198 protein-coding genes, 12 pseudogenes, 1 riboswitch and 2 other annotated features are annotated in these 224,941 nt (G+C 33.1%); of the genes and pseudogenes, 53 read left to right on the top strand and 157 right to left on the bottom strand.

Annotation, left to right across the window (positions count from 1 at the left end; genetic code table 11):
- The 3 genes from ACLBWW_RS23690 to ACLBWW_RS23680 all read right to left on the bottom strand — a co-directional run.
- Positions 1-614: HXXEE domain-containing protein (locus ACLBWW_RS23690; RefSeq protein WP_447614277.1), on the bottom strand; the 614-nt coding region annotated here is incomplete at its 3' end.
- Between the two features lie 17 nt (positions 615-631).
- Complete coding sequence (locus tag ACLBWW_RS23685) at positions 632-1,219, bottom strand: TetR/AcrR family transcriptional regulator (RefSeq protein WP_098222261.1); 588 nt, start codon at positions 1,217-1,219, stop codon at positions 632-634.
- Positions 1,220-1,840: 621 nt separating this feature from the next.
- The gene (locus ACLBWW_RS23680; protein ID WP_098222267.1) at positions 1,841-3,823 is read right to left on the bottom strand and encodes a serine hydrolase; all 1,983 of its coding nucleotides are present in this window, start codon (positions 3,821-3,823) and stop codon (positions 1,841-1,843) included.
- A 481-nt stretch (positions 3,824-4,304) separates the two neighbouring features.
- On the opposite strand from ACLBWW_RS23680, the gene ACLBWW_RS23675 reads away from it, so the two are divergent.
- A complete protein-coding gene (locus ACLBWW_RS23675; RefSeq protein ID WP_048546921.1) occupies positions 4,305-4,730 on the top strand; it encodes a hypothetical protein in 426 nt (141 codons plus the stop codon).
- Positions 4,731-4,910: 180 nt separating this feature from the next.
- Positions 4,911-5,168: pseudogene (locus ACLBWW_RS23670) on the top strand (Ger(x)C family spore germination protein); the annotation flags it as partial.
- A gap of 1,029 nt (positions 5,169-6,197) precedes the next feature.
- Here ACLBWW_RS23670 and ACLBWW_RS23665 read toward each other — a convergent pair.
- From ACLBWW_RS23665 to hblC (ACLBWW_RS23645), 5 genes are all read right to left on the bottom strand, one after another.
- On the bottom strand, positions 6,198-6,746 hold the full coding sequence (locus ACLBWW_RS23665) for a fascin domain-containing protein (RefSeq protein ID WP_098123807.1): 549 nt from the start codon (positions 6,744-6,746) through the stop codon (positions 6,198-6,200).
- A 254-nt stretch (positions 6,747-7,000) separates the two neighbouring features.
- On the bottom strand, positions 7,001-9,208 hold the full coding sequence (locus tag ACLBWW_RS23660; protein ID WP_098222264.1) for a M60 family metallopeptidase: 2,208 nt from the start codon (positions 9,206-9,208) through the stop codon (positions 7,001-7,003).
- Positions 9,209-9,719: 511 nt separating this feature from the next.
- The gene (gene hblA / locus ACLBWW_RS23655; protein WP_048546914.1) at positions 9,720-10,853 is read right to left on the bottom strand and encodes a hemolysin BL binding component B; all 1,134 of its coding nucleotides are present in this window, start codon (positions 10,851-10,853) and stop codon (positions 9,720-9,722) included.
- Positions 10,854-10,884: 31 nt separating this feature from the next.
- Positions 10,885-12,111, bottom strand: coding sequence for a hemolysin BL lytic component L1 (gene hblD / locus ACLBWW_RS23650; protein ID WP_048546912.1), 1,227 nt, complete (start codon positions 12,109-12,111; stop codon positions 10,885-10,887).
- Positions 12,112-12,176: 65 nt separating this feature from the next.
- A complete protein-coding gene (gene hblC / locus ACLBWW_RS23645; RefSeq protein WP_170957595.1) occupies positions 12,177-13,496 on the bottom strand; it encodes a hemolysin BL lytic component L2 in 1,320 nt (439 codons plus the stop codon).
- Between the two features lie 611 nt (positions 13,497-14,107).
- On the opposite strand from hblC (ACLBWW_RS23645), the pseudogene ACLBWW_RS23640 reads away from it, so the two are divergent.
- Positions 14,108-14,179 (top strand): annotated as a pseudogene (locus ACLBWW_RS23640) (undecaprenyl-diphosphatase); the annotation flags it as partial.
- Positions 14,180-14,198: 19 nt separating this feature from the next.
- On the opposite strand, the gene bla reads toward ACLBWW_RS23640, so the two are convergent.
- Together bla and ACLBWW_RS23630 are read right to left on the bottom strand one after the other, a co-directional pair.
- Positions 14,199-15,125 carry a class A beta-lactamase Bla1 gene (bla, locus tag ACLBWW_RS23635; RefSeq protein WP_371399501.1) on the bottom strand — a complete coding sequence of 309 codons (927 nt, stop codon included), beginning with the start codon at positions 15,123-15,125 and terminating at the stop codon, positions 14,199-14,201.
- A 154-nt stretch (positions 15,126-15,279) separates the two neighbouring features.
- The gene (locus tag ACLBWW_RS23630; protein WP_447614276.1) at positions 15,280-17,418 is read right to left on the bottom strand and encodes a peptidoglycan D,D-transpeptidase FtsI family protein; all 2,139 of its coding nucleotides are present in this window, start codon (positions 17,416-17,418) and stop codon (positions 15,280-15,282) included.
- 393 nt (positions 17,419-17,811) lie between these two features.
- On the opposite strand from ACLBWW_RS23630, the gene ACLBWW_RS23625 reads away from it, so the two are divergent.
- Entirely contained in the window at positions 17,812-19,572 is a 1,761-nt protein-coding gene (locus ACLBWW_RS23625; protein WP_098977422.1) for a peptidoglycan D,D-transpeptidase FtsI family protein, read from the top strand.
- Between the two features lie 10 nt (positions 19,573-19,582).
- On the opposite strand, the gene ACLBWW_RS23620 is transcribed toward ACLBWW_RS23625, so the two are convergent.
- From ACLBWW_RS23620 to ACLBWW_RS23565, 12 genes are all read right to left on the bottom strand, one after another.
- Positions 19,583-20,410: an SH3 domain-containing protein gene (locus ACLBWW_RS23620; protein ID WP_048546906.1), complete on the bottom strand. Its 828-nt coding sequence runs from the start codon at positions 20,408-20,410 to the stop codon at positions 19,583-19,585.
- Complete coding sequence (locus ACLBWW_RS23615) at positions 20,400-20,933, bottom strand: RNA polymerase sigma factor (protein ID WP_048546904.1); 534 nt, start codon at positions 20,931-20,933, stop codon at positions 20,400-20,402. Before ACLBWW_RS23615 ends, ACLBWW_RS23620 begins: the two co-directional genes overlap by 11 nt.
- A gap of 601 nt (positions 20,934-21,534) precedes the next feature.
- Positions 21,535-23,502 carry a penicillin-binding transpeptidase domain-containing protein gene (locus ACLBWW_RS23610; protein ID WP_098977421.1) on the bottom strand — a complete coding sequence of 656 codons (1,968 nt, stop codon included), beginning with the start codon at positions 23,500-23,502 and terminating at the stop codon, positions 21,535-21,537.
- Positions 23,503-23,941: 439 nt separating this feature from the next.
- Complete coding sequence (locus ACLBWW_RS23605) at positions 23,942-24,535, bottom strand: SGNH/GDSL hydrolase family protein (protein WP_141525332.1); 594 nt, start codon at positions 24,533-24,535, stop codon at positions 23,942-23,944.
- 202 nt (positions 24,536-24,737) lie between these two features.
- Complete coding sequence (locus tag ACLBWW_RS23600; RefSeq protein ID WP_447614275.1) at positions 24,738-25,847, bottom strand: acyltransferase family protein; 1,110 nt, start codon at positions 25,845-25,847, stop codon at positions 24,738-24,740.
- A gap of 471 nt (positions 25,848-26,318) precedes the next feature.
- Positions 26,319-27,632 carry a D-alanyl-D-alanine carboxypeptidase family protein gene (locus ACLBWW_RS23595; RefSeq protein WP_098222820.1) on the bottom strand — a complete coding sequence of 438 codons (1,314 nt, stop codon included), beginning with the start codon at positions 27,630-27,632 and terminating at the stop codon, positions 26,319-26,321.
- A gap of 521 nt (positions 27,633-28,153) precedes the next feature.
- On the bottom strand, positions 28,154-29,236 hold the full coding sequence (locus ACLBWW_RS23590; protein WP_048546895.1) for a sensor histidine kinase: 1,083 nt from the start codon (positions 29,234-29,236) through the stop codon (positions 28,154-28,156).
- On the bottom strand, positions 29,233-29,919 hold the full coding sequence (locus ACLBWW_RS23585; RefSeq protein WP_048546893.1) for a response regulator transcription factor: 687 nt from the start codon (positions 29,917-29,919) through the stop codon (positions 29,233-29,235). Before ACLBWW_RS23585 ends, ACLBWW_RS23590 begins: the two co-directional genes overlap by 4 nt.
- Before the next feature lie 249 nt (positions 29,920-30,168).
- Positions 30,169-31,335: a hypothetical protein gene (locus ACLBWW_RS23580; RefSeq protein ID WP_048546891.1), complete on the bottom strand. Its 1,167-nt coding sequence runs from the start codon at positions 31,333-31,335 to the stop codon at positions 30,169-30,171.
- A gap of 523 nt (positions 31,336-31,858) precedes the next feature.
- Positions 31,859-33,706: an FtsX-like permease family protein gene (locus ACLBWW_RS23575; RefSeq protein ID WP_447614274.1), complete on the bottom strand. Its 1,848-nt coding sequence runs from the start codon at positions 33,704-33,706 to the stop codon at positions 31,859-31,861.
- Positions 33,707-33,722: 16 nt separating this feature from the next.
- The gene (locus ACLBWW_RS23570) at positions 33,723-34,484 is read right to left on the bottom strand and encodes an ABC transporter ATP-binding protein (protein ID WP_048546887.1); all 762 of its coding nucleotides are present in this window, start codon (positions 34,482-34,484) and stop codon (positions 33,723-33,725) included.
- A 499-nt stretch (positions 34,485-34,983) separates the two neighbouring features.
- Positions 34,984-35,643, bottom strand: a complete 660-nt coding sequence (locus ACLBWW_RS23565; protein ID WP_048546886.1) for a CatB-related O-acetyltransferase — start codon at positions 35,641-35,643, stop codon at positions 34,984-34,986.
- A gap of 452 nt (positions 35,644-36,095) precedes the next feature.
- Between ACLBWW_RS23565 and ACLBWW_RS23560 the strand changes: the two genes are divergently transcribed.
- Entirely contained in the window at positions 36,096-36,566 is a 471-nt protein-coding gene (locus tag ACLBWW_RS23560; RefSeq protein ID WP_048546884.1) for a DUF5065 family protein, read from the top strand.
- A 589-nt stretch (positions 36,567-37,155) separates the two neighbouring features.
- Here the strand turns inward: ACLBWW_RS23560 and pepD are convergent.
- The 6 genes from pepD to ACLBWW_RS23530 all read right to left on the bottom strand — a co-directional run bounded on the left by pepD (position 37,156) and on the right by ACLBWW_RS23530 (position 41,717).
- Positions 37,156-38,625: a beta-Ala-His dipeptidase gene (gene pepD / locus ACLBWW_RS23555; protein WP_447614273.1), complete on the bottom strand. Its 1,470-nt coding sequence runs from the start codon at positions 38,623-38,625 to the stop codon at positions 37,156-37,158.
- 141 nt (positions 38,626-38,766) lie between these two features.
- The gene (gene spoIISB / locus ACLBWW_RS23550) at positions 38,767-38,943 is read right to left on the bottom strand and encodes a stage II sporulation protein SB (RefSeq protein ID WP_046959435.1); all 177 of its coding nucleotides are present in this window, start codon (positions 38,941-38,943) and stop codon (positions 38,767-38,769) included.
- 75 nt (positions 38,944-39,018) lie between these two features.
- A complete protein-coding gene (locus ACLBWW_RS23545; protein ID WP_000588712.1) occupies positions 39,019-39,144 on the bottom strand; it encodes a hypothetical protein in 126 nt (41 codons plus the stop codon).
- Positions 39,145-39,256: 112 nt separating this feature from the next.
- Positions 39,257-39,994 (bottom strand): type II toxin-antitoxin system SpoIISA family toxin, encoded by a 738-nt coding sequence (locus tag ACLBWW_RS23540; RefSeq protein WP_116443030.1) that lies wholly within the window; start codon positions 39,992-39,994, stop codon positions 39,257-39,259.
- A gap of 335 nt (positions 39,995-40,329) precedes the next feature.
- Complete coding sequence (gene gpmA / locus ACLBWW_RS23535; protein WP_048546878.1) at positions 40,330-41,067, bottom strand: 2,3-diphosphoglycerate-dependent phosphoglycerate mutase; 738 nt, start codon at positions 41,065-41,067, stop codon at positions 40,330-40,332.
- 167 nt (positions 41,068-41,234) lie between these two features.
- On the bottom strand, positions 41,235-41,717 hold the full coding sequence (locus ACLBWW_RS23530; RefSeq protein WP_048546876.1) for a MarR family winged helix-turn-helix transcriptional regulator: 483 nt from the start codon (positions 41,715-41,717) through the stop codon (positions 41,235-41,237).
- A gap of 116 nt (positions 41,718-41,833) precedes the next feature.
- On the opposite strand from ACLBWW_RS23530, the gene ACLBWW_RS23525 reads away from it, so the two are divergent.
- Positions 41,834-43,510 carry an alpha-keto acid decarboxylase family protein gene (locus tag ACLBWW_RS23525; RefSeq protein WP_048546874.1) on the top strand — a complete coding sequence of 559 codons (1,677 nt, stop codon included), beginning with the start codon at positions 41,834-41,836 and terminating at the stop codon, positions 43,508-43,510.
- A gap of 175 nt (positions 43,511-43,685) precedes the next feature.
- Here the strand turns inward: ACLBWW_RS23525 and ACLBWW_RS23520 are convergent, their stop codons facing one another.
- From ACLBWW_RS23520 to ACLBWW_RS23510, 3 genes are all read right to left on the bottom strand, one after another.
- Positions 43,686-44,468 carry a class I SAM-dependent methyltransferase gene (locus ACLBWW_RS23520; protein WP_048546872.1) on the bottom strand — a complete coding sequence of 261 codons (783 nt, stop codon included), beginning with the start codon at positions 44,466-44,468 and terminating at the stop codon, positions 43,686-43,688.
- A gap of 300 nt (positions 44,469-44,768) precedes the next feature.
- The gene (locus tag ACLBWW_RS23515) at positions 44,769-45,176 is read right to left on the bottom strand and encodes a VOC family protein (RefSeq protein ID WP_048546870.1); all 408 of its coding nucleotides are present in this window, start codon (positions 45,174-45,176) and stop codon (positions 44,769-44,771) included.
- 120 nt (positions 45,177-45,296) lie between these two features.
- A complete protein-coding gene (locus ACLBWW_RS23510) occupies positions 45,297-46,007 on the bottom strand; it encodes a class I SAM-dependent methyltransferase (protein WP_447614272.1) in 711 nt (236 codons plus the stop codon).
- 205 nt (positions 46,008-46,212) lie between these two features.
- On the opposite strand from ACLBWW_RS23510, the gene ACLBWW_RS23505 reads away from it, so the two are divergent.
- Complete coding sequence (locus ACLBWW_RS23505; RefSeq protein ID WP_098077040.1) at positions 46,213-46,509, top strand: hypothetical protein; 297 nt, start codon at positions 46,213-46,215, stop codon at positions 46,507-46,509.
- Between the two features lie 720 nt (positions 46,510-47,229).
- Here the strand turns inward: ACLBWW_RS23505 and ACLBWW_RS23500 are convergent.
- Positions 47,230-47,439: pseudogene (locus tag ACLBWW_RS23500) on the bottom strand (hypothetical protein); the annotation flags it as partial.
- Between the two features lie 926 nt (positions 47,440-48,365).
- Here ACLBWW_RS23500 and ACLBWW_RS23495 point away from each other — a divergent pair.
- Positions 48,366-48,839 (top strand): CDI toxin immunity protein, encoded by a 474-nt coding sequence (locus ACLBWW_RS23495; protein ID WP_262721192.1) that lies wholly within the window; start codon positions 48,366-48,368, stop codon positions 48,837-48,839.
- A gap of 18 nt (positions 48,840-48,857) precedes the next feature.
- Here ACLBWW_RS23495 and ACLBWW_RS23490 read toward each other — a convergent pair whose 3' ends face one another.
- Positions 48,858-50,102 carry an MFS transporter gene (locus ACLBWW_RS23490; protein WP_048546861.1) on the bottom strand — a complete coding sequence of 415 codons (1,245 nt, stop codon included), beginning with the start codon at positions 50,100-50,102 and terminating at the stop codon, positions 48,858-48,860.
- A gap of 64 nt (positions 50,103-50,166) precedes the next feature.
- A complete protein-coding gene (locus ACLBWW_RS23485) occupies positions 50,167-50,802 on the bottom strand; it encodes a TetR/AcrR family transcriptional regulator (RefSeq protein WP_098077034.1) in 636 nt (211 codons plus the stop codon).
- 343 nt (positions 50,803-51,145) lie between these two features.
- Between ACLBWW_RS23485 and ACLBWW_RS23480 the strand changes: the two are divergent.
- Positions 51,146-51,358: pseudogene (locus ACLBWW_RS23480) on the top strand (hypothetical protein).
- 1,314 nt (positions 51,359-52,672) lie between these two features.
- On the opposite strand, the gene ACLBWW_RS23475 reads toward ACLBWW_RS23480, so the two are convergent.
- Both ACLBWW_RS23475 and ACLBWW_RS23470 read right to left on the bottom strand, forming a co-directional pair.
- The gene (locus ACLBWW_RS23475; protein ID WP_098123790.1) at positions 52,673-54,049 is read right to left on the bottom strand and encodes a DEAD/DEAH box helicase; all 1,377 of its coding nucleotides are present in this window, start codon (positions 54,047-54,049) and stop codon (positions 52,673-52,675) included.
- A 78-nt stretch (positions 54,050-54,127) separates the two neighbouring features.
- A complete protein-coding gene (locus ACLBWW_RS23470; RefSeq protein ID WP_098633826.1) occupies positions 54,128-54,391 on the bottom strand; it encodes a hypothetical protein in 264 nt (87 codons plus the stop codon).
- A gap of 29 nt (positions 54,392-54,420) precedes the next feature.
- Here ACLBWW_RS23470 and ACLBWW_RS23465 point away from each other — a divergent pair, with 29 nt between their 5' ends.
- Positions 54,421-55,212 (top strand): hypothetical protein, encoded by a 792-nt coding sequence (locus tag ACLBWW_RS23465; protein WP_098633827.1) that lies wholly within the window; start codon positions 54,421-54,423, stop codon positions 55,210-55,212.
- Positions 55,213-55,255: 43 nt separating this feature from the next.
- Here ACLBWW_RS23465 and ACLBWW_RS23460 read toward each other — a convergent pair whose 3' ends face one another.
- Positions 55,256-55,942 carry an MBL fold metallo-hydrolase gene (locus ACLBWW_RS23460; protein ID WP_048546853.1) on the bottom strand — a complete coding sequence of 229 codons (687 nt, stop codon included), beginning with the start codon at positions 55,940-55,942 and terminating at the stop codon, positions 55,256-55,258.
- Positions 55,943-56,182: 240 nt separating this feature from the next.
- Between ACLBWW_RS23460 and ACLBWW_RS23455 the strand changes: the two genes are divergently transcribed.
- A complete protein-coding gene (locus ACLBWW_RS23455; RefSeq protein WP_048546852.1) occupies positions 56,183-56,512 on the top strand; it encodes a YkvA family protein in 330 nt (109 codons plus the stop codon).
- A gap of 273 nt (positions 56,513-56,785) precedes the next feature.
- On the opposite strand, the gene ACLBWW_RS23450 is transcribed toward ACLBWW_RS23455, so the two are convergent.
- The 10 genes from ACLBWW_RS23450 to ACLBWW_RS23405 all read right to left on the bottom strand — a co-directional run bounded on the left by ACLBWW_RS23450 (position 56,786) and on the right by ACLBWW_RS23405 (position 66,400).
- Positions 56,786-58,021 (bottom strand): MFS transporter, encoded by a 1,236-nt coding sequence (locus ACLBWW_RS23450; RefSeq protein ID WP_048546851.1) that lies wholly within the window; start codon positions 58,019-58,021, stop codon positions 56,786-56,788.
- A gap of 208 nt (positions 58,022-58,229) precedes the next feature.
- The gene (locus ACLBWW_RS23445; protein WP_048546849.1) at positions 58,230-58,700 is read right to left on the bottom strand and encodes a MarR family transcriptional regulator; all 471 of its coding nucleotides are present in this window, start codon (positions 58,698-58,700) and stop codon (positions 58,230-58,232) included.
- Positions 58,701-58,941: 241 nt separating this feature from the next.
- Positions 58,942-59,943 (bottom strand): bifunctional threonine ammonia-lyase/L-serine ammonia-lyase TdcB, encoded by a 1,002-nt coding sequence (gene tdcB / locus ACLBWW_RS23440; RefSeq protein WP_447614271.1) that lies wholly within the window; start codon positions 59,941-59,943, stop codon positions 58,942-58,944.
- Between the two features lie 86 nt (positions 59,944-60,029).
- Complete coding sequence (locus ACLBWW_RS23435; protein ID WP_048546845.1) at positions 60,030-61,613, bottom strand: aminotransferase class V-fold PLP-dependent enzyme; 1,584 nt, start codon at positions 61,611-61,613, stop codon at positions 60,030-60,032.
- Between the two features lie 69 nt (positions 61,614-61,682).
- Positions 61,683-62,231 carry a glycerol-3-phosphate 1-O-acyltransferase PlsY gene (gene plsY, locus ACLBWW_RS23430; RefSeq protein ID WP_048546841.1) on the bottom strand — a complete coding sequence of 183 codons (549 nt, stop codon included), beginning with the start codon at positions 62,229-62,231 and terminating at the stop codon, positions 61,683-61,685.
- Positions 62,232-62,365: 134 nt separating this feature from the next.
- Positions 62,366-63,265 (bottom strand): BadF/BadG/BcrA/BcrD ATPase family protein, encoded by a 900-nt coding sequence (locus tag ACLBWW_RS23425; protein WP_098079281.1) that lies wholly within the window; start codon positions 63,263-63,265, stop codon positions 62,366-62,368.
- Positions 63,266-63,283: 18 nt separating this feature from the next.
- The gene (gene anmK / locus ACLBWW_RS23420; protein WP_098681664.1) at positions 63,284-64,432 is read right to left on the bottom strand and encodes an anhydro-N-acetylmuramic acid kinase AnmK; all 1,149 of its coding nucleotides are present in this window, start codon (positions 64,430-64,432) and stop codon (positions 63,284-63,286) included.
- Positions 64,433-64,454: 22 nt separating this feature from the next.
- Positions 64,455-64,721, bottom strand: coding sequence for a hypothetical protein (locus ACLBWW_RS23415; RefSeq protein WP_447614270.1), 267 nt, complete (start codon positions 64,719-64,721; stop codon positions 64,455-64,457).
- 78 nt (positions 64,722-64,799) lie between these two features.
- Complete coding sequence (locus ACLBWW_RS23410) at positions 64,800-66,083, bottom strand: PTS sugar transporter subunit IIC (RefSeq protein ID WP_098123780.1); 1,284 nt, start codon at positions 66,081-66,083, stop codon at positions 64,800-64,802.
- A gap of 11 nt (positions 66,084-66,094) precedes the next feature.
- Positions 66,095-66,400: a PTS sugar transporter subunit IIB gene (locus ACLBWW_RS23405; protein ID WP_000865895.1), complete on the bottom strand. Its 306-nt coding sequence runs from the start codon at positions 66,398-66,400 to the stop codon at positions 66,095-66,097.
- A gap of 226 nt (positions 66,401-66,626) precedes the next feature.
- Here ACLBWW_RS23405 and ACLBWW_RS23400 point away from each other — a divergent pair, with 226 nt between their 5' ends.
- Positions 66,627-68,186 carry a glycoside hydrolase family 10 protein gene (locus ACLBWW_RS23400; protein ID WP_098633830.1) on the top strand — a complete coding sequence of 520 codons (1,560 nt, stop codon included), beginning with the start codon at positions 66,627-66,629 and terminating at the stop codon, positions 68,184-68,186.
- 55 nt (positions 68,187-68,241) lie between these two features.
- On the opposite strand, the gene ACLBWW_RS23395 is transcribed toward ACLBWW_RS23400, so the two are convergent.
- From ACLBWW_RS23395 to ACLBWW_RS23385, 3 genes are all read right to left on the bottom strand, one after another.
- Positions 68,242-69,075 (bottom strand): DUF3974 domain-containing protein, encoded by an 834-nt coding sequence (locus ACLBWW_RS23395; RefSeq protein ID WP_000008384.1) that lies wholly within the window; start codon positions 69,073-69,075, stop codon positions 68,242-68,244.
- 24 nt (positions 69,076-69,099) lie between these two features.
- Positions 69,100-70,212, bottom strand: a complete 1,113-nt coding sequence (locus ACLBWW_RS23390; protein ID WP_000137411.1) for a toxic anion resistance protein — start codon at positions 70,210-70,212, stop codon at positions 69,100-69,102.
- Between the two features lie 314 nt (positions 70,213-70,526).
- Positions 70,527-71,120 carry an O-methyltransferase gene (locus ACLBWW_RS23385; protein WP_098047835.1) on the bottom strand — a complete coding sequence of 198 codons (594 nt, stop codon included), beginning with the start codon at positions 71,118-71,120 and terminating at the stop codon, positions 70,527-70,529.
- Between the two features lie 302 nt (positions 71,121-71,422).
- Between ACLBWW_RS23385 and ACLBWW_RS23380 the strand changes: the two genes are divergently transcribed.
- Positions 71,423-71,581 (top strand): hypothetical protein, encoded by a 159-nt coding sequence (locus ACLBWW_RS23380; protein WP_001100983.1) that lies wholly within the window; start codon positions 71,423-71,425, stop codon positions 71,579-71,581.
- 35 nt (positions 71,582-71,616) lie between these two features.
- Here the strand turns inward: ACLBWW_RS23380 and ACLBWW_RS23375 are convergent, their stop codons facing one another.
- The 3 genes from ACLBWW_RS23375 to ACLBWW_RS23365 all read right to left on the bottom strand — a co-directional run bounded on the left by ACLBWW_RS23375 (position 71,617) and on the right by ACLBWW_RS23365 (position 75,472).
- Entirely contained in the window at positions 71,617-72,486 is an 870-nt protein-coding gene (locus tag ACLBWW_RS23375; RefSeq protein ID WP_098222817.1) for a sigma-70 family RNA polymerase sigma factor, read from the bottom strand.
- A complete protein-coding gene (locus ACLBWW_RS23370; RefSeq protein ID WP_048546829.1) occupies positions 72,464-73,774 on the bottom strand; it encodes a phytoene desaturase family protein in 1,311 nt (436 codons plus the stop codon). The genes ACLBWW_RS23375 and ACLBWW_RS23370 overlap by 23 nt, the downstream gene beginning before the upstream one ends.
- Positions 73,775-73,939: 165 nt before the next feature.
- Positions 73,940-75,472 (bottom strand): SMI1/KNR4 family protein, encoded by a 1,533-nt coding sequence (locus tag ACLBWW_RS23365; protein WP_431121931.1) that lies wholly within the window; start codon positions 75,470-75,472, stop codon positions 73,940-73,942.
- A 224-nt stretch (positions 75,473-75,696) separates the two neighbouring features.
- Here ACLBWW_RS23365 and ACLBWW_RS23360 point away from each other — a divergent pair, with 224 nt between their 5' ends.
- On the top strand, positions 75,697-76,329 hold the full coding sequence (locus ACLBWW_RS23360; RefSeq protein ID WP_048546825.1) for a cupin domain-containing protein: 633 nt from the start codon (positions 75,697-75,699) through the stop codon (positions 76,327-76,329).
- Positions 76,330-76,907: 578 nt separating this feature from the next.
- On the opposite strand, the gene ACLBWW_RS23355 is transcribed toward ACLBWW_RS23360, so the two are convergent.
- The gene (locus ACLBWW_RS23355; RefSeq protein WP_098630426.1) at positions 76,908-78,206 is read right to left on the bottom strand and encodes an exosporium glycoprotein BclB-related protein; all 1,299 of its coding nucleotides are present in this window, start codon (positions 78,204-78,206) and stop codon (positions 76,908-76,910) included.
- Between the two features lie 452 nt (positions 78,207-78,658).
- Here ACLBWW_RS23355 and ACLBWW_RS23350 point away from each other — a divergent pair, with 452 nt between their 5' ends.
- Positions 78,659-78,949, top strand: coding sequence for a DUF4183 domain-containing protein (locus tag ACLBWW_RS23350; RefSeq protein WP_001121646.1), 291 nt, complete (start codon positions 78,659-78,661; stop codon positions 78,947-78,949).
- Positions 78,950-79,009: 60 nt separating this feature from the next.
- Here ACLBWW_RS23350 and ACLBWW_RS23345 read toward each other — a convergent pair whose 3' ends face one another.
- Positions 79,010-80,137, bottom strand: a complete 1,128-nt coding sequence (locus ACLBWW_RS23345; protein WP_447614269.1) for a DUF4183 domain-containing protein — start codon at positions 80,135-80,137, stop codon at positions 79,010-79,012.
- A 208-nt stretch (positions 80,138-80,345) separates the two neighbouring features.
- Between ACLBWW_RS23345 and ACLBWW_RS23340 the strand changes: the two genes are divergently transcribed.
- Entirely contained in the window at positions 80,346-80,879 is a 534-nt protein-coding gene (locus ACLBWW_RS23340) for a BclA C-terminal domain-containing protein (protein WP_098222796.1), read from the top strand.
- A gap of 406 nt (positions 80,880-81,285) precedes the next feature.
- Here the strand turns inward: ACLBWW_RS23340 and ACLBWW_RS23335 are convergent, their stop codons facing one another.
- Positions 81,286-81,900 (bottom strand): helix-turn-helix domain-containing protein, encoded by a 615-nt coding sequence (locus ACLBWW_RS23335; RefSeq protein ID WP_095205742.1) that lies wholly within the window; start codon positions 81,898-81,900, stop codon positions 81,286-81,288.
- Positions 81,901-81,959: 59 nt separating this feature from the next.
- Here ACLBWW_RS23335 and ACLBWW_RS23330 point away from each other — a divergent pair, with 59 nt between their 5' ends.
- On the top strand, positions 81,960-82,544 hold the full coding sequence (locus ACLBWW_RS23330) for a LysE family transporter (protein ID WP_048546797.1): 585 nt from the start codon (positions 81,960-81,962) through the stop codon (positions 82,542-82,544).
- A 219-nt stretch (positions 82,545-82,763) separates the two neighbouring features.
- On the opposite strand, the gene ACLBWW_RS23325 is transcribed toward ACLBWW_RS23330, so the two are convergent.
- Both ACLBWW_RS23325 and ACLBWW_RS23320 read right to left on the bottom strand, forming a co-directional pair.
- Positions 82,764-82,892 carry an N-acetylmuramoyl-L-alanine amidase C-terminal domain-containing protein gene (locus ACLBWW_RS23325; protein ID WP_371400338.1) on the bottom strand — a complete coding sequence of 43 codons (129 nt, stop codon included), beginning with the start codon at positions 82,890-82,892 and terminating at the stop codon, positions 82,764-82,766.
- A 92-nt stretch (positions 82,893-82,984) separates the two neighbouring features.
- Positions 82,985-83,501: pseudogene (locus tag ACLBWW_RS23320) on the bottom strand (N-acetylmuramoyl-L-alanine amidase); the annotation flags it as partial.
- Between the two features lie 283 nt (positions 83,502-83,784).
- Between ACLBWW_RS23320 and ACLBWW_RS23315 the strand changes: the two are divergent.
- Positions 83,785-84,045 (top strand): hypothetical protein, encoded by a 261-nt coding sequence (locus ACLBWW_RS23315; protein ID WP_447614268.1) that lies wholly within the window; start codon positions 83,785-83,787, stop codon positions 84,043-84,045.
- A 298-nt stretch (positions 84,046-84,343) separates the two neighbouring features.
- Here the strand turns inward: ACLBWW_RS23315 and ACLBWW_RS23310 are convergent, their stop codons facing one another.
- Positions 84,344-84,493, bottom strand: a complete 150-nt coding sequence (locus ACLBWW_RS23310; protein WP_176518836.1) for a hypothetical protein — start codon at positions 84,491-84,493, stop codon at positions 84,344-84,346.
- Between the two features lie 411 nt (positions 84,494-84,904).
- On the opposite strand from ACLBWW_RS23310, the gene ACLBWW_RS23305 reads away from it, so the two are divergent.
- Together ACLBWW_RS23305 and ACLBWW_RS23300 are read left to right on the top strand one after the other, a co-directional pair.
- Positions 84,905-85,591 carry a CPBP family glutamic-type intramembrane protease gene (locus ACLBWW_RS23305; RefSeq protein WP_098132870.1) on the top strand — a complete coding sequence of 229 codons (687 nt, stop codon included), beginning with the start codon at positions 84,905-84,907 and terminating at the stop codon, positions 85,589-85,591.
- Positions 85,592-85,768: 177 nt separating this feature from the next.
- On the top strand, positions 85,769-86,554 hold the full coding sequence (locus ACLBWW_RS23300) for a sulfotransferase family 2 domain-containing protein (RefSeq protein ID WP_098068859.1): 786 nt from the start codon (positions 85,769-85,771) through the stop codon (positions 86,552-86,554).
- A 750-nt stretch (positions 86,555-87,304) separates the two neighbouring features.
- Here the strand turns inward: ACLBWW_RS23300 and ACLBWW_RS23295 are convergent.
- The 5 genes from ACLBWW_RS23295 to ACLBWW_RS23275 form a co-directional block, all read right to left on the bottom strand.
- A complete protein-coding gene (locus ACLBWW_RS23295) occupies positions 87,305-89,101 on the bottom strand; it encodes an ABC transporter ATP-binding protein (protein ID WP_447614267.1) in 1,797 nt (598 codons plus the stop codon).
- Positions 89,094-90,848: an ABC transporter ATP-binding protein gene (locus tag ACLBWW_RS23290; protein WP_447614266.1), complete on the bottom strand. Its 1,755-nt coding sequence runs from the start codon at positions 90,846-90,848 to the stop codon at positions 89,094-89,096. The genes ACLBWW_RS23295 and ACLBWW_RS23290 overlap by 8 nt, the downstream gene beginning before the upstream one ends.
- A gap of 223 nt (positions 90,849-91,071) precedes the next feature.
- Positions 91,072-91,668: a DUF1349 domain-containing protein gene (locus ACLBWW_RS23285; RefSeq protein ID WP_098076231.1), complete on the bottom strand. Its 597-nt coding sequence runs from the start codon at positions 91,666-91,668 to the stop codon at positions 91,072-91,074.
- Positions 91,669-91,701: 33 nt separating this feature from the next.
- Positions 91,702-92,586 carry a GNAT family N-acetyltransferase gene (locus ACLBWW_RS23280; protein ID WP_048546786.1) on the bottom strand — a complete coding sequence of 295 codons (885 nt, stop codon included), beginning with the start codon at positions 92,584-92,586 and terminating at the stop codon, positions 91,702-91,704.
- Between the two features lie 261 nt (positions 92,587-92,847).
- Complete coding sequence (locus ACLBWW_RS23275; RefSeq protein ID WP_098076233.1) at positions 92,848-93,534, bottom strand: MOSC domain-containing protein; 687 nt, start codon at positions 93,532-93,534, stop codon at positions 92,848-92,850.
- Positions 93,535-93,796: 262 nt separating this feature from the next.
- Here ACLBWW_RS23275 and ACLBWW_RS23270 point away from each other — a divergent pair, with 262 nt between their 5' ends.
- Positions 93,797-94,699: a LysR family transcriptional regulator gene (locus tag ACLBWW_RS23270; RefSeq protein ID WP_098123710.1), complete on the top strand. Its 903-nt coding sequence runs from the start codon at positions 93,797-93,799 to the stop codon at positions 94,697-94,699.
- A gap of 103 nt (positions 94,700-94,802) precedes the next feature.
- On the opposite strand, the gene ACLBWW_RS23265 is transcribed toward ACLBWW_RS23270, so the two are convergent.
- The 3 genes from ACLBWW_RS23265 to ACLBWW_RS23255 form a co-directional block, all read right to left on the bottom strand.
- Positions 94,803-95,066, bottom strand: a complete 264-nt coding sequence (locus tag ACLBWW_RS23265; RefSeq protein ID WP_048546781.1) for a hypothetical protein — start codon at positions 95,064-95,066, stop codon at positions 94,803-94,805.
- A 66-nt stretch (positions 95,067-95,132) separates the two neighbouring features.
- Positions 95,133-96,239 (bottom strand): C45 family autoproteolytic acyltransferase/hydolase, encoded by a 1,107-nt coding sequence (locus tag ACLBWW_RS23260; protein WP_048546780.1) that lies wholly within the window; start codon positions 96,237-96,239, stop codon positions 95,133-95,135.
- A gap of 167 nt (positions 96,240-96,406) precedes the next feature.
- Entirely contained in the window at positions 96,407-97,450 is a 1,044-nt protein-coding gene (locus tag ACLBWW_RS23255; RefSeq protein WP_048546777.1) for an aspartate-semialdehyde dehydrogenase, read from the bottom strand.
- 129 nt (positions 97,451-97,579) lie between these two features.
- On the opposite strand from ACLBWW_RS23255, the gene ACLBWW_RS23250 reads away from it, so the two are divergent.
- Positions 97,580-98,446 carry a LysR family transcriptional regulator gene (locus ACLBWW_RS23250; protein ID WP_262721003.1) on the top strand — a complete coding sequence of 289 codons (867 nt, stop codon included), beginning with the start codon at positions 97,580-97,582 and terminating at the stop codon, positions 98,444-98,446.
- 58 nt (positions 98,447-98,504) lie between these two features.
- On the opposite strand, the gene ACLBWW_RS23245 is transcribed toward ACLBWW_RS23250, so the two are convergent.
- Entirely contained in the window at positions 98,505-99,131 is a 627-nt protein-coding gene (locus ACLBWW_RS23245; RefSeq protein WP_116300182.1) for a PRK06770 family protein, read from the bottom strand.
- A 188-nt stretch (positions 99,132-99,319) separates the two neighbouring features.
- On the opposite strand from ACLBWW_RS23245, the gene ACLBWW_RS23240 reads away from it, so the two are divergent.
- Positions 99,320-100,081, top strand: coding sequence for an arginase family protein (locus ACLBWW_RS23240; RefSeq protein WP_098222467.1), 762 nt, complete (start codon positions 99,320-99,322; stop codon positions 100,079-100,081).
- Positions 100,082-100,117: 36 nt separating this feature from the next.
- Here the strand turns inward: ACLBWW_RS23240 and ACLBWW_RS23235 are convergent, their stop codons facing one another.
- Both ACLBWW_RS23235 and ACLBWW_RS23230 read right to left on the bottom strand, forming a co-directional pair.
- Positions 100,118-100,759 carry an AAA family ATPase gene (locus ACLBWW_RS23235; RefSeq protein WP_098222477.1) on the bottom strand — a complete coding sequence of 214 codons (642 nt, stop codon included), beginning with the start codon at positions 100,757-100,759 and terminating at the stop codon, positions 100,118-100,120.
- 17 nt (positions 100,760-100,776) lie between these two features.
- The gene (locus ACLBWW_RS23230) at positions 100,777-101,673 is read right to left on the bottom strand and encodes a CPBP family intramembrane glutamic endopeptidase (RefSeq protein ID WP_098977828.1); all 897 of its coding nucleotides are present in this window, start codon (positions 101,671-101,673) and stop codon (positions 100,777-100,779) included.
- Between the two features lie 371 nt (positions 101,674-102,044).
- Here ACLBWW_RS23230 and cspD point away from each other — a divergent pair, with 371 nt between their 5' ends.
- Positions 102,045-102,248: a cold-shock protein CspD gene (gene cspD / locus ACLBWW_RS23225; RefSeq protein ID WP_000176365.1), complete on the top strand. Its 204-nt coding sequence runs from the start codon at positions 102,045-102,047 to the stop codon at positions 102,246-102,248.
- 86 nt (positions 102,249-102,334) lie between these two features.
- Positions 102,335-102,520, top strand: coding sequence for a cold-shock protein (locus ACLBWW_RS23220; protein ID WP_000286202.1), 186 nt, complete (start codon positions 102,335-102,337; stop codon positions 102,518-102,520).
- A 38-nt stretch (positions 102,521-102,558) separates the two neighbouring features.
- Here the strand turns inward: ACLBWW_RS23220 and ACLBWW_RS23215 are convergent, their stop codons facing one another.
- Positions 102,559-103,110 (bottom strand): GNAT family N-acetyltransferase, encoded by a 552-nt coding sequence (locus ACLBWW_RS23215; protein WP_046954301.1) that lies wholly within the window; start codon positions 103,108-103,110, stop codon positions 102,559-102,561.
- Between the two features lie 381 nt (positions 103,111-103,491).
- Here ACLBWW_RS23215 and ACLBWW_RS23210 point away from each other — a divergent pair, with 381 nt between their 5' ends.
- Complete coding sequence (locus ACLBWW_RS23210) at positions 103,492-104,040, top strand: hypothetical protein (RefSeq protein WP_048546767.1); 549 nt, start codon at positions 103,492-103,494, stop codon at positions 104,038-104,040.
- Between the two features lie 51 nt (positions 104,041-104,091).
- Here ACLBWW_RS23210 and ACLBWW_RS23205 read toward each other — a convergent pair whose 3' ends face one another.
- The 5 genes and pseudogenes from ACLBWW_RS23205 to ACLBWW_RS23185 form a co-directional block, all read right to left on the bottom strand.
- Positions 104,092-105,492 (bottom strand): protoporphyrinogen oxidase, encoded by a 1,401-nt coding sequence (locus ACLBWW_RS23205; RefSeq protein ID WP_048546765.1) that lies wholly within the window; start codon positions 105,490-105,492, stop codon positions 104,092-104,094.
- Between the two features lie 60 nt (positions 105,493-105,552).
- A complete protein-coding gene (locus tag ACLBWW_RS23200; RefSeq protein ID WP_048546764.1) occupies positions 105,553-106,281 on the bottom strand; it encodes an alpha/beta fold hydrolase in 729 nt (242 codons plus the stop codon).
- A gap of 114 nt (positions 106,282-106,395) precedes the next feature.
- Positions 106,396-106,545, bottom strand: a complete 150-nt coding sequence (locus ACLBWW_RS23195) for an aspartyl-phosphate phosphatase Spo0E family protein (RefSeq protein WP_000424360.1) — start codon at positions 106,543-106,545, stop codon at positions 106,396-106,398.
- Between the two features lie 166 nt (positions 106,546-106,711).
- A pseudogene (locus ACLBWW_RS23190) lies at positions 106,712-107,611 on the bottom strand (hypothetical protein).
- A 33-nt stretch (positions 107,612-107,644) separates the two neighbouring features.
- Positions 107,645-108,205 carry a helix-turn-helix domain-containing protein gene (locus ACLBWW_RS23185; RefSeq protein WP_000581036.1) on the bottom strand — a complete coding sequence of 187 codons (561 nt, stop codon included), beginning with the start codon at positions 108,203-108,205 and terminating at the stop codon, positions 107,645-107,647.
- A 171-nt stretch (positions 108,206-108,376) separates the two neighbouring features.
- On the opposite strand from ACLBWW_RS23185, the gene ACLBWW_RS23180 reads away from it, so the two are divergent.
- Positions 108,377-109,264, top strand: a complete 888-nt coding sequence (locus ACLBWW_RS23180; protein WP_048546762.1) for a DMT family transporter — start codon at positions 108,377-108,379, stop codon at positions 109,262-109,264.
- Between the two features lie 39 nt (positions 109,265-109,303).
- Here ACLBWW_RS23180 and ACLBWW_RS23175 read toward each other — a convergent pair whose 3' ends face one another.
- The 4 genes from ACLBWW_RS23175 to catA all read right to left on the bottom strand — a co-directional run bounded on the left by ACLBWW_RS23175 (position 109,304) and on the right by catA (position 112,372).
- Entirely contained in the window at positions 109,304-109,816 is a 513-nt protein-coding gene (locus ACLBWW_RS23175; RefSeq protein WP_048546760.1) for a GNAT family N-acetyltransferase, read from the bottom strand.
- A 157-nt stretch (positions 109,817-109,973) separates the two neighbouring features.
- Positions 109,974-110,900 carry a GNAT family N-acetyltransferase gene (locus ACLBWW_RS23170; protein ID WP_048546758.1) on the bottom strand — a complete coding sequence of 309 codons (927 nt, stop codon included), beginning with the start codon at positions 110,898-110,900 and terminating at the stop codon, positions 109,974-109,976.
- A gap of 52 nt (positions 110,901-110,952) precedes the next feature.
- Positions 110,953-111,480 (bottom strand): GNAT family N-acetyltransferase, encoded by a 528-nt coding sequence (locus ACLBWW_RS23165; protein ID WP_098068853.1) that lies wholly within the window; start codon positions 111,478-111,480, stop codon positions 110,953-110,955.
- Between the two features lie 241 nt (positions 111,481-111,721).
- On the bottom strand, positions 111,722-112,372 hold the full coding sequence (gene catA, locus ACLBWW_RS23160; protein ID WP_048546756.1) for a type A chloramphenicol O-acetyltransferase: 651 nt from the start codon (positions 112,370-112,372) through the stop codon (positions 111,722-111,724).
- 186 nt (positions 112,373-112,558) lie between these two features.
- Between catA and ACLBWW_RS23155 the strand changes: the two genes are divergently transcribed.
- Positions 112,559-112,741 (top strand): DUF4021 domain-containing protein, encoded by a 183-nt coding sequence (locus tag ACLBWW_RS23155; RefSeq protein ID WP_048546755.1) that lies wholly within the window; start codon positions 112,559-112,561, stop codon positions 112,739-112,741.
- Between the two features lie 47 nt (positions 112,742-112,788).
- On the opposite strand, the gene ACLBWW_RS23150 is transcribed toward ACLBWW_RS23155, so the two are convergent.
- Entirely contained in the window at positions 112,789-115,020 is a 2,232-nt protein-coding gene (locus tag ACLBWW_RS23150; protein ID WP_048546754.1) for an MMPL family transporter, read from the bottom strand.
- 122 nt (positions 115,021-115,142) lie between these two features.
- Here ACLBWW_RS23150 and ACLBWW_RS23145 point away from each other — a divergent pair, with 122 nt between their 5' ends.
- The gene (locus tag ACLBWW_RS23145; RefSeq protein ID WP_048546752.1) at positions 115,143-115,766 is read left to right on the top strand and encodes a TetR/AcrR family transcriptional regulator; all 624 of its coding nucleotides are present in this window, start codon (positions 115,143-115,145) and stop codon (positions 115,764-115,766) included.
- A 121-nt stretch (positions 115,767-115,887) separates the two neighbouring features.
- Here the strand turns inward: ACLBWW_RS23145 and ACLBWW_RS23140 are convergent.
- Positions 115,888-116,490: pseudogene (locus tag ACLBWW_RS23140) on the bottom strand (MBL fold metallo-hydrolase).
- A 266-nt stretch (positions 116,491-116,756) separates the two neighbouring features.
- Positions 116,757-117,164, bottom strand: a complete 408-nt coding sequence (locus ACLBWW_RS23135; protein WP_048546751.1) for a GNAT family N-acetyltransferase — start codon at positions 117,162-117,164, stop codon at positions 116,757-116,759.
- A 543-nt stretch (positions 117,165-117,707) separates the two neighbouring features.
- On the opposite strand from ACLBWW_RS23135, the gene ACLBWW_RS23130 reads away from it, so the two are divergent.
- On the top strand, positions 117,708-118,148 hold the full coding sequence (locus ACLBWW_RS23130; protein WP_048546749.1) for a MarR family winged helix-turn-helix transcriptional regulator: 441 nt from the start codon (positions 117,708-117,710) through the stop codon (positions 118,146-118,148).
- Between the two features lie 34 nt (positions 118,149-118,182).
- Entirely contained in the window at positions 118,183-119,004 is an 822-nt protein-coding gene (locus ACLBWW_RS23125; RefSeq protein ID WP_048546747.1) for a class I SAM-dependent methyltransferase, read from the top strand.
- 428 nt (positions 119,005-119,432) lie between these two features.
- On the opposite strand, the gene ACLBWW_RS23120 is transcribed toward ACLBWW_RS23125, so the two are convergent.
- The 7 genes and pseudogenes from ACLBWW_RS23120 to ACLBWW_RS23090 form a co-directional block, all read right to left on the bottom strand.
- Positions 119,433-119,930, bottom strand: a complete 498-nt coding sequence (locus ACLBWW_RS23120; protein ID WP_048546746.1) for a DM13 domain-containing protein — start codon at positions 119,928-119,930, stop codon at positions 119,433-119,435.
- Positions 119,931-120,028: 98 nt separating this feature from the next.
- Positions 120,029-121,087 (bottom strand): sensor histidine kinase, encoded by a 1,059-nt coding sequence (locus ACLBWW_RS23115; RefSeq protein WP_048546744.1) that lies wholly within the window; start codon positions 121,085-121,087, stop codon positions 120,029-120,031.
- Complete coding sequence (locus ACLBWW_RS23110) at positions 121,084-121,797, bottom strand: response regulator transcription factor (protein WP_002017159.1); 714 nt, start codon at positions 121,795-121,797, stop codon at positions 121,084-121,086. The genes ACLBWW_RS23115 and ACLBWW_RS23110 overlap by 4 nt, the downstream gene beginning before the upstream one ends.
- Positions 121,798-122,168: 371 nt before the next feature.
- The gene (locus tag ACLBWW_RS23105) at positions 122,169-124,385 is read right to left on the bottom strand and encodes a binary toxin-like calcium binding domain-containing protein (RefSeq protein ID WP_098631305.1); all 2,217 of its coding nucleotides are present in this window, start codon (positions 124,383-124,385) and stop codon (positions 122,169-122,171) included.
- A gap of 266 nt (positions 124,386-124,651) precedes the next feature.
- Complete coding sequence (locus ACLBWW_RS23100) at positions 124,652-127,057, bottom strand: PAS domain S-box protein (protein ID WP_447614265.1); 2,406 nt, start codon at positions 127,055-127,057, stop codon at positions 124,652-124,654.
- Positions 127,058-127,325: 268 nt separating this feature from the next.
- Positions 127,326-127,577: pseudogene (locus tag ACLBWW_RS23095) on the bottom strand (hypothetical protein); the annotation flags it as partial.
- Positions 127,578-127,902: 325 nt separating this feature from the next.
- On the bottom strand, positions 127,903-129,717 hold the full coding sequence (locus ACLBWW_RS23090) for an acyltransferase family protein (RefSeq protein ID WP_048546738.1): 1,815 nt from the start codon (positions 129,715-129,717) through the stop codon (positions 127,903-127,905).
- 479 nt (positions 129,718-130,196) lie between these two features.
- On the opposite strand from ACLBWW_RS23090, the pseudogene ACLBWW_RS23085 reads away from it, so the two are divergent.
- Positions 130,197-130,373: pseudogene (locus ACLBWW_RS23085) on the top strand (IS6 family transposase); the annotation flags it as partial.
- Between the two features lie 187 nt (positions 130,374-130,560).
- Here ACLBWW_RS23085 and hblB read toward each other — a convergent pair.
- The 5 genes from hblB to ACLBWW_RS23060 form a co-directional block, all read right to left on the bottom strand.
- A complete protein-coding gene (hblB, locus tag ACLBWW_RS23080; protein ID WP_262721031.1) occupies positions 130,561-131,958 on the bottom strand; it encodes a hemolysin BL regulatory component HblB in 1,398 nt (465 codons plus the stop codon).
- Positions 131,959-132,283: 325 nt separating this feature from the next.
- The gene (gene hblA / locus ACLBWW_RS23075) at positions 132,284-133,411 is read right to left on the bottom strand and encodes a hemolysin BL binding component B (protein ID WP_098132187.1); all 1,128 of its coding nucleotides are present in this window, start codon (positions 133,409-133,411) and stop codon (positions 132,284-132,286) included.
- A 36-nt stretch (positions 133,412-133,447) separates the two neighbouring features.
- Positions 133,448-134,668: a hemolytic enterotoxin HBL lytic component L1 gene (gene hblD / locus ACLBWW_RS23070; RefSeq protein ID WP_098049371.1), complete on the bottom strand. Its 1,221-nt coding sequence runs from the start codon at positions 134,666-134,668 to the stop codon at positions 133,448-133,450.
- Positions 134,669-134,729: 61 nt separating this feature from the next.
- Positions 134,730-136,049 (bottom strand): hemolytic enterotoxin HBL lytic component L2, encoded by a 1,320-nt coding sequence (gene hblC / locus ACLBWW_RS23065; protein WP_447614264.1) that lies wholly within the window; start codon positions 136,047-136,049, stop codon positions 134,730-134,732.
- Positions 136,050-137,228: 1,179 nt separating this feature from the next.
- Entirely contained in the window at positions 137,229-138,458 is a 1,230-nt protein-coding gene (locus ACLBWW_RS23060) for a helix-turn-helix domain-containing protein (protein ID WP_048546728.1), read from the bottom strand.
- A 180-nt stretch (positions 138,459-138,638) separates the two neighbouring features.
- Between ACLBWW_RS23060 and ACLBWW_RS23055 the strand changes: the two genes are divergently transcribed.
- On the top strand, positions 138,639-138,854 hold the full coding sequence (locus ACLBWW_RS23055; RefSeq protein ID WP_165775585.1) for a hypothetical protein: 216 nt from the start codon (positions 138,639-138,641) through the stop codon (positions 138,852-138,854).
- Between the two features lie 860 nt (positions 138,855-139,714).
- Here the strand turns inward: ACLBWW_RS23055 and ACLBWW_RS23050 are convergent.
- From ACLBWW_RS23050 to ACLBWW_RS23035, 4 genes and pseudogenes are all read right to left on the bottom strand, one after another.
- Positions 139,715-140,185: pseudogene (locus ACLBWW_RS23050) on the bottom strand (DMT family transporter).
- A gap of 19 nt (positions 140,186-140,204) precedes the next feature.
- Positions 140,205-140,897 carry a Crp/Fnr family transcriptional regulator gene (locus ACLBWW_RS23045; RefSeq protein ID WP_447614263.1) on the bottom strand — a complete coding sequence of 231 codons (693 nt, stop codon included), beginning with the start codon at positions 140,895-140,897 and terminating at the stop codon, positions 140,205-140,207.
- Between the two features lie 19 nt (positions 140,898-140,916).
- A pseudogene (locus tag ACLBWW_RS23040) lies at positions 140,917-141,342 on the bottom strand (DMT family transporter).
- A gap of 172 nt (positions 141,343-141,514) precedes the next feature.
- Positions 141,515-142,000, bottom strand: a complete 486-nt coding sequence (locus tag ACLBWW_RS23035) for a DUF2798 domain-containing protein (RefSeq protein ID WP_098049369.1) — start codon at positions 141,998-142,000, stop codon at positions 141,515-141,517.
- A 210-nt stretch (positions 142,001-142,210) separates the two neighbouring features.
- Here ACLBWW_RS23035 and ACLBWW_RS23030 point away from each other — a divergent pair, with 210 nt between their 5' ends.
- The 3 genes from ACLBWW_RS23030 to ACLBWW_RS23020 all read left to right on the top strand — a co-directional run bounded on the left by ACLBWW_RS23030 (position 142,211) and on the right by ACLBWW_RS23020 (position 144,575).
- Positions 142,211-142,813: a DUF2441 domain-containing protein gene (locus ACLBWW_RS23030; RefSeq protein ID WP_447614262.1), complete on the top strand. Its 603-nt coding sequence runs from the start codon at positions 142,211-142,213 to the stop codon at positions 142,811-142,813.
- 33 nt (positions 142,814-142,846) lie between these two features.
- Positions 142,847-143,788 carry a nucleoside hydrolase gene (locus ACLBWW_RS23025; protein WP_098132191.1) on the top strand — a complete coding sequence of 314 codons (942 nt, stop codon included), beginning with the start codon at positions 142,847-142,849 and terminating at the stop codon, positions 143,786-143,788.
- Positions 143,789-143,924: 136 nt separating this feature from the next.
- Complete coding sequence (locus ACLBWW_RS23020) at positions 143,925-144,575, top strand: SMI1/KNR4 family protein (protein WP_098681577.1); 651 nt, start codon at positions 143,925-143,927, stop codon at positions 144,573-144,575.
- A gap of 76 nt (positions 144,576-144,651) precedes the next feature.
- On the opposite strand, the gene ACLBWW_RS23015 is transcribed toward ACLBWW_RS23020, so the two are convergent.
- The 3 genes from ACLBWW_RS23015 to ACLBWW_RS23005 form a co-directional block, all read right to left on the bottom strand.
- The gene (locus ACLBWW_RS23015) at positions 144,652-145,518 is read right to left on the bottom strand and encodes an MBL fold metallo-hydrolase (RefSeq protein WP_098122509.1); all 867 of its coding nucleotides are present in this window, start codon (positions 145,516-145,518) and stop codon (positions 144,652-144,654) included.
- A gap of 112 nt (positions 145,519-145,630) precedes the next feature.
- Positions 145,631-146,260 carry an immunity protein Imm33 domain-containing protein gene (locus tag ACLBWW_RS23010; protein WP_048546715.1) on the bottom strand — a complete coding sequence of 210 codons (630 nt, stop codon included), beginning with the start codon at positions 146,258-146,260 and terminating at the stop codon, positions 145,631-145,633.
- Positions 146,261-146,308: 48 nt separating this feature from the next.
- A complete protein-coding gene (locus ACLBWW_RS23005) occupies positions 146,309-147,097 on the bottom strand; it encodes a class I SAM-dependent methyltransferase (RefSeq protein ID WP_098076251.1) in 789 nt (262 codons plus the stop codon).
- Between the two features lie 135 nt (positions 147,098-147,232).
- Between ACLBWW_RS23005 and ACLBWW_RS23000 the strand changes: the two genes are divergently transcribed.
- Both ACLBWW_RS23000 and ACLBWW_RS22995 read left to right on the top strand, forming a co-directional pair.
- On the top strand, positions 147,233-147,970 hold the full coding sequence (locus ACLBWW_RS23000; RefSeq protein ID WP_060488710.1) for a ZIP family metal transporter: 738 nt from the start codon (positions 147,233-147,235) through the stop codon (positions 147,968-147,970).
- Positions 147,971-148,052: 82 nt separating this feature from the next.
- A complete protein-coding gene (locus tag ACLBWW_RS22995) occupies positions 148,053-149,753 on the top strand; it encodes a pyruvate oxidase (RefSeq protein ID WP_098076253.1) in 1,701 nt (566 codons plus the stop codon).
- Between the two features lie 42 nt (positions 149,754-149,795).
- Here ACLBWW_RS22995 and ACLBWW_RS22990 read toward each other — a convergent pair whose 3' ends face one another.
- The 6 genes from ACLBWW_RS22990 to ACLBWW_RS22965 form a co-directional block, all read right to left on the bottom strand.
- Complete coding sequence (locus ACLBWW_RS22990; RefSeq protein WP_447614261.1) at positions 149,796-150,800, bottom strand: ABC transporter permease subunit; 1,005 nt, start codon at positions 150,798-150,800, stop codon at positions 149,796-149,798.
- 1 nt (position 150,801) lies between these two features.
- Positions 150,802-151,668, bottom strand: a complete 867-nt coding sequence (locus ACLBWW_RS22985; protein WP_048546706.1) for an ABC transporter permease subunit — start codon at positions 151,666-151,668, stop codon at positions 150,802-150,804.
- A 55-nt stretch (positions 151,669-151,723) separates the two neighbouring features.
- The gene (locus tag ACLBWW_RS22980) at positions 151,724-153,010 is read right to left on the bottom strand and encodes an MFS transporter (protein WP_447614260.1); all 1,287 of its coding nucleotides are present in this window, start codon (positions 153,008-153,010) and stop codon (positions 151,724-151,726) included.
- 214 nt (positions 153,011-153,224) lie between these two features.
- Positions 153,225-154,256 carry an alpha/beta fold hydrolase gene (locus ACLBWW_RS22975; RefSeq protein ID WP_447614259.1) on the bottom strand — a complete coding sequence of 344 codons (1,032 nt, stop codon included), beginning with the start codon at positions 154,254-154,256 and terminating at the stop codon, positions 153,225-153,227.
- A gap of 274 nt (positions 154,257-154,530) precedes the next feature.
- Positions 154,531-156,414, bottom strand: coding sequence for an FtsX-like permease family protein (locus ACLBWW_RS22970; RefSeq protein WP_048546701.1), 1,884 nt, complete (start codon positions 156,412-156,414; stop codon positions 154,531-154,533).
- A gap of 11 nt (positions 156,415-156,425) precedes the next feature.
- The gene (locus ACLBWW_RS22965; RefSeq protein ID WP_048546699.1) at positions 156,426-157,193 is read right to left on the bottom strand and encodes an ABC transporter ATP-binding protein; all 768 of its coding nucleotides are present in this window, start codon (positions 157,191-157,193) and stop codon (positions 156,426-156,428) included.
- A gap of 389 nt (positions 157,194-157,582) precedes the next feature.
- On the opposite strand from ACLBWW_RS22965, the gene ACLBWW_RS22960 reads away from it, so the two are divergent.
- Complete coding sequence (locus ACLBWW_RS22960) at positions 157,583-158,065, top strand: DUF2975 domain-containing protein (protein WP_098132196.1); 483 nt, start codon at positions 157,583-157,585, stop codon at positions 158,063-158,065.
- 125 nt (positions 158,066-158,190) lie between these two features.
- Here ACLBWW_RS22960 and thrS read toward each other — a convergent pair whose 3' ends face one another.
- The 5 genes from thrS to ACLBWW_RS22935 form a co-directional block, all read right to left on the bottom strand.
- A complete protein-coding gene (gene thrS / locus ACLBWW_RS22955) occupies positions 158,191-160,110 on the bottom strand; it encodes a threonine--tRNA ligase (protein ID WP_048546697.1) in 1,920 nt (639 codons plus the stop codon).
- A 44-nt stretch (positions 160,111-160,154) separates the two neighbouring features.
- Positions 160,155-160,377 (bottom strand) — a binding site (T-box leader).
- 37 nt (positions 160,378-160,414) lie between these two features.
- Positions 160,415-160,638 (bottom strand) — a binding site (T-box leader).
- A gap of 125 nt (positions 160,639-160,763) precedes the next feature.
- Complete coding sequence (rluF, locus tag ACLBWW_RS22950; RefSeq protein WP_048546694.1) at positions 160,764-161,471, bottom strand: 23S rRNA pseudouridine(2604) synthase RluF; 708 nt, start codon at positions 161,469-161,471, stop codon at positions 160,764-160,766.
- Positions 161,472-161,654: 183 nt separating this feature from the next.
- Positions 161,655-162,275, bottom strand: coding sequence for a YdbC family protein (locus ACLBWW_RS22945; protein WP_098152209.1), 621 nt, complete (start codon positions 162,273-162,275; stop codon positions 161,655-161,657).
- 63 nt (positions 162,276-162,338) lie between these two features.
- Positions 162,339-163,157 (bottom strand): nucleotidyltransferase, encoded by an 819-nt coding sequence (locus ACLBWW_RS22940; protein ID WP_048546693.1) that lies wholly within the window; start codon positions 163,155-163,157, stop codon positions 162,339-162,341.
- Positions 163,158-163,302: 145 nt separating this feature from the next.
- Entirely contained in the window at positions 163,303-163,647 is a 345-nt protein-coding gene (locus ACLBWW_RS22935; RefSeq protein WP_098049357.1) for a hypothetical protein, read from the bottom strand.
- 132 nt (positions 163,648-163,779) lie between these two features.
- Here ACLBWW_RS22935 and ACLBWW_RS22930 point away from each other — a divergent pair, with 132 nt between their 5' ends.
- The 3 genes from ACLBWW_RS22930 to ACLBWW_RS22920 all read left to right on the top strand — a co-directional run bounded on the left by ACLBWW_RS22930 (position 163,780) and on the right by ACLBWW_RS22920 (position 167,579).
- Positions 163,780-164,355, top strand: coding sequence for a hypothetical protein (locus tag ACLBWW_RS22930; RefSeq protein ID WP_447614258.1), 576 nt, complete (start codon positions 163,780-163,782; stop codon positions 164,353-164,355).
- Between the two features lie 208 nt (positions 164,356-164,563).
- A riboswitch (glycine riboswitch) is annotated at positions 164,564-164,684 on the top strand.
- Between the two features lie 107 nt (positions 164,685-164,791).
- Complete coding sequence (locus ACLBWW_RS22925; RefSeq protein WP_048546688.1) at positions 164,792-166,159, top strand: alanine/glycine:cation symporter family protein; 1,368 nt, start codon at positions 164,792-164,794, stop codon at positions 166,157-166,159.
- A 226-nt stretch (positions 166,160-166,385) separates the two neighbouring features.
- The gene (locus ACLBWW_RS22920; RefSeq protein WP_048546687.1) at positions 166,386-167,579 is read left to right on the top strand and encodes a S8 family peptidase; all 1,194 of its coding nucleotides are present in this window, start codon (positions 166,386-166,388) and stop codon (positions 167,577-167,579) included.
- A 100-nt stretch (positions 167,580-167,679) separates the two neighbouring features.
- Here the strand turns inward: ACLBWW_RS22920 and ACLBWW_RS22915 are convergent, their stop codons facing one another.
- Both ACLBWW_RS22915 and ACLBWW_RS22910 read right to left on the bottom strand, forming a co-directional pair.
- Positions 167,680-168,204, bottom strand: a complete 525-nt coding sequence (locus ACLBWW_RS22915) for a DinB family protein (protein ID WP_048546686.1) — start codon at positions 168,202-168,204, stop codon at positions 167,680-167,682.
- A gap of 14 nt (positions 168,205-168,218) precedes the next feature.
- Positions 168,219-168,986: a DUF3891 family protein gene (locus ACLBWW_RS22910; protein WP_098049352.1), complete on the bottom strand. Its 768-nt coding sequence runs from the start codon at positions 168,984-168,986 to the stop codon at positions 168,219-168,221.
- Between the two features lie 204 nt (positions 168,987-169,190).
- Between ACLBWW_RS22910 and ACLBWW_RS22905 the strand changes: the two genes are divergently transcribed.
- Positions 169,191-169,463, top strand: coding sequence for an HU family DNA-binding protein (locus tag ACLBWW_RS22905; protein ID WP_001043960.1), 273 nt, complete (start codon positions 169,191-169,193; stop codon positions 169,461-169,463).
- A gap of 39 nt (positions 169,464-169,502) precedes the next feature.
- Here ACLBWW_RS22905 and ACLBWW_RS22900 read toward each other — a convergent pair whose 3' ends face one another.
- The 10 genes from ACLBWW_RS22900 to ACLBWW_RS22855 form a co-directional block, all read right to left on the bottom strand.
- Complete coding sequence (locus ACLBWW_RS22900; RefSeq protein ID WP_048546684.1) at positions 169,503-170,045, bottom strand: hypothetical protein; 543 nt, start codon at positions 170,043-170,045, stop codon at positions 169,503-169,505.
- A gap of 35 nt (positions 170,046-170,080) precedes the next feature.
- Positions 170,081-170,830 (bottom strand): 4'-phosphopantetheinyl transferase Sfp, encoded by a 750-nt coding sequence (gene sfp / locus ACLBWW_RS22895; protein ID WP_048546683.1) that lies wholly within the window; start codon positions 170,828-170,830, stop codon positions 170,081-170,083.
- 58 nt (positions 170,831-170,888) lie between these two features.
- Complete coding sequence (locus tag ACLBWW_RS22890; RefSeq protein WP_107134671.1) at positions 170,889-172,331, bottom strand: MDR family MFS transporter; 1,443 nt, start codon at positions 172,329-172,331, stop codon at positions 170,889-170,891.
- Entirely contained in the window at positions 172,331-172,555 is a 225-nt protein-coding gene (locus tag ACLBWW_RS22885) for an MbtH family protein (RefSeq protein WP_048546681.1), read from the bottom strand. Before ACLBWW_RS22885 ends, ACLBWW_RS22890 begins: the two co-directional genes overlap by 1 nt.
- Positions 172,552-179,709: an amino acid adenylation domain-containing protein gene (locus ACLBWW_RS22880; RefSeq protein ID WP_447614257.1), complete on the bottom strand. Its 7,158-nt coding sequence runs from the start codon at positions 179,707-179,709 to the stop codon at positions 172,552-172,554. The genes ACLBWW_RS22885 and ACLBWW_RS22880 overlap by 4 nt, the downstream gene beginning before the upstream one ends.
- A gap of 33 nt (positions 179,710-179,742) precedes the next feature.
- Positions 179,743-180,636, bottom strand: a complete 894-nt coding sequence (locus tag ACLBWW_RS22875) for an isochorismatase family protein (protein ID WP_048546679.1) — start codon at positions 180,634-180,636, stop codon at positions 179,743-179,745.
- Between the two features lie 21 nt (positions 180,637-180,657).
- The gene (locus ACLBWW_RS22870; protein WP_098123719.1) at positions 180,658-182,283 is read right to left on the bottom strand and encodes a (2,3-dihydroxybenzoyl)adenylate synthase; all 1,626 of its coding nucleotides are present in this window, start codon (positions 182,281-182,283) and stop codon (positions 180,658-180,660) included.
- A 12-nt stretch (positions 182,284-182,295) separates the two neighbouring features.
- Positions 182,296-183,495: an isochorismate synthase DhbC gene (dhbC, locus tag ACLBWW_RS22865; protein ID WP_048546677.1), complete on the bottom strand. Its 1,200-nt coding sequence runs from the start codon at positions 183,493-183,495 to the stop codon at positions 182,296-182,298.
- A 26-nt stretch (positions 183,496-183,521) separates the two neighbouring features.
- On the bottom strand, positions 183,522-184,307 hold the full coding sequence (gene dhbA, locus ACLBWW_RS22860) for a 2,3-dihydro-2,3-dihydroxybenzoate dehydrogenase (protein ID WP_048546674.1): 786 nt from the start codon (positions 184,305-184,307) through the stop codon (positions 183,522-183,524).
- A gap of 644 nt (positions 184,308-184,951) precedes the next feature.
- Entirely contained in the window at positions 184,952-186,154 is a 1,203-nt protein-coding gene (locus ACLBWW_RS22855; protein WP_048546673.1) for an L-lactate MFS transporter, read from the bottom strand.
- A 480-nt stretch (positions 186,155-186,634) separates the two neighbouring features.
- On the opposite strand from ACLBWW_RS22855, the gene ACLBWW_RS22850 reads away from it, so the two are divergent.
- Complete coding sequence (locus ACLBWW_RS22850) at positions 186,635-186,820, top strand: YkvS family protein (RefSeq protein WP_000646791.1); 186 nt, start codon at positions 186,635-186,637, stop codon at positions 186,818-186,820.
- A 58-nt stretch (positions 186,821-186,878) separates the two neighbouring features.
- On the opposite strand, the gene ACLBWW_RS22845 is transcribed toward ACLBWW_RS22850, so the two are convergent.
- A complete protein-coding gene (locus tag ACLBWW_RS22845) occupies positions 186,879-187,178 on the bottom strand; it encodes an ArsR/SmtB family transcription factor (protein ID WP_000214798.1) in 300 nt (99 codons plus the stop codon).
- 330 nt (positions 187,179-187,508) lie between these two features.
- On the opposite strand from ACLBWW_RS22845, the gene ACLBWW_RS22840 reads away from it, so the two are divergent.
- On the top strand, positions 187,509-187,682 hold the full coding sequence (locus ACLBWW_RS22840; protein WP_001142748.1) for a hypothetical protein: 174 nt from the start codon (positions 187,509-187,511) through the stop codon (positions 187,680-187,682).
- Positions 187,683-187,799: 117 nt separating this feature from the next.
- Here the strand turns inward: ACLBWW_RS22840 and ACLBWW_RS22835 are convergent, their stop codons facing one another.
- The 4 genes from ACLBWW_RS22835 to ACLBWW_RS22820 form a co-directional block, all read right to left on the bottom strand.
- Positions 187,800-190,889: an AAA family ATPase gene (locus ACLBWW_RS22835; RefSeq protein ID WP_447614256.1), complete on the bottom strand. Its 3,090-nt coding sequence runs from the start codon at positions 190,887-190,889 to the stop codon at positions 187,800-187,802.
- Positions 190,886-192,043, bottom strand: coding sequence for an exonuclease SbcCD subunit D (locus ACLBWW_RS22830; RefSeq protein WP_048546668.1), 1,158 nt, complete (start codon positions 192,041-192,043; stop codon positions 190,886-190,888). Before ACLBWW_RS22830 ends, ACLBWW_RS22835 begins: the two co-directional genes overlap by 4 nt.
- Before the next feature lie 15 nt (positions 192,044-192,058).
- Positions 192,059-192,298, bottom strand: coding sequence for a DUF2584 family protein (locus ACLBWW_RS22825; protein ID WP_000667347.1), 240 nt, complete (start codon positions 192,296-192,298; stop codon positions 192,059-192,061).
- A gap of 183 nt (positions 192,299-192,481) precedes the next feature.
- Positions 192,482-192,739 carry a hypothetical protein gene (locus tag ACLBWW_RS22820; RefSeq protein ID WP_046955733.1) on the bottom strand — a complete coding sequence of 86 codons (258 nt, stop codon included), beginning with the start codon at positions 192,737-192,739 and terminating at the stop codon, positions 192,482-192,484.
- A 316-nt stretch (positions 192,740-193,055) separates the two neighbouring features.
- On the opposite strand from ACLBWW_RS22820, the gene ACLBWW_RS22815 reads away from it, so the two are divergent.
- Entirely contained in the window at positions 193,056-194,111 is a 1,056-nt protein-coding gene (locus ACLBWW_RS22815) for an enoyl-CoA hydratase/isomerase family protein (protein WP_048546667.1), read from the top strand.
- A gap of 227 nt (positions 194,112-194,338) precedes the next feature.
- The gene (locus ACLBWW_RS22810) at positions 194,339-194,971 is read left to right on the top strand and encodes a LysE family translocator (protein ID WP_000572331.1); all 633 of its coding nucleotides are present in this window, start codon (positions 194,339-194,341) and stop codon (positions 194,969-194,971) included.
- Between the two features lie 71 nt (positions 194,972-195,042).
- On the opposite strand, the gene ACLBWW_RS22805 is transcribed toward ACLBWW_RS22810, so the two are convergent.
- The 8 genes and pseudogenes from ACLBWW_RS22805 to ACLBWW_RS22770 all read right to left on the bottom strand — a co-directional run bounded on the left by ACLBWW_RS22805 (position 195,043) and on the right by ACLBWW_RS22770 (position 204,693).
- Positions 195,043-196,503 carry a CoA-acylating methylmalonate-semialdehyde dehydrogenase gene (locus ACLBWW_RS22805; protein ID WP_447614255.1) on the bottom strand — a complete coding sequence of 487 codons (1,461 nt, stop codon included), beginning with the start codon at positions 196,501-196,503 and terminating at the stop codon, positions 195,043-195,045.
- 36 nt (positions 196,504-196,539) lie between these two features.
- Positions 196,540-197,430 (bottom strand): NAD(P)-dependent oxidoreductase, encoded by an 891-nt coding sequence (locus tag ACLBWW_RS22800; RefSeq protein ID WP_447614254.1) that lies wholly within the window; start codon positions 197,428-197,430, stop codon positions 196,540-196,542.
- Positions 197,431-197,446: 16 nt separating this feature from the next.
- Positions 197,447-199,156: an acyl-CoA dehydrogenase family protein gene (locus tag ACLBWW_RS22795; protein ID WP_447614253.1), complete on the bottom strand. Its 1,710-nt coding sequence runs from the start codon at positions 199,154-199,156 to the stop codon at positions 197,447-197,449.
- A gap of 154 nt (positions 199,157-199,310) precedes the next feature.
- Complete coding sequence (gene prpB / locus ACLBWW_RS22790) at positions 199,311-200,219, bottom strand: methylisocitrate lyase (protein ID WP_048546660.1); 909 nt, start codon at positions 200,217-200,219, stop codon at positions 199,311-199,313.
- An 18-nt stretch (positions 200,220-200,237) separates the two neighbouring features.
- Entirely contained in the window at positions 200,238-201,674 is a 1,437-nt protein-coding gene (gene prpD, locus ACLBWW_RS22785; protein ID WP_000598118.1) for a 2-methylcitrate dehydratase, read from the bottom strand.
- 98 nt (positions 201,675-201,772) lie between these two features.
- Positions 201,773-202,894 (bottom strand): citrate synthase, encoded by a 1,122-nt coding sequence (gene mmgD, locus ACLBWW_RS22780; protein WP_141500188.1) that lies wholly within the window; start codon positions 202,892-202,894, stop codon positions 201,773-201,775.
- Positions 202,895-203,288: 394 nt separating this feature from the next.
- Positions 203,289-203,479, bottom strand: a pseudogene (locus ACLBWW_RS22775) (hypothetical protein); the annotation flags it as partial.
- A 68-nt stretch (positions 203,480-203,547) separates the two neighbouring features.
- Positions 203,548-204,693: an MFS transporter gene (locus ACLBWW_RS22770; protein WP_098847614.1), complete on the bottom strand. Its 1,146-nt coding sequence runs from the start codon at positions 204,691-204,693 to the stop codon at positions 203,548-203,550.
- 237 nt (positions 204,694-204,930) lie between these two features.
- On the opposite strand from ACLBWW_RS22770, the gene ACLBWW_RS22765 reads away from it, so the two are divergent.
- Positions 204,931-205,212 carry a hypothetical protein gene (locus tag ACLBWW_RS22765; RefSeq protein WP_098079546.1) on the top strand — a complete coding sequence of 94 codons (282 nt, stop codon included), beginning with the start codon at positions 204,931-204,933 and terminating at the stop codon, positions 205,210-205,212.
- Between the two features lie 229 nt (positions 205,213-205,441).
- Here the strand turns inward: ACLBWW_RS22765 and ACLBWW_RS22760 are convergent, their stop codons facing one another.
- A complete protein-coding gene (locus ACLBWW_RS22760) occupies positions 205,442-207,949 on the bottom strand; it encodes a PBP1A family penicillin-binding protein (protein ID WP_098068837.1) in 2,508 nt (835 codons plus the stop codon).
- A 466-nt stretch (positions 207,950-208,415) separates the two neighbouring features.
- Here ACLBWW_RS22760 and ACLBWW_RS22755 point away from each other — a divergent pair, with 466 nt between their 5' ends.
- Positions 208,416-208,625, top strand: a complete 210-nt coding sequence (locus tag ACLBWW_RS22755) for a KTSC domain-containing protein (RefSeq protein WP_048546650.1) — start codon at positions 208,416-208,418, stop codon at positions 208,623-208,625.
- Positions 208,626-208,693: 68 nt separating this feature from the next.
- On the opposite strand, the gene ACLBWW_RS22750 is transcribed toward ACLBWW_RS22755, so the two are convergent.
- The 5 genes from ACLBWW_RS22750 to ACLBWW_RS22730 form a co-directional block, all read right to left on the bottom strand.
- On the bottom strand, positions 208,694-208,906 hold the full coding sequence (locus ACLBWW_RS22750; protein WP_000990228.1) for a YqaE/Pmp3 family membrane protein: 213 nt from the start codon (positions 208,904-208,906) through the stop codon (positions 208,694-208,696).
- A gap of 208 nt (positions 208,907-209,114) precedes the next feature.
- A complete protein-coding gene (locus tag ACLBWW_RS22745; RefSeq protein ID WP_048546648.1) occupies positions 209,115-209,774 on the bottom strand; it encodes a DUF6944 family repetitive protein in 660 nt (219 codons plus the stop codon).
- A 210-nt stretch (positions 209,775-209,984) separates the two neighbouring features.
- Positions 209,985-210,692 carry an SDR family oxidoreductase gene (locus ACLBWW_RS22740; RefSeq protein ID WP_098076295.1) on the bottom strand — a complete coding sequence of 236 codons (708 nt, stop codon included), beginning with the start codon at positions 210,690-210,692 and terminating at the stop codon, positions 209,985-209,987.
- Between the two features lie 132 nt (positions 210,693-210,824).
- Positions 210,825-211,025: a hypothetical protein gene (locus tag ACLBWW_RS22735; RefSeq protein WP_048546644.1), complete on the bottom strand. Its 201-nt coding sequence runs from the start codon at positions 211,023-211,025 to the stop codon at positions 210,825-210,827.
- A 41-nt stretch (positions 211,026-211,066) separates the two neighbouring features.
- Positions 211,067-211,402 carry a hypothetical protein gene (locus ACLBWW_RS22730; protein WP_001066873.1) on the bottom strand — a complete coding sequence of 112 codons (336 nt, stop codon included), beginning with the start codon at positions 211,400-211,402 and terminating at the stop codon, positions 211,067-211,069.
- Positions 211,403-211,611: 209 nt separating this feature from the next.
- Between ACLBWW_RS22730 and gerPF the strand changes: the two genes are divergently transcribed.
- Positions 211,612-211,827 carry a spore germination protein GerPF gene (gerPF, locus tag ACLBWW_RS22725; protein WP_001141565.1) on the top strand — a complete coding sequence of 72 codons (216 nt, stop codon included), beginning with the start codon at positions 211,612-211,614 and terminating at the stop codon, positions 211,825-211,827.
- Between the two features lie 215 nt (positions 211,828-212,042).
- Here gerPF and ACLBWW_RS22720 read toward each other — a convergent pair whose 3' ends face one another.
- From ACLBWW_RS22720 to ACLBWW_RS22700, 5 genes are all read right to left on the bottom strand, one after another.
- Complete coding sequence (locus ACLBWW_RS22720; RefSeq protein WP_048546641.1) at positions 212,043-212,378, bottom strand: YolD-like family protein; 336 nt, start codon at positions 212,376-212,378, stop codon at positions 212,043-212,045.
- A gap of 631 nt (positions 212,379-213,009) precedes the next feature.
- Positions 213,010-213,204, bottom strand: coding sequence for a hypothetical protein (locus ACLBWW_RS22715; RefSeq protein WP_239660882.1), 195 nt, complete (start codon positions 213,202-213,204; stop codon positions 213,010-213,012).
- Between the two features lie 313 nt (positions 213,205-213,517).
- Entirely contained in the window at positions 213,518-213,736 is a 219-nt protein-coding gene (locus ACLBWW_RS22710) for a hypothetical protein (protein WP_048546639.1), read from the bottom strand.
- Positions 213,737-214,197: 461 nt separating this feature from the next.
- The gene (locus ACLBWW_RS22705) at positions 214,198-215,049 is read right to left on the bottom strand and encodes a peptidylprolyl isomerase PrsA (protein WP_048546636.1); all 852 of its coding nucleotides are present in this window, start codon (positions 215,047-215,049) and stop codon (positions 214,198-214,200) included.
- A 177-nt stretch (positions 215,050-215,226) separates the two neighbouring features.
- Positions 215,227-216,240: a glycoside hydrolase family 25 protein gene (locus ACLBWW_RS22700; protein ID WP_098049336.1), complete on the bottom strand. Its 1,014-nt coding sequence runs from the start codon at positions 216,238-216,240 to the stop codon at positions 215,227-215,229.
- Between the two features lie 281 nt (positions 216,241-216,521).
- Between ACLBWW_RS22700 and ACLBWW_RS22695 the strand changes: the two genes are divergently transcribed.
- The gene (locus ACLBWW_RS22695) at positions 216,522-216,716 is read left to right on the top strand and encodes a hypothetical protein (RefSeq protein WP_048546634.1); all 195 of its coding nucleotides are present in this window, start codon (positions 216,522-216,524) and stop codon (positions 216,714-216,716) included.
- Positions 216,717-217,621: 905 nt separating this feature from the next.
- Here ACLBWW_RS22695 and ACLBWW_RS22690 read toward each other — a convergent pair.
- From ACLBWW_RS22690 to ACLBWW_RS22660, 7 genes are all read right to left on the bottom strand, one after another.
- Positions 217,622-218,233 (bottom strand): hypothetical protein, encoded by a 612-nt coding sequence (locus ACLBWW_RS22690; protein WP_048546818.1) that lies wholly within the window; start codon positions 218,231-218,233, stop codon positions 217,622-217,624.
- 106 nt (positions 218,234-218,339) lie between these two features.
- A complete protein-coding gene (locus ACLBWW_RS22685) occupies positions 218,340-218,876 on the bottom strand; it encodes a C1q-like domain-containing protein (RefSeq protein ID WP_001278094.1) in 537 nt (178 codons plus the stop codon).
- A gap of 243 nt (positions 218,877-219,119) precedes the next feature.
- On the bottom strand, positions 219,120-219,431 hold the full coding sequence (locus ACLBWW_RS22680) for a hypothetical protein (protein WP_048546632.1): 312 nt from the start codon (positions 219,429-219,431) through the stop codon (positions 219,120-219,122).
- Complete coding sequence (locus ACLBWW_RS22675; RefSeq protein WP_048546630.1) at positions 219,413-220,435, bottom strand: anti-sigma factor; 1,023 nt, start codon at positions 220,433-220,435, stop codon at positions 219,413-219,415. Before ACLBWW_RS22675 ends, ACLBWW_RS22680 begins: the two co-directional genes overlap by 19 nt.
- Positions 220,425-220,925: a sigma-70 family RNA polymerase sigma factor gene (locus ACLBWW_RS22670; RefSeq protein WP_048546627.1), complete on the bottom strand. Its 501-nt coding sequence runs from the start codon at positions 220,923-220,925 to the stop codon at positions 220,425-220,427. The genes ACLBWW_RS22675 and ACLBWW_RS22670 overlap by 11 nt, the downstream gene beginning before the upstream one ends.
- Before the next feature lie 614 nt (positions 220,926-221,539).
- The gene (locus tag ACLBWW_RS22665; protein ID WP_048546625.1) at positions 221,540-221,797 is read right to left on the bottom strand and encodes a DUF3947 family protein; all 258 of its coding nucleotides are present in this window, start codon (positions 221,795-221,797) and stop codon (positions 221,540-221,542) included.
- Between the two features lie 57 nt (positions 221,798-221,854).
- Positions 221,855-222,208 (bottom strand): hypothetical protein, encoded by a 354-nt coding sequence (locus ACLBWW_RS22660; protein ID WP_048546623.1) that lies wholly within the window; start codon positions 222,206-222,208, stop codon positions 221,855-221,857.
- An 864-nt stretch (positions 222,209-223,072) separates the two neighbouring features.
- Here ACLBWW_RS22660 and ACLBWW_RS22655 point away from each other — a divergent pair.
- Complete coding sequence (locus tag ACLBWW_RS22655; protein WP_048546621.1) at positions 223,073-223,681, top strand: hypothetical protein; 609 nt, start codon at positions 223,073-223,075, stop codon at positions 223,679-223,681.
- Here the strand turns inward: ACLBWW_RS22655 and ACLBWW_RS22650 are convergent.
- Entirely contained in the window at positions 223,664-223,822 is a 159-nt protein-coding gene (locus ACLBWW_RS22650; RefSeq protein WP_165775594.1) for a hypothetical protein, read from the bottom strand. The two genes, ACLBWW_RS22655 and ACLBWW_RS22650, sit on opposite strands and share 18 nt — an antisense overlap.
- Before the next feature lie 62 nt (positions 223,823-223,884).
- Here ACLBWW_RS22650 and ACLBWW_RS22645 point away from each other — a divergent pair.
- A protein-coding gene (locus ACLBWW_RS22645) for an IS3 family transposase (protein ID WP_447614252.1) occupies positions 223,885-224,941 on the top strand; the annotation gives its coding sequence in 2 pieces (ribosomal slippage) (positions 223,885-224,137 and positions 224,137-224,941; 1,058 coding nt annotated over the 2 pieces). This gene is flagged as partial in the annotation.

Raw genomic sequence — 224,941 nt, 5'->3', positions numbered from 1 at the left:
GGACCTAATTGCTTTTTAGAAAAGTAATGAATTGTCTCCTTACTTTTCAGTAACATATTTCCTTTTATAATTAAAAAATAGGTAGCTACTAGAAAATATATTATCCCTAATATCCAATCCAAATTTGTTGCTAAATTGTGTAAAAGAACATATCTCATATATGCATAACCAATCGGAACATGTAGCAATACAACCGCACCTAATCCTGGGTTATATATTGTTTTAGCTTTTATATTCGCAAAAATACCATGCCATATGAATTGAAAAAATCCCATTAAAATAGGTGCCAACCCAAGCCATATGATATTTGGAAAGAAAAACGGAAGTAAATAAAAAACATACGCAATCAAAATATTTATTACCATAGCAGATTGCGTATTTAATGGGTAGCGATCTGGTATATCACTTTTAAATATAACTACATTAAACAGACCAGCGAAATAACCTGGCCAACGATACTCTTCAAATTGATGCACTAAAATGGCTACAAAGCTTAACGCTAACCGTACCTTTATTTCACTCATTTTTCCAAAATTCGGGACTAAATAACCTAAGGCAACAATAGCCATAACTAACCCTACATCACACCAGTGCTTTCTAAAGAAACTAATCATCACTATCACCCACTATCTCAATTTTTATAAAAATAGCGTTCAAATAGGAAATCAATTTGCTTTTCTACAGGCTGTATTCTTATATCTGCCCCTGATTCAAGAATTGGCATCATTAATGTTGGAAGAAAAATGGATCCGAATATTTGCACCGTCATCATCATTAAAATTTCCTGATCCGTTTCATTTGTTATTTCACTCAAAATATTCTTCACTTTACTAAAACCGAGCCTCTTCAAAAAATCTCCATATTCGTATTGAGATGTAAATACCGTAGTTCCCATTGTAATAATTTTCCTAACTAACTCGGGGTATTGCCGAATTACTATTACATAATCAAGTAAAAATATTTTTAATCTTTCTTTTGCTGGCACTTTAATATCATCTAAAATAGAAAAAGTGTCTTGAAAGCTAATTAATAAGATTTTAATTGTTTCACTAATCAATTTTTCTTTTGAGCCAAAATGGTAATTTATAAGCGCAATATTAGTATCTGACAATGCCGCAATTTTTCTTATTGTTACACTTTCAAAGCCTTTGTCTTTAATTAACTCTAATGTTGTATTTAAAATCTTTTCTTTCGTAGATATGTTTTCATTTCCACTCAACTTATCTCCTCCTCTAAAATTTATCAATTAAACAACGTTTTAAACATCGTTTAAACTTATAGTATCACCTTCAATTTTTAATATCAATTTAAACCTTTCGACATTTCTGATTACCTATTCTTTTTTTATCTTTGTTATTAAAATTTATATATACATTTGAGAACGCCTTTGTTGTTTTCCAGTCTCGTCATAATGTGAGCAGTCGGTAATTTTAATAATTGAACTGTTGTATAAACAATCAAATTGATTAACATTATTTTCCTTCACTAAAAAAGATGAACACAATTTTTTATACATCATATTTGTTGGTATGTAGTGTATTACTGTGACCTAGCTTGGACTGAATCCCCTTGTTGTAGATTTTTATTTTATTAGTAATAATTACGGTATATGAAATTATTACTAATAAAATAAAAAAAGCTCCCCTGAAAGGAGCTCCTTACCTTACAAAACATTTAAGAAATCCTTCTATTACCAGCTCTACTTAAGATTTGGAGCATGGTTATAACTCATTCACCCCTGTTTGTTACGATAAATTATTGGTCTATGACTATTCTTTTTCTGTGTATTATTTCAAGCTCTTTAGATGTTTTCTTTTTGTGAAATTTACCTCAAAACAAATTAACTAGATAACAAAACATAAAGTAACAATGCAGCTGCTTCTTGTCGTTTCATACTTTGTTTTGATAGATAATCTGCTGATCCATCTTCATTATATATAACCTCAGGCCCTACTAAACGATGACCTACAATGTTTTTCACGGATTCTATTGCCCATTCATCAGTGTCTCCCTTTAATGTTGCATCTGCAGATGGCGCTCCTAACATTTTTAAATACTGCCAGGTAATCCATGCTGCTTCTTGTCTAGTAATTGCACGGTTTGGATGAAATTGTTCCCCTTCTTTTTCATATAAAATACCAATCTCATATAACTTTTGAATATGAGGTGCATACGGATGATTTTTCACATCCGAAAATACTGGTTCTTTTTTTGAAGGTGGCGTAAAGTAAGCAATTTGAGATAACCAATATACAAATTCTGCCCGTGTAAGAGAAGATTCTGGATTGAAATTCCCCTCCTTATTTGCTTGTAATACCTCGTATTGATGTAAAGGATTTATAAACTTAGCATACGGATGATTTTCATCTACGTCTTTAAATCTCTCGGGCTCACTTAACTTCACCGCTGAGCTGCCAGAGTTCCAATGTATCATTTCTTTCACATTACCATCTTTGTGAAGTTTAAATGCCATATAATTCCCTTTTTCATCCTCAAATAGTAAAGGGTCTATTTGTTTTAGCTCCTGTTTACCATATACTTTATCACTTACATATAACTTTCCTTCACTTATGTTTACATGTGACATTAGGTTTTTTAATCTCAAATCACGGTAAACACCTTCAAATTTCTTTAATTCTTCTTCATTAGGGGTTAAATATTCAGGCTTTGTTTTATCTGGGAAATAGTGATTCATAAAATCATCAAATACTTCAACAGGAAGTGCCGAACTATCTTTATTTGTAACTACAAAAACTCCAATTTTATGCTCTGGAATTAACCACATTAAAGATGAAAAACCTGGTATATTTCCCCCTTTACCGAACACATATTGCCCATTATGGCTTTGCGGTGAAAAGAACTCAAACCCATATGTCATATTAGGGTATTTGGGATGTAAAGCAAATTTTGTTTTTTGCATATCTTCTACGGTTTCTTTTTGTAGTATTTGGTTATTTTTAAATTTACCATCATTCAATTGAGCGATCATAAAATTGCCTACATCACTTCCTGTAGAAAACATACTCCCTTGTGGCATATCTGTTGGTCTTGTTTGATAAAATGGAATGGCATTACCTTTAGCGTCATATCCTGTTGCAAGCTTTTCTTTAATAAAATTAGTCATAACAAAACTGCTATTATGCATTTCTAAAGGATAAAAAATATTCTTGGCCATATATTTGTAAAAAGGTGTGTTTGTCAGACTTTGAACAATATACCCTTGAAGCATAGAAGCAAAATTATCATATGTATATGTATCTCCTGGCTTTCTCACTACTGTGGGCATATTATCTCCTACATAATCTTTAAGCATAGTATAATCATTCTCTTGATAATGGATATCCTCTGGTCTAGGATCTACGTAATCAAAACCTGTTGTATGGGTAAGTAAATGTTCCATTGTAACTGGTTCACCCATTTTATTTTGATACTTTAATCCCCCCATATAATTTACTATATCTTTATTTATATCAATTTTACCTTGTTCAACTAACTGCATGACAGCACTAGCAGTAAAAACTTTTGATATTGACGCTAATCGAAAAACTGTTTTTTTAGGATCGATGGGAGTATTCTTTTCTTTATCGGAAAATCCGAATCCCTTTTGAAATAAAATTTGATTATCCTTTACAACGACAAGAGCTACACCAGCTGCGTTTTCTTTTTTCATTTTCTCTGGAATTACTTTATTGGTAAATGCTTCTACATCTTTAGGATTTAATGTTATAGGTTCAACAGTTTCCGCTTTTGAATAATTGCTCCCCAGAAAAAATAACAAAAAACATACACCTACAGCTACTAACCTTTGAAAATAAATTTTCATTCTTCTATTCCTATTACCCAAATTAACTCCCCCTTTAATACTAGATTATTGATTATACATCTATGGTTTAACCAACCACATTCTACCATTTCATTGATATTTTTTCTAATTTTATTTAAATTCTGTCATTTATTAACTTTTCTCTTTTAGAAGTAGTCTATATATTGTCTTAATTATAGAAAATGCTAGACACTCTTTAATATAGGGCTTCCCAGCAGTTTTTTCATAACATCCTACTTAAAGAAAACACCCATCGTTTATAATCAATAAAAATTGGCTATTTGGTGAAGCGAGTACTATTAATGATCGATCTAATTTTTTTGAGAAGTTAGATAAAATCAAAAGATAGACCTACTGCATTATTTACTGGAAAAGATTACGGATATGGAGTGAAGATGCCCTAATTGGCATCTTCACTCCATATCCAGCAAGGAATCTCATAGTATGCTAATATTTAGATATTAATATTAAGAGGATTTAGATGATGAAGAGATCAGTATTAGCAGTTGGTTTATCTGTTGTAATGTTAGCAGCGTGCGGCGAAAAAGAAATAGTTCAAAAGGAGCAACCAAAAACACAACTAACAACGGCGAAAACAGAACAACCAAAAGATGAGCAGACACGAATGGTGAAAAGTGTTGAACGTAGAACCAAGGAGATTATAGAATATTTCGGTGGTATTGTAACAGCGGTTGAATTAAATAAAGAAAATAACTTGTATGTCTTATATGTTTTCGTTGATAAAACAGCATTGTCAAATGCTGACGAAGGCCTACGGAAAAATTTTGGCTATAGAACAAGAACAAAGTTAAAAGACGCCGTTGCGCAGAGTGGCTTGCAAGAATACGGCAAAACAACCATAAGATACTTCACATCAGATGGTAAAACAGAAATTGAATTTGAATAAGCACTCACGGGAGTGCTTATTATTTTCACTTGTTATTTCAAGGGACGGAAGATTGTTCCGAACTTTTGACAATTAACCAAGGTACGTAAAATTATTACGCTCTTTTCTTTCAATACATCTTAACTTTGATTCTTTCTCATTATTGTAAAAGCTACCATCCTAGCAAGAATGGAACTAGTTAATTGGTTGCAGGAGCTTGATTCTTCTTACCGTGATCCTTACGCTACCATTAATGCTAAAATAGTACTTGTAGATGGACCTGCAGAAGAAATTTTTAAAATTCACAAGCCTAGTAAACCATCACTTTCATCTTATATAAATGGTGTAATCGAATCCTCCATTCAAAATAACCAATCCGTCTCTTCTACAATTCAACAATTAATGAGAGAACAAAATGAAGAAGGAATGACGCAAACTGTTCCCTTTATCAAAAAAACACACACTCTATATCCAATACAACAATTGAAAACTAAAGATGCACTATTACATATTTTTTTCAGTCCAGATTATGTTAAAATTTCTTATGTTGTTTATTTCATAGTCGAATTATGGTTTCGTATCTAATTCAACAATATGTGAGCTGTATACAAAAAGAAAAGACACCCAAAAGGTGTCTTTTCTTCTTTTCATCTAAAAAACATTTTTCTTTTTCAGGAAGATTAATTATCTCACTAACCTAAGCCTCTAATTCAATGCCCTTTTGATCACGGTGCTCAAAAGGTTTCATCTATATTAACATGTAAATAGTTCACTCCCTAATCATATTTCCACCACTATATTTGATTTCTCAAATATTTTCTGTCTTGTTCTTAATTTTGTCAAAATCTTCATATAGCTACACAAAATATATATGCTATTATGTTTTTAAGAAACTATGCGTTCCCTTAACCCTGTATCCGACCCTGTATTTTTTTACAGGGTCTTTATTTACTTTCATTAGCTTATAAGAGTTATTACACACCCCATTTCAATTATAATCGTTTAAATGTTAGTTAGAATTTGAAATGATAAACCTATTAGCTTTTTAACACTTTTAATCTAATACTAGATTTCTAAATGTATACTACACTAAACATCAATTAACACTATACACATAGTGTTAATTATCTTAATTGAATATTAGTAATAGTAAGTATAAAGATTATCAATTTACTATATCTTACATTTATGTAAAAATAGATGTATGTTAAGCTTTTTCAAAATCTTTCCCCTAATAAAGATTTGAAGTAGCATTTCATGATTCTCCTTACGGTTAATATGCCTTGAAAAAGAACCCTTTAGGGTTCTTTTTCTTCTTATTACATCCACAGCAGATACTTAATTAACATACAAAAAGGACTGACAATTACTTGCAGTCCTTTTTGTACCTAAATATACACTTATATTAAGTACTTAACTCTTTGTTTTATTTGACATGCATATGAATTACACATGTCATTATCATCTAGATACATAACACTTCCAAATTTAGAAGTAAACAATAACAAATCTTTCCCAGCTTCCAGCTACATAACTATTAGCTGTTAAATTTCTACCGCCATTTGCTGATATAAATCTACCATTACTTAGCGCTTGTAATACATATATCCTATTGTCTCCACCATTATATAAGATAAATTTTTCCCATGCCCCAATTGATGTACGATCTGCTACTACTCTACCATTTGGCTCAAACGAAACGTACTTTCCATTACTTTTCGCTTTTAAAGCAAACGTATATAATTCCCCAGTCGGAATTAATTCAAATTTCTCCCATTCATTAACTGCACTACGATTTGCTACTACATTTCCCGATGGCTCAGCAGACACATATTGTAAATTTGCAGCTTGTATAGCAACAGTCCAGCTTCCATTAAATAGACTCACACCTTTTAGTGAACTTGCATTTGATTGGTTGGCTGCCAATGCATCATTTGATGGGGTTATCATCATTATCATTAGAACCATTGGTAACACCATTAAAACTAACTTTTTAAAGATCTTATTACCATTTACATGAGTTATGAACCTCTTCATTCCCATTCCTCCCTTAATATATAGCACTCATATACATCATACCAAATATGTAAAATATTGTAACAAGAGAGGGTCTTTATCAACAAATACCTTATTATTCTGTTTTTTTTTCTCAAATCTATAGCACCTAAACATCATTCAGTCCTCAAACATATTTTTAAAATTAATTTCACTTTATATTAAATAAATGCCAAATAGCCGTTCATAATGAACGACTATTAAGCATCTAACTAAAAATTTGAATGTTTTTCATGTTAATCTATTTTGTTTAATCCCGTTGAAGTAACTTGATAGATTCTTTTTTTGCCTATATATTCTTGTTTATTATTCTCAAGGTTAGTAAGTTTAGCCCGTGTCTTTTCATTTACTGCTTCCCCTTCTATATGGGTAAACTCGATATAATCTCCCACTTTGACCGGCACAGTTTGGCTTTCAGCAGTTTGCTGTCTATTTCCCACTATTTCTTTATTGTACACAACACTACCGGATGAATTCTGTACTTTGATACTCGCATACGTATTATTAAAATAAGAATGTGGTACGCCTGCTTCTAAATTCACCTGTATTTTCTCTGTTACCCTATTATAATTTACTTTTGCAATTTCTCTATCACTATATCCTTTTAACGACCAACTAAATTGATTTCCGTCTAAAACCGTTGTTTCTGGCATTTTTTCTACTTTCTTCAGACCTTCTTTTGTAACTTCGTACATTGCTTTTTTTCCAAAGCTTTCTTGTTTACTACTATCTACATTTGTTAAAGTAGCTCTATGCACACCTTCTTGATGTGTTAACTCAATATAATCTCCTACTTTAACTGGAACTTTTTGCGATTCGGCATTTTGTTGTTTGTTTCCATAAATGTCTTTATTATATACTACTTTGCCTGATGCATTTTGTACTTTAATACTCGCATATGTTTCATTAAAATAATGATGCGGTACGCCTGCTTTTAAGTCAATATGCATTTCTTCTGTCGACTTATTGAAATTGATTTTAGCAAACTCAAAATCACTAATCCCTTTCATTGACCATGCAAACTGGCTTCCTTCTAAAATATTATTTGCATTAGGCACATCTGGTTTAATCGGATTAGAATCCGTCCCCTTCCAAATCTCTGCTGTTAAAACCGGATATCCTAATGCAGCCACTTTTTGAATGGTATCATTATTTGGACGTAATCCCCACTTCTCAAAGAAAGGCATCAAATTTTGTTTGGCTACTTTTGATGCTGAGATCATAAATAATTGTTTTTTATTTTCATCAGTTTGTGGAAGTTCATTAGAAGGCATATCTCTATACAATTGATGCAGTTTAGGATAGAAGTCTTCTCCATATGCTAACTGTAGTTGCCAAAGCATAACAAGCTTAACAAAAACATCACTAACTTCGTCATAATTTTTATTAGGTTGTTCTAAGTATTGAAATGCCTTAGTATAAGCGCCCTCCTGTTGCAATCTAAAAGATTGATTAGATGTAAATGCTTTTTCTACAGAAAGGCTGTAAATATTATTTTGTACTTCTGTCATATTATAAAACTTCCAAGGTGCTTGCTGTCTCAAATGCCCTGCCTCATGCCAAGGACCCCAACCATCTTTTATAAATTTATTTATATCTAACACGTATTGAATTGCATCTCCTACATATGCAGTTCGATAAGAAGTCGCATACATATAATAATCTGGTGAATGATTTTCTTCTACGTAATGAATATAATGCTTGTCAGCTTGTTCTTCGGATAATCCAGCTACTTTGTCTTGAATTCGGGTAGCTTCATCCATCTTTTTTAAGAGTTGTACAGGATCTGTATTAGAACCAAGCAAATATTTCTTAACACGTGCAGGGCTGGCCGTAATTAATACACGTTCTCCTTTTAGCTCCACTGCATGTGCATTTGGATTTTGGTTCAGCATGTCTATTAAATCTTGTTTTGTATGCTTGCCTAGTTCAAAGAAAGGAGTAGTCGTTCCACCAGTTGTGACTGTTGTTCGAATGGTACCACCTTGTTGTTTATTGTAAAAATAAATCATTCCTCCATTTGGAGATTGGATTGTGTTTATACCTGGTTTTAATGTAAATGATTTTATTTTAGAATCTTCTCTCCAAGAAGCATCATACGAATACGTTCCAATGTATGCTTGAATATTTTCATTTCCTTCTACATTAATCGTTATTTGTTCATTTGGCTTTGCATATAAACCAGTCGGTTCATATGGACTAAATGCCATACTTTTTCTTTCCTGTTGTTTCAATACCTCAACATCCCCTTTTCCTGGGACTGTATATGATCTGTTTTCTAATTTAACTGACTTTTCCTCTTGAAGTGATGTCGATATTTTATTTTGCTGCTTTGTTTCCTCTGCAATGATATCTGTTGTAGAAATCATTGCAGTCGCAAGCATAGTTACTGTAGCGGTGGCTGCAAGTATTTTTCTAGTTTTATATTTTGAGTTATTCCCCATATTATCTCCCTCATTTTCCCTTAGTACATGTAAGGACTATTATTTTATTTATCATGTTTTTACATTAAAAACTATTTACGCTATTTATGTTGTATCTAATACTCTATTTTTTCTCATAATAGTCTCCTTTTCTTTATTTCTAATTGTTTATAAATGTTATTTGATGACACATAAAATAACAACTTTACGATAAACTCATCAATAACAACCTATTATGTTTTGATTTAGTATTCTTAACTTCCATCTAATTGTATAAAAGTATTCAATTAGGAAAATAAGAATATAAAGCTCACTAATCATAGATTAGGTTTTACGGAAAAATTCATAAAAATCATTCACCTTAAAAATTCAAACTTGTATAACTACTTTCTACATATAGGATGGAATTATAAAAATATTTCAATAAAACAAAAGACAGAGGCCTGATTATACCTCCGTCTTTTCAATTTATAAAGAACAAAAAATCATTTTATAACTGTATAAGTGCCCTTGCAACAAATACCGTATTCCGCTATTTTTTTGAAGAAACAGGATCCATTTTTAATGTTTTTATCCCTTCTTTTAATGTAAACGCATCCGCTCTCAATGTTTTCCAACTATCTTTCGCTGCATTCAAATTAGGTTTTAGGAATTTGAATTTATTTTGATCCGCTTTTTGGGATGCTTTATCAATATGACTAAGCACTCCCGAATATTGAGAATCTAAATCATGCCATTGTGCAGACATATAGGTAAGTGCATTAATAGCCGATCCAATCGCATTGTGCATTTCATTAATATTATTATACGCAACACCAACTACACGATTTAATGTTACTTTATAATCTATAGTCTGACGTAATTGTGCTAACAATGGCTCTAACGTACCTAAATTATTTCTTGCTACCCCTATCATTACACCACCAGCAATCCACGTAGGAATTGAGGGAATTGATACAGTTATAATTCCATCTGATTCTACTTGTTTAAAATGTCTTACTTGCTCTAAAACTTCATTTAGGCGCTTTTCATCTTCATCAATTCCAGATGCTTGGTTTTTCAGAATCGAATGCAAAATATCTTTATGACCTCCAAATGCCCGGACATCTTCTCCAATACTATCTCTTAACTTAGCTAGTTCTTGTATTAAATTCTGTGTATATGCTTGATTTTGTTTAATCTCACCTTGTAAATCTGTAATGCCTTCTTTTAATGTGTCTGCATCCCCTTCATTAATCGCTTCTACTAATGTGTCATAATAATTGTCGAATTTAGTATCATACTCTACAATCCCCGTCAGTGTATCTAAAAGTTGTTTTTTTATGTATGAATCCCATTTCGTAGCATGCTCTCTTGCATTCTTTTGATCTTGTAGAATTTGACTAGGTAGATTTGTATATCCTTTAATGTCAATTCCTTCAAAGTTAACATCTGGGTTTTTAATTAACAAATAAGAGTAATCATTCATAGATTTTGCAAATACCCCAGCATCTTGCAAAGCTTTTTTCATCTTTTCGCTGTTTACAGAAAGAGATATATCTTCGGTACTAGTTTGTTCCATTTTACTTTCATTTGCGAAGGCTGCCACTGGAGAAACTACAGTAGTTGTTGTCAGAGTCAAAAACGTCGATACAGCAAGTAGTTTATAAGGAAAGTTTTTATTCATTTTAATTCCTCCTATACATATATATTGATTTTTAGTTTGTTTTTTCTTGTTTAAAAGCAATGTCTTTTGAAATAAACTCTGCATCCTTATGAATATCATTCCAACTTTGTTTTGCAGCCTTTAAATCATCAGGTATTAAAGAAAGTTTATGTTCTTGCATTTGGTCGATATTATCATATAGATCTTTATAATTCGCTCCCATCGTATTCCATTGTTGCTGAATATTCGTTAGAGACATGATTGCTTGATCCACTGTTTGATACAAATATGTCAACGTGTCTTTTGTATTAGTAAGTGAAATAACTGCTTGGTTAGCAAGATCGGCTTTCATACTTAATTCTCCGATTTTATTAGAAATTTCATTATAAGAGTTCATATGATTAGATGCCGCAACACCAGCTGCTGTTCCTAAACCGATACCAGCTGCCCCTAGAGCTGTTAGACCACCAACAACAGCTGGTGTCGCTGTGCCACCGGTCACAACAATTACTACCGCTCCTGCAATCGTTCCAATAACTAAAATAGCTGCTCCTAATCCACCACCAATTGACCAGGCTAATACATTATCAAAATGTGCTTTCTGCGTAGAACGTAAATTCTCAATTTCGGCCTGAAGTTGTGGGACTAGTGCTTGTTTTCCCGCTAATATAGCCGTTAATCCCCCTTGTCCATCTGGACCTCCAACATTATTTTTAAAATCTACAGTATTTGTATACAACTTTGTTTTAAAAGCTTCTAACATCTTAATAACTTCCGTAACTTCATTTGAATTTGTATGAATTGTACCGATTAAATCCCCTATTCCTTCTTTGAGGCCCGCCTTATCTTTCTTTTTTACAGTATCTACTAGTGTGTCGTAATAATTTTGAAATTGTTCATCATAATTTACAATATTACGTGCTGTCTTTTGAATGTTTGGCTTCGCTGTATCTAGCCAGTAATTTGCATTGATTCGTGACAGTTCCTGATTCAGGTGAATGTTTTTGATTAATTCTCCACCTCCTGAACCTAAATCAATGTTGGATAAATTTACATTCGGTTGCTTAATCATTGTTTTTGCGTACAAATCCATTACAAGAATATGAGAGCCTGTTTCAGCCAACACTTTCTTTAACCCTTCAGGTCCTAACGCATAATTTTCTATTTTCTGTTCTTGTGCTGTCTGTTCTTGTGCAAGTGCGTGAATAGTACTACCATTCGTAGCAGTTATAACCGTTGCTAAAGCGGCCAAAGTTATGACCTTAAATGGAAATTTCATTTTTTGATTCTCCTCCTTATTTTCAGTTGCGTTATAATTTTTTCATTAAATATTATTTCTTAATATTAAAATTTATTAACTTGTTCTTCGAGTTGATTTGTTACATTTTTTAGTCGTCTTAATGTATCTTTTTGAGACTGAGTGTTATTAGTATCAACTTCAGTCGATAATTTTGTAATACTATTATTTATTAGATTCAAATCCTCTTTATAACGTTTCATTAGCTCAATTTCTCCATCTACTTGATTAGCAAATGTATGCAGATCATTTTGCATGAAAAGAATCATTGATTTTTGTAAATCTGCTACTGTTAATTTAGTTGTTAAGTCATATAATTTTTGATTTTGTTTCTCTAGATCATCTAAATGCGCTCGTTGCTCTGCTGTTAGTTTATTAATTTCTGCAAAAGTACTATATGTTTTTTTAATTTTTTCAGGATCAATTACTTTCATAAGATCATACTCTTTCGTTTTCGTAACTGCAGCTGCAGCAATTTCACCTTTTTTACTTTTCTCTATCGTTTCACGTGCCTCTTTTTTGGCAACTTCAATTTCTATAGCTGATTTTCCCTTTTCTGTTGCCTCTTGCTCTGCTTTCTTCTCTGCTTCTACAATAGCATTATTTATTTCTTTTCCTTTGTTATACGCTACTACTGCTGTTTGAGCAGCCGGTTCAATGATATCTTTTGATAGACTATAAATTTCTTGGAATACCTTTAGACCTTGTTCATTTAAAGCTCCTGGTAATAATGCTATTTGCTGTAAATCATTTTGAATTGATTTTTTTGTATTTAGCATTTCATTTTTTAACTTGTCTATTTTTCCTGTTCCCTCTGAACTAAGTACACTCTGTGCTTTTATCACATCTGTATCAAGATTTTTCAGTTTCTTATCTACCTGTAGTTTAAGATCTGTTAACTCATTAATCTGACGTTGCACGTTTTCTTGGTTTGTTATAGTCATATCTTGAAGAACTTCCAGTCTATCTAAAAACCCTTCTTTATCTTCCTTATTATCTACAAATCCTTTTAATGTTGGATAATAGCTATTAAATTTGGTTGCAAATCCTTTGCTTTTTGAATTTAATAGAATTAATTTTGGATATAGTTCTGATGACCACTCTTTCATATCTTGTTTAATTAGAAATTGAGTTGTATTTAAAGATGGAACTTCTTCAAGTTGCACATTCGGACTTGCTAAGGCTCCATCTATAAAGGTTTGTGTTAATTTGGAGTGTGCACCTATTTTTCGTAATGCTGAGGAAATATCTATATTATCTTGTTTCGTTTCTGCCTGAACGATTGGCATTGCGAGAGTATTGATAGGAATAGTCGCTCCAGTAACGATTGATGTTATTAAAAATCCTGTCATAATTTTATTCTTCATTCCGTACACCTCTTCACTATTGTTTTTTACAGTTTTAATCGTAAATGTTGTACAACCTAACGTTAGGATTTCTTCACACATACTTAAGGATAGAGATTTTTTCAAAAAAGTAATTCCATCTCGTTTTTTATTTATTTTTGAAAGAATATAAGGACCTTACTTCCCCCTCATTTTAAACACTATGTTTTTCATAAGTAAACCTGAAAATCACATTGATTAAATTTGATTTTTCAGATATTTATTATTCGAATTTAAAAATATTATATTTAAAAAAGTTATATACAAATTTCATTTCATAAAGTGAAATAATTATACTATGATAATTAAACATAAAAATTCTTTGATTCCTTTAAATCTATATGAATCCCCTTACCTAAAAATGATTTTAATATAATTTAATAGTGATTAGCACATATGTGTCTTTTATATGGATATGTAAAATTACATATCCATATAAGAGTATCTAGCTTAACTACTCCAAAATATTATTATCGTATACATAATAATATTATTGCTACGAACACCACAGGAGAAAATTTCCCTCATGCACTTTAGGGGATAAATTGTCCATGAAATAATAATTTTTGCTTATATACTTACTATTCATTATAGAAATACAAAAAAGCGATTCTTTTCACATTAAAAAGAATCGCTTTCCAAGTTTATATTTTCAATTACATTAAATAAAGAATTGAGAGATTATCACTTAAGAGCCTTAACTATAACTTCAGTTGCCTCTGCAATGAGTTGATTATCATAAGTAGCTTCTTTCTCATCTTTACTAGATAAAATTGCGATAATAATTGGTGCTCTATTTGGCGGGCAAACGATAGCAATATCATTTCGTGTCCCATAACTTCCAGCACCGGATTTATCTGCAACTATCCAGTCAGTTGGTACGCCTGCACGAATTAGTTTGTCTCCTGTAGCATTTCCTTTCATCCACCCTGTAAGAATGTTACGTTTATGAACCGGAAGCACATTTCCGACCGTAAAGGCTTTCAGATTCGTAGCAATTGCTTTCGCTGTACTAGTATCACGAATGTCTCCTGGAATAGCCTCGTTTAATTCTGTTTCAAAGCGATCAGACATAGTAACCCGATCACCCATCTGTCTAAGCGCTTTTTCATATCCTTTCGGTCCGCCTATTTTGTTAAATAAAATGTTCCCTGCAGTATTATCACTGTTACGAACAGCAGCCTCAGCAATTTCTCCTAGTGTCATTCCAGTATCTACATGTTTCTCGGTAACAGGTGAATAATCCACTAAGTCTTCTTTCGTATAAGTAATAACTTCATTTAATTTCTCAGTAGAGTTTTGCTGTAGTAATACCCCTGCCGCTAACGCCTTATAGGTTGATGCAAAGGCAAACCTTTCGTTAGGGCGATAAGAGATTGTTTGATTTGTACCAGTATCAATAGCATATACACCTACTCGTGCATCGAATTTTTTCTCAAGTTGAGAGAAGTCTTTATACATCGCATGATTATTATGTTTAACTGATCCTGTCTTTTCTTTCGCCTCAACTTGCGATGCCCCTCCTGTAAAAGCATGTAGACTTGTAATACTTAAACCTAATATACCAACGCATATTCCTATCTTTAGCATACTCTTGTTTTTCAAAATCATCATTCCTTTCAAGTTCTTAACACTTTTTTTACGTACATATAATAGACAATCAGCGAAACGAGTTTGTTCCATAAATTTAAAAACTTTATAACGAATTAACAAAATAAGAGATAGCAACAATGATCGCCACTATCTCTTATTTCAAATCTCATTTTTACTGATTTTGATTCGGATTATCTGTACTAGTGGCTTCACCATGTATACGTTGCTTTTTCAAATCAAAATATACATCTAAAACTTCTTTTCCAATTATAGAATTAATTCCACTTTTATCGTTATGAAGCCATGGAACTACTACAGAAAATGCTACTTCTGGATTATCATATGGAGCATATCCAACTAACGTTAAGTTGTAGCATTCCATACGTTCTCCTTTTGCATTTCTACCAATTGGATCATCTCCACCATAAACAGTTTGAGCTGTCCCTGTCTTTCCTGCTGGTTTATATGGCGCGTTTTTGAAATACTTCACGCCAGTTCCATCACCTTCTTGGAATACCCATCTAAACCCTTCTTTTATCCGATCAATATGTTCTGTCTTCATATCAATTCGATTTAATACGACAGGCTCTATAGAGCGTATAACTTTGCCAACCTCTTCTTCTTTTATTGATTGCTCTCGTATTTCTTGTACAATTTGAGGTTGCATTCTATACCCCCCATTAGCAATCGTTGAAATATATTGCGCCAATTGCAACGGTGTATACGTATCATACTGCCCGATAGAAAAATCTAGTAAAAAACCAGGCTGACTATCTACTTTTCTAGTTTGTCCAATTATTTCATTCGGTAAATCAATACCTGTTGGAACTCCTAATCCAAATTGTTTAAAATAATAGCGCATCGTATCAAATGCTCCTTGTTTTATATCCAACGAACCATTTGGTACATAATTAACTCCCGCAATTTTTAAAGCTGTCTGGAACATGTATACATTCGAAGATACTTGTAGCGCTCGTAAATCATTAATATTACCAAATCCGGATACATTCCACGATTTCTTAGCTTGTGTACCTTTAAATTTCATAGGTGCATCATAAAATTGATCTTCTGGCTGTATTGCCCCTGTCTCATATCCAGTTAATAAAGTTGCACCTTTTACAGCTGACCCTAGCTCATACGAAGTTGTCATGTTACCTAATGCCAAATCCTCAATCTCTAATTTCCCTTCTTTTTCTACAATCTTTTTGCCTGCCATAGATAAAATCTGTCCGTTATTTGGATTCGTCATGACGACAAAAGCTCGGTCCAACAGTGGCTCTGAACTCTTAAACGCTCTCAAATTTTTCTCTATACTTTCTTCCACTTTCTTTTGTAATTCCATATCAATCGTTAATGTTAAACTATTACCACTTTTTCCTTTAGAGATTATTTCTGTGTTTATAATGTTTCCTGATTTATCAGTAATGTTTTTCACTTCTTCTTTTGCACCGTGCAAGACATCTTCATATCGTTGTTCAATATAACTTTTCCCTACACGATCATTTCGGTTATATCCACGTACCAAATAAGAATCTAAGTTTTCTTTCGGTAATCCTTCTTCACTACTCGTAATATTACCTAACACGGAACGAAATAAATTACCATTTACATAATTACGTTCCCAATCAACTGTTGCATCTACTCCTGGAAACTCAGCAAGGTTTTCACTTATTCGCGCATACTCTTGATCTGTTACATCTTTTTTTATAATTTGTGGTGTTAGTTGATAACCTGAACTCATTTTACTTTTAATAGCTAACACCTTTAAATCTTGTGCTGTTAATTCTGCCAATTCTAATTCTGTAACACGACTTCGTCTTAAGTCTTCTATTTTTTTATCTAACTCTTTTCCTTCTATTCCCTTATCTTTTAACTTTTCTATATCTTTTTTAGTAATCATTGTCTCCGCACGTTGCCTATTCAACTGCATCCAAAAATCTTTTTTATCGATGTCTGTTAATTTATTTATATCTTGTTCAGGCATTTCAAGCACTTTCGCTAAGTCTTTTGCTGTTTTTAAAATATCTTCACTAGTAATTCCCTTTACCCTTGTATACGTAATCGTACGAAGAGATTTATTATTAACAACTGTTTTCCCTTCTCGATCTAGTATTTGTCCACGTGGAACTGGTATACTAGTTGTTTCATTTTGACTGCTATCCACTTGGTTCTTATATGCCTCTCCCTCAACGATTTGTACTTTTCCTAGCTGCATAATAATGGCTGAGAATAGTAGAAATATGCAAAGGAACATTATATTTAATCGAATAGATATATTTGTCTGCTGCTTTTTTTCTTTTTGTTTTTTCATAAATCCTCCATATAATTCTTCCGGAACTCCTCACTAATACTTAGTAAATAAATACGTTCCCTATATATTAGAAATCACCATTCAGTTATAAATAGTGTCTTATCTTTTTTTCTACATCCTTGTAAGCATCAAGCCTTCTTCATTTAGCCGCGTAATTGATAAATCCCCTTTCCTGTTTTTCTCTCTATTTTTTTATTGCTTGCATTAGAAATGCTAAACTGTATAATGACTCATATTAAGCTTACACATAGACTTGCTAGTAACTTTTCATACTAATTATTCCTTTCTTCATGCTGTTATACTTAATAGACAACCTAAATAATAAAATTGTTCCACATTTACAAAAAAAATAATTAACTATAAGATGAAATAGGCTACATAAGGGAGGGTTATATGTTACATATAAAAAGATGGAGATTTTTTGCGGTTCTTTCTATTGTAGGTTTGATTTTACTAATTTTATTAAAAATCAACTTCATCTCAATTACTATCGCAACTTCTCCAGCTGAAAGAGGAAAAATTTCCGATCAAAATGGTGTAATACTAGCTACAAATAAGAAAGTTAAGTCTCTATATTGCACTTCTAATGATGAAAAGCTATCGAATCAAGATACATCAAACACATTAGCTTTTTTTAATCAATTTTCAAACGAGTTTCAACATGACATTTCGGCAGAGGACATAAAATCACAATTACAACAATCTTGTAAAAAGCAGACTATGAATGATTTACCGTTATACTCTGACATAAATGAGAGTGAACTTACATTCATAAACAAGAACAAACCCAATAATGTAATAATTAAAGATGAATGGATTCGATATTATCCTAAACACGAAGTTGGTTCACAGCTAATTGGGTATGTAGAAAATGACCTTAATTCTAAGTATGGACCCGTTGGAAAAAGTGGGATTGAGCTTCAATATGAAAATGATTTAAAAGGAAAACCCGGAAAAACACTGATTTTTAAAATGAATAATAAAAAGTTCTTATGGAACATTCAAAAAGTACAAAAAGGAAAAGATATCCGGCTAGCTTTAGACTCTAAGTTGCAGCAAAAAACAGAGGACGCATTAAGATCTCAAATCAAGAAAATAACTGATGTTAATGCTGGTTACGTTGTGGTAACCGATGTGAAAACTGGCGCAATTTTAACTATGGCCAACTCAGCAGTGTTTGATCCAAATACATTATATGAACAAGTATCATCTAAAAAAGAAAACATCAAATCACTTTCGCAAAATAAAGCAATTCAAAAATTAAAGTATGGTGAATCTTATGTAAATATGGCCTCAACTATAAAGCCACTTACTATTTTAATTGGATTAAACGAAAAGCTTTTTCAACCTGAAGATACTTATTTAGATAAAGGTACTTTTCAATATGATAATCAAAATAACATTACGAATGCACCTGGAACTCCAACAGGTGAGATTACACCGAGGCAGGCTATCATTAATTCATCTAACACATTTATGACAGCAAAAGTAGCTCTACCCTTATTCAACCAAAATAATGGGAATATAGAAAAAGTTGCACATATATGGACAGAGTATTTAAAACAATTCGGCCTTCGTTCTAAAACCGGGGTTGATTTACCTTTTGAAGAAGACGGACAATATGAATTTCATCCAACAAACAAGTTTGAAAATGGTATCTCCGCCTTATTAAATGCCTCTTGGGGAGGAAATGAAGTACACACGCCTCTTCAACTTGCTCAATATGCAGCAACTTTAGCAAGTAAAGGTGATAAATATAAACCTCAAATCGTAAGTGCTATTATTGATCAAAATGGTAAGGAAACAAAAAAATTCAAACCAATTCTAGAAAGTTCAAATCATTATCCAATGAACTTTTGGAATGTCGTGCAAGGTGGAATGAGTCAAAATATAGAGGAAATTAAAAACTTACCCTTCCATGTCGCAGGTAAAACAGGCATAACAGGTGCTCCGAATGAGCAAGAAAGAATGATAAACCATTCTCTTTTCATTGCATATGCTCCTACTGAAGATCCACAAATTGCCGTTTCTGTCGTTATTCCTGGTAGTAATTCAGAAAAAAACATTGCTGCTCTCGTTACATCAGAAATTTTAGAGTACTGGAATACTCTTCAAAAAGAGAATAAAAACATAGAGGAAGGTTCATTAAAATGAACCTTCCTCTTTACCATATAGAATCTATATTTATTATTTTCCATATACCTTCATTACTCTTTTCGAACATAAATGAATATTTAATATCAGTTAAAACATACTCTTTTTGTACATATCCAGTATTACCGTTAATAGTCGATACTTTTATATATCCATTATTCTGCACTTTTTCTGGAATCCAAGCTTTTACCATTTCATTAGATACTTCATATAAAACTTGTGATTCTCGCTTTGGTTCAGCTAAAATTTTCGTTTTATTTCCAGTAACCGTTGCATATATATAATGCGCTTGCTTTGGTTGGTTACTTTCTGTCAATCCACTTGGTACTTTGTATGCTCGCTTTGTATCATTTGTAAATTCTCCCCCCATGGTAAGAGCAACTTGCAACTCATGAAAAATATCTTCATCAAATTTCAATTCATCCTTCTTATAACTCTTCCCTTTAAATAGGACTTCATCATTTAACGCTCTATACAAGTCATTTTCATTTTTTGAATTTGTACTTTGATATAATTCATTCATAAATTGTTTTAATGTTGGATCTTGAGCAGACTCATCTTTAGTTTTAGGCTTAATTTGTGTACTACTTTGGACCGGTGATTTATTATCATCAAGCCATGGTTGTTGAACGATAACAAATAACATTGTACAAACCAAAACAACTACTATAGGCAATGCTCTTTTACGAAACGGTCTTTTATGTTTTACAAGATCTGCTTCATTATTATCATATATAGACTGCTTTATTTTAAAAATAAACTCTTCTTCATCTTTACGATTCTCCATTGGGCCTTTTTTTAATTGTTTATACCAGTCAGGATTTTGTTTATTGTTCATCACTACTACCCTCCCCTATTAATTTTGAAACCTTACTTCTCGCTCGGCTTAATCTAGATTTTACAGTTCCAATGGATACTCCTAGTGTTTCGGCCATTTCTTCATAAGATAATTCATATTTCGCGTCTAAAATTATTATTTCACGGTGTTTTTTAGGTAGTTTTAATACAACATCCCACACTTCATTCATTTCCTCTTGCTTAAAAAATTCTTTTTCTGCCGATGGAGATTGCTTATCATCACTAAAAAAACCTACTAATGATATCCTTTTAAAATAGGAGGATTTCAAATAGTTTATTGCTGTATTTCTTGTAATTTTTAATATCCACGTTTTAATAGATGACTCCTTTCGAAATGAATTCCAATTTTTAAATACCTTTATAAATACATCTTGCGTGATATCATCTGATAAGTGTGGATCTTTCGTAATAATAAATGAATAATTCCATACATCTTGCCAATAGTCTTTAATAACATAGTCAAGCTCATCATGAATACACTTTTCAATAAACGTCTCTTCCATTTCCACACCTCGAACTTATTTGAATAAAGATAAAACTGCCCTCACTTTTATTATGGTTTCAATATATAGACAAGATACAAGTTTCATTTGTTCCATTGTTTATCTTTTTTTGATAGAAAAATCCTCCTAAAAATGTGAAGGTGTGCAATTACTTTCATAAAATAATCATCTATATATTCTTTTACATGACAGGCTCCTAACAACAAGTAAAGCATACAATGTTAAAAATACACTCATAAAAAATCTGATTATTATTTGTGCATTTTACGCAACACTCCACTTGTATCACCTTTTTTCTTAGAGCATACTTATTTGTGTGCTCTATTTATGTTTTACTAAATAACTGTTTTGTTACAGTTTAAAATTCCCCTCACTTTTCCCTTTCAATTTGTTTTACTCTTCTATTTACTATTAGCAATACCAACCTTTCAAAAATGAAAACAAAAATGAGTTATCATCTTTATTCAGCCACAACAAAAAAGCATTCTCGATTAAGGAGAATGCTTTTTCAAAAATTAATTGTTCTTTGTTTTGCTCACTTTATACCTTCGTGTTAAACAAACAATGAATGTAGTAAAAGATTTCACCTTATAGTTACTTATTATTTCTGAAAAACATGTTTTACTTTTTCGCCTGGAACGTTACTCCCCCCTCTTCCTTTTACATCTTCGATCATCATAGTAACGATCATGTCGGGCGCATTTGCATCAAAAGCTGCAAACCATCCAAGTTCTTTTCCGTCTGCTTCTTTCGACTCCTTCAGTTCTGCTGTACCGGTTTTACCAGCAAGAGTTATACCATCAACCTTAGCAATTCTCCCCGCGCCATCAGGGTCATTAATGACTTTTATTAATGCACTTTTTAATATCTCTTGATTCTTTGTAGAAACCACATTTTCTTTCCAATTCCCCGCTACTTTTGTTTCTTTTAAAAGATGAGGCGACGGAATATTCCCTTCATTCACAATCGGTGCATATGTTAATGCTAAATGAAGTGGTGTCATTAATACTTGTCCTTGTCCGTATCCCGTGTCTGCTAGTTGAATATCATTTTTTATCCCATCTCTTGCAATGATTGAAATAGGAAATTCGTATTCGATTGGTAATTTTTCATGAAATCCGTATTTCTTAAATTCATTTACATACTGATCTTTTCCCATTTTCAAAGCTTGTTGAGCAAAATAAATATTATCAGAGTATTTCATTGCCTTATTAAAATCAATTGGACTAGCTTCCTTCACACGTGTTACATAATAATTTCCCCAAGATGAATCTTTTGTCCACTTTAATCCTTGAATTTTAAATTCTTCCTTAGGGTTTATAGTGTTTGTTTCCAAACCAATTGCACCAGTAATCGTTTTAAATACGGAACCTGGTACAAATGCTTGTGTGAAACGATTCATCATTGGTAGTTTCGAGTCGTTATTCCATGCTTCTCGTTGGGCTTTTGATGCTCCTCTAACTATTGTATTTGGATTATAAGCAGGGCTACTTACAAGTGCAATAGTTTCACCCGTTTTAGGATTGACCGCTGCACTAGATCCTGCTTCATTTTTCATCTCATTAAAGATTTTTTCTTGAATTGCAGCATCAATTGTTAACGTAACATTTTCCCCTGCTTTCGCTTCTTTTTTTGCTACGTTTTTAATCTCTTTCCCACTCTCATCTTCTATAAATACGCGTCCACCTTTTTCGCCACGCAATTTATTCTCTAATACTTTCTCTAAACCTGTCTTACCTAGTAAATCATCAGCTTGATAACCTTTTTTTTGAAGCGATTTTAACTCCTCTGCATTCACCTTTCCTATATAACCAGTTAAGTGTGCCGCCGCTTCTCCTAATGAATACGTCCGAATATTTACTGGGCGAGATGAAACTCCTTCTAATTCAATATAATCATTCTGTCTAGTTCCTGCTTTTAAAATACCAATTGGTACAAAGGAGTCTGGTTTTATCCATTTCGCTGTAAGCTTCTGATTGACCTCTTCTATAGACATATCAAGTAATTGTGCTACTATTTCTTTTGTTTGAGCCGCCATTTCGCCTAGTTTCTCTGGAATAATTCCAACCTCAGTCGCTTTACCATTCGTTGCAAGACCTTTCCCATTTCGATCATATATTTCTCCCCGTTTTCCTTGTTCTATTTGCATACGTACTTTGTAATCTTTTTTCATACCTGGAAAAATGAAATCTGGTGTCCAATCTATTTTCCAAGATTCTTTTTCTTTTACAAGTTTTGCTTCATGGATAAATGAAGCTGTTCCTCCATCCGTATCCATCTTAACCTCAAAAAGAAAAAGCTCTTTATCTTTAGCATTCTCTCCTTTCGTTTTAACTTTTAAATTCTTAACGCCAATACCTTCATAAATTCTTTGATATTTCTCTATGAATTCCTTTTTAGAAATCGTTTTTTTTGCATGTTCTGATAAATGATCATACATATTGGAAAATTTTTTATCATTCCATAAATTGATATATTCTTCAAATACTTGTTTTGGCGATTCGTTTTTATTACATCCTACCAATATAACTGCAAAACAAAAGAAAAGCAGCATCCATAATTTTTTCAATTCAATCTTCTCCCTTTGTTAAAAATATTTATTCCTTTCTTGGTATATTAAATAAAAAATGTTGTAACGCTTAATAGACAGTGTAAGTAATGAGATTGTTCCACATTTACAAAAGAAATTAATTTATGGTTCAGTTGCATTCAAAGGAGAAGATTTTAAAATTCTTACAAACAAAAAAAGCGGATCTATTTAGCAATCGGCGTTATTATTAGTGCTGTTTTAACAATTTCATTTAAAATACCTTTTAGTTTGAGTTCTCCGCTCCTACCTTTTTTGTAAATATTTGAAACAAAAAAGCCCCCTTATACTAAGGGGCCTACAACAGAAAATAACTAAGTATAAACAGAAAGAATAATTTATAAGAGCTTATATCCTTCTATTTCGAATCAAAACCCCTGCGCTGTATGCGACAGGGGATTCGATTCGTTCATTCTAAAGCTTATTTAGACGAGTCATGTACAGGCAAACTACTAAAAATCAATTCAGCAACTTTTACATATCCTTTTGAGTTTGGATGAATCAAATCCGTAGACCAAAGCGTATTATCATTTACTAAATGATGATTCCAAAAATCAACATGATGAAGCTTATACTCTCTACTCAACGAAAGTATAATTTCATTTGCCTCTAATAATTGTTCTTTTAACACTTGTTTTTTTTCAGAAGAAAAAGGAAGCCGAACTGTAAAATCTGGAAGGCTTGCTATAATAATATCAGCATCTGTTTTACTTAATGTATCTATCATAAATTCCATATTGTTCTTATATTCTTGATGATCCCAACGTCCTTTTAAAACATCGTTTGCACCTGCAATTATACTAACCAAATCTGGATTAAACGTTAATGCCTTTTCCAATTGCTGTGTGCGAATTTCTTTCGTTACTAACCCACGCTTTGCAAAATTAGCATATTCTATATCGTTTACACAAAGTTGAACAAAATGATCTACCCAGCTTTTTAATGCTATTTCCTCAACTTCATCCCCTATGCCCTCTGTAAAACTATCACCAATCGATACAAATCGCTTCCACATATGTAGTCCCCCTTTATTATTAACCATATCTATACTATACAATAGCTCACACCGTAATTGTTATTTCTAAGTGGTTTTCGATTTCAATTATATTCCACTTTATTATATTTACATTTAGAATCCAAAATTGACCGATTCCTAAGTATACTTAAGAATCGGTCATATTCGTATATTTACTAAAGAAATATAGTCTTTCTAGGAATCATACTTTTTTTAAAAAATTTGTTGTTTTTTGTTTTGCCCAGTTTATACATTTCTTTTCGATTAAATGATACGAAATTATAGAAAAAAGTAGTGTCATTGCAATGCACAAAGTAAGAAGGAAAAAGATAGGTATCTTTGTATACAAAAGTTTAAATAGTACCATCATGATTGGAAAATGACACAAATAGATACTGTATGAAATTTCTCCTAAATATACAAATACACTCTTATTTAAAAATGCTTTTACTTTTAGGTTACTCATAGCCATTATAATAAATATACTAACCCCCATTACGACACCCCAATCTTTTAATAAGAAAGTAGTATCATTACGGGAAATACCATAAATTAAAATGGAATATAAATATAAAATAATCCCTAATACAGTAAGAAATCCTTTTTTAAATTTTTTCATATTCCTATATGAGTAGATAAGTTTTTCCTGATACTTAAAAAGTAACATTCCAACCATAAACATAGATGTAAAATGCAGTGTATCAGCATAACCATTATAAAATCCTTCAGCTTTCCCAATATACAACATATTAAGAAAAACACTAATGAAAGAAAAGCTCAAAGCAAATAGTATCGTTTTCTTCCAATTCAGTTTATAAAAAAGAAGGAATAATAAAGGAAACACAATAGATATACGCATTTCTTGAGCTAATGACCAAATAACTGGATTATAATTTTCCGTAAAAAAATTATTAAGAAGCACAAAGTGGTTTAGAATATCTAATTTTGTTATAGACCCTTGCCACCTATCATAGAACCAATCCCGTAGTCCTACCACTTCATACGACGAAAATAAAATAAATAAAACAAAGGTAACGATTATCCAAAAATAATAAGGAATATAGATTCTTACAAATCTCTTAATTACATATCCCCAATAATTTGTTTTTGAATGATAAAGTGCCATAGATAACACAAAACCACTTAGTACATAAAAAACGATAACAGCTTCCCCACCCGCCCATAAAAACCTAAGCGGGGAAAATTTAATAGAATTAGGCAACGATGGTAGCATTAAACAAAAATGTCCAAATACAACAGTAAGTGCCGCTAACCCTCGTATAGAATCTAATTCTTTTATTCTCTTACTCATAAAATGTTCTCCTTGTAAATTGTAGATTTTGCTGTTCGTAAAGGCCACTATACGAATGTAGTGGGAGAATTGTACATATTGTTTCTTTAAATTCCTAATATAAGCAGTACAAAGTTAATTTGACCTCCATTTCTTTATATACATAATTTAAAACAAAATATTTAATACAAAGAAAAGATTTTATTAAATTTTTATAAAATCTAATTACAGAAATACGTACCGGGTATTATTTTTTTATTGTCATTTAATGAAAAAATGGATTTTTTTCTTCATGTAACTTTATTAAACTAACTTTGTACTAGAATGCTTTGAATCAAAAAATACATAATAAACGCCATCCTTTCTGTATATTTCTACAAAAAGAATAGCGTTTTTTGTTTTTATAGATATAAATTTATCTTAACTTAATTACAATAAGAAAAATTCCGAAACTCTTTTTTTTAGATTAATATTTAGTTTCATCCTATAAACTTAGCTTTTTACTATATCAACCGCACTATCCCACATACCGCTAAAAAAAGATCCGATGTTACGCATAAAACGTGTAAACCAATTTGCTTGTTCTATATCAGATTTTGTTACAAGGTCTACTTGTAATGATTTACCTGATAAGAACCCAGGATCTGTACTATCTTTAGGCGAGATAATCATTTTACTAATTGTTACACCTTTTTTAATAGGTGCTTCTTGTTCTTCATTCAATACTTTAAATTCTTTTTTATATACGTCTTTGTTGTTCTTTGGTATCGGAAGTGAAACAGCTTGCTTCGTTTGAACAACTACATCTTTGTCTTTCGCATTTGCTACTCGCACTGTTTCATGCCCTTTTACTACTGAGTCTTTTCCATAGGCCTTCTTCACTTCGAAATTTGCAAATCCGTAATCATATAATTTCTTCGTTTCATCAAAACGTGCTGCATGAGAGTTTGCTTTTATCACTACAGATATTAGACGCATACCGTTTCTTTCTACTGTACCAGTGAAACAATCACCAGCTTCTGGGGTAGTTCCTGTTTTTAACCCATCTACACCTTCGTATTGCTTAATTAAACCTTTTAACATCCAGTTAAAGTTCGGCATATCAATTGGATACTTACCACCCTGTTGGAATGTTTTTTTAGGGATTTTTGCAGTATCTAACATTTTCGGAAAATCTTGAATAAGACGTTGTGCTAAAATCGCACAATCTCTTGCGGACATTTTATTTTTCTCGTCTGGAGTTGTCCCTTCTGGGTGATGTCCTTTTAAATCATAGTTTGTTAAGCCTGTAGAGTTTACAAATTTATAATTTTTCATTCCAAACTCTTTTGACTTATCATTCATCATTTTCACGAAATCGGCTTCTTTTCCAGCAATTTCTTCAACTAAAGCAATTGTCGCACCGTTCGCAGAGTAAATTGCCATTGCCTCATATAACTCTTTTACTGTATAAAAGCCACCATTTTCTAATGGAACGTTTGATAATGAGCGATCTTGCGAAATCTTATATGCATATTCAGATATTTTAACTTTTTGATCCCATTTAAGTTTTCCTTTATCCACCGCTTCATGGACTAAATATTCACTCATCATTTTTGTCATACTAGCAATTGCTAATGATTCATCTGCATTTTTTTCATATAAAATTTTCCCGGAATTTGCTTCTACTAAAATTGCTGATCCTGCTTCTACATCTATAGCAGAAACTGTTTCCGCTGTTGCTATTCCAGATGTAACAACTATGCTACAAAATAGTGTAAGCACTGTTACTATTGCAATAAATCTCTTACACAACATACCTTTCACTTCTGTTACCTCCAATATCTTTGTACTCAAAAAAAGCGTTATTCTAACATAATCCTTCAAAAAATAGACAGCGATATCAAATTCTATATACATATAAGACATTAGGACGACTTTCATATAAAACATCTCATCCGACCCTTTTAGGCACACTGACACTTAGTATTCCCACACATATCCCTCTTTTTAATACCTTTGTATTTTTCAAAATGATTCGTACTTTCATATTTTTTAGGATTACACTTAATAGACAATATAAGTAATACATTTGTTCCACATTTATATAAAATAAAACCAGTGTGTCCCGATTAAATTTCGAGGCACACTGGTTGCTAAATTTACTATCGTCTCTTCCATTATTCATATCACTGAACTTCCCCCCTCATTCTATTAATTACTTTATAAAAATAATAAATTAACTTGTCAGTATCATGTCTACTATGAATGACCTATTTGAATTATTAACTTAAAAAGTTTCTTAAGTTTAAAAAAAGCTTATGGAACCTTTCATTCCATAAGCCATTCTATATGATCGGATGTTCAACAATAAAAGATATCCAACCTTCTTTATATTCTGCATGTATATTACCATTATGAAGTTCAACAGTTCTTTTTGAGATAGCGAGTCCCAGTCCATTTCCTTGATTATCTTTTCTTGCCTTATCACCCCTGAAAAATCTCTCAAATAATTTATTTGGATCGCTAACAGGTGGTTTCTCAGCTTTATTTGATATTTTCAAAATTGCCTTATTATCAATTACTTCAAGACATATTGATAATTCAGATGGCTTCACGCTGTAATTTATCGCATTCATAAACAAATTTTCATAAACACGTACCATTTTTTCTACATCCATGAAAATAGGTATAGATTCTTCCGTTATTGATTTTTGAACAATTAAACTTTCCTTTTCAAATATAGGAGTGTATTCCCCAACTATTTGCTCCAATAAACCCGATAAATCAACTTCATTAAGATTTAACTTGGCATCGTTGTCTGATAAACGGGTGTACTCAAATAGTTCATCAATTAGATATCTCAATCTCTGTGATTTTAAATAAGTGGTTTCGAGATACTCCTGTAATTGTTCTTTACTGTCGTATTTTCCTCTTTTTAATAAATCTACATAGCCGATAATAGATGTCAATGGTGTGCGTAAGTCATGAGATACGTTTGTTATGAGTTCATTTTTTGTACGTTCCAATCGTCTTTCCTGTTCAAATGTATTCTCCAATTCCTTGGACATGTAATTAATATTTTGAGCAAGTTGAGTCAATTCGTCTTTTCCCTCGATCTCAATTGTCAAACCCAGTTTTCCATTGGCAATATCATTCACATTATCAGAAATGAGCTTCAAATATACTATTTTCTTTCGAACCAATATTAAAAAAATGATTATAAAAGTAAAGATCGCTAACGCGAATATAAGAAATGTAAGTATATTATTTTCAAATGCACTAAGATCATCAAGATAGTGATTTAGTGTTAATGGTATTATGATATATATAAAAGTGAGAATTGTTAAACCAAACGAAACAAAAAAACTAACTGCAACAGCAACAAGAAGTTTTGTAATTATTTTATTTCTAAAACTAACACTCTTCATATTTTATATCCAATTCCCCAAACAGTTTTAATATAAATGGGATGTTTAGAATCCTCTTCAATTTTGTCTCTTATTTTTGTAATATGCACCATGACAGTATTATCCGATTTGTAAAAAATATCTTTCCAAACTGCTTCATATATTTTTGCAACACTCAGAACAATCCCTTTGTTACGAGCAAGTAGTTCGAGTATATCAAACTCTTTTGGAGTTAGCCTTACTTCCGTGCCTCTTATCCATACTTGACGTGTATCTGTATTTACAGTCAAATCACCAATTTCTAGTATACTTTTATCATTATCTGCATTTGTATTATATTTTTTAAACCTTCGTAATTGAGATTTTACTCTAGCAATTAACTCCAACGGATTAAACGGTTTTGATAAATAATCATCGGCACCAGAGGCTAAACCCTGAATTTTGTCTATATCCTCTGATTTTGCAGAAAGCATGATAATAGGCATATTTCTTTCTTCCCTAATCTTCATACACGCTTCAATGCCATCCATATTTGGCATCATGACATCCAAAATAATAAGATCGAATCGCTTTTCTTCTAACAGTTCTAACGCTTCAATAGCATCTTCTGCCTTTTGAGTTTTCAGACCTTCATTTTCCAAATATACAGAGATAAGATTTCTAATCTCTTTATCATCGTCAACAATAAGAATTTTTGACTCCATATGATTCCTCCACAATTTTCTCGTATTGAACAACTAAAGGCATAAGCAAGAGGTACATTTTTATACGCCTTTTTGTAAACCTATAATTGAAAGAACAAAAATAACATAATCAGTATTAAAAACAATTGCTTTGTGACTCCTTATTTTAACTAATTTTTTTATTACACCATTATTGTATATAACTTATAAAAAGAAAAAGAATCCTCTTCAATACGATCTTACAGGAAATTCTTTTTCAAACCTTATTTTTTACTTGCTACTTATTTTCACTAGTTTTTCTCCTTGTTCTAAAAGTGTTTCATAGTCATTGTTCTCTTTAATTTCTTTAATTTTATTTTCAATTGTGGGCGTATTATTTATATTAAAGTACGTATTTAAAACTTCATATGGTGTCTTTCCTTGTTTAGTTGCACTATCTTCAATAGCTTCTTTCCATGGTATATTTGCTTTATCCATGCTTAATTCAAGCGCTGAACCAGTCTCATATTTCATAGTCCGCTCTAAAAACCTTGGAGATTCTGCCTGTCCATTAGCAATAAAATTGAATGCCTCCATAAAAGTAACATGATATGGCCTTTGTTTCTTTGCAAGTACCATAAGATTTCCACCAGTTAACTTACTATATCGATACTCTAAGTATCGTGCTGAACCTTCTATCGCTTCCGTTTTTGTTTCTCCAATTAATTGAGGCCATTTTTTCAAGCGATAGTTACGTACAATTGTCCAATCATATAATACCTTATTAATACTTTCTGGGTTCGTATCAATCATCGCTTTATCTAATAGCTTAAATTCTAATCCCATTAGCGCGTAATTTTCTTTATTAATCGGATATTCGTGAATAAACTCTCCACCATTTGCATCATATGTCCAATCTTTTTGTTTATAAGCATGAAAACCTTCATGTAATAAGAAAGATGAAAAATCAAAATATAAGTCTGGATTACTAAACATTTTAGGATGATATTTCAAATAATATACATCCATATCGTTCATATTTATTGTCCCAAAGTTCCAAGGAATCCAGGTAGAAATAGTTCTAAAATCAAAAGGAGTTAAGCGATAGACTTTAGGTAGATGCAGAGAATTTGAGACTTTTATTTCTTTTGCAAAAATACTATTTTCTAATCCCTTTACATTAACTGCATAAGCTTCTTGTCTAAAGAATCCCCCTTCTTTATTACTACGTATTAGAACCAATGGCATTTTTTCGAAGCGATAATCTTCATTCCAAAGTTTATCACTCGATTCTTCGAAGCTCTTATAAATAGTAGATAATTCTTTTAACATGTTTTGATCTGTGTTGTCTAAAGACTTAAATTCAGTATGATATGTTTTATTTAAAATTATGCTTCCCAACATAATTCCTATAAATATTACTAATAAGATTAAAATTACCTTTAAAATTTTTTTCAACATACACTCCTTTTCTAAAACGATAATCCTTATGATGAATAAGGTTTACAAGTTTTATGTTTATTAACACTCTTTTTGTGCAAACCCAATTTTATATAATAGCTATTATAAATATAATGAATACAAGATATTTTTTTGATAATTGTTCCACCTTATTAAAATTCCGATTATAGTTAATAATTATTGGATGATTATTCAATTTTACTGTACGGCGATAGTACAAGCATTCCTACAAATGAGGTTAAAGTAGTACTCAATGTAGGAACGATGCTATTTGGCCTCTTTATAATTACGATATAGGAAGAATAGTATTTTTCTCTTTTAATTGCTTATACATATCTTCTTGTAAGTTATGGATGAAATGCCCCCCTACTTGTATTTACTTCTTCCTTACGCTTTCTGCCGCTCATTGCTGCATATTTGTATCTCAAATTCACTTTCTATTTTGCTTACATCGTATTTTTTCATTAGATCATAACGAGGGCGAATTATGTTGATAGTTAGTATACATAACATTATTACATTAACCTTCTTTCGGAAGCACAATTCTTTTATATAATTGAACTGTAATCCAGTAGTAAATCGAGTAAATGACTATGAAAATAACAATTGGTAACCAAATTCGAAAATACGGATCAATTAATAGAGGCCCAAAAATGTTCATACCAACTAATATGTGAGCAATACCGATAATTGCTGGGACTAGAAATATGAAGAATAACTCCTTATAAATCGATTGTGTTAATAATTCCCGGCGGACACCAATTTTACGAAGCATTTGATAACGTATACTATCTTTAGATGCACCAGATAGAATTTTAAACATTAAGCAACTGGCCATCATTGCTAAAAACGCAATTCCAACGAAGAACCCCATAAACATTAGTCCGCTGGAAAAACTTTGATTCGCCTTATATGTTTGATACTTACTATCCAGTTCTTCCACTTTCACATTTTTATATTTAACTACCTGCAATTCATCAATTTTTTTCCATTCTTTTAAGTATGCTCCAAAAACATCTGTTTTCCCAATAAAAACAATATTTTCTTTAACTTTCATACTATCGTATATGTTTTGATCTACAATTTTCATTTTATGATCAGTATATATATACTTGGGCTGAATTGTTTCGAAAGCGTCGCTCCATTGTTTTGGTTTCCCATCATTTTTAACCCATTGTCTTGACAACGCAAATGCATCCATGGGAATATCCTCTGAAACTTTTATTATCTTCTCATTTTTTCTATCTTTTACTAAAGGACGATTATTCTCTAGCTCTTCTTTTATATAATAAACATACTTATCATCTACTTTGTAGCGATATTCAAGCTTATCTTGAAATGAGATACCACTCAAAATGTTCTTTTCTTCTACTGTTGGATTATGAACTACCGAATCGTAAATTGTTCCTTTATCAGTCTGCTTTAAAACGTCGTTTTTAAATGCCATACCACACGCAATTCCACCTGCTCCAAGAGCTACTAAGATTGCTACCGTCGCAAGCACATTTGTTAGGCCATTAATGCGGAAGTTTAATTGAGCAAAGGTAAAAGCATTAAGCCCTTTTTCACTACGCTTTTTATTATTTTTTATTTTTTTTATCATAACTGGGAGAATTGATCCAAACAACATGTAAGTACTAACAGTTGCTGAGATTAATCCAAGGGCCATTAATGTAGGAACGGTTCCTAGATTTTTTGCCTGTGGTATATAGAGCAGTGAAGCATAACCAATACTTAACAAAATCAGACCAAGTAAGGCAACTACAATTGTCATTTTTCCTTTTACCGCGACACGCTCTGTTTGTGCATCTGCATGTACAAGCTGTAATACAGAAATACGTGACAATTTAATACTGTTCATACTTGCTGATAATACAAATAATGCAAAGAAGAAGATACAAGTAACGACCATAGACGGAATGTAGAAAGCTTGGTAACCTTCTCCAGTTAACTCCAATTGTTTCATTAATAACTGCCCGATACCTTCTGCAAGTGCTACACCAATTGTAACCCCAATCACAAGTGACGCCGCACCTAATATGATTGTTTCAAGGAACATTAGTAATGTAACTTTATACTTTTTTGCTCCTAACATCATATACATACCAAACTCTTTTTGGCGAAGAGATAATAAGAAAGAGTTTGCATACATAATGTAAAAAAATGTTACAATCGCTAATAAAGAGGAACCTATTTGAAATATTAATACAATAGGACCAACGTTTGCATTGGATTCAAGGAACGTTTTATTTAGTGATAGCGTTTGAAACATATAAAAAGTTGAAATAGATACAATAAGACCAATAAGTAATACAATATAATCTTGCAACTTACTTTTTAACCCTGACATGGAAAGTTTAAATAACATGCCCAAACCTCCTTTCTTACGCTTTTTGTGTGCCTAAATCTGCAAGCACGTCTAAAATTTCTTTATAAAACTCTTCACGTTTACCACCACGGTAAATTTCTTTATATAACTCACCATCTTGAATGAATAAAATACGCTGACAGTAACTTGCACTGTATGGATCATGCGTAACCATCATTATCGATACGCCTTGTTCTTTATTTAAGTTTGTCATCGCATTAAGTAAACTTGTTGCATTTTTAGAATCAAGAGCTCCTGTTGGCTCGTCCCCTAAAATAATTGCAGGCTCATGCACTAAAGCACGTGCTGCTGCCGAACGTTGCTTTTGTCCACCAGATACTTCAGACGGATACTTTTGAAGTATTGCTGAGATTCCTAACATATCAGCTACCTTCTCTACTTTCGGCCCAATTTTGCGTGATGGGACACCTTGAAGAGATAATGGAAGTGCAATGTTTTCGTAAATAGATAAATTCTCTAATAAGTTAAAGTCTTGGAAAATGAATCCTAATTTTTGCGAACGGAAATCAGAAAGCTCACCTTGCTTCATTTTCGTAATATCCGTTTCTGCAATTTCAATAACGCCATCTGTCGCTTTATCAAGAGTCGAAATTACATTTAATAATGTTGTTTTGCCAGAACCAGATGGCCCCATAATTCCTACAAACTCCCCCTCTTGAATCGAAAATGAAACACCTTTTAATGCGTGTGATTCATTCTCACCTTTTTTACCGTACACTTTTCGAATGTTTTTTACGTCTACGACTGGTTTTATCATATATATCCTCCTACGTTTCTATGATTGATAATCTACTGTTTGAGTTGTTTCTTTTTCGTTTCCACTTGCAATGCTTCTGCTGTAAAAGTATTAAACTTGTACCCCACCAATATATATCTTTTTATTTTTAAAAATAATAAGTCCTTTCATATTTTTGCAATACATAAAAATAGATATCAAATCGAATAAATTGTATTCAATTTGGACATCTATTTTTAGGAATACACGTAATAGACAATCTAAGTAATAAATTTGTTCCTATTTAGATAAGAAAGCACTAGGTATTTTGTTAAGAAAACAAAATGAATTGCATAAAAAAATCCCTTTTCGCTTTTGTTCAATCATTTGAATTATAAATCAAACATATTAAGAACCACTGGTTATATTTCTTAATTTTTCTTAAGATAATTTATAAAAACTAGACCATAACGGGGAGATTATTTCTAGTACAAATAATAAAAAACTACACCCTATTTAGGATGTAGTTTTTCTAACTGAATTATTTATTTTTCACTTCATTTTTATAAAAAGCAAATAATGGTTCAATGGATGGACTAGATAACAGAGGAATTGCCTTCTCAATCAATTCTCTATCCCAATCAAACCAACGCATTTCCATTAGCATATTCATTTCTGTATCAGTGAACCGCTTCTTTATTTCCTTAGCAGGATTTCCACCAACTATTGTATACGGCGGAACATCTTTACTTACGACAGATCCTGCTGCAACTATTGCGCCTTCACCAATTGTAACGCCAGGCATTATAATAGCATTCATTCCAATCCAAGCATCACTTTTAATGACTGTATCACCCTTCGGTTCATATGAATGTTCAATTTGCTCAGCGAATGGATATACTGTAATCCATTCTGAGTGATGATTATGATTACCACCCATTAAAATGACTACTCCACTGGCAATACAAACATAATTCCCAATAATGAGTTTATCAAGATGCCATCCCATCTGTTCAATTGGATTGAAAAGTGCTCGGGACTTAGCATCCCCCCACAAATACCTTACACAGCCATCTTCAAAATTTTGATGACCATAATACCCTGAATAATAGGAGTACTCTCCTACCTCAATGAGTGGATTTGTAACTACATCTTTTAAATACTTCGTTTCTGACCAATGATTATATAATGGATACTTCATAACTTTATTCCTCGCTTCTAAGTATTGTAGATCTTTGTAATTCACTTAGAAGCTTACTACGACTGCTACATTTTTTAGCTTTCTCAAACGACGAATCATTATATTCAAGCCTTTCTTTTATAATAAAAAAATCATAACGTGATAAATTACATAAGTCAAATTTTAAAATTATGTACTAAAACTTAAAGTTGAATTGAAATTTCAACTTTAAAACAATCGAGTTTTCAAATAACAAATCCTAATTACATATGATAAAGATTTCTTAACTATACATCTAAATTCTTTCCTATATTAGCCGTAACTTCCTCTATATAATCTTATTACTTTTTAATTTGTCTGATAAATCAATAAATGTTAATATGATTATAGAAGATATTATCATCTATTAGATTTCACAGCTAGTTTTTCACAAAACGATTTCTGAATCCTTAAGTAACTAGGAGGTTTAGAACATGAAACTTTTAAGGCAATCCACAATTATTGGTGCATTAACTGTTGGAGGATTTTTATTTTCGAATACAATTGGTACGCTCCCACCTGTGTCTGCTGAATCGCAACTTACACAAACAGAATCACGATTTTCAGATAATTGGCGTTGGCAAAGCTATTTTTTATTACATCATAATGCAGATTTTATAGAAGAGTTAGCAGTTGGTAACTTAAAGCATGGAGATACATTCGATGTTACTATATATACTGGTGGTAAGGATACTGGTATTGTAAAAATATATCAATTGAATGAAAATGAGAATAATGAAATAAACTTGCATAGATATAAAACCATTTATGACTCAGGTCTAAAACATAATTATGGTAGATTTGTAACACCTATTACTAAGGTTTATAATCCAGGAACATATGTAGCCGTTATGAAACTTGGAGAAAATTATTATTATGGGGGCAGCTTTAAAATCTCAAAATAATTTACGTTTATCTCACCAATAAACATTGGATACCATTGTTAATAGACAAAAACTATTTTAAAAGCTCTCTGCCTTATATAAGGTAGAGAGCTTTTTGATTGTCTGCCCTTTTTAAGGTTAGAAAAAATCCTTACTTTCTTTATAAATTAGCATTTTTATTCACGAACCGTTTTCACTTCTTTATGGCCTACAATTCGATATGCAATATTGCATATTCTATATGTTCACTCTTTAAAAATGCGATAATTTATCTATAAAAATATTTGAAATTAATATTGAAAGGAGAATATTACATGTCTTTCTTTTCTTGGTCTCCTCTTATTTTCTTAATAGTTGTTGCAATTATCATTTCTATTCAAAAGGCTAAGAAACAATAATTTATTATGTGGAGGTGTAATAATGTCATTTACAGCATGGAGTACAATTTTTATGACTTTAATCGGAGCAATTTCTGGAGCAGTTTTTGGTAAAATCTCCTCTAGAAATAAAACCCAAAATTAAATACTAACGCAAAAATAAATTTCTAATAATACTCTATACAAAAAAGTAGCCTATAAAATTTTATAGGCTACTCTTCATTTTATGAATATTATTTAGCTAATTCTTTCGTACCCTTCATTACATCAACGAAGAATCCCCAGTTATTCACAACAGAAGAAATACTAATATGCTCATCTGGAGTGTGAACATTGAATATATCTGGACCGAATGAAATTGCATCTAATTCAGGCATCTTTTGCACAAATGCACTACATTCAATACCTGCATGCACTGCAAAGATTTCAATCTCTTTATTGTATTTTTCTTGATGCACTTTTTCAAACAAATTACGAATTTGTGAATTCGGATTGTATGGCCATTCTGGATACTCTGACTCTATTTCAAAGGTTGCACCAACTAACTCGGCAATACATTTAATTTCATCTGCAACATGTTGTTTTAAACTACTCACAGAACTTCTCACTTCGTTACGTAATTTAATTTCATCTTGGAACGTTTCAATAACACCTAAATTTGTTGAACTTTCTACTAGACCTTTAATATCCAAGCTCATACTTTGAATGCCGTTTGGAATTAAGAATAATGATGAAATAATTTGCTTTTGTGTCTCTTTAGCAAATACTTTTTCTACTTTCTCATCCAATTTTGTCAGTGTAACGTGAACATCTGGATCAACAGCACGCATTTCTTCTTGTAATACTCTTGTCCAAGATACTAGTTTTTCTTCTACTTTCTCTACATCTTCTGTACTTAATATAATTGTAGCTACACTTTCACGCGGAATTGCGTTCGTTTTTAATCCGCCGTGAACTTCACTAATCTCAAATTGAACATTTGCTGATAAATCTCGTAATACTCGTCCTAATACTTTGTTTGCATTACCACGTTGTTTATCAATTTCCATACCAGAATGTCCGCCTTTTAAGCCACCAACATATAGACGGTATGCATCTGTATTCGCTGGCGCTTCATCCCAAATTACTGGAATTGTTTCAACAGCTTTCGCACCACCTGCGCTACTTACAAGTAATTTATGATCTTCTTCAGAATCAATATTAATAAAAATCTTACCATCAAAGTGATTTGCATCAACAGCGAAAGCCCCGCCCATTGTTGTTTCTTCTTCAGTAGTGATAACTACTTCAAGTGCTGGATGCGGAATATCTTTTGAATCTAATAAAGCCATTGCATACGCAACTGCAATACCATTATCAGCACCTAAAGTCGTTTGATTTGCATATAACATGTCCCCAATAATTCGTAATTCAATTGGATCTTTTTCAAAATCATGTACGGTTGCTTGATTTTTTTCACATACCATATCCATATGACCTTGAATGATAATAGCTGGTACATTTTCATAGCCAGTAGTTGCGTCTTTTTTAATAATGACATTCATTGCTTCATCTTGAATCACTTCTAAGTTACGCTCTTTTGCAAAGCCCACTAAATAATCACTAATTTCCTTTTCATTACCCGATCCTCTAGGAATCTTTGAAATTTCTGCAAAATGATAAAATACAGGGTGCTTTGTTAATTGTTCTAAAGTAGAATACATTTTTAAGCTCCTCTCAAAATGACAAAATAATATGTAAGTCTGCTATCATTATACCATGATTCGTTACTTTCCCTTTCTATTTCATCCTTTAAAATCCACCCTTTAAATATTTAATCGTATAAAAAAACAAAAGAAAATGCACTATGCATTTTCTTTTGTTTTTTTCACTCGTATATATTTTGAACCGCTATTATTCATCAATTTCTCTAAACGATTTATATTTTCTGTTAATGCACCTTTCACAAGAGAGAAATCTGTATTTGGTTCTTCTTTTTTTTCTTTAAAAAATGAAGACTTTTGTACATTTATTTCAGCCATCTCTTCTCCCCCTTTTCAAAAAGATACAATCTTCTATTTATATTATATCGCAAATGTAGACAACGTGTACACGTATCATTTTCTTTTTAATTCTTCTTCTAACTCTTCTACTTGCTGCAAAGTATCTCCTTTTATTAACGAGAAATCTGTTGTATCTTCATTATCTTCTTTAAAAAAATCATTGTCATAATCTTTTATCATTACAATCACCTCTACGTGCTAGTGTAGGAATGATTGTCCGATTTTATACAAGTATGTCTAAATTTGCTTTACCTTTATGTATAAGTGAAAAGGACAGAAGAAAATCCTGTCCTTATTTACTAAAATAACTATGATGTATTGTTAAATTATATACATTTTCAAAATCTCGATCTTGCAGATTATTTTTCTTCCCATCAATAACAATGAAAACATCACTCACAGTTTTTGCTGGTATAATGCCGACATTTTCTATTTGTACCGCTTTCTGCTCATTCAACTGCTCAATGTGTTCAAACGGAACGATAATACTAAATTGAGAACGGATACTGCGAAAGTTAGTATTTAATTCCTTTGCCGCTTCAAATACAACAATTTTTGCACCAATCTTTTCCCCATACGAATCTAAAAATGCGTTTAAGCTTTTTGTATACTCTTCTTCCGTATGCCATTCCATTGTACCGAACATTGTTGGATTGACATTTTGAATAATTGTTGTATATATTTCCCCTCTTGCTTTAGAAGCAATTAAAGACCGTTTTATCGATTGAACAGTCTTGCCAATATCGCTAAATTTCGCTCCCCATATTTCGGAAATATTAGGTGTTAAAATAAATGCGATATCAACGAAAATAACCATTGCAGTGAACATTAAAAGGTTTTTCCAGAGGGTTAAATCAATTCCTTTTATCATGAAATACACGGTGACTGATATTATAAACAACCCATACCAAGTCTTTCTAATACGTTGCTTTTTCTCCTCGTACAACTCTTCGTTTCTCCAGTAAAAGAACACAAGAACGAGAAAAACGATTGCTAAAATAAATAAGCCGATTCGAATGTTAGAGATCACCAATGACATCACCCTCCATTCAAAAACTACTCACGATATCATTACATGCACAAGTAGCCCTCTTTATGACAAAAGACGTGGACAAGCTTCTAAATTTAGCAATATCGCATATACATTAGAAGGTACCACGTCTTTTACCCCGCATTAACGGGCAGTAAGACCCCCACCTGAAAATTTTGCAAAAGCATAGAAGTTAGGTAGGGGATCAACTGCCCATAAAAGCCCGATTGGTTCAACTAATAATCAATGGGGGATGACCCCCCACTGATTAAAGTTTCACTTTATCATGAATCTACATTGTATATGTAGACAAGCATGCGTTTCAAATTTTCATGTTAAAAAGAAATATGTTTCGGAATTTCCCCTTTTGGTACTTCCCCGTCCATACTTAAATAATAATGACGAATCGGACGTAAATCATCGTCTAATTCATAAACGAGTGGAATGCTCGTTGGAATATTTAATGAAACAACACCATCGCTTGAAAGGTTATCTAAGTATTTCACTAGCGAACGAATCGTATTACCGTGTGATGAAATAATTACCTTTTCACCACTTTTTAATGATGGCGCGATTTCTGAATGCCAATAATCAAGTACTCTTTTCTCCGTATCCACTAAACATTCAGTCAATGGAAACTCACCTTTTTTAAGTGCTTTATATTTTGGATCATTCATTTCATATCTAGGATCATCCTCAGTAAGAGCAGGTGGTCTTACATCAATACTTCTTCTCCAAATATGAACTTGCTCCTCACCATACTTTTTCGCAGTTTCATCTTTATTCAACCCTTGCAATGCACCGTAATGTCTTTCATTTAGCTTCCAACATTTATGTACTGGTACCCAAGCAAGATCCATCTCATGAAGTACAATCCATAACGTCCGGATTGCTCGTTTTAATACAGATGTATAAGCTACATCAAAAGTATATCCATTTTTCTTTAATATCGCTCCTGCTTCTCTCGCTTCACTTAATCCATTCTCTGATAAATCTACATCTGTCCATCCTGTAAAGCGATTTTCAAGATTCCATAAACTTTGTCCGTGACGAATAAGTACAAGTTTTATCATAATAATTCCCCTCTCGGAAATGTGAATTTTATTGTTCCATTGCGTACACGTATAAAGTATCTAGTAATGTATCTTTTTATCCATTCACTCTATGACCAATACATAGTTGCCAAATGTATGGATAAAATTTGTTCTTTTTCAAACTATAAATACAGATATATTTCTTATTATTTCTGATCGATTACAACTTCTCGTTTTGATATCCAAGCATCAAAACCTGATCGACTATTTGCCATTTCATTCATAACTTGATGCCAATTTTCTTCACACGATTCACCAAATTTTGAAAAAATAGCACTCATCTGTTGTCTTTGAACATCGCTCAATTTTTTCTCTAAATCTACACCTATTTCTGTTAAAGATAACTGTTTCACACGGCGATCATGTGTAGCTTCATTACTCTCAATTAAGCCTTTTTCCACAAGTTGTCGTAGTGGTCCGTGAAGTGCTTGTTTACTTATTTCTAACAGTGATAATAACTCATTTACACTTATCCCTGGAAATCGTGCGATAAAAAATAAAATTCGGTGATGTACTCGTTGTATGCCATACTCTTTTATAATTTCATCTGGCTTTTCAGTAAATGATTTATATGCAAAGTAAAATAATGCTAATGCTTCATTCATCTGTTCTTCTTTATGTTGTGTCATCTACTTTCCCCCTGTATGTAAATTATAACACAATCTAGTATTGAATATTTTAACGAACACATCAGAACTTCTTTAGTTTATTGAAATATTCATTGCAAAATTAGGAGAGGATTTATTTGAAATCGCAATATACTGTAAGTACATATTTATTAGATCGACTAAGCGAATTAGGAATTGAGCATATATTTGGTGTTCCTGGTGATTATAATTTGGCTTTTTTAGATGACGTACTAGCACATGAAAAGCTAAAGTGGATTGGTAATTGTAATGAATTAAATGCGGCATATACTGCTGATGGATATGCTCGTATAAAAGGAATTGCAGCTCTTATTACCACCTTTGGCGTTGGAGAATTAAGCGCCCTTAACGGTGTTGCTGGGTCATACGCAGAAAACGTACCTGTTATAAAAATCACGGGGACACCACCAACAACAGTAATGGAAAATGGAGCACTCGTTCATCATACGTTAGGTGATGGAAAGTTCGATCATTTTTCCAATATGTATAGAGAAATCACGGTGGCACAATCAAAATTAACACCTGAGCATGCCGCTGAAGAAATCGATCGTGTGTTACGGGCATGTTGGAGTGAGAAACGCCCTGTTCATATTCAATTAGCGATTGATGTGTATAATAAACCAATTAATAAACCTACAGAACCAATTTTACATAAACCAGTTTTAAGTAATAAAGATGCATTGGATAAAATGCTTCTACATGCGACTTCAAAAATAAACAGTGCCAAAAAACCAGTTATTTTAGCTGATTTTGAAGTGGCTCGTTTTCATGCGGAAGAATATTTGCATCAATTCGTAGAAAAAACTGGGTTTCCTATCGCAACATTAAGTATGGGAAAAGGAATATTCCCTGAACAACACCCTCAATTTATAGGAATTTATACTGGTGATGTTAGTTCTCCATACTTACGAAAAAGAATTGATGAATCTGACTGTATTATTAGTATTGGTGTGAAATTAACTGATACTATTACTGGTGGCTTTACACAAGGCTTTATGAAAGAGCAAGTTATAGACATCCATCCCTATACTGTGAAAATTATAGATAAAAAATATGGACCCGTGGTAATGAAAGATGTTTTACAACAGTTAAGTGATTTAATCGAACATCGTAACGAGGATACACTTGAAATTAAGCCCTTTATTTCAGAATTACTATCTATGACAGAAGAGTTCAATCCAAAAGCTCAAATGGTTACACAAAAACGTTTTTGGCAACAAATATACCATTTCTTACAAGAAAACGATGTTTTAATTGCTGAGCAAGGAACCCCTTTCTTCGGTAGTGCTGCTATCCCTTTACCAAATAACACTACATATGTAGCACAACCATTATGGGGATCAATTGGTTATACATTACCTGCTCTACTCGGTACACAGCTCGCTGATTTATCGCGACGTAATATTTTAATTATTGGTGATGGTTCTTTCCAATTAACTGTTCAAGAGTTATCGACTATACTTCGTCAAAATTTAAAACCGATTATATTTTTAATTAATAACAATGGATACACTGTTGAACGTGCAATTCACGGCCAAAATCAACCGTATAATGACATACAAATGTGGGATTACACGAAACTAGCAAACGTATTCAGTTCAGAAGAAAAAAGCTTAACATGTAAAGTGGAAAATGAAACAGAGTTAGCAGAAGTCTTAACTAAAATAAATTTTAATATAAATCGACTTATCTTTGTTGAAGTTGTAATGAGCCAAGGGGATCAGCCTGAATTGTTAGCTAAACTCGGTGAAAGATTCGGCAAGCAAAATTCTTAAAAAGAAAAGAGTAACTATAAATAATGACAACTTCAACTAAGAGATATGAAACTTGTTTATATACTCAAAATACACAAGAAAAAGGATGGCAAGTGCCATCCTTTTTGATATATATTGAACTTTCCCTATTTTTAAGACCATTCTTCAACTAACCCAGTATAACAAGCAAAAACTTTCAATCTAGCTTTAACTTTACAGCTCTTGTAGCAATAAAAGTTTTAATATGCTTATCTAATATTCTAGTTCCACCAAAATCATCCTCAAAAAAACCAGTTATAACTAAACCAGCTTCAACTTGACCTTGAATTTGGTCTTCAAGAGTATGTGCATATTCTATTGTTTGATTAGACTTTACATAATCTTGAACTTCATTCTCTGGTAAATAATCTAGAGTTGATGATGGTATTGCATGTTTAACATCAAGTATACCCTTTTGCTCTTGATTGTCATCAAAAATCCATAGTAACGGATTTGTAAATCCTGAAATAAGAATACCTCTATTCTTTAGTACCCTTGATACCTCATTCCATACAAGATGAACATCTTTTACAAACAAATTAGAAACAGGATTTACAACAATATCAAAATATTCATCCTCAAAATCACTAAGGTCTGACATATCTCCTTGAACTGTTTTTAAAGTTAACCCATCCCGTTCTGCCACCTTTTTATCTTGTTCCAACTGCTTTCTTGATATATCAGTAACTGTTACATCCGCCCCAGCAGCAGCTAGCACTGGTGCTTGTTGCCCTCCACCTGATGCTAAGCACAGTATTTTTAATCCTTCTAATGACTTTGGAAACCAATATCTAGGAACTGATTTTTCTGTGGTAACTGTGATTTCCCATTCACCTGATTTACTTCTTTCAATAACCTCGCTACTTACAGGTTGCGTATATCTAGAACCTTCTTCAACCTTTTTATCCCATGCATTACTGTTTTGTTGAGTTGTATCCATTATAACTATTCCCCCTAGCTATCTTGTTACATTTTAAGTGTAAGATCATTTACTATGTATGCTTTCCTTTTTCTATTAACCTAACCAATAATTAATACATATTTTTCTATATTTATATTAACAGATAAAAAGTAGTAAGAAAAATAAAATATTCTAAATAGAAAAAATATAAATTCATTTAAGCAAATCAATTACATATAAAAAGGCATTCCAAACCTGTTGACGGTTGGAACACCTTTTATATATTATTTAAATTTTCACCCTCTGAACTAAACCCATTAAACAAATAAATTACATTTTTTATTCCGCAAGCGTTAACTGCCAAGAGACACCATACTTATCATTTAACCAGCCAAACTTTTTGCTAAATGGATAAGAACCTAAAGGCATTAGTACAGATCCATCCTGTGCTAGTTTATGAAAGACCTTTTCAATTTCTTCTTCTGTCTCACAAGTTACATAAAGAGACATAGATGGTGTAAATGTAAAACCATGATTTACATAACTATCAATGCACATGAATTCTTGACCATTTAACGTAAAAGTTGCATGAATGACAGAACCCTCTTTACCAGGTCCGTTTTCATCGTAGCGAGAGATACTTACAATTTCTGATTGGTCGAATAGCGACGTGTAAAAATTCATCGCCTCCTCAGCTTTACCTTCAAACATTAAAAACGTAGTAATTTTTTGATTTGTGTTACTCATATAGAGACAGCCCCTTGTTATGTATTTATGCAAAACATACACCGGCAAGCAAAAACAGAACGTATATTCTTATAAATATATTGTCTATAAAAACGATGAGTTTGTCAATTATCTACTTTCTTATTTCTTCTTAAATAATGCTGTCCAAAGAAATGATTCTCCAAACATAGTATTTGGTTGGTCAATTTGCTTCATCTTTCTAATTTCGATCACTTCAAATTCGTCAAATATATCTCTTAATTTTTCTTCTGAATATGCAAGACCACCTTGTAGACTCCACCCTCTATATACGTCCCAATCCGTTATTTCTGATCCATTTCGCTCATCTAAATCACCTGCTGCAAAACATGTTAATCCAAAATAACCACCCGGTTTCAATGATTTTTTAATTAAATCCACATAATGTATCCTTCTATGTGGTGGAATATGATGTAAACAGCCTGAATCGTATACAAAGTCAAAATCATTTTGACAATCTAAATTAAAAATCGAATCACAAATAAAGTGAATTTCTATCCCTTTTGCTAACGCTCTCTCTCTCGCCCAATTAATGCCCTCTATAGATAAATCTACTGCTGTTACATCAAATCCTTGAGTCGCTAAATAAATGGCATTTCTACCTGGACCACATCCAAGTTCTAATACCTTCCCTTTTGAAACTCTCTCTTTTTGTATATACGAAACTAGATTCTCATCTGGAACATTTTTAAAAAACGGAACATCCTTTTCTCTATTCTCATAAAACTCATTCCAAAATGGTTCTGCAGGTCTTAATAATGAATCAAGCATTTTTAACATGTCTTCTTGTGTGTGTAACGTTTCATTTTTCATTAATACCCCTCCACGAATTAATAGTCAGAAAATTATTATATATCTTTTCGAACTTTCAAACAAAGAAAAAAACTCCTACATTACTTCACTTTCTATTCAAAGGATTATTTTGTTGAAAAATTCATTTTGATTTATAAACGCTATCTTTTTCTTTTATTTTCCATTAAAATTGAGTAAAACTATTTTGATAACATAGGAGAAAGCTATGAAGCATAACATCAATCTATGGTCCTTTATTTGTTCTTTGGTTTGCGTTGGGCTATTCTGTTTATATTTTGAAATTCCACTTGAACTATTCAAATTTTTCACGGATTTATTACACATTCACCCTTTGTTTATATTACTAGTTTTAGCAATAGGAACTTTTTTTGCTGGTATGAAAGGATTTTCTAAAGTAGATAATTGGGTTATGATGCTTAGAAGCATAACAACAGTTCTACTAACACTTTTATTATCAGTGTTTTTAACACTAACTTTGATTGTTGGCTATGCATTAAGTTAAACTTCATTCTCCCACGAATAAAACTCAATACTATAGATACACTAGTCTCCAATTCCCCTGAAGAACCGAGCAGTTAGCTTTTGCTGGCTGCTCTTTGTCTGTAAAAATACACTCAATTGACAAGAAACGTATATAATACTCTGTGTTCCTTTCTTTATAAAGTTTTCTTAATAAAATGGATCTCGTCACGAGAGCACTTAATAAAGTGCTCTTTTTTGGTTTTATAATAAAACAAAGTAAATTTTTTATTAAGAAAACTTATTTATACCTTTCAGTTGATTATTTTCTAATTCAAGTTCACTTATTCTTCTTTGTAACAATTCCACTTCAATCTTATTCATATATGGTATAATCTGTATTATTTATTTTTTCAAGAAAGGCTAAAGTAATGAGAAAATACTTCGGTTTCATTTCAATTTTGCTAACTATTATCGTATTTTTCAATTTTTATAGTGATAGTAATTTAATTTATTTAATATTTATATCACTAGTTTTAATTATTTTTGCTCCAAAAGGGATAGGAAGGAATTTTGCTATTATAGTTTTTACACTTGTAAGTATTTTCCACCCTTTCTTTTCCATTATTATTACTATTATCATCAGGGCTATGTTTGGGGCTAGCTGACATACATTTATAACAATTCCATTTACTCCAAATCAAAATTTTATTACATAATCATTTTGATTCATTTTCTCAATGATATAATCTGCCATACTCCACTTTTTAAGAAGGGATAACACAATGAGAGAATACTTTGGTTTCATTTCAATGTTTTTAACTGGATTCTTATTTTTTAATCTATATTTTGCTGGTCCTTTTTTAATTTTAATACCTATCTCAATCGTTTTAGCTATTTTTGCTCCGAAAGGTACAGCTAAAACGTTTGCTTTTGTTGGTTTAATAATTTTCAGCATTTTCCTCGCCTGCATATATATCTTCATTTATTTTATTTAGCGCTTAGCCGAAACTCATCTCAGACAATCCCTTTCTCTAAAATAAGGATTTTGTTAAAAACTTACATGGATATATTTTTCGTTATATAATTAAATGATTAATATATTAGGAGTGTTAGTAATGTTAAAAACAATAATGATTTTGTTATACATCTGTTTCGGAATAAGTGCAGTTTTTAGATTAATAAAGGAATTTCGAAAGCCACAGAAAAAACAGTTCTTGATTTTAGTTGATTCTCTAATTTTGATAGGGGCTATATTTTTAATGGCTAGTTTCTTTATCTAAATTACATAAAAAGAACTCCCACCTAGCGAAAGCTAACTGCTTTTTTATTACAATAACTATTTTGTTTAAATTCACCTTAATTCATATCAAAGTTTCTTAACATTCGCATTAATAACTCTATAATATAATTAAACTGTTTGTATGAGGGGTGATTATTATTAACTGGAAACAAAAATACAATCTAAAATATCTCTTTTACCGAATGTATAGTTATATTTATAAAGCCCTTGATGATATATCATGGTCCTTAAAATAACGTTTTTGTTCACTTTTTTGATACATTTACGAAACATTCATGTGTTATCTTCATTAAGTTCTTTTCTTTTTATAATGTCGTGTGAGATATACCAACAGAGGAAGCCCTAGATCCTCTAATCCTAGGGCTTTTTTATAAGAATTTTATACATTTTATTATTTCCACTAACTCTTTAAATTGTATATACATAATATAAAATTCTCATGTTGTTATATTTTTTAATGGCCTCTTATCTTTCCTTAAAAGGCCCTTTTTTCAAATAACGCTTTTGTTTAATTTATATTTAAAAAGTTCCTTTTCATAAAGACTTCCTTTATATGCTATACTCATTCTTAAATAATTGTATAAGGAATGTTAAAAATGGATGATAGATCGTCAAGACAATGGAAATTGCGACAAAAGTTAAGAGCACTGAAAACAAAAAACAGAAATGATACAAACCCTTTGTTTAATGAATGCCTTAAATCCCTAGGAAACGAAACTGTCATTTTCCTCCAAGAAAAAAGCCAGCAGATTGCTACTATTTTAATGAATTCATTTCCTATAACTGTCTCGGGAAGAATAGATTGGGAACAGATAGATAATCAATTCATAGCTTCGAACAAAGAACAACTAATTTCCCTTATTAGAGCAAACCAACTAGATTTTGATGAACAGATTTTTATAATATGGGATAACTATGAGATCCCTGTAGTAAGTACAAATCTTGATAAAGTATTCCAATCACTAGTTGACGTTGATGCAGTCAGTTTTTATTACTGGCTATTAGACAAAGAATATAGATTCGTAATTGAAATGAATAATGAAGAATTGATTAGGGTTGGGTTTCGCTAATACTCTAAGCATATAAAGCTAGTTCCCTTCATTCGATAATATTTTCTTCGTCACCACCGCTATTATTATCATTATGAAACTAATAGAAAATATAGGTAAATAAATTTTCGTACTGAATCCTTCAAACATAAAACCATATACGACTTGCCCAATTGGTGCCATACATTGAGATACCGCTGTTATAAATGCCATCACTTTTCCTAGATTTTCATTTGGTGTTTTCTTTTGGACTACAGTAATCACATAGATGGATACAATTGTCATAATCATTGCGATTAGAAGAGAAGAAAGTATAAAGAGGATAAATGGTGGATAGTATCCTAAATTAAGAATATACGGTGTAACTGATAGTGCCACTGGTATTACCAATAAAGCTATGATAAGCATCCAATTATATAATGTTTTCATCTGTAACTTTTTAGCAAAGAAACCGATTGACAATGCCCCTAATATGGTTGCAAAATCAATTAATCCCATTCCAATTCCATACATCGTATCGCTACTCTGCATAGTTACTCGTAATATAATAGGTCCCCCAACAACAAATAACGGTGTCAAAATTAAGTTTAGTAAAGCTGCAAGTAACATAGCCTTCAAAATAAAAGGTTGCTTTAAAACATAAAGAAAACCTTCTTTCATATCGTTTACAATTGTCGGTACGATATGGCCTTCCTGTATTCTTTTTATAAATGGTATTGTAATAAACATTTCTAAAATCGCAGATAAAAAGAAAGCAAGACAACTTGTTATTACGAGCATTTTCAAACCAATTATGCCGTATAATATTCCTCCTAGTACAGGTGCAACTATATTAGATAATGCTTGCACACCATTTATGATACCGTTTGCTTGTTCTAACTTTTTCTCTGGAACTAATTGCGGAATACTTGCCATAACAACTGGTGAGTTCATTGCACTAACGACTGCTAGTAAAAACATAATTGTTCCAATCAATAAAATAGATACCGATTCAGTTAATAACAAAACTATAAAACTTAATACAATAGCAGCATTTATAAAATCCAAAATGACCATTACATTACGGCGGTTGAAACGATCTGCTATCGCTCCGCCAAGAGGAGCTAACAAAAACGGGATACTCGTTATGGCATATAACCCTGCAAATATATCGGCACGTCCTGTTATATCTAGCACATATAAAGACAGTGCAAAACGTAATAGTGTTGAACCTAAAATAGTAATAATTTGACCACTTACCATTAAGTGAAAATCTTTCAAGGAAGATTGAATACTTGCTGGCATCCTCATCACATCCTTCATTTAGTCTAGACCGACTGCCGGTCTATAATACCCAAACAGAAAAAAACTATTTCTGTTTCATTAAAACCTCGATCATATAATCAAAGGACCCTTCTTTCGCTCCAACAGATACTTCCATCATTTTAATATAAGCCTTAGCTCTTCTCATCATTTCTTCCGGTTTCCACTGGAATAAACCATCATCAAATATGACTTGTGCTGAAGAGAGTAATAATTCAATTATTTCTTGTGGGTATGGAGTAGAAAATATGCCTTCTTCTATTCCTTGCTCTAAAACTTCCGTTAATACAGGAGATAAATGTATAATGGATTGCACTAAACTTTTCTGATGCATCTCTGCATTATTTGGTTGATGGAATTGTTCAATCATTTTTTCTTTGACATCTCCTGATTTTGGTGATTGTTCCATTAAAATTTTAAATAACTTATCTAAAACGGGGATATCGGGATTGGAGACAATCCTTTTCGCCTTAGTGACATCCTCTTTAATAATCCTCATAATGATTTCATCCATTACTTCCTCCTTCGACTTAAAATAATGATAAAACGTCCCCTTTGCTATACCAATTTCTTTTAAAATATCATTCACGGTTGTTTTCGTATAACCTTTCGTAAGAAACAAACGCTCAGCTGTTTCTAAAATTTCCTTTCTACGCTCCTCATACTCCTTTACAGTTCGCATTCAAGTTCTCCTTCCCACCAGACCGACTGTCGGTCTATTAAAATTATATGTTTAGTTTACAAAAAGTTTCCTATTATCGTACATATACAACACCATACTTTCTATTTCCTTTATAAATTTTTATTTTTTAACGTCCGCTCAATTTGTTTAAAATGTATCTCATGTTTCTTATCGTCACCTTTCATTTTAGAAAAAGAACGATGCCCTCCGTTCGATCTATGTACTTATCAATGGAGTATTTTGTTGAGTTCCAATATGTAATATTGCATATTTCACACTTTTAATTTTTGTATATGTGATAATTTATTTATAAAAATATAAATTATTAATAAAGGTGATTTATATGAGCAAGTTCCGAAAGAAGATGATTAAATATTTGCAAACATTTTAGGGATGCTTAGCATTTGGTGTATTAATGTTTGCTATCTTCTTAATTACGGATTTAACAGATGCATCTTTAAATACATTAGGCTGGAGAGACTGGCTAGGTTCTGTAGCAGGCGCAACCATTTTATCTGTTGGGATGTTTACTTTAAATAAATTGAATTTAAAATAAATATTCGGTCAATACTGAATGTAGGATGTATGCCAACATTCATGTAAAGTAGTCTTCTCTGTATCTCCTTGTATTGAGCAGTTAGCTTTTGCTAGCTGCTCTTTTATTTTGTTCCGGTTCTTGCCTCTTAAAGAACTCTTTATCTACTTTTCCCCAATAAGTACACATATCTATTCCCCTTTGCTACAAAATGAAATCTTTATTTTGTTTTACGCGTCGCTTCTTCAATCAGCCAAGATTCAATATTAAAATCATTAGCTTCACCCTTTAAAGATATTCCGTTCCAAAAGCATTCTTTCATCACTTCAAGTAATTTTTCAACAGCTTCAATTCATCTCATATTCATTTTTCCTTTCTCCCAAATAACTATTTTGTTTTATTAATTAACTGATTAATAAAACAAACACCTTTATTAAACATTCCATGTTTCTTCACCCCTTGAATATTTTTCAAATAAAAATACATACTATTTTCAAGCCGCCGTGTCCATGGCTAATACCTCTTTCTTTTGATGTATATTTTTTAAGAAATCGAAAATAATACCAACAAGCTGTTTGAACTAGCAGCTTCACTCTTCTCGCAATGGGGATGCAAATTATCACAATTAGCTAACTCATTGAACTCACTGGCAGACAACCAAAATCGTTGTCTGCTTTTTGTATGAGATTTTTCATTTTACATATACTACTTTTGAACCTGCAGACCAATACGAGCCATTTTGGTGCTTGGGATTTCCCTTCCGGGGATAAGTATTTTTTACTTATCCCTTTTTTGTATAGACACGTATATTTAGGGTAAAACTAATTACAAGCAGATTTTCTGTTTATGCGTAGTTCTAAACAAGATTACTTTTTCTCCTATTAAAGGACGGCAGGTACGACTGCTAGTCCTTTTTTCTTATTTCGCATATTATCACTACATTACCTTCATCGTCGTCGTAAGCAAATTCCCCATAAGGATGGCAGTGGTGCTTCTCGAGTTCCTCATCGATCAAAACTAACAAATTAGTTTTCCAGTTTCCAACGATCGTACACCAATACGAGTTTAATCCTTCATAAACTTCTCTTGTTCTATTTCAATAATTGCGGAATGTATAATAAAAATACTCGCTCGCTTCAATACCTTTTCTTTTAACCAAAGTGTTCTGCTGAATGATAGTAATACCCTTGCACTAATGGTTTTGGACTATAAAATTTCCTTTATAAATTTCAAATGCGGCGAATGAAATTTTGTTTTTTTCTTGTCATCATCCTTGTTGTATACAAACAAAAAAAGAGCCACAATATTTTGCGACTCTTTTACAATTATAACTATTTAACGGCCACGTCTTTGCTGACCTTGCTTTGTACTACCTTTTTTATTACTTGGCTTATTAAATGATCGGTTATTTTCATTTCTAGAACTATTTCTCGAACTATTTCTTGAATCACTTCTCGAGCTATTTCTCGAATCACGTCTTGATTCACTTCTTGAACCTTCGCGGCTATCTCTTTGACGATACTCGCCTGATTTCTTCGGAGCCGGCTTTGGTACCGGTTTTCCATTTTCATCTACACGTTTTATCTTCGGTTGTTCGATTATTTCTCTTTGTATTGGTGCACCAAGCGTTTTTTCAATTTCTTCTAAATGTTTTTCATCTTTCGCTGCAACGAACGTAATTGCAATACCTGATCCACCTGCACGTCCTGTTCGGCCAATGCGGTGAATATAACTTTCTACATCTTCAGGAATGTCAAAGTTAAATACATGCGTTACACCATCTACATCAAGTCCACGAGCTGCTACATCCGTTGCGATTAAGTATTGAATTTTCGCTTCGCGGAAACTCTTCATGACTCTTTCACGTTTCGCTTGAGGTATATCACCATGAAGTTCAGCACAATTATAACCTAGTCCTTTTAAATTATCATAAAGCTTACTTGCTCTAACCTTTGTACGACAGAAAATAACTGCTAAAAATGGCTGATCACGATCCATAACAAAACGAAGTGCATCTGGCTTTGCACGATCTGTCGTCTCAATGACACGCTGCTCAATAGTATTTACCGTTACTTCTTCACTTTGTACTTGAATCATTTGCGGCTCATCCATATAACGTTTCGCCAATTTTTTAATATCTTTTGGCATCGTTGCTGAGAATAACATCGTTTGTTTACTACCAGGTGTCTCATCTAAAATATCTTCAATATCGTATAAGAAACCGAAATAAAGCATTTGATCCGCTTCATCTAGTACAATTGTTGAAAGATTACTTAAATCAATTGTTTCACGACGTATATGATCTAATAATCGTCCTGGTGTCGCGACAACAATATGTGTATTGCCTTTTAATTTCCTCAATTGCTGTGCTACATCTTGCCCGCCATAAATCGCTAGTACATTAATATCTTCTCTTTGAACAAGCATTTTTTTAATTTCAGTTGTAATTTGCAGTGCTAGTTCCCTTGTTGGTGCAACAATTAAAGCCTGAACATCACTACACTCTGGATCGATTTTTTCTAAAATCGGTAACACGAATGCTAACGTTTTACCCGTTCCTGTTTTCGCCTGCCCAATAATATCTTTACCTGACATAATAACTGGAATTGCCTGCTCTTGAATTGGTGTTGCTTCTGTAATTCCATTTTCACGTAATGTATGATTAAAAGTTTCACTAATTCCTAATTCTAAAAAGTTTTTCAAATAGACCACTTCTTTTCCTTATTTTTCACATTAGCTTTCATTGTACCATTTGTTTCGCCAAATATGAAAAATAAAAAAATTCTTATCTTATTTTTTATATTCATCGTGTACTAGTTGGATAAATTCTTTTTGTTTTTTCTCTGATTTTATTAATGCTTCCATGTTAGTAGTAGACAAAATGAACTTTTTAATTTTTCTATTACTCCAAATTAGTCTTGTATACTTTGTATCTTCGTGTAGCCTTCGAAACCACTCAAATTTGCTTAATTTTGCAATATGATATTTTAATTTCATATCATTTCGAGGATAAAATAAAATTATGTCCATTATTACATCCAGCAATAAACTCATCTTCTCCCCTCCTACACATATATATTTCAATGTTAAGGAAACATAGTTACAAGGTGATAAAATTGACCAATACATTCATAAAGATTTTTTGCGTATTTTTCTTACTATATTTTCAATCCACCACAATTATAATGGCGAAATCTCAAACAGATGTAATAATTGAATTCAAACATGCTATACTCAAAAATGATAAAAAATTAATGAGGTCATATGTAACAGAAGGGGTTGAACTACCTACTTTCCAAACAAATAAACAAATTCATGAAATTAAAATAGTACCGTCTCCAAAAGAAGATACCACAATCCTTATTTCTTATTCCAAAGACACTGATGATGGATTTACTATCGGTTGCATTTTAGAAATAGTAACAAAGAATAATAAAATATCTCAAATTAATCAAATTTATGATGGAACGAATCCATTTATGAAAGAAGCTACTACTGTAAAAGAATATGAAATGAAGTGTAAGGAACATATACTTACTCCTACAAAATTCCCGTTCGAAATTCACGAATTTCAAGGGTACATCTATAACGATTACTTAAACCTCCAATACTACAATGAAGATATTAATGGGATTTTTAAAATCACTGTTTCACCAGTTCAAAACAAATTATACTTCTATTCACTTAGGGGAGCTAAGTTCTACAGCTTAAAAAATAATATAAAAGCATTATATAATCCTCATTTTGATTCAGCATATGAGCTTATCTTTCAGCAGAATGGTTTTCAATATACAATTGCAATTGGTAACAAACGCTATATAAAAGGAAAATATAACGTAAAGGATTTAATTCAAATTGCAGAATCTATGAATTAAAAAAACGATCTTTTCGATATAGGAAAGATCGTTTTTTATTATTTTATACAGTAAGCTTTCCTCCATGATAACAATAATACGTTGCTGCTTTAAGGTTTTTTATTCTCTTTAAAGATTCTTCCGCTTTTTCTATATTTAAACAAAAATTCGGATTAGCTATTACTAATTCACAATTATCTTGAACTGCCGCATCCCCTGTGATTACACACTCTAAGTCCGGAAAATATAATGAAATATGCCCCGAAGTATGTCCTGGCGTCGCTACTATTTGACATTCATCATTTAAAATCATTTGACCATCACTTACTTTTTCATCGACGCAAATATGTCTTATATTTTTTAATTGCTGTATAAACCATTCACCAAATTCTTTCTCTTCAATTGGCATATGTTCTAACATTTCTTCAGCTTGAACTAGTCTCTCCGATTTTATTTCACCACTAATGTAGTTAGATTCTATTTCACTAGCAATAATATTAATGTGAGGATATTTCACTTTGAAATCATATAAAGATCCTATATGATCGTCATCATAATGAGTAATAATTATATTTTTTAAGTTTTTCATCTCATACCCATGTTTTACAATTGCATCTTCAATTAAAGGTAAAAAGTTTATATAACCTGTATCTACTAAAGTTAATTCCTTGTTTAATATAAGTAAGCTCGGATATATACATTGTTTTGCCCCATTAAATTCAAATTCAATTGGTAGTTCTATTATCTTCACTTTTTTCCCCCATACCCTTTATTAGATGTTTGCTAATAAATCATCCACATACATTTTACTGTACATACTTATGTAACGAAACACTATGAGTCGTTACATAACAAACATTCTATTATTTTGAACAGGTAATTCCTTATTTTTATGGAAATATACAATAAGATAAATAATAAAATTGATTACTTCTTCACTTTTTTGTCTATCCTTTTAAAAAATCTATGTTTTTGTAAAAGGAGTGTTACTATGGAGAAACAGACACTTTGGAAAAAATTCAAAAAAAGCTCCGCAAACCTCGGGAAATCTAGCGTATATGAAAGTATTATTTTATACTACACAATGAGAAAAAAAGGGTTACCTACTAAAGCGAAATTCATAATATTAGCCGCTTTAACCTATTACGTATTAACAATCGACTTCATTCCAGATATAGCTGCTATTATTGGGATTGGCTTATTAGATGATGTTTTAGCAATTGCTATAGCGCATAAATTTGTAATGCGCCATGCGGACGCTGAAATTCGAGAGAAGAGCAAAGTAAAAATGGAGTCATTATTTACTTCAGCACAAGTATAATGAAACTATCTAGTCATTTACCTAGCTTTTTACTTTCAAAAAAGCTAACTTTAATTATTGATAGTTCTATTTAAGCTTCATCATGAGAGCATTACAGCATAAATTCTTAATTTCTCTTAGCTCTCAAGCCGTAAACAAATAGGGGCCAGTACTTGTTTCTAAGTTCTGACACCCTATTATTTGTTCTTATATTTATCTGTTATTCAATTCATTCAGGAAAGATTCCCGTAGAGACATCCTTATATAAAGAAAGACCATATTAGTGCAGATAGTTTATACAGTTACATGCGTCCCCCTATACAAAACTGCTATTGCCACTACTATAAGCATCATCCCCATAAAAGCAGGTGCAGCATGACCAAGTGATACATAGATTTGTCCTCCAATAATTGGCCCAATCATTCTTGCCAAAGCTTGAATAGATTGGCTACCGCCTTGAACCCTTCCTTGTTCACTAGAATCGACAGACTTTGAAAGCATCCCATTAAATGAAGGTCCGAAAATCGAGTCACCAAAACCAAACAGTAACATCCCAACGATTAGAAGCGGATATAGGGAAAATAAAGCAGATGCGGCAATAAAACTGTATCCAATAATCTCCGAAACCATCCCAAGTATTGCTATTTGTTTATCAGTAAGCTTGATCAAAAGTTTTGGCATTATAAAAGCTTGTGAAATGATATCTTGAAAGCCCATAATTGAAAACATAAGTCCGATTAGTGCAGGCTTCCAGCTAAAAGTATCCATCGTAAATTGTGTGAAAATTGCTTGTAAAGATCCGTTAGGTATCCATAGTAAAAACGCTGAGATGAGTAACCATTTTAAGTTTTTCATGGAAAGTATGTTTGCAAGCTGTACAAAAGGATTTAACCTTACAACATTAATCTCTTTTAACCTATTATTTTTGTCTAGGCTCTCAGGCATATATTTCATCCCATATAAGACATTTAATAAAGTTATGAACGCTCCGAAATATAAAGGTACAGAATGATCAAAATTTGCAAGTAATCCCCCAAGAGTTGGTCCGATAATGGTTCCTGCACCTACCACTGCACTCACCCACCCAAAATACTTCGTTCTCTGCTTTGGAGGAATGATATCTGCAAAATATGCAAAAATTGTACTTATACTCCCGCCTGTTATACCTTCAATTATGCGTCCAGCAAATAGTACCCATAAAGCACCTCCTACACCAAAAACTAAGTACCCGATTGCAGAACCGAAAAGGCATATTAAAAGTAATGGACGACGGCCATATTTATCGCTTAAAACTCCGAGTGCAGGAGCAGAAAAAAATACGCAAACCGCATAAACAGAGGTCAGTAGCGTAACAACTAGAGCCTGTTCTTCCGGACTACTTATATAAGGCTGCACTAAGAATGGAACAACAGGCAGTATGATACTGAAACCTATTCCACAAAGAAATACAGAAATAAGGCCGAATATTAAAGCATGTTTATCAATATTTTTTTCAGTTTCACTTTCATTTTGTGATCTAAATATAGACATTTAACTTCTCCTCTTAAAATATTTTGTTGCTTTGTCAACAAAATATTAACTCTGTTTTGTTGATTAGTCAACAAAAATACAATAATAAAAAGGTAGCCTTACTGTGAGCAGGCTACCTTTTTATTATATAAATGTATCCCGGATTAACGAGCAATTAAGTTCGTTTTCGGGATTAACTACCCGTTAATGCCCGAATGCTTCAACTTTATTACGACTTAATATGTATACCTTGTTTCTTTATTTCTGCATCCAAATGCCTACTATACTTTTCCACGAAGCTAATTATACTGTCGAATTCTGACTCGGTTACTTGCTCAAATACGGCTTTATCCCTCTCTTGAAACTCATTGTGCAACTCTTCGTGAATTTTATATATTTCTTTCCCTTGTTCAGTAAGCCTAAAATAGATTTCTTTTTTATTATCTGATTTCTGGTAACTTTCCATAAGGCCTTTTTTTATGAGCTTCTTAGTCATTCTACTTATTGCACCGCGAGTCACATAAAAAGCCTCTGCAAGTTGTGTCACGTTAGAATCTGCATTGTTTTCAATATATTCAATGCAATGTACTTCAGAAGACTTAAAACCTTTAAGACCTACTTCCATCTTATCCTTATTAAGCCAAACCATCTTATTATATAATTCCCTGAAACCGTTCATGACCTGTTCTTCCTTATTCATGGTCTATCCTCCTAACCGCTCATTCATACGTTAAGACCATTATATTAAATTTCTGTTTCCGTTTCGACAATATTGATATAATTATTTGAGTTATAAATGAAAATAGACGCTTAAATAAAATAATTCACTATACGGAAAATAAGGCATGTGTATTAAAACTTGTACTACACATTAGATAAAAAGTAAGAGCTAAGACTAGTTTTCTTAGCTCTTCTTTCATAAAATTTATGTTTTTTAAATACTATTTCACTTCATTAGCTACAAAAAATTGCTCACAAACACTGGAAATGCGCTGCAAGTCTACATTCCCACCAGATATAACCGCGACTACTTTTTTCCCTTTAATATATGTATCCACTTTCCCTGCAAGTAGGGCAGCAGTAGCTAATGCACCAGCACCTTCTACAACAGCTTTTCCACGTTGTAATAAGTCTTTCATCGCTACTTCTAATTCACCTTCTGACACTGTTACAATATCATTTACTAATTCTTTTACAACTTCAAAAGTTAAATCGCCTGGTATTTTAACTGCGCAACCATCTGCTATAGTAGGCGCCTCATAATGTTCTACAATTGTACCTTTGTCATAAGATGCCTTCATCCCATGAACATTTTCTGCTTGGACACCAATTATATTAATGGATGGATTAAAAGATTTTAATGCAACTGCAATACCAGAAATAATGCCACCTCCGCCAATTGGTACAATGACAGTATCAACATCCCACATATCATCAAGAATGTCCAAACCAATCGTACCTTGACCAGCCATTACTTCTACATCGTCATATGGATGTAAATATGTTTCACCTGTTTCCCTTATTATCTCCTCACATTTTGCCTTTGCATCATCAAAAGTTTCACCGTATAAAATCACTTCTGATCCATATCCTCTAGTTGCTTCAACTTTCGCCTGAGGGGCAGAAATTGGCATCACAATTTTACTCTTAATACCAAGTAAATGAGCAGATAAAGCAATTCCTTGTGCATGATTACCAGCGGAACAAGTAATTACTCCTCTCTCTTTTTCTTGATCTGTCAACTGTGACATTTTATTAAATGCACCTCGAAATTTAAAAGAACCCGTTAATTGCATATTTTCTAATTTCAAGTGAATTTCTCCACCTGTTTTACTAGTCAAATAAAATGATTTTACTAAAGGCGTTTTACGAGCATTTCTGTCTAAAATGTTTTGAGCTTTTTTAATATCATCTATATGTAACGGTAGTTTTTTAGTTATCATACTAACACCTCTTCCAATGGTCTATTCCTAAGTTTTCGTATGTAGCAACTCCTTTATACGAAACCAACTATATTAAGAAAAAGTCTTTATATATGTACCTCACTCTGTAATACACACAGTTGTAAACAATTCAATATCCTCTTCATATCACGTTCTTTGTAATGATTCAGGCATGCAATTTGGATCCAATTATTCTTTTGTAAATAAGATGACTCATAATGAACAATGTATCCTTGTAACGCTAACGCATCACCAATCGCCTTAGAAGACTGATTTTCATTTAATTGAATGGTAACTATAATTGGCGCGGCATGTTCTTTAGGTGAAACAAGATTTAAACCCATATTGGTAATAGTTTGTTCAATATATGCATACGTCTCGTTTATTTTTTCAAATGCTTTTGCATCTTCAAATCTCTTTAATGCTTCTTGCAGTGCATAAATTAAATTCCACGAATGAGAATATGGAATACTTTCATTTTCTTCGTACATACCAACGTCCATATAGGCCGGTAATGTCTCGTTTACTTTCACATTATGATTATAAAAAACGAAAGATAATCCAGTAAACGATTTAATTGCCTTTCCACTAACACCGCTTGCAAAATATACATCCTTCAAGTCTATCGGTATTGCTCCAATCGAACTGATACAATCTACACATAGCTTCACATTATACTTTTTACTTAAAACATTTAGCTCGTCTAAATCATTTAACATTCCGGTTGATGTTTCATGGTGAACAAACCAAAGCCATTCATAATCGCCAGTTCCCATTATTTTTTCTAATTCGGTATAAATAAACGGTTCTCCCATTTCTTTTTTATACGTATCAAAATGTAATTGCGCGCGTGCTGCATGTCCAACTAATCTATTACCAAATTCCCCATTTGTTAATACTAGTCCTTTCCCTTTTAAAGAACGTAACTGTAAAGCAATAGCATCATTTGCTAACGTCCCTGTTCCTAACATAAGTTGTACATGCTTTGCTTTTGTCATGTGAAGTAACCGTTTTTTCACATTGTCCATTGTCACTTGAAATGACTTAGAACGATGCGAAATAGGCTTAGTAGAAAATGCCTTTCGAACATTTTCTTCAATATCTACTGGACCAGGTAAAAACGTATATTCTTTCGTCATAATTCCCCCAACACTCGATGCTTCAAACAGAGCAGGGGTAACATACATTGGCTGGAAGGCTGCTTCTTCTGTACCAACTAACGTATGGAAAGATTTGAATCCCATTTGCTCATATAGAGGTAGTTCACGTGTTGTAGCAGAAATGAGTGCCAATTCATATCCATTTAGAAGCAAATAACGATGTAAAAAGCGAATTAAACCTAACAACGCTCTTCCATTTCTATATTCACGTTCTACTGAAAGTAAACGAATTTCATATACGTTTTCTCCATGTTCTTGCAAATAATAATCTAGATTTGGAATTTTATTATCTAACGAGAATGGTCGTTTTCCTCGCAATGTAACCATACCTACTAACTTATCGTTATCTAAACAAATTAAATATGTATTTTCTTCATGGAAACGATCTATACGAACACGCTCTTTCGTTTCTTCATGTTGCGGAATTTCTTCTACAAATGTTTTATAATTCAACTTATGTATACTTTCAAATTCCCAAGCTTGATCAGCAACTTTATAAATTAACCCCATGCCTTCTCTCCTTTATGTATTTAATAAAAATTATAAGTGGAGATTAACTCCACTTATAAAAAGTTCATTTCATTCTCGATTTACATATAAAATAAGTACAATGATAAGTGCACTTAATATAGTCGTAACAATAGAGTAAGAATACAAAATCATGCAGACTGGTAAACAAGCGATTGTAATTAGTCCTGGCTTAGTAAATCCTTTAAAGATTAAATAAAATATAATGAAAACAGCAACAAGGGTAAGCGTTATCAAATAATCAAATGCAATTAATCCTCCAATAAATGTTGAAATGCCTTTTCCACCCTTGCCTTTAAATAAAATCGGGTAAATATGTCCAAGTAAAACAGCCAGTAAAGCTAACATTACAAATGTAGAATCTTCAAAAAGGTATTTTGCAATAGAAATTACGATTGCCCCTTTGATCGCATCACCTAAAAATGTAGCGACGAAATACCCTTTTCCATATACTCGCCCCATATTTCTTGCGCCAGGATTACCGCTTCCTTCCTGCCGAATATCAACATTATGTTTCCATTTCGTCACTATATAAGCGGTCAATATGTTTCCAAATAAATAAGAAGCCACCAAATACAAAAATTGCATACTATTAATCATGTAATCATTCACTTTCTACATGGGAGTACTTATACAATATTCAATGACTATGTATATTGTACTTTTCTTACTTTACATCCCTTTATACATTTTAACATCATATTTTTACAAATCATACAAAAATTCTCATGTAGCTATTTATTAAAATATAAATTCTTCATTAAGTAATAGGTTCCTTTCACTGCTAGTTCTGATGGTGATACAAATATAACTTCTCCCATACTTTTCTCGCAGCATTTCTTAAATTCAGCATATATTTCAGGAACGAAACGTAATATACTGCCACTTACTGCAATTGAAGTTGATAAATCAAACTGCATCTTATTGTAAATATTCACCGTAATTCTCGTTAATTCCGTAGCCGCTTGCACCATAATTTCACGTGCGTCATCATTCCCATTTCTCGCTTCCTCAATAATGAATGGTGCGATTGCTGCAACTTTATCTTTTGAAAAACTATATACTAGTCTTTTTATATGAGACAATGTCAAAAGTTGAAACTCTTCTTGAATTCTTAAGCTTAGTGGGCAAAGTGGAACTCCTTGATCAAATTGATTTGCCATTCTCTTTAAACCTTGTAACCCAATCCAATATCCGCTTCCTTCATCTCCTAAAATATGTCCCCATCCACCGCTATACTCGTACACTTCTCCTTTCTTTCCTAAACAAATCGCACCTGTACCGCCAATTGTTAAAATCCCATCCTTTCCTTTTAAAGCAGCTGCATGAGCAATCGTTGCGTCATTAAAAACTTCAATTTGTGTTCCGTACTTCTTTTTTAGACGTAATGTTAACTCATTCGTATTTGCTCCACTTACACCCGCTAATCCTAAACAAATACACACGCAATTCCCATTTAATAACCCTCTCTGGCATTGATCAATCGCTTCCATAATATGAAAAAGTGCTTCTTCAAAATCTATTAATATATTTCCAAAACCACTCGTAGCCCTTTCAAGTTCACTTCCGTCTTGATTAAATGCAATTGCTTCTGTCTTTGTTCCCCCGCCGTCTACTCCAATCATATATTTCATATGTTCGCCTCATTCTCTTCAAATTGGAGGGAATGTTATATTCCCTAAAACTACAGATTGCTTTGCACCTGTTGCACTTGGCACATTACTCGGATTACGATGATACGTTTCGTTTGCTAAAATGGCAAAGGCGATTGCTTCTTTCGCCTCTGAAGAATAGCCTATATCTTCTTGAATGAATATGGCGCATTTTTCATCCTTCAATCCATACCGTATCATTTCAACAAGTGTACGATTATAACTGCCGCCACCGCCTAAAATCACCTCATCGATTTCATAATACGGCAGAATAAACTCCTTATACTGATGAACGATTGAACTTGCTGTAAACATCGTGACAGTCGTCAATATATTTTCTTTACTATGCTTTTCATACTGCTTCAACAACTCACTGACAAATTCTTCTCCAAACTGTTCTCTACCAGTTGATTTCGGTGGATTCATTTTCAAAAATGGATGATTCATACAATAGGTCAATATTTCATCTACAACTACTCCCTGTTTTGCAATCCTACCATTTTGATCATATGACAACTGAAATAGCCTTTGACATACTTCATCCATTACCATATTACCTGGACCAGTATCAAAAGCTATAACGCTTTTATCACTTTGGTGACTTGGTATTACTGTAACATTACCGATCCCGCCAATATTTTGTAGTAATCTATTTTTAGTTGGATGACGATACAAAATGATTTCTGAATATGGTACAAGTGGTGCACCTTGCCCCCCTGCTGCGATATCCATCGTTCGAAAATTAGAAATAACCGTCGTATTCGTTTCATATGCTATAACTGCTGGTTCTCCAATTTGCAATGTGGAAGGAATCATATTACCATCTTGCTTTGGCTGATGATAAATCGTTTGTCCATGAGAACCTATTAAATCTAATTGTTTCAAAGGAAAGTTGACCTCTTTACAAACTTCCTTTACAGCACCTGCGAAGCATAAACTGAGTTTGAAATTTAAACTGCATATAAGTTGTACATTTGAATTTTCTATTGATAATGCCTGCTGGATTTCATTTTTCATATCATTATAAAATGGCACAGTAGTAAAATGGATGAGTTCAACTTTAGAGCCTACACCACTCCCTTCTATATGAACGAGTGCTACATCTATTCCATCTAATGAAGTACCGGACATAATCCCTGCAATATACATAGCATGCATGACCTCCCCTTTACTAAAAAACAATCATGTAAGTTATAAACGTACAACCGATCGAAAATAATATAAATCTAAAAAACAAATGAGTTTTTGATGCAAGCGATCCATCAATGAAAGAAACAACTACTGTAAGCAAAATACTTGCCGCAATGCTTGTAACGAGCCATATACTATACATTTGTGATAAATGTAGCATTCTTAATAAAGGTACGAAAAGTAAATTCGCACATATCACTCCAAATAATAATAAAAATACACCTTTATAACTAAATTTTATATTCATTCCATTTCACCCTCTCTGGACTTCATGTGAAAGAAGTGATAGACAAAATGCCTATCACTCAAAAATAAAATATAAAACTTACGGATTAACAGATCCCCCATCACCATTTTTCTCAATTTCAAGCATGTTTTTGTCGTACATTTTAAAGAATGGTAAATAAATAAGGAATGAAATTGTTATGTTGATAAATACGAGTACAATCGCTCTCCAATCCCCACCTGTTGCTAAATATGCACCAATTGGAGCTGGTAATGTCCATGGAGGCATTATATGTGTTGGTGTAACAAACCCCATCGCAGTTGCTGAGTATGCAATAGTTGCTGTTACTAGTGGTGTAATGATAAATGGGATAATTAATATTGGGTTTAGTACGATTGGCAATCCAAAAATAACAGGTTCATTAATATTAAAAATACCAGGTACAATACAACTTCTCGATAATGCTTTCGAATATTTCGATCTACCAAATACAATCATAGCTAATACAAGTCCTAGCGTTGCGCCCGAACCACCAATCCATATAAACCATTGGTATAATGGTTCTGGTGAAATGAATGGTAACTGATTTGCGCCACTAGCAACTGCTTCACCATTTTTCCCTAAATATACTTCCCATAATGGCCGGGCAACAGTTCCAACAACCGACACACCATGAATTCCGAATGACCAAAAAAATGTAATTAAAAATACTGGAATGATTACACCGAAGTAACTATCACCAGCTTTTACTAACGGTGCCGCTAATTTATCAACTACATGATGTAAATCAATACTAAAAACGACAGTTACTAAACTCATTAAAATAATAACGAATGCAGCAGGTATAAGTGCTTCAAACGAACGTGAAACAGACGGCGGTACTTGTTCTGGCATTTTAATCATTACATTTTTCGTCTTACAAAATCTTAATATCTCAACTGATAAAATAGAAACAATCATTGTCACGAATAATCCATGACCCCCGAGATTTGTCATCGGAAGCATAAACCCTTTTTTATCAATTAATTCAGGCGTTAATGTTAATAGTAATGAACATACTGCAAGCTGTGCTCCTGATAAAGCATCTAGCTTATAACTTTTCGCTAAATTATATCCTATTCCAAATGCTATATATAAAGACATAATAAACATCGTTAAACGATATGGTATTAATATACTTGTTTGATTTTTTAATGCCCAAACAGATATGAAACTATCTTTCGGTAATGGTGGAAATGCTACGATTAAAAAGAAACTTCCTACAATAATAAATGGTAACGCTGAAATAACTCCATCACGGATTGCTTGTAAATGCCTCTGTTCAGAAAGCCTTGCCATCGGTCCAGATAAGTTTCTATCAAGAAACGTGACAAATTTATTCATAACGCTTCCCCCTAACTAATTAAATCATTTACAGTTTTTAATAAAGTCGGTCCGCCAAGCGGCGTGTATGCTTGTGGCGGTATGATACCGCACGGGATAGATTCCTCTTCTGCGAATTTTTTAACAGAGTCAAATCTATGTCTTACTTGAGGTGCAACCATTACAACGTCCCAGCCATTTTTTACTTCTTCCTCTATCTCACTTGTTCCAATGGCATGGACTTCCATGTTTACACCTTTTTTCTCCGCCTCTTTTTTTAAAGCGTTTACAACAATTGCACTGGACATCCCTCCAGAACAAACGAATAAAACCTTCATTTATTAATCCTCCTATACTTATAAATTATCCCCTTCGGATGAAAGGAAGTTTCACTTTACTAACAAGCATATGAAGAAGTAAAAGAATTTAGTTATATTGAAAGTAAATTTCAGTAAAAATATTTTTCCTATTAAATTAATGTTTCAATATTTATTTTTCTCAATTGTAAGTACAACCTCACCTCGGATATCATATTAGCTAACCATATAATAGGGAGGCGTATAAATAATCATGAAACGTTTATTAGTGATATGTTGTATCGTCATCTTTTTTATTCCTTTCTCTTTCATTTCTCCTCACTCTACTTACGCTGAAGTAAATACTACGTATAAAAAACACGAATTACGTGCTGTATGGATTGCATCTGTACTTAATATTGACTGGCCCTCAAAAACTGGCTTACCTATCGCAAATCAAAAACAAGAGTTTATTAGATTATTAGACGATGTAAAAAACACTGGTATGAATGCAGTCGTTGTACAAATTAAACCAACTGCTGATGCTTTTTATCCTTCCAATTACGGTCCTTGGTCTGAATACATTACGGGGACACAAGGAAAAGACCCTGGATATGATCCACTCGCATTTATGATTACAGAAGCGCATAAAAGAAATATAGAATTCCACGCATGGATTAATCCATATCGAATAACGATGAATCACACCGATATAAATCGATTATCGAATAATCACCCTGCAAAACAGCATCCGGATTGGGTTGTACCTTATGGTGGGAAATTATATTACAACCCTGGTATTCCAGAAGTGAAAAAATTTATAACAGAAGGTGCTTTAGAAATTGTACAAAATTACGATGTTGATGCATTACATATGGATGATTATTTTTATCCATATAAAGTAGCGGGTGAACAATTCCCCGATCAAAAAACGTACGAAACATATAATAAAGGTAAATTTACAAATATAGAGGATTGGCGACGTGACAATGTAAATGAACTTGTCAAAGGTTTAAATACTGCTATAAAACAAGAAAAATCATACGTAAAGTTTGGCATAAGTCCGTTCGGCGTATGGCGAAATATAGCTGACGATCCAACTGGGTCTAACACAACTGCAGGTCAAAGAAACTATGATGACCTTTATGCTGATACACGTGAATGGATACAAAAAGGTTATATTGATTACATTACACCGCAAATATATTGGAATATTGGTTTCACACCAGCTGCATATGACATATTAGTAGATTGGTGGGTAAAAGAAACAAATAATAAACCGATTCACCTATACATCGGTCAGGCAGCCTATAAAATTAATAATAATTCTGTCCCCGCTTGGTCTGATCCTGAAGAATATCCAAGACAAATTACATTAAACCGGTTATATCCTGAAATAAAAGGTAGTATGCATTTCAGCTTAAAAGATATGAATAACAATCCTCTAGGGGTTAAAGATAGACTCACAAACGACATATATAAACATCCTGCATTAATCCCACCTATGCCTTGGCTTGATCATGATCCACCAAAACAACCGACTTTAAAAGGTGCTATTCCAAGAGATGAAGGTATTGCTGTAGGTATCATTGATGATAGAGAGAATGATTCTGCTTATTACGCCATTTACCGTGTGAATGGCAAAAATGAAGTGGATATAGAAAATCCGAAACATTTACTTACTACTGTAAGAAAAACAAAACTTGGAGAAATTTATGTAGATAAAACCGCTATTTCTGGAGAAACGTATACGTATGTAGTAACTGCAGTTGATCGATTGCATAATGAAAGTGTTGCTTCTAGTCATACAACCGTTAAAGCAAAATAACAACTAATAAAAAAACGCCTTAAAAGCTAAGAACTATAGCTTTAAGGCGCTTTTTTTATTTATTTTTAAACTTCTCAGTCGCTGCTCTCATCTTCACATTCAAATCGTGATCAATCGAGTCACGAATATCTCGCTCGACAACTTCCATTTCTTTTTGGAAATTTTGCAAGTAGATTTTTAATTCTTCTTCTTTTTCTGGTCGTTGTGAAGGTGGTAATTGTACGACTAACGATAGCATCGCTGTTAAATCTTTCATTAAGAACGTTTCAAGTTTATGTTGTTGTTCAAACATACGTTGCTCCTGATAATACGGCAAGGCATTTAATACTGAAATTGTAATTTCATCAACCGTTCTTTGTAATGAAGGGTTTATTGATCGTTTATACGTTTGAATTGTATTTAATGCATCTGGATATCGATCATAAAAATACAATTTATAAAATGAAAGGTCTGATGGTTTTACTGTTTGCTGCGTTTCTTGTCTTAAAAAATCTTTTACTTTCATCGCCGCTACATCAATATCTTCATTTGTAAGTTTTTTCGTTGTTTTTGCCATTACATGTACTTTTTTCTGTTTTTCTTTCGGTAACATTGAGAATACTTGCTCTCTCGTACGTTGACCCGATGCACAGAAAAGAGTGTTTAATGTATATTGTTCTTTCTTTCCTTCCGTACGAATCCAGCGATAAAAGAGTGGGTGTTGTGTAAATTCTTGTAGAAACGGTAATGATTTATTCGATAACTTATCTAAAGAATCATGTGCTCTTTTATATGGTTTCGTCCATGAAAAATACAGTTTACGTCCGAAATATACAACTAAAACAACGACAGTAAATGCGATTAAAAGCAATGTACCCAATAGTACTAATACTGTTTGAATGAAACTCATTTTTTCACCTCCTCTAAAAGTCTGTTATTTCCTTGGACGCTGAATGAGTTTTTGTTTCATTTCATCATTAAATGTGTCTAATTCAACTACAAACTTCTTACTTGACTCGATAATACGTTCTGATGATTTCTCAGAAGCTTCAATCGCAGCAAATACATTTTGGAATGATTCACGTAATTTATCCATGCTAATAGCAGGATTTTCAAGAAGTTTTGTTGTCTCTTCTGTATTTTGTTTTAATGCTTGTGAGTTACTTAATACCATTGATTCAATTGCTTCATTTGTCGCATTCACTGCATCAATTGTTTTACGCTGATTTGTTAACGCTAGCTGGATAGCAGCTGAAACTGTTACAACGTTTTGCGTCATCGTAATTGCATTACGAATTGCCTCTGTTAACTTTTCATTATTTTTCTTAATAATGTCTACAGATGCGATAGATTGTAATAGTACACTTTTCGCTTGCTGCATATTTCGTGTACGTACTAGAATTTTTTCTAATGCATCGTTAATTAATGGAATATCTCTTTGGCGTTCTGGATTTTGTTTCTCAGCTTCCAGCATACCAGCGAGTTTTCTGCCTAAGTATACTTGTTTATCAAGAGCGTGAATTTTATCATGCGATTGTTCTTTAAGCATTTCAAGACCAACTGTATCTTCTTGTAAGTTGTCACGACCAATTAGAAGGGATCTTATAATCTCTTCAATTTGTTTATCTATAGATTGATATTTATGCACGTATGTTTCAAGTGGATTTTTCTTGAATACTTTAAACATAATTTTCTTCATACCACTTGCTTTTAATGAATTCGGATCAAGCTCTGATACCACTTTGCGTAATTCTAACAATGTATTTGGAATTTCTTCATTCTTTCCATTCATCATCGCTGTTACAGGACGTTTTAATGCTGATAACGTTTGTCCTGCTGCTTGTTGCTCTTTATCCCCTAAATCTCCTAGCTGTGACAATACTTTTGATAAATCCGTATTTTGCTCGCTATTTAATTTTTGTACATAAAGATCAGCTTCTTTATTCAGTTCCTCTAATTCTTGATCTTTTATAACTGTATCTACTACTACTTCTACATTATTATCTTTCACAATGGATACAGGTTCTTTTTTCTCGAGTTCAGTCAACAAAATCGCTCCTTTATTTATATGTGCGAATTTATATGCACTATATTTCATCTATTATATCGTATTTCATATACATTCTAACTGCTTGAAATCGATTTTTTTAGAAATGCCTGTTTATGCAGTCATTCCCTGTTTCTTAGTATAAGTATACCTGTTCTCAACATTATTTTCCTCAGACTTAAGACCTAGAGAACAACATGCTGAAGGCGGATTCTTCGTATGTTACGTATATAAATTACGTCCTTCCCATCCTACTGTACTCAATCTTTTGACATACAACCTTTTTCAATGTGATAATTATATTACGCTCAATCCTAACTCTTCTTAAGCGCTACAAATGCTCCATTTTGAAATGCTAATAACACCGTTTCAAACATTTCATCTTCTTCAATCATTTTTCTAAACTCGGCTAACTCACTTGCATGAGAGGTTGCGTTATCAACAACAAGAAAACCCTTTGGTTGTAAAATGCGTTTTATATGCTCAAGCCACCACATATATTGCGTCCGCTCTGAATCTAGGAAAATAAAATCAAATGAATGATCTAGTTGCACATCTAAAAATGCCCCTGCTTCTTGATTATGAACATCAATCCTTTGTAAAAGGTTTGCCTTTTCAAAATTGACTAGTGCCTCTCCAACTCGTTCTGAAGAAAGCTCTACAGTTGTTACATTTCCATTTGTTTCTTCTACCGCGCTAGCTAACCACAATGTAGAATAACCATTAGAAGTTCCAATTTCTAAAATGCTTTTTGCGCTACATCCTTTTACTAAAATTGATAAAAATTGCCCCATCTCACGTGAAATATTCCGTAATTTTTCTTCCCGTGTTTTTTTGTTTCGATCATGCTCTTCTCCATATTGTTCAAGTTGAAATAATAATGAATCTAACGTATCCATTCTTTTCATCGCCTTTCCAAGCAATATGATGAAAAAGCTCTTGCTGCCCGTCTACTTTCATTATATGCGAAACGAAATCCTTTTTCTCGTTATATGACAAAGATTTGAATTTTTTTATAGCATATTGTTTCGTTTTTTGGTAAAGTTAATTTCTACGTGCAATTATTCCATTCATACTATTTTTAATTCAATTGCAGTTGTTAAATCATATAAACCCCAATTAAATGAATCGGTATTTCAAATTCAATTAAGCGCCCTTTCCGGACGCATTTTCTTTTGTTTATATATTTCTAGAAGAAAGGATGCTTACAATGAACGTGATTAGCTTAGATGCTGCTCGAAAGCGCAAACAGCATAAAAAATTAATGATTACTATACCGATTATTTCACGTATTTATGAAGAAGATGGGGAAATTAAATTTGAGGTAGCAGGCGAAAAAGATGTACCTCTTGAAATGTTAGAGAAATAAAAAAAAGACGCACTTCTAAAGAAATGCGTCTTTTTTTATACCGTTACATTTAAGTGCATAAGTTTTTCAGGATTAACCATCATATAAATGTTTGAGATTTTCTCATTTTCAAATGTAAATGAAAGTACATAAGTCACTTTATTATTTACTTTAACAATAACACCTGGGGCACCATTTACCATCTTATAATCAACATTGTACTCTTCCGGTAACTTCTTCCCAATTCCAAAGAATAAACGTATAATTCTATCTGCAGAATAAATTGGATGAATTGCAGTTGTAACTTTGCCACCACCATCAGCTTTTAGTATCGCATCTGTTTTTAATACTTCTAACATGCCTTGCGCATCCCCACATTGTAATGATGATACAAACTTTTCCACATAGGCAGCCATCTTCTTCGTACTTAATGTTGACTGCTTCGGCTTATCCAAAATACTTTTTCGTGCACGTTGAAAGATTTTTCGGCAGTTCGCACTACTCTTATCTACAATTGAAGCGATTTCTTCGTATTCATAACTGAAAACCTCTCTTAATATGAACACAACTCTCTCTACCTCAGACAATTGTTGTAAAAGTAATAAATATGCCGTAGAAATTGATTCTTTTATTACAAATGACTCTGATGGATCATCAACCTCTTCCACAAATGGCTCTGGCAACCACATTCCGACATATACGTTCCGTTTATGTGCTGCCGAACGTAATTTGTCAATTGAGCGATTTGTTACCATTTTACATAAATATGCTCTCATATTTTCTATAGTTTGAACGTCCTCCATATTATTAAGTGATATAAATACGTCATGGACGATATCTTCAGCATCCATAACACTCCCAAGGATTCTATATGCTAACGAAAATAATAATGATTGATACGTTTCATATAATTGCTCCGTTTCCATGATGAACTGCCTCACTTTCGGATTGCTTTAATATGTGTAATGCTGCACGTTTTCCGCTTGCCACCGCAGCATCAGCTAATATTTCATCATGCCCAGCCCAATCTCCTGCAACATAAACACCTGGCATTCCAGGTATGTTAGGGCCTGGTTTTTCAACACGGTCAACATGAGGAAAATCATATACTACCGTTATTTTCGGTAAATATTGCTGTGCAACAACTTCTCTTTTCCAATTCGGCTGTAACAATTCCATCATATTTTCTAACTGTTCTTTCTCTTCTTGAATATGATTCAGTTCTAGTACAGGGTTATGGTATTTAATTAGACTCACTACAATTGATCCATCTTCACTTAATTTAGCTGCTCTCGATTGATTCGTGAAAAATATAGGTTGATCTAATCCCAATGCAAAATGATGTAAAGGATTCGGTAATTGTTTTAAACCAATATCTAACGCTGCCACGGTCACTTGTATAGATTGTTCACTCCATTTTTGCAAACTTGTTCCTTCTGTACCTTTTATAATTTTACATGCCTCTTTCGGTGGAGTTGTTACAATAACTGCCCCTGCTTCAAATACTTCATCGTCAAAACAATGTATTCTTTGTTTTCCTTCACAATGCTCTATTTTTAAAACATGCTTTTTAGCCAGAAATTGTACACCACTAGTATTCGCTATTCCTCTTAAATTTGTTATTATCGTCTCCCAACCACCATCTACATAAAGTACTCCTTCTTTCATAGAAAGCTGTATTTGCTTTAGTACGGAAGATGCTAATTGTATTGTAGGAGCATACGTATATGTTGTTGTTCGGCATAATGCATAAAATATATTTCGAACCATTGGATCTTTAATTTCATTTTCTGCCCATGTAGTTAGGCTTATTTTCGGAACTTTTCCTACATCTAAGTTTCCTAAATGAATCATAAGACGAGCGAACTGTACTTTTGCAGACCATGAAAGTAACGGTGTTGATAAAATAGAGCGAAAATCTGTTGGAATGGTATAAATATCCCCTTTCCACATTCCATTTGCTTTTGTAGATGGGATTCCACCTGGAAGATTTACTCCTAGCTCATTAAAAGTTATAAACGCTTCTCCACCTCTATATAAAGCATGTGCACCAAGATTCATACAAATGCCGTTTTTATTTATAGTCATCCCTCGACCGCCGAAGTGACTGGACTTTTCTAATACAATAACTTTCCTTCCAGCTTTCGCTAAATATATAGATGCTGTTAATCCAGCAAGCCCACCACCAACAATTGCTACATCAAAATTTTTCATAATAAAATCCCTCCTTATCCGTTTTACATACAAGACGAACGATTAAGGGGGGATGTGACATTCAGTTACACATAATTTATTTCACCTAACCACTTTATTGCAGTATCAACTGTCAAACAGTTACACCTTCTACAAACAAACTTGTTTACATAATAATGTTATTTTCTATTCAATTACATGCTGGTGCCAAATTTCACTTTCTTCTTCACTCATTCCTCCAATTATTTTTGAAAAATCTATATTTCTATCAAACAAGTCTTTTAACATAAAAAATTGTTCAAACGTTCCTGTAAATATTTCTAATGAATGCGAACAACAAATCGTTTCAAGGTTATCAATTGTTGCGCCATCTAATTCTAATTCCTTTAGCCCATTCATTTTACCTAATGCCGCTCCATCCTTTACCTTTGTATCTGTCAATTTTATATTTTGAATTGACGCATTGTGTTGAAAACAATTTAAATTAGCAATGATGCTATTTTCAAATTCAATTGTGATTAACTTATTTAAATTTTGCAAAACAAGCAAATCCAATTCACTAACATTCTCTAAACCTAAAATATATAAATGCTTTAAATTATCTACTTTCGAAATCGCATAGAGCTGCTCATGATTTGAAATATGTACAGAAAGCGATTCTAATTTTTGAAACTGCGGTAGCAACGAAAAATCTTGAATACTAGTATGTGTAATATTTAATTTTTTTAATGATGACATTTCTACAAGTTCCGATAAATTATTTATCTTCGTATTCTTTATATTCATTTCTTGTAAGTGTTTTAGATGTATGATTGGCGTTAAATCTTGAACCGGATTATTAACTAAATATAACTTCTTTAAAGAATTCATTCGTTCTAATCCTGCTAAATCTTGAATTTCATTTCCGGATAAAATTAGTTCTCTCACTTCTGTACACATTTGTAATGGACTAATATCTACTAATCCATTTCCAGCTAAATATAATCTCTTCTCTCTAATAAACCTGTCTGCTCGTTCAAATGCACCCACTATATATCTCCAATTCTCATCTAAACTATCGTACCAATCATTAACGTTATTTTCAGATTGAAATATAAATTGGGGCTGTAAAACAGGTAATTCAATATTAAATAAAGCGTCTAAAAAATGTATATTATCATTAGCACCATAACTCCAATATAAATAATCTTCCTCTTGATGAATGGTGAAATTTTTATTTTTTAGCGTTTGTAAAATAAATAGTAACAAATCCGAAATTCTATTTGCAATTACATATTTCACTTCTTCATCTCGTCCAAAATTAATAACTTGTCCCACTTTCCCCTTTTCATCTGGATCAACATCTATTCCTAAATTGTTACCGCCATAATCTTTACTAATAGGTATCCAATTGTGATTCACATATCTTTCCTTAATATATTCTGTTGGTATTGAAAATGCATCAAAATTAAAAAAATCATCCTCTTCAATTCTTTTCCATATTCTCCACTCATCCAAAACTTCATCTAGCGAGAGAAATGGCAAACCAAAAAACAACCCTGGTCCTGATTTATCCTCACCGTTATGTGCAAGATAAAGATTACGTAATTCATCTGGAAACGCAATTCCCATTTCACTTTCGGCATATTGAATTTCTTCTATTGTTGCAGGTGCATTCAAAAACGGTTGAAAGTAATTTTTCAATTCAACTTCCAACTCTTTTAAAATAGTATGGTTCATTTTCTGCACTCCCCTTGTACTCCAAATTAAAAAGCGCTACATTTTACATTAATTGTAATTAATAGCACCTTTTTTCGCAATGAAACTCTTGTAATTATAGTGCATTCAAATGAACATTTTTATCACTTTACAAACGAAGAGCAGCAACGCTTTCACATTTCAATAACTAGACTCATATCCTAAATTCAAATTGCATGAAAATATAAGAAAGGCGGGTAATACAAATGACTTCTAATATCGACTATACTTCCCCCTCAACCAATTTCACTCATGATTTAAATAAAAGTAATTTTTTTAAGAAAGATGCCCAAAATTATATAAACGTACTTGGCATAAAACAATTAAATACTTTAGAAAATACTTCTTTATTAGATATCTATTTAAGTACAGGAAATGTTGTAGAGCCACATATTCATCAAAATGCAGCTGAACTTGTTTACTGTATTTCAGGATCTGCTGTTGTTTCCTTACTTAATCCTTTTACAAACCAAATATTAAACTTACCGATAAAACCAGGGCAAGTTGCCAACATTCCACAAGCGTGGTGGCATTATGAAATTGCTACAGCAGATGGTACTCACTTATTAGCTATTTTCAATGCCCCAACCCCAGAAGTTATTTTTGGTTCTGATATTTTAAGATTAACTCCCGCTAATATGATGGCTCATACTTACTGTCTCGATGAACAACAATGGAAACAAGCGATATCCCCTATTCAATCCACTACAGTAATTGGTCCTCCAGCAAACTGTAATAAAAACCGAGGAATGATAAACCCACCAACTCATCCTCCTAATCAACAACAAAATTTATATTACCAAGATTCATACTATTTCCCTCTTTACTGGGGATATTAATTTATTTCATTAATAGACAATTATTGATCTCCTCGGAAAATACGTAGGAGATTTTTTATTGTATATCCACCATTCCTATTTTTTTCGTAACAATTAATAGAGTACATACATATAATATTTATATATCTAATTGGAGGTGATAGTACTATGAGTAATTATAACTATCGAAAAAACTACTCTAATAATAAAAATAGTAGTTCATCAGCATCCTCTCAGTCTTCGAATTCTCAATCTTCCAATTCCCAATCACAAAGAGATTTAGCCGAGCAAGGCTATGTAAAGAAAAAAGGATGTAACTGTAATAAAAACAAATAGTTTATTACTAATTTGAACTATAACATTTCAACGCTCACGATAAATAACTTTCTTCCCTTGTATACCATTTATGAAATGGATGAATTCTATTTTTAATAGAATTCATCTTTTTTATTTATAGGTAATTTTTTCAAATCATTTAACTTATTCCATAAATATTAAAGTATAAATCATACATTTTGATTTATCACCTATCTTCCCATAAAATATAGCCCTTCCTAATAAAATTAGGAAGGGCTATATACAGAATACATTACCACAAGTTATTCGATATTAATACCTGCACTTACAAATCCAGCAACTGCAGCTATTGGACTTGCTGCTGTTAATGAAACATATAACAGTATTTTATCTCCAGCAGCTACTGGAATAGCTTCAGGAATGATTCCCGATGCTGTAGCACCAATCGCTATTACAGCAAATGCTGGTGCTAATAATAAAGGTGCGCCCTGTACTGTAAACGTATTACTCGCTGCTGGTGCAGTTAATATTTGTATCTGCACTTGAACAGGTGATAATGGAGCTAATGCAGCTGTTGCACTAAAGAAACCTGCTAATGACGTAATAGTTCCTGCACGTGGTGCTACAAATGCATAATCACCTATACCTAACGCTAATGTGATACTTGTTCCACCCGTTAAAGCTATGCCAGGCTGACTAAATCCAAATCCAAGAAGAGTTCCTGTATTAGCTATTAATGCGTTAACTAACGCAGATGGTGTTGTACCTGAAGCGAATGGAATAATAGCTCCGCCACCTGTTGCACCAGTTGCTCCTGTTAATCCTGTTGCTCCCGTTGCTCCTGTTGGACCTGTGTCTCCCGTTGGACCTGTTGGGCCTGTTGCTCCTGTCGGGCCTGTGTCTCCTGTTGGGCCTGTCGCTCCTGTTGCTCCTGTGTCTCCCGTTGGACCTGTTGGGCCTGCTACTCCTGTGTCTCCCGTTGGACCTGTTGGGCCTGTCGCTCCTGTTGCTCCTGTTGCTCCCGTTGGGCCTGTTACTCCTGCTCCTGTCGCTCCTGTCGGGCCTGTTGCTCCCGTTGCCCCTGTTGCTCCTGTTGCTCCTGTTGCTCCGCCTCCTGGACCTGTTGGACCTGTTGGACCTGTTGGGCCACCTCCTGGAGTAGCACCAATTAGTTGAACTAATAAGTTTAATAGAAGTTGTAAGCTTGCAGGATCAATAATTAAAGAGAAGAAGAATGGTGCAAGAGCACTGAAGAATTGTTGTAATAAAGAAAGTAATTGACCTAGGTCTGGGTTAGGAGATTGTAGTAAGTTAATAATACTTTGAATTAATTGTTTTAAGAAATTCCCTTCTGGAGAAGGTGCTAATTCATTTAGTAAGTTCAATAGTTGAGTAAACAAATTGAGTAAAGCTAATCTGTTTGCATCACTTGGATTTGCAAAAAACGCTGCAATAGCCGCAATTAAAGAGTTTAGTAAAGTTATTAATCTTCCTAATTGTTCGCTAGTAATTGGAACCGTTTGTGGATTGTTACAACAATCTGGAGTGAAAACAATCGGATTATTGCAGTTGTTATGACCAAAACAATTGTTATGTGACATTTATTTCCTCCTTACTTATCTTATATTTGAGTGTTTTCCTATTATAAGAACTATAAAATTGCGTATAGGTTTCAGTCACTTAAAATAGGAAACATGAATTATAATTAAACTGAAAAAACGATATTTAATTATGTTCATGACTCACATATTAATTATATGTTTTTAATAATTGACTGCTTAGATTAAACACCTAAACTTAAGAGTTTATTTTAATTTTCCACGTTTATCTCTTAGGTCCAAAAGCACATTTTAATTTAAATATTAAAACTAAGCATTTGCATATAACCAACAAGTAACAACACCATCTTTTCAGATAAGTAACAATATCTTTACTAAAATTATGTTCTCTCAATAATTAAGAAGCCGTTTCTATTATAGAAAACTCTCATACAATATATCGGACAAGTTATTCTATAATTCGTTCAAAAAATAATTTAGGAGGTGAGAATTAATTGCCAATCATCCAACCATTTATGGCATCTAGAAGATTTACATCTACACTAGGAGCTGGAACAGGAACAGGTGCAGCTTTTGCAATTGCTGCTACAGCTTGTTTAAACGATGCTGGTACTACTGCAACTGCTTTTCCGACTTTTACGTATTACAACTTTTATGTAAACGGCATTCTTCAACCTAGTGTGAACTCCAGTATTACTACTGGACCTACTGGTGCTATTACAATTCCTGGCGGAGATGCATTAGACGGCGGAATTCCAATTACAATTGAATTTATCGTCACTTAGTTTAACTACTTTAATGTAGAACAAAAAGACAGATTCTTTTTATTTAAGAATCTGTCTTTTTTAATTAATAATGATGAATTGCAAAATAATTGAAGAACCTTGCGTAGGTGGTTGATTATCCAATAAAGTTAGCTGACCATTACTAACCAGATATAATGGTTGTGGTTGAAGTATTCCATTAATAAACAAATTAATATAGGAAACCTCATCAGGAGGTAATATGTGTGTTGTACCATATTGAGCTATCCCATCTGAATCTGTATATATAAGTTTTTCTCCATCTGAAAAAGTGTAAAATAATAAATTAGTTGTTGTTATGGGACCAATAACTCCCGTTGGACCCGTTGAACCTGTTGAGCCTGTTGCTCCCGTTGTTCCTGTTGCTCCCGTTGTTCCTGTTACTCCCGTTGAACCTGTTGCTCCCGGTGTTCCTGTTACTCCCGTTGGACCTGTTGCTCCCGGTGTTCCTGTTACTCCCGTTGGACCTGTTGCTCCCGGTGTTCCTGTTACTCCCGTTGGACCTGTTATTCCCGTTGGACCTGTTACTCCCGTTGGGCCTGTTATTCCAGTTGTTCCTGTTACTCCCGTTGGACCTGTTGCTCCCGTTGTTCCTGTTATTCCCGTTGGACCTGTTACTCCCGTTGGACCTGTTACTCCCGTTGGACCTGTTACTCCCGTTGGGCCTGTTGCTCCCGTTGTTCCTGTTGCTCCCGTTGTTCCTGTTACTCCCGTTGGACCTGTTGCTCCCGTTGGGCCTGTTACTCCCGTTGGACCTGTTACTCCCGTTGTTCCTGTTGCTCCCGTTGGGCCTGTTACTCCCGTTGGGCCTGTTACTCCCGTTGGGCCTGTTACTCCCGTTGTTCCTGTTGCTCCCGTTGGACCTGTTGCTCCCGTTGTTCCTGTTACTCCCGTTGGGCCTGTTACTCCCGTTGGGCCTGTTACTCCCGTTGGACCTGTTGCTCCCGTTGGACCTGTTACTCCCGTTGGACCTGTTGCTCCCGTTGGACCTGTTGCTCCCGTTGGACCTGTTACTCCCGTTGGACCTGTTACTCCCGTTGGACCTGTTACTCCCGTTGGACCTGTTGCTCCCGTTGGAATATAAATTGGCGGAAGAACTGGAAAGGTAGGTCCAATATTTTCAGATCTTATCATACCTTTATTCAACGATAATTTGTCATTGCGGTTCAATTTAATACCTCATTCCACATTTTTGTTTACTAATTAACAAAATATAACATCTATCATTTTGGAAAAATTCTATAACTACTTTTTCATACTAAAATGACTTTTACATATAATAAACTTTTACCGTTGCTATAGCTAGTAGTATTAATATAATAAAATGATAGGTCCATTTCAAAATACTAAATCGGTTACGTTCTAATTTAAAAATGAGGTGATTTATATTCAAGATAAGAATGAAAAAATAAAAAAAGAACTATTATCACTGGCTCTTGAAATTATTCTTCCATACAGACTTACAGGTCCTACTGGTCCCACAGGCATTACTGGTCCCATTATTACAACAAACTCTATGTTCGCTAATAATACGTTAGGTGGTCCCATCTCAGTCATATTAGGTGGAACTAATATTCCACTTTCTAATAACCAAAGTCTCGGTAATTTTACAGTGAACGCTACAAATGATATATTTACAATTCCTGTTACTCGGAGATATTATTTAACCTACCAAGTTAATACTACAACTGCACTACTTGCTGGTACAAGGCTACTATTAAACTCTTCGACTCCACTTCCCGGATCTATTTTTTCACCCGCAATATCAACTTCAAATTATAATAATAATTTAATAACCAATTTAATTGCTGGTAATACAATTTCCCTTCAACTATTCGGCGTATTATCCATAGTTAATTTAGTTGGAGGTGGTTCAACAGGTGCCTCTTTAACAATTATACGAATCGATTAATAAATGATTCATTCTTTTTTATAATAAACATTCTTAGCTGCTAAAGTAGTAACTATTACGTCATTCCTAAATCTAATAATATTTCAATAATTTCACGACAGTGATTAAGCAATAAAAACAATTTGTACTATATTGATAGTAGAAATTATCTATACTAAATTTTCCGTATATATATTATCAATTTACACTTCTCCCTGCCAATGTTACATTGAGTAAGAAGACAGTTTATCAATTGCGAACCATCTCAATATGTATTTGATAAACCTACTCCAATCCTATACGCGAGAGCAATACTATGTTGACACTCAAACGAGTGTCTTTTTTTTATGAATTCATAAAATAAAACCATCTCTTATAGATGGTTTATCAACACACATTTCTTTATATTCTTAAAGTAATCGCAAGTTTATGAAGTTAGATAATAAATGGTCATACTTAACCGAGTTAGCGTTCGTCCGGAATTATAATACGAGTGCGATTTATCCGCCTTAAAGCGAATTGCATCCCCGCTATTTAATTTATATTGACAATCATTTATTTCAATTGTCAATTCCCCTTCAAACACCGTAATAAATTCTTCGGTCCCTTCTTTATGGCCTTCCGAACTTAATTTTCCTTCCGTTTCAATTTCAACCGTATAGATTTCAAAGTTCCTATCATCTTGAAAAGGAAAGGAAGGATACACTTTATATCTCCCATTGTCTTCTGATAATACTTGTACATCATTTCGTAAAACAACTTTCGTATCTGGTTGCGGATTATTGATTAAAGAAGTAAAAGACACTTTCAAACCATTAGCGATTTTCCATATCGTTGTTAATGTTGGGCTTGACTCTCCTCGTTCAATTTGTCCAATCATCGTTTTACTCACACCTGTTAATTGAGAGACCTTTTCTAAACTCATTTTCTCTTTTTCACGTATTGTTTTTAAATTTTTTGCTAAAATAAGTTGAATTTCTTCCATAAGAAACACCCCTATACTATATACAATATAACGACCGTTATGTATAATAAAAAGCACACGTTATATTGTTCTTTTCGGTCATTATAACACACACTAAATATTTAGGGGGTTTTGAAATGCCTATATTTTCTTTTTTGTTATTTGTTTTTATAAGTAGCTTCACACCCGGACCTAACAATTTTTTAGCTATGACATACGCCAATCAACATGGTTTAAAAAGGAGTATGCAATTTTGTTTTGGAGTAGCTTTCGGGTTTTTCATCCTCACTTCCTTATGTAGCTTCTTTAATATTGTACTAATTAATATCCTACCCATAATCGAATTCCCTTTAAAAATTTTAGGTGTAGCATACATGCTATATTTAGCTTTTAAAATACTCACTAGTAAAACTAGTACAGATTCCGATGAAAAACATAATAAAAACTTATTTACAGTGGGGATTTTTCTTCAATTTGTCAATCCTAAAGGGATACTATTCGGGCTGACTGTAGTGTCAACTTTTATTCTCCCTTACTATAATTCATATTCAAGTTTTCTACTTTTCTCATTATTTCTAGGTGTAGTTGGATTAATGAGCACATTTAGTTGGAGCTTATTTGGTTCCATGTTCCAAAAACTTTTATTAAAACATACTAAATCATTTAACATCATTATGGCCGTTTTATTAGTTTTCAGTGCTATTTCAATTGTAATCAATTAAATTCAAATTCTAAATTTCTTTTCTTTTTAAAAATATTGCTACGATGCCCAATGAATTTCCCACTTACATGCATTACTTATCAATTTTCAAGGCGAGCGTCTCCTATATCTAACCTTATTCATACGAGATAAAAATTTTAAAAGAGGATTACTCATTATAAGTAATCCTCTTTTTCGGACTATTGATTTTTAAATATTCTGTTCCACTAAACTAAAATCTTTACTTAACTTCATACCACCAGCCTTTACGATCAAGATAATCTGTCATTCCTTTAAGTTGCGTATCTGAAGTTGGTTCAGAGATAAAATATGTTAAACCATCAGATTGTAAGATGAAGTTAGCTGTCATTTTTAGTGACGTTAATGCTCCCATTACATCGGGTGTTTCATATGGTGAAAAAGCTCCTGATTGAATGATATTTTTTTGGGCTGGCGGAGTTGTCCCACCAGATTGCCCCGTTAATGCATATACAATTGAATTAGCAATCTTATCTGGATCCCATTTTGCCATATCTGCTTCATTATCAATAAATCCAAGTTCAATTAAGATTGCAGGTGCTTTCGTATTCGCTAATACATAAAGGTCTTTTTGCTCCTTCGCGCCACGATTTGACCAGCCAATATCTTTTGAAAGTTGCGCTGCTATCTTTGCTGATAAAGCTTGTTGGTCTTAATACAGTACTTCAACACCATTAGCATTCGTATCATATGAGTTTAAATGAAATGAAACTACTAAGTCTACATCATGTGAGTTTGTTTTAGATACAATGTTATTTAAATTTTGCGCTTGTGTTGTCCCTACTTCATCAGTATCATCATAAACTGTATGCCCTAATGCTCTTAATTTAGCAACAACTGCATCCTTAACTTGGCGATCCATAATATGTTCTTTCCGATTCCCATAATTTGCACCCTGTACAATACTATTGTGACCTCCATGTAAACTATATCTAGCCATTGTTCAACATCCCCTTTTTTATTAATATATCCAAAGCTCGTCTTATTGTCCGGCCAAATATCAAGTAAAGCTCCAGCAAACAATAATAAGGGCACTAATCTATTTTTAAATTTTTAATTCTAGATTATCTATTCTCTAAAACAAAGGACTCATAAATAAAAACCACAACTAAAATTTTCAAGTTGCGGTTTTTACGCATTTAAACTGTTAATTTCAAAATCTTTTTATTATAATACACAAAAATACGTTATAATATAAGCTACTGTTCTTTAGGAGGGGTTTAATGGCCGATAAATATAAATTTTTAATACTCATTGTTACAGCATTTTTTTCTTCCTTTTCCTTAATAAAAGATTTCCGTAACATGTCAAAAAGTTTCTTTGGGGGGAGCTTTGCAATCCTAACAAGCTTTATATTATTATTAACTCACGCCTTAGAGTTAACTCCAATACATCTCTATTCAGCCCAGATGGCTCTTGAGATTATTACAGTACCACGTAAATTACTTCTTCCATCTGGCACTGAAGTTGCTATTTTTTGCTAACCATTCGTATATCTAAAAATTTCAAGTCTATATTTCTAATTAACTTTATAAATATAAAAATGCGGTTTCTCCTTCCTAGAGAAACCGCACTATATTAAATTTAAAACTGACTAGTATACTAATCTCATACATCGCTGTTTTTTCGTTCATTGATTCCATTTGTTTTGTGTAAAAGAAAAAGCACCCAAATGGTTACTTTTTACCGAATCATCTATTTCTATATCTTTTTCTTCTGCTTCTTTTTACTTCCTTTATTTCTCCTTGCTTAACTAGTTTTTCAAAGTATAAACGTACTAGATTATAAATACTCTCTTTCCGCTGATTTCCCTGTTCTTCTTGATTCTTCATACGGGTGCACAATGCTTTGTAGTTTTTCAGCTCTTTCACCACAAGTCATCGTATCTTTTTTTATCGATGTCTTCAAAAAAATGACAATTGATTGATTCATACGATACGGCTCCCCTCCGTTCGATCTGCTCTGCTGAACTTTTACTTCATCCCATTTAGAGAGCAGTTAGCTTTTGCTAGCTGTTTTTTTATTTGTAACCCTGTTAAACAAGCTTTCATATAATATAGTCATTCCTTTCTTAAAAATTAAGCTAGTCACTGGAGTTATGAAAATAGGATTAAATCCTATAACCTTTTTAGAAATCATTCATATTTTATTTCTGAAAAAGTGCTTTGTTTTATAAAAAGGTGGTTGCGGAAACAACCGCCTTCTTGTTTATGAAAAAAGGTTTATTTTCATGAATAAATTCACATTATTCATATATTGTTTTAAATTTGTTACCTCCGTCATATAATAAAAGTTAAATTTCATATTTTTGGAATTTGATTAACAGAGCAGGAGGAAAACTCAATGAACAGTCTTTACGACAGAAGACCTATTAGCACTTTAACTGTAATTATTGGTATCTTTTTAATTCTTATTGCTTACGTAGGTTTGGTTTATGCTAGTCTACCATTCAGTTTTACATTTATAGCCCTTGCTGGTTTCATTTCTCTATATTTAAACTATGGTACATACGGAATTAAGTCAGCGTTTAGTCCCCTCCAAAAAGGAGCAATTAAATTTATTTTAATTGGTTATATATGGAATGCAGTCCAAAGCTCACTTGTTGCAGTAGTAATCACATATGGTTTTGACTTTCCGGTTGCTGCTAACGGAGCGACTAATATTTTCGTAGACAACACAGCTGCACAATTCATCTATAACGCTATAGATATTATATTTAGTTTAATCGGTGAAGAATGTTTCGTTTTAATTCCATCTATACTAGCAATATACTTTTTGAAAAAACATAGAGTAAATGAGAAACGATCAATGATTATTGTTACAATTATTGGAGCATTCTTTTTTGGTTTGGCACATTATTCTACATATAACGGTAACCTCGTTCAAATTTTCTTTGTTATTGGTTTAGCTAGATTGCCACTTAACTGGGTTGCATTTAAAGCTAATTCATTATGGGCCAGTTCTATCACACATATCTTATTTGATTTCACACCATTCATAGCAGCATTATTATTTTCCGTCCTACGCTAAAATAATGATTCAGGAGCACTTTTCAAAAGTCCTCTTTTCACACCCCTATAAAATAACGCTTTTATTCCAAAGTTATATTGTTTTAAATTATCTATTCTACTTCCCTTCTCTTATTCATATACCGAGTTGTTTATTCATAAATTAAAAATAATTGACATAATTGAATGGAGGCTAACTATGTCTTTTGCAAATATTATTAAATACGGACGCGTTCCGCACTTTAACTCTAACTTCCCTTTGATTTTATTTTGGAGTCAGAAAAGTGGATGTACTTCACTTGCACATTGGTTTTTTTATCAGATAAATTTATTTAAACAAGCCATAAAATACGATTCCTTCATCCATAATTATGAAAATGAAATATATAAAAACTCCTCCGACTACTTTATTGAACTAGCTGCCGCTTTATATACAAATGGAAAAGATTCCTATAAATTAGTGAGAAACCCTTATACAAGAGCTGTAAGTTCATTCTTTTCACTAATTGCCCCCCCTCACATAGAAAACCCAGCATGGAATCCTATTCGGCATTTTTATTATGGTAATGAATTTTGTAATAAGCCTATTTCATTTAAAATCTTTCTCTACTATTTAAAAGCGAAAATGATAGATTTAGAACAAGTAGATCCACATTTAATGCAGCAATATGAACCAGCTGAGGAGGAGTTTGTCACAAAATATATCTACCTTGAAAATTTCTCTACTGAAATTGTGCGCTTAGAACAAACATATCAATTAAAAACTTCTCCTTTACACATACTAACTAAATCATGGCATCATCAGAAGGACAGGGCGATTTTTAGGGGTGATTTTGCAGATGCTGATATTACCGACCCTTTATTCCCACGCCTCCCAACATACGATAGTTTTTATGATCATGAAACTATCCAATTAGTACAGGATATTTTTAATAAAGATTTTAGCACGTACAATTACCCATTAACTCCTTTAAAAAATAAGTGATTTTCTAATTGTAGTTTCCTCATAAAACTCTCGTAATAAGTTGAGACACTGGAAACAGTGTCTTTTTTAATAACATTCAAATTGTATTATCTGTTAAATCATTAAAACGTATAAATATAACGTGAAACACTCTTTAAGGTTGCCGTCTTTCGCTCTATTTGTTCCACTGCCGTTGTGTAATCAAAGTTCAATTAGTTCACTATTATATAAAAACATAAAACACTCATAATGAACGCTTTTTACTCGTTATTAGTCAAACTTTAAACCCGAATAATCAACTGGTATTAGATACAAAAACTTCAAGTTCAAAGCGATTAGTCCCAATTGATAAAAAAACAATTGAAGCATGATAAAAACATAAAATTATAATAAACACTGATAAATTAAGACTTGGTCAAGTGAATATGGATTGAGATTTAGTTATTAGCCACCAAAAGAGGTACATGGGGTTGTCGTGGTGGATTTCATGATATTTTTAAGGCTTATTAAATAAAATCTGAATTTTAATGGTTAACGTCTTACTCATGCAATACTTTTTTGGAAACAATTTGTACATCACAAAATTGCACGTGAACAGTTGGGGCATAAAGATATTTTCATAACCTTAAACCGCTATTCACATGTTTTACCGTGGATGCAAGAAAGACATAGTTAAGACATTTAGTGAACGAATATTTGGATAGTAATGTTTACAAATATAAAAATGCGATTTCTACTATCTAGAGAAACCGCATCATATCAAAGTTCTTATTAAATTTTAAACTGACTCGTATATAGGTCAAAGTAAAATCCTCTATCTTCCATAAGAGATTCATGATTCCCTCTTTCCATAATACTTCCATCTTTTATAACTAGGATTTGATCAGCTTTTTCAATCGTTTTCAATCGATGAGCGATTACAAAACTTGTTCGACCTTTCATTAAATTATTTAGTCCTTCTTGAATTTGCAATTCTGTTCTCGTATCAATATTTGATGTTGCTTCGTCGAGAATTAATATATCTGCATCTGCTAAAATCGCCCGCGCAATCGCAAGAAGTTGTTTTTGTCCTTGACTTAAATTCGATCCTTCTGAAGCAATTTTTGTTTCATATTGATTCGGTAAATGTTTAATAAAAGAATGTGCAGATGCTGCCTTAGCTGCATTGATTACTTCATCATCACAAGCATCTAATCGACCATAACGAATATTATCCATAATCGTCCCAGCAAATAAGTACGTATCTTGTAAAACTACTCCTATTTTACTCCGCAACGAATTAATATCATAATCTTTTATATCTTTTCCATCGATATGAATTTGCCCTTGCTGTATATCGTAAAAGCGAGTTAGCAAATTAATGATTGTTGTTTTGCCCGATCCAGTTGGACCAACTAAAGCAATTGTCTCCCCTGGCTGTGCCTTAAGACTCACTTCTTTTAAAATCGTTTTATTTTCCTCATAACCAAATGAAACATTCTCGAGTGCAACATGCCCTTGTAAATTTTGTACAATGCATGCATCTTTTTTATTTTGAATTTCTGGTACTTCATCCATAATTTCAAAGACACGTTCTCCACCAGCAACTGCCGCTTGAATTGTATTCATTAAAGTGGCGAATTGACTTAGTGGTCTTGAGAATTGACGAGAATAATTAATAAAAGCCGCAATGACACCTACTGTTGTCATTCCATTTAAAACCATAATTGATCCAGTCCCAATTACAAGTCCCATACCTAAGTTATTAATAAAGTTCATACTCGGAAAAATAAAAGCTGAAAATGTATCCGCCTTCGTAGCTGAAATTCTTAGTTGTTCATTAATTTTATTGAAATTTTGTACAGTTTCTTTTTCTTTCCCGTATAACGTTGTAACATCCGCTCCTGTTATAGCTTCCTCAATAAAACCATTTAATTCTCCTAAATCTTTTTGTCGCTTCGCAAAGTTTTTACCACTATAAGCAACTAGTTTTTTTGTAACGAAAAACATAATAGGTACTGTAATTAAAGTAACAATCGCCAATATCCAATCTAATGCGAACATCGCAATCGTTACACCTATAAAGGTTAATGCAGATGAAATAATTTGTACCACACTTTGTGTCAACGCTTGATTCAAATTATCTATATCATTTGTCACACGACTCATTAAATCCCCTTGCGAACGTACATCAAAAAAACGTAAAGAAAGCGTTTGGATTTTCTCAAAAATATCTTGTCGTATTTTTTGTATCGTTTTTAATGCAACATTAACCATGACAAATGTTTGTAACCAAGTTAACAATACTGTTACACCGTAAATCGCGATAAGTAACAAACACATTCTCGCCGTACCGCTTAAATCTTTCGGTACAATATATTGATCTATAATTACTCCCATTAAATAAGGACCTAATAACCCAAGTAACGTCGTAACAAATACTAAAAATATAACGAACGTAAGAGCAGCCTTTTGATACCCCATATAGTTCCATACTCGCAATACAGTTCCTTTTGTGTTTCTAGCTTCACCCATTTTAGGCGCGTTACGCCCACCTTTATTAGCAAATTGCCCTTGAAAATTACGCATGTTCTTTCCCACCTTCTTTATGTAAATTGCCACCTTGGGAAAGATAAATTTCTTGATATACCTCACATTGTTCTAACAATTCTTCATGTGTACCATCACCAACTAATTCACCGTTATCTAAAACGAGAATTTTATCAGCATCTATTATAGATGAGATTTTAGAGGCAATTAATAATGTTGTTGTTCCTTTATATTCTGTTCTTAATGCCGATTGGATGTTAGATTCTGATTTCGCATCAACTGCTGATGTAGAATCATCTAATATAAGAATGGATGGCTTTCTCACAAGTGCCCTTGCAATTGATACACGTTGTTTTTGTCCACCTGATAAATTCGTTGCACCTTGTGTTAAATGATATTGATATGAATCTTCCAACTTGTTAATAAACTCAGTCGCACAAGCTGATGAAGCCGCTACTTCCAGTTCGTCATTCGTTGCATTTTCTTTACCATAACGTAAGTTCTCTTCTATGCTACCTGAAAACAATAATGCCTTTTGAGGTACAAACCCGATAGAAGCACGAAGTTTTTGTAAATCGTATGCTCTAACATTTATTCCATCAATGCATACTTCCCCTTGATCAACATCGTATAAACGCGGTAACAGTTTTGCTAAAGTAGATTTACCACTTCCTGTAGAACCGATAATTCCTACTTTTTCACCTTTACATATGTTAAATGAAATATCTTTTAAAACATATTCATTATTTTTCGTGTAACTATAACTAACATTTTTAAAGTCAATTTCTCCCTCGATTTGCTTAGGTGCAACCGCATTTGTTTCCGTCGTAATATCAGCCTCAGTATTTAAAACTTGCTGTACACGATCCGCAGATGGAAATGCTCGCGCGATTTGCATAAATACCATACTTATAGACATAAGTGACATTAAAATAATATTCAAATAGTTTATAAACGCTAAAATAGCTCCTACTTGAAGCGTTCCATCAAATACTTTTTCTCCACCAATCCATAATGTTGCGACAATCCCGCCGCTTACAACTAACATAATGATTGGCATCATTATGGAAATAAGCTGCACCGCTCGAATATTTATCTTCGTTAAATTTGTATTAACATCTCCAAACTGAGTAATTTCATATTTTTGTCTTACATACGCTTTAATAACACGTACTCCAGATAAATTTTCTTGTAGCTTTGTATTCACTTTATCTAATGCTTCTTGCACTTTTTTGAACGTTCCGCTCGCTTTACTTGCAATGAATATAATCGCAAGTAATAAAATTGGAACAACCACAAGTAATATAGGAAATAACTCACGTGCTGTTACAAAAACAATTATTATACTTCCGATAAATAACAAAGGACCACGAACAAGTACACGTAATGTCATCGTCATCGCTGCTTGAATAGAAGTAACATCATTTGTCACAATCGTTAATAACTTTCCAGTTCCAAACGAATCACGATTTTCACTTGAAAATGTTTCTATTTTCGCAAATACATCTTTTCGTATATCTGTAGCGAAATTAACAGCTGCTTTTGTAGAATACATCATACACCCAAGTCCTCCAACTAAACCGAGTGCTGCAGCTCCTATCATAAGAAGCCCCATTTTTATTACATAATTCAAATCACGATTTGCTATCCCAACATCAATAATATGTTGCATAATAGTCGGTTGAATTAAGTCCATCGCAACCTCAAGTACCATAAATAGCGGTCCAATAATTGCGAAGAACAAATATGGTTTTAAATACTGTAATAATTCGCGAAATGATTTCATACTTAATCTCCTTTTTCCCTATGAAATTACCATTTAATAATTCATACCCTCCTTACTTAAGCCATATATTTTTTGATTTTTCCAGTACTTCTATTATATTATGCAAATTAATATTTAACATTATTAAATGATAAGCATTAATGACTTTCTGGTCAATAAATGTGCTTTATATTACACAAATAGAAAAACCGTATTCTTAAGTAGAAAGAATACGGCTTTTCATCTATATCTCTTCAATTGTAAAATCTAAAAACTCAGTCTCAAATCCATTGTTTTTAGAAGGACTACACGTGTAAAAACCTATTTTAACAGGCGCATTCCCTATATCCTCCATCAAATGGGCAATTCTTATTTGTTCCCATTGACAGCTATTTTTTACATATATTATATAATCGCCACGTTTACGAACAATTCGAAAACGAAGTTGCTCGTTAGCTAATTCTGTTGGAAAGTCTTGTGTTGACCAATCAGAATATCCATTATTCGTTACGACAGCTCCTAAATGAGAAGGGCCATCTGGAATATACTCTAATGAAGTTTTCAACCAACACTTTTCCGAAATCATAACAAAAAGACCTGCTTGATCGTATTTTGAATTTGGATTCATACACAATTGAACTTCAGCTTGAAAGTCTGTCATCATTTCATTATAAAATACATGACCATTCATTACTTCAAAACCATAATGTGTTTTAAGCCAGAAATCTGTTTCTGCTTTGGAACAGACGATAAACGACCGGTTGTCATTAATTTTATAATATTCAGGGACATTCATTATAGTGAGCTGCTCAACATGTTTAGGTATATACGATATATTCATAATTCCTCCATAATAAAGCCTTTATACAAACATTTAAAACTCCGCTAATACAGGAAATTTATAACCTTTAAAATCTAACTCTTTATTACTTCGAACCATTAAATACTTATTAGACTGTAATTCTGTAAATTGTACATCCTCAATCCCTAATTGATCTGGTGAGAAGTAAAATTCGATTTCTGTAAATCTTTCAGCGATTTCTCCGCATATTTCATCTAAAACTGGAATTACTGGTGCAAATACTCCATATAATTTCAACTTTTCATTATCTACTTCATACACAATTAGAGCATCTAGTTTCTCTGAATAATACAATTTCCCATTCCATCCCGAATCATACATATTCAAATAAAACGAAGGACGGAAGTTTAATGTTGAAAAATTATTTGAAAGTCTTTGGCTACTATCAATAGTTTCATGTATTAACTTTCTATCCTCTTCCATATAATAATCTAATTTTCTAAGTAAGGAGTCATTATTATTCTTTTTATCATATAGAATAGTCATCAAATACTCCTGCACAACTTTAAACCCAAATGATGTATATAGTTCCGGTTTTTCCGTAAATAATAATGTACATTCACATTTCTTATCAATTTCTTCTATCATTTTACTTATTAATTGTGTCATGAGTCCTTGTCTACGAAAATCAGGGTGAGTCATTACCGTTTGAATGCCGGCTGCATTTATTCTTGCACCATTTACTAGCAACGGTAGCGAAAATACCGCAACATTTGCAATCGCTTTATCGTCATGTAAAAATGATAAAGCTTTGTATGTATCATCCCAATAACCTCTCTCTGAAAAATCATTCAATGTTTGAATTGTAATTCCAAACACTTCTTCAAATAAAGGAAATAACTGCTCTCTTTTTGGTTCTTCTAAAAGAAATTTCTCAAAAATTTCAACATTCCCCATGTTGTCCCTCCATACGTTAATTCCATCAAATTAGATTTAGTTATATAACCTGCTCTTAATGTAATAGGTCTTACCAATCAATATACTATCATAAAATATAAAAAAAGAGTCTAATTAATTTTATGTTTTGACTATTCGAAAATAAGTCGAATAAAACAATATTAAGATTTTTGAATATTAATAAGTTTATTATATAAAAATAGTGCTTTCTACTTCGTTTTTACTCATAGAAATGCACCATTTATAAAAAAATATTTTTTATTATTTTTTTCCTTCTAGTCTCTCCCTCGTATTAATTTCTTCTCCTCTCATTCGCTTTTCAAATGTATTTCTCCAACTTGTAGAAAGTGCATGTACTTCTAAGATCCTTTTTAGCCCTTCCATATTTTGTTTTTCCTTATGCATAATACGATTAGCAACTGCTACTGTAACACCTTTTGGATCAGACTTTATTAACTTTAACGTATCAGCAGGTGATACCCATCCTTCTTTTAATACACGAAAATAAAATCCTGTATATCCTGTTTCTTGAAAATAAAGTGGTAACTTTGGAATATTGTATTTCTTAGCTAATTTAAAACAAGGTTGTCTTGGCTGTGTTACTTGTACAATTGCTTCTCCAATTTGAAATGTATCACCAATACAAACATCCTCTTCACACAGACAATTAATTGTTATATTTTCTCCGAATGCTCCATATACAAGGGCTTGATTCAACTCTTTTTCCCAGTATCTATAATGTTCTCCAGAATACACACAAACTGCTTTATCTACTCCACCATGATGAACTAAGTCCGCTTGCCCATCTCCATTAAATTTTAAAAAGGATAAAAACACCGGTTCCCTTACTTGCTTCTTATTTATACCTGTATGAATTACCTTTCCGCCGTATGTAACCTCTTTTGGTAACCCTATATTTAAAGATAGTACCTCATATACTTTATTCATCTTAATCGCTCCTCTTACTTACCCTACAATTTTTCAATAAATTAATTTATACTTTCAAACTCTCTGTCTATTTTTCATTTAAAATGACAAAAGGTTAGCAAATGTAATAACCACTCAAATATCCTTGCTCCGATACTTATCTATCCTTACTTCAAAACTTTTCAATCCCTCTCTAATAAAGTGATTATAAGCTCAACAAAATCATTGTTCAATCCAATTATTTATATAATAATGATAGGTATAACCTATCATTAAACTTGAGGTGATTCCAATCGAATTAAGACAACTTGAATATTTTTTAGCTGTTTCAAAAGAATTGCATTTCACAAAAGCAGCTGAGAAACTAAATATTTCACAACCTTCTCTAAGTCAGCAAATACGTGCATTAGAACATGAAGTAGGAATGCCGCTTTTCGATCGCATTGGTAAAAAAATATCTTTAACTGATGCAGGAAGGATTTTATTATTACATAGTAAAACCATTTTTCATGAAGTCGAACAAGCTCGTTCCGCTATTCAAGACTTAAACGGATTACAGCAAGGTTCCTTAACAATAGGCTCTTTGTTAACCGTCGTAAATTATTTACTACCACCAGCTATATTAAATTTTAATCATTCATATCCCAATATAGAGCTTTCTGTATTAGGGCTTCGTACAGGAGATATTCGTGAAAAATTATTACAAAACGAACTAGATATTGGCATTACATTTCTCCCGGTGCAAGATAAGGAGATTATTTCTATCCCTCTATACAAAAGTGAACTTACATTAGTCGTACCAACCGATCATCAATTAGCTGAACGTAATCATGTATCTATTGCTGAATTACAGAACTACCCTTTAATTCTTTTACCTAAAAATTTCTTTTTAACCGAACTAATTACATTTCATTGTCAAAAATTTAACTTTAAACCAAAACCAATTTTAGAAATTAGTACGATGGAATCTTTAATCCAAATGGTTTCAAAAGGAATGGGAATTACATTGTTACCAAAACCGTATATAGACTTTTTACAAAATAAAAACATTCGAGCTATTAAAATAGAAAATCCTACTCCTACAATAGAAATTGGCCTTATTTATAGAAACGATAAATATATGTGTGCTGCAACTCGAGAGTTTATTGAGCAACTAAAAAGAACAGTACATTCTTTACAAAGCTAAACGAACAAAAGAGATTATCCTATTGAAACCGTTTCACAACGCTCTAGTAGAATAATCTCTTTTCAAAACAAAATACAACATAACTTTTAAACTCAAATAAATTTCAATGTACCTTTTTAGATATTGGAATATATTTCGTACAATATGCCCCGACTAGTAATAAAACAATTGAAATTAACCAAATAAAAATACCGCCAAAGTTTAACCAATATGCAAGCAAATTTAAGATTGCTAGTGTAAAGAAACAAATTGAAGTTAACGCACTCTTCAATCCTTTTACCCCTGCTTTTTTTCTTTTTTCATAAGTAATATACATTGAAATGGCAACAAATAAGATAAGAACAATCGGTAACATTACTTTTAGCAATGGCAATCCCTCCCGTACATACACCTTACTATTACCATTTTATCTCATTTATTCTTCTTGAATCAATTAATAGCGTTCTTCTCTCCAAAAGTCAGTATACGTTTTATTATTAAATTTCACATTTACCTGAGAAAATGAAAGACTTCCTCCAACTTTCAATGAGTACCAGTCGTTGAATAGTGGAGATCCGAAGCAAATATTCATTGTACGATTATGCAAATCAAATAAGACAGAATGCAAAGTTCCAAACCATTCTTCATAATTATGTACTGTCAGCCCAGTAGGATACTCTCTTTCTACTAATTCTTTTAAAGAATCCATGCTCACTTGTTCATTTCGATTTAAATGTTCATACAATGTGTAATATCTGTTTGTAGATTGTTCTAATCTTCTATTATTCAATTTTTGAACAGATAAACTAATTGCATGATTTGTTGATACGATAAAATCTTGGTTTTCCTCATCAATTGTGGTTATTGATTTAAAACCGTCAAATATTTCAATACGTGCTGCGTCTAAAGGATCTGCTACAATTAGATTAATATTACTTGCAATTGGCATTTCATCGACTATTGATATCGCCTCCTGCACATTTTTACATTTCTCCAATAATACTCGAATTACCGCAAAGCATTGTAAACCACTTAACACTGGCTTTCGTAAGCCTTCAATATTCCCTACTGGTTGACCACATGCTGAAAATGTAACAGCTAGCCCATGCTCGTTAACTCCTTCTGTTCGACCGAAATAAAAAGTAGAAAAGCCACTATGCACATATGCACCTTCAACATGTGTTGAGCAAAAACGCATATCATCTATTTTTGGTGACAAATCATAATTTCTTAATACATATGTGTGCTTTGAATCTGTCTTTTTAGGTAATACGACACAATGACTACATCCTGCTTTTAATAGTGTTTGATAATAATACATCAGATTTCTAGCAGGAATTTTCAACACTTCACAAAACCCTTCAATTTCTTCATTAATTCCTGGACAATATTGATTTAATATATTTCTAGATTCTGTCCAATAATTATCTGATACTAAATGTTCTTGCTGTATAAATTGTGGAATGAGATACGGATGATTTTTCACAAACTCTCCTTGTTGCTTTCCAATATCATAATGACTTCCTTTTAATGATGAAAAGTACCCCTTTACTTGGTACATCTAAATCCCCCCTTACATCTAATTTATCCATATCATACCAAATGAATTTTATTCATTCTTGATGTTTTTTACTGTCTTTCAAATCAAATTTGGCTGGAATAAAGAAAACAATTATAAAATAAAAATTAGGAAACTGTAATCATTAACAGTTTCCTAATTTACCTATACTATATTATCCCCTCTTCCACCAACGTTTCTGCAATTTGAACCGAGTTCCAAGCGGCCCCTTTTAATAAATTATCGGAAACAATCCAAAGATGGAATCCTTTTGGTGTATTAGGGTCTTTTCTAATTCTCCCGACAAATGTATCTATTTTCCCTTCTGCATATAATGGCATTGGGTACAGCTGTTCACTTGGATTATCTTGCAGTACAACACCTGGTGCATCCAGCAACACTTCTCTTATTTCTGCAACAGTTGCTTCTTTTTCAAGTTCTATATAAACCGATTCTGAGTGCCCGGATACGACCGGAACACGCACACAAGTAGCTGCCATTTTCAAGTTTTGGTCCTCCAAAATTTTCTTCGTTTCTTGAATCATTTTTACTTCTTCAAATGTAAAATCATTATCTGCAAATATATCTACTTGAGGTAATACATTAAACGCAATCGGATATTGTTTTTTATCTTTTTTCGCTGGCAGTATAGTACTCTTAACCTCTTCACCTTCAAGCATTGACTTTGCCTGTTCTTTTAATTCATGAATCGCATGAATTCCTGAACCTGACACAGCTTGGTATGTGGAAACAATAATTCGTTCCAATCCGAATACTTTTCGAATTGGTTGAAGTGCCATCACCATCTGTAATGCTGAACAATTCGGAACTGCTATGATACCGTTATGCTCCTTTAAAGTGTGCGCATTTACTTCTGGAACAACGAGTGGTACATCGTGCGCCATTCGGTATTCACTTGTGTTATCAATTACGATGGCACCACTAGTGACTGCGTGATTAACAAATTGTCTAGACACTTCTCCTCCAGCACTAAAAAAGGCAATATCTACACCTTCAAAGCTAGTTGCTTTTGCCTCTTGTATCATTATCTCTCGTCCTTTAAATTGCACTAACTTGCCAGCGGATCGTTTTGACGAAAGCAATGTAACTTCAACTATATTAAATTTAGTTTCTTTTTCTAACAGTTCAATAATTTTCTGTCCTACTGCACCTGTAGCACCAACTACAGCTACATGATAGCCCTTTTTGATCATCATTTCTCCTCCAATATAATTTAAATGAATATTTCTATAATTTCATTTTATAAAGAATTTAATCATTTGGAAAATTGAAATACGTGATATAATCATTCACAAATCATGATAATAAAAGAGGGATAGCTTATGGAAATGAGACATATTAAAACATTTTGTGCCATCGTTAAGTATGGTAGTTTTTCTAAAGCTGCTCATGCGTTAGGTTATGCGCAATCTACTGTAACAGCGCATATGAAAGCATTAGAAAACGATTTACGTCTCCCTCTATTCGATCGATTAGGGAAAAAAGTACTTCTTACAAAAGCAGGTCATCAATTTCATCCTTATGCTCTAGAATTACTAGCTATTTATGAAAAAGCGCAAGAAATCCCTCAAAATAGTGATGATTTAGAGGGAACTTTAACGATTACATCTAACGAATCATTAGCAGTGTACCGATTACCACAATTATTACGTATGTACAAACAGGAGAATCCGAAAGTAAATATCATACTGGAAACAACTACAAACGAACAAGCAATGAATAAGCTACGTGAAGGAGAAACAGATGTTATTTTCATAATTGGAGAAAGTATGGAACATAATGATTTTATTACGCGTACTTTTTGTAATGAAGCATTTGGATGGATTTTAACTCCCCATCACTCTACACACTCTAATCCATTTTGTTTACTAAATGATACTCAATTTATCTTTACAGAACAAAGCTGCGGCTATAGACCGATGGTAGATCGGTTTTTACGTCAAAGCGGAAATATTCCAGCTAAAACATTTGAAACTTCCAACGTTGAAGTCATTAAACAATCTGTGATGTGTGAGTTAGGAATTTCAATTCTTCCTTACATTGTTGTACAAGAAAGTTGTCAAAAAGAACAACTCTGTTTTCAGCCTATCGAAACTTCAACAGTTATTCAAAGCCATGTAATCTATCATAAATCTAGATGGATTTCACCCGTTTTACAATCGTTTCTTTCCTTACTAGAGCGAGACTAAAATGTGCACAAAAAAAGAGTAACTGCCTAATAAGCACTTACTCTCTTCCAATATTATCTTATTTATTAGTCTGTCCCCCATCTGCAATTAATTTACTACCTGAATATGTACCTTTTTGCATAAACAATTGATTAATTAACTCTTTTTGTTCCGCTTCTGACATTACTCCTTTTCCTTCGCCTAAATTCCCGCTTTGTAATTTCCAAATCTTGTTGTGATCTGCGTCCATCTTTTCATATTTCCCTTGTTTCCATCTCTCTAAAATATCTGCATATGTATTTCCTTGTACTAGATCATTACTCTTTACAATATCAAGTAAACTTTCAATTCGTTCTTGTGTGATAAAAATATAGCCCCACTTTTGATCAGCTTTCGTTTTTTGATGTGCCATTTCATGTAATGCTGTCTGTATGTTCTCATCTGTCCATTTAAAATTTTTATTAAAACCGCTATTTGGTAATGAATGATTGCCATTTTCTAAAAGCTTTGCATCTTCAGCTTTTACATTACTATCAGCTAGTACTTCTGCTGCCGGAGCAGCTGGTGATGCCTTTTTCGCAGCTGGTTTACTATTATTTAGATAATACAGCATACCATATGTTACACCTACGCCGATTACCGCCATACCAGCTAAAATACCTATTATTTTAAAAAATGTTTTCATCTTGCTTGTTTCCTCCCACATATCCCATTCATATTTTCTATTTCTTGAACCACATATATATTTCCTTATATTATAGTTCTTTTCTTTATCAATTGAAAGATTATTCTGTCAAAATATCCATCTTTTTCAAATGCAGATCCATCTCTAAGCATTTCGTTTTAATTTTATAAAAATATATGCTAGTCTACATATTAAGGAGATGAATAAATATGAGTTTATTGTATAGCGGTTTAACTTTTTTAAACTTTGACGATACATATTTATTACAAAATAAACTTCATTCTTATTCCCATGAAGATATTGATTTTAGTCATTTAGAGCACGCAAACCTGTATTGCGAGACTCCTTCTTTAAAGCGTATAAAACGGGAGTTATATCGTAGAAAGAAAAGAGGAATCACCTTTATCGGTTCTGGAAATTATCATTATGTATCTTATTTGCTACTAAAAGAAATAGATGAACCATTTAGCCTTATTTTATTTGATCATCACACTGACATGAACTTAAAAGAAGAAAATGAACATACTCTTATTTCTTGCGGGTCATGGGTATCGTTCGCACTTCAAAATAACCCAAAATTAAAGAAAGTAATTATTATCGGACCTTCTTCTTTAACCATTCATTCTAATGATTATTCATGCGTAGAAGTATTCCCGATAGATACAACTTATGAAGTATCTACACATACGATACTTTCGCATATTCATACAGATACTATATATGTAAGCATTGATAAAGATGTTTTAGATTCAAAAATAACTATTACAAATTGGGATCAAGGACATATGAAACTTTCTACACTATTAAAATGTTTACATTCTCTTATTAGGAATAAAAATGTTTATGGTATCGATATTTGTGGTGAACTACCGGTTTATCCTTCTCAGCTCTTTCTAGCTAAATTTGCAAATGCTATTAAGAAAAATGAAAAAGCAAACTTACAAATTTTAAAATCAATATATAATACATAAAAAAACAACGAGTACCTTATAAGGCACTCGTTGTTTTTATGCACGATGTTCTTTTAACCACTTCGTAATCGCATCTAACCTCAAAACATCAAAACGTCTCTCTTCACACACATTTAAACTATTTAAACTTTTCACAATTTCTAATTCATTCGATTTTACACTTTTCGCATCAATCATTTTGCAATATCCGTCTGTAACAGCATTTAAATTTTCATAATAACGTTGAAACGATTTTGATATATGTAAATGTTTTTCAAAGTTTCTTCTTCTTTTTGTCTCGTCAGATTCTTTCCGTTTTCTCAGTTCTTCATCATTCGTATATAAATAAAAATATTGATCGGGAAAACCAATTTCCCTATGTATCAGCTTTTCTTTATAAAAGTTTTCTATTAAAGATAACGGCTGATTAAATATATCAAAATGGAAACACCAATTATAACTAAGTGGTTGATAAATGTCGCCATCAAGTATTACTAATTCATATTGCTCTGATTTCTGCGCTGCTATTTTCCAGTGCTCTACTTGTTTTTCAAAATACCATGTTCTATGTTCGTTTTTCGGTCTTTCAAACAATAAATTCACTTCAGGTATAATGTACGCACCATAATTTTTTTCTAACTCACGACACGTGCTACTCTTACCAACCGCACTTGCTCCCTCAAGCGCTATAATCCCCATAGTTTCTCCCACTTTCATTAACTTAAATCTCTTTGCTTTGCATTTTTTCCCCATAACTGTCTCCATAAAACAATGGAAGCGATAGAAAGCATGATTGTTGTAATGATACTCCCCTCAATACCGAACGAGCCCCCATGAAGGACTTCCGATCCTTTTGTTACAGGTTTAAAAAGTGGTGTAGAATACATTGCCATTCCACTTACTGCAAATCCGAATACGTTATATTGTGCCCAATTCCAAATGGAATGCCATGCGCATATCCCCCAAAGACTACTATCTTTCAAAACGTAAAAAGCTGCAAATACACCAACTAATATTATATTCGATATTGAAAGAATTGTAATACCTGGATTTAGTAAATGAAGAAAACCAAATAAAAACGAAGTCACAACAATCCCAATCCATATACGACTTCTAACAGAAAGGACGGGAAATAACCAACCTCGAACAACAATTTCTTCTGTTGCACCTTGTATTAAAAAAGCAACTAAAGATCCCACAATTCCAATTATAGCGGTTGGCGTAATTTGTTGCATTTGTAGTTGTACAATTCCTGTTAATAAAAGTATCATTACTGGTATTGAAATGAAAACAAACCCTAATAATGCACCTCTCAAATATTTTCTTATCCACTGATTTCTCCAAAACCCAATGGATGAAATTGATCTTTTCTCTACAAATCTAACCCATAAAAAAACAAAAAATACAGCTCCGCCAAACGTCAATATCATCTCAATGTCACTATAAATTGCCTTCATTAAAAGTGTTTCTGCTTTCGGTAAAAACAACATAAGTAACATGAACAATTCACCTAAAGTTAAAAATACAATTGCAAGTATAACAGCGAATACTGGATGAATTTTTCTTCTTCCTTCTTTGGCTGCTTCAATTATTTTAAATTGAGTAAATTGCAATATTCTCGCCTCCTTAACAAATATATTAATACTATATATTGTTTCTCTAATGCAAACTTTCAATAAAAATGCTCTCCGTTTAGCATAAACCTAAATTTGGAATAATATATAAATAAAAGAGATGACTTTGTGCGTTTTACTATTATCACCAAGATTATTCACTGGTATTACCAGCACTTGCTATTTCCCACCATTTGTTGTAAGATAGTAATTAAGGTCAATTTAACACCATATTTCCTTTGCATATTATCAAGTATCAATCAGGATTATTTTGTACTCCTTATGGGTGTTTGATAATATGTGAACTTTTATTTTTCATTCAAATAAGGCCGATCATATTGTAATCTTTTTAAATTTTAGGAGGCATTACCATGACATTAACAGGTAAAGTAAAATGGTTTAACAGCGAAAAAGGTTTCGGTTTCATCGAAGTTGCAGACGGTAACGACGTATTCGTTCACTTCTCAGCTATCACTGGCGACGGCTTCAAGTCTCTTGACGAAGGTCAAGAAGTTAGCTTCGAAGTTGAAGACGGTAACCGTGGACCTCAAGCTAAAAACGTTGTAAAGCTATAATTCAAACAATAAAAAGGTTGTTACCAGCTCGGTTAACAACCTTTTTAATATATAACTAAAATTTTTTACATAAAAGGAGTGGTTATATGTATCGCAATCGAAAGAACGATGTAGCTGAAGTACCACCAGAACAAACCCCTGTCTGGGAATGTGAATCAGAGGATTGTTTAGGATGGATGAGAAAGAATTTTTCATTTGAAGAAGAGCCTAAATGCCCTTTATGTAAAAGTAGCATGAAAAGCGGAGAACGTTTATTACCTAAAATAGGTTAATTTTTACTTACCCCCTCTTTTATAAGAGGGGGTTTTTATTATAAATTTATATCCTCTACATCCGTTCGAACTATAGAATACAATAGTGCATCATGTTGCTTATTTCCTTGATGAATATAGCCACGTAATAACCCTTCCTTATGAAAGCCTATTTTAGATAACATTTTACAAGAAGTAACATTTTCAGGGTATGTAATAGCTCCAATTCTAAATAAGCCTAAATCTCGAAATCCATAATGAATAATTTCTCGAGCCGCTTCTGACGCATAACCGTTCCCCCAATAACGAGGATGTAAGTCATATCCAATTTCAGATCGTTTACTCCATAGTTGTAAATTATTTAATCCAATTGTACCCACTAAAGTATTTGTTTCTTTTAATACAATCCCCCATCGTATTGCCTTTTTCTCAAAGTAATTTTTTGAAAAAGATTCAATCATACGTGAAGCTTGTCCAAACTCCGTAAAAGAATTCATACCGTAATAACACGTTACTTCATCCAATGAAAAGATTTCATATATTTTTTGACAATAAGATTGTTCTATTTCAACTAAACGCAAACGTTCTGTTTCTAATATAGGAAACGCCACAGGATCACTCCTTTCTTTCTACTCATTCATTATAGCAGAAAAAGTATTTATAATTAGGAAAGTCCTCAATGTCCCATTTATCAAATATTTCTAGAGAAGCTTATCCTCTTAATTCAATACGAACTAAAAATAACCCTTCTTGCTTTTGCATGATTAGAAAAAATAAAGAGGTGATCAAAATACTATGATCACCTCTTTATGCTCTAGTTTTATAATTAATTGTATTATTTTCATTTTCATCTCCATCACCCCGTCCTTAATAATACGTCTTATAAATTCGATTCCGTGCTCACTTTTCCCTTCTAAAACAACACCCTCCCCCATACATTTATGGTAAAATATAGTCAATATCTTGTTTTATTATGGAGGTGTGAGTTTTCTATGTATATATTCATCGGCTTATCCCTCTTACTCATATTACTCATATTTTTATTTGCAAAAAAGTTCGCCCCAAATTCATTCATGATGACTAATTTTAAAGGCAATAGCTTTAAAACATTTTCAATCGGTATTTTAATCGCCGCCACTCTTTCTCTTTCATATGGAATCTATCACGCAGCAACATATCAACCTAAACATTTAGATATCACATTACAAAATCAAAACTTTACTGTTTTCGGTAATGTCGGAGAGCTTGGATATTTCTCAGAAGTATTACTAAAGAAAGATACAGAAGTTGAACTACATTTTGCCTCTTGGGAACCAATGCAATTAAATAATCCAGAAATAATAGTTAACTATCCTTCAGGTAAGCAAGAATCATGGAAACCGAACATAACATCACTTCCAGCCAATAAATTAAAAGAGAAACATGGCATAAAAGAGCTTTATCAACTCTCATCCTATTCATTTAAAGAATCCGGGAACATAACATTAACGATTACTGAGAATAATACAACTAATAAAAAAATCTCAATTCAAGTGAAATAAATAAAACGTCCCTCCAATATACTGGAGGGACGTTTTATTTATATATGTATTCTATTTTGACGGTTCATTTAATGTTGCAATTATTTCATTTGCAATGTTCTTTCCATTTCCAATACACGCACCAATTCCGACACCGTAATATGAAGCACCAGCTAAATATACATTAGGATAAAGATCCGTCATTTTTTCTTGTAATGTTTGAACCGCTTGATTATGTTCTAAATGATATTTCGGCATTAAATCTTTCCAATTTGTAACTTCAACTACTTCTGGTTCGCCTTTAATTCCGAGACTCTTTTCAATATCATATAAAGCGACTTGTATTAATTCTTCTTCACTATAATTTTTAATCGTTTCATACACTGGATTTGTACTCTTATAAAACATTCTTACTAATAGCTTTTGTTTTCCCGATGTATGCTTCCACTTCCGGCTTGTCCATGTACACGCATCACAATGTAAATCACTGTTTTCCGTTACGATAAATCCTGTGCCGTCCGCCGGTAATTGTTCATCAAGTATATCAAATCCTAAGTAAATACTTATAAGAGATGCGTTTTTAAATGTATGAAACTGCTCGTTTAACTCATTAGACTGTAATAAAGTTTGTGCGATATCATGCGGAGCTGCTAAAACAACATAATCAGCTTGGATTGATTCATGATTTGCAAAGGAGATTTCATAGCGATCACCTTGTTTCCTTACAGCAGTCGTTACAGCACCTTTCTTAACGACTGTCTCAGTCAGCATTTCTTCTAAACGTTCAATAATCGTAGATAGTCCACCTTTAAATGATACGAACTTTTTGTTTCCTGCTGATTGAAACTGTTTTTTATTCTCTTCAAAACCTTTAATAATACTTCCATATTTATTTTTATAATCCAGTAAATACGGTAATGTCGATGCCATAGTAAGCTCATTTAATTTACCGGAATATACTCCTGAAAGCACCGGAGCAATTTGTTTTTCCACTAACTCTTTCCCTAAAAAGCTTTCTAAAAATACAGCAAGCGAAGTATCTTTTGTAAACTCTTTATTTTTCGTTATAAAATCTTTTAAAGCAACAATTTTCCCTTTCGTTGATACTAGCGTACTGCTAAACAACGATTCCACACTCATCGGTATCCCAAATATAGTGTCAGATGGAATTGGGTGTAAAGTATTATCAGAATATATGTAAGAAATACCCGTTTCGTTATATACCATTTTTTCTTCTAAATTCAAATCTTTTACAAGCGGCATAACATGTTCATTACGAGCAACGATAGAATCCGCTCCTGATTCCATAATAAAATCCTTTTCTTCTACACTATGGATTTTACCACCTAAGTACTCTTCTTTTTCTACAAGGATTAAATTTAAATCGATATTATTATCCTTTTTTAATTTTTCTAAATAAAACATAGTAGAAAGTCCCGTTATACCTCCACCGATAACAACAACTGTTTTCATATGTGCTGCGCTCCTAACCGATACAATTAATAATTCCTTTATTATTATACCCAAAAGTCCTTATATTCGACTAGCAGCTTGTGCATTCTGTAAGAAATTAGACAATATATTCGAATATATTTCCGGTTGATCATTGTGCACTAAATGACCAGCAAACGGAATAACAGCAATATGTATATTGTCGTTTAATTGTTTAAACGTTGTAGCAGCTGTAACTTCATCTTCCGAATCTCCCCCTGCAATACAAAGTGTAGGTACTTGAAGATTAGCTACATCACCAGTTTCATCGAATGGGTACCAATCTTTAACTTGCCACGATTCAAGCAACGCTTTCCAATCACTTTTTTCATGAATTTGATTCATATAAGTTACAACTTCTTCATTTTCCATCAATTCCTGATGGCACTTCGCTTCATACTGCTGGGACTCTTCCCAATTCTCTTTCTTAACCGGAAAGATACCTGAAAAAGTTAATGTTCTCACTTTATCTGGATACTTTTTTGCAAATAATAAAGCGACTAATCCTCCTAGGGAAACACCAACTATATGACATCTATCAATTTGTAAATGTACTAACGTATCATGTAGATCCTTTACAGAACGTAGGAAATAATTCTCCAATGTCCCCCCTGATCTTCCATGTCCTCTTAAATCAGGACGAATTACTTGATAGTTTTTTTCTTGAAAAAATGCTACCTGCTCTTCATACTCTACTAAACCCGTCATACCACCAGAGTGTAAAAGCATAATTGGTTCCCCTTCGCCTGAAATGTGCGTATGTAATATCATATATCCCTCTCCTACAAAACAGAATATTCTACCTATTACTAGTATATAGAATATATATCTGAATTTCCAAATAAAAAAGAACTATAACATTTTCAAATCATGCCATAGTTCTTTTTATTTTAAAAACATAAAGTAATTAATCAATTTGTCTATTTCTTGACTTAATGCCAATACTTTTTCATGTTGAATTCCGTAATCTGATACTAAATATAAAAGTTCTTCTTTCTTTATTTCAATAGCTTTTTCCAATTTTACTAATTCCATGTCGTTTTACTTCTCTCTCCAATACTAAAATATATGTATTTTAGTATAGCCTATTTACATAATTAGTAAAAGTAAAATAAGCATATAAAATCTTACAAATATAAAAATAATATACTATTAACAAAAAATTTTAAATTTAACCCTTTATACAGATCATTAGACTTCATTACGTATTAATAACAAATCGGAATTTCTCTAATGTAATATCTTTATATTCTGGGGCTCTCTTTATATGATCAAAATAACTATATGAGAATTTAAAAACATGCCCGAAATCCCAATCAAACACACTATAGTCTTTTAGCCAAAATTGATTTTCTGTTGGTAATACATGAGCACGTTTTGATTCGATTAAAGGTAAACGATCTATAGGTGAGTGCAAGTTAATTTCAGTATTCGGCATAAGATATTGACTAGCACGTAACACTTATACTAGTTTTAACAGTGGACGTATCCCTCGTTGGAATATATCTCTATGCCCTAAATCATACATAATATTAATTGCATGAGAAAAAGTAAGCAAATGACCAATTAAATCATGATGCGCTTCCGCTCTATAAATAATATTAAATTGCGAGATCTCCTTTAAAATAAACTTAGATAATTGTTTCGGATTTTTGAATTCACTTTCTACCTCATCGTTTATACTTAATTGTTTTTCGAAACGATAATATAAGGTTAGTAATCCCTTCAATTGCTTGATTATTCCCCCATTTTTGTAACTCTTTCATAGCTAATAAGTTTAATGCAGCATAAATGACATTATGCCCCACCCAATGAAGTTCATCAATTGTATGCTCCATTGATTTTATAATCAGTTTTTCAGCACTTTGAAAATCAATTTCTTCTTTACTATCGATGATTTCATCTAAGTTTTGATTGTTCAACATCATTTTTGTTTGGGAATACATACAATGAGTGATCTCTTCTTCCATATTGTTATCTTTCATAAAAAATAACTAGCAATTGCAGCTTCTCCGAAATGCGCATGCCAAATATCATTTGTTTGTTTTTTACACTGAGAAATAATTGAAAGACCATCTCTTAAAACAGTTTTATTTTCCATCTATTTTTCCCCGTAATAAAAATCACTTAATACTCATCCTAAAGATGGTGTCAATACAAATAAAATATGATTGGATTCATCACTTTTATTCAAAAAGCGATGTTTCACATTTGGCGGAATACGTACAACATCACCTTCTTCTAAAAAATATTCTTTTCCTTCTAACTCCACATACACTTCTCCTTTCATAACAACAGCAATCTCTTCTTTATCTTCATGTGAATAGTGACTTTCCGTTGTGTTTGCTTGTTTATTTAAATCCATTATTAACATTTCAATTCGTGCTTTCATAAAATCCGGTGTTAATACATCATATACAATGTGATCATTGTTCTCCCGATACACTTTTTTTCGATCTTTTTTCTTAGAAATGAGTGAATCTGTATCAATCTCATTAATAAAAAGTGTAAATAGCGGTACATTTAATGCTTTCGCAATTAATTCCAATACACTTAAAGAAGGATTCGCATATCCTCGTTCAATTTGACTAATTAGTGAAGTACTAATTCCTGCATAATCAGCAAATTCACGAATTGTCATATTATTTTTCTTACGATAACTTAATACAGTTTGTCCGAGTCTATCATGTATCATAGTAAAACCTTCCTTTCGTTCATTATATTGCATGTTTCGTTGTCTTTGTGCTGACATAGTAAACAAAGGCAAATAATCCTTTCCTATCGCCTTAAGGACTTATATACTTACCTTTGTACATTATATCGTATTTAGTTCATTATAATAAACAATCTATCGGAGGGACAAACTGTGAAATCACCTATTCTTTCATATTGCATCTTATTTTTCGGCGTATTCGCCCTATCCACTTCAGCAATTTTCGTAAAATTGGCAGATGCTCCTGCGGCTATCATTGCTTTTTACCGTTTATTTTTTGCTGCACTGATTCTATTACCGTTATTACTATTTAATAAAAATAATCGAAACGAGCTAAAAACAGTAACAAGAAGACAATGGGGATTCGGATTCATATCCGGGCTATTTTTAGCTGCACATTATGTACTATGGTTTGAATCATTACAATATACTTCTGTAGCGAGTTCTACAGTTATCGTAACGTTACAACCTTTATTTTCAATGATTGGTGGTTACTTTCTATTTAAAGAGAGATTTACGAAAGGAGCGGTTATTGGTTGCCTCATCGCTATTTCAGGAAGTATCGTCATCGGATGGCAAGACTTCCAAATTAGCGGAGAAGCATTATACGGAGATATTTTAGCATTTATTGCGGCCGGAATTATTACCGCTTATTTTTTCATTAGCCAACATGTTCGTAAAGATTTATCACTTATACCGTATTCGGTAATTAGTTATGGAAGTAGTGCCTGTTTTCTCGGTATATTTGCCTACATGCAGCAAGAATCTTTCATCCATTACTCTACACAAACTTGGTTGTGCTTTATTGGCTTAGCTTTCATTGCTACGATTTTAGGTCAAACAATATTTAATTGGTTATTAAAATGGATGAGTGCTACAGTTATCTCTATGAGCATTTTAGGAGAAACGATTGGAACTTGTATACTAGCGTACTTTATATTAAATGAGACTATTTCTTTACAACAAGGACTAGGCATTACAGTTATTTTTATTGGCTTAGCATTATTCTTATTACAACCAAAACTACCAAATCACAACTAACAAATAAAAAAGCATGACATTAATTTGTCATGCTTTTCACTATTCATTATGTACAATTAAACCATCAGGTCTAAAACGACTCATCATAATTTCATTAATAAACTTTCCGTGAGCCTTCAAATTCCCTACTTTTATTCCCTCTTCTACAAATCCAAATTTTTCATATAGCGATTTCGCTTTCGGATTCGTTTCTAAAACACCAAGCTCTACTCGCTCTAACATTAACCAATTATCAGCTAAATCAAGCATTTTTGTAAGAAGTGCTTTCCCAATGCCTTTATTATGATATTCACTATCTACCCCCATAAACAAATCCCCCGAATGAGATCTACGTCCTGGGCTTTGGGTTAATCCAACAAATCCAACAACTTCTCCATCATACTCTGCAACAAATTCAAATTGATTTGGCGCTAAATTACGAATTCTATTTTCCATCGCATCTACACGCATACTAGGTAAGAAAACCATATAAGGTAATACATCACCTTGTACGCATATACGATGAATTGCTCTAGCATCTTGAATTTCTACCGCTCTTACTTTGATCCCCATAATTTCTTCCCTCCATATTCATTACAGTACAGTTTTCTTTCCATTCTAGACCTCTAGGTGAAATCCCTTCTCTTCTATGTTTCTTTATGTTATTTTTACACAATTATTTCAGTGTATCATCTGATTTACGAACACCTTATCTACACCAAATTACAGGTTAACTTTTTACTTTATTATATAACTCAAGTAGATTTTCAACTGGAATACCATTTATTTTCATACCGGATATATCACAATTTTCTATTTCAATATTTTTCAGATTACTATTACTAATCGTACTACCTTCTAAATCACATCTATTAAATGAAATAGGATCTTTATCTTCTCCGAGACTTGTATCTTTAAATTGAACTCCACCTAAAGTCACAAAATCAAATTTACTACCAGAAAGATTTAAATCTGCATATGAAGAATTTCTAAAATTTATATTTCTAAAATTTGATTGACTCACATTACAATTACTCATCTTCATATTCATCATATTGCTACCAACAAAAGAACCGTTTTTTAAATTCACTTGATAATACTCTGTATTTGCAAGATTACAGTTTTCGTATTGGCTATTTTTCATATCTTTATTTTTTATTAGGTTCTCTTCAGCTGACTCTACAGTTATTCTTTTTACATAACAATACTCATCTTCAGATTTAAAAGTTATTTCATAGCCCATTTTTTTATAAAAATGATGATTATTAAGTTGTCTACTAGATGTTTCGAGATCCCAAATCCTTATGCTTGGATATTCCTCTTCTATTAATTTAATAACATGTGATCCAATTCCTTTTCCTTGATAAACAGGATCTACAAAAATACGATCAATTCGACCGTATGACTTACCGGAGATTGTAACTATAATTCCCCCGATTATTTTTTCATCCATTATCACTTTGTAACAATCCAGCTCTTCAATCGAATATTTCATCATTTCTACTGAAGAATAGCCAGGTGGTTGGATGTTATAGTCAATACCATTACCTTGACCGCATAGCCATCGTTTTGCTTCTTCATCAAATGTTTTTGTCATTATTTCTGTTAACTTTTCAGCATCTAAAATTGTAGCTTTTTCTATAGATATTATTGTCATTTTTGTTTTCCCCTTCATTGTTACAAACCATTAACTTTTGTGAACGAAATAGTTATCCATTTACTTTCATTTTTAAATTTTTTCCCATTATTACATATGGAACATCATTTTTACTTGGATGAAATGGCTCTAATACATCAACCCAATCTAATCTTTCATATAAAGAACGTGCCTTTTTATTGTTTATTTGTGTTGTTAAAACACTCGTTCTATTTGAAATACCTTCTAATAATTTATTATGTAATGTTGTTCCAAGTCCTTCATTTCGATATTGCGGGTGAACTGCTAACTCTACAAATTCAAAACAATCTTCTAACCACTGCTCTACTTGTCCACAATTTAATGATTTTCTCATTAATTGATTATAGTACTGTCCATCTAATGAACGATAACCATAAGTAAAACCAACAACTTCATTTTCCTCATTCATTGCTACTATACCTTTAAAACCTGTATATTCTATATGTCTATTAATTCGCTCAATCATTTCAGTAAAATTTGTTTTCTCAAACACTTTACAATATAACTGTGCCATATTATTGATTAAAACCTCATCATTTTCAATATGTAAAAATTCCATTCTACTTCCCCCTCCTATTAAAACCGATAAATTATTCAACTTTTATATTTATTTAAAAATAGAGAAACTTCAAACTAATCATCTCTCTTCTATTAAACTACGAATATACCTATATTTTCCACTAAAAAAATAGTATACATGTATAAAAAGAAGAACATCTGTAAAATATACAGATGCTCTTCTTTTTATTTTCTACTTTATCTATTAAATATCAAAACTTATTCTCATTAAAAAATAAAAATTACTTAAGCCCTTTGTTACAATTACTAATTAGTTGCTGTAAATCCTCTAGGAATCGACTCGCATGATACCCATCACAAACCGAATGATGTACTTGCAATGAAACTGGTAGCATAACCTTATTCTCTTCGTTAAAATATTTCCCACAAGTTATAATCGGTAATAGAAAATCACCATCATTATTAATATTTAGATTAAATCCAGTAAAACTAGCCCAAGGTATGCTAGAAATCGGAAAAACATTGGGAGGAATGTTTTCTTTCGTGAAGAGACCATGAACATTAGTATACAACCTCATATCCTCTTCATAGTTTTTATAGAAAATGTGAAAATCACTAGAATAATCCGTCCATATACTTGAAAAAGACTTATCATCTTTATGAAAGATTGTATAACTTGGTATCATTTCCTCCCAATATCCTAAAACTCCTTCATCGTTAAAACATGTTCGAAATTCTTTATGATTATTTATTACTCTAGAAATTAAATATATAAAAACGGGATAAAATTTTATTCCTTTTTGATGTAATTCCTTTAATAACCTCGTAATATCAACATTCACAGTCATACTAAACGTACATTTCAATTTTAAATAATGTTCAAAATACTGCTCTCTATTCCAATTTTCTCTGTCAATTATATAAAACTTCATTGTAATAGCCTCCTAAAAATTTTTTTATTTTAGAAGGCTAACTTTCTTGTTTTCACCAAACCTGTTCACTCCTAATAGTTAAAGTTTTTATTTAATTATATAACATCTACAAAAATTCATTCACATATTTATTGAAATCCAACCACATACTATTAATAAATCAACTGACGTTTGGAGGATTCAAACATGAATGACAAAAATGTAAATAAAAAAGATAATGCTATCGCAAACAATACACCTATTCAAAATAATAATACTGTAAACCTTAATGTAGAAGAACAAGCAATGAACGGCTTATATGGAATGCCAGAAACTTCTATTGAAGATGCTGATCATGCTGTAACTGATGATTTGACTTCAAAAAATTAATAAAATACATAGAAGAAGGCCAAGGAAAATATCCTTGGCTTTCTTAACTATGCATCCAATTTTTGTACTTCTTCACTCTTTCTTGAAAGCTTTCCTGGCCAAAAAGCAAAGCGACCTAGAACAACTGTAATTGCTGGTACAAGTAATGGTCTAACAATAAATGTATCTAGTAGTACACCAATTGCAGTTACAATACCAAATTGAACAAGAACTTGAATTGGAAGTGTACCTAACACTGCAAAAGTTCCTGCTAAAATTAAACCTGCGGATGTAATGACACTACCTGTTTGTATAACGCCATTTTTTATAGCATCCAAGTGATTTTGTGTCTTTCTGTTTTTCCATATTTCTGAAACCATAAAGATATTATAATCTTCACCTAAAGCAACCAGAAATACGAATGCATACAACGGTATCGCACCTTGAATGGCCGGCGCTCCCATACCATAATGAAGTAATAGCCACCCTGCTCCTAGTGCCGAAAAGAACGATAATACAACAGTTACAATTAAATAAATCATCGCGACAATTGATCGTAAGTAAACAAGTAATAATAAAGCTATAATACTAATCATTACTGGAATGATAACTGCTTCATCACGTTCCGTAATTTGCTTTGTATCATATAATGATGCTGTTTCTCCGCCAATCCATAGTTGATCTTCTGCATTACTAATCCCAGCATCTTTTAATACTTTTTCTACACTACTTTTCAATTTAGGGATTTGATCTAACGCTTCAATTGAGTATGGATTTTCAGCTAAAGAAACCTCATACATTTGTATTTGCTTATTTTCTTTACCCTCTTTTGGGTCTTTTACTGTATTTACAAAAGAAAATCTCTCTAGTTCTTCTTTAATAGGAAGCTCTTTTCCTTTCGTATCAACAACAACTTTTACTGGCGCTAATTCACCAGCTGAGAAATGATCACTAATTAACGTAAACCCTTCGCGGGAAGGCATATCTTTTGGAAACGATTCTAATAAGTCATATGTGTATTGAATACGTGGTACAAATGAAGCCAATCCACCTAATACAAATACAGTGAGCATAATTATTGTCCACGGTCTTCGTACTACAACATCTCCAAGCTTTTTACTAAAGGCACCTTTTGATTTTTTAACTTTTACGACTTTCTTTTTCTTTCTTGCAAACTCCTCATTCATCGAAGTTGTTCTCGGTATAAACGGGAAGAATGCAGCTCTACCGAAAATTAATAATAATGCTGGTAAAATTGTTAAAGCAGCAATTCCCATTATGAATACAGCAACACTAAATGGTACTGCAAATCGATGAAAGGCACCATAATGAGCAAGTAACAATGTTCCTAATCCAAGTACAACAGTAAGCGCACTCATTATAATTGCTCCACCAGAAGCTTTAATTGCAAGTTGCAGCGCCTTATATTTACTTTCTTCCTCTAGCAAGTACTCTCTATATCTCGAAATTAAAAATAAACAATAGTCCGTTCCAGCACCAAACAATAATACTGTCATAATTGATATTGCCTGAGCATCTACTTTAATCCATCCTTGATCAGCTAAAAAACCGAGTGTAGGACTAATAATACCGTATGCAAAGCCGACAACAAGTAAGGGTAAAATTGCTAAAATCGGTGAACGGTACAGTAAAATTAATAAAACTAATACGAGTAATACAGTAGCAATTAATAATTTCACATCTGCTTGACTAAATAAGCTAACTGCATCCGTTTGAATACCTACAGGTCCAGATAATCGAACGTGTAAACCAGCGTCACTTAGTTTTCGTTTGAATGGATCTTCATCGATTTTACTATTCACTATGTTTTTTAAATCATCAAGATTTCCTTTTAATATATCTGTTCCAGCTGCCTTGTTAAAAAATACCGGTGTAACAAATGATGTACCATCTTTTGATGCACTTTTTGATAATACTTGTTCTGGAATTGTATCAAATGGCGGTAACGTTGATTGTTCCTTTAAAGGACTGGCCTTTAATTCCTTATAAACGTCTTGTATGAGTTTATAATCCTGTGACTGTAATCCACCATCTCTGTACCATACTACTAACAAAGGATTCCCTGCATTATTCGGAAACTCTTTTTTCATAAGTGCTTCCGCTTGCTGCGACATAGCTGTTTCAGGTAAATTTTTCGGATTCGGTTCTTTCGTACTGTTTACTTGTGGCAATGTAAATGAAAGTAATAATGTAATAAGAATCCAAATCGATAAAGTTATCCACTGTGTATGCTTCCCTGCTACAAGCCTCCCTAACATATGTAACGGGTGCTTTTTCATAAAAACCCACCTTCCTTTTTTCCTCTAACATTAATTATATATACTGGTTGGTTAATTAATCAAGAATGAATAAAACTTTGTGTTATAATTATCTCAACAATACATGTCAGGAGCGAATGGATTTGGAACAAAAACAACGTCCTCTCGGAAGGCCTCGTCAAAATAAAAATACAAAATCTACAAAAGAAACCATTTTGGAAGTTGCAACTCGACTATTTCTTACTCAAAATTATCAAGTCGTTTCCATGGATGAAGTTGCAAAATTTTGTGGTGTTACGAAAGCAACCGTCTACTATTACTATTCAACAAAAGCAGATTTATTTACCGCTACTATGATTCAAATGATGGTACGTATACGCGAAAATATGTCTCAAATCCTTTCTACAAATAAGACTTTAAAAGAAAGATTATTGGACTTCGCTAAAGTCTACTTACACGCAACGATGGATATTGATATGAAGAATTTTATGAAAGATGCAAAACTATCATTATCTGAAGAACAATTGAAACAATTAAAAAATGCTGAAGACAACATGTATGAAGTATTAGAAAAAGCACTTGATAATGCAATGCAAATTGGAGAAATCCCAAGAGGAAACGCTACGTTTGCGGCTCATGCATTCGTATCTTTATTATCAATTGGGAATTTTAAAGATGAAAATCACAATCCTATTCTTACAAATATAGATGAATTAGCCCAAGAAATCGTTTCTTTTTATTGGAACGGGTTAGATCATTCATATTAAATAGATTACCTTTAATAAAAGAGCATGTTTGATTTTTTTTCAAACATGCTCTTTTATTATTTATTAACTATTAATTAGATTATACTTCAGCACAGTTTAACAAAAAATTCCTCTTCAACTTTTACAAATTTTGAATTTGAATCTTTATATTCTCCTTACTTAATCCTCCATGGTAACAAACTACCGATTCAATATCTAGATTTGAATACTTCTTTAAAGACTGCTGTGATTCCTTAACATTTAAAGTTGTTGGGGCATAAATTCCTCCTAACTTTCCATTCACACTATACATCGGGTCTCCTGCAATAAGGGTTTTACTTTGTTTCAAATATAAACTAATATGACCTGGAGTGTGTCCTGGGGTATGTAGAATTAGTATCCCACCGCAATACGGAAGTTCTTACCCATCTATCACCGTATTACTAACTTTTCCTTTTGGTGGATTCTCTACATTTCCATCTTTCAATAAAGGTAACTCTCCCTCAATATATGGCTTATCTAGCTCGTGCGCATAAACTTTAATATCGCTTACACCATTCTCCAATAAATCAGGAAGGCTACCTATATGATCTAAATCCTGATGTGTCAAAATCACAACTTTTAGCTTATCAAAAGATACCCCAACTTTCTCCATCTCTATTTGTATATCTTCAAATTGTCCAGGGAAACCAGTATCTATTAACACTGCCATTTCATCATCCCATAAAAGAATTGGGTGAATAATAAAGTGAAACTTTAATCAGTGGGGTTTTCTTCATCCCCCACTGATTATTAGTTGAACCAATCGGGCTTTTATGGGCAGTTGATCCCCCACCTAAATTCTTTGCTTTCGCTGAGTTTTGAGGGGGGTCTTACTGCCCATTAAAGCGGGATAAATTCTTGAAACTCAAGTTGTAACATTTCTACCCCTTTAGCAATCTCCATACAGCAATTCTCCTTTATACTGAAGTTTAAAAATATGTACGAGTAAACTGAAAATATAAAGCGCGACTATCTTTTAATATGTTTTGTCATCCCAATAGAGAATACCTCAAACCCTATAGATTCATAGTAAGATTGCAATCTTTCCACACACATAAGTTGGGGAATAACTTTGTTTTGTTCACAGTGCTGGATTAATCGTTCCACTATTTCTTTTCCAATGCCAATGGACTGATATTTTTGCAATACACATACACCACAAATAACGCCTGTTATTACACCATCGGATATAACACGCCCCATGCCAATTAATTGTTGCTCTTTAAAAGCATATATCACATACCAACTTTGTTTACACATTTGTTCCAATTCATTAACCGTTAATTTTAGAGAATTCCATCCTAAAGATTCATATAAAGCTAATAATTCATTGAAATTTGTTGGGTGTTCAATTGTATAGCTTATTTTAGTTTTCATAAACACCTCCCTATTCTCCTATTTATATCCTCTTTTACATTACTCTATTAAAAATTTTAGCCCCTCACTAACTTAACTTGAACAAACTTCAATAAGAAAAATAGAATTCCTTCTCAACATAAAATAAAAAGAAGTTACCTCACCTGAGATAACTTCTTTTATATAAATCTAACACTATATTATCACCCAAAAATTATGCAGCTACATACGATAAGAACGAACAAAACTAATAAACTATTTGAGAAATAACCCATAGAATACTACCCCTTTATTTCATTATGTAAAAGATTTTATCATAAAATTATTTACAACATAATAACTGAAAAAGACATTGCATTCATTAGTTATGTATATTTAGTAATATTTTATTTTTGGCCATATTCGTCTTTTCTAAAATCACTTCTCATCCTCCTCTTCTTTAGTTCACATAATTTCAAAATAACAAATTAGTAAATGTTAATTTACTATAATAAGTTTAAATATTTGATTTGCAGCTAAATTAGTAATAAAATAATGACTAAACCCAAAAAGGAAGCGAAAATAATGTTCCATAAAGAATTATTAAATGAATACATGAATTTATTATTAAATATGTCAGGTACTTTCAAATTACTATCAGAAAAACCCTCTGAATTTACACATTTAGAACAACACGTAGTGGAGTATATCGCCCAGCAAAAAGTACCTGTAAATTCAAAGATGATTGCTAATTATTTAAACATTCCTAAGCAACAATTAAGTGTAACTGTACGTAACTTAGAACAAAACGGATATATTGTAAAAAAGCAAGATACGGTAGATAAAAGAGCTGTATTAATTTCTCTGACAGAAAAAGCTGAAAAGGTACATTATGAGAGATGGAAACAAATTTATAAAAATTTCACAGTAAACCTCGAAAAGTTATCCGAAGAAGATAGGCGGGATTTAACTTACGGACTATATAAAACAAATACAATGCTCTCAAAAATGTTAAATAACGACTAACTATATTGTTTTATTATGCAACGGAGGATGTTTCATGGTTAAAGAGTTAGATTTACAATCAGTACAAGGTACGATGCTTATTCCCCTATGGGGACGAGCATATGGCAGTGAGAAAAATAAGGATATTTTAGATGATACAGAGGCTATTCGAATAATTAAAGAATGCGATTTCGACTTCTCAACAATAGCAGATACATTTGGCGAATACGGATGTATCACATACATTACCCGTGCACGAAAAATTGATGATAGGATAAAACAATTTATAGCAAAACACCCGAACGCCACTATAGTAAATATCGGTTCAGGACTAGATACTACTTTTTCAAGAATTGATAACGGTACAATACATTGGTATAACCTTGATTTACCCGATGCAATCTCTTTTCGCAAGACTTTAATTGAAGATACACCGAGGAATATTAGCATCGCTAAGTCATTTTTTGATACTTCTTGGTTTGACGATATAAGATATGATCCAAACGACGGTATTCTTTTTATATCAGCAGGTGTATTTTATTACTTTAAAGAAGAAGATTTAAAAGAGATCATAGTTGCTATGTCAAAACGTTTTCCTGGAGGAGAGCTATATTTTGATGCTGAATCAAAATTCGCACTGAACCTTTCGAATGCAACTGTAAAAAAATCTGGCAATAACGGCGCGATGATGTATTTTTATGTAAACAATCCAAAATCAATAGAAAAATGGTCTTCTACTATAAAAGTATTAAGTTGCTCCCCTTTCTTTAAAGGTATACCTACAAATAAAGATTGGGATGGTAGTACACGTATTATGATGCGAATTGTAAACGTAATAAAGATGTTGAAGTTTGTTCATTTGCGGTTTGAAAAATAATAAATAAAGAAGGCCGCAATACATTTATATTTAGATCATAAATGTTAAACTTAATAAAAGGGCAGGAACATATTTGATATGTTCCTGCCCTTTTATTATAGGTACCGATACATAGTCATCTAGCTATGAAAAGCAACTACCCCAAAATGAGAAATTTGGCATCTTAACACCCCTCAAGTGGCTTCTGTATATAACACATTTAAAATTTAATTTTTCTTGATAAATGAAAGATTTCCTGGCATACCCTTAAAATTATTTATGCACGAATAAAATCTCTCCGTAAACGTCCAATTACACTAAAATATACAAAAATTGAGAAATATGAAAAAGACACTCTTATGAGTGCCCTTCTTAGCAACTAAGTCCACTACAGCTATTATCATAACCCATATGAATTTCGCCTGTAAGAGGAAATTTTAAGTTCATATTTAATTATTAAAATAAACCGCACCAAAGTTTTCATTAAATCTTTTACACCAAACAGAAACCGAACCATATTCACTTACATCTATCCCTTCAGGAATTTCGTAGTTTTGGTCTCCTTTATTTCCCTTTAATTTTCCTAATTCAATATACTGATAGTTTTTTACGTCTTCATTATTTTTCAAACGATTTGTAGGAACTAATACAACTCGTACATCTGGCCCATTTGATGTTGCAAAATTAGAAAGTCGTAAAACACGTTTTCCATCCGCTAATTGGTGAATTTTTGCCGTTCCAGTTGTATCATGGACACCGTTTTGAAACTGACCTTCCCTTATTACTCGATCACTTTGTTGCCTTACTTCAGTTGATTGTATCTCTGCTTGTGGCAATGATTCATTTACGTGCTTATCAATAAATAATTTCTCTGGTCGGAACAATGACCATAAAATCCCCAATACAATTATCAAACCACCTATAAGCCATACATATTTTCTTTTCATAAAGTAAAAAACCTCCTGTAACATACTGTGTAGTAGTATGTTAACAAGAAGGTCTTTCATTTTTCTAACGTAAATGTTACAAAAGTCTTTCAGCCGTCTTATTTTTTTACTGATGTGATGGGAAGAGTGAACCAAAATTCACTTCCCTGCTTACCATCTGCGCGATTCCTTACACCAATTTCCCCTTTGTGCATTTCAATCAATGATTTTGCAATAGCTAATCCAAGTCCGGAACCTCCAGATTGTGAACTTCTTGATCGATCTGTTCTAAAAAAACGTTCAAATACGCGTAATTGATCATTTGGAGAAATTCCCATTCCTTCATCCCGCAAAGTGAATTGGACCTGTTGAGTTGGTTTATTTTCCACTACAGTCAATTCAATTGTTCCAGAGATAGGAGAATATCGAATTGCATTATGTAATAAATTACCTATGACCCTTTCTATTTTACAAGGCATAATCAAAAGTCGAGGTAATGTATCAGGGACATCCAATTGCAAATGGATTTGTTTGTTTCCTAATAAGACAGAATGTGACTCTAATACATCTAATAGAACTTTATCTAAATGTGTGAAACTTGGGTGAAAATCTACTTGCTCAAACTCTAACTTTGAAAGATCAAATAAGTCGTTAATTAATCCATTTAATCTTTCTATTTCTTTTAAAACCGTTGCTAAGTATTGCTTTTTCATTTCAGGATCTTCAATTAGGTTATCTTGTAATGCTTCTATCATCATTTGCATGCTAGTCATAGGTGTTCGTAAGTCGTGTGAGATGTTGGTAATTAGCTCCTTACGAGAGTTTTCCTGTTCCTCTAACTTAGTAAACCCTTCTTCTAATTTTTTTGCCATCTGTTGAAAGGCTGTTGCCAATTCTTTAAACTCACGTGGTTCTTGCCCAATTATATACATCGTTTCAAAGTGTCTATCACTAAATTGTTTCGTCAATTTTATTAAATTTTGTATAGATCTCATGATAGGACGTGTCATTAACCAATAAATAAACGTTGAAATAATGAATGCCACAAATGCAATTACTGTTAATAACCGCGTTTGTTCCGGTTCAAGTAACATTTTCGTATCACTATACCATATAGCAATTACCATAATACTAGTACTTAATAGATTCATGAGTAACAATTGAATACGTAATCTCATGTTTCATTTCCTCCATTTGGCTCAAAGCGATATCCTATACCCCAAACCGTATGAATCCAACGATTCTTTATCGTATGCTTCTCGAGCTTTTCACGTAAACGACTCACTAACACGGTAACTGTGTTTGATGCCCCTTCATGTCCAAAATCCCAAATTAATTCAAGAAGCTGCGAGCGAGAAAATACTTGTTTTGGATGCTTTGCCATGAGATAAAGTACCTCAAACTCTTTCACCGTTAACTCCACTTCCTTATTACAAACAAGTACATATCTTGTCTTTGGATATATTTTTAAATCTGGAAACTCTATCACTTCCAATAAGGATTCTTTCGCTTGTATTTGTACATGGCTTCCTCTTCTTAGTATAATTTGAACCCTTAATACTAATTCACGAGGGGAAAATGGCTTTGTTAAATAATCATCTGCCCCCATTGTTAAGCCTAAAATTCGATCCCTTTCCTCTCCCTTAGCAGTTAACATAATAATAGGGACATTTGATTGTTGACGAATTTCCTCGCATAATTCCCATCCATCTTTTTTTGGCATCATCAAATCTAATATAATTAAATCTGGTTGATGTGTAAGAAATAAATCCCAACCTTCTTTACCATTTACAGCGGTATAAACTTCATATTCTTCTCTTTCTAAATACCGTTTGCATACTTCTCGAATATTTTCTTCATCTTCTACGATTAAAATTCTTTTCTTCATATACTATCCTCACTTCTTTTTCACCAATAACAAAAAAATTTTTTCTATTATCCAATAAAAATATCTTTATAGGTAAAGATATAAAAACTAATCACATAAATAAATCAGAATTCTACATTTCACCCTCGAAACGAATGAAAATTCGGAAAATAAATCATGTAATACAGATAGTAATCTTAACATTTGATTACTTATATGACTAGATAAGTATTTAAAATAGTAGTTTCTAAATCATATATAAATTAAAAGAAATGAGTCCGATTCAACATCGAACTCATTCCTTAATAGTAACCTAAATTTTTATATCTAACTTTTCAGATACAATTCATTTCCGGTTCTCTTTTCAAACTTAGCAACAGAACTGTTACCTATTACTGAACTCTTGATAGATTCCATGCTATAGTATCAGTCCCATTCTCTCCATTACCATATTTCATATAATCGATTAAATATCCTATCTTTAACTTATTACCATTAGATAGTATGTTCCATTGCTTATGGTGTCCAGTGAAATTCTTTGGATATGCATGATTAAATTTAAAAGTACTTGCGTTCTGTTTTTGATCTAAATGGATATAACTATCTTGAAGTTTTAAATATGCATAATCTGAATAAATAGGATTTTGAAATTTAATTAATACCTCTTCATCCTTTTTAATTGGTTTTCCAGGTTTAGGTTGACCTACTCTTTCAATAATTACATTCACTTTTTCATCGCTAGATTTTTCAGCCCAAAGATACTCCCATTTATTCCCTGCATGATGACTTCCCAAATAAGCTGTATTTCCATATGAAGCCACGGTATAAGGAACTCCTTCTGTAACAAATTCACCTGAATTATCTACTACATAATCTTCAAATTCTTTATTAGCTTTAATTTCAGTATCAATCTTTTGTGTAGGCGTTAGATTGTGTGCGTCATTGATTTCAAATGTAACTTTTCTGTGCGCAGCAATTTCAGATTTAATAGGGTGTATATTTTCTCTAGACTCATATGTAAATCCATTTTCACGTTTAACCAGTGTTACTGTTTGTGACGGAGCATTCCATTTCTTACTATAAGTAGTAGGAATATCTTTACTCACTCCAAATAAACCAGGTAAAATTGTTGCCCTAATCTTTTGCGTCACAGAATCATAACTACCTTCTACTAATGTTGGTTGCTGTAGTTTTGCAAAAGCTCCGTGTACAGAGTCTTTATGTAAATAACCGCGATCTCCCTGTCCCGCTTTTAAATCGTTCAATGCATCAGTTCCATTATTAGCTGAAACCACTGATACGTTATTAGTACTTTTAGCCTTGTTTACAATATGATTTACTTTTTTCGTATCTATATTTATCTGTTGAAAAACTTCGTTATAGGATAAAACTGGCTTATCAGCAAGAGATTTGTCTTTAGGAGTATATACCCTAAACTTTGGTATATTTCCTATATCTGTTTCTAATTGTTCAGTAGCTGCATTTACTCTAGACTCATATCTCCCTGAATCCCCCAAATGCATAATTTCTTCACTTTTTTCAATAGATAAATCCATTGTACTTGTAGGTAAAACTTCAATCGAAAGAAGTTCCCCTTGTTCAACAGCTTTCAATTCATCCAAAGATAAGACAATATTCGCATCTGCTTGTCCTTCTAAACTGTCAATTACTACTTCTGTTTTATTCCGTCCACCTTTTTCTGTACTTAAATAGTTTGCTTTATAACGATCTTGTGTTGCCTTTACAGTATTAATAATTTTGTTTCCTAAACGAATATTAAAATGAGGCGAAACATTTTCAGCGGATGCTGTTCCTACATTCTTATATTCCAAATGTACACGTAATTTTGCTGCGTTCGCTGTATCCACAGTTGTTGCAGTAGACCAATCAAAATTATTTGTATAACTCTCCGTTTCCGTAGTTGTTTTTGAATATCCGTATCCCACATTTGCTGAAACACTTCCGGAAGGAACAGGACCGGCTGCTGAGCCTTCTACACCACCTGAACCACTTAAACCTACGTTAAATGAATGTTGTGTAGATACACTTTTTTCCCATCCTCTACTAACTGATCCACCATTATTATCCGTAATGGTTGCAATAGGAATTACTTCAATTCGTTTGACACCAATTTGCAAATTCGGCATGTTGGCAACTATCGGATTGAAATTAGTATCAGAATCGTTGTTATAATTCTCAACCTCATACATATCAGTAAAAGGATCACCATCCGTATTTGCATTCATAGGATTCGATATAAATTTTGGTTTCCCTTTATCCTTCTCGGGATCCCATGCTTTCACTTCATTTATTCCAGTTTGTGAATTGAATTCAATTTTATATCCATTAATCTCTAAGTCGTTGGAAATACCATCTTTATCCCAATCGTTGTTTGCCATTTCAATGTTTTGTGTAATGAGTGAACCTATTTCCCCATCAGATCCGAGCGTGAAATTCTTATCTTCTTTTTTTACATCTGCATTCTCTTTGAATATTTCAACTGTACCTCCTGGATTCGGTTGTTTTACATCTGCTAAAGCAGGAGATGCTAAAGTCAGTGCCATCGATACACTACCTAATACACTAATTGCTGGCTTCAATTGTTTCATTGTTATTTTTCCTCCTTGGTTTCTAGGTCAATTAGAACACCTACTAGTAAGATTAATTTCATCATATATAACAAATCTTTCTTTTCTCTCTCATAACTGTTAAAAAAGTCTCTCGTAAATGTTACAAAACACTTACAGAGTTTTTAAAATATATATATGAAACATTAAAAAGCCGTAATATGAAGAATCGATTACAATATATACAAAAAAGCAGCTAGCCAAAGCTAACTGCTTACTAATTTATAAAATTTCAGTAAAAGAATATATTAATTTTGAAGTGTGCAAATTGGAAGAGTGACTTCAACTATAGTTCCCTTATTCACTTCACTCTCAATAAATACCTTCCCCTGGTGTGTTTCAATAATTTTATAACATACCATTAATCCTAAGCCGATTCCCTCTTCCTTAATACTGTAAAAAGGTTCTCCTAAATATGGTATACGTTCTTTTGGAATCCCACATCCTTGATCGATAAAGCGAATCCTTATTTGATTATTATCAAGTTTATCCAATTGAATCAAAATTTCTCCTCCTGTTGGCATGGATTCAATTGCATTTTTTATAATATTAACAAATACTTGTTTTAATTGATTTCCTTCACATGGAATCAATGGAATACCAGGTGTAAAATCAATTCTAATTTTTATATTATTCATCATTGCTTGAGGTTGCAGTAGCATTAAAACTTGATCCATTAGCACACTAATATCATTAGGTTGTATCTTTAACACCTGTGGTTTGGCTACCGCCATAAATTCATTAGTAATACTTTCTATACGCTCAATCTCTGATGATACTATATTTATATACCCCTGATTATTCTCAGTTTCCGTTGATTTTAGTAATTGCATAAACCCTTTCATTGCGGTTAATGGATTATTAATTTCATGAGCCATTGCAGTCGCTAATTGTCCTACGACAGCAAGTTTTTCAGATTTCCGTAGTAATTCTTCTGTTTTTAGCCGTTCAGTGATATCACGAGAAATACTCAGGAAAACCTTTTTACCATTTAAGTTAAAAACACGGACACTAAACTCAGTTTTTATTATTTTTCCTGTTGGAAAAGCATATTCATCTTGCAAAGTGAAGGAAGTTTGTCCCTCTCTAATTTTTTCTAACAACCTTACAATCATTTTAGAATCTTGTGGTACTACATTTGGAAATGGTAACGAGATCAGCTCATCTCTACTATATCCAAATCTTTTACAACCAACAGGGTTTACCTCAATGAATCGACTGGGAACATAATTTTCATTCAGCTCTACTACATATACTGCATCAGTTGCTTGTTCGATTAGTGCACGGTACTTCATTTCACTATCTTTTAATTGTTGATGTAATCGATGTCGCTCTCTTTCTGCTTGTTTTCTTTCAGAGATGTCTCTACATATTGCAGATAAAGCTATCATATTTCCTCTTACGTCTAATATAGGAGAAACTGTCAGACTGACATCAAGAAGACTTCCATCGTTACGTCGTCTAACAGTTTCTAATCTAGTAACTACGGATTCTCCTGTTAGAATTTTCTGGATATTTTTGAGTGATTCTTCCATTAAGAAATCTGGTACACAGGGTAATCTCTTACCTATGATTTCTTCTAATGACCATCCAAATATCTTTTCATAAGCTTTATTTGCTTGTAAAATATGCCCTTCTCGATCAGAAATGGTAATAGCATCTACATTATGCTTTATAAATGATTCTAGTAATTCTTTGGTAGCTCTTAATTCTGATTCTACCTTTTTTCTTTCGGTTATATCGACTGTAGAACCAACAACTTCAATAACTTGTCCATTTCGTTTAATCGGCCTAAGTGCAATAAGAATAATTGTTTTATCATCTGGCCAGGGTAATTCGAATATAATTTCTTTCCCTTCCCATGCCTGAAGATAATACTTCATCAATTGTGAAACTAAATGTGGTGGAACAATAGAGGCATCAATAGTCCGTAAGCTTTTCCCTACCACCTGTTCAGAGTAAAATCCTTTTTGATAATAAAATTGTCCATCACATAAAGTGTGTATAAAGTGCTTACCCACTTTTTTAAATTTAAAAATCCCTCCTTGAAGCTCATGTACGGTATCTGTAAGTTCTTGCTTTGATTTTTTTAATTCCCGATTCATTTTAGATAAGTCCTGTGTTAAATAATATAATCTCTGGTAGGCTTCCATAAGAAATAGCCCAATTAAAAGTCCTAACGCTATATATAATAAACCTCCAGAGTAAAGTAACGTAGTATTAAAGAATACACCAACTAACCACTTTATTCCGACAAAAACAGAAAAATATAAAGATGCACTTTTAAAAGGCTGAAGGTTTTTAGAATATGTTTTAATAGTAGAAAATAGAACACTCATACTTAAATATGCAATCACAGGTAGCTCCCAATACCCACCAATGAAAAAGATACGCATTATAATTATGCTAATTAGTGTAATCCAGCCAGCAATGCGACCAAAGTAAATAAAAGATAGAATAAGAGGAACAACTCGAAGATCGTAGGAAAATCCCATGTATGGAAAAGAAAAGAGCATCAAAGTAACTGCAATAATCCCTCCATAGAATTTTTCGAAATATCGCCTGGAATGAATCAAAAACACTTGAATAAATATCGCTGCGCTAACTAATAAAGAAAAAATAGAAAGATTGATGAAATAGTCTTTAATAATCATGTAATGTCCCTCCTTGCATTAAAGATATATTCGACAAAAAAACAGAAAATCCTACAATTATTACAAACAGTTTAGGTGCAAAAAATATAATTCCCTACATGACAGTACATGTAAATAGTATCATATTGATTCAAATCGAAAACCAGGAAATCTTCCATTAGAACCTTCAAATCCCCCAAAAATAAGGTGTTTTTTTAAATGTTATGTACAAAAAACGTAGGAATATTTTATTCCTACGTTTTTTATAAATTAATCAATTCCTTCACTATTACAATTCTTCTAATTCCTCAATTTCGGCTTTTCGCTTTAAAAATATTGCAATATCCTTATTCTCCCTTTCTATTAAACCAAGAGCATGTCTATAATTTAAAGCTAATTCTTTATAACCCCATATATATTCTATTGTTGTCGCTTTACTATGTTTATGATCCGCAAAATACCATTCTAAAGGTTGTAAAGAGTTCGATACTTCAAACAATTCTGCTGGCTACCATGAAGGCAAGTTTTCATTTTCACCCAGTCGCCTTCTTTGGGCCAACGAGGATCTGTCATTGGTATTCTCGTTAGAACTATACTTTATGGATTTGAATTAACTTTTTTATTACTTGTTGCTCTTTTAATGTATTTGCAGTGCTTCCACCTGCAGAGCCTCTTCTAGTCCTTTTCTTTCTTTTCAAGTTCGCCTATATTTCATGTCAAATTACAAGAGTGAGTCAGGCCACTCTAAATCGTAGATTAGAAAAACATGAATAGTATTCTTTTTTGAATTGTAATTAAACCTCAAAGTGGCACCTCATACTCAGAACCATTTCCTTACCCAACAGAAGTTAATAAAACATAGTTAATTATTGCTTCACCGCTTTGGCTACAAGTGCTGCGTATGCTTCTGCACCTACTTTGGTTAAATGCACACCGTCAGGTGCAAAGTAGTCTTTCTTTCCAGCACTTGCTGCATACCAATCAACTAGAGTTACATTCGGATATTCAGATGCCGTTACTTTCAGTCTCTCATTCACGATTGATTCCCACGGACGTGGTACTCTCGTATTAATAAATATGATTTTACGTTCGTTTCCAATTACTTTTATTAATGAAACAAGTTGCTCAGTAGTAAAGGCTCCATTTGTACCTAATCCAATAATGACATAGTTTCCTAAATTCCCTTCATATTTTAACTGTTCAACTACCGGAATCGCTTTTGACAGCTGGCGACCAATTTGCGCATCAATCCTAATATCAGAAAAAGTATTTTTTAAATACGGAGTAATATCAATCATAACGGAATCGCCTATCGCAGTAACTGTGAGTGAACTTTTAGGTTGCGCAGAATTTACTTCTCTTGATTCCCCTTGTTTTTGAGGCGTCTCTTGATTTGGATTTTCCCAAACTGCAACTGGATGTGGCGCCGGTTGTGTTTGTGCTACTTCCACCTTATCTTGTTGAGAATTCTCCTTAGCCTTACTAGCTTTTGATAATCCTACGACTGCTATCGACGAAACGAATAATGTACAAATTAAAGCTAACTTAACACCTAAAGTGACATTTTGAATTCTTAAATTCTTAAACTGAATGTTCCGGAGCGTTCCTTCTCGGATTGGTTTTTCAATAAACTTCCATGAAATTTGCGCAATCAATATAATCAAAAGAAATTGAAGGATTGCTCTTATTAGTGAAAAATCCCCAGCATTTACCTTTGGAGTCGTCAATGTAAGAATTGGATAATGCCAGAGGTATATGCCATACGATCTTATCCCTATCCAACGTAAAGGTCTAAATCGTAAAAATTGAGCAATACGACTAGCTGGATGAGCTAGATTTGCCACTAACAATGCTGTTGCAATTGATAAGAGAACCATTCCTCCCTTGTATAGAAATGGATCATATTGATTGGTTTTCCAAAACATAACCAAAATAATAATAAGGGCAATGCCCCCCACTACATCAAGAATGAAACGCGCCTTTGGGATAATTTTATTTGCAAGCCTATTGCTTGGCCAAACTAAGGCAAGTACCGCTCCGATAAGTAAGGAAAAGGCCCTCGTATCTGTACCATAATATATTCTGCTCGGATCAGCTCCAGGTTCATACAAAATTGCCATCGCTAAAGCTGAAGCAACGGCTACCAGACAAATTAATAAAATCATACGGGATTGTTTTTTTATGTAGTAAAGCCCTAAACTAATAATAAACGGCCAAACAACGTAGAATTGTTCCTCAACTGCTAACGACCAAAAATGATTCAATGGAGAAAGCTGGTTAAAATTATCAAAGTACGATAATTTATGATAAATATACCACCAGTTACTAACATAAAATAATGCCGCTAATGAATCTCCGCGCATTTTTTCAAGTAAAGAGCTATGAAAAACCGTAATCCATGCCAACGTTATAACGAGCATAACAAGCATTCCTGGAAGCAATCTCCTTGCCCTACTAAGCCAGAATTTTTTTAAATCAATTCTCTTATTTCTCTTCCACTCTATGGCTAGAATATCTGTAATTAAATAACCTGAAAGTACAAAAAATACAGTAACTCCTAAAAATCCTCCAGGCATCCAATTAAAATTAATATGATACAAAATAACACCTAGTATAGCTAGGCCCCTTAGACTGTCCAATCCAACCATATAACGACTATTTTTTTTAAAAGGTTTAGTCATCCTACATTCACCTCTTTTTCTTGGAAATTAGGTTAATAATAACGGCACAAAATGCTATTAATCCCCTAAAATCGTATAAGCTAAACTATTACAAACATCTTTTTGTAAGGCTCTTTTTTATCTTTACATGCACAGTAATTAATACTTTAACACGTTATCTGGCTCTGTTGTGAAAATTTTTAAGCTAGATGTTCTTGTTGCTCTTCCGAAAAAGAGGAATATGATATATAACGTATATTTGAACATTTCCCTGCAAAATAACGTTATAAAGAAGGGCTACTGGTTATGAGCAGCCCCTCTTTTACCTTACTTCACATATACATATGTTTCTTTTGAAATCACATTTTATGTCTTGCCCTTACTGTCGTGTATTTTATATTTCAGCGAACCTTGCATCAGAACAATATGTGTTCTGGTGCAAGGTTTTTTTAACTAGAATAAATTCTGGGAAAGCAAATAAGGAACATGACAGATGTGATATTTTAAAGAAAAATAGTTTAAGAAAAATAATAGTAGCCATTTGCTACTATTATTTTTTTCTTTAAGTTATCGTAATATGCCTGAAATTCTAAAGGGACGTGGTATGTCAATTCATCTAACAACCATTATGTGCTGAGTTCGTGAATACGGAAATTTCATTCGTGATTTTTGAAAAATAAAACAAAAAAGAAAAACTATCTTTGAAAATGGATGAAACCTACATAAATGTCAACTAATCTATGTACGAATTCCTTTGCTTTAGCTAGGTGTTCTAGGAAATAAGGAGCCATATGCCGGTCAATTTTTCAATTAACTTGGTGTCTAGTTTAGTGTACCATCTCCAATTAATGCATTTTTTCGGGTTCAGTTCATTATATTTTCTACTTTGTCTTTATATACAACATATTCTTTTCCATCCATTACTGCTACCACCGCAAATTCATCATTTGGATTGAATGAAAGCCAGTCAGCCCACATGTTTGTACTAGCACCTCCACTCCACATATGATGAACAGTGTTTTTAGTTAAATTCATAACTTTATAAGACGCATTTGGTGCATTTGTTCCAGTCTTTATTTCAAAAGTGTATGCGTTATGGATTTTTTTATAAAAGTAAAAAACGTTTGATGGACGAAGTAGATTCATAAAATCTTGTTCTTTCTTCTCTGCAATTTTTATGCCTTCTAGTAATGTGACAACATCTGTTCTTAATGTTTTCCAACTGTCTTTAGCTGAATTCAAGTTAGGCTTTAAAAATTTATATCTATTTTGATCAGCTTTTTCATCAGCTTTATCAATATGCCCCAGTACGCCCGAATATTGAGAGTCTAAATCATCCCATTGTGTGGACATATAAGTAAGAGCAGTAATAGCACTATCAATCGTACTATGCATATCACTAATATTATGAAATGCAACTCCGACTACACGATTTAATGTAATTTTATAATCTACAGTTTTACGTAATTCTGCTAAAGCAGGCTCTAATCGACCTAAATTATCTCTAGCAGTACCTATCATTATGCCACCAGAAATAAGCGTGGGGATAAAAGGGACTTTCACCATTATTAACCCATCAGATTCTAATTTCTTATAATAGTTTACTTGTCCTAAAACTTCATCTAAACGCTTTTGATCAGTCTCTACATCAGCTCCTTGGTTTTTTAAAATCGATTGCAAGGTCTCTTTATGGCTTCCAAATACTCTAACATCTTCTCCAATAGCGTTTTTAAATTTAGTTAATTCTTCTATTAATGCTTTTGCAGACTCTTGGTTTCGTTGAATCCCCACCCTTAAATCTGTAATCCCCTTTTTTAAAGTATCCCCATTTCCATTATTGATCGCCTCTACTAATGTTTCATAATAATTTTCAAACTTTGTATCGTATTCAATAATGCCGGTCAATGTATCTAAAAGCTGTTTTTTTACTTTTGTATTCCATGTAACAGCATGTGCTCTTGCATTCTTTTGATCCTGTACAATTTTACTAGGTAAATCTGCATATCCATTAATAGAAATCCCTTCAAAACTCACATCCGGATTATTAATTAGCAAATAAGAATATTCATTCATAGCTTTTGCAAATAACCCAGCATCTTGTACAGTTTTTTTCATCTTTTCTTCATTTGCTGAAAGAGACATATCTCCAGTGTTCGTTTGTTCAGTTTCAATTGCAAAGGTTGCTACTGGTGTGACTGCATAGGTAGTTGTCATAATTAAAAATGCTGATACAGCCAGTATTTTATAAGATTTTTTTTTCATCTTTTCTTATTCCTCCTGTATAGAGTATGATTTCAAGTCCTATTCTTATTAAAAGACGATGTTGTTGCATAGATTCGATATTATTAAGCAAATCTATATAACCTGTATCCTATTGATCGATTCTGTTACAAATTTTTAAAAACAAGTAAACTACATGGCTATCTTTTTATTTGGATACAACTTATATATAAGTGAAAGGCGAAGTCTTTAATGAGACTCCGCCTTTTTAATATATAAGGATTTATTAATTACCGCTTTACTGTTTATCAGTGTAATCATAGACTCTCTATGTTATGGGTCACTTTGCAACAGAATAAATATTTCCCTATTTTTGTGGAGTAACAGTTTCCACTTTTAATTCCTTTATTCCTTCTTTTAATATAACAGCATCTGTTCTTAATGTTTTCCAACTATCTTTCGCTGCATTTAAATTAGGTTTTAAGAATTTAAATTTATTTTGATCCGCTTTTTGAGCTGCATTCTCAATATGCCCTAGAACGCCCGAATATTGAGAATCTAAATCATGCCACTGCGTTGACATATAAGTAAGAGCGTTAATAGCATCATCAAGTGCCTTGTGCATTTCATTAATATTACTATAAGCAACTCCAACTACACGATTTAATGTTACTTTATAATCCACGGTCTGACGTAATTCTGCTAATAAAGGCTCTAACTTACCTAAGTTGTCTCTTGCTACTCCCACTATAATACCGCCAATTATCGGTAGACCCAAAATAGCACCCTTCATTACATTAAACCCATCAGATTCTAATTGTTTATAATAGTTTACTGATCCTAATACTTCTTCTAGACGCTTTTGATCTGCATCAACATCTGCACCTTGGTTTTTTAAAATTGACTGCAAGAGCTCTTTATTACTTCCAAATGCTCTAACATCGTGTCCAATAGAGTCTCTTAATTTAGTTAATTCTTCTATTAGTTGTTGTGCATACTTTTGATTTTGTTGAATTTCACCTCGTAAATCTGTAATTCCTTCTTTTAAAGTTTCTCCATCCCCTGTATTAATCGCCTCAACCAATGTTTCATAATAATTGTCGAACGTTGTATCATATTCAACAATACCAGTCAATGTATCTAAAAGCTGTTTTTTTACTTTCGTGTCCCAAGTAACAGCATGTGCTCTTGCATTCTTTTGATCTTGTACGATTCTACCAGGTAAATCTACATATCCATTAATAGTAATTCCTTCAAAATTTACATCAGGATTCTTAATTAGCATATAAGAATAGGCATTCATAGATTTTGCAAATAATCCAGCCTTTTGCAAGGTCTCTTTCATTCTCGCTTCATTTGCAGAAAGAGCCGTATCTCCATTGTTCGTTTGTTCAATTTCACTTGCAAAAGTTGCTACTGGTGAGACTACAGAAGTTGCTGTCATAGTTAAAAGAGCCGATGCAACGATTAGTTTGTACGGGATATTTTTCATCATTTTATATTCCTCCAATATAAGTTTTCATTTTCAGTTCTATTCCTGTTTAAAAGCGATGTCTTTTGAAATGAATTCTGCATCTTTATGAATATCATTCCAACTTTCTTTAGCGGCTTTTAAATCATCCGGTATTAAAGAGAATTTGTGGTCTTGCATAGAATCGATATTATCCAGTAAATCTGTATAATTTGCGCCCATTGTATTCCATTGCTTTTGAATATTTGTTAGAGACAAGATCGCTTGATCTACAGTCTGATATAGATATGCCAATGTTTCTTTCGCGTTAGTAAGCGAAAGAACTGCTTGATTAGCACGATCTGCTTTCATACTTAACTCTCCGATTTTGTTAGAAATTTCGTTATAGGAGTCCATATGCTTAGATGCCGTGACACCCGCCGCAGTTCCTAGACCGATACCAGCTGCTCCAAGAGCTGAAAGTCCACCGACAACAGCTGGTGTTGCTGTACCACCAGTTACAACAATTACAACTGCTCCTCCAATAGCTGCAATAACTAAAATAGCTGCTCCCAATCCACCACCAATTGACCATGCTAATACATCATCAAAATGTTTTTTCTGAGTAGAACGAAGTTGCTCAATTTCAGCTTGAAGTTGTGGAATCGTTGCCTGTTGACCTGCTAATATTGCAGTTAATCCACCTTTCCCATCTGGACCACCAACATTATTTTTAAAATCTGTAGAATTTTGATATAGTTTCCCTTTGAAGTCTTGTAGCATCTTAATTACATCTGTAACCTCTTTTGAATTTGTATTAATTGTAGTAATTAAATCATTTATGCCCTCTTTTAGACCTGCCTTATCTTTCTTTTGTACAGTATCTACTAAAGTGTCGTAATAATTTTGAAATTGTTCATCGTAATTTACAATATTACGAGCTGTTTTTTGAATCTGTGGCTTCGCTTTATCTAACCAATAATTCGCATTGATTCGTGACAGTTCTTGATTAAGGTGAATATTTTTGAGCAACTCCCCTCCTTCTGATCCTAAATCGATATTAGATAAATTTACATTCGGTTGCTTAATCATTGTTTTTGCGTACAAATCCATTACAAGAATATGAGACCCTGTTTCAGCCAATGCTTTCTTCAGTCCCTCGGGACCTAAAGCATAATTGCCTACTTTTTGTTCTTGAGCGATCGTTTCTTGTGCAAATGCATGAATAGTGTTACCAGTAGTAGCAGTTATAACCGCTGCCAGAGTGGCTAAAGTTAGCACTTTGAATGGGAATTTTTTCATAACTATTCTCCTTCTTTCGCTAGATTCTTATAATCTTTATAGTTTTTTCAAAAACGTAATATCAAAATTTATATACCTGTTCTTCAAGGTAACTTATTACATTTTTTAATTGTCTTAATGTATCTTTTTGAGACTGCTCGTTAGTTGCATCAACATTAGTAGATAATTTTGTAATGTTATTTTTTATTAGATCCAAATCTTCTTTATAGCGCTTTAGTAGGTCAAGTTCTACATCTACTTGATTTGCAAACGTATGCAAATCATTTTGTGAAATAAGAAGCATTGATTTTTGTAAATCTGCTATTGATAGTTTCGTTGTTAAATCATATATTTTTTGGTTTTGTTTCTCTAAGTCATCTAAATATGCTCGCTGCTCTGCTGTTAGTTTATTTACTTCTGCGAAGACACCAAATGTTTTCTTAATCTTTTCAGTATCAATGGCTTTCATCAGGTCATATTCTTGCGTTTTTGCGGCTGCAGCTGCAGCTATTTCACCTTGTTTGCTTTTCTCAATTGCTTCACGAGCTGCTTTTTTGGCCGATTCAATCTCTAGAGCAGTTTTACCTTGCTCTGTCGCTTCTTGCGCCGCGTTTTTCTCCGCTTCTAGAATAGAGTTGTTAATTTCTTTTCCTTTGTTATACGCTGCCATCCCTGCTTGAGCAGCCGGTTCAATAATTTCTTTTGAAAGACTATAAACTTCTTTGAATATAGCAAATCCCTGCTCATTTAAAGCTCCTGGTATTAATGCAATTTGTTGTAAATCATTTTGAATTGCTTTTTTGGTATTTAATATTTCATTTTTTAACTGATCTATTTTTCCTGTTCCATCTGTACCTAATATGCCTTGCGCAGTTGTCACATTAGTATCGAAATCTTTTAATTTTTTATCAAGCTGTAATTTAAGATCTGTTAATTCATTAATTTGTCGTTGCGCATTTTCTTGATTCTTCATAGCCATTTCTTGAAGAACTTCAAGTCTATCCGAAAACCCTTCTCTATCTTCTTTATTGTCTACATACGATTTTAATGTCGGGTAATAGCTATTAAATTTCGTTACAAATCCTTTAGTTTTTGAATTTAATAGAATTAACTGTGGATAGAGTTCCGATGACCATTCCTTCATATCTTGTTTAATTAGGAATTGATTTGTATTTAAAGCTGTGACTTCCTCTAACTGTACATTAGGACTCATTAAAGATTGATCAATATACGTTTGGATTAATTTAGATTGCGCACCTAATTTTCGTAATGAAGAGGAAATATCCATGCCTTCCTGTTGAGTTTCCGCTTGAACGATTGGTGTTGCGAGAGTATTGATAGGAATATTTCCTCCAGTTACAATGGATGTGACTAATAATCCTGTAATTATTTTATTTTTCATTCCGTACACTCCTTTACCACTGTTTTTATAACTTAATTCATATAACTTGTACGACCTCTCTCTTTATAAACTGGCTAGGAAGGAGAAATCTTTCAGATAGGTTAATATCGTTATTTTTCACTTCTAATAGGATGTAAGGATTTTATTTATCTCTCATTTCGATACTCTATTTTTCAAAAATAAATAATAAAAATTTATTAAATACATTTGAATCAAGCACCCTATGAGTAATAATTTATTAATTCTTCCCTAGGTTTACGGTTTAACTTACAGAACCGCGAGAATCAATAAACTAATGCTTACAGTTAATCTTGTCATAACATTGTTTAATTTAAATTTAATAATATTACTCTTAGTTTTATCAGCAAGCTCCTTACTAGACTACAAAAGGTGAAACTATACTGTACATCGCTTATACTTTTATTGCGGAATAACTTCACTTTTGTTATGCAGAAACTTAGAACAGGTTTATTACAAATTTGATTCTTGACCCCTTGTTAATAAATTGACTTTTTAGAAAATTATTAACGACATAATGTTACTTACAACTTCACTATAATTCCTATTAGCGTAACCTTCTCCTTTCTGTCTGGTCATACCAGTTATGTTGTTCATTAAAACATTAAATTTTTAATGCGTAAATAGAAAAATTTTGTCGATTACGCTCGATAATTTACTGTTAAATAAAAATATGAACCGAAAAAATTATATAAATATAATTATTCGTAAATTTCATTTCTGTAATTGTAATGATTACAAATTAATGTGGATACGGTTAAAAAATAACTATTTTAGATCAACCAAGAAATTTTATTTTAGAAAAAATACTTATAGAATAATATAATAGGTCTTTTTATACTTTTTTACCTTTATTTAGTTATGTATAATTGCATAAAATGTAGATATATTTAGTAATATATGTTATATTGTTGATTTTTTCACAAAACATCCTAATATCATTATTAACAAATATTCAGTATGAAGATATTAGTCTATAAACTTATCATCGTTATAAACATAGGTTTTAAATTACAAAAAAGCTGCAAAGTTTCCTTGGAGCACTTTGCAGCCTTCTATCTTTTTGTTTCCTTTAGCAAAATAATGGTTAGTGAATTTTCATTTTTTGGGATACTTATACCCATGTTTAAGTCTTTACATTGGAGACAGCAGATAACAAGCTTATATTACTGTATATTTTTCACGGTACTGCCTAGGAGTCATACTAGTGATTTTTTTGAAAACTCTTATAAAATAACTTTGGTCATTAAAGTTAAGCCACGCACAGATATCTGATAACGAATAAGTAGTGAGTGTTAATAATTTTTTTGCTTCTTCCACTCGTTCCCTTTGAATATATTCGCTTAAAGTAATTCCCATTTCTTTTTTAAATAGTTTAGACAGATAAGTAGGCGTAATTTCTAAATGATTAGCAAGTTCATTCAGAGATATTCCATCGTAAACATTTTTATTAATATGTTTTATACATGTAGTAACCGCGTAAGAATACTTTTTTGCATTGTATTCTTTCACACGATCTGCAAAGGTACGTAAAGCGTCCCCTGACAATCGCTTTACAGATTCTACATTATCTAATTGTTCTAGGGTTTGTATATATAAAATACTATGAGCAAAAGCAATATCTGGTGGCAGGTTTCCTTCTATTGCATATCGAGTGGCTAAGGTAATCGCAATAATTCCAAGGTTTTTTTGATTCCTGAGCGGATCCTCTATTAGCATAAGTTCAACATCTTCTTGCGAAACCGCATACATATACTGTATTAACTTTTTTTTATTTCCTTCTTTGATAGTCGAAAAGAAATCATTTACTAATGCCATATTGTGCGTTCTAGGTTTATTTTGTCGGCGTTTTAAAATATATAAATCAGGTTTCACAATTTTATTAGGAACTTCCTCTAGTACTTTATTTTTTTCCAAGACAATATCTACATCTAACTTTTCATTGAAAATCATGTAATGTAATAAAATTCCCATATCAATTAATGTAGTTTTTTTAATCTCAGATAAACACTGATAATAGGCAAGTCTTTCTTGAATGTTATCATTTGATTTAAATTCTTTCTGAAATTTTATAATCATATCATCTGAATCTTTTAGATGTATAGTAGGACCGATTATAATAGTCCCTTTAATATCATCATGATTTTCTATATGAATTAGAACAAAATTTTCAAGATAGTTGTTACTTCGGAAAATTGGCAAGTTACAGGGATCGTTTTCTTGATAAATATCAGTAAGATGTTCTTCTTTTGAAGAATAAAAAGGACTACAAAGATTATCAGATGTAGAATGATATAAAATTTTTCTGTCTGCAGATAAAATATGCACAGGGGCATTAAATGCTTTATGTGCAAGATCACATAAGTGTTGTATATCGATGGAAGTATTCATTGTATTCTCCTTTATAGATCCATAAAATATATTCTGTTATATATAATTCACGACAAATAATACTATAAAATATCAAATTAGTACAATTCACAACAAAATATTACTATATCTTTTTTATAAAAATCATATATTATTTAATTGTAGTTAGCATCTAAATATCAGAGTAGCTAAGAAAATGAAATGAACGAAGGTCATTTCTTAATTCTACAAGATCTAATCATTACACTTGAGAAAACAGTGAAGAACATACAAAATACAGTGGTACTCAATGCCAGGACCAAGCTGGAAAAAAAGATTCAAAATACAGCGAAAGTAACAGGAGATACTGTACTACCGCAAGAACCAACAATCAAAATTTCAATTCAATTACTTGTACAAATTGAATTCCAAAAATAGATAATGCTAATTTAAATGTAAAACTGAAAACCTACTGTGTTTCAAATTTTAGACAAAGATAACAAAAAGTCGGGAAATTAACAACAGAGGACAATGATAAGACTATTTATGAACCACTATGCTTCGGAAAGTACACGTTGGAAGAAATTCAAGCACCAAATAGGTCTACGTTATTTAAAGATCTAATTGAGAGAAGAATCTTATCATCAGTACAAAAATAAAAAAAGAAAACATAAAAACGAATGGAATATTTAAAATTCTGGCGATATAAGGACAACTATTTGTATCTAATCCCCACAATATTACTGGTCCCAACATTAGTTTTATTTTCCACAAATGAGGAAGAAATATATAGATTTCAAAAATACTAGGAATTGCAGAGGAGATAGAACATATGAATAAACTTTATTTATATGTTGTTCATCTTTGTATTATTAATCTTTATGCTACCTAGCTTTAATACCGCACCACATCAACATATTCTTAATTTTCCACTTTATTTTTAATTAAGAATCAAAATGCCTTTAAATGAAGTTGTATTATAGTTTATTAAATACTATAATTAAAAACGAAATGCTATTTAAACACCCTCTGACTACTCATATGAGGTTTTCCCTCTAATGATACCTATGGTATTAACTTCACTTTAAAGAATCATTTTAAAAGGATTTGAGAAGCCGTTTTTCTAGTTCACCATCAAAAATCTTGAAATTTATGTAAAAAAAGAACCCATTATATATAGAGTTTCTTTTTTCATTTCTTTAACTTAGTCTAATCTATATTGGCCAGTTAATTGTTCCTCAGCCATTCGAGCTAAGTGTAATTATTCTAATCATTAACACCTTTTTCCTTTAAATTCTTTAGACCCTATCCTTGTTTATATGAATAGCTTTCTTATTCGAAAATAGATTTTTAAAAATTCCTACCCCTACAATTAATACACCTATTCCAACTAATTTATTTATTTGTATTGGAACGCTCTCCATTCCAAACAATCCGAATGTATCAATACATAATGCAACAACTAATTGTGTAATAAGACTAATTAACACCGTATACGCTGGACCTAAACTCTTTATTGCACCCATTATACAAATAATTAATCCGATACCAAACAACCCACTTACATAAAACAAATAATTTGTAGTGTAAAAATTAACGCTTATACTTTTCTCTGTAATGATATAAAATAGCACTGAACTTATAAGACCTATTCCAAGAACACATGTAGTTGTTAACTACTGCCCTACATTTTCATTCACTTTCGTATTAAAAACAGATTGTAAGCTAATTAATATTCCTGCTAATATAGCTAAAGTAAATCCAATCAAAATCTTCCTCTCCCTTTCATTACTCATAAATATTATCTTTAGCAACTTCCTTCATTTTAAAAAAGTCTTTAATTACAATAACTCCATTTCTCTTTTCAATTAATTTTTCTTTAGAAAATTTTTGTAACACCCGAATTACGTGCCGATAACTTACTCCTATAAAATCCGCAATACTTGATATCGAAGTTGCATCCAAATCTTTTTTATACATAGTCCCGTTACTATCAGTAGAAATAGAAAGTAAATAACTAGCTACACGTAGTTCTACTGGATAAAGTAAATTAAGTGCTGTAAAACGAGTCGATATTTTTAATGTGTTTGCAATGTTTTCAAGCAAGAAGTTCATAAATATAGGATCATGTAATAACTTACTTCTAATTACAGCATGAGAAATAGAGATGGCTATAACATCTGAACAAGCTTCAACGACATGATGCGCTTTGCTATCTTGTATTAATTCAATATCACCAACAACTGCCAATGGATTGATAAAACGAAGGATCAGTTTCTTTCCCTCTGGTGTAATCGTATAAACTTTTACTTTACCTTTAACAACAAAATATAAACGATCCATTGCGTCATCTATATTGCAAATAAGCTCGCCTTTTTCAAAATGATTTACTTGAAAATAAGCTGTATCTATCTCTGAAAAAATTTCAAGCATTTTATTAGTTTTCAAATAATGGATAATTAAATCTGATCTATTCTCCATTTTCATTTCCTCCTTTCATTTACATATTAAATACAGCAATACCTATAATCATTACTATTGTTCCCACAATATGATATCTCTCCATCTGTATCTTTTTTATTTGAAATAATCCCTTCATTTCAATTAGATTTGCTGTTAATAATTGAGCAACCATGAGTGTTCCAGCTGTTAATGTAACTCCCATTGCATGTATCGCTACTGTTTCCGCACAAATAATTAACCCGCCAAGTGCACCAGCTACTAAATATATTTTTTTCACATCCTATAAATCCGCTATTTTCTCTTCTTTCTTTAACAAAAATATTGTTGTTGCAATAAGGAATCCAATGAAATGCGTAATAATACTCGTTGACCATATACCGATATGTGAACTAAGTTTCGCATTAAATGTACCTTGAAGTGTAATAAATACGCCAGCTAAAATAGCAAATACAACGCCTTTCAAAAAATCATCTCCTAATCTTCTATTTCTGACTTAATTAAAAGCTATGATCCTATAAAAGCAAAAGGACAAATGTCACATCAGTATGAAAATAGCTACAAATGAACAATAAAAAACACAACTCAAAATATTTGAGATGTGTTTTTATTGTTTTATCGTTATATAATATTTATAACTACGCTATATTAACAGGTTTATTCTTCATAACAAACTTTCCAAATAAGAAACGCACAAGTGGCCCCATAATAATTAATTGTAATGGATACGCCAAAATGAAATTTTTAATGAAAATTGAAAAATACATCGATACAAATGAGTCTCCTTGTAGTCCACCATGTAAATACATCATAGCCATTCCGTAAAAAGACATAAAGAAAACCATTCCAATTACCATAGCTGTCGCCATCGCAACTATCATATTTATTTTCTTCGATTTATCAAACGGTAACATGAATACAAGTTTTTTCGCACAAGGTCCAACGATACATATTTCAATTAATAGTGCAATAATGAAGCCAATTATTAGTTCTAATGCGATCTCCTTAATATGAATTTGTCCCCCTGTTCCGTTCATCAATAAATTATAAAACGTCATTACAATAACCATCCCAAGGCACATCATCATACCAAACTGGAGGTTTTCCTTTCTTGTTGTTGGCAATTTCTATCATCCTTTCTGTTTAAGTCTTTGTCATTATATCGATTATGGAAACCTCTTCGTAAGTGAACATTTTGTGAACAAATTTAAAGCGTTATCATATTTTCTTTCCTTTCTGCTCAAATTCGCACTTTTACTTATAAAGGTTTTATATATTTCAATGTTGAATTATTAAATGTAACATTGAATTACATTACTACTAGGAGGATAACTATGTATGAACAAGAGTTTTGCGCATATCACATCGTAACAAAGAAAAAAATGAAGATTGGACAAATCATGCATTTCGATAAAAATCAAAAGAATACCCTATTTCATTTCTTTTTTGAAAGAGAACATTTAAATTCTAACGGTAAAGATGCAATCCAAATTTTAAAAGAACATTATACAAATGAAGAATTACATATAAAGAATGAAAATACTACAGTAATTATGGATTATATGGATCAAACAATTAGAGCCGTTAGAGAAACAATTGTGGAGATGGTTAGGCTACAAGAGTATCCTGATTATCCGTCAAGATTGTCTTGTTTATATGCTGCAAGGAGCTATGAAGATGCTTTGAAATGGAAAGCATTATTTGATTCCTATAATCGAGAAGTTTTGCAAATTGTTAAACTACGAGTGATAGGAAATTGTTTTGAAGGCAACGGAAATCTTTTACCGAAAGAAGACGGTATTCCTTTCTCTCAAAAAATTGAACAAGCTAGAGAGTATTGGAAAGGAAACGTCAGTAATGAACTTCCTGAATTACTAATCAATGGAAAAATTGAAGTGATGGAAATTATTGATGATTTTTCCGAAGTTTATATTTAGTTCCTAACTAAATCATATAGGATGGAGATTACAATGATGAAAAAAGTGTACTTCAATCATGATGGTGGTATAGATGATTTAATTTCACTATTTTTATTACTTCAGATGGATAATGTCAAACTTACAGGGGTTTCAGTTATCCCTGCAGATTGCTATTTAGAACCAGCAATGTCTGCAAGTCGCAAAATTATTGATCGCTTCGGCAAAGGAAATATTGAAGTAGCCGCATCAAATTCCCGTGCCAAAAATCCATTTCCAAAAGATTGGCGGATGCATGCATTTTATGTAGATGCTTTACCAATTTTAAATGAGTCTGGAAAAGTTGTAACACCCGTAGCAGAAAAACCTGCACATCATCATTTAATTGAAATTTTACTACAAACTGAAGAGAAAACAACTTTATTATTCACGGGTCCTCTTACCGATTTAGCGCGTGCACTATATGAAGCACCAGTAATCAAAGAAAAAATTGAACGTCTTATTTGGATGGGAGGCACATTTCGTACTGCCGGCAATGTACATGAACCAGAACATGATGGAACAGCTGAGTGGAATTCATTTTGGGATCCTGAGGCAGTAGCACGTGTATGGGAATCAAAAATTGAAATCGTCTTAGTAACGTTAGAAAGTACAAACCAAGTTCCATTAACTATAGACATACGTGAACGTTGGGCAAAAGAGAGAAAATATATTGGAATTGATTTTCTTGGTCAATGCTATGCAATGGTCCCTCCTCTCGTTCACTTCTCAACGAACTCTACTTACTATTTATGGGATGTATTAACTGCTGCGTTTGTAGGAAAATCTGATCTTGCAAAATTACAAACAATTAATAGTATTGTTCATACAAATGGACCTAGCCAGGGGCGTACAATGGAAACTGTTGATGGACGACCTGTAAATGTCGTTTATGATGTAAAACGTGATGTATTCTTTGAATATATTACTAAATTAGCAAAAAAAGTCGCTACTTGAAACCTCAATTTTACGAAAAATAACTTTTAAGATTACAATACATATATTCTAAGAAATCACTTCTAAAAGTTAGAAACCCAAGCGAAAAATATATTAAGAATGATATACTTTAATTAATATAACATGGGGTGATAAGATGGATTACGAGTTACTAAAAGAAAGAATAGAAATAATAACTTCTAGAATTAAAGAAATAGGCGGTGAAGTTCAAGAAGTTTGTATAGATGAACCATCTTCTCTTGAAAAGATAATCCAAGTAGAAGAAAAACTTGGTGTTATATTACCAAATAGTTTCAAAAAAGTACTTTTAGAGTTCTCAGGAAATTTTAGCTTACGCTGGTTTTTACCTGACGATATGGAGATACCAAATGAATTCAGTGAAATTTTTTGTGGAACACCTCACTGGAGTTTAGAAAATCTTTTTGAGTTTGAAAAAGAACGAAAAGATTGGATTGACACAGTTTTTCCAAATCCTGAAGATGAATATGATGTAGTATGGCATAACAAATTAGCATTTTGTGAAGTGGGAAATGGAGATTATTTAGCATTTGATATGAAAAATGATATAGATGCACCGGTAATTTATCTAAGTCACGACAATGGGGAAGGACATGGATATATAATCGCGAATAATTTCATTGAATTTATTGATAATTGGTCAAGAGTAGCTTTTGTGGGATGTGAGGATTGGCAGTGGTTACCTTTCACTACCCGTTTTGATAGTGGTATAAATTCAGATGATGAGCCCGCCAAAAAATTTAGAAATTGGTTAAAACTTAATATTTAACTATTGAAAAGAGTATTGAATTAAATTTCAATACTCTTTTTGTGCAGTTTAATTATATTTGATTAATGTAGTGTCTTTACTGCTTATTCATTTCATAACCATTTACAAAAAACGTTATTGTTTCTATTTCATCTTCATTTAATTCTCTATTTACGTCTCGTTTATACGCTTCCTTTATATTCTCTTCATCGCCTTTATGAGCTTCTGTATATGTTCCTACTGTTTTTAGCAAATACAGCTCTTGTAAAAATTCATCCCGACTTATAGCTGTCCCATGAGAAAGAATATATGTTTCAGCATCAAACGACTCCAACTCTTCTATTAATTTAAACGTTCGTTGCGTCGTATAGTTCCACTTTGAAGAAAAGATATCTGCATATATACAGTCTCCTAAAAATAATATCTTTTCCTCTTTCACGTAAATAACAACTGAATCATGTGCATGATCTCCGCCGACATGTTTTAACACGCATGTCACTTCACCAAGGTCTAATTCAATTTGATCCTGGAACGTTAAGGTTGGAGGAATAATTTTAATATTCCTCTCTTTTTCTTCAAACTCTTTTTTGATGCAATCCGCACAAAATGCAATTTCAGTACCCTCTTTTACACGTGCGTCCAACGCTTCATCTGTCCATTCATAAGATACTAGTGGCTGCATTTCTTTCTTTGTTTCTGCATGCGCAATAGTTAATGCATCTTGTAATACAGGCAATCCAAAAATATGATCCCAGTGCCAATGCGTTAATGCTACGAAATCAGGACTTGATCCATTCTGTTCTTTTAGCATTTCTAAAAATAATTGTGCATGTTCTTCTGAATTCCCTGCATCAATCATTAAAGTTTTTTCTTGTCCAACGACCATTCCTAATATAGGTCTATCTGTTTCAGAAACAGGTGTCATATACCAAAATGAGTTTCCTATTTTTTTAATTTGCTGCATAATTAGCTCCTCCATTTACTACTATTCTCTTCAATTATAATCTGTAAAACCTTCATCCAGCACATAGCATGAAATAATATATATCGCTTTCTTTAGAACATAGTAATTTCATCTATCCATTTAAATAAGCATCCCAATCATAGTCTTCAATTTTATAGAATCTACCTTCATCATTTCTTTCATATGCACATAAAGCTGGTTCCTCAATAAAGTGTAAAATAGAATCATCTATATTCAAAATGACTCCAATTGAAATAATTTGAAAGTTTTTAGGATTATTGACATAGTCATCACTTTCATAACCACTCAATATTGACCAACCAGAGTCACCTTCTTCTCTTGAATCCTCTTTAAGCATAAAGTTAAATTCTCTTTTTTCAAGTACATCATCACTAACAATTACCTTCGTATCAAAATAAAAGTCCCAATCTTTTGAAGCTGGATCATTATATTCCGTATCACATATATTTTCAATTCCAAATGAAATTTTATCACCTATTTTTAAATCTAAACGATATGGATCATTGATCAGTTCCCCTACAAACTTTTTCTCATTTCTTTCAGTGATTTCCACCCACATTCGTTCACCATGAAACCCATCTTCGTCTTCGATTTTAGTTACAAAAATTAACTTTACCAAATCTCCAACCTTTAATTTCTCCAAAACTTCTGAGCTAGGAAGATAGAATGTATAGGGCGCTTCTTTATTTATTTCATAAACATTATCTAAGTACCAAGTCATCTTTTTCTCTCCTTAAAAGCTTTTCACACTCATATTTTAAAAATAACACTATTTTTTCTTCCGACAAACTACTACCATAGAATAGCAGTCTTCCCCTAACTCATTTCCTTCCCAATCATTATATATATGTAATAATTCAAAACCATTCACTACTAATAATCTTTCTAACTCCTGTGGATACGTATAGCGAAGATCTATCGCTGTTTTTATTTCCTCTACTAGAGTATCCCCCTCATAAAACCTTCTTGTTGTTATGTAGTGCTGTATTTGCTGAATTGAATCGTATGTCATTTCAGTATATAAATCACATTTTCTTCCCTTTTCATCACTAATAGTTGTCCAATATTCTTCTGTAGAGGGCTGTATTAATTCTTCTTTTGAAGGAAAACGTGTATCGAATATAAATATACCATTGTCAGCTAATACGTCATGAATAGATGTTAATAACTGATCTTGATCTGTATTCGTAAGGAAATGCTGGAATCCGTGCCCCACCATAAATGCTAACGGAATTGTTTCATTCATGCTTAATTGTAAACAGTCTTGTTGTAACCATTTTACCTTCTTACAATCCGTAGTTTTTGTCTTTGCTTCAGCAAGCATACCTTCATGTATATCTACACCAATCATTTGATATCCGTTTTCTATAAATGGAATTGTAACCCTTCCTGTTCCGCAGGCAATATCTAGAATCCATTCATTTTGTATATTTAGTTTTTGTGCCCATGATAGTAAGAACGGAAAATCTGACAGACTTTTATTTTCTATATCATATCGTTTTGGATTTTCGTATTCAGATAGACTCCATTTTGTTTGCAAACGTATTCCCCATTTCATATTTCCACTTAAGTTTAATATATAAATTATAACGAATTATTAGTTTTTTCTCTATAATCAAACACAATTACTTGGACTAATCTAACTTTCCTTTTCGTAAGCTAAAAATAAGTGGAAGAATCGGAGTGTGATACGATGGAACGATTATGGATTCCTATGATAGTTACATTTTTTTCATTCGGTGGATTACTATTAGGCGGTGCTGTCGGCATTGCTACGCGCCAACTAATTGAAGAAAAAATGCATCGTTTATATGCATTATGTGGCGGAATTTTGCTTGGCCTTTTATCCCTTGAAATTATTCCTGAAACATTTGCAAGCTATGAAATAATTGGGCCTATACTTGGTATAGCTATCGGTATTTTAGTTATGAGCTTATTAGATAACTATTGTCACCATCCAATGATACATAAAAAAGATCAACAAGCGTGGCAAACTTTCCTTTTTCTTTCTTTTGCTATATTTATTCATAATTTGCCAAGTGGATTTGCTTTAGGTACAGCTTTTATTAATCATGCTGAATCTGCAGTTCCTTTTTTAATAGCAATCGTTGTTCACCATATTCCTGAAGGATTAGCTTTAATTATCCCCTTTCTCTTTACAAAGCATAAATATATTTCATTTTTACTAACAACTTTATTACTTTCACTTATTCTCGGTACCGGTACTGTTTTTGGCATTTTGATGGAAGGAAAAGCTCTTCATCTACAAGGGCTCATTATGGGAAGTGCTATCGGTTCCCTTGGCTATGTTACAATTCATGAAATGCTTTGGAAAGCAAAGAAACAGCTCTCTTTCCTTTCATTTTTAACATGGGCAACTAGTGGTTTTTTACTAATAGCAGTATTTACGCTATTCGCTGGTCATCATTAAAGATAATAATATAATCATCTGTATATTTTTCCTTTTTCTCCAAAACATAATAGTATCTACCTAATTATAAGGAGGAAAAATTATGTTTGGGAAAACAGCCGGTGAAGCTCTAGTTGACCTTTTAATTGACTGGGGAGTAGAACATATATACGGAATGCCTGGAGATTCCATCAATTCTATAATTGAAGCTTTACGAAAAAAACAAGATAAAATCAAATTTATTCAAGTGCGCCATGAAGAAGCTGGTGCACTAGCAGCAGCTGCCTATGCGAAATTAACAGGGAAACTCGGCGTTTGTATGGCAATCGCAGGGCCCGGTGCTATTCATTTATTAAATGGTTTATATGATGCTAAACTCGATAAAGCCCCTGTTCTAGCAATTTCAGGTCAAGTAGAAACAGATTTACTCGGGACGGATTTTTTCCAAGAAGTAAACTTAGAAAGATTATTCGATGATGTTGCGGTATATAACCAGCGTATTATGTCAGCAGAACAGTTGCCTACTGTCGTGAATCAAGCGATTCGAATGGCTTATACGAAAAAAGGTGTATCTGTTCTTACGATTCCAGATGATGTTCCGAAATTCGAAGTAAAAAGTGGTGCTCGTGTTACAAATACTTCTTTTACATTACCTGAATTATTTCCGCAAGAAGAAGATTTACATGCTGCTAAACTCGCAATAAATGAAGCGAAAAAGCCTGTTATTTTAGCTGGAAAGGGTGCGAAACATGCGAGAGAATCTTTACTTACTTTCGCAGAACATATTGGTGCTCCAATCGTACTTACATTGCCAGCTAAAGGAATTATTCCTGATGAACATCCACTTTGTATCGGTGGATTAGGATTAATTGGAACGAAACCTTCTTATGAAGCAATGAAACATGCGGATACTTTAATTATGATTGGTACATCCTATCCGTTCACAGGTTTCTTGCCCGAAAAAGCAAAAACAATTCATATCGATACTGATCCTGCCCAAATAGGAAAACGTTACGTAACAGATATTGGCTTAGCTGGTGATGCTGATAAAACATTAAAATGGTTAATTGAAAATGTAGAAAAACACGAGGACCATTCCTTCTTAGAGCATCACCAAGAAATGATGAAAAAGTGGGAAGAAAAATTACACAATCAAGAAGAAGATTCTTCTACTCCAATTAAACCACAACGCGTTATGCATGCACTGCAACAAGTAGCTCATGATGATGCAATATTATCAGTCGATGTCGGAAATGTAACAGTATGGACAGCAAGGCACTTTCGTATGACAAATCAGCAATTTATTATTTCTAGCTGGCTCGCAACACTTGGCTGCGGTTTACCTGGTGCACTTGCTGGAAAAATTGCTTTCCCGGATAAACAAGTATTTGCGGTTTGTGGTGACGGTGGTTTTGGAATGACAATGAACGATTTCGTAACAGCTGTTAAATATAAACTACCCATCGTTGTCGTCGTTTTAAACAATAATAAAATCGCCATGATTAAATTCGAACAAGAAGTTATGGGGAATATCGAATTTGGTACAGACTTAACAAACCCTGATTTTGCAAAATACGCAGAGGCGTGCGGAGGTATTGGATACCGTGTTGAGAATTTAGATGAACTACTTCCTGCTTTCGAAAGTGCGGTAAAACAAAATAGTCCGTGTATTATTGATGTAGTTGTAGATGTAAATGAAGCACCAATGCCAGCAAAAATCACCTTTGGTCAAGCCGCTGGTTATACGAAGCATATGATAAAAGAATTATTTGAAGAAGGTAAGATTGATTTACCACCACTTTAAACAAAAAGATAGCTGAAAACAATTTGTCTTCAGCTATCTTTTTTATTTTTGTATCTCTCTATAAAAGGAAAAATCATTCATATTAGTTTGTACTCGCTTCTCTTCCTTTACCTCTTTATCCTTGCTCTTAAGTATTTTTACATTTCCTAGTTTAATCGCATCTTGCATACTATTACTAACTAGATTTCCCCCTAAAATTGTCATACTATAAAAAGTAATTGGTATAAGTACAATCCACGTATGTGTAGTTAAATGGCGGAAGTTTTGACCAATTAGGCCCGTCCATTCCTTTGTTACACTATCTGGATCCATTCCACTGAAGGTTATTGTTCCACCAAAAAATAATTGCAACAAACCAAGGTGTAAAAGTAGTAATAAAGTACTTACAAATTGTTGGGCTACTAATAAAAGAAATGGAGGTAACATATGCGGCCATATATGGCGCTTCAACCTCTGCCATTTACTCCCGCCGAGAACAGCAGCTGCCAACATAAATTCCTCTTTCTTAATACGTTTTACTTCTTGCGCTACATATAGCATAACTGTTGGTACAGCAAGAAATACAAGAACTATAATTTGAAATGCCACCCGCAAATACAACGGCACAACTTCCGCTCCACTGTCAAACGTTAAAACTTCATTTAACATAAAATAAGAAATCATGACCATTGGTACAATACTAAAAGGATCAAAAAATGATGAAATAACTGGAAAAGAACGTTTACCATACATACCAAGAAGTAAACCAACTCCCCCTCCAACTATAACTCGTAAAATCGCTATAATTATACTCGCTCCAACTGTCCATTTCGCGCCTTCTATTATTAATTGAACAAGGTCGCGGCCTTTCACATCACTTCCAAACCAAAATTTACTTGATGGCGAAAATGGAGCTGCCTCTAGTTCTCCTTTTTCGTTATACATCATCGTAAGCTCGCGAATATTCCCATCAAAAAACACCGTATATCCAATACTAACAATCATTAGTACACTTAAAAAAGTAATACCTATCCAAAATCTCACATCTCTTTTTACAACTTGCCACATATTACACACGCTCCTTTATCACATTTTGCAAGAGTGTATGTAATATACGAAATAGTATAAAAAGCGGTACGTATAATATTACTAGACTCACTGTAAATATTTCTAATTTCGAATTTTCTTTTACAAAAACAAACATACCATATGTATTAAATATCCATTCAATAATATATAAATTGGAAAGCATAAATAATATATTTGTTTTCGCATAATAAATTGTCGTCAATAAAACATTTCTTGAAATATGATGTGTCAAAATATGCTGTAAGCTTAATCCTTTACTCTTAGCAAACAAACTATAATCTTTCTCTAACTCTTCTTTAAATCGTAATAACAACAGTTTAATAAATAATAATGTTGTTGGTATTGTAAGACATATAATCGGTAACAAACGTATCCTTTCTTCCCCTAATCCAGCTAGTTTGACCGGCATAAATCCTGTTTTTTGAAAAAGAATTACGACAAGAAGTTGTGATAATAAAATAAGTAATATATCTGGTATACTCTCAAGCGTAAGAAAAATCCCGTTCCACATTTTCTGTTTCATATAAGAACGTTGCAATACCCAAACGACAAGTACATACGCTATAAGCAAAGATAGTAAAAACGCTGATAGAAATACAATCATCGTTTCAAAATAATGAATCCATATTTGCGGAAATAATTTTCTTGAGTCTCGAAATCCATATGTTATTTCACCTGGTTGTAGTAACTTCCCTCCAAGAAATACAACTGTGTTCCAAAAACCGATTAAATCAATTTGCAATCCCTTAAATAAACGCGGTAGCGCGCCTAGACAGATTATACATAAAATTGCAGCTACTAGTTGTAAACAAGTAACCCCACACCATTTAGCAATTCGCATCAACATAACGATTTCCCCTTACCATCCGATAGAATATTCAGAAATCAAAAAACCGCATATATTACATCTCTTCGGCTATACTTTGCACCCGTTTCTTCCCACTCGGTAAAATGGTTTGATATAAACACGTAACAAAAAATAATAAACCAAATAAAATAATATACAACGTATCTGCACGAATCCATTTCGGGAACAACATCGCTATCGCACCGAGAGATAACAACTGGAATCCTGTCGTTAATGGACTAAGTAAACTTTGAACACGTCCCATGAATGATTCTTCTACAATTTCATACATCCAGCCCATAATTGCAACATTAATAAACGGTAAAAAGAAAGTCGCAAAAGCGATACATACATAAAAAGACCATACGTGGTTTACAAAGTAACACATACCGAAAAAGACCCCTGAGCCCGCCATACCAAATACAATAATAGGCTTGGGTGCATATTTCTTCCCTACACTTGTTGCTACTACACTTCCAATTAGTAATGAAATCCCTCCAACTACACCACCCACCATCGCTAAACTTTCATACGTTGCTGGTGCTAATTTATATTTTAATATGTAAGTTGTGGATACGCTTAAAATACCATTTAATAGTCCAAACACGATAAATACTAAAAGTAATTTTTTTAAAGTTTCATTTTGATATATATACTTGATCCCTTTTTGAAACTCTGTTATTAACATTTTCAAATTAACTTCTTTCCATTTTGTTCTACCGTTTGGCAAACGCACTTTTTCTGGAATGGAGATCGTTTGAATCAAAATACCACTCATAATAAAAGTGAGCGTATTTACTAAAATGCTCCCGTAAATTCCAAAAGTCCAATACACCATCGTTGCAATTCCTACCCCAAACAAAGCATACAAACTATTTACCATTTGATTCAAACCTGCTGCTGCACCGTATTGGTCTGATTCAACTACTCCTTGTATCATCGACTGTTCTGATGGAGAGAAAAATTGTATACATGCATTTTCCAAAAATAAAAATATAAAGACAAGTATGATCATTCCGTAATAAAGCGAAATTAGAATTCCGATATTACAAAGCGAACAACATATGTTGCTTACCGTACAAATACGTTGTCTATCAAAACGATCCACTACTGTCCCTACTAATAGAAAAAAGATTAATGCAGGTAATGCCATCATAATTTGTGTCATCGTTGCGTAAACTGGTTGTTTTCCGTACTGGTCTAACAAATAAAACATTAAAGAAATTCCAGCAATCATAGAACCGAGTCGCTCTAAAATATTTGCTAGAAAAAAACGTGTATACACTTTGTTGCGAAATAACTGTAGCATTTCTTTCATACTTCTAACCCTTTCTCTCGACAAAATTTTATTTTTCCAGTCATTTCTCGGAAGTTATACTATATTTTTCGACCATTATCCAATCTTTTCCTTCTGTATAGAGAACAATATTAAAAAGACTCTTGTTTTTTATCAAGAGTCTTTTTATTTAACTTCGCTTCAGTTAATACTATGCATCTAAATATCTTTATACGTCTCGCTAACTATTTTAATTTTCTAAAGTTCGGATATACTTTATTTATTTTATGAATGTATCACACATCCAATTATAAAATTTTTCTTTCTCTTCAAATTGCGGATAATGAGCTGACTTTTCAAAAGTAATGAATTTTTTTTGATTCGCTTCAATCATATCAAAATATGTTTTTGCTGCATGATATGAAGTGTTATAGTCATATTTCCCCATAAGGAAATAAAGCGGTAGCTTCACTTTATTCACCTTAGTAGGCAATGGATTCTTTAAATCCTTTTCTAATAAGACAGTTTGAGAATGTGATAATCCAACGTTATAACGAATTACATCTAAAAAGTTATATTCATTACTGAGTAGCATCCCAATATTATCACCATCTGGATTTTCAATGAGTCTTAATGTTCCACCATATTTTGCAACATAATTCCTCGGAGTGTATGTATCGCCATTTTTAATTTTTTCAGTCAACTCATTTAAATAGGCAACCTCATCTGTATTCCCAGCACTTTGTGCCTGTTCAATCACATAGTTTAAACTATCCATTTCACTTTCTACTGTATCACTCATTTGCCCTATGCCAACATATGCTTCATATTTTTCAGGGGCTTTATTGGCAGCTTGCATTCCGATATATGTACCGTAAGAATGACCAACCAATATTACTTTTTCTTTACCAAGATGTTTTGAAACATAATCTGTCATAGCTAATAAATCTTCTACAAGAAGATCTGATGTAAGGTTCGAATAGTCTTCAAAGAAATGATACGACTTCCCACTCGCTCTTTGATCGTAATTAACAACTGTGAATTTCTCTTCCAATAAGTTTTGGTATTTTTGCGCATATGGTATTTCTGAAGTACCTGGTCCACCATGTACAAAAATAATAACCGGATTGTTCTTATCTTTTCCGCGTATCATAATTTCATGATCACTTCCATTTATCTCTACTTGCTCTAATGTACTTATACTGTTTTTCCCTTTTATTTGCGAGGTCCATGTAGGAAATATTAGTGCTACGATTAATAATAGTGTAGTGATGGCACCAATAAGTTTTATTAATTTTTTTATCTTCTTCATAAGTAGTATCCTTTCTTTTAAATTTATAAAAACATCAATTTAATTCTGTAAAACTCCCTCAAAATAATATGAATATATAACAATTTCTCTCTCTAATTTCATCTTGCTCGTTTGCACATTTTTAATATCCCATACACTTCTTAATTTTCCCCTATATAAACTCTTAATATTTTCTTAATTTTCAAATATAAACTTTATAGAAAGACTCAGTCAAAATGTATTAAAAATAAAGAAAAAAGCCCTTGTTTTCAAAACAAAGACTTTTTTCCTTTAACTATTTCGCAACCTCTTCTTTCGGCATTACCATACCTTTATAAAGCTGGACAGTAATCCAGTAATAGATGAAATAAATGACTAAGAAAATCCCTATCGGCACCCATACCTTCACAAACGGGTCAACTAATATAAAGCTGAATAAGTTAAGCCCTACTAACACGTGGGAAATTCCAATAATTGCTGGGAAGATAAATAAATATGAAATTTCTTTATAAATACTTTTCGTTAACATACTACGTCTCACACCGATTTTTCGTAACATTTCATAACGGCGTACATCACGAGAAGCACCTGTTAATATTTTGAACATTAGTGAACTTGCCATCATTGCTAAAAACGCAATTCCGAGGAAAAATCCCATAAACATTGTTCCACTCATGAAACTGTTCATAAACTGATAAATTGTCATTTTTGTAAATAAGTCTACTTTTGTACCTGTTGTTTTTTCAATTTGTTCTTTTTGTCTCTTGTCTATTTCAATTAACAACGGTTTATATTTTTTCATATCATCTACTTTTGCTAATGTTACACTATGTTCCGTTCCTTGAACTGCTTTGTAGTGTTCTTCATCAGCAATTCTTACCGGTTTTCCGTTAAATTGATTATGTGTAATTTGTATTTCTCTTACAACCGCATCTTCCCAATCCCTTGGCATACGAGGAAGTTTATTGGCTGCTTCGGGAGCTTCCAAAGCAGAATAAACAGGTTCAGTTAAAGGTTCAGCCACACGTTTTCGAGCTGGCTCTTTTAAAGTTTTTGTATCAAAGTGGTCGGAAACGAGTGGTGGTTTCGCCGTTAAGTCGTTACGTAAGTAATACACCGCTTCTCCATCTACTTTATATTTATACTTGCTTTCTTCCACAATTTCCATTTCTTTTAAGGCTGCTTTATCTTGATCATTTGGATCATGAATTACGACATCATATACACGAGAGAAGTCTGTCATAATACCTACATTTTTTTGAAACGCCATACCTGCCGTCATTGCCCCTGCGCCTAATGCAATTAACATCGCTACTGTACCTAGTACTCTCGATAAGCTATTTACTCGAAAGCGTAGCTGTGCATATGTAAAACTATTTAAGCCCGTTTCATTTCGTTTTTTATTCCCTTTAATTTTCATCACAAAAAATGGGAGCAATGAACTAAAGATAAAATATGTTCCAAGAGTTGTAACGATTGTCGCTATTATAAAGCCTAATTCAGCATATATTTTTACATTGATCATAAAGTAGTATCCTATACTTACTAGCAATATACCAAGTACCGTCATTATAATAATGCGAGTTTTACTTTTCTTTACTTCATCTAGTGTTTCATCTTCACGAATTAACTCCAATTCTGTTTTACGTAATAACCGGATGCTATTCATTAAACCAGTAATAAAAAATAGTATTAAGAAGAAAATAGCTGTAACTAAGATTGCTGGTGTATATACAGATGAATAACTACCTTTCGCTGAAATTTCCATACCATTCATTAAAAAGTTTCCTGCTACACTTGCAAGCAACATCCCCACTAAGATCCCGATAATAATACTGACAATCCCCATACCGAATGTTTCAATAAATAATAACTGTGCTACTTTTTTCTTTTTCGCACCGAGCATCATGTACATACCGAGTTCTTTTCTTCTTAATGTGAGTAAGAAAGAATTGGCATATATAATATAAAATACAGTAATGAACGATAATAGTATGGCACCTACCCAGAATACGAGTCTAATACTACTAATAAGACTATTATCCTTCGTAAATTCACTATTCATCGCCATCGTTTGGAACATGTAGAAAATACTAATACTAATAACGAGACCAATAAGTAAAACCATATAATCTTTTAACATCTTTTTCATACTATGACGTGATAATTTGAATAACATAGTCTCGCCCCCTACTTAGACTCAGCAGCTGAGCCCATATGAGCGAGCACGCCTAAAATGTCTTGATAGAAATTTTCTCGCGTTCCTTGACGCGTTAACTCTTTATAAAGAAGGCCGTCTTGAATAAATAAAATACGCTCACAATAACTCGCACTAAATGCATCGTGTGTAACCATCAAAATACTTACATTGTGATTTTCATGTAAATCTTGCATCGCTTCTAATAAGCTTTTTGCATTTTTACTATCAAGCGCACCAGTCGGTTCATCTGCTAATACGATTGCTGGATTATGTACTAAAGCTCGTGCTGCCGCCGTTCTTTGCTTTTGTCCACCAGAAACAGCAGTTGGATATTTTGTTAAAATTTCAGTAATCCCTAATTTCTTTGCAACCTCATTTACCTTCCCCGTAATCTCACTTGAAGGTACGCCTTGCAGAGAAAGTGGTAAAGCGATATTTTCATAAATTGATAAGTTTTCTAGTAAGTTAAAATCTTGAAAAATGAACCCTAATTTTTGAGATCGAAAATCAGATAATGCATTCCCCTTCATAGAAGTAATATTTGTACCAGCTATTGTCACACTGCCACCCGTTGCTTGATCCAATGTACTAATCACATTAAGTAAAGTCGTTTTTCCAGATCCAGAAGGACCCATAATCCCGACGAATTCCCCTTCTTTAATACTTAATGACACACCCCTTAACGCTTTTGACTGATTCTCATTTCTTTTCCCATACGTTTTTTCTACACGTTCTACAGTAACTACATTTGTTGACATCTCTTTCACTCCATCCCTTTTGTGTAAAATTAATTTCTCACATATTTCTTATCTTTTTCTCATGTAAATCCTTAATAATTTTTAAATTTTTCAATCAGAAAGGATTACACGAGTTACGTAAACCTTTTTCCTATTACATATTCTCACTTTTCTAAAACTCGTTCCTTCGATTTCGCTTACATTTACCTTACATTTTTGTAAGGTAAAAAATATTACAGACCATTTCATAAGGCGGATTCCTTTGTAATGAGCTAGTTTTTTATTTTTATCAAAATTAATAGGATACATAAATAACAATAATAATAAGTTAAAAAGCAATATAATTTTATTTTAAAACGATAAATCATATGATAAAATCATGTTGTCATTAAATAAACGAGGTGCTTTTTATGAAACAAGTTTCAACACTCTTTTTAAAACTAGCTATTGTTTTTATAGGTATAGTAGTACTTGCATTGTGCATATTTGTAATTCCTAAAATCGGGAATTTCGCTGGAGAATTGTATCCAGCTATTGCTTATATGAAATCTCTCGTTTTAATCGATATGTACGCAGCGACGATACCTTTTTACTTCGCTCTGTATCAAGTTTTTAAACTTTTAAGTTATATTGATAAGAACAAAGCGTTCTCGGTATTATCAGTAAAGGCTTTAAAAAATATAAAATACTGTGCCCTCACTATCGGTACCATATACATACTAGGTATACCACTTTACTATCTTATGGCAAAAAAAATTGATCCTCCAAGTTTTATACCAATTGGATTGATCATTATTTTCTCCTCTATCGTGATTGCTGTTTTTGCTGCAGTTCTCCAAAAGCTCTTACAAGAAGCCATTAATATAAAATCAGAAAATGATTTAACGGTATGAAGTGAAGTATATGGCAATAAATGATGAAGGAATAGCGATTAAGCTATCCCTTCATCATTTATTATGGTTCTTTAATGAGTTTAAATTCAGTAATACATGTTAATGGTGTATTTTATTATCAATCTCTATTTCTTATTTTTTATTTCCTCTTTTATACTCTCCACAAACCCATTTAGTTCAATAACTTCTGACTGGTCTTCACCGTATTTACGTACATTTACAGATCCGTTCTCCATTTCCTTATCCCCAATAACAAGAACATAAGGAACTTTTTGCATTTGTGCTTCTCTTATTTTATATCCTAACTTTTCATCTCGTACATCTCTTTCAACACGAATGCCAGCTTGTGCTAATTTATCCGCAATCTCATCTGCGTATTGTACATGGACTGCATTCGAAACTGGAATGACCTTCACTTGAACCGGTGCCACCCATGCCGGGAACGCGCCTCCAAAGTGCTCAATTAATATCGCTAAGAAACGGTCTAAAGATCCTAAAACTGCTCTGTGAATGACAACTGGTCTTCTCTTTTCATTCTTCTCATCTATATAATTTAAATCAAACTTCTCTGGCATTTGGAAATCTAGTTGGATTGTCCCGCACTGATGACTTCTATTTAAGGCGTCTTTAATATGGAAGTCGATTTTCGGTCCATAAAATGCACCGTCACCTTCATTTAGTCTATATTTATAATTCAATGAATGTAATACATTTTCTAATGCCTCTTCTGCTTGCTCCCACAACTTATCATCACCCATTGAATCTTCTGGACGAGTAGAAAGCTCTACTTCATATTCGAATCCAAAAGTTTTATAAACATAATCAATTTGCGCCATTACAGATTTAATTTCATCTTCAATTTGTTCTGGAGTTACAAATAAATGAGCATCATCTTGGCAGAAAGTACGTACTCTTAATAATCCATTTAATGCCCCGCTAAATTCGTGTCGGTGTACTTGACCGAACTCACACATACGAATTGGCAATTCGCGATAAGAGTGTAATTTATTTTTGAACATTAACATATGTCCTGGGCAGTTCATTGGTTTTAATGCGAAACTTTTATTGTCTACTTCAGAGAAATACATGTTGTCTTTGTAATGTCCCCAGTGTCCTGATTTCTCCCATAATTCTTGGTTCATCATAAACGGAGTACGTACTTCTTGATACTTATACTCTTTTTGAATTTCTCTTAAAAATGCTTCTAATTCATTACGAATAATTTGTCCTTTCGGTAAATAAAATGGCATTCCCGGAGCCTCTTCAGAAAACATAAATAACTCCAGCTCACTACCTAATTTACGATGATTTCTTTTTGCTGCTTCTTCAACGAAATGTAAATAATCTTCTAATTCTTTTTGAGAAGAGAACGCAACACCATATATACGCTGAAGCACTTGATTGTTACTATCACCTCGCCAATATGCACCAGAAACGTGAGTTAATTGGAATGCTTTCAAATAGCCTGTTGACGGTAAATGAGGTCCTCTACATAAGTCTACAAATTCACCTTGTTTATATAGTGTTACACTTTCCCCACTAGGAATTGCTTCTAACAATTCTAATTTCAGGTGATCATTCATTTCTTGAAACAGTTTTTTTGCCTCTTCTCGTGAAACCTCAACTCGCTCTATTTTTATATTTTCATTTATAATTTTTTTCATTTCTTTTTCGATTTCCGGTAAATCTTCTACGTTTACACTACTCGGAAGATCCATATCATAATAAAATCCATTTTCAATAACAGGTCCTACACCAAGGTTTACATTACCATGCATCCTCTTTACAGCTTGCGCTAAAATATGTGCCGCAGAGTGTCTTGCAATTTCTACCCCTTCATTTGAATCTATAGTAACGATTTCTACTTCCGCATTTTCTTCAATATTTCGGCGTAAATCATATAACTGATCATTTACTTTCCCTGCGACTGCTTTCTTTTTTAAACTACTGCTAATGGATCCCGCAATTTCTTCTAAAGTAATTCCTTTTACAAATTCTTTAACGCTTCCATCCGGAAATTTCATTTCAATCATCTGTTCTTTCATTTTTCATCTCTCCATTTCATAATAAAAAGCACACTCATCCCTAAAATAGGGACGAGCGTGCTTTTACCCGTGGTTCCACCCAGATTCCCATTGTAAATATACAATGGCTTCTTTTACGGTAACGTCGTTTACACGGCACTAGATACTTAATTTCCCCAGTGCAGCTCTAAGGTGGTAAGTTATTTTTCTGCGTTAGGAAGTTCTCAGCTTTCCTTCCTTCTCTGTATAACCGGGGAAAATAACTCGTGTCCTTTTCTTCGCTTATTATGAAATTGAATGCAAAAAAGCATATTCATCCCTAAAAATTAGGGACGAATATGCTTATATTCGTGGTTCCACCCAGATTCCCATCACAAAAAACATAATGGCTTCTTTTGCGATAACGTCGCTTACACGGCACTAGATACTGAATTTCCCTAGTGCAGCTCTAAGGTGGTAAGTTATTTTTCTGCGTTAGGAAGTTCTCAGCTTTCCTTCCTTCTCTGTATAACCGGATAAAATAACTCGTGTCCTTTTCTTTGCTTTTAAAAGTACATCCATTAATTGTTATTTACTATATCTTATTCATTTTATTTTTGCAAGTGTTTAAAAATGATTTTTTATTTAATAAAAAAAGAAACCAAAAATAAATTTTTGGTTTCCTCTTCTCAATTTTACCAATCTTGTGGTTCGTAATTTAAGTCTGAAAATAGACGTCGTTTCTCTTTCTTCGATAAATCTCTCCACTGTCCAACAGGTAAATTATTTAATTCTATATTCATAATTCTTGTACGCTTTAAAGTGTATACTTGATAACCTAAAGCTTCACACATACGACGAATTTGACGATTCAACCCTTGAGTTAAAATAATTTGGAATTCATATTTTGATAACTGTGTTACCTCACAAGGAAGCGTTTTCGTTCCTAAAATTTTCACACCAGCTGCCATTTTCTCTAGAAAATCAGGTGTAATTGGCTTATCTACTGAAACGATATATTCTTTTTCATGTTTGTTTTCAGCACGTAAAATTTCATTTACAATATCACCATCATTCGTTAATAAAATTAAACCGTCTGAGTCTTTATCAAGACGTCCAATGTGACTAATTCGTAATGGATGATTCACTAAATCGATAATATTACCTTTTACAGATTTTTCACTCGTACATGTAATACCTACTGGTTTATTTAAAGCGATATATACGTGATCTCGAGCAATACGAAGTTGCTCTCCATTTACGCGTACATCATCACCTGGATTTACTTGGTCACCAATTTTTGCAACCTTACCGTTAATAATTACTCTTCTCTCATTAATTAGTTTATCTGCTCCACGTCGAGACGCTTTTCCAGCTTCACTAATAAATTTATTGATACGCAAATTAGGCACATCCTTTTCAAAAAAATTCAAGCTCACACTGCTTCTACCGTACAATACAAAAGGGTAAGCCTTCTATTATAACTTAAATATATTAACATGAAAGGGTATATAACGTCTTCTATTAATTACTCGTTTATAAGAAAATATCTTTATTATACATTCATTTATGCACGTTTTGTACACTTAATATACAAGCCACTCTTCCTTACATACAGCTTGTTTACCTCTAATATCTTTTAAATCCTCATGAATATTAGCTAGTTTATACAACTCTGGGAAAATCTCTTCTACATAATTTTGATGCGCCATTTCATCTTTCCAATAAGTTAACACTATGTAACAATTTTCATTTTTTAAAGACTTCCCAACAACTCCAGCTAGCAGCCCTTTTGCTTTTTCCATTCCTTTATTCCAAATTGTTTCTTGTTTATGTAAAAAATACTTTTCTTTTTCCACCTTTACATCACATATAGCAGCTCTAACGAATGATCCTTCTGTAACAACGTATTTCAAACTCGTATCAGTTATATCATACAACGTTTGAAATAGTTCAATTTCACATGAAAGAAACGTATCCTCTTGATTACTATTTAAATAAATGGTATCGTGTGCACTATTCATAAATGATTGATAAGCCCTTCTATCTTCCCATAAAGTGAATACACATGCCTCATCTTCATTCCATCCACCAAATTGTCCGTGAAATCCATCTAGATGCTGTATAGCTTGCCATTTTTCTTGTGCTTTTGAAAATAACTCTTTTTTCTCTTCTTCCACCTTACAGTAGATTGTTTTTAGTAGCATTTCTAATTCCCCCTTACCTTACATTAATTTCACTCTCTACTTCTTTTTGTTTACATAATATTATTAGTTATCTATAGTATTCAAAAAATCAGCCGCTCTTTCTATCAGCCATTCACCAAACGTACTTAAAAATAATAAAATTTCATTTATATCATTTATCGGTTCAATTACATATTGTAATGCCTTTCTCATATTTTTTTCTTGTTCGGGAAAATGCTTACTAAATAATTCATAGGCAGGATATAAGTCTCTGGAGTAAAGTCCTTCTCTCTCAATTGTCAATGCTAGACCTGACCTGATTATTATCTTCATAATCCAACGACAACAATCCGCTATATCTTCCAAGCCTTTATTATGTATTAACTCTTTGCGTGCTTGTCCAATTTGTTTCCCCAATTGAATAAGATGTTCATAGGCTAACTCCTGACTTACTTTATATTTAGGTAAAGACAATGTTACATCTTCACCAAATATACATACTCCATGTGTTTGTATCATGAAGCTTATAAAAGAAAAACTCTTGGAATTTATCACTTCTTTTTCACTGTAAAAACTCAATTCCACTCCTGTTATACAATTGAATTTTTGCAAAATTTTAATTTCTAGTTTCTTTCGCCAACTTAAGTCTATTAATTTAGGATCCTTTCGCACTAATATAATTACATCTATATCAGCAATACCTTTAATTCCAATCCCTCTTGGAATTGAGCCTCTTATATAAACACTGTGTAAATCATCCTGTAACAATTCACAACAAGTATTTTTTATTTCCTGTATTACCTCCATAAATATAGGTTGAACTTTTTCAATATGTGCATCATTTATAATATATCCTTCATCATCAGTAGGACAAAAACGACCTATCTTTTTTATACTTGGCAATTTATCATCTCATCTCCATACTAAATATTATTTTATTCTATACACATAGTAATTATAATTTAAATAATTCAGAATTAAAAATCAAAAGAGATGGAAAGTAAACAATCCTACAATATCATTTACTTCCTATTTCTTTTATTATCAATTATTTTTCAAATATATAATACCTAATTTCTCCTGGGTAATGTAATATCTTTACCTTTCTTTCCACTTTTTTAAAACTAACAGTATGCCCGTTTTCCCCTAAGTTCTCCCATCCACTTACCTTTGTAATAGGCATTACACTTATATATTTATAATCCTCTTCCTTATCATTGTTAATATGTATTGCTGACATTGGCACTGGAAAATCTTTGATTTTAGATTCTTTATTCATAAATATGCATGCAATTAAACCCATTAATAACATAGCCATTGAAATATTTGAAACTAGTTTTCTTCTATTCATTTTCACTAAAATTCCTCTTTTCTCACATATTTCTTTTATCATCTTACTAACTTTAATTATTCGTTTATAGAAAAGATATAATTTAAATTATTTCTAACCTATTTTCTCTACATGAAACAACATTATTGTTATATATTATAATTATAAGTTTTTAAATTTTGGAGGCGTTACATATTGCAGAAATTTCTTTTTACTAAATGGACAGTTGTTATTTCTATTTTCATCATTTTCGGTACGATTTTCTATGTTACTAATGTGAAAAATAACAACAAAAAAGCAACTGTAGAAACAGTGGATACAAAAATTTTCAAAACTAAATTACAACCTAAAATCGATGAATTAACTACAAATTATAATGACATCATCGAAAAAGATTGGTTGCCTGCCTGGGAAGAGATTAACACGAACGGAGATTCAGTAGACAGAAATAAACTATTAGTCACAATGACTGCTATTTCCAAACAATATGAAAACATTATGAATGAAATAGACACTTTGAAAATTAAAGAAAATATATCGGAAGTACAAATACAAGAACAACTAGTTTATTTCGCAACTGAATTTAAGGCTGCTTCTAAATTTATGAAAAACGCGGCAGATTTAATTATAGACGGAGCAAATAACTCTACTCCATCCAATGAAACAATTGAAAATACTAAACATGCTTTAGGACTTGCGGACCAACATATTGTCCTCGCTTTATCTACGTTAAATGAAGTTGAAGTTAAATTAGGACTTGCAAAAAAATAAAACTGGTTACTATTTTAAAATAAAAAAAGATTGCAATTCATATTTTGTCTGTCTATAATGTTTTTATTGATTTACAATCAATATTTTTATAAATTTTATAATTCGGATGAACCATTCAGGAGAAGGTCTATTGATCTACCGACGGGGCAAAAGGTTGCTGAATCAACTTTGAAACTCTCAGGTCTTGTTTACAAGTAGAACTGCATGGGGACGAATCTCTGGAGAGACTCCCTCTCGCTTTTATATAGCGCGGAGGAAAAAGAGCACCGAAGGAGCAAATCCGCTACTATAGCGGATAATCTCTCAGGTAAAAGGACAGAGACAAGCGAAAGAAAATGCCGATTTGTATCGGTTTATTTTTCTATCCCTTGTTTCTCCAGAGACCATTTCATTTACTTGAAGTGGTTTTTATTTTTTCATAAAAAGGAGAATACAGATGGAGACAGTAAGTACAGTATTAGAACAAATCAATCACTATGTGTGGGGATTACCAACGTTGTTGTTACTCGTTGGTACTGGTATCATTCTCACAGTGCGTTTAAAAGGATTACAGTTTAGTAAACTATTATACGCTCACAAACTAGCTTTTAAAAAATCAGAAGATACATCTTCCTCTGGAGATATTAGCCACTTCCAAGCACTTATGACAGCTATGGCGGCAACAATTGGTATGGGAAATATAGCCGGTGTTGCAACTGCAGTAACGATTGGTGGACCCGGTGCAATCTTTTGGATGTGGATTACTGCTTTGTTCGGTATGGCAACAAAGTATGCCGAAGCAATTCTTGCGGTGAAATACCGTGTTAGTAATGAAAATGGTGAATATTCAGGTGGACCAATGTACTATTTAGAACGTGGTTTAGGTAAGAAATGGCTTGCTGTTTTATTCGCTATATTCGGCACAACTGCTTCTTTCGGTATCGGTAATATGGTGCAATCTAACTCAGTTGCAGAGGCAATGCGAATTAATTTCTCTTTTCCTCCTGCTTTAACTGGTATATTCATGTCATTTTTAATCGCCATTGTTATTTTAGGCGGTGTGAAAAAAATCGGGAAAGTGACAGGATATATCGTTCCTATTAAAGCTTTCTTTTATATCATTGCTGGGCTTATTATTATTTTCTATCACTACGATCAAATTCCAGAAGCATTCTCACTTATTTTTTCTGGCGCATTCAATGGTACTGCAGCTGCTGGTGGTTTTATTGGCGCAACAATTGCATCTGCAATTCAAATCGGAATGGCGCGCGGTGTATTTGCGAACGAAGCTGGTTTAGGGAGTGCCCCTATTGCCGCAGCTGCCGCAAAAACTGATTCACCTGCAAAGCAAGCTTTAGTTTCTATGACTGGTACTTTTCTAGATACGTTTATTGTATGTACAATTACAGGGCTAGTATTAATTACTACAGGTGCATGGAAATCAGGTAAAACTGGCGTTGAAGCGACGACACTTGCGTTCCAATCTGTATTTGGCACTGCTGGTAGTATGATTCTTGGTATCGCAATTATATTATTTGCCTACTCTACTATTTTAGGATGGTCGTATTACGGCGAGAAGTGCGTGGCTTATTTATTTGGAGAAGGTGCTGTTAAATATTATAAAGCAATCTTTATCGTCATGATTGCTATTGGGGCTAATTTAAAACTAGGTATCGTATGGACATTTGCTGATATTGCAAATGGACTTATGGCGATTCCAAACTTAATTGGCCTTATTGGGTTAAGTGGTATTGTTGTTGCTGAAACGAATCGCTTTTTACAAGAAGAGAAATTGAAAGAAAGTCATAAAAAACAGGCAAGTTAATCTAAAAAAAAGGAATGACTCATACATAATGAGCATTCCTTTTTTCGTTTTCTAACTCAGTAAATATCATTAAAAATATATTTATATCAATCTTTCCCTTTTTTATTCCACTAAAAATTTTTCACATAAATGACATAAATCGTATGGTCTAACTATATAGTTGAAAAGGAATGCGACATTAAAGTGTCGACGAAAAACTCATCCGAGAAAAGGGAGGAAAAATCTTTTGAAAAACAAAATCATTGTTTTCCTATCTGTTTTATCATTCGTTATCGGTGGTTTCTTTTTTAACACAAATACTTCAAGTGCTGAAACATCATCTACTGATTACGTCCCTAACCAATTAATCGTTAAGTTCAAACAAAATGCCTCTTTAAGTAATGTTCAATCTTTTCACAAATCTGTCGGTGCTAACGTTTTATCTAAAGATGATTCGTTAGGTTTTGAAGTCGTTCAATTTTCAAAAGGTACTGTCAAAGAAAAAATAAAAAGTTATAAAAATAATCCAGATGTGGAATATGCAGAACCGAATTATTACGTTCACGCCTTTTGGACTCCGAACGACCCATTTTTTAAAAATCAATATGGATTGCAAAAAATTCAAGCTCCACAAGCTTGGGATAGTCAACGAAGTGATCCTGGTGTAAAAGTAGCTATTATTGATACAGGAGTTCAAGGTTCACATCCTGATTTAGCTTCGAAAGTAATTTACGGACATGATTATGTTGATAACGACAATACATCTGATGATGGTAATGGTCATGGTACGCATTGCGCTGGAATTACTGGAGCACTTACGAATAATAGTGTTGGAATTGCTGGTGTTGCCCCACAAACTTCAATTTATGCTGTCCGCGTATTAGATAATCAAGGGAGTGGTACTCTTGATGCTGTAGCGCAAGGGATTAGAGAAGCTGCTGATTCAGGTGCAAAAGTAATTAGTTTAAGCTTAGGCGCCCCAAATGGTGGGACTGCTTTACAACAAGCCGTTCAATATGCATGGAATAAAGGCTCTGTTATTGTTGCAGCTGCTGGAAATGCTGGAAATACAAAAGCTAATTACCCTGCTTATTACAACGAGGTGATTGCAGTTGCTTCTACAGATCAATCAGATAGAAAATCTTCATTTTCTACTTATGGTAGCTGGGTAGATGTTGCAGCACCAGGTTCAAATATATATTCCACATATAAAGGAAGCACGTATCAATCATTAAGTGGTACATCTATGGCAACACCTCATGTTGCAGGAGTCGCTGCTCTTTTAGCAAATCAAGGATATAGCAATACACAAATCCGCCAAATTATTGAGTCAACGTCTGATAAAATTAGTGGTACAGGTACGTATTGGAAAAACGGTAGAGTCAATGCATATAAAGCTATACAATACGCTAAGCAATTACAAGAAAATAAAGCCTCTTAAGAAATAATGTAAAGCTTTAATCAGTCGATCTGCCATTAGTGCGGGATAAAACAGAAGGAGAGACTTTTACAATTAAAGGCTCTCCTTCTTACAAACTATATTACTCCCCCTCCTTCTGCACCATATGTAAATACAGTACAAAATCCATCATTGTCGACGGATGACCGAGTTGACGGATCATCGCTGTTATATTTCCTCTATGATATGTCCCATGATTTACAACATGTTGTACTAACTCTAAAATTGAAGTTTCTAATTTCCCTGCATATGGATTCTCGATAACAAATACAGCATTCACGTCTTGTATTGTAATTAAGAAGTCTTTATATTGATTTGTCATGTTTTCAAACATTTTTTCTAATTCATGTAACGATTTAGTTTCGATTTGTTTTCGTAAATTTTCTCGGTCTTGTATTGCTTCATTCATACTTTTACCATGCAATATGTGTAACCACACTTGATCTGTAATATAAATATGCGTAAAAGTATCCTTAATTGATGGAAATACACTCTGTATCTGTTCATTAAAAATAGTCTCATAGCTTGGTAATTCTTTTAGTCGATTGAATAACCGTATATTAGCCCAAGCATGGTAATCCACCTGTTTTAACATGTACTCTTTCAATCTAAATCGCCTCCTTATTGTACGAAACGAATGTTTTGTTTCTCCATTTCCGATTCTCTATCAGCTTTTGCAATTCCTTTTTCTTCAATTTCACGTTTATTTATAGTTTTATAATTTACATACGTATGAAATTCCGTTTGAAATGGAAACGGTGTAATCCGAATTGTTTCCTCGTCCACCCATTCAGCTTGAATAGGTTTCTCCTCCTTACTATTAAACATTTCTGTTCCCTCAAAACCACCTTTAAATAAATCAATTTCATCTGTCTTGTCTACACCAGGTTTATTCATACATACATATAATGAAAGTTCATCACAAAACTTTAATAATTTATAATGTTTATCGAACATCGCAAACTGTTCTTTTGTTAACGTTTTCAAAATTCTTTTTTGTCGTTCCAATTCATGTTTATAAAAAGACATCATTTCTTCGTCTTCGTCATTTAATGAAAATGATAAAAAATGTTTACTACAAAGTAATGCTCCGTATGGATTCGAATCTTCAATTTCATTCAAACCAATCGTATAAAAAACAAAACGCAATGAACTTGGACAATCCATAAATGTATATGGAATATTTTTAGCATCATTCAAAATTGGTACTTTATCAAGTTCTATCCATCCTCTATCATGCTCATATATTGCATCAATTGTCTCTTTTAAGTATGTTTCATCTTCAAAAAGATCTTCTTTTATATGCTTTGCAATCTCTCCAGCTAAAAAACCATGATCATGTTGACGAATTAATATACTTTCATTCTCATTTTTTTCACGAAAAATCATTCATATACTCCCCCTCATCCTCATATTACAGCATTTTCTATACATCAATTCTTAATTAATCCCTAATTATTAGCAGGGATTCAGTCTCTTACAACGAAATTAACATAACTATATAGTATTCTTTCTAACCATATAAATAGCTTTCTCTATACTATCCATTATACTAAAACATTCATTCTAAAAAACTTTTTATGAGGTGAAAACATGAACAAAACAGAATTAGTTAAAAACGTGGCACAATCCGCTGATATTTCTCAAAAGGAAGCTTCTGCAGCGGTACAATCCGTATTTGACACAATTGCTACTGCATTACAATCTGGCGATAAAGTTCAATTAATCGGCTTTGGAACTTTTGAAGTGCGCGAAAGATCTGCTCGTACAGGACGTAATCCACAAACTGGCGAAGAAATTCAAATCGCTGCTGGTAAAGTTCCAGCATTTAAAGCTGGTAAAGAGTTAAAAGAAGCTGTGAAATAAATAAGAAACCAGCCATTTTATAGGCTGGTTTCTTATTTTCTATTTAAGCAGATTTTTTATATTCTCTGCATGATATACTTCACAAATATAAAATATGCATTTGCAATTACTTACAATTTGATATTTTCTAGTTGGATACACATTCGCCGTAACAGAGCATCCATCAAACAATTCAATAATATTCCCAGATGGCTGATATCCTTCGTATAATACGTTTCTTCTTACTTCCATCTTTTCTATAAGTTTTTCAACTGGAATATTTCCACTCTCTAATTCACTCTTAATTGTATTTGGTAAAAACGAAGTGTCCGCAAAAATTAGATTCTCAGATAACACTTTTCCTTTATAACTAACATTGGATACACGGTAAAGAAATGTTCCGTTTTTATCAAAGAAATTCTTTGCTTCTTTCGGAATGTACTGTCTATCAAGTACCTCTTGTTCGAGAATTTCAAACTGAACTGTATCATTCAAAAGCTTTTCTAAAGCATGAATAGATGATGTATCTCCAGAAAATAAAATATTTTTAATTGCTTGTACATTATAAGTGAATTCATTTGTTCTATTTTCCGCTACTAACATGAGGAACACCTCTTCTATAAGATTTTTTATTTAACTTATTTATAATTTAAAAGCGCTACTGCGTCTAACTGTGTAATTTCAGTTACTTCTTTACTAAATATTGCAATTGAAGCCATATAATCTGCACTTGGCCTTATATTCTCCATCATTGTATTTTCTACTAACTCTTGCCTATCCTTAAAAACTAACAAATTTGGAGGATCATTTGGAGCTGATACAGTAATACCTACTGGTGAAATCATTAGTCCTTCACCTGTCGCTTTTAATACCGCTTCTTTTCGAGTCCAATATGTTAAAAAACCTTCTATTTTCTGTTCATTAGGTAACTTCATAACTTGTGCTATTTCAATGTCTGTTAATACGCCCTCTGCCATTTTCATAACATCTACATTTGGATTCATTTGTTCAATATCAACGCCTACAGGTGCAGACTTTGTAAATGCAACAACAACCCACTCACCCGAATGTGAAACCGATAACTGCGGCATACCCTCTGGTAATTGTGGTCTACCATGTTGTAACTTACATACTGGGCACAGCCTATCAATTGGCACTTGAACTGGTGACATAGAAAGTATTTTACCTAGAACTAATCTACTAATTACACAACCTATTATAAAACGAGCACGATCTGCCGAATGATGATATGAATTTGCTTTCTCTCGTTCAACATCATTTAGTAAATTGTAATGCCATGATTGTAAATCCGAAATTCTTCCCCACCATATTTGACAATCATTCTCATTCAAAATCGGTATAGAATCTACAACTTTACTTTCTATCATGTAAACTCTCTCCTTCTAAATACCAATATCAATTTATTTCAAAAGACCATTATCAAACTTATTCATTTACAATTTCTTTCTCTTTTTGTAATACAGGTAACGGTTTTTTCTTCTTTTTTGACATTACCTCTTTATCAGAAATACGTAAAGAAAATAGTAATGCTACGAGTAAAAATATTGCTGATCCAATTAATGCCGCTTGATATGGCAAGAAATCTGAATGAGCATTATGTTGTGCACCGTAATTTACAAAACCAGCTAGTATACTAGCTAAAACAGCAACTCCTATCGCTGAACCTAATCGATTTTGCACATTAAATATAGTAGTTGCTCTCCCCATAGAAGGCGGTGCGATATTGTTAAATGCAGAAAATTGAACTGCTCCAACTGACTGGCCTAAGAAAATACCTATACCAAACAATAATGCCCGTATTTGCCAAGGGTTCGTATCGTGATTTACAAAACTTAATAAAACAAAGATAATCGCCGTACAAATTAACCCGATAGAAATTACCTTACGAGCACCTAATTTCTTATATGACCATGGCACAATCTGTGACGATATCATTAATCCAATTGCCTCTGGGAATGTAGTAAGACCTGATTCCAGTGCGGATGCTCCTATTACATTTTGATACATAAGCGGAAAAACAAATAACATTCCTATTAAACCAGCTGAAGAAAACAATGAAATAAGACTCATTTTTCTAAAGACTGGTTCTTTTAATAAGCGTAAATCTAACATTGGTTGCTTTACTTTAAGTTCTACGATTATAAACAATGTAATGAATACAACCCCAGCTATCCCAGTACTCATAATTTCTGGAGAAATCCACCCTTTTGATGGTCCCTGGCTGAGTGCATATATGAGCATCGCAAATCCTGGTGCTGATAAAATAAAGCCGAGAGAATCAAAGCGACCAGCTGATTTTTCAACATGCTCTGCTAAAAATAGAAGTCCAAATAGCAATGCAACGATTCCAAACGGTAGATTAATATAAAATGCCCAACGCCAAGACATTTGATCTACAAAGAAACCACCGATGATAGGACCAATTGCTGGTGCTACAGCAATTGGAAGTACAATGAACCGGGAAATCTTCGGTCTTTCCTCTGGTGAAAATGTTCGAAATAACATCGCCATTCCGACCGGTGTTAAAAGCCCTCCACCAGCACCTTGAATGATACGGAAAATATTCAATAAAGTAATATCGTTAGCCATTCCGCATAAAGCAGAGGCAATTGTAAATACGAAAAGAGCAATTAAAAATACTCTTTTCGTACCAAATCGATCTCCTAACCAACCAGAAATCGGAAGGAAAACAGCTAAACTAACTAAATACCCAACATTAACCGTCCCCATTGCAGATGGAGGTACTTGTAGTTCTCTACTTATCGTTTGCAGTGCTACATTTACAATCGTTGCGTCCATCGCAGCCATAAACATCGCTGTTATATATACGATGCTTACAACTACTTTTGGATTTATTTTTGCTTTCATTATCGTTTTCCTACTAATATTTTTTCACCAGCTTGATTACTTTTTGGATTCAAATCTGTCCAGTTATTTTCAACATATTGTAAGCAATCGTGCCTGCTAGCTTCTTCATGTACGACATTCCACCCAATAGGTACATCAAGAAAGACAGGCCAGAGAGAATACTGGCCCTCCTCATTTATTAATACTTTATATGTGTAATTATCGTTTTCAAATGGATTCGTCATACTCTACTTACCCCTTTCTTATTCTGCAAATATTTTGCTAATACTTGTCCAATTTCCGTAAGTGGACCTGGCTGACATAAATCTTTATGTCTACAGTCAATATCATGCTGCACAATTTGCCCATCTAAATAATTTAGCCACGTATTTGGAGAAATAGGATCAAACCAGTCTGGTATAACAGTAGATCTAAAGAATAAGATATCTCCGTTATAAACTTTCGGTACATATTTCCCTAACAACCCTACTGAATTTACATATGTTTCTTTCAAGTTCAATATAGTCTCTTCTTCAAGACTTGCTAATGCACTTCCATCTTTACGAAGGATTTCAACTGCACTTTCCATTGTAAGTGGTTTACCATCCATGTTATCTGGGTCATATCCGCCTAAAGCAAGTAATGCGATTAACGCTTCCTCTTCAGTAGGCGCTTCCGTATTCGGTAAGAAGTGTCCAGGATAAGAATCAAGCATAACGAGTAACTCTACTTCTTCCCCTTCATTTTGTAGTTGCGCCGCCATTGCATGCACAACATTTCCTCCAAGCGACCAACCTAATAAACGATATGGTCCATGAGGCTGTACTTCACGAACGTGTTTCAAGTAATCCGCCGCCATCTCCTCTAAACTTTTTGGAAGTTCTTCATTTTTAGCGATACCACGTGCTTGTACACCATAGATTGGATAATCTGTTCCTAAAGATTTCATAAGTCCTGCATAGCACCAACTTAACCCACCTGCTGGATGTACACAAAATAGTGGTAATTGATCCCCGCTTGCTCGTAATGGAAGCAACACATCAAGTGCACTTTGACCATTCCCCATCTCAAGTCTTTCAGCTAACCCTGCAACAGTCGGTGCTGCAAATAAAGTACCAATGTTTAGTTCCACTCCAAGCGCCTCTTTCATGCGGCTCATAAGCTGCACTGCAAGGAGTGAATGGCCACCAAGATCAAAGAATCCGTCATCAATTCCAATTTGAGGTACACTTAGCACTTCTGTAAACAAGTCACATAACATTTCTTCTTGCGGTGTTCTTGGACCACGACTAGAAGATGATGCGATAAATTCTGGAGCTGGCAATGCCTTTCTATCTAATTTACCGTTTGGAGTTAAAGGTAACTCATTTACTACTACAAAAGCGTATGGAACCATATAATCTGGTAAACTATCACTAGCAAACTGACGCATTTCATTCGTATCAATCGCTTCATTATTTGATGAAACGATATAAGAAACTAACCGTTTATCCCCTGGTTGATCTTCCCTTACAATAACGGCTACTTGCTCAACTTTAGGGTGCTTCATTATGACCGCTTCTATTTCTCCTAATTCAATTCGGAATCCACGAATTTTTATTTGATGATCTGCACGTCCTATATAATCTAGCGTCCCATCTTTACGCCAGCGAGCTAAGTCTCCTGTACGATACATTCTTGTACCTGGCTTTCCAAATGGATCTGCGATAAAGCGTTCAGCCGTTAATCCTGCTCTTCCTAAATATCCACGCGCAAGCCCTGCACCTGCAACATACATTTCTCCAACTACTCCAGGTGGCACTGGTTGTAAATAGTTGTCTAACACATACACTTTAAGGTCAGGTATACTGCACCCAATTAAACTATTTGCTCGTAAAGAGACGATAGTTTCATCTAATTCAATATAACTAACATGTACTGTCGTCTCTGTAATACCGTACATATTAATAAGCTTTGGTGCGTTATGAGGATGTCGACTATACCAATCTTCTAAGCGACTTAGCTCAAGTGCTTCTCCTCCAAAAACAACATATCGTAAAGATAATTTTTGGCCAATCTCTTCATTTTCACGATCTGCTTGCATCAATTGATAGAACGCTGATGGAGTTTGGTTTAAAACCGTAACCTTTTCTTTAACAAGAAGCTGTAAAAATTCTTTCGGTGAGCGACTTACAGTATGTGGCACTACAACTAAACGCCCTCCATATAATAAAGGGCCCCAAATTTCCCAAACCGAGAAATCAAAAGCATATGAATGGAACATCGTCCAAACATCTTCTGCGTCAAATTGGAACCAATGATCAGTTGCTCCTAAAAGTCTTACTACGTTTTGATGAGGTATCATAACGCCTTTCGGTCTACCTGTTGAGCCTGACGTATAAATAACGTAAGCAATATGTGAAGGAGATAATGGCTTTATGCGCTCCATTTCATCAATATTATCTTCACTATACTTCTCAATTTCTTTTATTGTCTTCACATCATCAACTAAAATTTTCAGTTCCTCATCACATTCAATTTCCACATCTGAATTTGTTAACACACATGATGGTTTCGCATCGTGGAGCATAAATGAAATACGATCTGACGGATAATCTGGATCTAATGGAAGATAACCTGCTCCCGCTTTCAGAACAGCTAGTAAGCTTACAACCATATTTAAAGATCTCGGCATTGCTAAAGCAACGAGTTGATCAGGACCAACTCCTTTTGCAATTAGCAATCGAGCTATTTTATTCGCTTTTTTATTCAACTCTTCATAAGTTAACTTTTCATCTTCAAAGACGACAGCAATAGAATTCGGATTTATATAAACCTTCTTTTCAAATAATTGTGATAATGTCATTTCTGGTACAATTTGAAAACCACCATTCCACTTTTCTAGCACTGTATTTCTCTCTGCTAATGTTAAAATTTCTAATGTGCCAATTGATTGATCCGGATGTTTCGCTGCATCATCCAATAACAGAATAAATCGTTCTACTAATTGTTGAACCGTTTCACGTTTATACAAATCGGTACTAAACTCTAGTAACCCGTGTAAGCCATCTGGCGTACCATGAACTCCGTTACTCTCGCTAATTTCAAATGTTAGATCAAACTTCGCAGAGCCCACACTTTGGATTTCAAGGTCTGCTTTAATATCCGGAGCATCAAATGTTGCTTGTGGCGTATTTTGGAATGCTAACATAACTTGAAACAGCGGATGACTATTTCGAGTACGTACTGGGTTTAACACTTCAACGAGTCGTTCAAATGGAACATCTTGATTTTCATAAGCTGCAAGATTTGACTGCTTCACTCTATTCAATAATTCTTTAAAACTTGGATTTCCTGATGTATTTGTGCGTAACACTAATGTATTTACAAATAAACCAACTATGTCAGAGAGTGCATCATCGTTTCTTCCAGCAATCGGACTACCGATTGGTATATCAGTACCTGCACCTAATCTTGTAAATAGCGCACTAAGTCCTGCTTGCAACACCATAAACAAACTAACTCCGTTTTTCCGTGCAAGCTCTACTAACCTACTATGCATACCCGCATCTATTTGAAAATGAATTGTTTCTCCGCGATAACTCGTTTCAATTGGACGCTGGTAATCTGTAGGTAACTCCAGCTGATCTGGTAAACCTTCTAGCTCTTTCTTCCAAAACTCTAATTGTGTTGAAATAAGACTCTCTTCTGTAGTTTCATCACCAAGCAACTGTTGTTGCCAAAGTGCATAATCTGCATATTGAACTGGAAGTGTCTCTAGCTGAACTCTGTTACCTTGACATCGCGCTTTATATGCCGCTGTAAAATCTCTCGTTAACGGTTGTAATGACCAGCCATCCCCTACAATATGGTGCAATAGAATTAGTAATACATGTTCGTTTTCATTCACTGTAAATAGTTGCAGACGAACTGCTGGTTCAACATCAAGGTTAAAACTATATCTTACCGCCTCTACAAGCACACTTTCTAATTCATCTTTACATGTTTTTGTTATTATCATTTCTAGATTTAAATTTTCCATATCTAAAATTTTCTGATAGGAACTACCTAATACGTTAGGGAAAATCGTTCTAAGCGTTTCATGTTTCTCAACTACATCATAAAAGGCACCTTGCAATGCTTCCTCGTTCAACTTTCCAGAAATACGAACGACTAATGGAATATTATAAGTAGGACTTGGACCTTCTAAACAATTTAAGAACCATAACCTGCGCTGTGCAAATGAAAGTGGAACTTCATTTGGTCTACTTACTTTCTTAATAGCTGGTCTTGCAGTTTTTGCTTGATCCAATTGTTTCACAAGTTCAGCAACAGTTGGCGATTCAAATAGTTTTCCTATTCCTAATTCAACACTTAACGTTTCACGAATTCTTGCCATTAGACGAGATGCAAGAAGCGAATGGCCACCCATTTCAAAGAAATTATCATCAATGCTAATGCGAGAAACACCAAGTACTTCTGCAAATAAATCACATAATATTTCTTCTTTCGGATTTCTAGCAACTCTCTCCTTGTTCATTTCATTAAAATCAGGAGCAGGTAATTTCTTTCTATTAATCTTACCATTTGGCGTTAATGGTAATTCTTCTAGCACAACAAATGCCGATGGCACCATATAATTTGCTAAACTTTCTGAAACATAAGAACGAATTTCTGAAAGGTTAATCCCTTCACTCCCTTCGACAACGATATACGCAATGATTCGTTTATCATTTGGGCGATCTTCTCGTACCATTACTACCGCTTGTTGAATGTATTCATGTCGTTGTAATACCATTTCAATTTCAGCTAATTCAATTCGGAAACCACGAATTTTAATTTGATGATCTGCGCGGCTCATGTACTCTAACACACCATCGTTACGCCATTTCACAAGATCACCTGTGCGGTACATGCGCTTCCCTGGTTTTCCATAAGGATCTGCAACAAACCGTTCAGCCGTTAACTCTGGTTTTCCTAAATAGCCGTTCGCAAGTCCTTCTCCTGCAATATATAGTTCGCCAATTACTCCAGGCGGTACTGTTTGTAATCCTGCATCTAATACATACACATCTGTACTCCAAATCGGTTTTCCAATAGGGGGTATACCAATTTCATTTTCGTCGATGTTCTTGAAAGTAGACCAAATAGTCGTTTCAGTAGGTCCATATAAGTTTGTAATAGAGCAACCTAATTCTTTTAATATATTTGCTAAATGGGCCGGAAGCGCTTCACCACCAACGAGCACATTTAGCCCTTGTAGCCTTTCTGGATATTCAGTTACTAACGCCTGCCAGAGTGTCGGTGTGGCTTGCATAATTGTGACTCTTTCCTCTTGTAACAATGCCGTTAACACAGAAGGTTCTTGGATTACCTCTTTTTGTGCGATTGTTATACTTGCACCACTAATAAGAGGTAAATAAATTTCTAGAGCTGAAATATCAAACGCAAATGTTGTAACTGCTAATAAATGATCGTTTTCATGTAACGAAAACATATCATCCATGGCCAATAAAAAGTTACTTAAAGCTTTCATAGGAACAATTACACCTTTTGGATTGCCGGTTGAGCCTGAAGTGTAAATTGTATAAGCTGGGTTTAAAAGTGAATCATCATTTCTTAATGGTATATTCATATAAGAATATGTGTTTAACGCTAGTTTCATTTTTTCACTATTTAATTCGATTTTTTTTATATCATTTTCTATAACTAAAGTTGATGCGACCGATGAATGCGTTATAATACAAGCTGGTTTTGCATCATTTACTATATAATTTATTCGCTCAGCTGGATATTCTGGATCTATCGGTAAATACGCTGCACCAGCCTTTAAAACTGCTAGCATACTAACTACCATCTCTATTGACCTTGGAAATACTAAAGCTACAAACTGATTTGGCCCTATTCCTTCTTCTACTAAATAGTGCGCTAGTTCATTCGCCCGTTCATTTAGCTCTTTATACGTAAGGTCTACTCCGTTACACGTAACCGCTATTTTATTTGGATTTTTTTGTACTTGTTTTTCAAATAATAAAGGTAGAGTGATTAGATCCTCAGCTTCCTTAGTTTCATTCCATTCGAATAAAACTTTATGATTTTCTTCTGGAAGAGTAATGTTTATATTTCCAATCGACACGTCTTTTTCATAGTCATTTATCACTAATTCTAATACATTCATAAATCTCTCTTTATGCAATGCTAGTTCCGAATCACTATATACTAACGGATTCCCATCAAAATGAATCATTAACTCATTTTCATCGAAACGTTTATAAACATTTATCGATAAATCATCGACAGGTCCTGCTGATAAATTATGTGTAATACCACGATTCCCAGCAAAATTAAGCCCATAATCAAAAGGCATCACATTCACTAACGGCCCGAATAACCTTTGATTTTCACCTAGTAACTTTAAGTCTCTTCTTAATTCCTCATGACGGTATTTATGATGACGACGTACTTCTCGAATCTCTTTAGAAACTTGCTGTAATAATTCCGCAAGAGTTATATTTGGAGTTACTGTAATACGAAGTGGTACTAAATTCATTACCATGCTCGGTGTATAAATAGATGCAGAACCGAGACGCCCCATCATTGGTAAACCTAAAATAATATCATTTGCACCTGTTAATTTATGCATATAAATACTTGTTACAGCGACAATAAATTCCGGCCAATTTGTTAACGAAACATTGATATCTTCTAGTAAAGTTTTCGTGCTAGAACTGGATAAATAAGCTGTTTCTCGTAAAAATCCATTTGATGTTCTCGGCGCTCGTTTTGCTAAACTTATGACATCCGGTTCATCTGCAAACTTTTCTAACCAAAAAGTACGATCTTCCTGAAATTGTTTAGACTCACGATACTCCATATCTTCTTGTACAACTTTTGCAAGAGAACCAAATGGCTTTTCATTCTTTCTTATTTCTTCTATAAGTGATGTATACTCTTTCGCTACCTTTTGGCTAAGAAGTGAAAATCCATAGCCATCCATCACAATGTGATGGATGCGCTGATACCAAAAGAAACGATTATTTTCAACTTGAATAAGTGCTTCAGTAAATAATTTATCTGTTTTCAAATCGACTGGCATAGATAAATCATTTTTCATCCATATTTTAGCAGTCTCTTCAGGATCTTCTTCTTTACGAACGTCAATAAAATGCATATGAAACTGTAATTCTTCAATAACTTGCCATGGACCAATTTCATCCTCTTCGAAGCGAACATGTAGTATTTCTGCTTCTGTTACAACTTTACGTACTGCTAATTCGAAAATTTCTTGATTAATATTTCCGTTTATTTCAACATATTCCCCAGTATTATAAATCGGATTTAGCGGATCTAATTGCTGTGCAAACCACATACCAGTCTGCGCAGATGATAACGAATGACGAACCTTTTGACTATTAGGCATTCTTTACTACCCCTTTATTATGTAGTCTATTTGTTACAGCACCTGTGCTGTCTGTGAAGATAGTAAACTGTACCAATCGGAAACAGTTGGACGTTCTGCTAAATCTGCAAAAGTTATTTCTTTCCCTTCGCGACGCCACTTCTCTACTAAACTCATAATTCTGACCGAATCAAGTCCTCTATTTAGTAAGTCCTCATCAATATCAATACTCTCTACTGGCTCACGAAGTAGTTGTGCAACTAGTTCATGCACTTCCTGTAAAGTGATTCCTTCACTCTCATCACTTTTTACACTTTGTAAATCTTTTAACAGTAAGTTTGTTGATGTCGTTACTGCACATCTATTAGATGCATACTCCAATGCTTGTTTATGATGGTCTATTGAAAAATCAGCAACTGCATCTGCTACAAAAAATGGCTCTATACCATCCATAAATGCTTCGCAAGCTGTTAAAAGGCAGCCGATATGCGCATAAATACCGCAAATAATAAGTTGATCTCTTCCCTGTTCATTTAAAATTCCTAATAGATTTGTCTTTTTAAATGCACTATATCTCCATTTTGTTAAGAATATATCATCCTCATCAGGAGTAAGTTCACCGACAATTTTCTTTTTATCTGGTCCAGCAGGAATACCGTCACCCCAGAAGTCTTGTAATAATCCACGTTGTTCTAACGTTTGTCCACCTGGTTGTGCTGTATAAACAACTGGTATACCAAGTTCCTTACATTTTTCTCTTATCACCTTAATATTTGAAATAAGTTCTACTTTTGGTGATTCTTTATCGCTATATGCATCAAGAAAATATTCTTGCATGTCATGGATTAGAAGAACCGCACGTTTCGGATCTGGTGTCCAGTTCACTTTATTTTTTGGTAGTTCTGATTCAACTGGCATTTTGTATACTGAAATAGATGGAATAGCCATCTAATCACTTCCTTCCAATTTTTATATTTTATATTGTTTTACCGTAATAAGTTTTTCCGTAATGACTTTACGTAACTCTTTTTTGCTTACCTTTCCAACACCTGTTTGCGGGAATGAATCAATAAATTCAATTCGATCTGGAATCTTATAAGCCGCTATACCCCGTTCTCTTAAAAACATTTTTAATTCACTTACTGTCGGAGCTTGTCCACGAGCTATTACAAACGCACAAGTACGTTCTCCTAAATAATCATCAGGCATTGATACGATGGCTACATCATGTACTGCATCATGTGCTAATAAATGATTTTCAACTTCTTCCGCAGCAACTTTCTCACCACCACGGTTAATTTGATCTTTATCCCTACCTTCTACAATGATGTAACCTTGTTCATTTACTTTTACAAGATCACCTGTGCGATAAAATCCATCCTTTGTAAATGATCGTGCATTATGCTCTTCTGCTTTATAATAGCCACGAATTGTATAGGGCCCTCTTGTTAATAAACTACCTACTTCACCAGGTTTTACATCGTTATCATTTTCATCAACGACCCGTACTTCATCGAATGTAGACATCGGTCTACCTTGTGTATGAATAATGATTTCTTCCGGATCATTTAATCTCGTGTAATTTACTAACCCTTCTGCCATACCGAACACTTGCTGTAACGTACATCCAAATGTAGGGCGAATACGCTTTGCAACTTCGGCACTAAATTTCGCACCACCTACTTGAATCACTTCTAGGCTCGATAAATCGTTATTACGGGAAGATGCAGCATCAAGCCAAATCATTGCTAATGGTGGAACGAGCGCTGTAATCGTTACTTTTTCTTTTTCTATAAGAGCAAATGCCTCATCTGGACTCCCTCCAGTTGCTAACACTACTTTTCCACCCGCATAGAAAGTTCCAAATGTCCCTGGAGAACTCATCGGGTAATTGTGCGCTACTGGAAGAACTGCCATATAGACACTTTCTGCATTTAAATTACAAATTTCAGCGCTAACACGTAAACTATAAATATAGTCATCGTGTGTTCTAGGAATTAATTTAGAAAGTCCTGTTGTCCCTCCTGATAATTGGAGAAACGCAACATCACTTGGCTGAACTGCTGGTAATGGAACGGGATCTATATACAGATCACTTATGTTCACAAACTCTTCTTCTTCTCCCACTACAATTACATGTTGTAAAGTTGGTACTTTCTCTTTCACTTCTCTTGCTAGTTTTCGATAATCAAAGCCGAGAGCCTTATCTGAAATAACGTAAGCACTCGCCTCACCAAACTCACAAAAATAACTAATTTCACTGCTTCGATGTGAAGGTAGTGCAAAAACAGGAAGTGCTCCAATTCGAAATAGCGCAAAGCATATTTCGAAAAACTCGATAATGTTGGGTAACTGTATTACAACCCGGTCCTCTTGCTTTATTCCTAAATTCAGTAAACCTGAAGCTAAGCAATCTACTTTTTTATCAAGCTCACTATACGTCATATGCATATTACCACTTACAACTGCAATTTCATCTCCATACTTTTCAGCACGTTCTCTTAACATCGAACCAAATGTTTCTCCAAGCCAACATCCTTCTTCTCGATAACGATTTGCAAATTCTTCTGGCCATTCCGTGAAACCTGATAACATTATTTCTTCCCCCTATTTTTCATTCAGCGAATTATCTCTTAATCCTAAAGCCTTCAGCATTGTTTGGAACTTAGCTGATGTTTCTGCTAACTCATCTTCTGGTTTTGACTCAGCAACAACTCCTGCTCCTGCATATAAACGAAGTGTATTTTCTTGCACTTCAGCACAGCGAATTGTAACAATCCATTCACCATCTCCATTTAAATCACTCCATCCTAGCATTCCTGTAAAGAATTCACGGTCAAATGGCTCAATTTTTTGAATCGCCTCTCTCGCTTCTTCCATCGGTGTTCCGCAAACTGCTGGCGTAGGATGAAGAGCAATTGCTAATTCCAAAGAAGTAGTATTCGGATCCTTTAGTTCACCTTTCACTTCAGTAGACAAATGCCACATCGCTTCACTATGAATAACGGATGGTTTTTCCGGAACATGTAATGTATGACAGTATGGACGAAGCGCAGCAGCAACCGCTTCCACTACTACCGCATGTTCATGTAAATCTTTCGGAGAAGAAAGTAATTCCTCTGCTCTTCTCTTATCTTCTACTGGATCATCACTACGTGGTCTTGAACCAGCTAACGGATTAGAAATAACTTGCATACCATTACGTGAAACGAGTAATTCAGGACTTGCTCCAATTAATGTTTTATTACACTCGTTTTCATCTTCCGGTAAATTCACAGCAAATGTATAACCACGCTTATTATGCTCTGCTAATTCTCGAAGAAGTTTTTGCTTATCAATCTTTTCGGAAGATTCAACATCTAACGATCTGGATAGAACGATTTTCTTTAAATCGCCGTCCTGTATTTTTTTAATCCCTTGCTTTACACCATTCATATAAACTTCAGGATCTGGTACAGGCGTCATTTCAAATGCCAGTTTCTCATTTCGTTTTATCTCATTTGTTGTCTCTAACTGTAAACGCTCAGTAATTCTACTATGTTCTGGTACGATAAGTTGAACTTCTTTTCTACGATCAAAAGGCAAAGCACCAACAACGATAGGATTCGGATTTCCAGCTTGTTTTGCATTACGTAATACCGCTTGTACAAGTTCTGTAAAACTTTCAATATCATGATGTTTTACTGTAGTAAACTCTCCTTCTGTCAATATCGTTCGAGTTGGTGAAGCAAAAAAGAACGAAGATTCAGTTTTATAATCTTCTAATAATTTTTCCGACAGTTCCTTTACGGCTATAAGTTCATTCATAGTATTAAAACCTCCTGAATTTTTTATTAAACTCCTAATGTAGCTCCGCCATCGACACATAAATTGTGCATTGTAATATGACTCGCTTTATCAGAGGCTAAAAACAATACTGCTTCAGCAATTTCTGAAGGTTGTGCAATTTTTTGTAACGGAATACCGAGTCTATATGTATTTTGAGAACCAACAATTATATTTTCAGCTCCATTCTCATCAGCCCATAATAATCTTTGCATTTCAGTTTCAGTAGAACCTGGAGAAACTAAGTTACAGCGAATATTGTATGCTGCAAGTTCTAACCCTAAACATTTCATAAACATCGTCGTTGCAGCTTTTGATGCAACATACGCAGCCATCTCCATTCTCGGAGTATTTGCCGCATTTGAGCCAACTGTAACAATTGCCCCTGACTTTCTTTGCATCATATATTTACTTACTGCTCGGCACATATAGAAAACTCCTGTAGAATTTACAGAGAATGTTTTATTCCAATCTTCATCACTTAAAGAGTGAATCGCTCCCATACGTAAAACCCCTGCAACATTTACTAATATATCTATCGGTGCTATATCATTTTCAATCCGTTCTACTACTTCTTCAACAGCGGCACTATCACTCACATCTAAACGAAACGTTTTCACACGTGTTTCATTTAATTCATTTTGATTTAAGAGTACGTTTAACCCCTCTTCAGTTTGATCAGCCCCAATAACTGTAGCTCCTCTTTCTAAAAACATGTTTGCTACAACACTACCTATACCTTGCGCTGCACCAGTTACTAAAACCGTTTTCCCATCAAATTCCCCTATGTTCATTTCCTCTATCCTTTCATATAAAAATTAATCCAGTTTAACATCATCAATGATAACGATTTTCATTATCATTGATGATGTAAAAAATAATACACTTACTAAACTAATTGGTCAAGTGTACTTTTCATCAAAATATTATTCATTGATAATGTTTTTCATTTAGCATTCTTACACCGAAATGATAATCTTTCTCAACGAACTTGTCAACCTATTTTTATTTTTCAGATAAAATATTTTATTGATTCTCAATAAAATTACATCTAAAAGCATTAATAAGTACTTACATTACACATTTAATTCATATTCCTCTTTTTAAACTTGTAGAAGACTAACTGTAGATACCTTCATTTACAAAGCCTTATCAAAAACTCAAGTGTATATTTTCTCAACATTTTTCTGAAAATACCGAGAAAATATATCTTGCAATTATTGATGTATGTCTTGTTTATATTTTAAGATTTAATACGTATTTCGGATATAATGTATCATTTTTAATATTCCAATATAATCCAATTGGGTATTTCACTCGCTTTTTTGTCTCGAAAATCCCAAAGATTATATAACCTCCTTGCAATCATTCATAAAAAAAGCACCCTATTTAATAGGATGCTTTTTCGTATTTATAGTGTGATAGAAGATTTATATACTTATGCTACGCTACTATACTCTTCTTCTTGTTCTTTTTTCTGCTTAGGTGCTTGAATTAAAATTGCGATAACAAATGATACGACACATAATACACCGATTACCATGAAGGTTGGTTTGAATCCACCTAGAAGTGCACCGATAAAGGAACCTGCAAGTGCTCCAAATCCAAATCCTTGATACACAATCCCGTAGTTCTTACTATGGTTTTTCATACCGTAGAAATCACCAACGATAGCTGGGAAAATAGTGATATTTCCACCAAAGCAAAACGCTACGCTTGCTACACATACGAAGTAGATACCATAATTTAAATCTACGAAACTTAAAACCAAGACTGAAGCTGCCATAACAACAAATGTACCAGTAACGATTTTTAAACGGCCGATTTTATCTGATAACGGTCCTAAAATAATACGACCTAATGTATTGAAGATTGCAACCATAGCCACCGCATTAGCTGCTGTCGCTGCGCTAAGCCCTACAAGTTGAACACCAATGTCTTTTACCATACCAATTAAGTATAAGCCACTCATACATGATGTAAATAACATAATAAATAATAAGTATACTTGTTTTGTGCCTAACATTTCTTTCGTTGTATATTCCTGAGTTTTTGTTTCATGAACTGCTCCTTGATCTGCAGCTTGATGGATTAAACAAGCGCCAATTACAATCATAGCTGTAACAATTAAACCCCAGTATATAAACGCTTGTGATACACCAACTGATTCAATTAACTGTGCGTTAACATATTTAAAGATTAAGCTACCCGAACCATATGCAGAGACAGAAATACCAGCAATTAAACCTTTACGCTTTGGAAACCACTTTATTAAATTGGATAGTGAAGTGATATATGCTGTACCATCTGCATAACCTACAACAACCCCTGCTAGTACATAAAGCAATATTAATGAGGAAGCTTGTGAACTAAGTATTAATCCTAGTCCTAATGCTAGTCCAGCTATCATAATAAGTTTACGAAGTCCCCATTTTTCTTGCAATTTACTCGCAAATAAAGTCGAAAACGCTAAGGAAAGACTAGTAATTGAGAAAGTTATAGCAACTGCGTTAAGACTCCAACCGTATTTACTAACTAAAGGCTGATTAAATAAACTCCATGTATATATCGTTCCAAGTCCCATTTGTACGATGACTGTACCAAGGACAACAAGCCATGGATTAACATTTGATTTTTTCATACCTTTCCGCCTCCTCTTTCTATTTCAATGCTATTCGCTAAATTTTCTTTTTTTATGTTCATTTTGACCACCTCTTTTGATTTAACACCTTCATTGTATAAGATGTTACCGATTATGTAAGCACTTACAAGATAGAGCGTCAAAAATATGGAATCAGTTACAGAAAACGAAGGACGAAATACAAAAAACGAATTATTAAATACGTAAATAGCTATTATTATGTTTTGCATTCATACGACTTACAGCTGTTTTATCATCTTTTTTTATAAAAATTATGTCTCAAGTTTTATCATAACTAGATTACAAAATTTTGATTTTCCTATACAACCAAAAAAACTATTTTTATACTACGATGCACTTTATTTTTTATAAAATAAAAAATATTTTATTGATAAACAAAACTAAATATTCACTAATATATCTATACGTGGTTTAATATATATAATAAAAAAATATTTCTGTCTTTAATAAGGAGGTACTATGAAAGCAAACGTAGGGGATACTATACTTTTTCAACGAAATAATTTAAAGATTACAGGATCTGTATTAAAACTTTATACTGAATCGGTCTTAGTTGAAATTACAAATGTAAGCGGTGGTACTTTTGAATTTGATCGAACGATTGTAAATCATAAAAACTATAAAATTTTAAATACGAATACATAAAACAACAAAAAATAGCCCCTGCTCACCAGCAGCGGCTATTTTATATGAAAATACTTCATTAGTTTATATATCCTAAAACACTTACAATCTTACTCGCTTTTAAATTATTAATATGATAATAAATTTCTAAGCCCCTTCTCTCAGCTCGTAACACTTTACCTTTCATTTTTGATAAATGTTGCGAAACAGTCGATTGTGGAATATTTAGTAATTCTGTTAATTGTGTTACATTACAAGTTTTTCTCGTACTTAATTCATTTACAATTTGTAATCGGATTGGGTGAGCCATAATTTTTAAAATATCTACATCTTCTTCTGAAACTAAACTTTTTCTCATTTCACTCGTATATGTTGTCATAAGACATTCCCCTTTTATATGAATTTCTCTTATTTATATCTATTTCCAAAATATTTAAAACTCCGATGTGAAACCTTTATATAAAAATAATAGAATTTTAAATGTTTAAAAACAGAACGAAATACAATTCACTTTATTTATTTGGTACATATACATAATACAATGTTAATATGTGCTCTATGTGAAGTTAGCATATATTTATAATGAAGATTTTTCAAGCAATTCACATCTAACTATATACTTCCTCATAATACTATCCAGTGATTTTAACATATTTTAGGCATTTGTATATACTATCTACAAAATAAATGTTGTTTAGGAGGAATTCAAATGCCAACAATGTTACAAGAAGAAGTTGAAGAAGCACGCGAAACATATGTCAGTCGTATCATTTTGGTCGGTGGATCAGCTTTATTTTTAGTCGGTGGTGTTATCTCGGCAATTTCGGCCTTTAAGACTTATAATCGATTGGAAAATACACCGCCTTCTACAGATAACTCCTAAGTGAATTATTTAATTTTGAATCACAAATAAATGCCGTCTCTAAAAAGAGGCGGCATTTGTTTTATCATAAGTTCTTTACTAGAAGATCACAAACAATACTTTGAATTACACTTGAACTTACTTCACCACAAAACGAGTCTGACTACACCCATCCTTCTGCTTCGTTACTTCTAATACAGCTGGCATTGCGTTTTTCAGTTCTTGAACGTGTGAAATGACACCGATAAATCGGCCTGATTTTTGTAAGTCAATTAAGGCGTCAACTGCTTTTGTTAATGACTCCTCATCTAATGAACCAAAACCTTCGTCGATAAACATCGTTTCGATGGAAATACCGCCTTCATACGATTGAATGACGTCTGCCATTCCAAGCGCTAAGCAAAGCGATGCATTAAATTTCTCACCACCAGATAATGTTTTTACATCGCGTGTTTGGCCCGTATATGCGTCGTATACATCTAATCCTAATCCACTTTGACGATTTCGCTTTTCAACTCGTTCACTTCGTTTTAAATAAAATTGTCCATTTGATAATTTACGTAATCGTTCGTTTGCAATTTGAACAATTTGTTCTAAATACTCTATTAAGATGTAACGTTCAAATGATATACGGCTTTCGTTATCACCTTTCATTACTTCATATAAATCAACAAGTTCTTGGAACGCTTTTTCTTCCTCATGAATTTGCTCATCAATACGTCTAATGTTTTCATGTAAATCAGAAATATACGTTACCGCAGTTTGCGCACGTTGGCGTTTTTCTTTTATTATATCGAGATTAATTTGTAATTCTGTTATGTGTTCACCTAACGCCGTAATATCCATGTACTCTTTATCTTTTAATTCAGCATGTAACTCTTCAATTTGTTTTGTAAGCACTTCAAGAGATGAATAATAACTTTGGATTTCTTTTTGTAACATCTCCATTTCAATATCACTTAATTTAGCTTCTTTATACGTAATTTGATCGGTAAATCCGCTCTGCTCAAGCTCTTTCATAAAGCGCGTAAACGTCTCTTCTTTCTTCAATTTTGTACTTTCAAATTGATTAGAAGCACTTTCCTGTTCTGCTTGAATACGTATATTTTCATTTTGCCAATGTTGATACGCTTCCTGCACTTTCTTCCATTCGTCCTCCATTAATTTGAGTTCATGCATAGCTTGGTCAAACTGGACTTTCCAAGCTTGGACTGTTTGTAAGTTTTCAGGAATATTTTTCTTATCATGTTCATATGACGTACGAAGTTGCATACACTCCATTTCTATACGGTGCTGTACTGTTTCTACCTCACGCTTTTGTTTCTGAAGTGCATCTACTTTTTCTTCTACACTCTTTATATTCACAGCAGTTTGCTTACGCGTTTCTTCACTCGCTTTTAGCGTATTTACTTCAGTTGCTAATTGTTTTCCTTTTTGAACAAGTGCACTGTATGTTTCAACTAATTCCTCTGAGCGATAGCCTCGCTTCTTAACCTCCCCTATTACCTGTTCATATTGTAGATGATAGAAATTCCATTTCTCCTCTAATTGAACATGTAATTTTTCAGCAATATTCTTCTTATCTCTTAAATCATTTAACTCTTTTTCATCGATCGCATCACTTTGCTCTGTAGCTTTTTTCGGATGGTTCGTACTACCACATACTGGACAAGATTCGCCATCATGTAGATGAAGAGCTAATATACCAGCTTGTTCACTTAACCAGCGACGTTCCATATTTTCATATGCGTTAACTGCCAATCGCATCTTATTATATGCCGCTTCTTTTTCTTTCTCGAATTTTTGCTTTTCTTGCCATACATCATATGCTTGCTTTAAAACTTTTGCATCTTCTCGCATATTCGTTAGTTCTTCTACTTTATCTACATATTGTTCAAGTGCTCGTTCTAATTGCTGTAATTCATCAGACATTAGCTGTTTTTGATTTGTATGCTCTTCTAATTGTCGATCTAAGTTTTGCATACTTTCTTTTAATTTTCCTATTTGAATTTCTGCATTTTGTAAATTCAACTGTTTCTCAGCTAATGATGCAATAATCGGTTGTAACTCTTCTAATCTTTGAACAAGTTTTTTTGCATTTTCTCTCTCAGGTTCTTTATTCTTTACCGCTTCATATTTCTCCTGAGCAAGTTCAAAGCTTTTCGTTACATTTTCTTTTTTAGCGATTATTTGTTTTAATAAACTTTCAGCCTTCTGCTCATTTTGCATTGCTTCTTCGTACCATTGTTCAAATGGTAATAAGCGCTTCGCCTCTTCCGCACGTTTAAAAGATTTTTCTTTCATTTCAATAACTGTACGATTTTCTTGTAAAGTGTTATATTTCTCATTCTTTTGTTGTAAATCTATAAATTTCTCATTTATGGATTTCGCTGCATGAAAACGTGTTTCAGCATCCTTTAATTGCTTCGTTTGAACATCTTGTTCTACTTGTAATTGCTCCACCTCTGCCTTATACACATCTGTTTCTTGTTCTAATGCTTCTACTACTTGATGCGTGTTTACATGTTCTTGTTCCACCAATGTCTCTAATAATGCTCCATCGCGGATTGGTAATTTGAAAACATTACGGAAGTATAGCTCTCGCTCTTTCTGTTTTTCTTGTAAAACGTCTTTCCATTGTTTTCGTTTTTGATCAAGTAACTCACGCATTAACTTATAACGATCCGTTTTAAAAATGCGACGTAAAATTTCTTCTTTGTTTTCTGTCTCAGATGTTAATAGTTTTCGGAATTCCCCTTGTGGTAACATAACAATTTGGCTAAATTGATGTTTACTTAAACCAATTAAATCTTCCACTTTTTTATTTACATCCGTTACATGGAAACGATCAACAGCTGGAACATTCTCTTCATCAATCACTTCATATAGTTCTACTGCATGTCCCGTAATTGTCTTGTTCCCTTGTTTTTTATGTCCAAGTTGTCGTTTTATTTCATAACGTTTCCCTTTTAACTGAAAGGTTAGTTCTACACTTGTATACATATTATCATCAGCAAATTGACTGCGAAGCATGCTCGTATCACTACGTTCTTCTCCGCTTGCCTCACCATATAACACATAACAAATCGCATCAAAAATCGTTGTCTTTCCAGCTCCTGTATTCCCAGAAATGGCGAAAATACGATGATCTCCAAGATCGTTAAAATCGATTACTTCTTTCTGTTTATATGGCCCAAATGCTGTCATAATTAGCTGAATCGGTCTCATCCTCGTTCACCTTCCCGTTCTTGCACTGTTTGTAGTACTTCTACAAATAGACGTTCTTTATCTTCTGATAAATCTAAGCCTTTCATTTCTTTATAAAAAGCCTTTAATAACGATAAATCATCTGTTTTATGTCTTGAAACAGTTACTTCATTTGACTCTGTGAACTCTCGTCTTTGAATAGATCTTTCAACATGCATTGCATTTGGATATACAGATCGTATTTTTTCCATTGGCTGCAAGACAGGATTTTCATCTAATAATTTTACAAACACGTAATCTTCACTTACTGGATGTTGTAATAATTCATCTATTTTCGCTTCTACTGTTCGCATTTTACGACGTGGTGCAAGTAACCTTTTTTCAATTGTTGCTTCACCTTGCTCGTCCAGTTCCACAATATAATATCCTTTTTTATGTTTTTCTTCAGAAATAGAATATGCAAGTGGAGAACCTGAATATCGAATTGTCTCATTACGTACAAAATGCGCTTGATGTAAATGTCCAAGCGCTGTGTAATGAAACTTATCAAAATAATGACTATTTACGTATTCAGCACCACCAATTGAAAGTGGTCGTTCTGCATCACTTGTATTCTCTTCCGCTTCTCCCGCAGAAGTTACAAATGCATGACCAACAAATACGTGTCTTGCTTCTTTATCCATTGTTTCAGAAAGCTCATTCATAAAAATACGCATCGCATCATCATGAGAACGTACATCTTCGTTTTTCAAAACATGTCTAACTATGCTTGGATCCGCATATGGAACGAGATGGAAGTGAACCTCGCCATATTCATCATTTAATATAATTGGCTCATATGGAAATTGAAATTGTCCCACAATAAATAATCCTTGTTTCTTCATTAAACTACTTCCAAAATGAATACGATCTGGACTATCATGGTTTCCTGCAACCGCAATAACTGGTGTTTGTAAATCAATCACTATTTTTTGTAAAACATCATTTAATAAGTCTACTGCTTCCGTAGGTGGAATTGCTCGGTCATATAAATCCCCTGCAATAATTACGGCATCTGGTTTTTCTTCTTCAACAGCTTGTACAAACTGATCTAATACAATCTTTTGATCTTCAGTCATATACACGCCATGAACGAGCTTTCCTAAATGCCAATCCGCTGTATGAAATAACTTCATAGTTTCCTGCTCCTTTTAATTTACTGATTTTAGTGATACGAGTTGATAGTTTATTGTAGTTTTTCCGTTTTCCCACTCTAACTTTTGTATCATTGCACTACCAATTCTTTCTTCATTTGATTTATATAAAGGCAATATTTCTTGAACTGTAAATAAGTGATAACCATCCAATTTTAATTGAAATATGTTTTCTTCTATATGTAATCTTACTTCTTTTTCATTTGAAATAATTTTTGTGTGCATCTCAAATTTCATGACAGATACAACCCCTTTTTCTAATCTCTACACTATTAATAGTATATTGGCTATGCAAGATTGACAAGTAAATACACGACAAAGTACACACTTTTCTACCGCTATATGTTTTTTATTTTTATATATAATACGGTATGTGAAATTTTATTTATTTTAAAAATAAAAATGTCTAATGTGACATCTTTATTTTTGTATAAAGTCTTTCATTACATAATATAAAACTGTAATGAAAACGATCGCTACAAAAAATGAAAATACTGCGATAATGTACCCATCCTTATTTAATAAAATGCAAAAAGAAATAGATATGATAAAAATCGGAAATACAAGTCGTACTTTATCCTTCACTTCCTCTGTCGTATCTGTATGATGAAAATACTGCGTTATCCCTATCATTAAAGAAGACAAAATAATCACCGACAATAGTAAAGGTCCTGGCATTCCGATTTCTCCTTTCTCTATTTCTAATGAAAAGCAATTTTTCTTTCAGCATAATCACTTCAAATACTCTTTTTGAAGTGATTATGCACAATTTACACATATATAATAGCGTGTTTATCATGATAATTTCAAATAATTACAATTACAGTAATGTTGTAATATTCATTTTCAACCTCAGAAATCCTGCAAATATATCTCGTCAAAATATGCGGTATACAAATTAACACGTACCGTCAACTTTAGACAAAATTTATAAAGGACATTTCAGTACGTATCAAGAATTAAGAATAAGAAGATATGTAAGGGAGGATGAATTATGACTGAACACGTTTTATTTTCTGTTAGCGAAAACGGCGTTGCATCAATTACTTTAAACCGCCCAAAAGCACTTAATTCTTTATCTTATGACATGTTGCAACCAATTGGGCAAAAACTGAAAGAATGGGAACATGATGAGCGAATTGCGCTTATCGTATTAAAAGGAGCTGGCACAAAAGGTTTTTGTGCAGGCGGCGACATTAAAACTCTTTATGAAGCGCGTTCAAATGAAGCTGCATTGCAGCATGCGGAACGCTTTTTTGAAGAAGAGTATGAAATTGATACATATATTTATCAATATAAAAAACCGATCATCGCTTGTTTAGATGGAATTGTAATGGGCGGTGGTGTCGGTATTACAAATGGTGCGAAATATCGAATTGTAACTGAGCGTACGAAATGGGCAATGCCAGAGATGAATATAGGCTTCTTCCCAGATGTCGGTGCTGCTTATTTCTTAAATAAAGCTCCAGGGTTTGCTGGCCGCTATGTTGCTTTAACAGCATCTGTTTTAAAAGCTTCTGACGTATTATTTATAAACGCTGCTGATTACTTTATGACATCTGATTCATTACCAATTTTCCTTACTGAACTTGAAAGTGTAAATTGGTATAAACAAGATGATGTACATACTCATTTAAAAGAATTCATTCGTACATTTGCAACTGCTCCAAACTTAGAAAGCGAGCTTTCTACTTCATTAGAAGAAATTAATTCACATTTTGCATTCGATACAATTGAAGAGATCACCGATTCATTGGAGAAAGCTCAAAGTTCCTTTGCTTTAAAAACGAAAGAAACGCTATTATCAAAATCCCCTATTTCATTAAAAGTAACTTTAAAACAGTTTATTGATGGACAAGATAAATCCGTTGAAGAATGTTTCGCTACCGACCTTGTACTTGCTAAAAATTTCATGAGACATGAAGATTTCTTCGAAGGAGTACGATCCGTTGTCGTTGATAAAGATCAAAATCCGAATTATAAATATAAGCAATTAAGTGATGTTTCAGAAGAAGATGTAAATCGGTTCTTTAACTTACTTAATGCATAATAAGGTGAAACATTAATAAGTGGGGGTTCATTACCCGCTTATTATTAGCCCTCACCGATCGTCCGGTCATGCGGGATAAAATTGAGGCTATATAGTAGTGGAATTTCACTACTATATAGCCTCTTTCGCATTTAATAATTTTTAATAAAATTTAATTTTATTAAATCAAAAATGTGTGCTACACTATTTTTAATCAAATATTCTAAAAATAAAAAGGAGGAGCAACTATGATTGAAAATTATTTTCTTTTCATCATTATGTCTATTTGTCTTATTATTTTACCCGGTCCTGATACTGCAATGGCGACGAAAAATACATTGGTTGCCGGTAAGGTCGGTGGAGTGAAAACAGTGTTCGGTACATGTGTTGCACTTTTAATTCATACTTTAGCAGCAGTAATCGGACTTTCCGCAATTATTGTAAAGTCAGCTCTTTTATTTTCTATTTTCAAGTACGTTGGAGCTCTGTATTTAATTTATATTGGCATTAAAGCCCTTTTAGCGGTAAGAAACAAAGAAGGCTTTGATACGAACGATATATCTTTAAATAATGAAGATGAACACACTTCTTGCTTTCGCCAAGGGTTTCTTACGAATTTATTAAACCCTAAAGTTGCAGTCTTCTTTTTAACCTTTTTACCTCAATTTTTAAATCCAAATCATAATACGTTTATTCAACTTCTCGTAATGGGTCTTACTTACCTCGTATTAACAGTTATTTGGTTCGCTTTTTATATATTTTTAATTGATAAAATTAGTGCTTTTATGAAAAAACCGAGGACGCAACGTTATATTCAAGGCTTAACAGGAATCGTCTTAATTGGTTTTGGTATTAAACTAGCTTTTGAAAAAAATAATTAACAAGACGAAAAACACCACATCTTCAGAGTGGCGTTTTTCATTTAACAACTGTTTTGGCTGTTTACTCTCTATTAAAACCAGCGCTCTGTTACAACTTTTTTACGTGTATAGAATTGAACACCATCTGTACCATTTGTACCTAAATCACCAAAAAATGAAGCTTTATTTCCTGCAAATGCGAAAAATGCCATTGGTGCTGGAACGTTTACGTTTACACCGATCATACCAGCATCGATATTATCACGGAACGTTTGTGCATGTTTACCATTTGACGTATAAATAACCGCGCCATTTGCAAATTTAGATTGATTTGTTAATTTAATACCTTCTTCTAAATCTTTAACTCGTACAATGCTTAATACTGGAGCAAAAATTTCATCTTGCCAAATTTTCATTTCTTGATTTACACCATCAAAGATTGTCGCACCTACAAAGTAACCTTCTCCAACTTCTTCCTTAATTTTGCGACCATCAACTAATAAAGTTGCTCCATCTGCTACACCGCTATTAATATAGCCTAATACGCGCTCTTTATGAGATTCACGAATTAATGGTCCAACATAATTATCTTCGTGGAAACCGTCACCTACTTTTAACTTCTTCGTCTCTGCTACTAGTACGTCGATGAATTCATCAGCAATTTCATCAACTACTGCTACTACTGAACATGCCATGCAGCGCTCTCCACTACTTGCGAATGCAGATCCAATTACACCTTGCACTGTTTTCTCAAGATTGCAATCAGGCATTACAATCGCATGGTTTTTTGCACCAGCTAACGCTTGTACACGTTTCCCGTGTTTCGTACCTGTTTCATACACGTAACGAGCTACCGGCTCAGATCCAACGAATGAAATAGCTTGAATATCTTTACTTTCTAAAATGCTATTTACAACATCTTTTCCACCTTGTACTAAATTCAATACCCCTTTTTGAAAACCAGCTTCATAGAATAACTCTACAAGTCGCTCTGCTAAAAGTGGCGTTCTTTCTGATGTTTTTAATACGAACGTATTACCGCAAGCAATTGCAAGTGGGAACATCCATAATGGAATCATCATTGGGAAGTTAAACGGTGTAATACCAGCAACAACTCCAATTGGGTAGCGCCAAATCGATCCATCAATGCCGCTAGCAATATTCGGAAGAGCTTGTCCCATCATTAAATTTGGTGCTGATGTTGCAAGTTCTACCGCTTCAATCCCTCGCTGCACTTCACCAGTTGCATCCGTTAATGTTTTACCATTTTCTAGCGTAATGATTTTAGCAAGCTCTTCTTTGTTTTCTTGTAAAAGCTGTAAATATTTATATAATTGTCTTGAACGATTCGGAACTGGTACTTTAGACCATGTTTCGTATGCTGCTTTTGCCGCTTCAACAGCTTTTTCAACATCTTCTTTCGGAGATAGCGGAACGTAAGCGATAATTTTTCCAGTCGCCGGATTCGGAACTGCTTCTACTTCTGTACCAGTAGATTCTACCCACTCACCATTAATATGATTTTTTACTCGTTTAATTTCAGTTGTAATCATTATATTCTCTCCTTTTTTATGATGTATATAAGTCTATTATTTTTGATTAGAAATTAACTGTTCACTAACTTTCTTATATAAAGCAGCCATATCGTTTTCACCATATCCTGCCTCACTTGCTTCTTCATATACGTTTAATAGCATTTCGCTTACTGGTAAGTGAAGTTCGCTTTCTTTCGCTAAATCTACTGCAAATCCTAAATCTTTCTTTAATAAATTCACAGTAAATCCTGGATTGTAGTTTTCAGTTGCAATGAAACTTTTATAATTACGCTCATAAATTCTACTTTGACCGTAACTTACATTTAAAATATCAAACATTTTATCTAAATCCATATTATTCTTTTTCGCTAATGTTAAAGCTTCACTCACACCAGCTGTATAAAAACCAATTAATAGGTTATTAATTAATTTAACTGTTGTGCCACTATCAATCTGCTCACTAACATGGAAAACATTCGCGCCTAGTACGCCCATGATACATTCCGTTTTCTCATATACTTCTTTCGATCCACCAACCATAAACGTTAATGTACGGTTTTCAGCTCCAATTACCCCACCACTAACAGGTGCTGCTAAAAAGTCTACTTTCTTTTCCTTTGCAGCTTCCTCTAACTGTTTGTTTAATTGTGGAGATACAGTACTTGTATCAATTAAAACTACATTCGATTGGCTATTTTCAAATAATCCTTCTTCCCCAAAATACACCGCTTCAACAGCGCGAGGTGAAGGTAAACTTGTAAAAATCACATCGCATGTTTCTGCTAGTTTTGAGATTGATAAGCCAATAATTCCTCCTTCATTTTCAAAGGAAGCTTCGGCCTCTTTATTTAAATCCACACCGTATACTGTGTAACTCGATTTAACTAAATTTTTAGACATTGGAAGACCCATATTACCTAAACCGATAAAGCCAATCTTTTTCATATCGCTTTCCTCCTATTTACACAATATACTTTCCACGATTTATAATAGCTTTCGCAATTTCTCTCTTTTTTGTAAATACGTTCGTGTATAAAGGCACTAATAATTGACGAATTCCAGCTAAAATTACGTGTCTATCTTGTTCTTCTGTGACAGCCGCTGAAAGTATAGAAATCGCTGCTTCTTCTACTTTACGATAGCCTTCTTCACAAATAACATCAGTTATCATTTGTTTCGTACGCTCTTTCTCTTCACCGTTTTTACTAATTGCTTTACTCGTGCGTAAAAATGCTGATTCCATGACGTACACGTCCGTTAACATATTTGATAATACACGTGAATATTCTTGTTCTTGGTCAATTTTTAACCCTGGAGTTTTAGAGAGCGTTTTCAAAGATTGTTTCAACAATTTTTTCGCTAATAAAATGTAACGATGGTTTCTTTCAATATTTGCTACATCAACTTCTACTTCAGTATCTTCAATTTGTTCTATTTGCTTCATTAACATTTTAGCAACTGTTAATCTATTAATTTCGTTTGTTCCTTCAAAAATACGACTAATTCTAGCGTCACGATATAATCGTTCTACCTCGTACTCTTGCATATAACCGTAACCACCATGAATTTGTACAGCTTCATCTACGATGTGACCAAGTGTTTCAGAAGCATTTACTTTATTAAGTGCACATTCAATTGCAAATTGAGACATTTTCTTCATAAGATCTTCATCGCTCTCATGAATTGCTTCATCAATTACACCTGCTGTACGGTAGGCTGCACTTTCTGCTCCATATGTAGCAATGATCATATTTGCAATTTTCTCTTGAATCATCGTAAAATCTACTAATTCCGTTTGGAACTGTTTTCGCTCTTTTCCATATTGAACCGACAAACCAATTGCTTGTTTTGCTGTTCCAATATTTCCAAAAGCCAACTTTAGTCTAGCGAAGTTAAGAATATTAAGAGCTACGTGATGCCCTTTTCCAACTTCCCCTAAAACATTTTGAGCAGGGATGACAACATCTTCTAAAATTAGGGTAGCCGTTGAAGAACCTTTAATCCCCATTTTCTTTTCTTCTAGTCCAATGGATACACCTTCACATGTTCTTTCGACAATAAACGCTGTCATTCCTTTATTTGTCTTCGCAAAAACAACGTATACATCTGCCATATGAGCATTTGTAATCCACTGCTTCTCACCATTTAACTTCCAAGCAGTACCATCTTCATTTAATACTGCACTTGTTTTTGCACTTAAAGCATCAGAACCAGCATTTGGCTCAGTTAAAGCATACGCCCCAATCCATTCTCCAGACGAAATTTTCGGCAAATATTTTTCTTTTTGTTCTTTCGTTCCGTAATATATGTAAGGCAATGTACCTACACCAGCGTGTATATTAAAGGAAACACTAAATGCACCAGCGTATCCCATTTTTTCTGCTACAAGCCCTGAAACTGCCTTTCCTAACTCAAATCCACCGTACTCTTCTGGGACTTCGATACTTAATAATCCAAGTTCTCCAGCTTTCTCAAATAATTGACGAGAAATTTTATAGTTATGTTGTTCTATATTCTCCATTTGTGGAACAATTTCTTGTTTAACGAATTGTTCTGTCGTTTTTGCGATTAAATCTTCATCTCCTGAAAAATCTTCTGGCGTAAAGAAAGTATAATTCACATCTTTATTAAGTGAAAAAAATTCATCCCACGGTAACTTTGTTTTCTCCATCTGAATCCCCCTATCATTTCGGCCTTACTTGCTACTACGTATGCTCGTCTACGATGAGTGGAATTTCTTATTTTTGAAAACAGAAGGCGATGAATTGTCACATCAAGCAGTTCGTTTTGCCAAAGATGTATTCTCATCGCCTTAGTTGTTTTATCTATTGATCCTCTGATAATACTGTTTTTGCAATTCCAGTATCTAATTCTTCAAAGTCATGATATGAAATTGTTTCATATAACTCACTTCTCGTTTGCATACTTGAAAGTGCATCTTTTTGAGAACCTGTTTCCTTAATTAAAGTAAACACATTTTCATATGCTTTCGCTGCAACACGAAGTGAAGTTACAGGATAAATAACTATTTGGAAGCCCATATTCGCAAATTCCTCTGCACTATAATATGGCGTTTTCCCGAACTCAGTCATATTCGCAAGTAAAGGCGCATTTACTTTACTATTAAATAGACGGAACTCTTCTTCTGATTGAAGCGCTTCAGGGAATATCGCATCTGCACCTGCTTTTACATAAGCGTTCGCTCTTTCAATCGCTTCATCTAAGCCTTCTACACCGCGAGCATCTGTACGTGCCACAATATATAAACTTGGTGCAACTTCTTTAATCGCTTTAATCTTTTGAACTAATTCTTCTGTAGTAACGAGTTTCTTACCATTTAAATGTCCACATTTCTTCGGTAATTGTTGATCTTCAATTTGAACAGCCGCAACTTTTGCTTCCACCATTTCTACTGCTGTTCTCGCTACGTTTAATACACCGCCAAATCCTGTATCAATATCAACAAGAACTGGTAAATCTGTAGCTCTTACTAGATCTCTTGCTCTTTCTGCTACTTCAGTAGACGTCACGATTCCTAAATCTGGTAGACCTTTACTTGCAGTATAAGCAGCTCCTGATAAATATAAAGCTGAAAAACCTGTATTTTTCGCAACAAGAGCAGCCATTGCATCATGAGCACCTGGAATTTGCAAAATCCCATTTGCTTCTACTAAAGCTCGGAAGCGATTCGCAAGCTCCTCTTGTGTTGACTGTTTATTCACAACCCAAGCCATTCTAAATTCCCCCTATTATTAATTTAAGAATAGATCTACAAATTCGTTTACATTCATATTTTCTAGTTTTTCTTCATTTAGACAAACTTCATGAATTTGTTCTTGTTGCTTACTAGAATAATGACCTGCCATATTTGCAGTGAATTTTTGAACAACTTTTGGAATTGCTTCGTCTCTACGGAAACGGTGACCAAGTGGATATTCACATTCCACATTTTCTGTTACAGTGCCATCCTTGAAATGAACTTGAACAGCGTTGGCGATTGAGCGCTTGTTCGGGTCAAGGTAATCTAAACTGTACTGTTTGTTTTCAACAACAACCATTTTATTACGTAATTCATCTACACGTGGATCATTTGCTACTACATCCTCATAATCATCCGCAACGATATCTCCTTTTAACAAACCAATTGCCGTAATGTATTGTAAGCAATGATCACGATCAGCTGGGTTATTTAATGGACCTTCTTTGTCGATAATACGAATTGCTGATTCATGAGTTGTAATCGTAATACGATCAATTTCATCTAATCTTTCTTTAATTTCTGGATGTAATTTCACGGCACACTCTGCAGCTGTTTGTGCATGGAACTCTGCTGGATATGAAACTTTAAATAATACATTTTCCATTACATAAGACTCTAATGGTCTTGCTAACTTTAATTCTTGTTTATTGAATAATACATCTTGGAATCCCCAGCCTGGTGCAGATAATGCTGTTGGATATCCCATTTCACCTTTTAGAGCAGTCATTGCAAGATGAACACCGCGGCTTGTTGCATCACCTGCTGCCCATGATTTACGTGAGCCTGTATTTGGTGCATGACGATATGTACGAAGACTAGAATTATCAATCCATGCATGTGATAATGCATTAAAGATTTCTTCACGTGTTCCGCCGAGCATTTTTGCAACTACAGCAGTTGTTGCTACTTTTACGTATAATACATGGTCAAGACCAACACGATTCAAACTATTTTCTAAAGCTAGTACACCTTGAATTTCATGTGCTTTAATCATCATTTCTAATACTTCACGTACTTTTAATGGTTCTTTTCCTTCTGAAATACGAACACGGCTAATATAATCTGCAACTGCTAAAATACCGCCTAAGTTATCAGATGGATGTCCCCACTCTGCTGCAAGCCAAGTATCGTTATAGTCTAACCAACGGATCATACATCCGATATTAAATGCACCTTTCACTGGATCAAGCACATATGACGTACCTGGTACACGTGTACCATTCGGCACGATCGTTCCTGGTACAACTGGTCCTAGTAATTTCGTACACTCTGGATATTGCAATGCTAAAATTCCGCATCCAAGTGTATCAAGTAATACGTAACGAGCAGTACTGAATGCTTCTGCGCTAGTTACCTCTTTATTTAATACATAATCCGCAATTTCTTCTAATAATGCATCTTTTTGTTTAATTTCATTTGTTTTAATCATACTATTCTTCCCTTTCTGTCGAAAATTCGTTATTATTAATGATGGGTGTCGGTCAAACACCCATCTAGCGGGCGGCGCTAACAACTCCCCAGTTGTTCTTATTTACTAAGTACATGTCGCTCGCCAACATAATTTACACGTGGACGGAACAATCGATTGTTCGCATGTTGCTCAATTACGTGCGCGCATAGTCCTACTGTTCTAGAGCTAAAGAAGATTGGTGTGTAAAGTTGAATTGGAATACCAAGCATCCAATATACTGGAGCTGCGTAATAATCAAGGTTCGGATAAATTCCTTTTTCCTTCTCCATAATCTTTTCTCCAGCTTCACACATTTCATATAGTGTATAATCGCCTTTTACATCACATAACTGCTTTAAAGCTTCCTTCATCATCAGTGCTCTTGGATCCATCTTCTTCATATACACACGATGTCCAAAGCCCATAATTTTTTCTTTGTTATATAGTTTCTTCTGTAACAACTCTTCAAACTTCTCAACATTACCAGCTTCTAAAAGCATGTACATAACCGCTTCGTTTGCACCACCGTGTAAGCTACCTTTTAAAGATGCAACTGCACCTGTTAAAGCACCATATAAGTCCGATTGCGTTGATGCAATAACGCGCGCTGTAAATGTAGAGTTTGGCATTTCATGTTCACTATATAAAACAAGGGAACGATCAAAGATCTTCTCCTCAAGTTCAGTTGGTTTTTTACCTGTTAACATATAGAAGAAATTCGCGCTATATGTTAATTCTTGCAGAGGCTGAATTGGCTCTTCATTATTTAAAATATGATAGCTATTCGCTACAATGTTTGGTACTTTGCTCAATAATTTGTACCCGCGGCTTTTGTTTACTTCTAACGAGCGGTTTTCGATATCATTATCGTAACCAGCTAATGCGGACACACCTGTACGTAATCCATCCATCGGGTGCGTTTCTTTCGGTAATGCCTTTAATACGTTGAATACGCCTTCTGGTACCGCGTATTCTTCTTTTAATTTCTTTTCAAGTTGTGCTTTTTCATCCTCATTCGGTAGATGTTCTTCCAATAAAAGGTGCACAATATCTAAATACTCTTTTGTTTTTGAGAGTTCGATTAAATCATACCCTTGAATTACAATTTCACCTTTCACTGTGTCAAGAAACGAAATTTTCGTCTCCGCTGCCACTATACCATCTAATCCCGGGGAAAATTTTTCTTCAGCTTTCATCATTATTTCCTCCAATCCTAATAGATCTTCGTGCACATAACTGTAAGCCTTTACAAAATCGTGAAACTACATTTCTATTTCAATGTATCAGAGTTTTTAGAAGATTTCAATTTATTTTATAATGATAAGTTCCCTATACTTTTACCGATGTAACAATACAATTTTTCAAAAATAATTTTCATATTTTATAAAGAAAGGACAGACTTCTTTGTTCGCCTTATTAAAACAAAATATAAGGATGAATTAGAAAATCCTACAGAACATATCATTCTCCCATTTTTTTTAGAAAATAAAAAAACGAGCTGTACACATATACAACTCGTTTCTTCATAATATTTATTTCACTATCTCTTCAATATAATTCTTATATAAAACTTATTTACTTTTAAAAAAATTATTATTTTACATAATTAAATTGAATTTCTTTCGTTTCCTCATAGTAAAATTTAACTAAATGATAGTTTTTAAAGTACCAAAGATTATAAACATCTCCCAAAATAGAATGACTTTTTTCTCAACTGACACGCTTTCCCCATCTGATTTCTCAGAAACTATCCCTAAAGAATAGTCCGGCTGAATTGAATTATTATTATGTTATCCTTTAACCATTGTAAATCGTTAAGTTCGATTGAAATTTTGATCTTTGTTCCTCTCGTTTACGTAAATTCTTTTTTACCTAATCGCTGTTTTACAAAAATGACAAAAATAATGAAAGCGATTAGTCCTGAAATTGCACTACCTGCAAATAAAATACGGTAACCGAACATTTGCGAAACAACTCCAAGTAAAATTGCACCAAGTCCAATCCCTAAATCAAATGCGGTAAAGAATGAAGCATTAGCAACTCCTCTTTTACTCGGATTAACAATTGTAAGCATCGCCGCTTGTAATGCGGGCTGTGCTGAACCGAATCCAACACCGTATAATGCAGCTGCGATAACTACACCCATTAAACTATTTGAAATCGTTAATACAACTATTGCGATAATCGTAATACATAGTGCCGGGAGTATGATAAATACTTCTCCATACTTATCTAATAGTTTTCCTGAAATTGGTCTTACAATCGTTAAAGCAACTGCATATACAAGAAAGAATGTCCCAGGATTCACATCAATTGACGATGCAAATAGCGGTAAAAACGTCGTAATCCCTCCATATGCAAATGATAAAAAGAAAACAACAATCGTAATTGATAGAACGGATTTTTCAAACAGTTGCATTTTCCCTTTTTCTTTTTGTGGTGTGAATGGCATTTTCGTCATGAACGATAATAAAACTGCCATAAAGGATAAAAGAGTTGCTAACAAGAATAGGCCGTGAAATGAATAATGTTGTACAACCGATAATCCAATCATTGGGCCGATTGCCATTGCAATTGTCATAGCCATCCCGTACCAACCCATACCTTCACCACGGCGTGAATCTGGAATAATATCAGTTATCGCTGTTCCAACAGCTGTTGTAGAAACAGCCCATGTTACCCCGTGAATAACACGTAAAACAGCTAAAAGGACAATTGTCGTCGCTAAATTATAAGAGTACATCGTTAACCCAAAAAAGATGAGCCCGAAAATAATAAACGATCTTCTACCATATTGATCCAACATCCCTCCAATAATCGGTCGTATTACAACTGCCGCTATTGTAAACATTCCCATCATAAGTCCGACTTGTGATTCATTGCCGCCTATCTCTTTAATAAAGAGTGGGAGCGTTGGAACTAGTAAATAAAATCCTGTAAATAAAAATAACATTGCGAAAGTCATTTGAATAAATGATTTCGTCCATAATCGTTCCATTAAAATTCCTCCATAAACACGTATGTTATTGCAATTAACACCTCCATTTTACATTTTCTTAGTCCCTGTTCCCTCCGTAAATAGACGTATCTTTTTATAATAAATGGTCCACCATCAATTTAAATTGGTCTTACAACTTTATAAGTATACATTAGCCTAAAGTCCTATCTATATGTACCTTTATACGCGTGAAAAGAATATACTACTTTATTATCACAACTTAGGAGTGATTATGTTATGTGGGTGTCTTCAAGAGTAACAGCCGTCGTTCCTTCGACTCCTGGGATACACGTTCCAGCCGTTCATACAGCTAGTTCCGATGCAGGAATTGAACTCCCTGCAACTTGGCAACACTATCAAATTCCCGGTCAAATTACTCCCTCATTTTGGCATCATGGCGCACATCCAAGTAGTACTACCTTTTACAACCCCAGTTATACTCCATTGCCTCAGGCTCAAGTCTTTTATCATTTCCCTTCAATTTATTTTCAAAATTTCTATGGTACTTTTAACATTTAAATTCATCATTGCATAGCTGCTGCATTTTAACGAAAATAATACTTCAAATAGAAAATTATGTATTAATTTCACATAACAACTATTTAATCCTAAAAACCTATAAACTGCTTACTATAGAATTTTCTGTAGAAAATCAATAATCAATATTTTAATTTAAGCGATAAAAAGCACTTAAGATTGTAATTTTCACAAATCTTAAGTGCTTTTTTGTACTTTTTATTAACTTCTTTTATTGTCCATTATTGACAGGGGCTTCTCCTGCATTCCCGCCAGTATCTGGTTGTGTGGTCGCTGGTGGTGTTGTATTTCCTTGACCTCCTCCGTTATTCGCTGGAGGTGTCGTATTTCCTTGGCCTCCTCCATTATTCGCTGGTGGTGTTGTATTTCCTTGGCCTCCTCCGTTATTTGCTGGAGGTGTCGTATTTCCTTGGCCTCCTCCATTATTCGCTGGTGGTGTTGTATTTCCTTGGCCTCCTCCGTTATTTGCTGGAGGTGTCGTTCCTTGGCCATTTCCATTATTTTGTTCATTTTGTTTCTTTTCTTCTTGTTTCTTTTGCTCTTCTAGTTTCTTTTGTTCTTCTTGCTTCTTCAGTTCCTCTTGTTGCTTTTGTTCTTCTTGTTTTTTAAGTTCTTCTTGTTTCTTTAATTCTTCTTGCTTTTTCTCTTCTTCAGTTTTTTGCTGTTGATCTTGTTTTGGTTGTTCCGTTGTATCCGGTACGCTCGTATTTGGAGAAGAATCACGTTTTTCCCCTTTTATACGCAGCTCACTACCTTCTTGAATTACACTACTTGGCATTTTAAATCTTGATTTATCTGTAGCCATCTCGCTCATCATTTCTTTAAAGATCAACTGTGCAATTTTCGTATTTTTACTACTAATATACTCGTCTTTACCATCTTTCATATATCCAGTCCATACTGCCATCGTATATTGCGGCGTATAACCTGCAAACCAACTATCACGAGTCGCACTTTCTGGAATGTTATATTGAGCTAATTGTTTTGAAGCATAGTTTGTTGTACCTGTTTTACCAGCTACATCTAAAGAACTTATATTTGCTGCTGTACCAGTACCTGATGTTACTACTGAACGAAGCATATCAGTAATCATATATGCTGTAGAGTCAGCTATAACTTGTTTTGGTTTTTGCTCAAAACTTTGTGACTTGCCGTCTGGATAAACTACTTTCTTAACAAAATGCGGTTTTGCATATTTTCCACCATTACCAAATGTCGCATAAGCACCCGCCATTTCAGTTGGTGATACTTCGTTTGTACCAATAGCTGTAGATTCTTCTGGCGCTTTATCAAATGTAATACCTAATTTCTCAGAGAATTCCTTTGATTTATTAACTCCTACTTCTTTTGCAGTTTTAACTGCTGGAACGTTACGTGACATTTTTAATGCTTCACGCATAGTAATTGGGCCTAAATGACTTCTGTCCGCATTTCGAAGTTCTTGTCCAGTTGAATATTTAAATGGAGAATCATCAATTTGATGATACGTAGCCCATTTTAAGTATTCAATTGCAGGACCGTAATCAAAGATTGGCTTCATCGTTGAACCAGCTGCACGATCTAATTCAATTGCCATATTATGCCCTTTAAACACTGCTTTATTTTCACCGCGTCCACTACCTATAGCACGAACCTCACCTGTTTTCGTATCCATAAATGTGAAAGCACCTTGGAATTTATCATTTGGATAATTAATAATATTTGTATTTAAAATATTATCAGCTAATTTCTGTGCTTTTGGATCCAAAGTTGTATGAATTTCTAAACCATCTGAGCCAATATTAGCATCGGGCAATTCTTTTTCTACTTCTTTCACAACTGCATCCATAAATGCAGGATATGGCATTGCTTGTAGCTCAGCTGCACTCTTAATATTTTTATCCACTGGTACTTTTGATGCTTCTTCCATTTCTGCCTTTGTAATATAACCATGTCGGTTCATTAATTTTAGTACAACATTTCTTCTTTCTGTTGCCCTTTGAACATTTTCTGGTTTCGATGGATCATAGTTATTTGGTGCTTTCGGTAAACCTGCAAGCATCGCAACTTCTGGTAATGTTAAATCTTTCAATTCTTTACCATAGTAGTTTTGTGCTGCTGTTGCGATTCCATATGAACGGTTTCCTAAATTAATTTTATTTAAATACATTTCTAAAATTTCATGTTTTGAATATTGTTGTTCTAGCTTATACGCTAAATATATTTCCTGAACTTTACGTTTTGATGTTTTTTCCATCGATAAGAAATAGTTTTTAATAACTTGTTGCGTTATTGTACTTCCACCTTGTGAACCGTAATCTCCTTTAAGACTCACCAAGACAGCACGGGCAGTACCTTTAAAGTCTACTCCACTATGCTCATAAAAACGTGCATCTTCAGTTGCTAAAAATGCATTTTCTACTAATTTAGGAATTTGATCATACGTAACATTCGTCCGTTTTTCTTTCCCGTATTCATATACCAAATCGCCATTTTTATCATAAATTTTTGAGGATAACGGATTAACAAGTTTTGCTTTCTCAAGTTTTGGTGCATCCTTAATCATTACGAAGAAGGTAGCAACCCCCGCCACTAAACCAACAATACCAAGTAATAAACAAGTAATCAAAAACTTACGAAAGAACGATGTTTTACCTTTTGGTTTTTGTGTTTTAGAAGCTGGCTGTTTTTTCTTTTTAACTTGTCGTCGCTCCTCTCGAGAACGATAATTTTCTGACATGTTACTTTCTCCTGCCTTTCAATTCTCCCGTTGATTTACTTAAAAATATTGAGGTCACTTTCTAAACTGAATTTAATTAAGAAAGTATATTGACCTGGAGCATTCAATATTTTCCTAATTCACAGATTATAAATTTTAAAATTCTTCTTATACAAACTATTTTCACTGCTATTTTTCCTAATAATGCTGCTCCTTGAAGCATAGAATGTAAAAAGTGAATTTTTCATACCTCGTATAAATAATATACCTTTTTTTCAAATGGTCAATATTTTCTTATTTATAAATCAAAGGTGAAATAAAAATAGCACAACGATATGTACTTCGTGTGAACTTCCTTATCATTACGTATAACAAACATTTAATATATTGCATATAAGTATAATATCTCTTTAATTATAAGGATTTCAACACTACAACCTCAACATCTACAAGAAATTATTAAAAATGAAAAGTGAGGAGTTGCATAATGATGAAGCTATCTCCCGTGAGTTCCAAAAATATTGTTGCTGTTGGCTATAATCCTTTTTCTATGATTTTACGCATTCAATTAAAGAATGGAATGTATGATTTCTTTAACGTGCCTGAAAACATTTACACCGGTTTATTAAGCGCACACTCTAAAACTAATTATCACAATACTTATATTAAAAATTCTTACCGCTATACTAAAATTTAAACTTAAACAGAATGAAAAAAAGAAAGGAGGTAGTCCCCCTTTCTTTTTACAATCATTTCACGACTTAGCTATCTTCTATTCCTCTTATTCATTTCATCATATGCTTCAATTTGTTTTTTTAATCTCCGGTCTGCTTTTTTATCATGTACAACTAATATCGCATGTATAACTCCTGGAACCCAAAATATTAATGTTAATAGGAAGTTAATTATTGCTTGAAATGGTTTTCCACAAAATAATACGGCTACTGGTGGTAGTAGAATTGCCAATAAATACATCATCTCTTGAAAACTCCTTGTTTTGTATTTTTTATCTCTCTTCTTTTCATACGCTCACAAAACCAATTATTTTTATATTTCATACATTCCAATTAAGCATGAAAAACGTTTCTACTCTTATATATTCTATTCAAATGCCTAAAAACCTACTACTTCAATCTTACCACGTATGTAAAATTGAAATCCCCCTTCCTTTATCAAATGTGTATTTTCATATTTTTATTTTTTCTAATCTCTCTTCTTTCTCTATTATAGTTAATCCAATCGCAGAAATAATAGTTCCTATTGCTTGTATCCAAATACCAATGAGTGCTATTATCTTCTCATTCTTTTTATCAACCATACTGCCTTCATTTTCTATTTCGTTCTTTGATACATTAATAATACCTTGATACGCTTGAAGTCCAGCACCTAAACTTTGCAAAGAATTACCTAGTATTATAATTCTCTGTATTGCTTTCATCTGAAGCAAAGCTGCTTCTACTCCTAAAAAAGCACCAATCGATTGTAAACTGTTCCCGACAATTATGAGATAATCATTCTCTTTCAATTGTTTATTTATATTAAAATATGTTCCTATTACATTTGATATATTCCCTAATGCTAATAATTCAATGCCCATTTTATCGAGCATTTCACTTTTATTCTCCAAACACATATTTTGATTTTCTCTTTCAGCTTCATCTCCGGTATCATTACTCGCTATTATTTGTAATATATAACCGAGGGCTTGTAATGAGCTTCCTACAATTATAAGATCTGATTCAACTTTCTCTTCTCCAATAAATCCTCTTGTCGTCCCAATAGCCGCAGTAAGATTTCCTCCTACTTGAAACCATGCTCCTGTCACTTTTAAACCGCTTGGATTCATTTTTATCACCTATTTAGAAATTTTCTAGTGCTTTTTTCGCCATACACAAATGACATCCTTTATCTCATATTTATTTTCTATATGTAATTTTGTGCATTCTAAAATGTGTTAATCATACAAAAAAGCACCTTTAAGGTACTTTTTTTTAGACAAAGCGTATATCACTGAAAATATGCTAATTAAAAGATACGTATACAATTCAAAATATATTTACATACATTCTGGGCATGTCAATGAAGCTCCATTTTTATCTATTGTTATATTTAATATATATTGAATCGCATTACGTGACCACATTTCAGGTGTGGGTGATTCATTTACATACTGTGGTGCACATGAATACAGCATTGAGGTCCTGATACTTCCGCCCGGATCTAAAGCAACAACAGCCATACCAGAGGGTAATTCAAGTGCCATAGATTTCGTGATACCTTCAATTGCAAACTTTGAGGCACAATATGGCGCAAGCTCAGCTTCTCCCTCTCTGCCCCAACTAGAACTCATATTAATAATCATTCCTTCTTTCCTAGCTACCATCGCTGGGACAAATGCCCTAATTACATTTACTACACCATTTACGTTTACATTCATTATATTTTCGAATTCTTGAGCGGTTACTTTCCACAGTGGCCCATTTTTATTAACAATCGACGCATTATTTATTAACAAATCTGGTGCTCTATTTCTATGAAGTATATAATTTGCCCAACTACTTACTTGCTGGGAGTCTGAAACATCGATTATTTGAAAATCATGTATATTACCGTAATATTTTTTCAATTCTTCAATTTTATCTTTGGAACGTCCACAGCCATATATATTCCATCCCAATTCATGAAATCGATCAACCATTGCACGACCTAATCCTTGCGTCACTCCTGTAATCATTACAATTTTTCCAGTTTCGTTTCGTTGCATGTACCTCTCCTCCTTTATAAAATTTTACACTCTCCCTTTTCATTCAGCCATTTACTAAAGTATCAACTCATTTCATACTTTAGTAGGAGTTTTTATGTAAGCAAAAAGAGTAACCATAACAGTTACTCTTGCTTATATATCAAAAAAATCATTATTTATTTCGTTATTGCTTTTATATTTCAGCTTCTCTTTCCCGCACTTCTCACATCGATACATATAAGCTACACCTAACTTACCAGTTTTAAAATCTTCATTATCCTGCATCTTAATAAAACTATATTTATGTTTACAGCGGGATTCATCCCCAAAAATTTCAAACCATTTTTTCAACATAGAACAGTTCACCTCTATGAATGCTTCTTCATCTATTCTTATTACATACTTTTATTTAAATTCTCAATCTCATTTTGCAACTTTTTGAATTGTTCAAAATGCATAGTGATAGATTGACTGTTACCATAATCAACACTATGCTTCACAAATAAGACACCAGTGTCATGAAAAATTGCTTCCAGTTCTTTTCTGATGGTTACTTTCATTATATGTGCTGTTTTAATAGCCGATAAAATTGCAATTTCATTTAACTTTAATTTTATTTCATTTGGACAAAATGCTTCTTCAACCAAAATAACTTCATTGCTATAAATAAGTGCAACAAGATTACTTGATTTTGCATCTGTTAAATCTACTTTTTTTATAACATTATTCATTACATTTTGCCTCCTTTGATTTCGCATATATTAATTATACAATTGTTTTTTAAAATTAATCGACCTTACATTAATTTTAACATACTTTTATTGTAGGATTAAGCTACACTTCAAACGTTTTACTATTCCACAATTTTTGTTACATGAACCATTTGGACTATAAGACCATATAGTAGTGTTAACAAATGATTGTAAAGCGGGTGAAAACTATGCCCTCAGTTGTAGGGAATTTAGTTGTACAAAATAGTAACGGTTCATTTAATTTAGGCGATTTCTACAATGTTTCTCCGAAAGAAAATACGAAGGCTTATAATGGATCTGGTGCTTCAAATGTTGGTTTTGTTGTTAATACTTTTAATGGCGTGAGCGCGACTAATACGTTTGATTCTGACCTTGCAGATCAAAACCAAGTAGGTACAGCTTAGTCCTATTTTTTTCATCGTACTGTTTAGGAATAATAAATTTGTCTATACTATAATCAGGCTGTTACACAGCTATTATTGATTTTTGGAGTACCCTATCTTTTTCTCCCTTTCCCTGGGGCTTAGCAGCTAGTATGAAGCTAGCTGCTTTTTCGTTTCATTTTTTCTGTTCCTCATTTAACAAAAATAAAAAGCTAAAATTTAAATTTCAGCTTCCTTTACGTTATTTCAATAATATCTGTAGTATTAAATACGTAAGTTTTATAAAATGCGTCCGTACATATTACAATGCGCTTTAGCGGGTTTATATGCACTACTGTCATATAACTTGTAAGGATGTAACCATCTTCAAAATATGTCACCAATATTTCTTTCTCAGACAATAATGACGTTAATAATTTATCAGAAATTCTCTCTTTTGCTTCGTTTGTTAAGAGCGGTTTTTGTACTTTAAACTTCTCTCCAATAACCTTTCGCAAACTTAACAACTGTTCGGACATTACTGTAAATGGAACCCATTCTCTTTCTATTTTCTGCACCTTTACATCATTCATTTCTTTATCTCCTTGATCATTTATCCATTCAATTTCACACATAATGGTACTCAACTATTCTTTCATAATGCTAGGCTCATATTTATCCGGCATTAACAGGTAGTGAAGCTCCTACCTCAAAATCCGCTATATGCGAGAAGGTAAGACAAAAATCAACTGCCCGTAAACGCTTAATTGGTGAAAGCTAATAAATAACGGACGATGAACACCCAACTAATTAAAGTTTCACTTTATTTCTTATTCGTATACTATCTACACATACAAGAACGTTCGTTCTAATTATACACGAACCTACGTTCTTTTGGAATGATTTATATTATATTTTTATCCATCATTTATTTTTTCTTCATCAAGTGAGCTTTTCACTTCTTATATAATAGGCCGTTCACATATCAACAGAAAAAGCGACTTCATACAAAGTGAAGTCGCTTTTTCTAATAACGTATATTTCTATATTTACTTTTCTATCCTGACAATCGTTCTTTCCGGAATACAAATCTCATCTATATTAAAATGATTTATTTTTAATTTTAATTCTCCCACTCGTTCCTGATCTTCATCACCAACCCAACAACTGAATAATTCAAAATAGTCCCCTCATTTAAATAACTTTCCATAATCGAGCATAAAGCTAATAGCTTTTTTTAGCTTCTTTCTTCTCCTTTTCACTTTGCCACTCAACAAGTTCAATGCCCCAGCTCGTTGAAACTTCATACGTGTAACTTGTTTGAAATTGAAACTCTTGTACAATTTCAAGCATACTCTCATCTAAAAAGTACGATCCAAAAACAATTGCATCATTAGAATCTGGATCCGTTAACGGAATTTATACATTGCACCCTATATAACTTGCTAAACTCATTTTTACTCCTCCAATATTCGTATACAAAATACTTTATATGAACATTTATCTACTCGAATATAAAATCCCTGCATAAACTAAAAAGTTTTAATTTTTCAAGTTTATTAGCCAACTATAAATGAAAGCATATATTATAAAGAACGAACTCACAAAATTTAAGGGATTTATAACGAACCACAATTCATTCCTTATGAATTTTTATGAAAAGAGAGCAATTTAAACACTCTCTTTTCGTACATAATGTATAAAACTATTTATAAATAATTGCCCCTTATTATTACATATATTTTGGTTGTACTATTATATGTAACTCCCTCTCTGTTACTGCTTTTTTTGGGTTACGAAAATACTCTAATTCGTATTTTAATACTTCATACTCAACCATCCCAATCTTGATCCCTTTCGTTTCTTTTAAAATAGCTAATAAGTTACTTATATCTTCATCATGCGATTCAAAAACCTTCCCTCCGCCTTCTCTCTGAAAAATTACTTTCATATTTTCTCCTCCTACATAATATATTTATCTATTAAGTAATTCGTTTAAAAGCATTCTTTCTTTATTCTAAAAATTTCATACTAAAAAGAACATCCTTTTTTAGTAGAATGCTCTGCTTTTCACTTCATTTAACATCAATATTTTTTCAATACTATTGTATGTTTCATTCTGCAAATTATGTTTATCCACTTCAATAAAGAAAAACTTAAATCACTTCAGGTTTTAATTGGCCCGCGCCAATCAGACTACATGCAAATAGTGGAATGAAATTAAGCAAACGAAACATTATAATATCAACATTCTATGAAGCATTGATCATTCCAATTTTTAAAAAATACATAAATTCCCATTGTAATTCTTAATATTTAAATGTAATATTATATTGTCTTACTATCTATTTATAACACACACACTAACTAGAAAAGGGAACCTATATAGGTTCCCTTTTCTAATTACAATCATTATTTCTTTTCTAGAAATTCAAATGTATTTTTAAATTCTTTATTATTCACCTTAATATCAGCATCTTTCAATAAATCATTGACTACTTGTTGCTTCCATTTACCTGTCGTGTCTTGTAGTCTTTGCTGTTCTAAATCTTTACGAATATTATCTTTCACTTCATCAAATGGCTTCAATTCTTTTTTATCTGTCACTTTAATAATATGGTAACCGTAAGTTGTTTTTACCGGATCACTTATTTGTCCTGCATCTAATTTATATGCAGCTTCTTCAAATTCTTTCACCGTTTGCCCTGGAGCAAAACCAGCTATTTCTCCGCCTTGTTCTTTTGAACCAGTATCCTCTGAGTATTGCTTCGCTAAAGCTGCAAAATCTTCTCCATTATTTACTTTCTCTTTCACTTCTTTAGCAGTCTTTTCATCTTTCACTAAAATGTGACTTACCTTCATTTCTGGTTTATAGTTATCTTTTACATCTTTTTCTGTGACAGTCGCTTTAATCGCTTTCTCAAATGCGATTTCTGGCTTCATTTTTTCTTTTAATTCATCTTCATTTTTCAATCCAACTTGCTCTAAAGTCGATTTGAAGTTGTCACCCATTTTATCTTTTGCTTCTTCTACTTGTTTTTTTGCTTCCTCATCTGAAACTTTATATTTATCTAGCAACGCCTTACTTAACACCATTTGGTATAAAGTACTTTCCCCATATTTTTGTCTTAATTCTTTACTTAACTCTTTCTCTGTAACATTTCCTACTTTTGATGTTACTACATTGTCTGAGGAACCACATGCCGATAATGCCAATACTACGCATGAAATAATTGTTCCTAAAAATAGCTTTTTCTTTTTCAATTCAAAATACCTCACTTTTATTATTATATAAGAATAACTATACAATGTACTTGTGTTAACAATGTGTTTTCCACATGTAATTCATTTCATTTGAATAAACTATGTATCTTGTTCTTTTTTGTTCAAATATTAAAGGTCATCTTACTATTTATCAGTAAAATGACCCTTTACGTATTCCTATAGATTCTTAATAGTTACATGTTCTTCCAGTATCCAATTATTTTGCCCGATATCTACCGCATTTTTGGCTCTTCCCCACACACGAAAAGATTTTGATCCATCAATATTTCCTTTATAATTTATACATTCAGGCTCTGCATAATAATTCACTCCATACCCAACAGGATATTTTGAAACTGCATAAAACCATTCTACATCAAAATGTTTTACATATACCCACTGTTTATCATTGCCTAAGCAAATCATATCTTTATCTGCGTCTTCCCAATAACCATGTAAGACTAAATATGGATTTTTTTGAGTGATTGTACCTGTAAACTGAGGATTCGTAGGATTTTCATATACGTTTATGCCATATCCATCAGGATATTTTGAAACTGCAATACCAATACCCTTTGATTGCTGTATATTCTCTTTGTTAAATTGAATAGATTGATTTACTTGGTCCGAACCTATAAACCAAGAAAGCGACTTATTTCCTATTAATTGATTTAAATCACATTTCCCAATACCAGGAACATTTCCCGCATCAGTATATTGCCAAATATCACACGGATATGCTGGCTTATTTCCTCCATAACGAGGAATCCATACAAAATCAACTTCAATATTACGTGCTCCAAATGATACATACGTGTGATGCCCCACGTATAGTCCTACTTTTTTCGCACCTAAACGGCGTAATTCATCTATAAACGCTTGTGTTCCCCCTTGCATATCCATCATCGTTTGAATTTCTACGTCCACCACCCAAAACTTAGCAGATTTATCGCCACGACTCCAAAAATCTTGTGCCTCTTTCCTTGCATCAGCAATAGATATAAAACGACAAAATGCATAATTACCAAATGGAATACTGCGTTTCTTCATTTCATTCACATAATTTTGATACATAAAATCTACCGTATTCGAGCCATCTTGAACTCTAGCAATAACTAAATCTAGCCGAGATGCTGCAATATCCCAATCAATAGTTCCATTCCATTTTGAAATATCGATAATATACCCCACTACAATTCATCCCCTTTTTAATATCATATTCAAAGCTTGTCTTATTGAAAGCCCCTTATGCCTAATACTAGCTATCTATAATATAAATAAAGAAAATCTATATTTTTTTCAAAATATACGATCTTTTAATTAAGTTTCTACTAGTTTTTCATAATCTAATCACACCATTAATCTCCATATCATTATCAACTCAACTAAAAATTTCATATTATATATTAATACGCCTTTACAAACTCAACAAAAAACGCAGTATACAATACTGCGTCTTAGGAGCTGATTTCATGGAAAAAAAACCTATCGTGGTCAAAGTTCCACCCAATTCAAAACTAAAAATTACATTTTTCGGCCCTTGTAACGAGGTAATTACAAATGTTTCTATAATTAATCAACTTTCCACACCTAAGTGCCAAACTATTACGCAATATCCAAACTATAAGAAATTTGAAACTGAAGTACAATCATTATCCAGTTGTTAATCCGTTTTATTCATACTCCTTACAATTCGGTTAGCTTCGCGACTTTGGTAATAGACCAACATTACTCATTTCATGCTATTCCATTGATAATCTATTGATTTTTTACACGTTTTTATTAGTCGAGCATATATTATCGTATGGAGATTATCCACTCATAAAACCTATCTTTCTTTAGAGCGTACTTTTTATGTATGCTCTTTTTTATTTACCTCTCATTCTGTACACATAAACCTGCTCACTTTTATATTTCACGGGCAATCAACCTACCTGCTGCTTATAAACAATTTAATCAATGTGTAATCAACAATACTCCTTTATTTATTATACATTCACTACACTGTTAAATTAGTATATTGATTCAATCATCTTTCATTAATATATTCCCCTTCTAAATTGACCATAAATGTATTAAAATTCTTTATATACTCAAGGAGGTCAAATATGTTCAAGTTGTATCCAATACTACTCATCTTAGGATTTATTTTATTTTTATATAGTGTAATCGTCTTAATATTTTTCCTTTCTATACAATAGCAATACCTACACAAACCTATGTTAAATATGTAATTTCTATATAGTAAAGAAAACGCCCGTAATTATACGGCCCTTTATGTATTTATAAAATAAGATGTCTTTTCTATTCCATAAGACGACTAGCAAATATAATGCCTAAGAACTTTCACAACCATGTTACTCGTTTCGTTGTACGCTTTTTATTACCTGCAGAATATCTAATACTCATAATAAGCTAGCACTTTTAACCTTACATCCTAGCATGTGAAATTCTCCTGAAACAAACTATATTTAACCTATTTACTTATATATTTTAGAAAAACAATAATAATCCCCCACCATTTGGTAAAGGGGATTAACTAAACCTACTGAAAAGTAATATATTCTCTTCGTTATTTTATTGGTGAAGGAAATCTTGCAGCTTCAAAATGAACCGTATTCAAACCATTAACATTTTGAACAATTACTCCAGCAACACTACTCTCAGCAAAAACTTCAACTGAATCCCCTGCTTCTAATTGAAGAATAGACGTTACTGAAACATCATTGTTAAAAAATACACCGGTCCCAAAGAAATCATTATCAATTGCTATTGCTGGATTTCCATTCACACGAATTTCTACTCTAGCTCTGTAATTTACATTAAAATCATTTGGAGAGAATGTTATATTCCCTAATACACTATATACCCCTTTAGTCTTCGGAATAAAAATAGATGTTGCTGCATTATATTCATTCGCTAAATCAAACTGTTCATTTTGAAATAATACTTTAACTGAAGTATTTTCCGGAACAGGTTGATTCATTGTATTAACAGCTCTAAATGCAGACGCCCTTACAAGCTTTTCTTTCTTATCATCACAACAATTCACTTGTACATACTTTCTATCACATTGACTATTTTTTCTAAAACAATCGTGACTTTTCTTTTTGTAATCTTTACAATACTTACAGTAATAATAAGACGTAGTAAGTCCCCCTTTAAATTTATTATTACATACTATGCAATATAGATTAGAATAGCTTGGACAAACTGTTACTATTTTCAATAGAATAAAATATCCCCACCATCTTGGTGAGGATTATTCTTTCTCTTTTGTTTACTCGACTTTATTTAATTGGAGAAGGGAATCTTGCAGCTTCAAAATGTGAGCCGTCTTCTGAAGGACTTAAAACTCCGTCTATGCTACTTTGTGCATAAACCTCAACTTGATCTCCTTCATTCAATTGAATAATCGTCGAAACACTTACTACATTTCCAAAACCTATTGGACCGAAAAAGTCATTATCTATAGCTATTGCTGCGTTTCCATTTACACGAATTTCTACACGAGCTCTATAATTTAAGCTAGGATCGTTTGGAAAGAAACCAATCGTTCCAATAATAGAGTAAACTCCTCTAGTCTTCGGAATAAAAATAGACGTTACTGGATTATACTCATTTGCTAAATCAAATTGTTCATTTTGGAACAATACCTTTACAAAAGTATTGGCAGGAACCGTTTGATTCACCGTATTTCTAGCTCTAAATGCAGATGCCCTAACAAGCTTCTCCTCGTTGTCATTACACTTACTCGTGCTCTTACAACAATCATGCTGTTTCTTTTTATACTCTTTACAATACTTACAGTAGTAATAGCAAGACATACTAGTTCCCCTTTCATGCTTATTACTACATATTATGTAAGAGGGATTCGCAATGTTTGGACGAGCTATTGTTTTAGCACTATACTTGTCGCCTATTCATATACACTTGAGAGGAAAACATATTAATAAAAACACAACCTAGATGTATCGTGCAATCCATTCAAATTTAATGGATTGCACGATACATCTATTTTACTTTCAATACAAAAAAGAGCGAATCTACATTCGCTCTTTCCCACATATTTATGGCCCAAAGCTTACCATCCAACCTAACATAAATCCAAATATAGCAAACAGTAGCATAAAAACAAATAAACTACATGCCCACAATGCATATTTTCGACTTTTGCTTTTTGTGATCATACCTACGACTGAGCACACCACTCCAATACCAACTATTTGTAGAAAACCTTTATCTATAAATGTTTCTTGAAAAAGCAATATAATATTTAAATACAATAACGCTAAAAAGGCAATAATTAATGAAAGAGTCCCCATCCACGTTTCCTGTTTATAAATACGATTCTTTCTTTTTTTTAAGAATGCCAATTCCATAACCTCGCTTCACCTACTTTCAATTTTCTAACTTTTTCGTGGCTCATCAATTTTTCAACTTCTACTTTAGGCCCAGTTACAACCATCCCGTATGTTTTTACCCCATTTTTTTCAAGGAAAGAAATACGCTTTGACAACTCTAATACTTTTGCTCTAGATAGCTTCACTGCTAAATTTTCATGCTTCTGTAATGACTTTAACACCTCAATAAATTGTTCCTCATGAGGTGAATCACTCACAAAAGCACCACTTGGTCTTGAAATCATATCTGCCGGAAAGCCAATCGGAGCAACATACATACCCTCGTCATTCGTTTGCTTCTCCTCTAACCCTGTATTAACGGCATACCAGACGATATCAATAGTGGGAAACATATTCGTTACCTCTTGTACACTCAACAATTCTCTAAAAGATATAAATGCTTCTACAACAGATTCTTGCGGAAGACCCTTTAATACCTGCGCTTCTTCACTACTATTATAGGATGCATTATAATTATTAGGATGAGACAATACCTCATTATCTATATATGGGACTTCTGGAATTTTTTCATCTGTTGTATATTCACGGCTAACTTTCGTTGCTCTACTAAATACATAATCTGTTTTCTCTTCTCCTATTCGAATATCTTTCTTCCCTACCCTTTTATACAAATCAAAATGCAATTGTAAACTAAGCGGTAACAATGTTTGCTCCATGTCCCTATCTTTCAAAAATACATTTGGTTCTGTTACACTTAATGTTTGATTTACTACATTCCGTATCTCCATTGCGTTTGTTGGTGCCAATGTATAATATAAGAGTGTTGATATATATAAAATAGGTTGAATAAGTAATAAAAAAGTAAATACAATTAAAACATTCGTAATACGCGCTCTTTTTTTACCTATTTTCAACACTTGCTCTTGTTTTCCATCAGGAAGTGAAGCCGGTCTTTGATGAAGAGCTTCTTGTAACAATTCTTTATAATCATCTTGTTCAGAATGAGGTTTATCATTTTTCATTTTGACTCTTTTCCTCCTTTAACAATTCTTTTAATCTCTTTCTCCCACGAAATATGTGACTTTTATACGTATTTAACTTTAAATCTAGTACAGAAGCACCCTCTTCGTACGTTAATTGATGTACGTCACATAATAAAATAGCTTGTGCCTCTACCACCGGTAAATTATGAATAATCTGAATTAACTTTTCATAACTATTTTTTGCGACTACATACTCTTCTGTAGATTCCCCCGCTTGTATCGTCTCTAATTCCTCAGTTCCTACAAAAGTTACTTTATTTTCTTTCCTAACAAAATCAATAAAAGTATGATATGCCACTTTAAAAAGCCATGATTTTACCTTTTGATTTTCATAGTCTTCTAAATAAAGATACGCTCGATAAAAAGTCTCTTGCGTCAAGTCCTCTGCTACGTGATGGCTACGAGAAAGGGAAAATAAATACCGGTACACATCGTTTATATAAACCTTATATATTTCTTCAATCTCCATCCCCCTCCTCCTCTCATATATAACACGAATAAACAAATTAAAAAGTTGCATTATTTTTCCTATTTTTTTTATTAATAAAAAAATAACATTTACACATTTCAATAACTATTTACAATTATAAACAAAATACTAGATATTATGGCTGTAAATATCTTTCAAACCCAGTAAAAAAACAATTCAGATGTTCTCCTGCTTTTTGTAGGTTGATAGTTATAGGACAATCATCCTGTACGATATACCCGCAGATAAGACTTCGTTGTTACATCTGGATCTGGTCCGCGTAAATAAATGTTCATATATCCTTGCATACAGAGCCACTAACCATCATTTGTCATAATAAGATAATTCTCACTTTTTCTTTAATCGGTATCTTCTCATCAAAAAAAACACTTGTAGTATGTACGGAGATTATCTCATCGGTTAATTACAAATTGTAGGTGAGGACTATTTGGCGCTTACATATACCCCTCTCCATTTGCGGGTAATAAGGCTCCCAAAAAAATTTCGGAACATGCAAGAAAGGTAGGTAGGAGCCGGATCGTCCGTATATGTCCAATTGGTGAGGACTAATAATCAGTTTGGGATACCTGCCCCCTACTGATTAAACTTTCAATTTATAGATTAAATACAGTTCCATATGGGATAGTAAGAAAAGAACTTCCATACGGTGTGATTTGATGCACTGGGTAAAAATACTCCATGGATGAATAATACGGCTGGATCCCTTGTTGCTGCATTTGTTGTTGCATTTGTTGTTGCATTTGTAACGCTTGTTGAACAGCTTGAACTGTACTTTGTGCTCCGCTAAACGTTATTGATGTACCATACGCTGGGCGAATATCTGCTTGAGAAGCAAAATATGAATAAAACATTTTCCCCACCCACTTCCATATCATTAAATAAATCTGTTAAGCTACTTTACATTCGCTTTATCCCCAAGAGAAATGATAAATATATTCTCCCGTTACACTTTGATTAATCCCATTAATTCTAGCAAACCGCATTAAGTCCGCTCCTTGAAGAAAATACATCGCAAGCATTACTGGCACTTGTGACCACATAAACTGATAAAGCTCCTCGGCTCTCAAGTTTGTCGAAACAATTAAATCATTTACAGGTCCTTGATTCCATACAGAAGTTCTAACTGAAATAAACGGAAGATCCTTTCCATTTACCACTATTCTTGCCATACTTTGAGTTATGTCCACATCAATTCCCTCCATCATTACAAAAATCGGACCTGTGTATTTACTCCTATGGTTATAAATATTCTTGACTTTCATAAATGACTAATGCAAACCTCTATTTTTCGCTTCTATTCAAATGAATTTATTTATTACAGTAAAAAACAAATGAAATTTTAGTATTACTCTCCCTCAACTTCCGTATCATTTAAATATTCCATACCCTTGTTCACTTTAAAAATCTGATATGCAAAATTACATATCTTATTATCTCAATATCACTTTATTAACTACAATTTGATAGAAATTCATTTAAATCACCTGACAAATCAACATTTGTAATTTAATTCCTTATTTAAAATTCTACCTTATTACCCTTAAATACTATATCAGAATAATTATATCGGAATTTCTTGTTGTATACACATCTATCTTTTTCATGTAATATATACGAGAAGAGTAAGGTAAGAGTTACTCTTTGCCATTTTAGGAAAGGTCCTGTTGGAAACAACAGGACCTTTTTTTATATAATCTCATTCCCTTTTATTTCCATAATATTATTTATCAAAAACACTATGCCCACGTAACAAATATCTGTAAATCCATGAATATGCATGCGCTTTATAAAAAAAATAAACAAGCACGTTATTCGTCATTTTAACGATAGCGCGCTTCACTCATCTACTTTATTTGGTTTCTTTGATTTTTCATTCTCTTCTTTTTGGTCTTTCCCACTGCTTTTAAAAACCCTTCCAATGTTTTTTTCGTATTATTATCATTTACTGGGTGTAGATCCATTGCTGTTACCTCCTCTTAGAAAGTATTCCATGAATACCAAGCTCAAGAAATACAATAGCCATTGTGTATGAACATCGGTTTTTCTAGCATCTAGTTCACCTCCTTAAAAATGCAGGATTTCCCTTTCCAATATTGAATTAGTAACATTTGGAAAGGAGGTGTAACATGGCGGAAATTAAAGTGGGACTTACACAATTTTTAGACTTCACACTGAAAAGTAGTGCAGCTAAAACAAATTTTGTAAAGAATTTAAAATCTCAACCTGAATATCACCCGGTTTTTGATTACTGGAAACAATTACGAGAAACTGTTATTAAATTTCATAAAAACGAACTATCTTTTGATTGTTTTGAAACATTAGTACAAACTGTTGATCAGAAGAAAAAGCAAAACTACATTGATGTTATAAAGCAGTACAAAAAATTTATTAAAAACAAAGAAGTCTCTTGGTTTGATCCAGGTAAATCACATTGGTTATCAGATAATTTAATCGTCCGCTCATCACCTGAACTCGGTTTGCTCATTAATGATGAGCCGCATCTTATTAAACTATTTTTCAAAGGAAAAAAAGAGCGAATTGATAAATATAACATCAATTCAACACTGACATTATTAAATGAATCAACATTTTCAAATAAATATAACGATGTGAATTATACTGTCCTTAACATCCAAAAGAACAAAATGTATACGAATAACACTATTAATAATGATCATTTAATAGCTCTTGAATCAGAAGCCCACCAGCTTTCTTATTTATGGAATAAGGTGTAAAAGGGTATAGGTATCTCTTTCAATACCTTGTTCATGCGTAATTCGGGCACAATTTTCACAAATCCAATTCGTTTCTTTTAATTGAAGCTCACCTTCTTGTTTCTCACAAACAATGTGAAGTGAACCCGAATAGTGGTACATGAAAAAAACACCTCCTAAATTCGCATACTAAGTATGCAAATTCAATGGAGGTGTTTTTTCGTATGACGACAAGAGTTCATTACCCAGAAGAAACAAAGTGGAAAGTAATTGAAATGAAGAAAGATGGTTATTCAAATCGTACAATTATGGAGAAACTCGGAATTAAAAATGTTTCCCAAATTAAGACATGGATGAAATGGTATCGTACAGATCAAACGTATCGTTTTCAACAACCTGTAGGAAAACAATATTCTTATGGAAAAGGACCAAAAGAGCTCAGTGAATTAGAACAACTACGTCTAGAAAATAAGCATCTAAAAACAAAATTACTTGTATAGGGAAAGTATCTGGAAATCGAAAGGGGCTGAAACCAGAAACTGTAGTTACTTTATGGAAAAATGTAAAAACAAAAATAACGATAAAAGAATTGTGTAACGTATTAGAATTACCCCGTTCCACATTTTATCGCTGGTTACAACGAACGGAAGATCGGAAAGATGATATAGAAGAGAAAGTAAAGGACATCCGTCTTAGGCATAAATTTCGGTATGGATATCGAAGAGTGACCGCTACTCTTCAAAAAATGGGACTGTGTGTCAATCATAAAAAAGTATTACGAATCATGAGACAAAATCACATTCTTTCAAAAGTACGTCGAAAGAAAAAGAAATATATCAATGGTGCGGAACCAATGGTAGCCCCTCATCGATTGGAGCGTGAATTCGATGCATCCAGACCAAATGAAAAGTGGTTTACAGATGTGACGTACCTCTTATTTGGAGAGCGTACCTTGTATTTATCAACGATCATGGATGCCTTTAATCGTGAAATTATTAGTTGTGTCATCAGCGAATCACAAACACTGACATTAGCGATGAAGACATTGAAACAAGCAATGAGAGGGCGAAGAGTAAAAGATGTCCTTCTTCACTCGGATCAAGGAAGTATTTATACAGCAAAAGAATTTCAAGCGTATGCCAAAGAAAACGGCATTATCACCAGCATGTCCCGGAGAGGAAATTGCCATGATAATGCCGTCATGGAAAGCTTCTTTGGTCATTTGAAAAGTGAAGCTTTCTATTCACAAGAGATAACAAAAGTATCCAACACAACTGTGCG

The organism is Bacillus sp. M5A3_1b (assembly GCF_053345335.1).
This window is presented reverse-complemented; position numbering and strand designations above follow the sequence as displayed.

Excerpts from the sequence above, each read along its gene's own strand:
- ACLBWW_RS23045 (WP_447614263.1), bottom strand. The coding sequence starts at position 140,897 with ATGGAGAATAGATCAGATTTAATTATCCATTATTTGAAAACTAATAAA.
- ACLBWW_RS22750 (WP_000990228.1), bottom strand. The coding sequence starts at position 208,906 with ATGATGTATTTATTGGCAATTCTACTACCACCAGTAGCCGTATTATTT.
- prpB (WP_048546660.1), bottom strand. The coding sequence starts at position 200,219 with ATGGCTTGGGTTGTGAATAAACAGTCAACACAAGAGGAGCTTGCGAAT.
- ACLBWW_RS22800 (WP_447614254.1), bottom strand. The coding sequence starts at position 197,430 with ATGAAAAAGATTGGCTTTATCGGTTTAGGTAATATGGGTCTTCCAATG.
- ACLBWW_RS23675 (WP_048546921.1), top strand. The coding sequence starts at position 4,305 with ATGATGAAGAGATCAGTATTAGCAGTTGGTTTATCTGTTGTAATGTTA.
- ACLBWW_RS23560 (WP_048546884.1), top strand. The coding sequence starts at position 36,096 with ATGAAACTTTTAAGGCAATCCACAATTATTGGTGCATTAACTGTTGGA.
- ACLBWW_RS22995 (WP_098076253.1), top strand. The coding sequence starts at position 148,053 with ATGTTTGGGAAAACAGCCGGTGAAGCTCTAGTTGACCTTTTAATTGAC.
- ACLBWW_RS23380 (WP_001100983.1), top strand. The coding sequence starts at position 71,423 with ATGAACGTGATTAGCTTAGATGCTGCTCGAAAGCGCAAACAGCATAAA.
- ACLBWW_RS23435 (WP_048546845.1), bottom strand. The coding sequence starts at position 61,613 with ATGGGGTTAATTTATAAAGTTGCTGATCAAGCTTGGGAATTTGAAAGT.
- ACLBWW_RS23260 (WP_048546780.1), bottom strand. The coding sequence starts at position 96,239 with ATGTACCAAGTAAAGGGGTACTTTTCATCATTAAAAGGAAGTCATTAT.
- ACLBWW_RS23025 (WP_098132191.1), top strand. The coding sequence starts at position 142,847 with ATGATGAAAAAAGTGTACTTCAATCATGATGGTGGTATAGATGATTTA.
- ACLBWW_RS22960 (WP_098132196.1), top strand. The coding sequence starts at position 157,583 with ATGAAACAAGTTTCAACACTCTTTTTAAAACTAGCTATTGTTTTTATA.
- ACLBWW_RS23330 (WP_048546797.1), top strand. The coding sequence starts at position 81,960 with ATGCCTATATTTTCTTTTTTGTTATTTGTTTTTATAAGTAGCTTCACA.
- ACLBWW_RS22680 (WP_048546632.1), bottom strand. The coding sequence starts at position 219,431 with ATGGAATTGGCATTCTTAAAAAAAAGAAAGAATCGTATTTATAAACAG.
- plsY (WP_048546841.1), bottom strand. The coding sequence starts at position 62,231 with ATGATTAATAGTATGCAATTTTTGTATTTGGTGGCTTCTTATTTATTT.
- ACLBWW_RS23495 (WP_262721192.1), top strand. The coding sequence starts at position 48,366 with ATGGATGATAGATCGTCAAGACAATGGAAATTGCGACAAAAGTTAAGA.
- hblC (WP_170957595.1), bottom strand. The coding sequence starts at position 13,496 with ATGAAGAATAAAATTATGACAGGATTTTTAATAACATCAATCGTTACT.
- ACLBWW_RS23395 (WP_000008384.1), bottom strand. The coding sequence starts at position 69,075 with ATGAGTTTCATTCAAACAGTATTAGTACTATTGGGTACATTGCTTTTA.
- ACLBWW_RS23055 (WP_165775585.1), top strand. The coding sequence starts at position 138,639 with ATGAACGAAGGTCATTTCTTAATTCTACAAGATCTAATCATTACACTT.
- ACLBWW_RS23245 (WP_116300182.1), bottom strand. The coding sequence starts at position 99,131 with ATGTGGGAGGAAACAAGCAAGATGAAAACATTTTTTAAAATAATAGGT.
- ACLBWW_RS23455 (WP_048546852.1), top strand. The coding sequence starts at position 56,183 with ATGGAGAAACAGACACTTTGGAAAAAATTCAAAAAAAGCTCCGCAAAC.
- ACLBWW_RS23315 (WP_447614268.1), top strand. The coding sequence starts at position 83,785 with ATGGCCGATAAATATAAATTTTTAATACTCATTGTTACAGCATTTTTT.
- ACLBWW_RS23465 (WP_098633827.1), top strand. The coding sequence starts at position 54,421 with ATGTTAAGGAAACATAGTTACAAGGTGATAAAATTGACCAATACATTC.
- ACLBWW_RS22855 (WP_048546673.1), bottom strand. The coding sequence starts at position 186,154 with ATGAAAAAATCAAATGTTAATCCATGGCTTGTTGTCCTTGGTACAGTC.
- ACLBWW_RS22760 (WP_098068837.1), bottom strand. The coding sequence starts at position 207,949 with ATGTCAGAAAATTATCGTTCTCGAGAGGAGCGACGACAAGTTAAAAAG.
- ACLBWW_RS23165 (WP_098068853.1), bottom strand. The coding sequence starts at position 111,480 with ATGGAATTTTTACATATTGAAAATGATGAGGTTTTAATCAATAATATG.
- ACLBWW_RS22850 (WP_000646791.1), top strand. The coding sequence starts at position 186,635 with ATGAAAGCAAACGTAGGGGATACTATACTTTTTCAACGAAATAATTTA.
- ACLBWW_RS22970 (WP_048546701.1), bottom strand. The coding sequence starts at position 156,414 with ATGTTATTCAAATTATCACGTCATAGTATGAAAAAGATGTTAAAAGAT.
- ACLBWW_RS22965 (WP_048546699.1), bottom strand. The coding sequence starts at position 157,193 with ATGTCAACAAATGTAGTTACTGTAGAACGTGTAGAAAAAACGTATGGG.
- hblD (WP_098049371.1), bottom strand. The coding sequence starts at position 134,668 with ATGAAAAAATTCCCATTCAAAGTGCTAACTTTAGCCACTCTGGCAGCG.
- ACLBWW_RS23490 (WP_048546861.1), bottom strand. The coding sequence starts at position 50,102 with ATGCCAGCAAGTATTCAATCTTCCTTGAAAGATTTTCACTTAATGGTA.
- ACLBWW_RS22765 (WP_098079546.1), top strand. The coding sequence starts at position 204,931 with ATGTGGGTGTCTTCAAGAGTAACAGCCGTCGTTCCTTCGACTCCTGGG.
- ACLBWW_RS23665 (WP_098123807.1), bottom strand. The coding sequence starts at position 6,746 with ATGAAGAGGTTCATAACTCATGTAAATGGTAATAAGATCTTTAAAAAG.
- ACLBWW_RS22845 (WP_000214798.1), bottom strand. The coding sequence starts at position 187,178 with ATGACAACATATACGAGTGAAATGAGAAAAAGTTTAGTTTCAGAAGAA.
- ACLBWW_RS22730 (WP_001066873.1), bottom strand. The coding sequence starts at position 211,402 with ATGAATAATGTTATAAAAAAAGTAGATTTAACAGATGCAAAATCAAGT.
- ACLBWW_RS23115 (WP_048546744.1), bottom strand. The coding sequence starts at position 121,087 with ATGAGATTACGTATTCAATTGTTACTCATGAATCTATTAAGTACTAGT.
- ACLBWW_RS22935 (WP_098049357.1), bottom strand. The coding sequence starts at position 163,647 with ATGATAAAAGAAATATGTGAGAAAAGAGGAATTTTAGTGAAAATGAAT.
- anmK (WP_098681664.1), bottom strand. The coding sequence starts at position 64,432 with ATGTATATTGCAGGGATTATGTCCGGTACTTCATTAGATGGAATAGAT.
- spoIISB (WP_046959435.1), bottom strand. The coding sequence starts at position 38,943 with ATGGCTGAAATAAATGTACAAAAGTCTTCATTTTTTAAAGAAAAAAAA.
- ACLBWW_RS22660 (WP_048546623.1), bottom strand. The coding sequence starts at position 222,208 with ATGAAAGTCAAGAATATTTATAACCATAGGAGTAAATACACAGGTCCG.
- ACLBWW_RS22945 (WP_098152209.1), bottom strand. The coding sequence starts at position 162,275 with ATGCTACTAAAAACAATCTACTGTAAGGTGGAAGAAGAGAAAAAAGAG.
- ACLBWW_RS22685 (WP_001278094.1), bottom strand. The coding sequence starts at position 218,876 with ATGTCTTGCTATTACTACTGTAAGTATTGTAAAGAGTATAAAAAGAAA.
- ACLBWW_RS22815 (WP_048546667.1), top strand. The coding sequence starts at position 193,056 with ATGACTGAACACGTTTTATTTTCTGTTAGCGAAAACGGCGTTGCATCA.
- hblA (WP_048546914.1), bottom strand. The coding sequence starts at position 10,853 with ATGAATAAAAACTTTCCTTATAAACTACTTGCTGTATCGACGTTTTTG.
- ACLBWW_RS23355 (WP_098630426.1), bottom strand. The coding sequence starts at position 78,206 with ATGTCACATAACAATTGTTTTGGTCATAACAACTGCAATAATCCGATT.
- ACLBWW_RS22900 (WP_048546684.1), bottom strand. The coding sequence starts at position 170,045 with ATGTTAGTAGCGGAAAATAGAACAAATGAATTCACTTATAATGTACAA.
- ACLBWW_RS22890 (WP_107134671.1), bottom strand. The coding sequence starts at position 172,331 with ATGAAAGCAAAAATAAATCCAAAAGTAGTTGTAAGCATCGTATATATA.
- ACLBWW_RS22720 (WP_048546641.1), bottom strand. The coding sequence starts at position 212,378 with ATGAATGATGTAAAGGTGCAGAAAATAGAAAGAGAATGGGTTCCATTT.
- ACLBWW_RS22910 (WP_098049352.1), bottom strand. The coding sequence starts at position 168,986 with ATGATTTTTCGTGAAAAAAATGAGAATGAAAGTATATTAATTCGTCAA.
- ACLBWW_RS22675 (WP_048546630.1), bottom strand. The coding sequence starts at position 220,435 with ATGAAAAATGATAAACCTCATTCTGAACAAGATGATTATAAAGAATTG.
- ACLBWW_RS23205 (WP_048546765.1), bottom strand. The coding sequence starts at position 105,492 with ATGAAAACAGTTGTTGTTATCGGTGGAGGTATAACGGGACTTTCTACT.
- ACLBWW_RS22650 (WP_165775594.1), bottom strand. The coding sequence starts at position 223,822 with ATGTACCACTATTCGGGTTCACTTCACATTGTTTGTGAGAAACAAGAA.
- ACLBWW_RS23415 (WP_447614270.1), bottom strand. The coding sequence starts at position 64,721 with ATGAATATAAAATTTAGTTATAAAGGTGTATTTTTATTATTATTTGGA.
- ACLBWW_RS23060 (WP_048546728.1), bottom strand. The coding sequence starts at position 138,458 with ATGAATACTTCCATCGATATACAACACTTATGTGATCTTGCACATAAA.
- prpD (WP_000598118.1), bottom strand. The coding sequence starts at position 201,674 with ATGATTAAAACAAATGAAATTAAACAAAAAGATGCATTATTAGAAGAA.
- ACLBWW_RS23585 (WP_048546893.1), bottom strand. The coding sequence starts at position 29,919 with ATGGAGTCAAAAATTCTTATTGTTGACGATGATAAAGAGATTAGAAAT.
- ACLBWW_RS23470 (WP_098633826.1), bottom strand. The coding sequence starts at position 54,391 with ATGAGTTTATTGCTGGATGTAATAATGGACATAATTTTATTTTATCCT.
- dhbA (WP_048546674.1), bottom strand. The coding sequence starts at position 184,307 with ATGAACATAGGGGAATTTGATGGGAAAACGGTTTTAGTAACTGGTGCA.
- ACLBWW_RS22735 (WP_048546644.1), bottom strand. The coding sequence starts at position 211,025 with ATGTTGAAAAAATGGTTTGAAATTTTTGGGGATGAATCCCGCTGTAAA.
- ACLBWW_RS22740 (WP_098076295.1), bottom strand. The coding sequence starts at position 210,692 with ATGCAACGAAACGAAACTGGAAAAATTGTAATGATTACAGGAGTGACG.
- ACLBWW_RS23485 (WP_098077034.1), bottom strand. The coding sequence starts at position 50,802 with ATGCGAACTGTAAAGGAGTATGAGGAGCGTAGAAAGGAAATTTTAGAA.
- ACLBWW_RS23680 (WP_098222267.1), bottom strand. The coding sequence starts at position 3,823 with ATGAAAATTTATTTTCAAAGGTTAGTAGCTGTAGGTGTATGTTTTTTG.
- ACLBWW_RS23405 (WP_000865895.1), bottom strand. The coding sequence starts at position 66,400 with ATGAAGGTTTTATTCGTTTGTTCTGGAGGGATGTCCAGTGCAATTGTT.
- ACLBWW_RS22770 (WP_098847614.1), bottom strand. The coding sequence starts at position 204,693 with ATGGAACGATTATGGACGAAATCATTTATTCAAATGACTTTCGCAATG.
- thrS (WP_048546697.1), bottom strand. The coding sequence starts at position 160,110 with ATGAAAGAACAGATGATTGAAATGAAATTTCCGGATGGAAGCGTTAAA.
- ACLBWW_RS22795 (WP_447614253.1), bottom strand. The coding sequence starts at position 199,156 with ATGGAGAAAACAAAGTTACCGTGGGATGAATTTTTTTCACTTAATAAA.
- ACLBWW_RS22835 (WP_447614256.1), bottom strand. The coding sequence starts at position 190,889 with ATGAGACCGATTCAGCTAATTATGACAGCATTTGGGCCATATAAACAG.
- ACLBWW_RS23105 (WP_098631305.1), bottom strand. The coding sequence starts at position 124,385 with ATGAAACAATTGAAGCCAGCAATTAGTGTATTAGGTAGTGTATCGATG.
- hblD (WP_048546912.1), bottom strand. The coding sequence starts at position 12,111 with ATGAAATTTCCATTTAAGGTCATAACTTTGGCCGCTTTAGCAACGGTT.
- ACLBWW_RS23295 (WP_447614267.1), bottom strand. The coding sequence starts at position 89,101 with ATGCGTAATTTTCAAGGGCAATTTGCTAATAAAGGTGGGCGTAACGCG.
- ACLBWW_RS23155 (WP_048546755.1), top strand. The coding sequence starts at position 112,559 with ATGAATGACAAAAATGTAAATAAAAAAGATAATGCTATCGCAAACAAT.
- mmgD (WP_141500188.1), bottom strand. The coding sequence starts at position 202,894 with ATGATGAAAGCTGAAGAAAAATTTTCCCCGGGATTAGATGGTATAGTG.
- ACLBWW_RS23100 (WP_447614265.1), bottom strand. The coding sequence starts at position 127,057 with ATGATTATTAAAGACTATTTCATCAATCTTTCTATTTTTTCTTTATTA.
- ACLBWW_RS22975 (WP_447614259.1), bottom strand. The coding sequence starts at position 154,256 with ATGAAGAAGATAAAAAAATTAATAAAACTTATTGGTGCCATCACTACA.
- ACLBWW_RS23005 (WP_098076251.1), bottom strand. The coding sequence starts at position 147,097 with ATGAAATGGGGAATACGTTTGCAAACAAAATGGAGTCTATCTGAATAC.
- ACLBWW_RS23015 (WP_098122509.1), bottom strand. The coding sequence starts at position 145,518 with ATGCAGCAAATTAAAAAAATAGGAAACTCATTTTGGTATATGACACCT.
- ACLBWW_RS22870 (WP_098123719.1), bottom strand. The coding sequence starts at position 182,283 with ATGTTATCAGGTTTCACGGAATGGCCAGAAGAATTTGCAAATCGTTAT.
- ACLBWW_RS23110 (WP_002017159.1), bottom strand. The coding sequence starts at position 121,797 with ATGAAGAAAAGAATTTTAATCGTAGAAGATGAAGAAAATATTCGAGAA.
- ACLBWW_RS23030 (WP_447614262.1), top strand. The coding sequence starts at position 142,211 with ATGTATGAACAAGAGTTTTGCGCATATCACATCGTAACAAAGAAAAAA.
- ACLBWW_RS23280 (WP_048546786.1), bottom strand. The coding sequence starts at position 92,586 with ATGGGGAATGTTGAAATTTTTGAGAAATTTCTTTTAGAAGAACCAAAA.
- ACLBWW_RS23125 (WP_048546747.1), top strand. The coding sequence starts at position 118,183 with ATGGTTAAAGAGTTAGATTTACAATCAGTACAAGGTACGATGCTTATT.
- ACLBWW_RS23370 (WP_048546829.1), bottom strand. The coding sequence starts at position 73,774 with ATGAAAAATTTTGATGTAGCAATTGTTGGTGGTGGGCTTGCTGGATTA.
- ACLBWW_RS23275 (WP_098076233.1), bottom strand. The coding sequence starts at position 93,534 with ATGAATAAAGTATATGAGGTACTATCTTTAAATATAGGGTTACCAAAA.
- ACLBWW_RS23660 (WP_098222264.1), bottom strand. The coding sequence starts at position 9,208 with ATGGGGAATAACTCAAAATATAAAACTAGAAAAATACTTGCAGCCACC.
- ACLBWW_RS23605 (WP_141525332.1), bottom strand. The coding sequence starts at position 24,535 with ATGTGGAAGCGATTTGTATCGATTGGTGATAGTTTTACAGAGGGCATA.
- ACLBWW_RS22695 (WP_048546634.1), top strand. The coding sequence starts at position 216,522 with ATGGAAAAAAAACCTATCGTGGTCAAAGTTCCACCCAATTCAAAACTA.
- ACLBWW_RS22875 (WP_048546679.1), bottom strand. The coding sequence starts at position 180,636 with ATGGCTATTCCATCTATTTCAGTATACAAAATGCCAGTTGAATCAGAA.
- ACLBWW_RS22825 (WP_000667347.1), bottom strand. The coding sequence starts at position 192,298 with ATGAAATTTGAGATGCACACAAAAATTATTTCAAATGAAAAAGAAGTA.
- ACLBWW_RS23575 (WP_447614274.1), bottom strand. The coding sequence starts at position 33,706 with ATGTTATTTAAACTTTCCATGTCAGGGTTAAAAAGTAAGTTGCAAGAT.
- ACLBWW_RS23185 (WP_000581036.1), bottom strand. The coding sequence starts at position 108,205 with ATGATACATGATAGACTCGGACAAACTGTATTAAGTTATCGTAAGAAA.
- ACLBWW_RS23200 (WP_048546764.1), bottom strand. The coding sequence starts at position 106,281 with ATGATATTACATACGCACATTTCAGGCGAAGGGGAACCAATTATGCTT.
- ACLBWW_RS23565 (WP_048546886.1), bottom strand. The coding sequence starts at position 35,643 with ATGAAGTATCCATTATATAATCATTGGTCAGAAACGAAGTATTTAAAA.
- cspD (WP_000176365.1), top strand. The coding sequence starts at position 102,045 with ATGACATTAACAGGTAAAGTAAAATGGTTTAACAGCGAAAAAGGTTTC.
- ACLBWW_RS23170 (WP_048546758.1), bottom strand. The coding sequence starts at position 110,900 with ATGACAATAATATCTATAGAAAAAGCTACAATTTTAGATGCTGAAAAG.
- ACLBWW_RS22990 (WP_447614261.1), bottom strand. The coding sequence starts at position 150,800 with ATGTGGCAAGTTGTAAAAAGAGATGTGAGATTTTGGATAGGTATTACT.
- ACLBWW_RS23305 (WP_098132870.1), top strand. The coding sequence starts at position 84,905 with ATGAACAGTCTTTACGACAGAAGACCTATTAGCACTTTAACTGTAATT.
- ACLBWW_RS23020 (WP_098681577.1), top strand. The coding sequence starts at position 143,925 with ATGGATTACGAGTTACTAAAAGAAAGAATAGAAATAATAACTTCTAGA.
- ACLBWW_RS23255 (WP_048546777.1), bottom strand. The coding sequence starts at position 97,450 with ATGATCAAAAAGGGCTATCATGTAGCTGTAGTTGGTGCTACAGGTGCA.
- ACLBWW_RS23365 (WP_431121931.1), bottom strand. The coding sequence starts at position 75,472 with ATGAACCATACTATTTTAAAAGAGTTGGAAGTTGAATTGAAAAATTAC.
- ACLBWW_RS23285 (WP_098076231.1), bottom strand. The coding sequence starts at position 91,668 with ATGAATATATCGTATATACCTAAACATGTTGAGCAGCTCACTATAATG.
- ACLBWW_RS23505 (WP_098077040.1), top strand. The coding sequence starts at position 46,213 with ATGAAGCATAACATCAATCTATGGTCCTTTATTTGTTCTTTGGTTTGC.
- ACLBWW_RS23385 (WP_098047835.1), bottom strand. The coding sequence starts at position 71,120 with ATGAAAAGAATGGATACGTTAGATTCATTATTATTTCAACTTGAACAA.
- ACLBWW_RS23120 (WP_048546746.1), bottom strand. The coding sequence starts at position 119,930 with ATGAAAAGAAAATATGTATGGCTTATAGGTGGTTTGATAATTGTATTG.
- ACLBWW_RS23625 (WP_098977422.1), top strand. The coding sequence starts at position 17,812 with ATGTTACATATAAAAAGATGGAGATTTTTTGCGGTTCTTTCTATTGTA.
- ACLBWW_RS23010 (WP_048546715.1), bottom strand. The coding sequence starts at position 146,260 with ATGACTTGGTACTTAGATAATGTTTATGAAATAAATAAAGAAGCGCCC.
- catA (WP_048546756.1), bottom strand. The coding sequence starts at position 112,372 with ATGAAGTTTTATATAATTGACAGAGAAAATTGGAATAGAGAGCAGTAT.
- ACLBWW_RS22880 (WP_447614257.1), bottom strand. The coding sequence starts at position 179,709 with ATGCCTAATAGTCAAAAGGTTCGTCATTCGTTATCATCTGCGCAGACT.
- ACLBWW_RS22710 (WP_048546639.1), bottom strand. The coding sequence starts at position 213,736 with ATGAAAGTAATTTTTCAGAGAGAAGGCGGAGGGAAGGTTTTTGAATCG.
- ACLBWW_RS23445 (WP_048546849.1), bottom strand. The coding sequence starts at position 58,700 with ATGAATAAGGAAGAACAGGTCATGAACGGTTTCAGGGAATTATATAAT.
- ACLBWW_RS23290 (WP_447614266.1), bottom strand. The coding sequence starts at position 90,848 with ATGAAATCATTTCGCGAATTATTACAGTATTTAAAACCATATTTGTTC.
- bla (WP_371399501.1), bottom strand. The coding sequence starts at position 15,125 with ATGATTTTGAAAAACAAGAGTATGCTAAAGATAGGAATATGCGTTGGT.
- ACLBWW_RS22670 (WP_048546627.1), bottom strand. The coding sequence starts at position 220,925 with ATGGAGATTGAAGAAATATATAAGGTTTATATAAACGATGTGTACCGG.
- ACLBWW_RS23300 (WP_098068859.1), top strand. The coding sequence starts at position 85,769 with ATGTCTTTTGCAAATATTATTAAATACGGACGCGTTCCGCACTTTAAC.
- ACLBWW_RS23570 (WP_048546887.1), bottom strand. The coding sequence starts at position 34,484 with ATGATAAAACCAGTCGTAGACGTAAAAAACATTCGAAAAGTGTACGGT.
- ACLBWW_RS23375 (WP_098222817.1), bottom strand. The coding sequence starts at position 72,486 with ATGGAAACGGAGCAATTATATGAAACGTATCAATCATTATTATTTTCG.
- ACLBWW_RS23325 (WP_371400338.1), bottom strand. The coding sequence starts at position 82,892 with ATGACAGCTAACTTCATCTTACAATCTGATGGTTTAACATATTTTATC.
- dhbC (WP_048546677.1), bottom strand. The coding sequence starts at position 183,495 with ATGAATGAACTTATAGCCGTAAAGGAACTGTCGGAAAAATTATTAGAA.
- ACLBWW_RS23090 (WP_048546738.1), bottom strand. The coding sequence starts at position 129,717 with ATGACTAAACCTTTTAAAAAAAATAGTCGTTATATGGTTGGATTGGAC.
- ACLBWW_RS22755 (WP_048546650.1), top strand. The coding sequence starts at position 208,416 with ATGATGAAGCTATCTCCCGTGAGTTCCAAAAATATTGTTGCTGTTGGC.
- ACLBWW_RS23150 (WP_048546754.1), bottom strand. The coding sequence starts at position 115,020 with ATGAAAAAGCACCCGTTACATATGTTAGGGAGGCTTGTAGCAGGGAAG.
- ACLBWW_RS23410 (WP_098123780.1), bottom strand. The coding sequence starts at position 66,083 with ATGAATAAATTTGTCACGTTTCTTGATAGAAACTTATCTGGACCGATG.
- ACLBWW_RS22810 (WP_000572331.1), top strand. The coding sequence starts at position 194,339 with ATGATTGAAAATTATTTTCTTTTCATCATTATGTCTATTTGTCTTATT.
- sfp (WP_048546683.1), bottom strand. The coding sequence starts at position 170,830 with ATGATAGAAAGTAAAGTTGTAGATTCTATACCGATTTTGAATGAGAAT.
- ACLBWW_RS22985 (WP_048546706.1), bottom strand. The coding sequence starts at position 151,668 with ATGTTGATGCGAATTGCTAAATGGTGTGGGGTTACTTGTTTACAACTA.
- hblC (WP_447614264.1), bottom strand. The coding sequence starts at position 136,049 with ATGAAAAATAAAATAATTACAGGATTATTAGTCACATCCATTGTAACT.
- ACLBWW_RS22745 (WP_048546648.1), bottom strand. The coding sequence starts at position 209,774 with ATGAATCCAAGCGGTTTAAAAGTGACAGGAGCATGGTTTCAAGTAGGA.
- ACLBWW_RS23135 (WP_048546751.1), bottom strand. The coding sequence starts at position 117,164 with ATGAAAACTAAAATAAGCTATACAATTGAACACCCAACAAATTTCAAT.
- ACLBWW_RS22805 (WP_447614255.1), bottom strand. The coding sequence starts at position 196,503 with ATGATTACAACTGAAATTAAACGAGTAAAAAATCATATTAATGGTGAG.
- gpmA (WP_048546878.1), bottom strand. The coding sequence starts at position 41,067 with ATGATAAAACTTGTACTTATTCGTCACGGACAAAGTTTATGGAATCTT.
- ACLBWW_RS23545 (WP_000588712.1), bottom strand. The coding sequence starts at position 39,144 with ATGATAAAAGATTATGACAATGATTTTTTTAAAGAAGATAATGAAGAT.
- ACLBWW_RS23310 (WP_176518836.1), bottom strand. The coding sequence starts at position 84,493 with ATGAATCAATCAATTGTCATTTTTTTGAAGACATCGATAAAAAAAGAT.
- ACLBWW_RS22655 (WP_048546621.1), top strand. The coding sequence starts at position 223,073 with ATGGCGGAAATTAAAGTGGGACTTACACAATTTTTAGACTTCACACTG.
- ACLBWW_RS23360 (WP_048546825.1), top strand. The coding sequence starts at position 75,697 with ATGACTTCTAATATCGACTATACTTCCCCCTCAACCAATTTCACTCAT.
- hblA (WP_098132187.1), bottom strand. The coding sequence starts at position 133,411 with ATGATGAAAAATATCCCGTACAAACTAATCGTTGCATCGGCTCTTTTA.
- ACLBWW_RS22905 (WP_001043960.1), top strand. The coding sequence starts at position 169,191 with ATGAACAAAACAGAATTAGTTAAAAACGTGGCACAATCCGCTGATATT.
- ACLBWW_RS23630 (WP_447614276.1), bottom strand. The coding sequence starts at position 17,418 with ATGAAAAAACAAAAAGAAAAAAAGCAGCAGACAAATATATCTATTCGA.
- ACLBWW_RS23130 (WP_048546749.1), top strand. The coding sequence starts at position 117,708 with ATGTTCCATAAAGAATTATTAAATGAATACATGAATTTATTATTAAAT.
- ACLBWW_RS22840 (WP_001142748.1), top strand. The coding sequence starts at position 187,509 with ATGCCAACAATGTTACAAGAAGAAGTTGAAGAAGCACGCGAAACATAT.
- ACLBWW_RS23195 (WP_000424360.1), bottom strand. The coding sequence starts at position 106,545 with ATGGAATTAGTAAAATTGGAAAAAGCTATTGAAATAAAGAAAGAAGAA.
- ACLBWW_RS22830 (WP_048546668.1), bottom strand. The coding sequence starts at position 192,043 with ATGAAGTTATTTCATACAGCGGATTGGCATTTAGGAAAGCTCGTTCAT.
- ACLBWW_RS23620 (WP_048546906.1), bottom strand. The coding sequence starts at position 20,410 with ATGAACAATAAACAAAATCCTGACTGGTATAAACAATTAAAAAAAGGC.
- ACLBWW_RS23250 (WP_262721003.1), top strand. The coding sequence starts at position 97,580 with ATGGAAATGAGACATATTAAAACATTTTGTGCCATCGTTAAGTATGGT.
- ACLBWW_RS23235 (WP_098222477.1), bottom strand. The coding sequence starts at position 100,759 with ATGGGGATTATAGCGCTTGAGGGAGCAAGTGCGGTTGGTAAGAGTAGC.
- ACLBWW_RS23615 (WP_048546904.1), bottom strand. The coding sequence starts at position 20,933 with ATGGAAGAGACGTTTATTGAAAAGTGTATTCATGATGAGCTTGACTAT.
- tdcB (WP_447614271.1), bottom strand. The coding sequence starts at position 59,943 with ATGATAACTAAAAAACTACCGTTACATATAGATGATATTAAAAAAGCT.
- ACLBWW_RS23210 (WP_048546767.1), top strand. The coding sequence starts at position 103,492 with ATGTATATATTCATCGGCTTATCCCTCTTACTCATATTACTCATATTT.
- ACLBWW_RS22885 (WP_048546681.1), bottom strand. The coding sequence starts at position 172,555 with ATGACGAATCCATTTGAAAACGATAATTACACATATAAAGTATTAATA.
- ACLBWW_RS22665 (WP_048546625.1), bottom strand. The coding sequence starts at position 221,797 with ATGTTTTATTCATATTTTGCTTCTCAAGCAGATATTCGCCCAGCGTAT.
- ACLBWW_RS23175 (WP_048546760.1), bottom strand. The coding sequence starts at position 109,816 with ATGGGGATCAAAGTAAGAGCGGTAGAAATTCAAGATGCTAGAGCAATT.
- ACLBWW_RS23600 (WP_447614275.1), bottom strand. The coding sequence starts at position 25,847 with ATGAGTAAGAGAATAAAAGAATTAGATTCTATACGAGGGTTAGCGGCA.
- ACLBWW_RS23240 (WP_098222467.1), top strand. The coding sequence starts at position 99,320 with ATGAGTTTATTGTATAGCGGTTTAACTTTTTTAAACTTTGACGATACA.
- ACLBWW_RS23000 (WP_060488710.1), top strand. The coding sequence starts at position 147,233 with ATGGAACGATTATGGATTCCTATGATAGTTACATTTTTTTCATTCGGT.
- pepD (WP_447614273.1), bottom strand. The coding sequence starts at position 38,625 with ATGTATTCTACTTTAGAACAATTAACAAAGCACCCTGTATTTTATCAT.
- ACLBWW_RS23450 (WP_048546851.1), bottom strand. The coding sequence starts at position 58,021 with ATGTCTATATTTAGATCACAAAATGAAAGTGAAACTGAAAAAAATATT.
- ACLBWW_RS22925 (WP_048546688.1), top strand. The coding sequence starts at position 164,792 with ATGGAGACAGTAAGTACAGTATTAGAACAAATCAATCACTATGTGTGG.
- hblB (WP_262721031.1), bottom strand. The coding sequence starts at position 131,958 with ATGAAAAAAAAATCTTATAAAATACTGGCTGTATCAGCATTTTTAATT.
- ACLBWW_RS23510 (WP_447614272.1), bottom strand. The coding sequence starts at position 46,007 with ATGAAAAATGAAACGTTACACACACAAGAAGACATGTTAAAAATGCTT.
- ACLBWW_RS23220 (WP_000286202.1), top strand. The coding sequence starts at position 102,335 with ATGTATCGCAATCGAAAGAACGATGTAGCTGAAGTACCACCAGAACAA.
- ACLBWW_RS23425 (WP_098079281.1), bottom strand. The coding sequence starts at position 63,265 with ATGAAATATATGATTGGAGTAGACGGCGGGGGAACAAAGACAGAAGCA.
- gerPF (WP_001141565.1), top strand. The coding sequence starts at position 211,612 with ATGCCCTCAGTTGTAGGGAATTTAGTTGTACAAAATAGTAACGGTTCA.
- ACLBWW_RS23520 (WP_048546872.1), bottom strand. The coding sequence starts at position 44,468 with ATGGATACAACTCAACAAAACAGTAATGCATGGGATAAAAAGGTTGAA.
- ACLBWW_RS23590 (WP_048546895.1), bottom strand. The coding sequence starts at position 29,236 with ATGAAGAGTGTTAGTTTTAGAAATAAAATAATTACAAAACTTCTTGTT.
- ACLBWW_RS22820 (WP_046955733.1), bottom strand. The coding sequence starts at position 192,739 with ATGCCAGGACCTTTACTATTGTCGGTGATTATTTTGTCTTCTTTAATG.
- ACLBWW_RS23530 (WP_048546876.1), bottom strand. The coding sequence starts at position 41,717 with ATGACACAACATAAAGAAGAACAGATGAATGAAGCATTAGCATTATTT.
- ACLBWW_RS23515 (WP_048546870.1), bottom strand. The coding sequence starts at position 45,176 with ATGAGTAACACAAATCAAAAAATTACTACGTTTTTAATGTTTGAAGGT.